A 176,137-nucleotide genomic window follows, 5' to 3' on the forward strand; every position below is an offset into this window, starting at 1 on the left:
TTCGAGCGGCTCCTGGATACGCGAGAAAGAGACGCGACGGGGACCAGCGGGTACGGCGGAGGCGTTGCGCGAGGCTGCCAACAGATGTCCTTCCGAGGGCTCGCGGCGGACTGACTACACGCACGCCAGACAACCTCGCAACGTGAGCAAGCGGAGCGGGTCGTCAAAGGGCAGCGCAAAGGGGCAGTGTAGCCGAACGGCACACGCCTGTCCACTTCGCTCTCGCTGCATGCTTCACGTTGGTCGCAGCATCGCTCGTCTGAACGAATCCGTCAAGCCCGCAAGCCCGACTTTTAGCCGCCTAGGGGCTCAGACGCTGGGTTTTCTCCCCTGTGTGACTGATCGCCTACCGCCAGGCCCAAGACGATACCCGCGAACGGGGGCGGTTAACGCTCCGTCACACCGGGGGTCGAACCCAGGCCGACAACCGGTGTAGCAGTGACGGAGATACCCGCGACAAAGGACTCACTAAACCTAGTTTTTGGTAACAATTGAAGGACACGGCGCGCCCGGGGGCCCTCTCAGGCGGTCCCGAGCAGAGTCGACAGGTCCGAGACGAGCCACCTGCCGCCCTGCCTGATCATGACGAACCTGGCCCGGGTCTGGCTGACCTGCTGGCGCGGCCCGGCCTTCCCCGCGGCCTCCGTGATCGTACCCGTGTTCACGAACAGAAGAACCTCCACCCTGTCCGGCTCCGCCCGCTCCACCGCCGCGGCCACGACGGAGGCGGTCTGGACCATCTTGCGTTCCTTGGCTCTGGTCGACAGGGACCCCGACAGCTCCGCGTACTGCCGGGTGAGCGCCCCGGTGGTGTGCTGCCCCGCGCGCGCCAGGTCCCGCTCGACCGTGCGGTAGTCGTACGAGAGCAGCTCCGGCGCGACCGCCTTGGCGGCCGCCATGGCCTCCGCGCCCGCGGCCTCGCCGCCGCGCAGGGCCCGCCAGTCGGACCAGAGCACGCCCGCCGCCGCGCCCAGGGCGAGCACCAGGACGCCGAGCACCACCAGGACGGCCCTCACGTGACCTGCTCCGCCTTCGACACCAGCCAGACCCCTTGAACCTTGGCCAGGTCCATCCGCCACCGGTAGAAGCGCTCCTGGGGCGCGTCGTCGGAACCGTCCCAGCGGATCACCACGTCGGCCACCACGAGCGCCCTGGCGGTGTCCCCGGAGATCGACTCCAGCCCTGCCGCGCGTACCACGCCCTCCTGGATGACCTTGTTCTTGCGCGTGGTCCGCATCATCTCGTCCGCCGCGGCCTCGTACGCGGCCCTGGCGGCGCCGGTGGAGCTGGTCAGGATGCGGTGCACGTCGGAGTCGACGGTCTCGTGGTGGAGCGAGAGCAGGTTCATCGCGTGCGTGCCCGCCGCGCGCAGCACCGCCTGCCGGTCGTCGGCCCTGGCCTGTGCGTCGCGCTCCTGCACGCCGAGCCAGACCGCCGCCGCCGCGAGCAGCGCCGCCAGGACGGCGAGCACCGGGACGACCATGCGGGACATCCGCGCTCACCCCCTCCCGGCCGGTCGCCGGGATCATAACCCGCCCGCCTTCTCCGGGACCTGCCAATCGCCCCACACGGTACGAACCGGACCCGAATGGCATGGATCGCGGTCGGGCATGCGAAAGGGGCGGCACACCCGGCACCTGGGTGTGACCGCCCCTTTCGAAGCGTTCGGTCTTACTTGACCGTGACGGTGGCGCCGGCGCCCTCCAGGGCAGCCTTGGCCTTCTCCGCCTGCTCCTTGTTGACCTTGCCGTCGAAGACGTTCTTCGGAGCGCCGTCCACCAGGTCCTTGGCCTCCTTCAGGCCGAGGGACGTGAGGGCGCGGATCTCCTTGATGACCTGGATCTTCTTGTCGCCGGCGGCCTCGAGGATGACGTCGAACTCGTCCTGCTCCTCGGCAGCGGCGGCGGCCTCGCCACCACCGGCGGCGGCCGGAGCGGCGGCGACCGCGACCGGGGCGGCGGCCTTGACGTCGAAGGTCTCCTCGAACTGCTTAACGAACTCGGAAAGCTCGAGGAGGGTCATCTCCTTGAACGCGTCGAGCAGCTCGTCGGTGCTGAGCTTCGCCATGATGTTTCCTCCGTAAGGGACTTGCGAAATTTAGGAACGGGACCGCGGTGTTGCGGCAATCCCCGAGCTACTCGCCCGCCTCTTCGCGCTTGGCGCGAAGAGCGTCGGCCAGCTGAGCCATGTTGGTGGGCAGCGCGGCGAACATAGCGGCGGCAGCGCTCTGCTTCGCCTTGATCGCGCCAGCAAGCTTCGCGAGGAGAACCTCGCGGGACTCGAGGTCGGCGAGCTTGGTGATCTCAGTGGCGTCCAGCGTCTTGCCGTCGAGGACACCACCCTTGATCACCAGAAGGGGATTGGCCTTGGCGAAGTCACGCAGACCCTTGGCGGCCTCGACAACGTCGCCGTTGACGAAGGCGATCGCGGTCGGCCCGGTGAGCAGGTCGTCGAGACCCGCGAGACCGGCCTCGTTGGCCGCGATCTTGGTCAGGGTGTTCTTCGCCACGGCGAACTTCGCATTCTCACCGAGAGAGACGCGCAGCTGCTTGAGCTGGGCAACGGTGAGACCGCGGTACTCGGTCAGAACGGCGGCGGCGCTGCCTTCGAACTCGCTCTTGAGCTCGGCAACCGCTGTCGCCTTATCCGCCCTCGCCATGGGCCTCCTTCCAGGTGTGCCACCGGTGAAGGGCCCTGACATGAGAACAGCCCCGGGCGCAGGGCGCACACGGGGCTCACACACATGGAATGCACCATATGGGAAACTCGCATCACACCTGCGCGGGCCGTCCACCTGAGGTGGATCCTTCGGTCGCCAGGCTTTGAGGCACCTGGCGACGACCGGCGGTCTTCGGCAACGACCAGACTACGTGCTGGCCGCCGAGTTTCCAAATCGTTCTCAGTTGGTGGTGCCCTTCGGCAGCTCACCGACCTGGTCGGCGGGCGGGGCCTGGATGTCGACGGGCTCGTTGTAGCCCTTGAACATCAGCGTCGCGTCGAGCGTGCCGCCCTCCTTGGCGCCGCTCAGGGTCAGCTTGCGGGGCAGGCCGTCGGCGGCGACCCAGATGTCGAACTTGACGTCCTTCAGCTCGGCCAGGTTCTTCCGCGCCTGGTCCTGCTCCTCGGCGGGCAGCTGCTGCACGGCCGCCTCCACCGGGAAGGTGCCGCTGTAGTGGGTGGTGTCGGTGCCGCCCACGCTCTCGTTGCCGGCCGCCTTGACGTCCTGCGACGTGGTGATCATCTTGGTCACGTTCGCCAGGTCGAACTGCTGCACCTGGCCCAGCATCTGGTCCACCTGGGCACGGTCGCCGGCCTCGGCGAGCGGCACCTTGATCCACGGCTTGGTGGCGCCGAGCACCTTGTTGAGCGTCTCGACCTTGACGTACGCCGTGTCGCCCTGGAGGATCACCCGGGCGCCGCCGGGCAGCTCCCTGCCGCCGACGCCGGCGGTGTCCACGGTCAGGTCAAGGGCGAGCTGGGGCTGGCTCTGGTAGACCATGCGGCCCTGAACCTTGCCCTCGCCCTCCTGCGGGTGCGAGACGTCGACGACCGCGTCAACCGTGTAAGAACTGACCTCTGTCGTCTTCTGGGCCGCCTGGGCGAGCACCTCGGAGGCGGCGAGATTCACCTGAATGGGCTGCGCGTTAGTTCCACAGCCGGCGACCGCTGTCGCGGCCAGAGCGGCCGCGGCCGCGGCGATGGCGAGAGAAAACCTGCGCTTGAACATGTATCGACCCTACGTGTCAGCTGGCTTCTCGTAGCGCTTTCCCGCAGCTTCTCATGGAAAACCCAGGGATGTCCCTGAGAGGCGTTCCGTACGAAGGAAGCCGTGAATATCCGGACCCGGGAAAAAGGCCCCGGACATGGGAAAGCCCCGGCGCGGAGCACGCCGGGGCCTTTCCAGAAAAACTCGTCAGACGGCGTCGAGCTCGCCGACGATGCCGCGGGTGACGTTGGGGTCGACCGGGACACCGGGGCCCATGGTCGTGGAGAACGTCACCTTCTTGATGTAGCGGCCCTTGGCCGCCGACGGCTTGAGCCGCAGCACCTCGTCGAGCGCGGCCGCGTAGTTCTCCAGGAGCTGGCGCTCGGGGAACGACGTCTTGCCGATGATGAAGTGGAGGTTGGCCTGCCGGTCGGTGCGGAACTCGATCTTGCCGCCCTTGATCTCGGTCACGGCCTTGGCCACGTCGGGCGTCACCGTGCCGGTCTTCGGGTTGGGCATGAGACCGCGCGGGCCGAGGACGCGGCCCAGGCGGCCGACCTTGCCCATCAGGTCGGGCGTGGCCACCACGGCGTCGAACTCGTTGAGCCGGTTGCCCTTGGAGATCTCGTCGATCAGCTCGTCGGCCCCGACGATGTCGGCGCCCGCCTCGCGGGCCGCCTCAGCACGGTCACCGGTCGCGAAGACCAGGACCCGGGCGGTCTTACCGGTGCCGTGCGGGAGGTTGACCGTGCCGCGCACGATCTGGTCGGCCTTGCGAGGGTCGACGCCCAGCCTCAGCGCCACCTCGACGGTGGAGTCGAACTTGGTGGTCGACGTCTCCTTGGCCAGCCTGGCCGCGTCGGCCGGGCTGTAGAGCTTGTCGCGGTCGACCTTGGCCGCCGCGTCCTTGTGCGCCTTGCTGCGCTGCATGTCTGTCTCCTTGTGGTGTGCGGGCCGGCGGGCGGCCCTCCCACGGGTGGGGAAGTGCTTAGTCGGCGACGGTGATGCCCATGGAACGGGCGGTGCCGGCGATGATCTTCTCGGCCTGCTCGACGCTGTTGGCGTTGAGGTCGGGCATCTTCGTCTCGGCGATGCTGCGCAGCTGCTCGCGGCTGAGCTTGCCCACCTTGTCCTTGTGCGGGGTCGCGCTGCCCTTGTCGAGACCCAGCGCCTTCTTGATCAGCTCGGGCGCCGGAGGCGTCTTCGTGACGAAGGTGAAGCTGCGGTCTTCGAAAATGGTGATCTCGACGGGGATGATGTTGCCCCGCTGGGCCTCGGTCGCAGCGTTGTACTGCTTCACGAAGTCCATGATGTTGACGCCGTGGGGACCGAGGGCGGTACCGACCGGCGGTGCGGGCGTGGCCTGGCCAGCGGGAAGCTGGACCTTGACCAGAGCCGCGATCTTCTTCTTCGGAGGCATGAGTCCTTCTCCGGGTCCTGATGGTGATGCCTTCCGGAACGCGGGTGCGCCCGGACATGTCGGAAGGCCGCCCTTCGCGACAGGCGGCCGACCGAACGTTTAATTGTAGGTGATCGTCTCAGATCTTCGACACCTGGTTGAACGACAGCTCCACCGGGGTCTCCCGGCCGAAGATCGAGACCAGCACCTTGAGCTTCTGCGACTCGGGGCTGATCTCGCTGACCGAGGCGGGCAGGGTGGCGAACGGGCCGTCCATGACGGTGACGGACTCGCCGATCTCGAACTCGACGGCGGGGCCGGAGGGCGTCTTGGCGGCGGTCTTCTTGCTCTCCTCGGTCGGCTCCGGGGCGAGCAGCTTGGCCACCTCGTCGAGGCTGAGCGGGCTGGGCTTGTTGGACAGGCCGACGAAGCCGGTCACGCCCGGGGTGTTGCGCACCGCGGCCCAGGACTCGTCGGTCAGCTCCATGCGCACCAGGACGTAGCCGGGCAGCACGCGCTCCTTGACCGGCACCTTCTTGCCGCTCTTGAACTCCTGGACGGTGTGCGTCGGCACCTCGACCTGGTAGATGTAGTCCTCCATGTTGAGCGACACGTTGCGGCTCTCGATGTTGGACTTCACGCGGTTCTCGTAACCGGCGTAGGAGTGGATCACGTACCACTCGCCGGGCAGGCCGCGGAGCGAACGCTTGAACTCCTCGACCGGGTCGACGTCGGGCTCGACGTCACCGTCCTCCTCGACGACGGCCGCCTCGGCGGTCTCGTCGACCTCGTCGCTGTCCACGACGTCTTCGACGGTCTCCTCAGCGGCCTGGGAGGCCTCTTCCGGCTCGGCGTCCCACTTCTCGCGGGGCTCGTCGGCCGGCACTGAAGATTCGGACACGGTGACTCTTCCTCTTTCGTCGGTATCGAACGGCGGCTCCGTCAGGCGCGCGCCGTCTGCGTCAGAATCAGCCGCCGAAAATCTGCAGGACGGCCCAGCCGAACGCGGCGTCGAGGCCGTAGATGATGCCGACCATGATCAGCACGAACACCATGACAACCGTGGTGTACGTGACCAGCTCCTTGCGCGTCGGCCAAATGACCTTGCGCAGCTCGGCCACGACCTGACGGTAGAACAGGGCCGGAGAAGTACGCTTCTTCTCACCACTGGGCTTGCCTGCGGTCTCGCCGCGCGTGTCGATCGCCACAGTCCTCACCTGAAATCGGTCGTATCCAACGCAGTTATGCGGCGCCTACACGCCATTATTGCGCGGACCGCACTCGCAGGGCACGAGGGACTCGAACCCCCAACCGCCGGTTTTGGAGACCGGTGCGCTACCAATTGCGCCAGTGCCCTATGTCGTCAACCACACTACCCTGATCGACTTACTGCCTGGACCGAACGCCACATCGACATGCGGCTGCAGGACCTGGCGAAAGTGTACGGAAGATTGCCCGCCACGTCGAACCCAAACCTGATCGCGCAGGTCACATGGCGTGGGGGCACGCGTGGGAGCATGGAGGCATGTCCACCCGACGCCGTGTCTCCACACGGATTTCCGCGATTTCCGAGTCCGCGACCCTCGCCGTGGACGCCAAGGCGAAGGCGATGAAGGCGGCCGGCCGTCCGGTCATCGGCTTCGGCGCGGGCGAGCCCGACTTCCCGACGCCCGACTACATCGTCGAGGCCGCCGTGGCCGCGGCGCGCGAGCCCCGCTTCCACAAGTACACCCCGGCGGGCGGCCTGCCCGAGCTGAAGCAGGCGATCGCCGCCAAGACGCGGCGCGACTCCGGCTACGAGGCCGACGCGTCGCGGGTGCTGGTGACCAACGGCGGCAAGCAGGCCGTCTACGAGGCGTTCGCCACGCTGCTCGACCCGGGCGACGAGGTCCTGGTCGTGGCCCCCTACTGGACGACCTACCCGGAGGCGATCAAGCTGGCCGGGGGCGTCCAGGTCGACGTCGTCACCGACGAGACGACGGGCTACCTGGCGGGCGTCGAGCAGCTGGAGGCGGCCCGCACCGACCGCACGAAGGTCCTGCTGTTCGTCTCGCCGTCCAACCCGACGGGCGCCGTCTACTCGCGCGAGCAGACGGTCGAGATCGGCCGCTGGGCGGCCGAGCACGGCCTGTGGGTGGTCACCGACGAGATCTACGAGCATCTGACGTACGGCGGCGCCGAGTTCACCAGCATCGCCACGGCCGTCCCCGAGCTGGGCGACCAGGTCGTGATCCTCAACGGCGTGGCCAAGACGTACGCGATGACGGGCTGGCGGGTCGGCTGGCTGATCGGGCCGCCCGACGTGGTCAAGGCGGCGACCAACCTGCAGTCGCACGCCACCTCCAACGTCTCCAACGTCTCGCAGATGGCCGCGCTGGCGGCGGTCTCCGGCGACCTGTCCGCGGTGGCGCGGATGCGTGAGGCGTTCGACCGGCGCCGCCAGACGATGGTGCGGATGCTCAACGAGATCCCGGGCGTGTTGTGCCCGGAGCCGAAGGGCGCGTTCTACGCCTACCCGGCGGTCAAGGAGCTCATCGGCAAGGAGCTGCGCGGGCGCCGCCCGGGGTCGTCGGCCGAGCTGGCCGAGCTGATCCTGGAGGAGGCGGAGGTGGCGGTGGTGCCCGGCGAGGCGTTCGGCACCCCCGGCTACTTCCGCCTGTCGTACGCGCTGGGCGACGACGACCTGGTGGAGGGCGTCAGCCGCCTCGCCAAGCTGCTGGCCGAGGCCCACTGACCGCGTCGCCCGGCAACGCGCGGGGCGATCACGGCGACGTCCGCAACGAGGGGGGTTACCCGGTCACCTCGTCGGCGATGCGGTCGATCTCCGTGGACAGGCCGGGGGTCGCGGCGACGTAGACGGCGGTGCCGGGGCGCTCCAGCCACATGAAGTTGTGCAGGTCGCCCCGGGTCTCCCAGCTCAGCGCGGGCTTGCCGTGGTGCATGCCGAGCGTGGCCCGGTCGACGAGGGTGGCGAACTCCTCGGCGGTCCTGACCCCGCAGACGACGCCGACGTGCAGTCGCTCGGCGCCCCGGCTCCAGGTCTCGCCCCTGACCTTCAGCTTCCGGGTGAGGGATCTGACGTGCCGGAACGTACCGGATCTCGTGGTGCCGACGGGCATGGCGGCGACGCCGACGGGTGCGGAGCCGCACGACAGCGTGGGGCCCGTCACGGCGGCGACCGGGCTGGGCCGGCCGATCTGCGGCGCGGGGGCGGACGGGCCGCACGCGGCAAGGCTCAGTGTCAGGAGCACCGTCGCCAGGCGCCGCATCACCACTCCAGGGCCGGAACGCGGGAAGAAGGACCCTAGTCTCCTACAACAGCCGTGCTGACACGGCAAGTCGCGGCCCGGTCCGGTGGCAAAATATGGCGATGGCAAGGTCCCTGCTCTCGCTGCCCAAGGCCCATCTGCATCTCCACTTCACCGGCTCCATGCGCCACTCGACCCTGATCGAGCTGGCCAGGGAGCAGGGCCTGCACCTGCCCGACGCGCTGGAGCAGGACTGGCCGCCCCGGCTGCGGGCGACCGACGAGCGCGGCTGGTTCCGGTTCCAGCGGCTGTACGACATCGCCAGGTCGGTGCTGCGGCGGCCGGAGCACGTCTACCGGCTGCTGCGCGAGACCGCCGAGGACGAGACGGCGGCCGGGTCGCGGTGGCTGGAGATCCAGGTCGACCCGTCGGGCTACCAGCAGATGTTCGGCGGCCTGACGGCCACGCTGGAGCTGGTGCTGGACGCGGCCGAGCAGGCTTCGCGGGCCACGGGCACCGGCCTCGCGGTGGTGGTGGCCGCCAACCGCACCAGGCATCCCCTCGACGCCAACACGCTCGCCCGGCTGGCCGCCCAGTACGTCGGCAAGGGCGTGGTCGGGTTCGGCCTGTCCAACGACGAGCGGCGTGGCCAGGCCCGCGACTTCGACCGGGCGTTCCGCATCGCCAAGCGGGCCGGGCTGCTGGCCGTGCCGCACGGCGGGGAGCTGCTGGGGCCGCGGAGCGTGGCGCAGTGCGTCGACGACCTCGACGCCGACCGGGTCGGCCACGGCGTGCGCGCGGCCGAGGACCGGTGGCTGATGGAGCGGCTGGCCGAGCGGCAGATCTGCTGCGAGGTGTGCCCGACCTCCAACGTGGGGCTGGGGGTGGCCGAGCGGGCGGCGGACGTGCCGCTGCGCAGGCTGTTCGAGGCGGGGGTGCCGGTCGCGCTCGGCTCCGACGACCCGCTGCTGTTCGGGGCCCGGCTGCTGCGCCAGTACGAGCTGGCCAGGGAGGTGTACGGGTTCACCGACGCGGAGATCGCCGAGCTGGCGCGCCAGTCGATCAGGTCGTCCGCCGCGCCCGAGCCGGTCCGCAAGGAGCTGATCAAGGGCGTCGACGACTGGCTGGCCTCACCGGAGTGAGCCGGCCAGCTCGGCCGCCCGCGCCATCGACGGGGCGCCCTCCAGCCGGTGGCCGACGTCGCCCGCCTGCCAGATGAGGGTGGGCCCGGCCTGGCGCAGCGGCACCTCCCCGCCCCCCTCGCGGGTGATGTAGCCGAGGGGGTGCGAGCCCGGCAGCCAGAAGCCGGTGACGCCGTCGACCTCGACCTCGTCGGGGAACGGCGGGCCGAGCCGCTTGAAGAAGAACGGGTCCATCCGGCCGTCGAACTGGTCCAGCCGGATGCCGTCCGGCCAGAACATCGACACCACCCGGCCGCCGTCGGCGACCGTCACGCGTTCCGGCTCGCCCAGCGCGGCCAGGGTCCTGACCGGGAACGCGACCTGCCCGGCGACCTCGTCAGGCGGCACCTCCCGCTCCCCCGGCAGCGGCGCCGGCGTGGGCACCGGAGCCGGCGTGTCGCCGCCGAGCCGCAGCTCGATCCCGGCGTAACGGAGGATCGCGGTCACCGCCTGCCTGCCCTGCGGGGTGGCCGCCGTGACGGCGACCAGGGCGACCACCGCCACCGCGACGATCCGCCACCGCCGCCTCCGCTTGACCGGCCGCGGGGCTTCCAGCCTGGTCCTTACGGCCGCCGCCACCTGCTCGGGCGGCGGGGCCGGCACGTCGAGGGAGCCGGCCAGGGCGCGCAACTCGGCCTCGATGTCGTCGAAGCGCTCATCCGAGCTCATGCCCTGCCTCCTCCCTGAGCCTCGCCAGGCCGCGGTGCGTCCTGGACTTGACGGTGCCGACCGGCCAGCCGAGCACCTGGGCGGTCTCGGCCTCGGACAGCTGTAAGAAGTACCGGCAGACGACGGCTCTGCGTTCCCGCTCGGGCAGCGCCCTGACCGCCTCCAGCAGCCGGGCCCGCCGGTCCGTCGCCACGGCCGTGCCCTCGGGGTCGTCGGGGGCCTTCGCCTCGGCCGTGGCGCTCAGCCGTACCGTCAGCTCCGACCTGCGGCCGCGCGCCCGCGTCAGGTTGTGCGTCTCGTTGGCCACGATACGCAGCAGCCACGGGCGGAAACCCGCGTCGCGGCGGAACGTCCTGAGATGCCGGAACGCCTTGACGAACGCCTCCTGCACCACGTCCTCGGCCTCGTCTCGGGCGCCGAACAGGACCGCGGTGCGGTGCGCGAGCGCGCTGTAACGGGCGACCAGCACCTCGTAGGCGGTCAGGTCGCCCTCCAGCGAGCGGGCGATGGCCTCGTCGTCATCCATGGGCGTGACTGATTCCACCGCATTCGTGGCGGGTACGGAAGAGTGTTCCGTGACCTTCGGCGCGGGGCGGGCACTAGACTCTGGCCCATTCCCGCGAACCCGTAAGGATCGGCGACTATGTCCTCTGGTTATGACCGTGTAGTCCAACCGGCAGCCGGTGACGAGGCCCTGGAGAACCACCTCGGCGGTGACGAGGCCAGAAACTACCGCAAGTACGAGTTCGACATGGTCGCCCCCCACGTCGGCCGGTCCCTGCTGGAGATCGGCTCCGGGCTCGGCCACTTCGCCGAGCAGTTCCTGCCGCGGCTCGACCGGCTGGTCGTCAGCGACTTCGACCCCTACTGCGTCGAGCAGCTCAAAAAGCGCTTCGCCGACCGCGACGACATCGACGTGCTGCAGTTCGCCCTGCCGACCGAGATCCCGCTCAAGGACAAGGTCGACACCGTGGTCATGATGAACGTCCTGGAGCACATCGAGGACGACGCCGAAGCGCTGCGCTCCCTGGCGCGCGTCACCCTCCCGGGCGGGCGGATCGTCATCTGGGTGCCGGGCTACATGCAGCTGTACGGCGACTTCGACCGCAAGGTCGGCCACGTGCAGCGCTACACGCCCAAGACGCTGGCCGCCACCGTGGGCAAGGCGGGGCTGGACATCGAGGTGCTCAAGCCGATCAACTTCCTGGGCGGCATCGCCTGGTGGGCGGCGGTGCGCCGGGGTGGGGTGGGTTACCCGGACCCGCGGCTGGTCAAGATCTACGACCGCACGGTGGTGCCGATGACGCGGCTCATCGAGCGCTTCATCCGGCCGCCGTTCGGGCAGACGGTCTTCTGCGTGGCCCGCGTCCCCGGCTGACTGTTCCTCATCGCGTGGTTCCTCGGTGCGGGTGCTGGTTCTACGGCGGATGCTCGCCGGGCTGATTGCTCCGCGCGAACCATGCCCGGCCGCGTGACATGGGCCTCGCAGTAGACGCGCTCCGCGCGAAATCCAGCTCGGGCTGCGCTGTGCGGGGGCAAGCCCCCGCGCCCCCCGGGCGAGGGAGCTACCGCCCCCTCGCGCTCCCCGCTCCCTGCCCATGCGGCGCCCGGGTGTCCCCATAGCTGATCAGGACGGTGGCATGGGTCCACCTCGTTGATCGGGACCCCAGGGGATCCCAAGGCCGACAGCCGTGGCCTGATCTCCGGAGCGGCTCGACGGCCCGATGGTCGCCGTCCAGCGCCCGCGCCGCAGCGCGATCCCGCCATCTGGGCGTATCAACACTTTCGCGCCATGGAACGGCAGCAAGCCGTGCCGAATCCAGTGATCGCGCACCTCGTCCAGATAGTCCCACAGGCGGCGCGGCCCGCTCTGGTGAACGATGACCTCCCCGGCGCGCTCTTCGGCCCGCGCCCACGATCCGTCCGGATGCACCATGATCGCGATCCGGATGCCGTTCTCCCGCGTGTGATGGTGCGTGATGCCTGGCGCGATGATCTCCAGCATGGTCCGTACGTCCCATGCCTCGACCACGTCCGGCACCACCGGATACCGGCCGCGCTCGACCCGCTCGCCCTCCTCGACGCGGGCCCGGTCCAGGAGCGCGTGCTCGGCCTGCGGATAGTCGGCGCCCGTCCGCGTACCCATGAACATGGCCTGGTCGCGCTCGATCCGGCCGGTCGCGGTGCCGTCCGGCTTCTTCTCGGCCGTGAGGATGACCCCCATGCCGGAGATCGTGGTGGCCAGCCGTCCGCCGGTGTGCAGAGCTGCCAGCCAGGACGGCGGGATCGGCCGTACCGACACCGTGGCGACGATCCGGTCCCACTGCCCGTCCAGCGGGCGCGTCGCGTCCCCGGCGATCAGCCGCGGCTCGTACCCGGCTTCCCCGAGCCGCCGCCGTGCCGCTCCGACGAGGTACGGGTCCACGTCGATCGCCGTCACCCGCTCGTCGCCGAGCCGAGCGCACAGTACGGCGGTGCCGTATCCGCTGCCGGCGCCCACGTCCAGGACGGTGCACGAGTCGTCGATCGAGGCATGCCTGAACATCTGGGCGACCAGCCCGGGAAGGGTGGACGACGAGGTGGGGCGGCCTGACGCGCGGGCGCCCGGATCGGCATGGTCAGCGTGCAGCGGCCCGATCCGTGTCACCAGTGTGGCGTTCGTGTAGGCCGCCGTCAGCCACTGTCCGGGGTCAGAGGCGCCATCCCGCCGCGCCCACCCGCCTTCCACCGGTTCCCACCAGTTAGGCACGAACGTGTGCCGGGGCGTGCGAGCGACCGGCGCCCGCCAGCGGGACCCGGGCGGCGTCGCGATGGCGGCCAGTGCTTCGGCCCGCTCTTTCCAGTCCATGAGAGCCCTTCAGCGGCCGGCTCGCAGGAAGCCCGTGGCCTTGTCCGGATCGTAGATCGTTTCCGCGGGGGCGCAGTCGTTGCCGTCGCTGTCAGGGTTGCACGCCGTGGCGGTGCGCCGACGCGGAACCTTCGCACACAGCTCTCGCCATTTCCTCCCGGCCAGGATGTCGGCCAGCGGAGTGGTGCGCACGTTTCCAGCCGACGGCAGGAACCGCGACAGAACGCACAGACGGACGTCACCGCCGCAGGAGACGGCCGCACGGCCATCGCCGCAGCGTCCGCACAGCTCGCGTACGGTCGGCTGGGCGGCCCGGTGCTCGGCGGCGCGGCCGACACCCCTCATCCGATCCACCCTGACACGGGTGACACCCAGCCGCTCCAACTCGGTGCGCGCCTGCTCGACGCGTTGCCCGTCGCCAAGGTCGATGATTCCCGCTCTGAGTGGGATACCGCGCCGCAGTGCCTCGCTGATCGCGGCACGGGTGCGTCGGTGGCTCCCCAGCCTGCCCGTGATCCTGTCGTGCTGGATCGGTGTGTCGCTGTAGTAGGAAGTGGCCAGCTCCACGCCTGGGCGGGTGAGCAGGTCCCAGAGCGGCTCCGTGATGTGCAGGAGATTCGAGAACACCTCCACCTTCAGGCCCCGGTCCAGCGCGTGCGTCAGCAGAAGGGCGAAGTCGGGCTGCAGGGTCGGCTCGCCGCCGATGAGTTGGACGTGTGAGACTCCGGCGGCGGGAGCGTCGTCGAGAAGCCGTTTCCAATCCGGGAGTGTCATCTCCCCGTGACCATCCGTGGGGGCGGAGAGGGCATAGCAGTGCGTGCAGCTGAGCTGGCAGCGGTTGGTGAGCTCCAGTTCGAGGAATCGGACGGGCGCCTGTGCCGGCGACCAAGCGGTTTCGATCGCGAGTTCAGCGGTCATCATCTGCTTTCTTCGTCCGGGGGCGACTGGCTGACGTCGGAGAGGGTGACGTCGGTGCTGTGGAGATCGAGGCAGCACCGGCACCCATGCGGCTCCTAACTTTCTGTAGCCTGTTGACTCCAGTTTGCAGTTTTATGGCGTGTGCGGAAAGCCCATCGAGGGTCACTGTTAAGGGACAGGCGGGTCACCCTGGGCACATCAACATCCGGGAGTACGCCGTGGTTGCCCGTGCGTACGGTCATGACGTCACCCGATGAGCGAGAAACTGCGGGACATCCGGCTCCGCATGACATGCATGGCCGCCAAGGTTGCTGCCGAGAACCCGGCACGCGAGGACGAGGTGGCGCTACGACTGGCCTTTCTCTGCGGAGAGTACGGACCGCGCCCGTGAAAGTGGATATCGGCGCCGTAGTCCGCGGTCACAGCATGCGGGGCAACCGCGCGACATGGGCCTCGCAGTAGACGCGCTCCGCGCGAAATCCAGCTCGGGCTGCGCTGTGCGGGGGCAAGCCCCCGCGCCCCAGGTCAAAGGCATGGCCTTCACCATGGGCGGCGCTCCGCGCCGATCAGCTCAGACGTGTTGTGCGGGGGCAAGCCCCCGCGCCCCCGGGCGAGGGAGCTACCGCCCCCTCGCGCTCCCCGGTCCCTGCCCATGCGGCGCGCGGGAATCCCCATAGCTGACCAGAAAGACGGTGGCATGGGTTCACCGGGTTGATCGGAACCTCAGGGGACCCCAAGTCCGTGGACAGGTGTGCAGGCATGGCCGACAGCCGTGACCTGATCCCCGGCGCAGCTCATCGGCTCAACGGCCCGATGGTCGCCGTCCAGGCCCCGCCGCAGCTCGATCCCACCATCTGGCCGTATCGGCCGCACATGGCGACGAGATGTGGTTGACCTCAACCGCAGTTGAGATTGCACGATGGCCGCTGAGGCCTGCCTCGTATGCGATTTGAGGAGTGCGTCCGTGAGCGCGGATTCTGCTTTCTGTTCGATCATCGACTACACCGTTGACGGCGTCGACACGCAGCGCGAGCTGGTGGAGGCCTTCGCCGAGATCCAGGAGCGGTGGGTGCGTTTCCATCCCGGCTACCGCTCGGCCCGCTTCCATGTGAGCACCGACGGCACACGCGTGTACAACATCGTGCACTGGGCGAGCGAGGCGGACTACCGCCACTTCGTGGAGACCTCCGATACCGAGGGCCGGATGGCCGCCATCGGCAAGGCGCTGGAGAGCCTGTCCGGCAGGGCCGAACCACGCATGACCGGAGTCCCTACCTACACCGTCGTCCGCGAGATCGGTCCCGGCCCTCAGCGCTTGGACCCGTGATCGCGCCCGGCAGCTCGCGGCCATGCCTGCCGACACTGCGAACCCCATCTCATCAGTAACGATCGATTGCGCAGGTCATTCATGAAGCTTGAGATTTACGCCGATGTGTTGTGCCCGTGGTGCTACATCGGCAAGAGACGCCTGACGGCCGCGCTGGCGCAGCACTCCGGCCGCGCTCGCGTCGAGGTCGCCTGGCGCAGCTATGAGCTGGCGCCGGAGGCGGAGCGCACCCCCGGCCCGACCGCCGCCGAGGCGATGGCCGAGTGGTGGGGCGAGCAGGCGCCCGCCCGCGTCGAGCACATCCGGTCGCTGGGCGCGGCCGAGGGCCTGGAGCTGAACCTGCATCTGGCTCGCCCGGTGAACACCTTCGACGCGCACCGGCTGGTCAAGCTGGCCACCGACCGCGACCGCGCCGACGAGATGATGGAACTGCTGCTGCGCGCCTACCACACCGAGGGCCTGAACGTCGCCGATGTGCAGGTCCTGCGTCGCCTTGGTGACCAGGCCGGGCTCGATGGCGATGAGGTGCGGGCCGTCCTGGCCGGCGACGGCTACGCCGACGAGGTCCGCGCCGACCGGCGCCGCGCGGCCGAACACGGCGTCACCGGCGTGCCCAGCCTGGTGGTCGACGGCCGTCCGCCGGTCCCCGGCGTCCAGCCTGTCGCTGATCTGTACCGGCTCCTGGAGCATGGTCTCGCGGCCCTTGACTGGTCCGGCTGATCGGCGATCCGAGCGCCCAATCTGCCCTTATCCCGCGCTCCGGCGGATCTGTGCAATGGAGAGCGCTGAGCTGGGCCGCACGGGGCAAGGCGCTGAACTGGGCAGGGACCGTGAGCCGCTGAACTGGGCAAGGACCGTGAGCCGTTGAACCGGGCCGCACGGGACAGAGCGCCGAACTGGGCAAGGACCGGGAGCCGCTGGGCCGCACAGGACAGGGCGCTGAACTGGGCAGGGACCGGGGAGCGCGAGGGGGCGGTAGCCCTCTCGCCCGGGGGCGCCGGGGGGGGGGGCCCCCCCCCCCCCCCCCCCGGGGGGGCGGGGGGGCGCCCCCCCGCACAACATGCCTGAGCTGATCAGCGCGAAGCGCCACCCACCGCGAAGACCACGCCCTTGACCTGAAGACGCGGGGGCTCGCCCCCGCACAACACAGCCCGAGCCGATCGGCGCGAAGCGCCACCCACCGCGAAGACCACGCCCTTGACCAGGGGACGCGAGGGCTCGCCCCCGCACAACACAGCCCGAGCTGGGATCGCGCGGAGCGCGTCTGCCGCGAGGGCCATGCAGTTGGGCTGAGACTCCGGCTGAGGACCTTCGGGAGGGTCCTCAGCCGGACGTCACTTGATGGACCCCGCCGTCAACCCGCCGACCACCTTCCGCTCGATCAACGCGAACAGGATGATCACCGGGATGGTGGCGATGACCGACCCGGCGAACAGGTTCTGCCAGTCGACCTGGTACTGGCCGATGAACGAGTTGAGCGCCACGGTCAGAGGCTGGTTCTCCGGGGTGGTGGTCAGGGTCAGGGCGACGACGAACTCGTTCCAGGCCGCGATGAACGTGAAGATCAGCGCGGTGATCACCCCGGGCATGGCCAGCGGGAGCGTGATGCGGAACAGCGCGCCGAACCGGCCGTTGCCGTCGATGAACGCGGCCTCCTCCAGCTCGCGCGGGATCGAGGAGAAGTACGCGTTCAGGATCCACACCGCGAACGCGAGGTTGAACCCGCCGTTGACCAGGATCAGCGACCAGATCGAGTCGACCAGCCCGAGCTGGGAGAACTCGCGGTAGATGCCCACGAGCATGGCCGTCGGCTGGAACATCTGGGTGATCAGCACGAGGATCAGGAAGAACGTCCGCCCCCTGAAGTTGTGCCGGGCGGAGTAGTAGGCGGCCGGCAGCGCCACCAGGAGCACCAGGACGGTGGAGCCGGCGGCCACCTGGAGGGTGACGACGAGGTTGCCCGCGAGGCCGCTGCTCCAGAAGTTGACCAGGTTGGCCCATTCCCACTGCGTGGGCAGGATGGTGGCGTCGCGCAGCGTCTCCTGGGGACGCAGCGAGGTCAGCAGCATCACCAGGTATGGGAACAGGAAGATGAACGCGACCACGTAGGCGACGGCCGCGGTCACCGTGGTCTTGAGTCTGGGCATGGCGCGGTGCCCGACGGGCGCGGGCCGGCGGCGGGCGGGGCGGGCCGACGCCTTCGGCGCGGTCTCGACTGCCATCACGCCACCGCCCTGTTCCAGCGCGAGATCTTGAGGAAGACCGCGGTGATCACCAGCACCATTCCGAAGTTGACGACCGACATGGCGGCGGACTCGCCGATGTCGGAGCTCTTGAGGATGAACATGAAGATGGTCGAGGTGGCCGTCGAGTATCCGGGCTGGCCGTGCGTCATCGCCCAGATGATCGGGAAGCTGTTGAAGACGTTCATCATGTTGATCAGCACGGCGACGGTCAGCGCGGGCCGGAGCAGCGGCAGGGTGATCGACCAGTAGGTGCGCGGCCGGGAGGCGCCGTCCATCTTGGCTGCCTCGTACACGTCACCGGGGATGGTGGCGAGGCCCGCGAGCAGCGCGTACGTGGTGAAGGGGACGGACACGAACACCGCGACGAACACCAGCCACGGCATGGCGGTGGAGGCGTCGCCGAGCTGGTCGGCTGAGGCTCCGCCGAGCGCGTCGATGAGCCCGAGTCTGAGCCTGATCTGGTTGATGACGCCGACCTCCGGGTCGAGCATCCACCGGAAGACGATGGCGGTCATCAGCACGGACGCGGCCCAGGGCGCGATCAGCGCCCAGCGGGCGACCTTGCGGCCGGGGAAGCGCTGGTTGAACAGCTGGGCGAGCGCGAGCGAGATCACCACGGTGAGGACGACGACGGCCACCACCCAGACCACGCTGCGGACCATGATGTCCGCGAAGTCCTTCTCGGCGAACAGCTTGTCGTAGTTGTCGAAGCCGTTCCAGCCTCGGACCACGCCGACCCGGCTGATCTCCAGGAACGAGGACCGGATCATCTCGACGACGGGCCAGAGCACGACGACGGCGATCAGCACCACCGCGGGCCCGATCCAGGCCAGCGGCTCCAGGGCGCGCAACCTTCTCATAAGTTCCTCCGTGGAGGTACGGCCGGCGCCTCAGGTGAGACGCCGGCCGTACGGGCCCCCGTCGTTCAGCCGGCCTCGGCGGTCTTCTGGAGTTCGCCGAGGACCGCGGCGGGGTCGTCCTTGACGGCGCCGCCGATGGTCTGCTTGATCGCCGGGTTCAGCTCGGCCCACTTCTCGTCCTGGAACGGGTAGAAGCTGGCGTTGGGCAGCGCGTCCAGGAACGGCTTGAGCTTCTCGTCGCCCGACAGCTTCTCGATGCCGCCGTTGGTGACGGGCAGCAGCTTGTACGTCTCGCTGATCTTCTCAGCGGCGGAGCCGGTGTAGAAGAAGTCGAAGAACTTCTTGATCTCCTCGGCGCGGCCGTTCTTGTTGAACGCCATGATCCAGTCCATGACGCCGAGCGTGGTGTCGAGCGGGCCGGTCTTGCCGGGGATGGGCGCGACGCCGTAGTTCTTCAGGCCGGCCGCGTCGAAGATCGGGATGGACATGGGTCCGCCGTTGACCATGCCGACCTTGCCGGCGCCGAAGTCCTCCCAGACCGTCTTGCGGTCCTTGGTGCCGGGGTTGGGGGTGGTGAGCCCGGCGTCGACGAGGCCCTTGACGTAGGTGAAGGTCTCGACGTTCTGCGGCGAGTTGATCGCCCACTTGCCGGCGTCGTCCTTGTAGCCGCCGCCGTTGCCGAGCATCCACAGGAACGACTCGGCCTGCGCCTCCTCCTGGCCGAGCGGGAGGCCGAACGGCTGGCTGACGCCGGAGGCCTTGAGCTTCTCGGCCGCGGCCTTGAGCTCGTCCCAGGTCTTGGGCGCCTCGGCGACGCCGGCCTTCTCGAACAGGTCCTTGTTGTAGAACAGGGCGCGGGCGGAGGACACGAACGGGATGCCGTAGGCCGTGCCGTCGACCTTGCCGAACTCGGCGAACTTCTGCAGCATGTCGCCGGACACCTCGGGCGACAGGACCTCGTCGACCTTGTGGAGCAGGCCGTCGGCGACGAATCCGGAGTAGTCGCCGGTCTGCAGGATGTCGGGCACCTGACCGTTCTGGATCATGGTGGCGACCTGCTTGTCGATGTCGTTCCAGTTGATGACCTGGACGTCGACCTTGATGTTCGGGTTGGCCGCCTGGAACTCGTCGACCACGCCCTTCCAGAAGTTCTCTCCGGAGTTGGGCTTGCCGGGGCCGTCGCCGTAGTCGGCGGCGACCATCTTCAGCGTGACCTGGCCGCCGTCGGCCGCCTGGTCGCCGCCGCCTTCCGACGCGCCGGAGCCACAGCTGGACAGGACCAGCACGGTAGCCAGGCCGAGAGCGGCGCCGCCCACAAGTCTCATTCTCACCGTAAGTACCGCCTTCTCATCGGACGGGTCGTGCTGGTCCGTACCAGCTGCCAGACCCTGCCCAGGGGTATGGGGCCGCGAGCGTCACGGCCCCACGCGTTTGCGCAAGCGTAAGCCGGGGTTCGCCTGGCGGTCTATACCGGTAAATTGCAGAACGGCAACAGTAAGGGGAAGAGTTCCGCACCTGCGGTCTAGACCACTTGTCAGCGAATCTTCCTGCGGACGTTCTCGCCACCCTCCGGCCGGCCGATCCACGGTCCTTCGATGGACGGGTCGAGGATGCCCTCCTCCAGGAAGGAGTAACGGCCGTCGAGCACGTATCGCGCCAGCCGCACGTCGTGGTCGTCACTGTTGTCCCAGAGCCTGTCGAACAGCGTGTCCACCCGCCGCCTGGCCTGCCGGCAGAACGTGTCGGCCAGTTCCAGCGGCCGGCGTCCGAGGTCGCCCTCGTCCTCGGCGGCCTTGACGCAGGCCGCGGTCATGGCGAACAGCTCGGCGCCGATGTCGACGATCCGGCCGAGGAACGCCTGCTTGTGCTCCAGCCTCCCCTGCCAGCGGGACATGCCGTAGAAGGTGGACCTGGCCAGCTTGCGGCTGGTCCGCTCCACGAAGCGCAGGTGCGTGGCCAGCGGCCCGAACTCCGAGAAGGCGGTGGGCAGCTGCCCCGCCCCGGTGACCAGGGACGGCAGCCAGCGGGCGTAGAAGCGGCCGGCCCGCTTGAGCGCCTGGGCGCGCTCCTGCCGTGAGGAGTCCGGGTTGATCAGCTCGCCGGCGGCGGTCAGGTGGGCGTCGACCGCCTCACGGGTGATGAGCAGCCGCATGATCTCGGACGAGCCCTCGAAGATGCGGTTGATCCGGGTGTCGCGCAGCATCTGCTCGGCCGGGACGCCGCGCTCGCCGCGCGCCGCGAGCGACTCGGCGGTCTCGTAGCCGCGCCCGCCCCTGATCTGGACCAGTTCGTCGAGCGCCTGGTAGGACATCTCGGTCGCGTACAGCTTGGCCAGCGCCGCCTCGATGCGGATGTCGCTGCCCTCGCCGTCGGCCAGCCTGGCGGTCAGGTCGGAGACGGCTTCCAGGGCGTACGCGGTCGCGGCGATGAAGGCGATCTTCGTGGCGACGGCCTCGTGCTCGCCTACCTTGCGGCCCCACTGGACGCGGGCGTTCGCCCACTCGCGGGCGATCTTCACGGCCCACTTGGCGTGCCCGGCGCAGCTGGCGGGCAGCGACAGCCGGCCGGTGTTGAGCGTGGTCAGGGCGATCTTCAGCCCTTCGCCCTCCCGCCCGATCAGGTTCTTCGCCGGGACCCTGACCTGCGAGAACTCCGTGACCCCGTTCTCGATGCCGCGCAACCCCATGAACGCGTTGCGCCGCCTGACCGTGATGCCCGGCGAGTCGCCCTCGACCACGAAGGCGCTGATCTTCTTCCCCGTACGGGCCATCACCACGAGCAGGTCGGCGACCACGCCGTTCGTGGTCCACAGCTTGACCCCGTCGAGCACGTACGCGTCGCCGTCGCGCACCGCGGTGGTCGACAGCCGGGCCGGATCGGAGCCCACGTCGGGCTCGGTGAGCAGGAACGCGGAGATCTCGCCGCGCGCGCACCGGGGCAGGAACTCGCGCTTCTGTTCCTCGCTGCCGAACAGCTTCAGCGGCTGCGGCACCCCGATCGACTGGTGCGCCGACAGCAGCGTGGCCAGCGCCGGGCAGTACGAGCCGACCAGCATGAGCGCGCGGCAGTAGTACAGGTACGGCAGGCCGAGCCCGCCGTACTCCTCACCGATCGTGATCCCGAACGCTCCCAGCCCGGCCAGGCCCTTGACGACCTCGTCCGGGATGACCCCGTCCCGCTCGATCCGGGCGGGATCGACGTGCGCGTCGAGATATCTTCGGACGGCCCGGACGAACTCCTCGCCGCGTTTGGCCGCCTCGTCGGGCACGGACGGCACCGGATGCACCAGATCCAGCCGGAGATCTCCGAGGAACAGTTGCTTGGCGAAGCTCGGGCGGGTCCACTCTTGCTCGCGGGCCTGCTCGCCGAGCTCCCTTGCCTTGGCGTACTCGCTCATGGCATCCTCCCGCCGACAGTACGCCGAATCGACTCAGCGAGAAAGCGGCCGGCGCGGCAGCTCGACGACCAGGACGGTCGCGAGCAGGCCCAGCGTCGCGGGCACCAGCAGGTAGAAGCCGCAACAGGCGAGCGACACAGCCGACAGGGCGGTGGCCGCGACCGCGGTGGCGCGCTGCCTTCCGGCGGGCAGCAGCCGTACGGCGGCGGCCACCCCGACGGTGGTGACCGCGGCGAGGCAGGCGGCGGTGGCCCGCATGAGCACGTCCAGGTCGCCCGCGAGGAACAGCACCGGCACGCTCAGCGCGGCCAGCAGCGCCAGGCTGCGCAGCGGCGTCCGGCCGGGCTCACCTCCGCTGGCGAACCAGCCGGGCAGCGCGCCGGTCCTCGCCATGGCGGCGCCGAGCCGGGAGGCGCCGGCGATGTAGGTGTTGATGGCGCCGAAGGTGAGCAGCACCGCGACGGCGCCGGTCACCGGCCGGGCCCCTGGGCCGAAGCCGATCTCCAGGAGCGCGGCGAGCGGCACCGCCGTCGTGCCGGCCCGGTCGCCGAGCACGCCGATCGTGGTCAGGCAGACGCCCAGATAGAGCACGATGATCACTACCAGCGCCACGGCCGTGGCCCGCACCAGGCCGCGCCGGTCGGCGAACTCGGCTGACAGGTGGCTGGCCGCCTCCCAGCCGACGAAGGCGAACAACAGCACCCCGGCCGCGCTCGCCACGCCCGCGGCCCCGTACGGGGCGAACGGGATGAAGGAGGTCGCCTCCGCGTGCGGCGCGGCGGTGACGACGGCGGCGGCGAGCAGCGCGACCAGCCCGCCGAGCAGGGCGAGCTGCAGCCGCCCAGAGGTGCGCAGCCCCGCCGCGTTGGCCAGGAACGCGGCGGCCAGCAGCGCGGCGGCGGCGGCCATCCGGTCGACCCCGAAGGCGTCGGCCACGTATCCCCCGCCGACCAGCGCCGCGGCCACGGTGCCCAGCGGGACCGCACCGTAGAACCACCATCCCGTCATCGCCGCCCATCTCGGGCCGAACGTCCGCGCGGCGAACGCGGCCACGCCGCCGCCGTCGGGGTGGCGCGCGCCGAGCGCGGCGAAGGTCAGCGCGACCGGCACGCTCAGCGCCAGCAGTCCCGCCCAGGCCAGCACCGACGCCGGCCCCGCCGCGGCGGCGGCGAGCTGGGGCAGCACGAGCATGCCCGGTCCCAGCACGCCGCCGAGGAGCATCGCGGTGCCCTGTCCGGCACCCATTCGCCCATTCATGCCGACAGACGCTACGCATCCGATCGGCAGTCTCGGCGTTCCACCGACCGAACGTTCGATTCCGCTGCCAGAATCCCGTCATGGACGAACTTGATACGGCGATCGTAGGACTCCTTCAAACGGATGCGCGGCTGTCCAACCGCGAACTCGCCCGCCGCCTCGGCGTCGCCCCCTCCACGTGCCTGGAGCGGGTACGCGCGCTCACCCGCCGCGGTGTGATCCGCGGCTACCACGCCGACATCGACCCCGCGGCGCTCAACCGGAGCGTGCAGGCCATGGTCATGGTGCAGGTCCGCCCGCTGAGCCGGGAGGTGATCGACACCTTCAAGCGGTCGACGGCCGCGCTGCCGGAGGTGCTGAGCGTGTTCGTGCTGGCCGGCGGCGACGACTTCCTGCTGCACGTGGCCGTCCAGGACCTCGACCACCTGCACAACTTCCTGCTCGACCGGCTGAGCAAGCGGCGCGAGATCTCCGGCTTCCGCACCTCGGTGATCTTTCAGCAGGTGCGCGACCCGGCCCCCGCCCGGCTGCCCGACCCGGCCTAGCCGCACACGGTGCCCGGCGCGGGGAGGCGCAGGCTGATCAGGTAGCGGTTCACGTGGGCGATGACGCAGGAGTCGCCGCTCTTGTAGAGGCCGTGACCGTACCCCTGACGCTGAACCGCGGCCGAGCCGGGCACCCGCCGTACGATGTCCGCCGACCCGTCGAAGTCCGTCAAGGAGCCGACGCCCAGGTAGGGCGGCAGTTCCCCGGCCGGCAGCGGCGCGGCCCGGTTGGTCGCCGGGGCCGGCCAGCCGACACAGGCGAGCGGGTGCCAGAGTTCGTTCCCCGCGAGGTTCGGCAGCAGGCGCTCGCCCTCGCGACGCGTCTCCTGATACTCCTCGTAGTCGCGGAAGCCGAGGCCGTCGAGGCAGTGGGTCATGTTCATCCCGGTGAACGCGGGGACCTTCGGGCTTTTCGTGCTCCGCCGGACGTAGTCGGCGAAGCCCGAGGCGTCACCGCCGGCGGCCCGCTTGATCGCGTCGGCGAGCTCCACCCATCGGGGGAACTCGGGATCCGGACCCGGTGAGACGATGCTGGGGGCGGCGGCCACCTGGAGGTCGAACCCGCTGTAGGCGGCCCGCGGCGGCTCACCCTTGACCGGCACAGGGACGCGGTCGGCCCGGGCCACCAGCGCCCGCCACACCTCGCCGACGTCCTGGCCGTGCAGCGCGCACGTGGTGCTCGCCGCGCACCAGGCGACGAAGCGGGTGAAGGACTCCTCATGCGGGAGCCTGCCGCGCACGCGGTCCAGGTACGGGCTGACCGAGCCGTCGAAGACCATCGCGCGCACCCGGCCGGGGAACAGCCGGGAGTAGGCGATCCCCGGTACGCCGCCGTAGGAGGTGGCGATGAAGCTCAGCTTCTCCTCGCCCAGCGCGACGCGGATCGCCTCCATGTCCCGCGCCACGGAGGCCGAGTCCAGGTGGTCGAAGAACTCGGGGTCGGCGGCGCGGCATCGCTCCACCGCCGCCCGGTTGCGCCTGCCCAGCTCGGCGTACTCCTCACGGGTGTCCGGCCGGGTGATCCAGGGGCCGGTGATGAGGCAGTCGTACGGCAGCACGCCCTTGTCGACGGTGTTGCGGGGCTCGACGCTGACCACGTCGAAACGGTCGCGCAGCTCGGCGAAGCTGCCCGCGCTCCTGCTCAGGTCCGCCACGCCCGAGCCGCCAGGCCCGCCGGGGATCGCGAACACCGTGCCCGTCCGGCGCTGGGCCCCGGTCGCCGGCAGCATGCCGACGGTCAGCTCGATCTGCCGCCCGGCGGGCTCCGCCCAGTCCACCGGCACCTTGATCGAGGTGCAGCGCATCTCCTTGACGAGGTTCTCGTCCGCGCAGTCCGCCCAGGCCACCGCCGACGGGCCGGCGCCCGGCGAAGCGGCCACGGCGGCGGGTGCCGCCGAGACCAGGACGGTCATGGCCGCGCCGATCGCCAGCGCTCTGACCCGGCCCCGTCCTGGCGAGATCACCATGGCCCCCGCTGTCAGCGCGGCGACCACGTACGCGACCAGCAGCCCCGCCGCGACGGCGGGCGGCAGGACCCCGCCGCCGACCCCCGCGATCTGGAGCGGCAGGCTCTCGATCATGAACGAGCCGGCCTGCGCGCGCAGCGGCATGGGCAGCGTCCTGGCCGCCGTCGGCAGCACCACGATGATCACGGTCATGACGACCAGCGCGCCCGGGGTGGAGCGGACGGCGGCCCCCACGCCGAGCCCGATCAGCGCGACGGCGGCCATCGACAGTCCGGCGACGATCACCGAGGCGAGCACGCCCGGCTCCGACAGCGGCGTGCCCAGCGTCACCCCGTCACGGAGCACCTGCCCGGCCCGGTCGCCGAGCACCGCCATGGCGGCCGCGTGCATGGCGAACGCCAGGACCTGACCCGCCACCAGGGCGACCGCGGCCAGGCCGGGCGCCTTGGCCAGCAGGAACATCGAGCGGCGCGGCACGGCTGCCAAGCTCGTCCGGATCATCCCGGTGCGGTACTCGGAGGTGATCGCCAGGGCGCCGAGCACGCCGAACACGAAGTAGGCGACCGCGATCCCGTTGCCGACGCCGTCCCCGTTGCCGGGGAAGGCCATCCTCTCTTCCATCGTCTGGTTGTCGAACCCGCGGCCGATCATGAACGCGATCCCGGCGCAGGCCAGGACGGCCGCCACCGAACAGGCCAGCAAGTAGAGGTTCGAGCGGAGCGAGCGGAGCTTCATCCACTCGGAAGCGATCACGTCGATCATCGGTCAGCGTCCTCCGGAGTGGTACTCGGTGCTGTCCTCGGTGAGCCGCATGAACGCCTCCTCCAGGGACGCGCCGCGCGGAGACAGCTCCGCCAGCGGGATCCCCTCGGCCAGCGCCAGCACGCCGATCTCGGCCGCGTCCAGGTCGTGGACGGACAGAGCGCCGTCGTCCTCGGTCACCACTTCCGCCCCCCGCGCGCGCATGACGGCGGTGAGACGCTCCGGGTCGGACGTGCGGACCAGCACGTCGCCACGGAAGAGCCCGGCCAGGGTGTTCATGGCGGTGTCCGCGATCAGCCGGCCCCGCCCGATGACGACGACGTGGTCGGCGGTGAGCGCCATCTCGTTCATCAGATGGCTGGACAGCAGCACGGTACGGCCCTCGCCCGCCAGCGACCGCAGCAGGTCGCGCAGCCAGCGAATGCCTTCCGGGTCCAGCCCGTTCAGCGGCTCGTCGAACATCAGCACCGGCGGATCGCCGAGCAGCGCCGCCGCGATCCCCAGCCGCTGCTTCATGCCGAGGGAGAACCCGCTGATCCGCCGGTCCGCGACCCCGGCCAGACCGGCCTGCTCCAGCACCCCGGTCACCCGGCCGGCGCCGATGCCGTTGCTGCGCGCCAGACAGCCGAGATGGGCGCGGGCGGTCCGGCCGCCGTGCACCGCCCCGGCGTCGAGCAGCGCCCCCATGGTGCGCAGAGGCCGGCGCAGCGACACGTACGCGCGCCCGTCCACCAGCGCCTCGCCCGCGTCGGGCGACTCCAGCCCCAGCACGGCCCGCATGGTCGTGGACTTGCCCGCCCCGTTCGGGCCCAGGAAGCCGGTCACCAGGCCGGGTCTCACCGTGAAGGTCAGGTCGTCGACAGCTCGCGTTCTGCCGTACCGGATGGTCAGGCCCCTCACTTCGATCACATCGCTCCCTCGTACGTGGATTCTGACGTGATCGAGCCTGGTGGCCGGAAAGCCCGTCCTCCATGGGCGCCCGCCCACCAGGGCGGGTGGAGAATCCCCACCTTCGCCGGTGGGGCCGGCCCTACCGTCACAGACCCACGCACAGGGCAGACTGCAACCGTGACCCGGACACGACCCGCACCCGGCGACGCCCTGCGCAAGCCCGCCGACAGGCCGTCGGCCCAGGCCCGGAACACGGCGGCCGGGCCCGCTGCCCAGGCCCTGACGGCGGCCGGACTAGCGGCTCAAGCCCTGAAGACGGCCGGACCGGCGGCCCGCGCCCTGAAGACGGCGGCCGGCCTGGCGGCCAAGGCTCTGAGGACGGCGGCCGGGCTGGTGGACCTCGCGCTCAACGCCGTCACCGGGCTGGCCGCGCTCGCGCTGCTCGCGCTGGTCACGGTGAGCGCCGCGCTGGAGCCGGTGGCCGGCCCCCTGGCCGCGCCGCTGGCCCGCTCGCTCGGGCTCGCCCACCGTCTGGCCGCTTTCCAGCGCCGCTGGGCGGGCCGGGTCCTACCCCGGGACGGGGACACGGAAAGCAGGAACCGCGACGCGAACCGCAGAGACCACGACACGGACATCAGGGACCGCGACGCAAACGCCAGGAACCGCGACGCGAACGCCAGGGACCGCGACACAGACAGCAGCAACCGCGACACACACGGCAGGAACCGCGACACGAACGCCAGGGGCGGTGTCGGGCGTCACCGCGGTGCCGGGGCCTCGCTTCAGGCCCCGCACGGCACACGGCGGACGATGCTGTGGCTGGCCGTGCACAGCGTCACGGGCCCGGCACCCCTTGCGGTGATGTGGGCGATGCTGGCCGCTCTGGACCACGTCTTCTTCAGGCTGCGCCCGATGGAGAACAGCAGCCTGAGCACGTTCGCCCTGTCGATGTCGGTCGCGTCCATCGCGGTGATCATCCTCATCTCCGTCCCCCTGTTCCGCACCGGTCAGGCACGGCTGGCACGGCTGCTCCTGGACACCCGCCCGGCACCGGACGCCAGGATCCGGGAGCTGGCCGCGTCCCGCGCCGCGGTGCTGGACGCGCGTGAGGCCGAGGTGCGCCGCATCGAGCGCGATCTGCACGACGGCGCCCAGGCCAAGCTGATCGCCATCCGCATGCACCTGGCGCTGGCCCGCGGCTGCCGCGACCCCGACGAGCTGCACCGGGCGATCGACGAGGCGCGGGAGGCCGCCGGGGAGGCCCTGACGGACCTGCGCGACCTGGTGCGCGGCATCCATCCCCCGGTGCTGGCCGACCGCGGCCTGGCCGGGGCCATCGAGGCGTCCGCGCTGCTCTGCCCCATGCCGGTCGAACTCCACCTGGACCTGCCCGGCCGGCTGCCGCCGCCCGTCGAGTCCGCCGTGTACTTCGCCGCCGCCGAAGCCCTGACCAACGCGACCAAGCACAGCGGCGCCTCCCACGCCTGGGTACGGCTCCGCCACGTGGCCGGCGTGCTGCGCGTGGGCGTGGGCGACGACGGTCACGGCGGAGCCCGCCTGGACCGGGGCACCGGCCTGCGCGGCATCGAGAACCGCCTGTCCGCCTTCGACGGCTCGCTCACCGTGAGCAGCCCTCCCGGCGGCCCCACCGAACTGACCATGGAGCTTCCGTGCGCGTTGTCATCGCCGAAGATCTCGCACTGCTGAGGGACGGCCTGGTCCGCCTGCTGTCGGCCCACGGCTGCACCGTGGTGGAGGCCGTCGGCAACGCTCCCATGCTGCTGCGGGCTCTGGTGCGGCACCGCCCGGACGTGGCCGTGGTCGACGTGCGCCTGCCGCCCGGCTTCACCGACGAAGGCCTGCGCACCGCGCTTGAGGCACGCCGCCAAGTGCCGGGGCTGCCCGTGCTGATCCTGTCCCAGTACGTCGAGCAGCTCTACGCCAGGGAGTTGCTGTCCGACCGCTCCGGCGGGGTGGGATACCTGTTGAAGGACCGGGTGGGCGACGTCGACCGTTTCGTGGACGCCGTCCGCCAGGTCGCGGGCGGCGGCACCGCGATGGACCCGGAGGTCGTCTCCCAGCTCCTGACTCACCGGGGCCGGGACGAGCCGCTGGCCACGCTGACGCGACGGGAGCGCGAGGTGCTCGCGCTGATGGCGGAGGGCATGTCCAACCTGGCGATCGCGGCCCGCTTCCAGGTGACCGACAAGGCGATCGGCAAGCACACCAACAACATCTTCGCCAAGCTCGGCCTGCCTCCGTCCGACGACCACAACCGGCGGGTCATGGCGGTCCTGGCCTACCTTCAGGCCACCCCGGGATCATTGCCGTCCGGGGGCTCCTGACGGCCACGCGATGTACTCCGGCGGCACCCGCTCGGCCAGCCACACCCCGTTGGCGCTGACCCGGAACTCGTGTCCGGCCTCGTGCATCGCCCCCGCGTCCACCGGCAGCACCACGGGCCGGCCGCGGCGGGCGCCCACCCGGGTGGCGGTCTCGCGGTCGGCCGACAGGTGCACGTGGTGGCGGTCCATCGGCAGCAGCCCCCGCTCCCTGATCGCGTCCAGGTTCCGCGCCACCGTGCCGTGATAGAGGTACGCGGGCGGCACGGTCACCGGAAGGCCGAGGTCGACGGTGACGGAGTGGCCCTGGTTGGCGCGGATCCGGTCGCCGTCCAGGGCGTAGCGCCGCTTGTCGTTGTCCCGTACCACCCGTTCCAGTTCCTCGCGGCCGATCGGGAAGCCGTGCGCCGCGGCGGCCCGCAGGAAGGTCTCGACGTCCACCCAGCCCTGCTCGTCGAGCGCGATGCCGATGCGCTCGGGCTGGTGACGCAGGTGCTTGGCCACGTACTTGGAGACGCGTACGAGTCGCCGCTCGTCCATGGGCACCCCCGTCGATAAATCGGTTGTGCCGCACCTTACGGGACATCTACCTTCGAGTCATGCGCCTTTACCAGTAATGCGCCGGGGCCGTCGAACGGCCCGGCCCACGAAGCCGATCCCTGCCATTACGTAAAGGAGCCTTCTTATGCGTGCCCACATTTCCAGCAAATCCGATAAGTCGGGCAAGCGCCCGCCGGCCCCCAAGCAGATGCCGCGCATGCCGCAGCGCCCCATCGCGCCGCCCCGCCGCATCCCGCCCAAGGGCCGCTGAAGCCACTACCAGGATGGTGGTGGTCCGCGGCGTCGCCGCGACCCACGCGTGCCCCGCCTCTCCCGACAGGGGCGGGGCACGCGCCTTTCCCGGGACGTTAGGATCCACGGCATGTCTTGGCCATCGGACCCCAGTGAAGACACCCACTACCTGGATCAGGTCGTCGAGCGGACCCAGGCCGCGGTGCGCGACCTGCGCCGGGCCGAGCGCCTGATCGCCGAGGTCGAAGGCGCCGGCGAGGCCGCCCAGGGCATGATCAGGGCCCGGGCCGGCGGACACGGCGCGATGCGCGGGCTGCACATCGACCCCCGGGCGCTCCGCCTCGACCCGCGCACCCTCGGCGCCGAGGTCACCAAGGCGATCCAGCAGGCGCAGGAGGCCGCCACCGAGCGCACCGAGGAGATCGTCGCCGAGGCGACCGCCCGCGTCGGCGTCCTCCCCGAGCCGCTCGACGAGACGTTCGTCCGCCACCGGGTGGAGTCCGCCGCCCGCGACCTCTACTCGGGAGGGCTGTGATGTTCGGTTTCGACCTCGACCCGGGCGACATCCGCGAGCAGGACGTCGACAGGGCCGCCGAGCAGGCCGGGCGCCTGGAGGCGCTGCTCGCCGAGCAGGAGGAGAGGCTGGCCGGGATCGTCGGCACCGGCACGGGCGACCGCGTCCAGGTGAAGGCGTCCGCGGCGGTCGACGGGCGCGTGCTGGAGGTCGTCCTGGGCCCCCAGGCCGCCCGCGAGGGCAGCCACGTCCTCGCCGAGGAGATCCTCCTGGCCGTGCGGCGCGCACAGGACGACACCCGGCGTCAGGCCGAGGCGCTCCTGAGCGCGGCCGTCCAGGAGGCCGTCCCCGGCCTCGACCTCGCCGCGCTGAACGAACAACTGAACAGGCCCGGCTGACAACCGCAACGACTCACAACAACCACATAAGTCACCTTTCCTCGCTATCGTCACATCTATGAGTACGGGGTTCGAGATGGCGCCCGAGTCCCTGCGGCTGCAGGCGACGCGGGTGCACCAGCACGGGGAAGATTACGAGGCGGCGGTGGCGCGGCTCCGCGAGGGCGGCGGCCAGTGGGGCGACGACGGGCTCTTCGCCGCCCTGCAACTGGCCTGGACCGAGTGCCGTGAGGTCATACTCACCGCCGTGCCCGGCCTGTCCGGCTCGATCAACGGCGTGGGCGACGGCATGGTGGCGGCGTCCGCCAACATCGGGGCCGTGGAGACCGCGCTCACCACACCGGAGCCGGACCGATGGGCATAGTCCTGCCGCCGGAGCTCCACTTCGCCCTCGATCTGGCCGGCGTCCCGTTCCCCAACGTCGACGAGGACCTGATCCGCGGCGACGCCGACGCGGTGCGCACCGTCGAGAGCGGGACGGCCACGGCCGGATCGGAAGCGGACGCGACCGTCCTGTCCTCCTCAGCCGTCTACCGGGGCGGCAGCGCCACCCAGTTACAGGGCTTCTGGCAGACGACCGGCGCCGACTCCGGCCACCTGGCCCAGGCCGCGACGGCGATGCGGGTGGCGCCCGTGGCGCTGGACGGCATGGCGAACGTGGTGACCGCCACCAAGGTCGCGGTCGGCACGGTCGCGGCCGTCGCCACTGTGCGCCTGGCGCTGTCCAGGCTCACTCCCCCGCCCCACGGCAGCGTCATGTCGCTCGCCACGCTGCTCGCCACCAGGCGGGCCGGCACGAAGATCTACCGCGAGGCCTTCGAGGGCGCGACCAGGGAGCTCGCGCCCGGCATGGCGCGCCGCGTCACCGACCCGATGCGGCGCATCCTGGAGAACCTGCGCCGCCCCGGCGGTCCCGGCGGCACCGCCCTGGCGGGCGCCGGAGGGCCCGGGCGGATCCCGGTCTCCGGGTTCCGCAACCGCATGGACGACATGCCCGGCATCATGCAGATGGCCCGGGGCGGGCGCGGAGGCGGGCGCGGCCGTCCCGAGTCGCAGGCCAACCTCAACAAAGAGGAACTGGAGGCCGTGGAGGCGAAGGAGAACGGTCAGCCCTACGACCGGAGCGTCTTCAACAGGGCCGCAGGCAAGATACGCAAGGCCGAGAAGTTCGAAGGCGACAGGAACAAGCAGAAGAGAGGGCGAGGGAAATAACGATGGCAGACCGGGTCGGATTCGAGTCGCAGCACTTCTCGCTGAACAACCCGCGGGGCGAGGAGCAGGGCGACGTCCCCATGCTGCTGCGCCGGCTGGCCAGCACGCTGGAGGAGATGGGCGGGATCGAGATCCGCGACCTGATCCTGCACAGCGACACCGACGACGACGGCGACCCCTGGCCCTACGTCACCGTCTACTACTCGCCCCTGCCCGACGACGGGGCCGAGCTCCCCTGACGCGAACGGCGCCCCGCCCCCCTTCGCGGGGAGCGGGGCGCCGTTCGCGTCAGGGCCGGGGGCGGGGTCGCCCGCCAAGGTCCCCGCCGCCTGCCCCGACGGGCCTCAGAGGCGCTCGATGATGGTGACGTTGGCCTGGCCGCCGCCCTCGCACATCGTCTGCAGGCCGTACCTGCCACCGGTGCGCTCCAGCTCGTTCAGCAGCTTCGTCATGAGGATCGAGCCCGTGGCGCCCAGCGGGTGGCCCAGGGCGATGGCGCCGCCGTTGGGGTTGACCTTGGCCGGGTCGGCGCCGAGCTCCTTGATCCAGGCGAGCGGCACCGGCGCGAACGCCTCGTTGATCTCCACCACGTCGATGTCGTCGATCGACAGCCCGGCCTTGCTCAGCGCCTTCTGCGTGGCGGGGATCGGCGCGGTCAGCATGTAGACCGGGTCGTCGCCCACGACCGTGAGCTGGGTGATGCGGGCGCGCGGGGTCAGGTTGTGGTCCCTGACGGCCTGCTCGGAGGCGATCAGCACGGCGCCGGAGCCGTCGGAGATCTGCGAGGAGGTGGCGGCGGTGATCTGGCCGCCCTCCTTCAGCGTCTTCAGCGACCCCATCTTCTCCAGCGTGGTGTCGGCGCGCGGGCCCTCGTCGTCCTCGACGCCGTTGACCGGCGCGATCTGCTCCTTGAAGTAGCCGTTGGCGATGGCCTTGGCCGCCCGCTGGTGCGACTCCAGGGCGAAGCGCTCCAGCTCCGCGCGCTCCAGACCCCACTTCTCGCACATCAGCTCCGCGCCGCGGAACTGGGAGATCTCCTGCTTGCCGTAGCGCTCGACCCAGGTCTCGCCGAACGGGAACGGCATGCCCTTCTCCAGCGCGGCGGAGACCGGCGAGCCCATCGGCACGATGCTCATCGACTCCACGCCGGCCGCCACGACCAGGTCCTGGGTGCCGGACATGACGCCCTGCGCGGCGAAGTGGATCGACTGCTGGGAGGAGCCGCACTGGCGGTCGATGGTGACGCCGGGAGTGGTCTCCGGCAGGCCGGCCGACAGCCAGGCATTACGGGCGATGTCCAGGGACTGGGGGCCGAACTGCATGACGCACCCCATGATCACGTCCTCCACCGCCGCGGGGTCTACACCGGTGCGGTCGATCAGTGCCTTGAGCGTGTGCGCGGCAAGATCGGTGGGGTGGACGGTGGACAGGCCGCCCTTCTTCTTTCCGACCGGGGTCCGGACGGCCCCGACGATGTACGCCTCTGCCACTGTTCCTCCTGTAAACCGAGCAATATTCGGTTCTCTCCCCGAGAGTACAGCAGAACGTTGCTCGGGTGCCTATGACGAAGGCGGCAGAAGGTCCTCCGCCCGGTCGACGCGGAACCGCCACCGGTCCACGACCAGCCCGTTCAGCGCGTCCGACAGCGACAGCGCCAGCGTGGCCAGCTTCGCCTGGTCGTCGCCGCGCAGTTCGAGGGCGGTCAGCTCGGCCGCGAACGGCAGCAGCTCCTGGGCCGCGGGCGGCTGCCCCTTCTCCGGCACGACCAGGACCCGGACGCCGCCGGCGGTGAAGACGAACTCCTCCTCCTGCTCGACCTCACCCTCCAGCAGCTCCATCAGCTCTTCGGCGGCGGGCCTGACCGGCAGGATGACCGCGGGCCCGCCCGGCAGGCTCTCGTCGGCGGGATCGGTGACCTCGCCCCGGCAGACCGCGAGCCCGCCCAGCCGGAACGCCAGCCCCTCCGCCAGGAAGCGGTCGAAGTAGTCGACGGGCAGCGGGCCCTCCGCGGTCACCCGGCACGCCCACACCTGCTCCAGCTCGCCGCCGACCAGGCCGGGATCGGCCTCGACCGGCGCGTGCACCCGGACGTCGACGGCGACGACGTCGTCCCCGTCCTCCCGCGCGCCCGGGTCGGCCAGCCGCACCAGCCGCAGCAGCTCCGACCGGTCCGGCCTGGCGGGCAGAGCCGCCGTGGGGCCAGTACGTAGTCTCCGCTTCGCCATCCAGCCCATTGCGCGCCCTCCGCGATCAGCTTCGATAGGAGCTCGTCATCGTCGCGTACACGATGACGTTGTCGGTGTAGTGGCCGGTGTTGCGGTTGTAGACGCCACCGCAGGTGATCAGGTGGAGCTGGGCGTTCTGCTGCGGGCCGTAGACCCGCTGCGTCGGGAACGTCTTCTTGTCCGCCTGCTCGACGCCGCCGACCGTGAACACGGCCGTGACGCCGTCCTGCCGCTTGACCTCGATCTGGTCGCCGTTGCGGATCTCGGGCAGGCGGGCGAACACGGCGCTGCGCGTCCGGGTGTCCTTGTGGCCCAGCACCACCGCCGGGCCGGCCTCGCCCGGGGTCGACATGTTCCGGTACCAGCCGACCAGGTTGGGGTTGTCCGACGGCGGCACCTGGATCGTGCCGTCCTTGGCCAGGCCCACCGACTTGATCGGCGCGTCGATGCCCAGCCGCTTGACCTTCAGCCGCACCGGGCTCGACGGCAGCATCGCCGGGGCCGGCTGGATCTGCGGCAGCGGCGGCGGCACATCCGGGGCGGCCTGGAACATCGCCTGCTCCGGCTGCCCCGCCTTCCCCTCGGGCTGCGCGGTCAGGGCCAGCGAGTCACGATCGCTCGCCAGCCCGTACTCCTCGGGCGCGCCCAGCACGATCAGCATCCCCGCGACCACGGTCACCACCCCCGCGATCGCCGCGACCAGCAGCGTCGTGCGCAGCACCTTCCCGCCGTCGTCCGGCTGCGGGGGCGGCGGTACGGGTGAGCCGTACGGATACTGGTTGACCACGGCCGATCACCCCCTGGCGGCGCGGCGGCGCATCAGCAGCCCGCCACCCCCGGCGGCCAGGATCAGCATGGATCCGGCGAGGACGAACATCCGCCCGTCGGGCCCGGCGTCACCACCGGCCCCGGTGGCGACCCCGTCCTTCGGCGTCTTGGACGAGCGCGCCGTCGGGCTGGTGGTCCGCGTGGTGGGGGTCTCGGTGACGATCACCGTGGTCGTCTTGGTGGGGGTCGCGGTCGGCGTCGTGGTCGGGTCGTCGGTGGGATCGTCGGTCGGCGTGCCCGCGGCGACCTGGAACGTGAAGGTGGGCAGACCGGTCGTGGGAGCCGTGCACTTGAGGGCCGCCGCGGTCGCGCTCGTACCGAAGGCCAGGTCGCCTGGGGTGATGGTGACGGTGCCGGTGGTCGTGGGCCTCACCTTGATCGTCACGTTGGGCAGGGTCGTCAGGCTCTGCCCAGCCGTCCCGGTGATGGCCGCCTCGCCCGTCGCCGTGGCGGGCGCTCCGGCGCCGCTGGCCTTGACCGTGGCGAAGTACTTGCTGCCGGTCGGGAACCCGGTCGTCGGCACCTTCAGCTCGTCACCGGTCGTCTGGACGGCTGCCGCCCAGGTGATGGAGGCGTCCTGGTTGGCCTTGGCGCCCGTCGGCATGGTCGGCGTGATCTTGATGTCGACGGTGGCGGGCGTCTCGGTGCCGGCCGTGCACGTGTAGCTGACGATCTCCTCGGTGTTGCCGCCGCCACCCGTGCCGATCGGGACTTCCAGGACATCGGTGGCGGTGGAGGGAGTGCAGGTCTCCACGGGCGTTGCCGGCGAAGTAAGACCGAGGGTCAGGGTCGTGGGCTTGATGGTTACCTTGCCGGTCGCGCCCGCGGTCACCGCGACGGGGTACGTCACGTTGCCTGCCGGAATCGCCGTGGTGTTCACGGGAACCTGAGCCCCTGGCTTAACGCCCGGCGTAACCGTGCCGCCGGTCACCGTCATCTGGGCGTTGACCGAAACGGTCGTCGCCGTCGTCACAGCCTGTCCGAGAGTTAGAGCAGGGATGCCCAAAGTCAGGTTGAAGGGCGAGCCCGCAGGCACCGAATCAGGGGCGCTGAACTTGACCGTGATCGAGGTGTTGGTGAAACGTTCGCCGGTGCAGGTGAAGATGATGTCTTTCTCGACCGCCAGGGCCGCCGCGCTCGCGGGGGCGGCGCTGACGACCAGCGAGCCGGCAAGAAGGACGAATGTGCCCACCAGCCCTAAGGCCGAGGAGGTCTTCTGGACGAGGCGGCGCCTCGCCTGGGACGTCAGCACTGTCCTTCTCCAATACAGCGTGGTCTCATCGGTCACAGTTGGGGAAGAGCATACGGACTCATCCTGTCAGGCTTCTGTAAACAACCAAAACCAGACCGTCAGCCCTTCTTCTTCGACAACGTCGCGTACACCACGATGTTGTCGGTGTAGCTGTGCGCCTTCTGGTTGAAGACTCCGCCACACGTGATGAGCCGGAGCTGGGCGTCGTTGGTGTTGCCGTACACCCGGTTCGTCGGGAACGTCTTCTTGCTGACCTGCTCGATCCCGCTCACGGTGTAGCGGGCCACCTTGCCGTCCGAGCGGTACACGTAGATGTGGTCGCCCTTGGCCAGCTCGTTGAGGCGCTTGAAGACGGCCGCGCCCTTCTTGGTGCTGACGTGGCCGTTGATGATCGAGGGCCCCAGCTCGCCCGGGAGCGGGCTCTTGTTGTACCAGCCCGTCACGTTGGGCTTGCTGAGCGGCGGGGTGCCGAGGGCGCCGGTCTTGGTCAGCTTGACCGGGTTGATCCGGGAGCTGACCTTGATCTTGGGGATGCGGATCCGGGTCGGCCGGGTCTTGGCCTTGGCCTTCTTCGACTTGACCGGCGGGATCGCCGCCACGGTCGGCACGGCGGCCAGGGGCGGCGGCGCCTCCAGGCGGGCCGGGGTGAGCGGCACGTTGTCGCCGCCGGGGCCGACGGTGGGCGCGAGCTGGAAGGCGCCCGCGTTCTGGAACTGCACCGGCGTGGGCTCGCCCTGCGCCAGCGGGACCGAGCCCGAGCCGTCGTCCACCGGCGGGATGAACGACAGCAGGCCGACCATGATGACGCCCACGCCGCCGAGCGAACCGGCGATCAGCAGCGCGGGCATCGCCCGGCTCGTCGGGGACTTCTGCGGCTGGGTCATCGGTCCATCCCTCCGGCATGCTCGGCCCGGCGGCGCCGCATCAGCAGGCCACCGGTGACGCTGCCCATCAACAGCAGGCTGCCGCTCAGCAGCAGTGCTTGCGAGCCGGCCTCCCGTTCCGGAGCCTCACCCGTGTCCACACCGCCGGTAGGAGTCGCGACGACCTGCGCCTTGTAGTTCGTGACGGTGGGGTTGGCGGACGGCGTCGGCGTGGTGGTGCTTCCGGGCACCACCACGCTCACGTGGCGCCCGCCGTCGTTCGGCAGGTCATGGTGGCCGGGCGGCGTGGTGCTGGGGGTCGTGGTGGGGGTTACGGTCGGCGTCCCGGTGTCCGTGGGATCGGGGTCGTTCGTGTCCGTCGGGTCAGGGTCATGCGTGTCCGTCGGATCGGGGCTGGCTCCGCCGACGTTGATCTCGACCGTGCCCGGGTTGTTGGTGATCGTGCAGGTCGACCGGTGCAGCGTCGGCGGATTGATCAGATCCGCGGTGAGCAGCTTGAACGCGTCGAGGTGCACGTCCTTGCCGTCGTCGAGGGCCCGCACCGCCAGCCTGTGGAACCCGTAGGGGAGGTCGTCGCGCCGCCACAGAGTGGAGTTGCCCTCGATGACATTGGTGGGCTCACCGCTCTCGGTCTTCGAGGTGTCCACGATCGCCGACTGGTCGTCGTCGATGATCACCCGGATCCTGCCGACGTCCGGCATCCGGCGGCCGATGACCTCGAACCCGGTGCCGTGGAACTTGATGACGGCCTCGTCGGTGCGGTTCGCGGTCGTGTGCAGGTCACGCCCGTAGTCGCCGTACTGCATCGGCAGGGAGCCCTGGTGGTACCAGCCGCCCTTGTACGTGATCCGGCTGACCTCGTCGTCGTTGACGATCTCCTCGCCCTCAGGCGGGACGAAGTCCACGGTGAGCCCCTGGGGCGTCAGCTGGATGACGCCTTCCTCGGTCATATGCGCCTCGGAGGACATGCCCTCGGGCACTTCCAGCCGCATGTTGGGCTGCAGGTCGCCCTGCTCCTCGACCCCGCGCGGCTGCAGGACGCCGTTCCAGGCGCCTTCGAGCTTGACGTTGCCGACGAGCGAGACCTTGGCCCCGGCCGGGAAGTAGTCGGGCGACATGAACCGGCGGGTGCCGGTGTACTCGACCGTCCAGCCGAGCGACAGCATGCTGCCCGTCTGCATGGTCGTCGGGATCTGCACACGAGCCCTGAGCGTCACCGGAGCACTGCCCGCGACCCCATTGGTGCAGCTGTAGTCGACGACCAGATTGAAGGTCTGCGCCTCCGCGGGCATCGTCAGCAGCCCGGCCGAAGCCGTTAAGCCGACTGATGCGGCTATCCATGCCCTACGCCACCGACTCACGGCGTTCTCCGATCACGCACACACGAAACCGAAGCTAGATCTTAGGGGCGGCAAGCCAGACAACAGGTGCATCTCATTGCACTTGTGATGAACCCGTGTCCAGGTCTCCAGAATCGTATTCTGGTGTCCGGAGAACCCACCTAGGAGGCGTCATGGAGCGAGACCTCTTCGACGAGGAACACCTGCTCTTCCGGGAGACCGTGCGCGAGTTCATGACCCGCGAGGTCGCCCCCCACCACGACCAGTGGGAGAAGGACGGCATCGTGCCACGGGACGTCTGGAAGAAGGCCGGAGAGGTCGGCATGTTCGGGTTCTCGGTGCCGGAGGAGTACGGCGGCGCCGGCATCAAGGACTTCCGCTACAACGCGGTCATCGTCGAGGAGCTCATCGGGAAGGGCGCCTCCGGCCTGGGCTTCTCGCTGCACAACGACGTCATGGCCCCGTACCTGGTGGATCTGACCGATGACGGGCAGAAGCAGCGCTGGCTGCCCGGGTTCGTCAGCGGGGAGCTGATCACCGCGATCGCGATGACCGAGCCGGGCGCGGGCAGCGACCTGCAGGGCATCAGGACGACCGCGGTCCGCGAGGGCGATCACTACGTGGTGGACGGGCAGAAGACGTTCATCACCAACGGCATCAACGCCGACCTCGTGGTGGTGGTCGCCAAGACCGACCCGTCGGCCGGGGCCAGGGGCGTGACGCTGCTGGTGGTGGAGCGGGGCATGGAGGGCTTCGGCCGGGGCCGCAACCTCGACAAGATCGGCATGAAGGCGCAGGACACCGCCGAGCTGTTCTTCGAGAACGTGCGGGTGCCGGTCGCCAACCGCCTGGGCCCCGAGGACGGCCAGGGCTTCTTCCAGCTGATGAACAACCTGCCGCAGGAGCGGATGTCGATCGCGGTGGCGGCCGTGGCGGCGGCGGAGACGGTGCTGGCCGCGACGATCGAGTACTGCAAGAACCGCCAGGCGTTCGGCCGCAACCTCGGCTCGTTCCAGAACACCCGGTTCGTCCTGGCCGAGCTGGCCACCGAGACGGAGATCGCCCGCCACTACGTGGACAAGTGTGTCCTGGCGCTCAACGCCGGCACGCTCACCGCGGTCGACGCGGCCAAGGCCAAGTGGTGGACGACCGAGCTGCAGACCAAGGTCATCGACCGGTGTCTCCAGCTGCACGGCGGCTACGGCTACATGATGGAGTATCCGGTGGCCAAGGCCTGGCTGGACAGCCGGGTGCAGACCATCTACGGCGGCACCACCGAGATCATGAAGGAGATCATCGGCCGGTCCTTCGGCTTCTGACCCGCGCGGAACCCGAGCCGGCGGCGCATACTGGACTGCATGGACAGCGGCCTGATCCTCCTGGTCTTCCTGGCCCTGTTGTTCGCCTGGGGCCTCAACCGGGTGCGCCGGGCGATCCGGCTCGGACCCGTCGGCTACGCCGGAGTGGTGATCGTCTTCATCATCGTCATGCTGCTGCTGTGGGGGCAGACGATGCGCTAACCGCTGCTGCCCTCCAGCAGCACCCGCGTCACCAGCGCCGGGTCGTCGGTCATCGGCAGGTGGCCGCAGCCCTTGAGCAGCTTGACCCGCTGACCCGACCACTTGGCGGCGCGCACGGCCTGGCGGCGCGGCAGCAGCCGGTCGTGCTCGCCCCAGGCGATGGTGATCGGCGCCTTGGGCGGCGCGGGCGGCATCACGTTCGTGAACGACTCCAGCGTCTGGTCGAACCCGCTCGCCGAGGCGAGCGCCTGGGTGGCGGCGAGCAGCGCGGTCGGCGTCATCCGCGACGGGTGCGCGACCATCAGGCCGACCGACAGCGCCCGGCCGACGGGGTTCTCCGCCAGCTCGGCGGCCTGCTCGGGCGGCAGCGAGCGCGCCGTCTTCCGGGTCGCCCTGAGCACCGCCTGGCAGTAGAGCAGCTCCGAGCGGGACCAGAACCCGGCGGGCGAGAGCGCCGTCGCCGTGCGTACGGTGCCGCGCGAGGCCAGCTCCAGCGCCAGGTAGCCGCCGAGCGAGTTGCCCGCGACGTGCGGCTCGCGGACGCCCAGCAGCGCGCAGAACGACTCGACCGCGTCGGCCAGCGACTCCGGGGTGTACGGGACGCCGTCAGGCAGTCCGGGCGAGCGCCCGAACCCGGGCAGGTCGACGGCGATCACGTCGCGCGAGGCGGCCAGCCGGTCCATCACCGGCAGCCATCCCTGCCAGTGGTGACCGATGCCGTGGACGAGGATCAGCGGCTCGCCCGTGCCGCGGCGTTCGAAGGCCAGCTCCATGCAGGCAGTGAACCACTCACCGGCCCCTGGTGGGAATCTCGAACCAGACCGCTTTGCCTTCCCTGGTAGGACGCGAGCCCCAGCGCTTGGCCAACTGGTCGACGAGGTAGAGGCCGCGGCCGCCCTCGTCGTTCTCGCCCGCGCTGCGGATGCGCGGCAGCCGCAGGTCCTGGTCGAAGACCTCGACCCAGACGGACTCGTCGCCGCGGCGCAGCCGGAGCGTGAACTCCTTGTCGCCGACCACATCGTCGTCGAAACTGTCGAAGCCGGGCACGTCCCACGACTCCTCGAAGGGCAGCGGCGGCCCGTCGACGACCAGCTCCCTGCGCGGCACGGTGGCGGTCGAGGCGTGCAGCACGACGTTGGTGACGACCTCGGAGACCAGCAGGCAGGCCAGCTCGGCCCGCTCCTCGGGGACGTTCCAGTCGGCGAAGGCGTCGGAGGCCATCCGCCGCGCCTCCCCCACCATGATCGGCTGGGCCGGGAACGTGCGCTCCTCGACGTCGAGGTCCTCGTCGCTGGAGCGGATGACCAGGATGGCCATGTCGTCGTCGATCTCACCGGGCACGGCGACCGTGGCGGCCTCGGCGATGCGCTCGACCTCGGCCTTGGTCATCGTGGCGAGCTTCTCGCAGAGCAGGCCGAGCGTCTCCTCCTCGTCCTGCGCCGGACCGGTGCGGGTGGGGCGGCGGTCGACCAGGCCGTCGGTGTAGAGCAGCAGCGCGGCGCCGGGCGGGAGCGTGCGGGTCTCTTCCTTGTAGACCAGGTCGGCGTGCAGGCCCTTGGCGCGCACCCCCAGCGGCTGGCCGACCTCCTCTATGTCGAGCTCGACGCACTCGCCGTCGCTCAGCAGCAGCGGCGGCGCGTGGCCGGCGTTGGCGAACGAAAGCTGGCGCGACCAGGCGTCGTAGACGAGGTACTGGCAGGTGACGATGGGCGGGATGCTGATGTCGGCCCCGGAGTCGTCCTTCTCCGGGGTGGCGATGATGCGGGTCCACTCGTCGAGCCTGGCCAGGATGTCGGCGGGCGACTTGTCGTCCTGGGCGAAGGCCCGCAGCGCGGCGCGCAGCTGGCCCATGATGGCCGCGGCCTTGGCGCCCCGGCCCTCGACGTCGCCGATCACGATGCCGACCCGGCCGGCCGAGAGCGGGATCACGTCGTACCAGTCGCCCCCGACCTGGGTCTGGATGCCCTGACCGTGGGAGGCGAGCGGCGCGGCGGGGTAGTAGCGGACCGCGATCTGGAGCCCGTCGAGCTGCGGCAGCGCCCGCGGCAGCAGGTGCTTCTGGAACGACTCGGCGGTGTGGCGCTCCTCCTCGAACAGCAGCGCGTTGTCGATCGCGACCGCCACGCGGGTCGCGATGGCGCCGACGAAGTCGCGGTCGAAGGCGTCGTAGTGAGGGCTGCGGCGGTCGGTGAGGTTGGACAGCCCGAGGTACATCAGGCCCAGCGTCTCGCCGCGCACGGTCAGCGGCGCGACGATCGCGGAGGTCATGCCGATCTCGCCGCACAGCCGCGCGCTGCCCTCGCTCGGGGACGGGAAGCTGTTGCCGGAGAAGTCGTCGACCAGGATGGTCTCCTGGCGGCGCAGCGCGGCGTCGGCGTAGTGGCCGGCGGGGTAGCGGATCTCCGCGCCGACGGGCTTCCAGGTGCCGGCCGGCGGCTCCCAGCCCTGCACGTGCTGGGAGATCCGGCGCACCAGCCGGTCGCCCTCCATCAGCTCGATGAAGCAGTGGTCGGCGAACTGCGGGACGAGCATCTCGGCCACCCGCTTGAGCGTCTCCTCGACGTACAGCGAGCCGGCCAGCCGCTCGCCGATGCGTTCCAGCAGACCGAAGCGGTCCTTCTCGCGCTCGTTGCTGCGGAGCGCCTCGCGGGCGGTGATGACGACGCCGGTCACCGAGCCCGACGGGTGGCGCAGCGGCACGGCCTGCGCGCGGACGTAGAGGATGGCGCCGTCGCCGCGGCGCACGTCGAACGTGCCCTCCCAGACGTTGCCCTTGAGCACGTGTTTGGCCAGCTCGATCGCCTGCGGGTGGTCCTTCTCCATGATGCCGAACGACAGCACGGAGGAGTCGCGCGCCGACTTGCCAGGCCGGCCGAACAGCTTCTCGGCGAAGGGGTTCCAGTAGAGGAGATTGCTGAACCGGTCCGTCACCACCACGGCCATGTCGGCATGGTCGAGAACGGACTCGGCGGCAAGGCGATCAGCCGCGTCGTGAGACAGATCCCCCCAGCGTGTCATCCGGAGACCACTCCTCGGGGAAGCGTGCGGGAAAAGACCACGGGCGCTCCTGCAACAGTGTTGGCCGGGGGGGAGTGGAGGATCTCCCGGATGGGATCAGCGTCTGGACACGAAGACGTGCACCGCCACATCACGCGGGATCTCCGCGAGAGAGTCGTTCGCGTCACCGTCACCTGTCACCCGCACACCGTCGTCGCTCGCCGCGAGCGTCACCTCGCGTCCGGGTTGTATCCCAACTTGCTTGAGTTTAAGCATGAGAGCGGGATCGCTTTGCACTTGTTCGCTAATTCGGCGCACGGTCACGGACACACCCTGAGAACCGGCGAGTTCGGTCATGGGGGTCAGCTGGGACTCGGTCGCGTCGGCGGCCTCCTCGGCGCCCAGCTCGGCCAGGCCGGGAATGGGGTTGCCGTGGGGGCAGAAGGTGGGGTTGCCCAGCAGCTTGACCAGGCGCTGCTCCACCGACTCGGACATCACGTGCTCCCAGCGGCAGGCCTCGATGTGCACCTCCTCCCAGGGCATGCCGATCACGTCGATCAGCAGGCACTCGGCGAGGCGGTGCTTGCGCATCACCCGCGTGGCGAGGGCGCGGCCCAGGTCGGTCATCGCCAGGTGGCGGTCGCCCTCGACGCGGACGAGGCCGTCGCGCTCCATGCGGCCGACGGTCTGGCTCACGGTCGGGCCGCTCTGCTGCAGGCGCTCGGCGATGCGGGCGCGGAGGGGGATGATGCCCTCCTCCTCGAGCTCGTAAATCGTCCGGAGATACATCTCCGTGGTGTCGATCAGGCCGTGTGCGGTCAAGGCTCCTCCCTCATGCCATGCTAGCCGGTCGTCTCGGGACTGAGCCCTTCCGCTTCGGGCACAGGATCAGGCTCGAAGCCTATGGGGAGAACGACCGGCGATGACAACCAACGTCAACAATTCCGCAGCCCGCTTCCTTCCCGAGAGTCACGATCTGGGATCGTTGCGTAGCGCGGCGGCCGGCTGTGAAGGATGCGATCTGTTCAGGAACGCCACCCAGACGGTGTTCGGCGAGGGGCCGGGACGCGCCCGCTACATGCTCGTCGGCGAGCAACCGGGCGACCAGGAGGACCGTCAGGGCCACCCGTTCGTCGGCCCCGCCGGGCGCATCCTGGACCGCGGCCTGGAGGAGGCGGGGATCGACCGCGACGAGGTGTACGTCACGAACGCGGTCAAACACTTCTCCTTCACCGAACGCGGCAAGCGGCGGATCCACCAGAAGCCGACGGCGGCCGAGATCGAGGCCTGCCGGCCGTGGCTGGACGCCGAGCTGGCCGCGGTGCGTCCCGGGGTGGTCGTCGTGATGGGCGCCACGGCCGCGCGGTCGCTGCTCGGGAGGACGTTCCGGGTGACCAGGCAGCGCGGCGAGCCGGTGCCGATGGGCGACGCGCTCGCGGTCGCCACCATCCATCCGTCGGCGGTGCTGCGCGCCCCCGACCGTGACGCGGCGTACGCGGGCTTCCTGGCGGACCTGCGCGTCGCCGCCGGAACGGCCGGGCACACCCGCTGACCCCGGACGTACGGTCAGCGTGACCGGTAGTTCCTGAAGCTCGCCACCGACAGCCCGACGACCAGCACCGCGGCGGCGCACGCGAGCCCGCCGCCGACCCAGGCCGTCGTCAGCCCGAACGCGGTCGCGGTGGCCCCGGCGCGCACGTCGCCCAGCCGCGGCCCGCCCGCGACCACCACCATGAAGACGCCCTGCAGCCGCCCACGCATCTCGTCGGGCGCGTAGAGCTGCAGGATCGACTGCCGCCACACCGACGACACCACGTCGGCCGCTCCCCCGACGGCCATGAACACCAGGACGAGCCAGAGCTGGTCGGCCAGCCCCGCCGCCGCCACCGCCAGCCCCCACAGCGCGATGACGAAGGTGAGCGCCAGCCCCTGGCGCTTGACGCGGGTGACCCAGCCGGAGAACAGCCCGCCGAGCACCGCGCCGATGGCCATCGAGGAGTTGAGCCAGGCCAGCGCGATCAGCGAGCCGCCGAAGCGCTGGTCGGCCAGCTCCGGGAAGAGAGCTCTGGGCAGCGCGAACACCATGGCGATGATGTCCACGGCGAACGACATCAGCAGGATCGGGCTGGTGACGATGAAGCTCAGCCCCTCCGCCACCGACCGCCAGCCCGGCCTGGACACCTCGCCGAGCGGGGCCAGCGACGGCAGCCGGAAGGCCGCGTACAGGCCGGCCGTGAATAGCACCGCGTCCACCGCGTACGCGGCCGCGAACCCGCCCTGCGTCAGCAGCACGCCACCGACCATGGGCCCGCCGACGGCCCCGAGGCTGTAGACGAGCGAGTTGAGCGCGTTGGCCGACGGCACCAGCTCCGGAGGCAGCAGCCTGGGGATGATCGCGCCCCTGGTGGACGAGCTGACCGCGAACCCGGCCGCGCTCAAGGCCACCGTGGCGAGCAGCGCGTACACGCTCGGCACGCCGACGATCGACTGCACCAGCAGGAGTACGGTGCCGGCCCAGGCGACCAGCGACCCGGCGACGAGCAGCTTGCGCCGGTCCACGGCGTCGGCCACGGCCCCGCCCCACAGCCCGAACACCACCAGCGGGAGCAGGTTCGCCAGGCCGAGCATGCCGACCCAGAACGAGGAGTCCGTCAGCTCGTAGACCTGCTGGCTGACCGCGACCACCGTGACCGCGAGCCCGACGTGGGAGACCGCCTGTCCCATCCAGAGCCGCCGGTAGGCGGGCACCTTCAGTGGCCGGGTGTCTACCAGATGACGTTTGACGAACTCCCCGAGTGACACAAGCGGTCAGATTAGGGCGCAAGCCTGTCAAGCACCCACCCGGCCGGGCTCCGGCGGTACCGGAGCCGGTCGTGCATCCGGTCCAGCCGCCCCTGCCAGAACTCCACCTCGCGCGGCGTCACCAGGAAACCGCCCCAGAAGTCGGGCACCGGCGGATCCTCCGGCCAGCGGCTCGCGAGCTCCTCGTAACGGGCGTCCAGGTCCTCCCGCGAGCGCACCACGGCGGACTGGCGCGAGGCCCACGCCCCGATGCGCGACCCGTACGGCCGGGAGGCGAAGTAGGCGGCCGACTCCTCCTGCGGCAACCGCGTCACCGTGCCCTCCACGCGCACCTGGCGGCGGATCGGATGCCACGGGAACAGCAGCGAGGCCCACGGGTTCTCGGCCAGGTCGCGGCCCTTGCGGGACTCGTAGTTGGTGTAGAAGACGAACCCGCGCTGGTCGTACTCCTTGAGCAGGACGGTCCTGGCGCTCGGCCGGGCGCCGGCGGAGGCGGTGGCGAGCACCATGGCGTTCGGCTCCGGCAGGCCGGCGTCGAGGGCCTCCTGGAACCAGGTGGTGAACTGGGCTATGGGATCGGCGGCGACAGCGGTTTCGAGCAGCGGTTCGCCCACGTACGAGCGGCGAAGCCCCGCCAGTGAGGGCGGTCGCGAGGTGGCATCCACGAGAAGGTATTCTTGCGCGCTTGGTGGAGAAGCCCATACTAGGCCCCCTACCTGCGGTTTCGGTCTATCGGCGGGTCCGGCGACCGGCCACGAGAGGGGAGAGGGTTAAATTGACCCGCCGGTATCTCGACATCAAGCAATTGCCGGAACATGGCAGGAAAGGGAGGCGGCCGACGTGTCCGACTTCAAACCCGGCCTCGAGGGCGTCGTAGCTTTCGAGACGGAGATCGCGGAACCGGACAAAGAAGGGGGCGCCCTTCGATACCGGGGCGTCGACATCGAAGAGCTGGTCGGCCGTGTCCCCTTCGGGCACGTTTGGGGCCTGCTGGTCGACAACAAGTTCCAACCGGGCCTCCCCCCGGCGGAGCCTTACCCCATTCCTGTTCACTCCGGCGACATCCGCGTAGACGTGCAGAGCGCGCTGGCCATGCTGGCCCCCGCCTACGGCTTCAAGCCGCTGCTCGACATCTCCGACGAGGAGGCGCGTGACCAGCTCGCCCGCGCCTCTGTGATGGCGCTGTCCTTCGTGGCCCAGTCGGCGCGCGGCCTCGGCCTGCCGATGGTGCCGGAGCAGCGCGTCGACGAGGCCAAGACCATCGTCGAGCGTTTCATGATCCGCTGGCGCGGTGAGCCCGACCCCAAGCACGTCAAGGCCATCGACGCCTATTGGACCTCCGCGGCCGAGCACGGCATGAACGCTTCCACGTTCACCGCCCGCGTCATCGCCTCCACCGGCGCCGACGTGGCGGCGGCGCTGTCCGGAGCGGTCGGCGCCATGTCCGGCCCGCTCCACGGCGGCGCTCCCGCCCGGGTGCTCCACATGATCGAAGGTGTGGAGCAGATGGGCGACGCCAAGAAGTACGTGCAGAGCGAGCTCGACAAGGGCCAGCGGCTGATGGGCTTCGGCCACCGCGTCTACCGCGCGGAGGACCCGCGCGCCAGGGTGCTGCGCCGCACGGCCAAGGAGCTGGACGCGCCGCGGTACGAGGTCGCGGCGGCCCTGGAGAAGGCGGCCCTGGAGGAGCTGCACGCCCGCAAGCCCGACCGGGTGCTCGCCACCAACGTCGAGTACTGGGCCGCTGTGGTGCTCGACTTCGCCGAGGTTCCCTCGCACATGTTCACCTCGATGTTCACCTGCGCCCGCACGGCCGGCTGGGCCGCGCACGTCCTGGAGCAGAAGCGCACCGGCAGGCTGGTCCGCCCGAGCGCCAACTACACCGGCCCGACGTCCCGCCCGCTGTCCGACGTCCCCGGCGCCTCCGAGGTCGCCGGCACGATCTGACCTGATCACGACAACGGCCCGCCGGCCCCCGGCGGGCCGTTCTCGTGCGGCCGTACGACCCGGGTGACCGGGCACTTTCACGCGCGCCGCGCCCGACGTCTCACAATCCGGACCCTGGACGAGCCAGTCCTCGCACGTCAGTAACCTGGTGAGGTGGCTGACATCGTGATTCCCGCTGACATCAAGCCCGCCGACGGCCGCTTCGGCTGCGGGCCCTCGAAGGTTCGTACCGAGCAGCTGGCCGCGCTCGCCTCGTCCGGCGCGAGCGTCATGGGCACCTCCCACCGCCAGAAGCCGGTCAAGAGCCTGGTCGGCCGCGTCCGCTCCGGCCTGGCCGACCTGTTCTCGCTGCCCGAGGGCTACCAGGTCGTGCTCGGCAACGGCGGCACCACCGCGTTCTGGGACATCGCCGCCTTCGGGCTCATCCGCGACCGGTCACAGCACCTGTCGTTCGGCGAGTTCTCCTCGAAGTTCGCGACGGTCGCCAAGAAGGCGCCGTGGCTCTCCGACCCCTCGGTGATCAAGTCCGAGGTCGGCACCCACCCCGAGGCGGTCGCCGAGGACGGCGTCGACGTCTACGCGCTCACCCACAACGAGACCTCGACCGGCGTCGCCATGCCGATCAGGCGGGTCGGCGGCGACGACGCGCTGGTGCTGGTCGACGCCACCTCCGGCGCGGGCGGCCTGCCCGTCGACGTGTCCGAGACCGACGTCTACTACTTCGCCCCGCAGAAGAGCTTCGCCTCCGACGGCGGCCTGTGGATCGCGCTGATGTCGCCGCGCGCCCTTGCCCGCGTCGAGGAGATCGCGGCGAGCGGCCGGTTCGTGCCGGAGTTCTTCAGCCTGCCGGTCGCGATCGACAACTCCGCCAAGGACCAGACCTACAACACCCCGGCGGTGGCCACGCTGTTCCTGCTGGCCGACCAGCTCGACTGGATGAACGGCAACGGCGGCCTGGCCTGGACCACGGCCCGCACCGCCGACTCGGCGCAGCGGCTCTACACCTGGGCCGAGAAGTCGTCCTTCGCCACCCCGTTCGCCGCCCCGGAGTTCCGCTCCCAGGTGGTCGGCACGATCGACTTCTCCGACGACGTCGACGCGGCGGCGGTGGCCAAGGTGCTGCGCGCCAACGGCATCGTCGACACCGAGCCCTACCGCAAGCTCGGCCGCAACCAGCTGCGCATCGCGATGTTCCCGGCCATCGACCCGGCCGACGTCGAGGCGCTGACGGCCTGCGTCGACCACGTGGTCGGACGCCTCTGACCCGCCCCGGGGCCGTCCGCTAGCGGATGGCCCCGGCCGGCCGGCGCAGGACCCACGCGGCCACCAGGCCGCCGATGAGCCCGAACAGGTGGCCCTGCCAGGAGATGTACGGGTCGCTCGGCAGCACGCCGGCCAGGATCGACCAGTACGCGATGACCACGCCGATGCCGATGACGATGTCGAGCGCCCGCCGGTCGAACAACCCGCGCGCGACGACGTACCCGAAGTAGCCGAACACCAGCCCGCTGGCCCCCACCGTGACGGTGCCGGGGCCGCTGGCGAACCAGGTGCCGATGCCGCCGATGACGATGATCAGCAGGCTCGCCGCCAGAAACCTGCCGATGCCGCGCAGCCCCGCCAGGAACCCGAGCACGAGCAGCGGCAGCGAGTTGGCCATCAGGTGGCCGAACCCGCCGTGCAGGAACGGCGCCGTGAAGATGCCGACCAGCCCTTGCGGGTCCCAGCCCCTGATGCCGTAGGCGAGGTCGGGAGTGCCCGGCGTCAGGTAGTCGAAGATCTCGACGGCCCACATGACGCCCACGATCGCGAGCATCGTCAGCAGCGAAGCCAGGGCGCCAGAGAGCAGCGAGGCCAGCCCGCTCTTGGCTGACTCGAAACGCGGCCGCGAGTAGTCGCTCATGCCTCTCCCAGATGACGTCGTCCTTTTACCGTACGCAGGAACTACCGCAAGCGCGCATAAAAGAACCCCCTCCCGGTGTCCGGGAGGGGGCGCGGAGTCGGGTTATTCGCCCTTCCACCGGGGCGCGCGCTTCTCGGCGAAGGCCGCGGCGCCCTCCATGGCGTCCTTGGAGCCGAACACCGGCTGGACGATCGCCCCCTGCTTGCGGAACATCTCCTCCAGCGACCAGTCCTGCGACTCGATGACCACCCGCTTGGTCGCGGCCAGCGCGAGCGGCGCGTTCGCGGCGATCCTGCGGGCCAGCTCGATCGCCCCCGCCAGCGCCTCGCCCGGCTCGGTGACCCGGTTGACCAGGCCCAGCTCGTACAGGCGCGCGGCCGGGTAGTGGTCGCCGGTGAGCGCGATCTCCATGGCCACGTGGTACGGGATGCGCCGCGGCAGCCGCATGATGCCGCCCGCGCCGGCCACCAGGCCCCGCTTGGGCTCCGGCAGGCCGAACTTGGACTCCGAGGAGGCCACGATGAGGTCGCAGGACAGGGCCAGCTCGAAGCCGCCCGCCAGCGCGTACCCCTCGACGGCGGCCACGATCGGCTTCTTGGGCGGCGCCTCGGTCATGCCCCCGAACCCGCGTCCTTCCACGACGGGGAAGTCGCCGGACAGGAACCCCTTGAGGTCCATGCCCGCGCAGAACGTGCCGCCGGCGCCGGTCAGCACGTAGGCGGAGACCTCCGGGCGGGCGTCGAGCGCGTCCAGCGCCTCGGCGACGCCCCTGGCCACCGCCCCGTTGACCGCGTTGCGGGCCTTCGGACGGTTGATGGTGATCACGGCGACGCCGTCGGACTCCTCGACGAGCACTTCGTCAGACACGGGACCTCATTTACTTGGGCTGGAATCGGATGCCGCCGTCGAAGCGGATGACCTCGGCGTTCATGTAGTCGTTCTGGATCAGCGAGTGCACCAGGTGGGCGAACTCGTCGGCACGGCCCATGCGCTTGGGGAACACCACCGGCGCCACCAGCTTGGCCTTGAACTCGTCGGCGTTGGCCGAGAAGCCGTAGATGGGGGTGTCGATGATGCCCGGGCAGATCGTGTTCACCCGGATGCCCACGGCGGCCAGGTCGCGGGCGGCCGGGACGGTCATGCCGACGATGCCGCCCTTGGAGGCGCTGTAGGCGAGCTGCCCGGTCTGGCCCTCCAGCGCCGCCACCGAGGCGGTGTTGACGCACACGCCGCGCTGCCCGTCGGCGTCGACCGGCTCGGTCTTGGCGACGGCCGCCGCGCCGATGCGCATGAGGTTGAACGTGCCGATCAGGTTGACCTCGATGACCTTGCGGTAGGTGGCCGGGTTGTGCGGCTCGCCGTTGCGGTTGACGGTGCGCTCGGCCCAGCCGATGCCGGCGCTGTTGACCAGCACCCGGAGCGGCTTGCCGGTGGCGACCGCGGCGTCCACGGCGGCCTGCACCTGGGCGTCGTCCGACACGTCCGTCCTGGCGAAGACACCGCCGAGCTCGTCGGCGACGGCCTTGCCGCGCTCCTCGTTGAGGTCGGCGATGACCACGGTGGCGCCGGCGCGGGCCAGCTCGCGGGCCGTGGCCTCACCGAGGCCGCTGGCGCCGCCGGAAATGATTGCTGAGGATCCGTTCACGTCCATAGCACGGACCCTAACCCCCAACCGAATGAAGTTCTACTCGGGGTGGGGTCAAATTCCCCCCACGGCGCTGTCGACGTCGGAGTAGACCTTGATGCGCCGGTCGAGACCGGTGGTCCGCAGGATGCGCGCCACCGGGGCCTGGGGCGCCGCCAGCGACACCCCGCCGCCCTCGCCGGTGGCCAGCCGCCAGGCCTCGATCAGCACCGACAGGCCGCTGGAGTCCATGAACGAGAGCTGCTGGAGATCGAGGACGAGCCGGGCGCCGTCTTGCTTGATGGCATCACGTACCTCGTCACGGAGGACCGGCGCGGTGAACAGATCCAGCTCTCCCGCAACGGCCACCACCACGGCGTCACCGAGGGAATGTCGCGCAAGCCGCAGCTTCATTGGCCCCTCCTCGATGAGCCACTGTACTTCGACTTGCCCGGGTAGAGGGCACCCACAAACTACGATCAGCAGTATGAATGAGGACGAGACGGCGCTGGGCGTTCGCCTGCCGTCCGTCCGCCTGAGCCCGCTGCGCGCGGTGTTGCGGAGGATGGCCATCGCGCTGGCGATGCTGCTGGCCATGTTCGCGCTGGTCGCCATGGATCTCGACGGCTACCGCGACAACGTCGACGGCGACGTGTCGCTGCTCGACGCGCTCTACTACGTGACCGTCTCCATCTCCACGACCGGGTACGGCGACATCACCCCCGTCACCACGCCGGCCAGGGTCGTCAACATCGTGGCCGTGACGCCGCTGCGCATCGCCTTCCTGGTCGTGCTCGTGGGCACCACGCTGGAGGTGCTCACCCGGCGCACCAGGGACGCCATCCTGACCGAACGCTGGAGGGCCAGGTTGCAGGACCACACCGTGATCGTCGGCTACGGCACCAAGGGCCGGGCCGCCGCCCGCACGCTGCTCGACAACGGCAGTCCCAAGGAGTCCATCGTGGTCGTGGACCCGGACCCGGCGGTCGTGGACGAGGCCGCGTCCGACGGCTTCGCCGGCGTCCTGGGCGACGGCACCCGCAGCCACGTCCTGGGCCGCGCCCGGATCAGGACCGCGGGCCAGGTCATCATCGCCACCCGGCGCGACGACACCACCGCCCTGGTCACGCTCACCGCGCGCAGCCTCAACCCGGGGGCGACGATCGTGGCCGCGGTCCGCGAGGCGGAGAACGACCCGCTGGTCCGCCAGAGCGGCGCCGACGTGGTCATCACCTCGGCCGAGGCGGCCGGGCGGATGCTGGGCGTGGCCACGCAGAGCCCCGCGGTCAGCGCCCTGATCCAGGATCTGCTCACCTACGGCAAGGGCGTCGACCTGCGCGAGCGTCTCGTACGTCCCGAGGAGGTGGGCGGCCCGCCGGTCAAGGGCGAGGAGCTGCCCGTCGCGGTCGTCAGGGACGGCCGCATGTTCACCTACGCCGACCCGCGCGCCGCCGAGCTGCGCCAGGGCGACAAACTGGTGGTCATCCACGTTCCGCCGCAGCCGGGATAGCGAACCCGTAGGGCAGCTCCAGCCGGTGGCGGGCGAGCAGCTCGGCGTCGCCGAGCAGCTCCCGCGTCGGCCCGTCGGCCGCGACGACCCCGTCCGACAGGATCATCGCCCGCTCGCACAGCTCCAGCGCGTACGGCAGGTCGTGGGTGACCATGAGCACCGTCACGTCCAGGGAGCGCAGGATCTCCGCCAGCTCCCTGCGGGCCGCCGGATCCAGGTTGGACGAGGGCTCGTCGAGCACCAGGATCTCCGGCTCCATCGCCAGCACGGTCGCCACCGCCACCCGGCGGCGCTGGCCGAACGACAGGTGGTGCGGCGGGCGGTCGGCGACGTCGAGCATGCCGACCCGTTCCAGCGCGTTCTTGACCACGGCCGCGAGCTCCTCGCCGCGCACGCCCGCGTTGGCCGGGCCGAACGCCACGTCGTCGCGGACGGTGGGCATGAAGAGCTGGTCGTCGGGATCCTGGAAGACCAGGCCGACGCGCTGCCTGATCTCCTTGAGCGTGTCGCGGCGCACCGGGGTGCCGGCCACCGTCACGGTGCCGTGGCCGGGGGTGAGTATGCCGTTGAGATGCATGACGAGCGTGGTCTTGCCGGCGCCGTTGGGGCCGAGCAGCGCCACCCGCTCGCCGCGCCGGATAGCCAGGTCGACGCCGAACAGCGCCTGCGTCCCGTCGGGGTAGGCGTAGGCGAGCCGGCTGACTTCGAGCGAGTTCGGGATCATACGGCGAGTCCCAACAGGAGCACGGCCAGAGCCGCGAGCGGGAGAGCGAGCGCTGTCCCCCATTGTCGCGCGGTGGCCGACAAATCATGAATTATCGGCATCTGGCCTGAATATCCGCGGCTGAGCATGGCCAGGTGAACCCGCTCACCGCGCTCGTACGAACGGATGAACAGCGCCCCCGCCGAGCGCGCGATCACCGGCGCGTGCCGGAGGTCGCGCGCCTGGAAACCCCGCGACTCCCTGGCGACGCGCATCCGCCGCATCTCGTCCAGGATCACGTCCAGGTAGCGGAGCATGAACATGGCGATCTGCACCAGCAGGTCGGGCACCCGCAGCCGCCGGGCCCCCACCAGCACGTCACGCGGCTCGGTGGTGGACGCCAGCAGGATCGAGGCCGTGACCCCGAGCGTCGCCTTGGCCAGGATGTTCCAGGCCGCCCAGAGCCCGGGGACGCTCAGCGACAGCCCGAGCACCTCCGTCCGCTCCCCCAGCCCGATGACCGGGATGAGGAACGCGAACAGCACGAACGGCAGCTCGACGACCATGCGCCGCAGGATGTGCCCCGGCGGGATCCGGGCCACGGCCGCCACCGCGGCGAGCATGCCCGCGTACAGACCGAAGGCCCAGAACCACTCGCGCGGCGTGGCCACCATCACGATCGCGAACGCCAGGACGGCGAGCAGCTTGCACTGCGGCGGCAGCCGGTGGACCGGCGAGCCGCCCGGGAGATAGAGCCGGCGCCCCACGCCCATCGGTGCCCGCTCAGACCCTCTCGCCGGACGAGGCCCGGCCGCGCGCCCGTGCCGCGTAGGCGGTCACGCCCGCCACGATCAGCGTCAGCGCGACGCCGACGATGCCCGCGACGCCCACCGGGATGCCGCCCACCTCGCCGTAGTCGGCCAGCGCGAACCCGCCGAACACGTGGTCGGTCGCCTGCCCCAGGAAGCCCTGCTCCTCGGCGACCGACTCCAGCCCGTCAGGGTGCGGCGAGGCGAAGAACGACACGATCCCGGCCAGCAGCAGCGACACCCCCAGCCCGCCGAGCAGGAACGGCAGCCTTCCGACCCCGGCCGCGGGCTCCGGCGCGCGTCCGGTGACCGTGCTGGTCCCGTCGGCGCCGCGCAGCACCAGCGGCGCGGCCAGCTCGCGCGCCCCGTACACCAGGTCGGGACGGACGGACAGCACCGCGGCCACGGTCAGCGCGGTGATCAGGCCCTCGCCGACGCCGATCAGCACGTGCACGCCGGTCATCGCGGCGGCCACGGTCGCGAGGTCGATCGGCGCGGTGCCGCCGATCCAGAACAGCAGCGTGAACACCAGCGCGGAGGCGGGCACCGACAGCAGCGCCGCCGCGAAGGACGCCGCGGTCACGCCGCCCCGCCCCGGCACGACCCGCGTGACCAGCCGGAACACGCCCCAGCCGACCAGCACCGTGACCAGGCCCATCAGGATGATGTTGACCCCCAGCGCGGTCAGCCCGCCGTCGGCGAAGAACAGCGCCTGCACCAGCAGGACCACGGCTATGGCGAGCACCCCGGTGAAGGGTCCGGCCAGGATGGCCGCCAGCGCCCCGCCCAGCAGGTGGCCGCTGGTGCCGCCGGCGACCGGGAAGTTCAGCATCTGGACGGCGAAGACGAAGGCGGCGACCAGCCCGGCCATCGGGGCCGTCCGGTCGTCGAGCTCCCGGCGGGCGCCGCGCAGGCAGACCGCCACTCCGGCCGCCGCGACCACGCCCGCGGAGACGGACACCGCGGCGGTGAAAAAGCCATCGGGTACGTGCACGACGAGCCTCCAAGCAGAGGGGCCGGACACCCCCCACTTTAGGTCATCGATGTGCAGTTGCATATATATTGCATTAGCGCATGATTCTTTTCAGGAGCGCCCGCGCGGACAGCCGCCGCACGACCGCGCTGAGCCGCCCCCTGTTCGAGGTCGCGTACGGGCGCGCGACGCACGGCTCGGTGCCCAGCAGCCAGCGACGGGGCCCGGCGACCGACTCCGCGCCGGCCTCGATCCTGAACCTGGCGGGCGGCCCGCCCAGGTCGAGCTCCAGATAGGCGTCCCAGACCCCGGGGCCGAACCGCCCCACCGCCGGCCTGGCCACGAAGCCGCCGCCCGCCAGCCCGACCACCCGGTCGGCCCGCTCGCTCCCGCTGCCGCGCTCGCGCCACACCAGCCGCCGCACGGCCTCGGGCGGCGGCGCGGCCCCGGCCACCGCGATCTCGCCGTCGAGCACCAGCCGCCGCCCGAGCGACCAGCGGGTGCCGACCAGGCGCGCGCTGCCTGGCACGCCGACCGCGTGCCCGCCGACGTCCAGGCTGAGGTTGTCGTGATCGCGGGTGAAGTACGGCAGCACGGCGACCTCGCCGACCAGCCGGGCAGGCGGGCGGGCCAGGGCGGTGTCGCGGTCGGCGCCCAGCCTGGCCGAGCGGGTCACCCCGGCCAGCTCGACCGACACGCGCAGGTCCCAGATGCCCGAATCCAGCAGCGCCGGGTCGACCCTGGCGACCCACCGGCCGCCGGACCGGACGGCCGGCACGACCAGCTCCCGCCGGGGTTCGTGCCGGGTGCGCAGCACCAGCGCGACGCCGTCGGGCTCGGCGCATCCCGTCAGCGCGGCCTCGCAGGCCACCACCAGCGTCCGGCCGTCCCAGCACAGCCCGGTCAGCCGGCGCTCGACGGGCGCCGCCTCGATGACGGCCAGCAGGGCCAGCCGCTCCACGTCGCCGAGCGCGGCCAGCCGCTGCCGGTCGGCGCTCCCCAGCCGCTCGCGCACGCCGTCCGTGAGCCACCGGTCGCACAGGGCGGCCACCGCCACGGCGACGTCCTTGCGCTTGACCTCGTCGGCCTCCAGGAAGGGCCGGCCGAGCTGGGCGAGGATGTCGAGCTTGAAGTGGCGGGCCAGCAGGTGGTCGCGGAGCGGGCCGGGCGGGACGTGGTCGGTCATGAGCCGGATCGGCTCGTGGATCATGGCTAGCCAGGCGAGCGGGTCGCGGCTGGCGGGACGCTGCATGACGCTGCTGCCGTCGGGCCTGGCGACCAGGTGGTAGCAGTCGTGGTCGGCGACCACCGAGATCGTCCCGGCGTGGCAGTAGGCGTGCACGGTGAAGTAGATGTCCTCGCCGACGAACACGCCCTCGCGGAACCGGATGCGGTGGCGCTCCAGCATGTCCCGGCGGAACAGCTTGAAACAGCTCAGGCTGTTGTAGACGGCGCTCTCGCCCAGCTCGGCCCGATCGGCGTTGCGCTGGAACATCGACTCCGGGACCCGCCGCCCGTGTCCGACGATCTTGCCGAGCACGATGTCGGCGCCGTTCCTGTCGGCCGCGGACAGCATGTGCTCCAGCGCCCCGGGCCCGAGGTAGTCGTCGGCGTCGCAGAAGAAGACGTAGCGGCCGGTCGCGTGGCCGAGGCCGACGTTGCGCGGCCGTCCGGCGCCGCCGGAGCTCTCCACCTGGACCACCTTGACCGTGCCCCGGTGGTGGGCGGCGTAGAGGCCGAGCAGCTCGGCGGTGCCGTCGGTGGAGCCGTCGTCGACGACCACGATCTCCTTGGCGACCCGCTGGACGAGCACGGACGTGAGGCACCGGTCGAGATAGGGCCGGCAGTCGCGGGCCGGGATCACGATGCTGACGTCGACCGGAACTTCGCCGCCGACCTCCATGGAAACCTCCCGCGGGTCGTCACCGTGTGCTCCTGACCGGTATCAGTATGTGACCATCGCGCGGCGCGGGTGGGTGGATTCGGCGGTCTTCATGCCTTCCTTTTGCAGAGTGCGCCTATTCCGACACATTCTGAGAATTGTGCAGGTAAGGTCACCGATTACGGCATATAACCCGCACCGAATCAGCTTCAGGGACGCAGTTATCCCCCGCGGGAGAAGAGAACTTCCCCGGAGGAGCAGTGCCGTACCTCCAGGTCCTCCCGGATGATCGGCGGGGCCCGAGCGCGCGTCTACAGTGAGGCAATCTTGACGTGGAGGTGGCGGGGATGGGATCGGATCTGCGCAGGCGGACGGCAGGCAAGGGGTCGATCGTGCACACAGCGGAATTCATCGTCTCCTCGGCAAGGCTGACGGAGCTCCACGAATGCTCGGCGCTGCTCCGCCACACCCGGCAACGGGCGGAGGAGATCGTGGACGAGGCGCGCACGCTGCTGTCGGAGGCCGAGCAGGCGGGCGACGGCGAGCGGGTGCTGGAGCTGACCGTGCAGCTCGACCAGGCGCGCCGCTCCTACTGCCAGGTGCTGAACGCGTACATGGTCATCAGCCGCCGGATCACCACCGAGCGCCAGGCGATCCTCCAGGCGCAGATGGAAGCCGACCGGCACGCCGGCCTCACCGGTGTGGCCTGATTTTCTTGTGAACTTTTCTGGGATGAGAGACGTCAAAAGGACATAACGGCTAGCCGCCGCTTGAACGGGCTCCAGCTCCCCGGTGTTCTCTCCCGGGGAGCTGGAGTAGGGGGCGCTTTCATGCCTCGACGCGGGGCAGGTCGGGGCGGGCGGCCTCTTGCAGACGCTCGACGAGCTGACCCTGCTGCTCCGGGGTGAGGCGCACGGGCCAGACCGCGGGCAGCATCAGCACGTCGCCGTTGGAGAGGCCGACGAACTCGACGGGGAATGACGGGGAGGAGATCACAGTGCTGACATTCTGGCACGTCATCGGGCTCCGCGAGCTGGGTTCGCATCCTGGTACTCCCGGAGATCTTGCAGGTCAGGGCGACATTTACCGACTTATGGGGTCTTGCTCCGCGCTCTGAAGGCCGCCGTCTTCACCCGGTTCTGGCACGCCGTGGAACAGAACCGCCGGGTCCCGTTGCGCGAGACGTCCACGTACACCCGATCGCAGTGCGGCGCGGTGCAGACCCCGAGCCGGTCGTGGAACTCGCTGCCGAGCACGTGCGCGAGCCCGGTGGCGCAGCTCGCGGCCCAGTCGCCCGCGAGGGTGCCGCCGGGGCCGTGGTAGTGCAGGTGCCACGGCTCGCCGTCGTGCCGCATCAGCATCGGCCGCGCGCCGGTCTCCGCCAGCAGGGCGTTGATCCGCTCCGCGGCGGCGTCGACGTCGCCGGCCGCCACGGCCTCGAACACCGCGCGCAGCCGCTGCGCGACCTCGGCCAGCTCCGACCCCTCGGCCTCGGTGACCGGCTTGTGGCCCGGATAGCCCGTACGCAGGCCCTCGGTCGCGGCCTCGGCCAGACCGGCGGGCGGCGGGGCCGGCCGCCCGCGCCGCTCGCCCGGCGTGAGGCTGTTGACCAGCCCCACCGCCACGCGGATCACCGCATCGCCGTGACTGTTGAAGTCCACTTGACCAGTTACGCCCTTACGTTCTAGTTTGTAACTGCCCAAAGCTTACAAGACAGTCACAAGGGGGATCGTCGTGTTGGACCACGATGCCGCACTCGCCTGGATGGCGCGCTGGGATCGCCAGCAGGAGGGCTACCTGCCCGACCGCGAGGAGCGCTTCACCGCGATGATCGACGCCGTCGAGGCGCTGGGCCGCCCCGACCCGCTGGTCGTCGACCTCGGCTGCGGCCCCGGCTCGCTGGCGGCCCGCCTGGTCGAGCGTCTGCCCGGCGCGCGGGTGGTCGGCGTGGACGCCGACCCGCTGCTGCTCGGCCTCGGCCGGGCCGCCTACCCGCACCTCACCCTCGTCTCCGCCGACCTGCGCAAGCCCGGCTGGACGGCCGCGCTCGGCCTGGACGGCCCCGCCGATGCCGCGGTCAGCACGACCGCCCTGCACTGGATCGACCCGGAAGAGCTGAAGGCGATGTACGCGGACGTCGCGTCCATCCTGCGCCCGGGCGGCCTGCTGCTCAACGGCGACCACCTCGACACCGACGACGCCACCCCCGCGCTGGCCGCCCTGGAGCGCGCCGTGCACGACAAGCAGACCGCCCGCGTCTTCGGCGACGACCTGCCGGAGGACTGGCGCACCTGGTGGGACGCCGTGGCCGCCGACCCCGCCCTGGCGGAGCTGAACACCGCCCGCACCACCGCCGGGGCCGACCACCGCGGCTCGGAGTCCCACCTGCTGTCCCACCACGCCGACGCCCTGCGCGCGGCCGGCTTCGCCGAGGTCGGCACCCTCTGGCAGCGCGGCCACAACCGCCTGCTCTGCGCGGTGCGTTAACCTCTCGGAAGTCCGCACGGCCGGGGCCGGGTCCGATCCCGGCCTCGTGGAGCTCACTCTGTGACACCCACGGAAGGACGCACATGCTGCCCTGGTCACCCGATTTCGCCGGCCGGATGGACCACGCCGTCATCGACAGCCCGGCGCTGCGCGGCAACCCGCTCGGCGACCCGCACGAACGACCGATCTGGGTCTACCTGCCTCCGGGGTACGACGACGACACCGACAGGCGCTACCCGTCCGTCTACGTGATCCAGGGCTACACCGGCCAGCTCACGATGTGGGCCGGCCGGACCCCGTTCCGCCGGCCGTACCCGGAGATGGCGGACGCCATGTTCGCGCGCGGCGAGGCGCCGCCCGCGATCGTCGTGTACGTGGACGCGTGGACGTCCGTCGGCGGCAGCCAGTATCTGGACTCGCCCGGCACCGGCCGCTACCACACCTACCTGTGCGAGGACGTGGTCGGCTGGGTCGACGCCCGCTACCGCACGATCCCCGCACGCGACGCGCGGGCCATCACCGGCAAGTCCAGCGGCGGCTACGGCGCCATGGTCAACGCCATGCTGCGGCCCGACGTGTTCGGCGCGCTCGCCACCCACGCGGGCGACGCCCTGTTCGAGGCCGCCCACCAGCCAACGTTCCCGGCCCGCGCCCGCGATCTGCGCGACCTGTACGAGGGCTCGTACGACCGGTTCCTCGCCGACTTCCGCGGCCGGATCCCCGGCACCAGGAGCAGCGACATGCAGCTCATGGAGATCTACGCGTACGCGAGCGCCTACTCGGCGGACGACGACGGCACGGTGCGCATCCCGTTCGACGCCAACGGCGCGCTCGTCCCCGAGGTGTGGGAGCGCTGGCTGGCCCTGGACCCGGTACGGATGGCGCGGCGCCCCGAGTACGCCGAGGCGCTGCGCTCGATGCGGGCCGTCTGGATCGACGCGGGCACCCGCGACGAGTGGTACCTGGACCTGGGCGCGACCGCCTTCCGCGAGGCGGTGGCGGCGGCGGGGGTGCCCGACGACCGGGTGCGCTTCGAGCTGTTCGACGCCGGCCACATGGCCATCGAGTACCGCTACCCGCTCGCCCTCGCCTGGCTGTGTCACCGTCTGACCGGATTCTCCGGATAGCGCTTCTCGGTGACGAGCAGCCGGATCACCTGCTCGTCACCGTGATGGACCACGTCCGCCGCCCAGACCACGTAGTCGTCCTCGTACGCCGACTGCTCGTACGCGTACACGACGAAGCCCTCCGGGGCGTCGGGGTCGGGCCGGATGACGTTGACCATCACGGGCAGCCCGTGCTTCCTCAGCTCACGATCGAGTTCGGCCACTGTCTTCCCCTCGACCCGCACGCCCTCCAGCGGCCCGCCCTTCCCGGTCGCCGGCTTCCCGGGATCGAGCTCGACCCGCCTGTCGTCGGGGACGAGCTCGCACGGAGCGACCGGATCGCGCATGAGGATGGTGCTGGTGCTGCTGGCACCGCGCGGGTTTACGGTCATCGTCCACACGAAGGTCTGGCCGGGCTCGAACCGCTTGGTGTCGATCCGCATCTGCCAGCCCTCGCGCTCGCCCGGGATGGTGGTCGGCGCGTGATACAGCCCTGGGGGGACCTGCTCGACGACCTCCGCCCGCGGCTCCCGGCACATCATCCCGTACGGGACATAGTCCACGATGGCCGGCACCCCGAGCTCGTGCAGCTGCTCGGTCAGGCCGCCGGTGTCCCGGAAGTCCCGGACCACCACGTCCACGACGCCGTCGGAGCCCATGGTGACGGCGTACGCGGGGTCGCCGCCGCCCGCCGTCATCACCGCGACACCGCCGGCCGTCATCATGGTCACCGCGGCGGCCGCCGCCAGCAGGAGACGTGGGCGTGGCCGCCGCCTCGCCCGCGCCGCCACGTACTCCTTGAGCTCGGCGAGCCGCCGCTCCTCGAAACCGGCGAGTGGTGCGCTCATCATGATCCTTCCATGCTCGTGGCGAGATCGGGGAGGGTGGCGTCCCTGAGCAGGCGGCGCGCGCGATGCAGCCGGACCCGCGCCGTGCCGAGCCGGATGCCCAGCGCGGCGGCGGCGTCGGCCACCGGGATCCCGTCGGCGTCCACCAGCTCGGCGATGGCCCGCAGGCTCTTCGGCAGGGCCGCGATGGCCGCCACCAGCGGGCGCGCGGCCCGCTCCGCGTCGATCCGCTCCTCCAGCCTGGCGATGTCGTCGGCGTCCAGGTCCCTCCGGCCCGCCGCCCGCCCTGTCTTGTGCAGCTCGCGCGCGGCCCTGCGCTGCTCGATCGCCACCGCGTTCCTGGCGATCCCGAACAGCCAGGCCACCTCGCTGCCCCGCTCCGGCCGGTAGCTGCCCGCCGTGTCGATCGCCGCCAGGAAGACCTCGGTCGTCACGTCGTCCACCGTGTGTGGATCCGTGACTCGCCTGGCCACGAACCGGCTGACGGACTCGGCGTGTCTTCGGTAGAAGACCTCGAACGCGGCCGGATCACGCGCGATCCGCCGGAGGTCATCGGTAGTGCCTGCCATCCAGGTGCGCCTTCTTGTCGGGGTTTTCCCCTTCTTGTGCATGAGGGCCGCCCGGCATTACATCGGGATTTCCGAAACCGCGTAATCCACAGCGGTGCACCCACTCCTCTCTAGTGAACGAGAGGAGCTCTTATGAGCAGGAACAGACTGACGCTCGCGTTGTCACTCATAGCCACGGTGGCCGCGAGCGTCCTGGTCGGGACGGCGCCGGTCGCGTCCGCGACCACGCAGGCGGCGCCCAAGGCCGCCACGCCCGGGTTCGCCTGTGATGCCACGGACGCCGCGGGGAAGGGATGGGTGCTTCCGGTCTACGCCCACCAGCCGGGCCAGAGCCAGTACGCCACCGAGCTCGCATCGGTCGAGCGGACGCTGTGGGAGACCGACCAGACCTTCGACGCGAGCGCCCGCCGGTTCGGGGGGTCGCTGCGGATCAGGTACGTCCAGGACGGCGACTGCCGTCCGATCGTGGCCCAGATCCCCTTCGTGAAGGGCCGCAACCGGGCCGAGCTGGGCACGGCGTTCTCGGAGAACCTCGCCGGCCAGCCCGCGCGGGTGCGTGAGCTCGTGGCGACCAAGCGGGTGAAGCTCATGTTCTTCGTCCGCGACAACGAGATCACCAACTCCTGCACCGGCGGCGGCGCGGACGCCGGGCTCAGCACCGGCGGCGTCATCCTGCCGCGCTGGTGCTGGAGCGAGGCCGGGTTCACCCACGAGATGATCCACGGCTTCGGGCTCGGCCACTGCAACGTGGACGGCACGTCAGAAGGCAACGGCGACGACCCGGTCTGCCGCAACATGGGCAGCAGGCCCGAGTGCACCGCCGACACCGCGTCCAACTACCACCTCGACTCGTGCCGTACGGACAAGTTCCGCTACTTCGAGCCCACCAGGGCCTCGCAGCCGGCCGGGGAGCCGCTGGCCGAGAACAGGAACGTCGCGTTCAGCCCGTACCTGATCAAGGACCAGCCGACCCCGGCGGCGGACTTCCGGATGCGCGTGGTGGAGAGCGGGCTGTGCCTCGACGGCGGCGCCCAGCAGGTGACGCAGGCGGAGTGCTCGAACAGTGACAAGCAGGTCTGGCGCCGCAGCATCGACACCCAGGGCTACCTGACGATCCGCAACGCCGGAACCGGCCGCTGCCTGCAGCTCACCGCCAAGGACAAGGACGCCGTCCCGGTGATCACCGCGCCGTGCGTGGCGAAGCAGAAGTCGCAGCAGTGGATCCCGGACGCCGACCAGGACAAGACCAACTTCTTCAACCGCTCCGGCGGGAAGTCGGGCGCGAAGCTCACCGTCCAGGGTGTGAAGGACGGCGCCGGAGCGAAGGTGGTCCGCGGCGGCGGCACCCCGATGGTGGCCGAGTACCTGCGCACCGGCTCCTCGCCCGCCCCGGCCCCGACCAAGACGGCCGCCCCGGCCCCGGCCCCGGCCCCGACCGCGACCCCGACCAAGAGCGCGACCGCGAACCCCACCCCTCGCCCGACGCGGACGTCGCTGCCGGTGTCGCGCAACATCCGCATCGAGAGCGCGTCGGGTCGCTGCCTGACCTCCTTCCGTACGAACGTGCGCCTGGGCTCGTGCCGGGCGGCGAACTGGCGGCTGGTGCCGACCACCGGCGAGGCCGTGCAGATCCGTAGCCAGGGCCGTTGCCTGACCCTCGGCTCGGCCCGCAGGGGCCTGCGCTCGGTCGTCCTGACCAGGTGCGGCAAGACGAGCACGAGGCAGCAGTGGGTGGTTGAAACCCAGCAGAACGGGACCATTACCCTGAAGATCGCCGCCACCAGGGCCACCCGGCTCGTCGGCGCCGGGCACACCCGCGTGCACGCCAAGACCGCGCACCCGAGCAGGTCACTCACGTTCACGATCAGGTAAGTGGAAGATTCGCAGCGCGAGGACGCGGCCCTGACCAGGCTGGTCAGGGCCGGAGACAGCCGTGCCGTGGCCGAGCTGTACGAGCGGCACCACGCCGCCGTCCTCGCCTTCGCCCGCCGCCTGTGCCAGGACCCGCACATCGCCGAGGACCTGGCCAGCGAGGCGTTCACCCGCACCCTGCGAACCGTCCGCGGCGGCGAGGCCGGCCCGTCCGGCGCGTGGCGCCCCTACCTGTACGCGGTCGCCCGCAACACCGCGGCCGAATGGGCGCGCACCGATCAGCGGCGGGTCCTCACCCCCGAGTTCCGGGACGACGAGCTGACCGTGGCCGAGCCCGAGCCGCCCGACGATCTCGTCACCCGCGCGTACCGGTCGCTGCCGCCGCGCTGGCAGACCGTGCTGTGGCACACCGTGATCGAGGACGAGCGGCCCGAGCAGGTCGCGGAGATCCTCGGCACCACCCCCGGCAACGTGGGCGTGCTCGCCTTCCGCGCCCGCGAGGGCCTGCGCAAGGCGTACCTGGCCGCCCACGTCGCGGGTGCCTCGGGCGACTGCCGCAAGTACGCCGACCCGCTGGCGGCGGCCGTACGCAAGAAGAGCGGCCGCCTCCCCCGGGCCCTGCGCGCGCACCTCGACTCCTGCCCGAACTGCGCGCGTGCGCACAGCCGGTTGCTCGACCTCAACGCCACGCTGCGGGCCGCGCTGCCCATCGCACTGCTGCCGTTCGCCGTGGAAGGGCTGGGCAAGGCCGCCGCCTCGAAGAGCGCCTCCATGGGGATGCTGGGGTGGGCGATCCCGGCGACGGCGGCGACCGTGATCACCGCCGCGATCGTCTTCACCCTGCCACCGGAGCCCTCACCCCCGCCCGCGGCCGCCCCGCCCACCTCCTCCACTCCCACTCCCACGCGCTCGCCCTCCGGCTCCCCCTCTGCCTCGCCCTCCGGCTCCCCTTCGCCTTCGCCCTCGCCTTCGTCCTCGCTTTCGCCTTCACCTTCGCCTTCACCTTCGAAGACCCGTAAGCCCACCCCGGCAGCGGTCGCCGACACCCGGATCAGCTACGCGGGCCGGTGCGTCGGCACGAAAGGGACCCAGGTCGCGGCACTGAGCTGCACCGACCCGGGGACAGCCTGGCGGGTCAAGGGCGACGCGTCCCGGTTCCAGCTCGTCAACGCCGTGACCGGGCGATGCCTGACAGCCGGCGCCAAGTACGACACGGTCTCCTTCAACGGCGGCGGCATCCGTACCGTCCAGCTCACCCCCTGCTCGGCCGCCCCGGCCCAGCGCTGGAACAGACCCACCTTCAGCGACGGCGTGCCCCGCCTGGTCAACGTCTCCACCGGCATGGCCCTGTCGATCGGCAAGGAGTTCGGCGGCAAGCGCCCCCCCCACCGCGTTCATCCTCTACGGCGCCTACACCGACTCCGCCGACCAGCGGATCACCTTCCGCACCGGCTCATGATCCTGGACCGGCTCCCCACCGGTGACGCGGACGCTCCGCAGCCACGTGCGTGCCTCCTCGGTGTCGCCGGCGGCGACCCGCTCACCATGGCGTCGGGGTCGACCGACGTACGGACCCGTCAGACGAAATCGGCCGCCGTCATCCCGGGCGGATGGCCCGGCGGCCACTGCACGAGCTCGATCCTGTAACCGTCGGGGTCGGTCAGCCAGGACGTCCGGAACCCCGGCCCGAGCTCCGCGGGCGGCTCGGCCGTGACGCCCTTGGCCGCGAGATCGGCGACCGTCGCGTCCAGATCGTCCACCTGCACCACGAGGTGGTTGACGGCCCCGGTGTCCTCGACCGGCCGCGCGGGGTCGTACACGAGCTCAAGGCTGACGAACGGATCGTCGGGCAACTGCAGCATGGTCAGGCTGCCGAAGTCCGTCTCGGGGACGAACCCGAGCTTGGCGTACCCGAGCGCGGTGTAGAAGGCGAGCGAGCGCTCCAGGTCGGTCACCCGCAACCCGAGGTGCAACATCCGCATGCCCGGCAGAGTAGTGGCCGGCCGCGGGTCCGGGGGGACGGCCGGGACGATCGAGGACGGCGCCTGGAGCCAGGAGCGGCCGACTCTCGCTACGACGCTTTCCCCGCCGGATAGACGAGAATGAGATCCACTCCTGGGCGTGTGTACAGGCGCAACCGGTAACGGCCGGGACCACTGCGCGCGAGGTTGGGGAAGCGCACCTTGCTCGCCGACAGTGTCTGCATCACCAGGCGACCAGATTCGCTAAGGATGTCCGCCTCGACCACCTTGTCCCAGCCACTGCGTCGCAGGGGCGGCGGGGCCGAGCGCAACGCCTTCGCCGTGACGCAGGTCGCCCAGTCCTGAGCAGGCGTGAAGATCAGTGCCAGCCGGCCATGAGTCACCAGAGGGCTGGACGACCCCGCACTCCACATCGCCTCGGTATCTTCTCCGGTGTCCGCTTCCGCGTCGTAGATCCCGTACGGCTGACTGTCCCAGTCGTAATAGGACGCGGTCGCCTGGAAGCGGGTGCGTAGCGCGGGCCACGGGTCGCGGCACAGGGCGTCCTCCTCGCGCGCCTCGCGCGCCGACTGTTCGCGCCGGAGCTTCTCCTCCTCGGCCTGCTGCTGTTCGATCTGAGCGGACGACAGCAACAGGTCCGGATATTTCCGTCCAATCACGTCCGGGCAGATCAGCGCCAGCAGCGCAGGACGAGCCTTGACCGGCTCCCCTGCCGCGAACCTGACGCACGCGCCTCTGCCCCTGCTGAGCAGTTCCTGGTCCGAAACCTCCCGATCAGGCTTCCGCACGGCGCACAGGTAGGCTCGATCACGCTGGCGGGCCGGGACATCGGCGACACGTGGCGGCTGCCTGACCCAACAGTCCATGAGGTCACCGTTCCGCCAGGCGTAGGTGAGACGCGGAGCGCCCTCGGGTCCGACGACCATCAGCAGGAGGACCGCGGCCACGGGCGCGACCGCCGCGGGCACGCGCAGGGGCGCCCTCCGCCTCGGCTCATGGTTCAGTTCATGTGCCGTACGCGCCATCCAGACGATGTGGAGCACATCCATCGCCTCGGCGATCGACTCGATCACGCTGCCGCTCGTCAGGCTGTCCACGAGCTCCACCAGGAACGGGCTCACGAACGTGCCCCACCCGATGAGGAGCGTCACCCGGCTCCAGCGTCCATCGCGCCACTGGGCGAGCAGGAGCAGCGCCATCACGACGAGCGCCGCCGCACCCACGGCCATGACGGTCGCTTTCGCGGCCGGCCCCAGGAAGAGCTGGGGCCTCGCATCGCTCACCAGGCCGCTCGCGAGCAACGCGACGGGTTCCACCAGCCCGAAGAGGAGCAGAGCCAGCCGGAAGGGCAGACCTGAGCGGGTGAACACCACCGTGAACAGCACGAGCAAGGACAACCGGAGCACCACTCCGATGACCGTCTCGACCAGATCCGGAAGGAACGAGGGGATCAGCGACCACACCACATTGGCGTACAGCAGCAGCCTCAGCCACGTGGCCGCCGAGCGCATCGGCAGAGCCATCGGCGCGGGCACCCGCAGCACCTGCCACAGCATCCACGCGTTCACCAGCCCGAGCAGCAGCAACCAGGCCAGCACCGGCACCAGAGGAGACCTCCCGACGATCTCGTCGGGTGGATACCACATGGTGACCAGCCATGCGGGCGTCGCGGTGCCGATCACCAGGCCGAGAATGATCGAACCAATGGTGAGGACTAAAGAGGCACAAGCCGCCAAACGGTATAAGGGCACGATGAGGCTTGATCGTAGTACGTGCTCACTGCCCGGAAGGTCGTGAACGCGGACCCGGTGCAGCCCTGTAGTTGATCGCCGACCGCGGAGGTCCTTCCGCACCTACTGCGATCACGCAAGTCCGCATCGATCGCGCCCGCGCCCAGTGACTCTACGACCGTCATCGTGCCCGATCCTGCGTTCCTCGGCCCGCGTCCTGCTACACCAGCGTCGGCGACTGGGTCCGTCACCTGGTGGACGTTGACCGACCTGCGCGCCACGGATGAATGCGTGCTCCCTGCTGCTGGAATGCCTACTGACTGGAGAGGTCCCATCCGAACCGGTGGTCATGTCCTGGAATTGAACGGACAGGATGGCAACCTCCTCTGCGGCGCCTACACCGACTCCGCCGACCAGCGCATCACCCTGGTGTGATCAGGGATTGCCCCTCTGCCAGGTGCCGAAGGGAGGGACGGGCCTGTCCATGAACTCCTTCAGCTGCTTCACCTTGTCGACGCAGTCGGGGCAGACGTACGCCTCGACCGCTCTCGCGGTCGCCTCCGGCGTCGGCTCACGGAAGGCGCCCGACACCGTCATGCCCAGCGGCAGGCGGGTCTCGGGATCCATCATGACCGTCATGACCTGCGCGGGAACGAAGCCGAAGGTGCGCTTGCACATGTGGCATCCGCCGATCGTCCTGATCTGCTCGTCCGCCATGGGCTCCCCACCTCCAACCGCACCGTACAACGTCGCTCTTACTGGCGCACCCGCCCGGCGATCTGCCGCGCGCACTCCAGCGATTCGGTATGCGTGGTGTCCACCACCAGGTCGTAGACCACACCCTCGTGAACCACCTCAGCCTGCAACGCGGCCATCCCCTCGGTCCGGTCGCCCCGGGCGATCTCGCGCCCCGCGGCGACCTCGCTGTCGCACCGCACACCGACCCACAGCACGTCCAGCCCGGCGAGAGCCTTCTCCCACCGCTGCTGGGACCCCGCCCCGCCGAGAAACACGTCATCCACGACGATCCGGGCACCCGCGCGGGCCATCGCCGCGATCCCCGCGGTCCACGCCTCGTCCAGCGCCCGGAACTCCGGCCCCACGATCACCTGGCCGTCGGGAGCGAACTCGATCCCCTCCTCCGACGCCCGCATGGCCGCGGGCATCGCGTCGACCAGGTCGTCCACCGAGAAAGCGAGCCAAGGATCCGGCAGCACCGCCTGCAAGCACCGGGCGATCCCGGACTTTCCCGAACTGGAGCCACCGTTCAGCACGATCACCTGAGTTGTCATCGCGCCACCCTAGAGGCCCGCCCCGCACGCCCCAACCGGTTTTCCCGTTCCCCCACTGGCGAGGGAGCCGCCTCCCTCGCACGGGGGAGGGCGCCGGACCTCGTCCCCGGAAAGCGCGTACCCATGAGCACCACACCTGCGACCTACCAGCCCGCGTTGTCCGCACCCCCCAGCCGGCTCACCATCTGGGCCGGCCGAAGCATGATCATGATCGCCGTGGCGCACACCGCCGTCTTCGCCCTCCTCGCCCCCTGGTCCAGCTGGCTCGCCGGAGACCTCCGCGACGGGGTCGCCGACGCCGACTCCCTGGCGATCTTCTGGGCACTGCCGGGCGGATTCGTCGTGGTCCTCGCCCTGCTGGGACTCCTGGTGGCACGGCTGGGACGGCAGGGACAACACGTACCCGGATATGTCGGCTGGGCGACCCTCGCCTGGGGAGCCCTGGCCGTCACCCTGATCGGACCGAGCGGTTTCCTGCTCACGGCCGTCCCCGCCGGCCTGCTCATCACGGCGAACCTCACCGCCAGGCGGTAGGGCCGGCCCTACCGCAAGACGGGGGTGCGCGGCAATGTGGCCGCGGCCGGCGACCGGGACTCTGGCCATGAATCCGTCGCCCCCCAGGAGGTTCCGTGTCCACGGTCCTTGGTACGCCGCTTCGCCGGGTGATGCAGTGGCATCGACCGCTGATGCTGATGGTCGCCTCGATGCTGCTTCTGCTGGTCGTCTCGACGATCGGGCTCGTGCTCGACGACCGGGTGCTTCTCGGCGCCCCCGTCTGGCTCAAGCCGTTCAAGTTCGCCGTGTCGATGGCCGTCTACGGAACCACCCTGGCCTGGATGCTGTCCCTGCCTCACCGGGGCAGGAAGTGGACCTCCGGCCTGGCCACCGTCTTCGCCGTCACCGGGTTCGTCGACACCGTCATCGTCGCCGTCCAGGCCGCCCGCGGCACCTTCAGCCACTTCCACAAGTCCACCGCACCGGCCGAGAAGATCATGCTGGTCGTCTTCGGCAATGCCGTGCTCCTCATCATGCTGGCCAACCTCGCGCTCGCGATCATCCTGGCCTTCCAGCGCGTCCACGCCGACCGCGCCATGAGCCGGGCGATCCACACAGGCCTGGCCCTGGCCGTCGCCGGCATGGCCCTGGGCTTCCTCATCCCCATCCAGGGCAAGGCGGAGACCGCCCTGACCACCAGCGGCCAGCGAGTATCCCTGAGCAGCGGTCACAGCGTGGGCGTCCCCGACGGCGGCCCCGGCCTTCCCCTGACGCAGTGGAGCACCACCGGCGGCGACCTGCGGGTCCCCCATTTCGTCGGCATGCACGGCCTGCAGGTCATGCTGATCGCCGCCCTGCTCCTGGCGGCACTGGCGGCTCGCTACCCCCGCTTACGCGACGACCGGACCCGCGCCCGCCTGATCGCCGTGCTCGCCACGAGCTACACCGGCCTGATCGCCCTGGTCACCTGGCAGGCCCTACGCGCCCAGCCCCTGATCCACCCCGACGCCCTGACCCTGACCGCCGCCGCCCTCCTGGCAGCGCTCACCGCCCTGGCCACCGCCACGGTCCTGGCAACGCGGCCAGGCCCTGATCGGAGGATTTAATACCGGAGCCAACGTGAAGTCCGTCTTCGCAGGACATCAGCTCATAGCAGTCGTCTTTGCACGACATCGGCGATGACGGCGTTCACGACCTTGCCGACTTCCTCAGGCTCCGGCGGGACCCCCTCCCGGCCGGCGAACAACATGTGCCCGGCCCCGATCAGGGAAAGCGCCAGCGCCTCCACATCGGCGTCCGCCGCGATGCGGCCCAGTTCGCACTCCTCGTTCAGGTAGGCGGCGATCATGGCTGCAGCATCCGTCAAGACCGGAACACCGGGAGCCGAACGGGCCTGACGCAGCCGGGCACGCAACTCGTCCCGGAAGATGACGAGAGCGACGATCGCCACGGCGACCGAGTCGAACAGGTCGACAAGCGCCCCGGTCAGGTTGCCGGCGACGTCGCCGGTCCCGGCGGAGCCGCGAAGGGCGTCGGCCTGGCTCTCGAGCCGGGCGATGCGGTCCCGCACGAGTTCGGCGAGGAAGGCGTCGAAGTCCTCGAAGTGCCGGTGCAGGACGCCCTTGGCGACGCCCGCCTCCGCCGTGACCGCCCGGCTGGTCAGGTCGTTCGCCCCGTCCCGGAGCAGGACGCGTTCGGCGGCGTCGAACAACTGCTGCCGCACATCCCGGAGGGCCACTCCAGTCGGCATCGCCCGTTCCTCCTTCTTACCCGCCTCCGCCCGCCCTTCGCTCACCGCGAACCGTGCGCGGGTTGATGAGTGGGCATGCGCCCACTATTGTGGGCACATGCCCACTCTAGCGCAGGAGCAACCAGAGCCTCCGCGGAACGAGCCCCATAAGGCCAGGCAGATGGCGGAGTCGTTCGGGGTCGACACCGAACGCTACGACCGGGCCCGGCCCGACTATCCCGACGCCCTGGTGCAGCGAATCATCACCGCCAGCCCTGGCCCCGACATCGTCGACGTCGGCTGCGGCACCGGCATAGAAGCCCGCCAGTTCCTGGCGGCCGGGTGCAAGGTGCTGGGTGTCGAGCCGGACGTCCGGATGGCCGAGTTCGCCCGCCGCACCGGGGTCGAGGTCGAGACGGCGACGTTCGAGGACTGGGACGCCGCCGGTCGCACCTTCGACGCGGTGGTCGCCGGGCAGTCCTGGCACTGGGTGGACCCCGTCGCGGGCCCGGCCAAGGCGGCGCAGGTGCTGCGTCCCGGCGGCCTGCTGGCGGTGTTCGCGCACGCGTACGACCCGCCGCCCTTCGTCGCGGAGGCGTTCGCCACCGTCTTCCAGAAGGTGGCGCCCGACTCGCCGCTCAGCGCCGCATCGCCGAGGCCGGCCCAGGACATCTACCAGGCGATGTTCGCCACGTTCGCCGACGGCATCCGCAAGACGGCCGGGTTCGGCGAGCCGGAGCAGTGGCGATTCGACTGGGAGCAGTACTACAGCCGCGACGATTGGCTCGACCTGCTGCCCACCACCGGCGCGCTCACCCGACTCCCGCCAGACAAGCTGGCCGAGGTGCTGGAGGGCGTCGGGGCCGCCATCGACGCGATCGGTGGCAGCTTCACCATGGCCTATACCACGATGGCGATCACCGCGTCACTGAACACCTGAGTCGCCCACCACTCGGAGGACGCGTGGGCCGGGAGCGGCACACGCGCTCCCGGGTACGCCGGTGAAGTAGACGATCACAAGCTCCCGTCCCGCGCCGCAGGGGTCCACCGCCGTCACGGGCGCCTGCGCGGCGGCTCCCATAGCTTCCAGGGGCGTCCACACCTGTGCATGGACATGTCAGCAGCCGCGCTAGCAACATCAGGTAGGACCTAGCCTTGTATGCGATCATCAAGGAATGACAACGAGAAAGGCTCATGGTCGCTGACCACCGGCTCGCGCTGCACGCGACGCTCCCCGACCGCTACGCCCGGCATGAGGTCCTGGCCTCGACCATCGACCACCGCGGCCGGCTCGCCGCCCTGGTCGCCGACCCCGCCCAGCGCTTCGTCCCCATCCCGCGCTCCTCTCAACTCCGGCAGCCCTCACGCTACGACGCAACCGCCGTCATCTGCGACGGGCCGGAGATCCACGAGATTCCGCTGACAGACCTCAACGAACAGGTCGCCCTCATCGACACCCACGGCGATGGCATCGTGCTGGCCGCTGCCCGCTGTGAGCCTGTAGGCATCGGAATCGAGCGCTACCAGGAGCCGGTTCCAGAGGACGAACTAGACCTCACCCATAACGTCCAGGTGATCGATGGAGGCGGCCAGATCCAGTCAGCCTTCTACGCCGGTGACGGCATCAAGCACCTCATGACGGACGCCCGGGGCGCCATCTGGATCAGTTACTTCGACGAGTCGAACTACTGGTTCCCCAACCCGAACGGCACCCGGTCCTACGGCTTCGCAATCGGCCTGGCGCGCTGGGACTGTGACGGTGGCCAACCCTGGATGGCGTCGGACCACACTCCAGACGTCTTCTGGTGCGACTGCTACTCGTTGAACGTCGGACGCGAAGTGGTCCACGCCTGCCCCTACCCCGATTTCCCACTGATCGAGATCGATGGTCACGGCGTCCGCAGCATCACCCCGAACTCCATCACACGCTGTCACGGCCTAGCCATCTCAGGTGCTGAGATGGCCCTTCTCGATCAGCACCGAGCAGGCGGCGGGTTCCGCTGGGAGATCCGCAGGGGCCGCCGGCAGAGCGGAGCCGTCATCGAGTCAGACCGAGATCACCCAATACGTGGGCGTCGAGCCGACTCGGTCTGAGGCGAAGGAGTCACGACATGGCAGGAAGAGTGGGCGCCTACTGCCGCCACGACACGAATGGATGCTCGACTCCGGCCTTGCGGAGACCACCTCACTCGATGAGCAGGTGGAAGCTGTGATGAATCAGTTGGCCGGCGCCTGGGATCGCATCAGAGAGTTGACCGCTGGTGGCGCAACGGCCACGTTGGTCATGCTTCGGTCGTTCGAACCGGGAGAGCACTCCAGCCCGCGAGGCCTCGTTCTTGACGCAGAAGCCATTAGTTCTCTTCAGAGAGCTGGAGCCGATCTATGGATCGACGAGTACGACTTATCGTAGGGCTGGCGATGGAGACACTCGCACGGGCCTCGGAGTGCACGAACTGAGCGCTGGACTGATCGCTGTCCATCCTCACCTGCTGGGAGGCGACCGACGTGCCGCGACCGAAGCCATCTCCAGCGCTCTCCTGGGGAAACAGACCCCGGTGGCTCCCAAGACTGAGCTGGATCGCCAGTCCTCAGCCGGTGTAATCCTCGTACTCCCACTCTCCGATCCGGGCGATCTTCTCTGCCAGCTCACCCCATGTAGGGGCCTCCAGTGCGGCAATGCGATCGCTCAGCCACTCGGTCACCTTGTCGGGATGAAGTTCGGCAACGAAGAGCCAGTGCCGACCGATGAGAAAGGGGCGATGACGGAGTTGCTCTGTGAGGGCCGACGGGGTGCAGACGGTGAGTTGAAATCGCTCCTCGCCCAGCTCACCCTGAGGACCGACATACATTTCCAGAAGTTCGCAGGCACGGGCCGGATCGTCCATCCTCCGCCCCGCCTCAAGATCTACCCAACGAAACTCTCCTAGTCGTACTCTCACAGTCCCATGATCGCCTAACAAGTGGGCCGTCACCTTGGGAGTAGCAGGGATCTTGGCTCAAAGAGGCGTTGACCTACGGCTGAGGAACGAAGCACGGATCGTCGACGTCAGGAGGCCTTCCAGGTAACGGGCTCGGCTCCGTCGGCGGTGGAGGAGAAGGTGACGGCGACGGGCTTGTCGCCCTTGCTGACGAGGTAGACGCCGCACTGCCGGACACTCTTGCCGGGCTGAACCATGCCGTAGGGCACGGATGATTCGCAGCCCTTGGGGCCGTTGCTGCCGATCGCGATGAGGGTGAGCGGGCGCAGGGTCTGGCCGCTCGCGGTGCGCAGGAAGACCGCCCTGTCCATGCCCGGGTACAGCTTGGAGGTGCCGTTGTTGCGGTACTGGAGCGTGACGAAGTGCGCCGTGGCGGCCTTCTGCCTGGCGTTCAGCTTGTAATCGGCGAGCGCGTCGGGACCGGCCTTGCGCACGCTCTTCGGCGTGACGGTCAGCGGCACCTCCTTGTCTCGCGCGTCCTTCCACGTCACCTCGGCCGGCTTGTCCGAGGGCAGCACGCTGCTGCCGGTGTCGCCGCCCTCGACCTTCCACATCTGGATGCCGGAGTCGTCGCTGTAGGAGACGGTGGCGGGCTGGGTGCCCTTGGGAAGCATCACGACCCGGCACTCGGTCGCCGCCTGGCCTGCTGTCAAGGCACTCGGAGCCTTCGTGCCGTTGCACGTCTCCAGCGGGCCGCTGCCGGGCGAGGCCAGGGGGTTGCTGCTGAAGAACGAGACGCGCTCGCCGGCGGTGCCGTCCGCGAGCGCCAGACGGAAGTTGTTGACCACCTGAGCGCTCTGGACCTCACCAGATCCGGTGTTGGTGATCGACACGGTGAGGTAGTGCGGCACCATCCCACGTACGTCGTCGTCGAGCCGCACGTCCTTGAGGTCTTCGGCCGAGCCGAGCTCGAGCAGGGTCGGGTGGAGCGTCAGCTCGTGCGCCTTCTTGCCGCGGTCGGTGTAGTGCGCTCGCCGCGGTGCGGTGTCGAGTGTCAGCGGCGTAGCCGTGGACGCGGCCTGGTCCGCCTCCGGCTTGTCACCGCTGACGTTCTTGCTGGTATCGGAACCTCCGCAGCCTGTCAGGAGCAAAGCGAGAACGCCCGCCCCGGCGATGGTACTGACCCGTCGGCTGACGCGCTGCACTGCGACTCCCGTCGTTTCCGTGGTCCTCTGCAACCCCCGTTTAGTCGGGGACCACCCTAATACTCCGTGACAGTTCGCGATCATAGGGCCGGATCTGCGCTGGTAGTGGCACTGTCGAGCAGCCCTCCCAGCTCGGTACGGCCCTTTTCCTATTCTCCTGGCCACGCGGCCAGGATCTCGATACCGATCACCCGGCCGCTCTCGTCCAGGTCGAAGTTCACCATAGGCCCGTCCACCGTGACCGTCCGCGCCACGCCACCGGGCGTGATGGGACCCCGCAGGTAGATGTACGCGGCCTCTGCCTGGGGATCGTAGGTCCACGTACCGGAATGCTCTTCCAGAGTCACGGAGTCTCCTGTTAGCAAGATCGCGAGAATTGTCCTGACAAACACAAAGCCCCTGAACCGGAGACACCAGTTCAGAGGCTTCGTCGTGAAGAGCCGACGTGGGGAATCGAACCCCAAACCTTCTGTTTACAAGACAGATGCTCTGCCGATTGAGCTACGTCGGCACGGCCTATCAGTGTAGACGGTCACCGCCGTCGATGACGAGCCACTTCGTACAAGGTCACCCCTGCCGCCACCCCCGCGTTGAGCGACTCCGCCGCCGCGCGCATCGGGATGCGGGCGACCACGTCGCACTGCTCGCGGACCAGCCGCGACAGCCCTTTCCCCTCGGAGCCGACCACCACGACCAGGGGCTCCGCCAGGAGGTCGACGTCGCCGATCTCCGCGTCGCCCGCGCCGTCGAGACCGATGACGAAGAGCCCTTCGTCGCGGTATTCGCGGAGGGCGGCGGTGAGGTTGGCGGCGCGGGCGACGCGCAGGGTGGCCAGGGTGCCGGCGGAGGTCTTCCAGGCGCCGCCCGTCACGCCGGCTGAGCGGCGGGACGGGACGAGCAGGCCGTGGGCGCCGAAGGCGGTGGCGGAGCGGGCGATGGCGCCCAGGTTGCGGGGGTCGGTGACGCCGTCGAGGGCGACGATGAGCGGGGTCTCGGCCGCGTCGCGGGCCAGCTCGACCAGCTCCGCCGGGTGGGCGTAGTCGTAGGCCGGAATCTGGAGGGCCACGCCCTGGTGGACGGCGCCCTCGGTCAGCCTGTCGAGCTTGTCGCGGGTGACCTCCATGAGGGCGATCCCGCGGTCGGCGGCGATTTTGACGCTGTCTCGTACGCGGTCGTCGTTGTCGACGCGGTGGGCGACGTAGAGGGCGCTGGCCGGGACGCCGGCCTGGAGTGCCTCCAGGACGGGGTTGCGGCCGCCGATGTATTCGGGGGCGTCGTCGGAGCGTCTGGTGCGCGCGGGGGCTCGGCGGGTGCCGCCTCCCTGCTCCTCGCGGGCGACGCGCTCTGCCCTGGCCTTGTCCTTGTACCAGTGGCGCATCTCGGCGGGCGGGGTCGCGCCCTTGCCTTCGAGGCCGCGGCGACGCTGGCCGCCGGTGCCCTTGGTCGGGCTCTTCTTCTTCGCGGGCCTGCCCGGCTTACCCCCTGCTGCCATGGAATCAAGGGTACTTGCGCCGCCAAGTCCCTTGGCCCGTCTAGGTTGGCGGACGTGGATCTGAATTACTACGACACGCTCATCGCGGTCGCCGAGGACACCCAGGTCATCCGGGCCGAGGTTCCGCTGCCGAGGGGTGGCGAGCCGACGGTCGCGAGCGTCCAGTACGAGTTGCTCGCGGCCGATCCGGGCGCCCTCACCCAGGAGGACGTGCTGTTCGAGAGCTGGTTGCGGCGCCAGGACGACCCGGAGCCGCCGCAGGACGTGCGGGCCGAGCTGCGCGACCGGTTCTTCAGCAGGTCGCAGGCCTGCCTGCGGGCCTCGCCCCTGCCGAAGAAGCACGGCTGGGGCCTGCTCTTCGACGGGACGGGCCGCATCACGCTGTGTCCGATGGAGTCGGACGAGTATCAGCGCATCGTCGCCGGCGAGGTGGCGGGTGTCCGCGTGCTGAAGGCGATGCGCACCCGCCGCCGTTAGCCGCGCAGCTCCCAGCGGGCGCCGTGCGGGGTGTCCTCGACGGTGACGCCCGCCTCGGCGAGCTGGTCTCTGATCGCGTCGGCGGCGGCGTAGTCCTTACGGGCCCTGGCCGCCTTGCGCTGCTCCAGAGCGACCACGACCAGCGCGTCGACCACCGGCTTGAGGTCGGAGCCGGCCGTGCGCCACTGCGGCGAGCGCGGGTCGAGGCCCAGCACGTCGAGCATGTTCTGGGTCTCGGCGAGCAGCCGGGCCACCGCCTCCTTGTCGCCCTTGGACAGCGCGACGTTGCCCTCGCGGACCACCTCGTGCACGACCGCGAGCGCCTGAGGCGTGCCGAGGTCGTCGTCGAGCGCGTCGGCGAACGCCTGCGGGAGCGGCGCGTCGGCGTCGACGTCGTGGATGACCTCGGCGGCGCGGGTCACGAACCCCTCGATCCGCTGGTAGGCGGTCGCGGCCTCCCGCAGCGCCTCCTCGGAGTAGTCGATGGAGGAGCGGTAGTGGGGCGCGGCGAGGTAGTAGCGCAGCTCGACCGGGCGGACCTTCTGCACCATGTCCGGGACCAGCAGCGAGTTGCCCCGCGACTTGGCCATCTTCTCGGCGCCGATCTTGACCAGGCCGTTGTGCATCCAGTAGCGGGCGAAGCCGTCGCCCGCCGCCTGGGACTGGGCGATCTCGTTCTCGTGGTGCGGGAAGATCAGGTCGAGGCCGCCGCCGTGGATGTCGAACGTCGGACCCAGGTATTTGGTGGCCATCGCCGAGCACTCGAGGTGCCAGCCGGGACGGCCGGGGCCCCACGGGGTCGGCCAGGTGGGCTCGCCGGGCTTCTCGCCCTTCCACAGGGCGAAGTCGCGCGGGTCGCGCTTGCACGACTCGTCGTCGGTGTCGCCGGCCGCCCGCATGTTGTCCAGCTTCTGGTTGGAGAGCTTGCCGTACTCGTCCTCCCAGGAGCGCACGTCGAAGTAGACGTCGCCGCCGGAGGCGTAGGCGTGGCCGCGGTCGATGAGCCGCCGCATGAGCTCGATCATCTCCGGCACATGGCCGGTGGCGCGCGGCTCGACGGTCGGCGGCAGGCAGCCGAGCGTGTCGTAGGCCCAGGTGAAGGCGCGCTGGTTGCGCTCGGCGACGACGAACCACGGCACCCGCTCCTCGGCGGACACTCTGATGATCTTGTCGTCGATGTCGGTGACGTTGCGGCAGAACAGCACGTCGTAGCCGGAGCGCATGAGCCAGCGCCGCAGCACGTCGAAGTTGACGCCCGAGCGGATGTGGCCGATGTGCGGAGGGGCCTGCACGGTGGCGCCACACAGGTAGATCGACGCCCGGCCGGCTTCGAGCGGGACGAATGCGCGAATGTCGCGAGTGGCGGTGTCGTAAAGGCGCAGGCTCACAAAAGCAAGGCTAACGCCTCAGCCACCGTCGTGGATGCGATTACCGCGCCACCATGTGCGATGACGGTCGCGTTGATCGGCCCGGGAGTGCATTGTTCTGTAGGCTCGAACCGCCATGGACGTGACTCCCCCCTCTACGCTCCGCCGCCTGGGCATCGCCCTGGCCGGACTCGCCGTCGCCGCGCTGACGGGCGCCGCGTGCGTGCTCTCGTTCGACGATCTGCGGGCGCTGGCCGTGCACGGCGGCGCCCGTCCCGACCTCGCCTACCTCTACCCGGCGGGGTTCGACGCGCTGCTCGCGGTCACGCTGATCTGCGTGCTGCTGCTGCGCTCCGCCCGCGCGCTGGTGCGCGCCCAGGCCGCGGTGGTGCTGGTCCTGCTCATCCTGGCGGCCGCCGCGGTGAACGTGGCCACGGCGCTCGGCCACGCGTTCCCGGCCTCACCGACGGCCGTCGGCGTGGCCGTCGCGCCGTGGGTGATGCTCGCCCTGGGGCTGTGGCTCTGGATGCTGCTGATCAAGCACGTGCAGGACGGCCGGGGATCCGCGCGCGACCACGACGGTACGGGGGAGCACGACATCGTGCCGTTCCACCGGGGCGTCGAGGCGGACAGGACGGTCGAGCTGCCGCGCCCGGCCGCCGGGCCGCGGCCGTCCGAGGAGCCGCCGCCCCTGGCCGCCGCCGCCCCGGCCGCGCTGGAGACGACGCCGGTCGTCGGCCCCACTCCCGCCTCGGAGACCCCGCCGGTCTCGGAGCAGGTCACCCGCTGGCCGGCCCACCGTCCCGAAGAGGAGACGGCCCCCTCGCCCGCATCGGATTCGGCCCCCGAACCGTCCGCGGCCTCGCCCGTACCGGATTCGGCTCCTGAACGATCCGCGTCCTTATCGGAACCGGCCCCTGAGGAAGCCCCGGAGCCGGAACCGGAGCCCGAGCCTGAGCGGCCCGTGCGGTGGGGTGATCGGGTCAAGCCGAGAGACGTCCTGGTGCATCCCCGCGCGGCCACGGGCGCCGAGAAGGGCGCCGACACGCAGCCCGTGCCCGTGGTGCGGGACGACGAGCCGGACCCGGGGCACGGCCGGGAGGCCGCCGACGCCGGTGAGCGCGGGCAGGACGGCCGGGCCGCGGAGGCCCTGGAGGACACCGCCCCTCACCCCGTCGTCGAGGAGAACGACGGCGACGGCCACCGGCCGTCCCCCGGGGAGGCGCCGTCGGGGCGGCTGCGCAGCACGCCCCTGCCGCCGGAGGACTGAGAACGCCGCCTGACATGCGCGAAGCCCGCCCGGCATCAGTGCCGGGCGGGCTTTGCGCGTGTTGCTCCGTGCTCTCGGGATCAGGCACGGTTCCCGGGGTCACAGGCCCCGGCTAGATGCTTGTACCGCGAGGTCCACGGCGTAGGCCGGCGACGATGCCGACGCCCACGACCGCCAGGACGACCTGCAGCACCAGTTCTATCCAATCGATGCCGGGGGTCGTCTCCACGCCGATGACCTGAGCGATCATCGTTCCGACGAGGGCGGCGACGATGCCGACGACGATGGTGAGGATCCACCCGATGGCCTGCCGGCCCGGAAGCAGCAGACGCCCGATCGCGCCGATGACGGCGCCGATCACGATGGCGCCCAGGATGGACTGGATTGTCATGACACAAACCTCCCCGTGAGGATGAGCGGTTCATCCTGCACGGGGAGTGGGATACCCGATCTCCAGCCTTTATGCCGGAGATTTACAAATTTGCAGCTCAGGTGGTGGTTCGCCCTCTTCCGCCACCCTTCCCCCTGGCCGATCCGGCCACGATCGACACTCCGATCACCGCCAGCACGAGTTGGAGGATGTGTTCGAGCCAGTCGATGCCCCTGGTGTCGGCCCAGCCGAACAGCTGAGCGATCAGCGTGCCGAGCAGAGCCGCCACGATGCCGACGATCAGTGTCAGGCCGATGGACATGTTCTGCTTTCCCGGCAGGATCAGCCGGGCCAGCGCGCCGACGATGGCGCCGATGATTACCGCGGAAACGATCGCGCCGATCATGTATAGCTCCCCCCGAAAGCGTCTTCAGAGGGACATACCCGGCATTTCGGCAAGTTACCCCTGGTAGACGGCGATCCGCACCGCGCCAGAGCGGACCGCCGTCGGCCATGGAACAGGCGGGCGGCAGGTTGCCCACCGGTTAAAGGACGGCTGATCCCGGCGTGAGGTTGACGACGAGCGCGGTCGCGACCGCGGCGATCCCTTCGCCGCGTCCGGTCAGCCCGAGCCCGTCGGTGGTGGTGGCGCTGAGGCTCACAGGAGCCCCCAGAGCGACGCTGAGCGCCTTCTCCGCCTCCAGGCGCCGGGGAGCCAGTTTCGGGCGGTTACCGATCACCTGGACGGCCACGTTGCCGATCTCGAAGCCGGCCGCCCGCACCTGGCGCGCGGTCTCCTCCAGCAATGCGGCGCCGGACGCGCCCGCCCAGCGCGGGTCGGCAGTGCCGAACAGGCCGCCCAGATCGCCCAGCCCCGCGGCGGACAGCAAGGCGTCACAGGCCGCGTGCGCGGCGGCGTCGCCGTCCGAGTGGCCGGTCAGGCCGGTCTCGCCCGGCCAGTGCAGGCCGGCGAGATGCAGCTCCCGGCCCGATGCGAACGGGTGGACGTCGACTCCGACGCCCACCCGTGGAACGATCGCGCTCAGGAGTTCAGGACCTCGTCGAGCAGGGCCTCCGCCTTGTCCTCGTTGGTCTTCTCGGCGAGCGCGAGCTCGCTGACGAGGATCTGGCGAGCCTTGGCGAGCATGCGCTTCTCGCCCGCGGACAGGCCGCGCTCGCGGTCTCGGCGCCACAGGTCGCGGACGACCTCGGCGACCTTGTTCACATCACCGGACGCGAGCTTCTCCAAGTTGGCCTTGTAGCGCCGCGACCAGTTCGTCGGCTCCTCGGTGTGCGGCATGCGCAGCACGTCGAAAACGCGCTCCAGGCCCTCCTGGCCGACAACATCGCGCACCCCGACGAGTTCTGCGTTTTCAGCTGGCACCTGGACGGTAAGGTCGCCCTTGTCGACCTTGAGCACCAGGTAGGTCTTTTCCTCACCCTTGATGGATCGCTTCGTGATTGCTTCGATCCGAGCAGCCCCATGGTGGGGGTAGACGACAGTGTCGCCGACCTGGAAAGTCATGTGACAAGTACCCCTTCCGCTGTACTCCAGAGTACCACGCATCCACAGGGTCCCGGAACAGTGAAATCATCATAACTGCAGGTCAAAGCCGCATATTGGGGATTGACAAGAGGTCAACTCTGTGAATCGCATATCCGGACATACCGAATGACCTGCGGGGGTGTGGAAATGACCTTGGAAACAGGTGGATATGGTAGGCGCTGCCCATCCCCATGTGCGAACCAAGGAGAACCCGCTCGTGACCAGCCGTCGCTGGATTGTCGCCGCCGCCGCGTTCCTGGCAGCCCCCGTACTCGCCGGCTGTTCTGTTGGTTTCGACGCCAACACCACCAAGCCGTACGCTCCGGTGGAGGCGGCGGCCCTGATCGACCAGGGCGCCTACGGCAAGCAGAGCGTCCACGTGCCCCAGGCGTTCATCCTCGGCCCCGAGCCCGGCGGCAGCATCCCGTGGCGCGGCTCCGTCCCCGTCTACCTGACGATGCTCAACAACGGCGACTCCCCCGACACGCTGCAGTCCGTCAGCGCCGGTGACGCCGCGAGCGCCAAGCTGGCCGCGCCCGTGCAGCTCCCGGTGGGCCAGCTCGTCAAGGCGGAGGCCGCCACGCCGCAGATCACCCTGGAAGGCCTCAGCAAGGCCCTCAGAGGCGGTGAGGCGCTCCGGCTGGACCTCCAGTTCGCCAACGCCGGCACGATCACCCTGGACGTCCCCGTGATGCCGCACAGCCGCGAGTACGCGTCCTACCCGGCGGTCGAGGGCGCCGTCCCCGCGCCGACCCCCTCGCCCAAGCCGACCGAGGCGGCCGAGGAAGAGGCCCACTGACCCCAGGACACGCCAGAACCCCTTCGTCCCGTACGCGCACTCGTACGGGACGAAGGGGTTCTGTCAGTCTTCGGCGGTGTCGAACTTGTAGCCGAGGCCGCGCACGGTCAGGATGCAGCGCGGGCTCGACGGGTCGGCCTCGATCTTCGCGCGCAGCCGCTTGACGTGCACGTCCAGGGTCTTGGTGTCACCGACGTAGTCGGCGCCCCACACGCGGTCGATGAGCTGGCCGCGGGTGAGCACCCGGCCGGCGTTGCGCAGCAGCACCTCCAGCAGCTCGAACTCCTTCAGCGGGAGCTGCACCGGCTCGCCGCGCACCGCCACCACGTGCCGGTCGACGTCCATGCGCACCGGGCCGACGGCGAGCACCGCGGTCTCCAGTTCCTCAGGGGCGTCGCCCTGCCGGCGCAGCACCGCGCGGATGCGCGCCACCAGCTCGCGCGAGGAGAACGGCTTGGTCACGTAGTCGTCGGCGCCCAGCTCCAGGCCCACGACCTTGTCGACCTCGCTGTCCTTCGCGGTCAGCATGATCACCGGGACCTTGGAGCGCTGCCGCAGCGAGCGGCAGACCTCGGTGCCCGGCAGGCCCGGCAGCATCAGGTCGAGCAGCACCAGGTCGGCGCCGTTGCGGTCGAAGGTGTCGAGGGCCTCGGGCCCGGTCGCCGCGACCGAGACCTCGAAACCCTCCTTGCGCAGCATGTAGGAAAGGGCGTCGGAGAAGGACTCCTCGTCTTCCACGACGAGTACACGGGTCACGGGGCGGCCTCCAGAGGGATTGCAGGTTGTGCCGGAATGGCCGTCCCGCCGAAGGCGGGCAGGCGCAAAGTGAAGGTCGAACCGGAGCCTTCCTTGCTCCAGACGGAGACCTCGCCCGCGTGCGAGGCGGCCACGTGCTTGACGATGGCCAGGCCGAGACCGGTGCCGCCGGTCGCGCGCGAGCGGGCGGTGTCGACGCGGAAGAAGCGCTCGAAGATGCGCTCCTGCGCCTCCTCCGGGATGCCGATGCCCTGGTCGCTGATGCTGATCTCGACGCTCTCCCCGGCGGGGCGGGTGCTGACCACCACGCGGGTGTGCTCCGGGCTGTAGGCGATCGCGTTGTCGATGAGGTTGCGCAGCGCGGTCACCAGCAGCTCCTCGTCGCCCCAGATGCGCAGCCCGTCGGTGCCGCCGGTGACGAGCGTGATGTCCTTGGCGCCGGCGCGGGTGTTGCAGTGGTCGATGGCGACGCCGATGGCCTCGTCGATGGAGACCTGGGCGGGCGCCGGGATGGGTTCGGCGCCCTGTATGCGGCTCAGCGTGATGATGTCCTGCACCAGGTAGGTGAGCCGGGCCGCCTCGTGCTGCATGCGGGCCGCGAACCGGGTGACGGCCTCGGGGTCGTCGGCGGCGTCCTGGATCGTCTCCGCCAGCAGGCTCAGCGCGCCGACCGGGGTCTTGAGCTCGTGGCTGACGTTCGCCACGAAGTCGCGGCGCACCGCCTCGACCCTGCGCCGCTCGGTCTGGTCCTCCGCCAGCACCAGCACCTGGCCGAACGAGCCGAGAGGCGCCACGCGGACCGCGAAGCTCGTGGTCTCCTGGCCGAACTTGTTGCCCGCCACGTCGATCTCCGTCTCACGGATCTCGCCGTCACGCCGTACCTGCCGCGCCAGCGCGAGCAGCTCGGCGACCATCAGCCGGTCACCCTTGACGAGCCCGAACGCGCGAGCGGCCGAACTGGCCCTCAGCACGCGGTCGTGCGCGTCGAGCACCACCGCCGACGAGGGCAGCACCGCGAGCACCGAGGCCACGCCCTGCGGCAGCGCCGTGACCCCCGGATCGGAGACCTCGCTCTTCCTGCTGGGCGCCTCGATCTGGTTACGGTAGAACAACACAGCCAGAGCCCCCACGACGAAGCCGGCCAGGGCCGCGAAGCTCAAGGCCATCTCACTCATGTTCCCGATGGTAGGCGGCGCCCCCGCGCGCACAGACCCCTCACCAGGGAGATGAACCGCCCTTTCCCGGAAAGTTCACCTCCGAGTCGGAGTTCGTTCACAGACGTCGCCGTACGGTGACGTCATGCGTGACGCGTACCACGAAGAACTAGACGCCCTCACTGACAGGCTGGTCGAGATGACCAGGCTTGTCCGCTCCGCCATCTCGCGCGCCACCACCGCGCTGCTCGACGCGGACCTCCAGCTCGCCGAGCAGGTCATCTCCCGCGACGAGGAGGTGAACGCGCTCTACTCGGGCATCGAGGGGTCCATCTTCGACCTCATGGCCAGGCAGCAGCCGGTGGCCGTCGACCTGCGCCTCGTCATCACCGCGCTGCGCATGGGCGCCGACCTGGAACGCATGGGCGACCTCGCCGTCCACGTCGCCAAGGTGGCCCGCCTGCGCCACCCCGACTCCGCCATCCCCGCCGAGATCCGCTCCACCATCATCGAGATGGGACAGATCGCCGAGAACCTGGTCACCAAGGCCGGCGGCTGCATCGCCTCCCGCGACGTCGAGGTCGCCCTGGAGCTGGAGCAGGACGACGACGCGATGGACCGGCTGCACCGGCGGCTGTTCCGCACCATCCTCAGCAAGGACTGGAGCCACGGGGTGGAGCCGGCGATCGACATCACGCTGATCGGGCGGTACTACGAGCGGTACGCGGACCACGCGGTGAGTGTGGCGAGGGATGTCGTCTATCTGGTGACGGGTACGCGGCCGGAGTGATGCTCTCGGGGTGCGCCGCCTGGTTCGGCGCACCCGATGTGATTCGGTGCGCCCGGTTCTTGTTCGGTGTGCTGTCTGGTTCGGTGTGCCGTTTTATTAGGTGCAAAGCCGGTCATTAGGGTCAAAAACCAGAAAATCTTTTTGGGAAACCCCTCGGGCTGGGCGCCGTTACGCGTGCCTGACGGCCCGCTCAGCCCGCCGTAGGCCGTGAAGGCGTGGCCCTGCGCGGCGCCAGGCGCTTCGCGCCTCGACAGCTCAGACGTGTTGTGGGGGGGCTTCGCCCCCGCGCCCCCGGGGACAGGCGCGGCCCTGCGCAGTACCAGGCGCTACGCGCCTTCCGGCTCAGGCTGTGTCGTGTGGGGGCAAGCCCCCACACCCCCGGCGAGGGAGCTACCGCCCCTCGCGCTCCCCGGACCCCAGCCGGTTGATTTCTCTCGTGAAAGACAGACCCGCCTTCGGACGAGCCGTGGCTCCACTCGTTGAACTTCGAAGGCGCCGGTTCGAGTGAGAGTCGGCCCCACCCATCGCTTTTGAACACCCTGATCATGCATGGGTTTCTGGCTCTACCCGGAGCCAGAACAGCCCTAGTGGTTCGCCCCGTTTGCGAACCCGCCCTGAGCGTGATCACTACGCCATTCGGTTTCCAGAATGCTGAACAGCTCGGAATCGCGCCAACCGTCCCGGATGAGTGCGGTATGACGATGACGTCCTTCCCAGGTCATGCCGAGCTTGGTGAGCACCCGGCCTGAGCCGAGATTGCGCGGGTCGCATGTGGCGAAGATCCTATGGAGGTCGAACTTCTCGAAGCCTCGTGCGAGGAGTTCTCGCCCGATCGCCGTCCCTACTCCATGACCCCAGAGCCGCGGGTGCACGATATACGTGATCTCGCCTTGGCGGTGCTCTCGGCTCCGGAGGTGCAGTTCGCCCATTCCGACGATGTCGCCTTCGACGCGAGCGGCATAGGCGAACCGCTGCTGGGGTGTGTGCGACCACGCCTCAGCAGCCTCTGCCACGAACGCTCGGGTTTGCTCTTCCGTGTTCGGCCCCCAGGCTTGGAAGCGGCAAACCCGGTCGAGAGAAGCCCAGGAGTGAACGGCTCGCCAGTCTTGCAGCTCGATCTTGCGCAAAGTTACTGAGTGTCGAACCACAATCTGATCATGCCAGGCGGGGATAGCGGCCACTCTGCGAATTGGCGTTGATGAGACGGTCGACGGAGGCGACGCCGATCTCGGCCAGGGTGGTGAACTTTCGTTGTCGCAGGCTCTATTGATATCTGGGTCGCCGAACTCGGCAACCGTTCGTCGGCCATGTCAGCTTGTTCCGGCAGCGGAGGAGGAGAGCAGGTGAACGCCTTCGGCCAACGCCGAAATCCGGGCGAGGTCCGGGGTGCGCGAGGGGGCGGCAGCCCTCTCGCCGGGGGTGTGGGGGCTTGCCCCCACACGACACAGCCTGAGCCGGAAGGCGCGTAGCGCCTGGTACTGCGCAGGGCCGCGCCTGTTCTCGGGGGCGCGGGGGCGGAGCCCCCCCACAACACGTCTTGCTGTCGAGGCGCGAAGCGCCTGGCACCGCGCAAGGCCACGCCTTCACGGCCTACGGCGGGCTGAGCGGGCCGTCAGGCACGCGTAACGGCGCCCTGCCCGAGGGGTTCCCAAAAAGATTTGAGGGTTTTCACCAAGGACTGGACGGCTCACGCCGAACCAGACGGCTCACGCCGAACAAAACCTCACAGCCGTGAACGGATACCCCCTCAGCGGCCCTGGTTGGCCACTGCCTGGATGGCGGCCTTGGCGGCCTCCGGGTCCAGGTACTCGCCGCCGCGCTTCAGCGGCCGGAAGTGCTCGTCCAGGTCGTACCGCAGAGGGATCCCCGTGGGAATGTTGAGCCCGGCGATGTCCTCGTCGCTGATCCCGTCCAGGTGCTTGACCAGGGCGCGCAGGGAGTTGCCGTGGGCGGCCACGAGCACGGTGCGGCCCGCGGACAGGTCGGGGACGATGTCGTCGTACCAGTACGGCAGCATCCGGTCCACCACGTCCTTGAGGCATTCGGTACGCGGCATCAGCTCGGGCGGGAGGAGGGCGTAGCGGCGGTCGCCCACCTGGGAGAACTCGTCGTCGTCGGCGATGGGCGGCGGGGGCGTGTCGTAGGAGCGCCGCCAGAGCATGAACTGCTCCTCGCCGAACTCCTCGCGGGTCTGGGCCTTGTTCTTGCCCTGGAGGGCGCCGTAGTGGCGCTCGTTGAGCCGCCAGGAGCGCTTGACCGGGAGCCAGAGGAGGTCGGCCTCGCCGAGGGCGAACTGGGCCGTCTGGATGGCCCGGTTGAGCAGGCTCGTGTGGACGACGTCGGGGTAGAGGCCGGCGTCGGTGAGGAGCTTGCCGCCCCGGCGGGCCTCGTCCTCGCCCTTCGCCGACAGGCTCACGTCCACCCAGCCGGTGAACAGGCCCTTCGCGTTCCAGTCGCTCTCGCCATGCCGTAGCAGCACCAAAGTCGCCATGCGCCCCATCCTAGGGCGGCCTGGTTCAGGAGCGCTCCGGGTCCGCGAAGCGGGCGAAAGCCTGCAGGTTGGCGAGCGATTCGCCGCGTTTCTTGCGCCATTCCCACTCGCGCCTGATGGAGGAGGCGAAGCCGATCTCCAGGGCGCGGTCGAACGACTCGTCGGAGTAGGTGAGCACGCAGCCGAGGATGCGGTCGATCTCCTCCTCGGTGACGGCGGTGAGGGGCATGCGGCCGACCAGGTAGACGTCGCCGACGGGGTCGACGGAGAAGTGGACGCCGTACATGGAGCCGTTCCTGGCGAGCAGCCATTTGTAGAACTCGGCGTGGTTCTCGTCGGGCTGGCGGCAGAAGAACGCCTCGATGTGCAGGACCCGCTCGCCGACGATCAGCCAGGTCATGGTGGCGAGTTTGTGCCGGCCGGGCAGCTTGGCGAGGAACGCTCCCGGCCGCGGCTCGTCGTGTTCGACGTCCGCGGCCTTGAGCGCGGCTTCGATGAGGTCGCGCATGCGCTACAGCCTACGAGTTCACCGCCACCGGCTGCCGGTGCAGGTGGGCGACGGCTTGCGCGTACACGTCCATGAGGCGTGCGGAGGTGGCCTGCCAGCCGAAGGCGGCGGCGTGCTCGCGCGCCCCCGCGGAGAGGGCGGCGAGGCGGGCCGGGTCGGTGAGGAGGCCGCCGATGGCCTGCGCCCAGTCGTGCGGGTCGTGCCCGTCGACGAGGAGCCCGGAGACGCCGTCGCGGACGGCGGTGCGCAGCCCGCCGACGGCGGCGGCGACCACGGGGGTGCCGCAGGCCTGGGACTCCAGGGCGACGAGGCCGAAGGACTCGCTGTGGGAGGGGACGACGGTGAGGTCGGAGGCGCGGTACCAGTCGGCGAGCTCGTGCTGCGGCGCCGGCGGCACGAGGCGGACGGTGTCGGCGAGGCCGAGTTCGGTGGCGAGTTCGGTGAGGATGGACGGCCTGGCCAGTCCGTTGCCGGAGGGTCCGCCGACGCAGGCGACGACGAGGCGGCCGCGCAGTGACGGGTCGTCGATGAGCATGCGGGAGGCGGCGCGCAGCAGCACGTCGGGGGCCTTGAGCGGCTGGATGCGGCCGACGAACAGCAGGACGCGCGCGCCCTGTGGCAGGCCGAGCCGCTGCCGGGCGGCGCCCTGTGAGGCGGGCTGGAAGACGGTCAGGTTGACGCCGGGGTTGACGACGGCGACGCGCTGTTCGGCGGCTCCGTACAGGTCGATGAGCTCGTGCGCCTCGTCGGCGGTGTTGGCCACGAGGCGGTCGGCGATCTGCACGACCTGTTCCTCGCCGACGACGCGGGCCTGCGGCTCGGGCCGGTCGCCCTCGGCGAGGAGCCGGTTCTTGACCTTGGCCATGGTGTGCATGGTGTGCACGAGCGGGACGCCCCAGCGTTCCTTGGCGAGCCAGCCGACCTGGCCGGACAGCCAGTAGTGGGAGTGTATCACGTCGTAGTGGCCGGGCTCGTACATGGCCTCGATGCGCAGCACCTCGGACAGGAACGCGCACATCTGGCCGGGCAGGTCGGCCCGGTCCATCTCCTCGTACGGTCCGGCGGTCAGGTGACGGACCAGGACGCCGGGCGCCAGTTCGGCGACCGGTGGCAGGTCGCGGGCCGTGGCGCGGGTGAAGATGTCCACCTCCACGCCCGATTGAGCCAGCCGTTTGGCGGATTCGACGATGTACACGTTCATGCCGCCGGCGTCGCCCGTACCGGGCTGGTCGAGCGGTGACGTGTGCATGCTGATCGTCGCGACCCGGTTGACCCGTCGTCGCCTCACCCGACATCACCTCCAAGTGACTTACAACTGTCCAGATTTTTTCGACATTCCCGACAAGGCATCACAGTGGGGGTCCCCGAAGGGCGGCCTGGCAGGATGTGGCGCATGAAGAGAACGGCTGTGGTGACCGGCGCGAGCAGCGGCATCGGCGAGGCGACAGCGCGGCGGCTGGCCGCCGAGGGCTACCACGTGGTGGCCGGAGCCAGGCGGCGCGACCGGCTGGAGAAGCTGGCGGCCGAGGTGCCCGGCGTCACTCCGGTGACGCTCGACGTTACCTCCCAGGAGTCGGTGGACGAGCTGGCGGCCTCGCTGGATCGCTGCGACGTGCTGGTCAACAACGCCGGCGGCGCGCTCGGGCTGGAGCCGGTGTCCGACGGCCGGGTGGACGACTGGCAGCGGATGTACGACACCAACGTGCTCGGCTCGCTGCGCGTCACCCAGGCGCTCCTGCCGAAGCTGATCGGCTCGGGCGACGGCGTGCTGGTGATGCTGACCTCGACGGCCGGGCTGGTCTCGTACGAGGGAGGCGGCGGTTACTGCGCGGCCAAGCACGCGCAGACGTCCATGACCGAGACGCTCAGGCTGGAGCTGGTCGGGCAGCCGGTGCGGATCGTGGAGATCGCGCCCGGCATGGTGCGCTCTGAGGGGTTCGCGCTGACCCGGTTCCGCGGCGACGCCGAGCGGGCGGACAAGGTGTACGAGGGCGTGCCCGACCCGCTCAGCTCCGACGACGTCGCCGACGCGATCGCCTGGTGCGTGACGAGGCCCGCGCACGTCAACGTCGACCGCCTGGTCATCCGCCCCCGGGCCCAGGCCGCCCAGCACAAGGTGCACCGCGTCAGTGGCTAGACCGGTCGGCTCGATCACCCGGGGCACGACCGGCCACAACCGGCTGCGGCGCGCCGACCGGTGGATCGCCGCCGTCCACGGCGGGCTGCTGCGCGCCACCGCCAGGCCGCTCGTGGTGGACCTGGGGTACGGGGCCTCGCACGTGACGACGCTGGAGCTGTTCACCCGGCTGCGGCGGGTGGCGCCGGACGTCGAGGTGGTGGGGATCGAGATCGACCCGGCCCGGGTGGCGGCGGCCAAGCCGTACGAGCGGGAAGGGCTGAGCTTCGCGCTCGGCGGCTTCGAGCTGCCCGTCGCCCGGCCGCCGGTGCTGGTGCGGGCCTTCAACGTGCTGCGCCAGTACGGGGAGGCGGAGGCCTGGCGCTACTGGCGGGCGCTGCTGGAGAGGCTGGCCCCCGGCGGCGTGCTGGTCGAGGGCACCTGCTCGGAGGTGGGGCACCGGGCGGTGTGGGTGGGACTGGACGCGTCGGGCCCGCGGACACTGACGTTCTCGGCCCGGTTCGACGCGTTCGAGCGGCCGTCGGACCTGGCCGACCGGCTGCCGAAGACGCTCATCCACCGCAACGTGCCCGGGGAGCGGATCCACGCGTTCCTGCGCGACTGGGACCACGCGTGGGCGGTCAGCGCCCCGTACAGCTCGCATGGCGCGCGCCAGCGCTGGATCGCCGCCGCGCGGACCCTCGCGGCCACCTGGCCGGTCCCCTGCCACCCGCCGCTCGGCGGCCGCGCCCGCTGGCGTCTCGGCGAGCTCACCGTGCCCTGGCCGGCGGTGGCGCCGGACGTCCGGGACGCGTGACGGTCACAGCGCCGCTGCGAAGGTGGCGTACGCGGTCGCCTCGAACAGCACGAACCGCACCTCAGCCACCGACGCCACCGACGCCACCGAGGCGCGCACGGCGTCGACCGCGACGCGGGCGCCGTCGGCGAGCGGCCAGCCGAAGATGCCGGTGCCGATCGCCGGGAACGCCACCGACTCGGCGCCCAGCGACCCGGCCACCCGCAGCGACTCCCGGTAGCACGAGGCCAGCAGCTCGGAGCGGTCCTCGAACGGCGAGTGCACGGGCCCGACCGTGTGGATCACCCAGCGCGCGGGCAGCCGCCCGGCGGTGGTGGCGACCGCTTCGCCGGTCGGCAGGCCGTGCCCGTACTGGGAGGCGCGCAGCCTCCGGCACTCCTCGATGATCTCGGGCCCGCCCTTCCGGTGGATCGCCCCGTCCACCCCGCCGCCGCCCATGAGAGAGGAGTTGGCCGCGTTCACGATCGCGTCCACTTCCTGTTTGGTGATATCTCCCTGCACCAGCGTGATATCCATCTCACCAGGATCCCGGATGGCTGCTCGACGCCGTGTAGTACTACGCTGGAGCGTGTGAAGGGTCTTGGCGAGCTTGAACGCAGCATCATGGATATTTTGTGGGTGGAGAGCATCCCGCTGACCGCCCGCGAGGTCGGCCGTCTCATCGCCGACCGTGACCTGGCGCCGACCACGGTCATGACCGTTCTCGACCGCCTCACCCGCAAAGGCTTCCTCCGGCGCACCCGTGACGGGCGTGCCTGGCGCTACGAACCCGCGGAAAGCCGCGACAGCTACATCGCCGAGCTTATGCTTGGAGCTCTCGACATGACGGGCGACCGTTCCGCCGCCCTGACCCGTTTCGCCCAGGCCGTCTCCGGTGACGAGGCGGAGATCCTGCGCAGAGCCCTTACGGAGCTGGAGGAAGAGTGATCACGGCAGCGGCGCTGGCCGCGCTCGCCACGGCGTGCGCGATCGGCTCCTGGCGTCTCACCACCGCTCGCTGGACCTACCGCGCGCCCCGCCTGGCCATCATCCTGTGGCAGTCGCTGGGCGTGGCGTGGGGGCTGGCCACCACCGGGGCCATGCTCGCCTTCGGGGTGCAGCCCTACGGCATAGGCGTGCTGCCCGGCCTGGTCGCGTTCGTCCAGGGCGAGGCGCCCGGCACGGCGTGGGACCCGCTGCACGTGCTCGCCATGATCGCCGGCCTCACCTCGCTGACCGTGCTGGTCGTGGTGCTGATCTCGGCGGGGGTGCACGCGCTGCGCGCCCGCAGGCGCCACCGCACGCTGCTCGCGCTGATCTCCCGCGACGACCCCGGCGTGCCGGGCGTGCGGGTGCTCGACCACCCCGGCGCGGCGGCCTACTGCGTGCCGGGGTTGCGCTCCCAGGTGGTGGTGAGCGAGGGCGCGCTGCGGCTGTGGTCGCGCGACGAGCTCGCCGCCGTGCTGGCGCACGAGGCGGCCCACGTACGCGAGCGCCACGATCTGGTGCTGTTGCCGTTCGCCGCGCTGCGCCGGGCGTTGCCCTGGTCGAAGGTGGTGTGCGAGGCGCAGGAGCAGGTGGAGCTGCTCATCGAGATGGCGGCCGACGACCGGGCCCGCCGTTACTGCTCGCCGCGCCGGCTGGCCACGGCCCTGCTGCGGTTCGGCACCGCGGGCGCCATGCCGGCCCCCAGCGGGATGCTGGGCCTGCACGCCAGCAACGTCATGGCCAGGGTCGACCGCCTGATCAAGCCCGCTCCCGAGCTGCCCCGCAGGGCCCGGGCGGGCATCGTCGCGCTGTCCGTGACGTTGGTCACATCGACCCCGTTCCTGTGGATTATCCAGCTCTAGCGCTTGCAGGTGTTAACCAGTTCGTTTGCAACTGCAAGCAACGGGCGGCATAATCGAGGCATGGCACTTCCCAAAGTCGGCTCGATCGGCGAATACATCCGCGAGCAGCGGCAGCAGGCGAAGATCTCGCTGCGCCAGCTGGCTGCCGCGGCGGGGGTGTCCAATCCCTACCTGAGCCAGATCGAGCGCGGCCTCCGCAAGCCGAGTGCGGAGATCCTCAACCAGATCGCCAAGGGCCTGCGCATCTCGTCGCAGGTGCTCTATGTGCAGGCCGGTCTCATCGAGGATCACGAACCTCCCAGCGACGTCATCACGGCGATCCGCGAAGACCCGCACATCACCGAGCGGCAGCGCCAGGTGCTGATCGACATCTACGAGTCGTTCCGGAAGGAAGGACCGGCCGGGGACGAGCAGACCTCCCAGAACGCCCACCCCCGGCCCGCCTCCGCACCGGACGACGAACAGCCGCTGCCGCCCGAACTCCTCGCCGCACTTGAGCCCTACGCGGCGGGCAACGGCAACGGCCCCGTCAACCAGGAAACGAAGGAAGGTTAACCCATCATGACGCTCGCCACCGAAGTGAAGAAACTCGCCGACACCAAGCCGTTCTACGCGGTCGCGGGGGCCGGCGACTACGCCGTGGAGAAGCTGCGCGAGCTGCCCGAGCGGCTGCAGAAGCTGCAGTCGCGCCGCGCCGAGCTGACCAGGGAGCTCCCCGAGAGGGCGCGCGCCTACGCCGGCAAGGCCGAGGACATCGCGAAGGATCTCCCGGAGAGGGCCCGCGAGTACGCCGGCAAGGCCGAGGACATCGCCAAGGAGCTCCCGGAGAAGGCCCGCGAGTACGCCGACGAGTTCACCAACCGCGCCGTCAAGGTCTACGAGGAGTTCGCGGTCCGCGGCCGCAAGGTCGTCAGCAAGACCAGCGGCGAGGCCGCCCTTGAGCTGGAGGAGATGTCGGAGGCCGCCGAGCCGCCGGTCGCCCAGCCGGTCAAGAGGACCCGCACCACCAAGGCCAAGGCCTGACCCACCCGGCGAAGCCCGTCTCCTCGCGGAGGCGGGCTTTCGCGCGTTTCCGGCGCTTGAGCGGTGCCCGTGGAACGCGGGCGGCCATTAGGCTGAAGCCCGACTCATCGCGGCATTGGGCGGGAGCCAACACATGCAATTCATCAACCTGGTCTTCAACCTCCTCTTCTCGGTGCTGTCCCTGATCGTTCTGGGCATGTCGGGATACGCGCTGGTGCATGCGCTCCGGGTGCCGGCCGACGCGTTCGTCTCGGCGGGCAAGCTGCAGAAGAACATCTGGCTGATCATCCTGATTCTGGCCACGCTCTTCTCGGCCGCCGGCGCCTACTCGTACGTGATCAACTTCCTGGTCATCGGAGGCCGTGCCTTCCTGGGCATCGGGCTGGGGCTGTTCTCCATCGCCGCGGTGATCGCCGCCGCCATCTACATCGTGGACGTCAAGCCCGCGGTGAAGGGCATGGGCGGGCGCGGCGGCAACAGCGGCCCCTACGGCCCCTGGTGACGCGCGGCATGACCACCGAGCTGCACGGGCGCACCGAGCGCCTCGAACTCTCCGACCAGAGCCTGCGCGACTTCGAGGCCGTGGTCCTCGACGCGACCCCCGAGGGCATCGTGGTCAACAGGTCGGCCTTCTACCCCGGCGGGGGCGGCCAGCCCGCCGACCACGGCGTGCTCATCTGGCAGGGCGTCGAGACCCGCGTCGTCGGCGTGCGCAAGGGCGACGACCTCCAGCTGATCCCCGCCGAGGGCGACCCGATCCCGCCGGTGGGCACGGTCGTGCGCGCCGCCGTGGCGGACGAGCGGCGCTCCGCCCTGATGCGCACCCACTCCGGCCTCCACGTGCTGTGCGGGGTGGTCTTCCGCGACTTCCACTGCCCGGTCACCGGCGGCAACATGGAGCCGCTGACCGCCCGGATGGACTTCAACCTGCCCGAGGTGCCGCCCGGCTTCAAGGAGGCCGTCGAGGACGCCTGCAACGCCGAGATCCTCGCCGACCGCCGCATCGACGTGCGGGTGCTGCCGCGTGACGAGGCGTTCGCGATCCCCGACATCATCCGCACCGCCACCAACCTGGTGCCGCCGGAGGTGCGCGACGTGCGGATCGTCGACATCGTCGGCCTCGACACCCAGGCCGACGGCGGCACCCACGTCGCCTCCACCAAGCAGATCGGCCGCATCAAGGTGACCAAGGTCGAGAGCAAGGGCCGCGGCTTCCGCCGGCTGCGCATCGCGATCTCCGACTGATCCAGACACCTACGGATGTGTCAGGCGGACCCGATACGATGACCGGCCATGACGGGTTTCAGGCTGACGCTGGCCGCACTGGTGACGACCGCTCTCGCGCTGATCGCCGCTCCCGCCATGGCGGCGAACGCCGGCATCACCGCCGACGTCACCATGACCCTGGGCAAGGGCGGCACCGTCCACGTCGTCGAGAAGCTCGAGGGCGGCTCTGGCGAGCTGAAGCGGACGTTCCTCACCCGCACGCGCCACGACGACGCCAACGACCGTCTCTACGAGATCTCCAACGTCAAAGGCGGCACCTACGCCGACGGCGTGCTGACGGTCACCTCGCCCGCGACCGTCGAGTACGACGTGAAGGGCGCGGTCGCCCCCGCCGGTGACGCCGAGGAGCTGCGCTGGTTCGCGGTGAGCGGCTGGGACACCGCCGTCGACAAGGCCACGGTCAAGGTCACCGGCCCCGGCCTGGTGCAGAACCTCTCGTGCTTCGCCGGCGAGCTCACCTCCGCCATCGGCTGCACCTCCGCGGCGATGGACCACACCGGCACCCAGGCCGACTTCGAGCAGGAGGGCCTCGCGCCCGGCCAGGCCCTCACCGTCGTGGTGGGCTTCCCCGAGGGCGCGAGCGGCGGGCAGCCGATCCTCGACAAGCGCTTCTCCCTGGCCGGCGCGTTCGCGCTCAACCCGGTGACCGGCGGCGCGCTGGCGGCCCTGCTGGTGCTGCTGCTCGGCGGCGTGGCGCTGCTCTACTGGACGCGGGGCCGCGACGCCCGCGTCGTCAGCCACGAGACGGGCGCGGTCAACCCCGTGCGGAACGGCCACTTCTCCCCGCCCGACGGCGTCCGTCCGGGCCAGATCGGCACGCTGGTGGACGAGCAGGCCGACGTGGTCGACGTGACCGCGACCATCGTGGACCTCGCCGTACGCGGCTATCTGCGGATCGACGAGCAGCCCCGGCAGACCTACGACGCCCCCGACTGGCTGCTGGTGCGGCTGCCGCACGCGCCGTCCCACACGCTGCTGCCGTACGAGCAGGCGCTCTACGACGCCATCTTCGAGGGGCGTGAGGCGGTGCTGCTGTCGCAGCTGTCCGGCTCGTTCGCGGCCCACCTGGGCAAGGTCCGCGACGCCCTCTACGCCGACGTGGTGCGGCAGGGCTGGTTCGCCCGCCGTCCCGACGCCGAGCGCACCCTCTGGACCACGGTCGGCGTCGTGCTCCTGGTCGCCGGCGTGGTGTCCACGGCCCTGCTCGCCTGGTTCACCTCCTACGGCCTGCTGGGGCTGGCCGTCATCATCGCGGGTGGCGCGCTGGCCGTCGGCGGCCAGTACATGCCGGCCAAGACCGCCAAGGGGGCGGCGGCGCTCGCGCACACGCTCGGCTTCCGCGACTTCCTCTTCTCCGGCGACGTGGGCAACGTCGCGGAGAAGGACCGGGTCGAGCTGTTCTCCCGCTATCTCCCGTACGCCGTGATCTTCGACGGGGTGGAGCACTGGTCGCGGCTGGTGGCGTCGGTGACCGGCAACGGACACCAGGCCGACAACCTCTACTGGTACCACGGCCCGGCGGAGTGGGACCTGTCGAAGTTCGCCGGCTCGATGCGCACGTTCACCACGACCACGTCGGGCGCGATCTCGGCGAGCCGTCAGTTCCGCACGCTCTGAGGTCAGCGGTGGGTGGTGCGCACGCGCAGCTCGCCCACCGGCTCGCCGCCGCCCATCACGCGGTGGACGGCGAGCCCGTCGAGCGCCGGCGAGGTCAGGCCGAGCGAGCGCAGCGCCGCCACGGTGAGCGGGGTGCGGGCCCGGCCGGAGCCGTCCTCGATCTTGATGACGCCGGTCCTGCCGTCCTCGAACACGAACGCCTGGAAGCCCTCCGCGCCCGCCTTCACCAGCAGGCCGGGCAGCGCCCGCATGAGCGCGGCCTCCGGCCGATGAGTGCCTGACGTCCACTCGGGATGGGCGCGCATCGCGTCGAACACGGCCCGCTCCCTGCTGTCGTCGGCCGCCAGCGCGAGCGACCGGAACGCCTTGGCCACGCCCAGCATCGAGACGAAGAACAGCGGCGCCCCGCACCCGTCGACGCCCGAGGCGGTGATCCGCTCGCCGGTCAGCTCCTCCACGGTGTTCCGGATCGCCCGCTGCAGCGGGTGGGTGACCGCCAGATAGGAGGCGGTGGGCCAGCCGTTGGCGACGCACGCGGCGAGCATGGCGGCGTGCTTGCCCGAGCAGTTCATGTAGAGGCGGCCGCGCTCGGTCACCGCCCGGTCCTCCGGGTAGTCCTCGGGGCAGAGCAGCGCCGACTCGTCGAGCCCCGCCCCGGCCAGGATCTTCGTGACGCCTTCGACGTGGAAGGGCTCGCCCGCGTGGGAGGCGCAGGCCAGCGCCAGCAGCTCGCCGCTCAGGTTGAGGCCGTTGTGGAGCATCGCCAGCGCCTGCAGCGGCTTCATGGTCGAGCGGGGCGAGGCCGGCACGTGCACCGCCCCGTGCGCCTCGGCGGGGCTGCCCACGGTGTCGAGGGCCAGCATGCGCACCTCGTGCCTGGACTCCACGAACCCGGACCGGACGACCTCCACGACCAGCGACATCACGCACCCCTTTCGTCACGAGTCTACGGAGGTCTCACGGCTGGGCCAGAATGGGATCCCATGCGAGCAGTCGTTCAGCGGGTGAGCTCCGCCTCGGTGGTCGTCGACGGGCAGACGGTCGGCGCGATCGACGAGCCCGGCCTCCTCGTCCTGGTGGGCGTGACCCACACCGACACGCGGGCCCAGGCGGCCAGGCTGGCCGCCAAGCTGTGGGGCCTGCGCGTCCTGCACGGCGAGAAGTCGTGCTCCGACGTGGCCGCGCCGCTCCTGGTGATCAGCCAGTTCACCCTCTACGGCGACGCCCGCAAGGGCAGGCGCCCCACCTGGCAGGCCGCCGCGCCGGGACCCGTCGCCGAGCCGCTGGTCGACGCGGTGGTCGAGGAGCTGCGCGGGCTGGGCGCGCACGTGGAGACGGGCAGCTTCGGCGCCGACATGAAGGTGTCGCTCGTCAACGACGGCCCGATCACGCTGATCGTGGACGTCTAGCGGACCCCGCTATCTGATGCGCCGCCGCAGCCCCGGGTCGATGCTCACGTTGCGGCCCGCGTCGGGCGGCACCACGACCTCCTGGGCGGCCGCCACGCCGCCGGCCAGGAGCTGGGCGTCGACCGGGACCGTCCGCTTGATCACCGCCAGCGCGATGGGCCCGAGCTCGTGGTGGCGGGCCGCCGAGCCGACGGTGCCGACCTCCTGGCTCTCGAAGATCACCGGCGCGCCGTGCGCGGGCAGCGTGTCGACGCTGCCGTCGAGGTGCAGGAAGACGAGCCGCCGCGGCGGGTGGCCCAGGTTGTGGACGCGGGCGACCGTCTCCTGGCCGCGGTAGCAGCCCTTGGTGAGGTGGACCGCCGGACCGATCCAGCCCACTTCGTGGGGGATCGTCTTGTGGTCGGTGTCGAACCCCAGCCGCGGCCGGTGCGCCTCGATCCGCAGCGCCTCGTACGCCCACAGGCCCGCGAGCGGCTTGCCCAGGTGGTCGCCCAGCTCGGCGCGCGGCACGTAGGAGTCGCCGGCGGCGGTGGACAGCACCGCGAGGTCGTCGGCCCGCGTCACCTCGACCCTGAGCATGAACCGCATCCGGTCGAGGTAGCCGATCAGGGCGTCGGCGGTGCCGGGCTCGACGTGGGCCAGCACGGCCGCACCGTCGTCGACCAGGGTCAGGTGGTGTTCGACGCGGCCCTGGGGGTCGAGCACGAGCGTCTGCGTCCACTCGCCCGGCTGGAGGGTGTCGAGTTTCTGCGAGGTGAGGTCGTTGAGCCAGGTCAGCCGGTCGGCCCCGGAGACGCGCACCACCTCGCGGTTGCTCCGGTCGACGACCGCCTCGCCTTTGACCAGCGCGCGCTGCTCGGCGAACAGGTCGCCGTAGTGTGCCGCGACGTCGGCGTCGGGGGCGTCGGCTGCGACGGCTCCCGGCAGATCCAGCAGTGGGCTACGCATACCTCCCAGGCTATCGGCACTCGCGGCAGCGCCCGAAGACGGTCAGGTGGTGGACGTCGGCCGCGAACCCCAGCTCGTCGTCGAGCCCGCGCACCAGCCCTTCGGCCAGCTCGGGCCGGACCTCGATGACCTGGCCGCAGCCCCGGCACACCAGGTGGACGTGGTCGGCCTCGGCCGCCAGGTGGTAGGTCGGGGCGCCGTGACCCAGGTGGGTGTGGGTCACCATGCCGAGCTCTTCGAGCAGCTCCAGAGTGCGGTAGACGGTGGAGATGTTGACCCCGCGGGCGGTCTCGCGGACCTTGCCGCAGATCTCCTCGGGCGTGGCGTGCTCCAGCTCCTTGACCGCCTCCAGGACGAGCTGGCGCTGCGGAGTGACCCGGTAACCCTTGGCGCGAAGCTCCTCATGCCACTGCGTCTCCGTCATGCCCCCGAGTCTACGGCCGGACGTTAATCGCTTGCCCTGTCAGCCGGAGACCGCATAGCTTCGTGAATACGCGGAAAGGAGGTGGTCCACATAATGGTTAGCCATAAGAGGACCAGCGAGGTGGTTGTCCGCTGACGACGCGGGCTGTTGTCTCGCAGTCGTTCGCGAGTACGAGGCAACCACCGGGGCCCCTGGCAGCCGGAGGGCGTGACACCTGTCATCGCCTTTGGTCCATCCGGCCCGCTCTCCCCGAGAGCGGAACGTCGCCCGGGGCCCTTCTTCGTTTCTCAGCCGACCTTCTTCAGCTCCGCCGACATGTGCGACGTGAGCGGATGCCCCACCGCGGCCATGTCGTAGGCCCACATCAGGTTGCCGTTGACCAGCCCGTAGAGGCGGCGGCCCGCGGTGTACTCCTTGGCCGTGACCGTGCGCGCCACCACATCCGTCCGCAGGTCGATCTTGTGGAAGACGACCTCGCCGACGTAGATCTCCACGATGCCGGTCGGGTGTGACAGCACCACCTCCAGCTGCCGTTCCGGCAGCGCCCGCCAGTAGCCCGACTCCGTGGCCAGCGGCCTGACCCGGTTGCCGTCCTGGTCGAGCAGCCAGGTGCGGCTCACGTACGTCAGGAAGGGCTTGCCGTTGTGGCCGAACTCGATCTCCTGACCGAAGTTGAAGCTCTCGATCGTCGGGTAGCCCCCGACGCCGGCGCCTTCCCACCGTCCGAGCAGGAAAGCGATCGGTTCCAGGTCAGGATGCACCTGTGGTTCCTCCATATGCAGAACCCTAGTGGCGCGGGGCGGGCGGGTGACGTTCTAGGGTGGCGGGCATGGCACGATCACTGGTGATCAAGGTGACGGCGGGCGCCGACGACCCCGAGCGCTGCAACCAGGCGTTCACGGTCGCGGCCGCGGCGCTCGCGAGCGGAGTTCCCGTCTCCGTCTGGCTGACCGGCGAGTCCGCGTGGTTCGCGCTCCCCGGCCGGGCCGAGAAGTTCGAGCTGCCCCACGCGGTCCCGCTCGCCGAGTTGCTCGGCGCGGTGCTGGCCGGCGGGCGGGTGACGCTGTGCACGCAGTGTGCGGCGCGGCGCGAGATCACGGTCGAGGACGTGATCGAGGGCGTGCGCATCGCCGGAGCGCCCACGTTCGTCGAGGAGGTGACGGACGAGGGCGTCCAGGCGCTCGTCTACTGACCTACTGGGCCAGCACGGCGCTGAGCCGTTCCTGGCGGAGCTGTTCGTAGCGGGTGTCGTCGAGCGGGGCCAGCTCGCCCACCCGCCACGACAGCAGCAGGTCGGCCAGCGCCGGGTTGCGGGCCAGGGCGGGGCCGTGCAGGTAGGTGCCGACCACGTGGCCGGCGTAGCAGCCCTCGAAGCCGTCGCCGTTGCCGACGCCCTTCACGGTCCTCGACAGCGGCTTGACGCCGGGGCCGAGACGGGTGACGCCCATGTGGTTCTCGAACCCGGTCAGCGTCGGCAGCCCGAGCGCGGCGTCGACCTCGGCCACCAGCTCGCCCACTGCCCTCGCGGGACCCCGGGCGCTGGCGAGGTCGAGCAGGCCGATGCCGTCGACCGGCTGGCCCTCCTCGCCGCCGAACGTGCTGCCCATGATCTGGTAGCCGGCGCAGACGGCGAGCAGGGAGGCGCCGCGGGTGACCGCGCGCTGCAGGCCGCCGTCGCGGCGCAGCCGCTCGGCCGCGAGGATCTGCGGCCGGTCCTCGCCGCCGCCGATGAGGTAGACGTCGCCGGTCTCCGGCACCGGGTCGGAGGAGCGGACGTGGACCGTCTCCGTCTCGATCCCGCGACGCTGGGCGCGATGCTCCAGGACGAGCACGTTGCCCTGGTCGCCGTAGGTGCTCAGCAGGTCGGGGTAGATCCAGACGATGCGCAGGGCGCTGTCAGACGGCACGGCCGAACTCCGATCGGATCTGCTGGAAGGCGGTGTAGTTGGCGATCACGTCGACCCGGCCGGGCGGCTGCATGGCCAGCGCCTCCGAGAACGACGCGCAGAGCGCGAACGGCACGTCGGCCACTTCGAGCCGGAGCGCCAGGTCGAGGCGGCGCTCACCGGTCACGAACACGGGCCGCCCGCGCAGGATGCGGTAGTCGACGTCCCACAGCCAGGAGGTGTCGCGGCCGTCGGGGCCCTGCGCGTTGACCGACAGGATGATCGGCAGGTTGGGGTCGGAGACGTCGAACGCCTCCAGCCAGCCCGCGGGGTTCTTGGACAGCAGCAGCCGCGCCTGGCGGCCGTCGCGCTCGACCGTCGTGTAGCGGCCGGCGACCGAGGTCACCTCGCGCAGCCGGGGCATCGCCCGCTCCACCGACAGCCCGAACGCGTCGGCGACGGCCAGCGCCATCGCCGCGTTGGACCGGTTGGCCAGGCCGGGAAGCTGGATGTCGATCAGCCAGCGCTGGCCGCGCGGGTCGATCACCGCGTCGTCGTCGAGCACCCACTGCGGCTCGGGCCGGTGGAAGGTGCACTCGCGGCAGGCCCAGTCGGCGTCCTTGCGCTCCAGCGGGCCGCCGCACTCGGGGCAGCTCCAGGAGTCTTCCTTCCAGCGCTGCCCGCCGGCCACCCAGGTGACCTTGGCGGCCGTGGAGGCGCCCCAGGTGACCAGCGGATCGTCGCAGTTGGCGATGACGTGGGTGGGCTTGCCCGACAGGGCGTTGCGCCACTTCTGCGCCAGCAGCCAGATCTCGGCGGCGCGGTCCATCTGGTCGCGGCTGAGGTTCATCAGGCAGACGACGCCCGCGCCGGTGGTGTCGAGCACCTCGGGCAGGTATTTCTCGTCGACCTCCAGCACGCCGTAGGGCGCGTTCTTGTGCGTGGAGAGGGCGGAGACGTGGCCCGCGGGCATGTTGGCGCCGAACGCGTTGGTGGCCACCTCCCCCAGCTCCAGCAGTGCGGACGTGATCAGCCGCGTCGTGGTCGTCTTGCCGTTGGTCGCGCTGACCAGGGCCAGCTTGCGGTCGCGGGCAAGCTTGCGGAGCAGGTCGGGCTCGAGCATCAGGCCGACCCGCCCGCCGATCACCGAGCCGTCGCCGCGCCCGGTCATCCTGGACAGCGTGGCGGCACTGCGGCCCAGGGCGCTCGCGAGCTGAGCCCGCAGTGAAAGCTGGGTCATGCTGACAAATCCTAGTCCGGATCGGACATGCCCAACCGCTTACTCGCGATCACCGGACCTGTTCCGCCAGGTGAGGCTCCGCGAACGAGATCTCGGGCGCGCTGTCGTGCCCGAACGGCAGCACGAACCTGTGCGGCCACGCCAGCACCCCTTCCAGCCACCCGGCCCCCATGATCTGGCCGACGTGCCGGAGCCTGGCCTGCGGCTCGACGCCGATGGCCACCGCGTCGACGTCACGCCTGACACCCTCGTGCTCGTCGTCGCCCAGGATGACCCGCCAGGCCAGCTCCCTGTTGTGGTCCATCTCCATCGACAGCGGGTGGTGGCGCAGCGCCTTGGCCCGGTGGCCGAGCAGCTCCCCATGGGGCTCCGGGTGCGGGCCGTCGCCGTTCTGCCGGAAGATCGCGTACTCCATCGGCGGGGCGGGGGTGCGCAGGTCCGGCGCGGGCCTCCCGTACGGGAAGAGCCTGTCGACCTCGTGCAGCCAGCGCACCTGCGGGAGCACCCACGAGGCGCCGGGGCGCTCGCCGCCTCCCTGGCCGCCCAGCAGGCGGGTGGCGGCGGCGGCCGCCTTCTCGGTGAGCAGCGCCGGGTCGAACCAGCTCCGCAGCGCCCAGGCGCGGCGCCGCACCGAGCGCTCGACCAGCGTGGCGAGCAGGCACTCGGCGCGACGGGCCGGCAGGTCGGCCCAGGCGGCCGCGAGCGCCCGCGGCACGCCGGGCAGCGGCCGGTTGCTGACGAAGGCGAGCACGACCGTGTCGCACCAGATGCGCAGCCAGGCCCACTCGGGCGCGTCGGCGAGCACGTCGGCCTCGCGCAGCTCCACCAGCGTGCAGGCCTGGCCGGTGCGGCACGGCGCGCCGCAGGCGGCCGAGCGGCGGCCCCTGATCGGCGGCGGCGGGCCGGCCAGCGCCTTCTCGCGCGACTCGCCGAGCGGCACGCGCACCCGCAGCGGCCGGTCCATCCCGTCGGCGAACACGGCCGCGTCGCCGGGCGGCAGCGAGACGACCTGGCGGGACTGCTCCTCGCTGAGGTTCATGGCCGCGCCGACGAGCTGCCGGTCGTCCTCGGCGGGCAGCCGGTGCACGACCTTGAGCGCGGTGTTCTTGACCACGTCGGAGACCAGCTTGGTGGGGATCTGCTCGGCCACCACGATGCCCTCGCCGTACGCCCTGATCTCGGCGAGCATGCCGGCCAGCAGCTCCACCGCGTGCGTGGCGGCCCGGCCGGTGCCGCGGTCGCGCAGCAGCCGGTGCGCCTCCTCGATGACGATGACGTGCCGCAGGCCGGCGCTCTTCTCCTGGCGGGCGCGCATCCGCAGGTGTTCGACGACCCGGATGATCAGCGTGCCCATGAGGAACGCCTTGTCCTCGTCGTTGGCCACGTCTTCGATCGCCAGCACCACGTTGCGGCGCAGCAGCCCGCCGATGTCGGCAGGGTGGCCGCCCTCGAAGAACCGGCCGGCCGAGCCGACGCGCAGCGAGCGCAGCCGCAGCGAGATGAACCCCTCCACGTCGGCCTGCACCTCGCGGCCGTAGCCGATCTCCTGGATGACGTCCATCGCGTGCCGCTGGAGCTGCTCCAGCGTCGGCACGCTCGGCGGCACCTTCGACCCGGGCACGGCGCCGCCGGTGACGACGTCCCAGCCGGTGGCCTCGTACACGCGCTGCAACGCCAGCGACATGATCTGCGGGAACGGCTCCTCGGCGTCGAAAGCCGCCATGAACAGCGCCCTGATCATGTCGATGTGCGCCTGCACCGGGTAGCCGGGCTCCGGCTCCAGCGGGTTCACGCTGAACGGCACGCCGTCCGGCGCCGACGGGTTGATCACGGTGACCTGCGCCGGTTCGACCCGCCCGGCGATGGCCGCGTACTCGGACTTGGCCGCCTCGATGGCCAGCCACGGGATGCCCGCGTTGCTGAGCTGCTCCAGCAGGTGCCTGACGGTCTGCGACTTGCCCGAGCCGGTGGCGCCGGTGACGAACGCGTGCCGGTTGAGCGTGGCCAGCGGCACCCGGAACGAGCCGACCGGCCGGTCCTGGCCGTCGAGGATCTCGCCCAGCTCCAGCTCGCCCTCCCCGGCCTCGGACGTCACGTCGAAGAACCCGGAGTCGAGCACCCGCACGCCCGGCACCTCGCGCCTGGGCAGCCCGGCCAGCGCCGCCAGCGCCCCCGCCGTGGCCGCGAACGGGGCCGCCGCGCCGTCGGCGGGGTCCTGCATGGTCAGCGCCAGCGCCTCCGGCAGCGCGTGCACCGCGCCGTGCGCGCTGCGCAGCCGGTACGGGTGATGGCTCATCTCCACCGACCCGACCAGGACGGGCGCGATCTGCCGCAGTTCGTCAGGGTTGGCGGCGCCGGCCAGCACCCGGACGTTCCAGAGCCCGGCCTCGCGGAAGGCGTCGAGCTCCTGCATGCGCCGCTCGGCCCGCTCGGCGTCGAACCTGGACCGCTCGGAGGCGTCGCCGTACTGCCTGAGCACGTTGAGCTGGGTGCGCAGGTGAGCCACCTCGGCGTCGAGCAGGTCGGTGGGCTCGGCCACGACCAGCCACGCGAAGGGCCGCGACATCAGGGTGACCAGCGTCGCCTCGAACAGCGTCGGCCTCTTCAACTCGTCGGCGTCCGGTTCCCTGCGGCCCCCGAGCGGCGGCGCCTGACGGCCGGGGCACGGGGTCCAGACCAGGTCCGCCAGGTCGGCCAGGTAGCCGTCGTCGAGCTCGACGCCGCGCGCGCCGCCGGGGAAGAGCAGCGGCTGCGGCCCGGCCGGGCGGTCGGGCGAGTCCGGCGACCGGCGCGGCTGCCGGGGCGGCGACAGCGGGCCCGCGTTCGTGATCAGCTCCAGCGGCGCGCCCGACCCGCGCGAGAGCCAGCCGATGACGAACGGCCTGTCGCGCGCCGCCGCCGACAGCGCGGCGGGCAGCACGGTGACGAAATCCCACTCGGCCGACGAGCTGCGCGAGGGAGCGGCGATCGACTGGATCCGGTACCAGGGTCCGCTCAGCGACACACTCGGCTGCATTTCATCCCCCCACAGACGGTTGTCAGTAAACTCCCGCCGAACGCCAGCGCATCACGTGGACTTTGACCATTTCCTTGCCTGTCATTGCCTGTCCTTGCGCCAGTCGAGGCGTGCCGGTGGCGGGCCGAGGTTCGGCGGCGGCTCGCGGTGGCCGTTCTCGGAGGGCTCCTGGATCGTGGTCTCGCGCACCTCCTCCAGCTCGGCGAGCGTCGTCTTGGGGAAGGTCAGGATCGCCGGGTTGGCGTCGGCCAGGCGGACCCGCCGGCCGTGCGCGGTCGCGTCGGTGACGATCACCGACGTGGTGGGGAGCTGCTGGAGCTGGTGCGGCTCGACGAGGAACTCGCGCGAGCGCTGCAGCACCCGCTCCTTCTCCGAGATCTTGTCGGCGGTGCGGCCCCACTCGGTCGACTCGGTGATGTCCTCGGCCAGGTCCGCGGCGCTCTCGTCGGGCCGCCCGCCGGCGTCGTCGAGCTGCTCGATGGTGGAGGTGTAGCCGCCGTCCAGGCCCGGCAGCGACTCGCTGATCGTCTCGGTGAGCTGGGCCAGCTCCAGCCGGTGCTCGGTGCCGACGTGCTCGCTCGCCACCCTGGCGTCCTCGGCGTTGCCCAGCCGCATGAACGCGACCGCCGCGTGGCCGCGGCCGAGCCGCTCGCGCACGGTCGGCGTGAGCGAGCGGTAGGTCAGCACCAGTCCGGTACGGGACGTCTCGCAGGCGTCCATGAGCCGGTCGAGCACGTCGCCGCGGAGCTTGTCGGCGCCCGCCACGATGATCGTGTGGTACCACGGCCGGTCGGAGGCGGGCGACTGGCGCAGGATGTGGGTGAGCGCGGTCGCCACGTACGTGCCGAGCACGCGGTTGCCGAACACCCCGGCCTGCCGGTCCATGCTGACCACGCGCAGCCGGGCGGGCGGCAGCCGGACCGCCTGCGTGCCGAGCGTCTCCAGCTTGCGCAGCTGCGACTCCAGCGCCCAGGCCCGCTCGATCACCACCCGGTCGCTCACCCCGCGCCCGAACAGCGTGCCGATGCGCTCCAGCTGGGTGGCGGTGATGAGGCCGAACCGCAGGTCCTCGCGCGGATCGCCGACCTGCGCCAGCGCCCGCAGGGCGGCCGTCACCTGGCTGATCGTGGCGTTCTCGCCGAGCACCTCGAGCACCCGTTCCAGGATCGCGTTGTCGAAGCTGAGGTCGCGGGTGGTGCGGTGCTCCTCGCTCACGCTGACCACGTGCGCGAGCACGTCGGCGAACGCCTCGGGCTTGAGCGTCGCCCCCAGGTCGAGCCGGGGCAGGTCCACCGGCAGCACCCACACGAGCGGGTCGTCGCCGCCCTTGCGGGCCAGCTCGATCAGGTCCTTGGCGATCGCGCCCTCCGACAGGTCGAGCACCGTCAGGTGGCCGCCGCTGTAGAGGCGGGTCGCGCCGAGCAGCGTGATCAGCGCCGACCAGCCCGGCAGCGTGCCGCCGGCCACGTCGACCCGGTCGATCTCGTCGGGCACCGCGACCGCGTACCAGGTGAGCTGGCGGTCGAAGCGTTCCTTCTCCTCCTGCCACTCGCGGTAGAGCTGGGCGTGCTCCTCCTGCGCCCTGAACAGCTCCCTGTCACGTTCCTGGCGCTGGCGGTCGTTCCTCGCCTGCTGCTCCGACACGCGGTAGCGGACCGCCCGGTCGCCCTGGACGAGCGCGTAGGCGCAGATGGCCGCCACCCCGCCGGCCGCGAGCACGCCGATCAGCGCGAACTGCCAGGCGAGGTAGCCGACCAGGGCCAGCACGACGATCAGCGCGGCCAGCACGAGCATGAACGCGCGCACCAGCCGCACCGGCCGGTTCAGCATGTCTTCCTGGAGCCGCTCGCGGCGCAGCAGCGCGGCCCGCTCCTCGTCGTCCCGCTCGGTGACGGGCGGCTCCTCCGCCGGAGACGGCCGTTTCGGCGGCGGGCCCGGGTCGGGATGCGGCAGGATGTACTGCCAGCCCAGGTAGATGCGGTCGGCCTGGAGCTGCGCGTGATCGGGATGCACGTCCGCCACGTGACCCCCTCCGGCTGCGCTATGTCGTTCTGTTTTCCCTCCGCTCCGTGACAGCGTATGAGCTACAACCCCTGCTGCGGCAGGGTTCTCGGCAATTCCGCCAGCTTGATGGGCGCAATGGGGTGAGTGGGACAAGGTTGACCTATTACCATCACTAGCCATGACGGAAGCGCCCGCCGGCAGCAGCGAACACAGACGCCCGGTCGTGGTGCCCGTCATCGCCCTGCTGACCGTGACCGTCGTCGGCATCGTCGCGCTGCTCGGCGGGCTGGAGGAGGTCGAGGTGCCGCCCAAGACGCTCAGCCAGGGCGCGGTCCTCGACCAGGGGCTCTACTCCACCAGGTTCGTCGAGGCGCGGGTGACGGTGGAGAAGGGCGAGCTGACCTTCGAAGAAGACAAGCGGTTCGTGGAGATGGTCTTCGACGTCACCAACCTGGGCGACGAGACCATGAGCGTCGGCATGCCGCCCGCCAAGCCCGATCAGGCCGGGTTCGGCTCCTCCTTCGCCAACTCCCTGGTCAGGATCACGCCGGCGATCAAGGAGGGCAAGGGGCCGTTCACCTTCGCGCTGGCCGAGGAAGACCAGACGAACCAGCTCCATCCGGGCACGACGACCAAGGTCGTCGTACGCTACCGGCTCGACGCGGGCGAGCGGCCGCCCGAGCGGATGACGCTCGACGTGGCGACTTTCGCGTACGAGCCCGGCTTCCAGGACGAGACCGTCCGGTGGCAGATGGTCACCGAGCAGGCAGGCGAGAAGTGGGTGCCGACCGTCCAGGCCAAGGTGACGCTCCCCGTCAAGACCGGAGGCTCGGCGTGACCGCCACCGCCCGGCGCCCCGAGGCTCCCGAGGCCCCCGGCCGGCGCTCCGGGCGGCGGGGCGGCTCGCGGCTGCTCAACGCCGCCGTCGGGCTCGTGCTCCTGGGCGCGGCGATCGGCCTGCAGTCGCTGGACCTCAGCCACAACGAGTACTCCGCGCCGCTGACCTACCTCGGCGGCAAGGGCGAGAACGTCGACGCCACCCGGTTCGTCGTCCGGCTCAACTCGGTCACCGCGGCCAAGAGCATCCGGCACCTCTCCGACACGCTCAAGACGGACCGCCTGTTCCTCGTCGTCGACGTCTCCGCCAAGTCCAAGCTCAAGCCGTACAAGCTCGGGCCGGCCGTGCTGCTGACCGCCGACGGCAAGAAGTTCTCCGCCACCGACCGGATCGACAGTTCGGCCACGGCCAGCGCCAAGTGGGTGCAGCCCGACATCTGGGCCGGGGGGTCGTACTTCTTCGAGGTGCCCGCCTCCGTGCTCGCCGGCGCCCGGCTGGTCGTCGGGCTGCCGCCGACGGCGCTGGTCGAGCCGTACCAGCCGGAGGCCGAGATCGACCTCGCGCTGGACGAGGCGGCGGCGCGCAAGCTCGTCGGCTCCGCCCAGGACGTCTACTCCACCGCCGAGAAGTGATCTGCCGATGAGCAACGAACGCGACTGGTTCGCTCCCAGGAAGGACCACCGGCGCCCGCAGGAACCCGACACCCCGCCCTCCCCCGGCCCGTACGACCAGGTCCCGCCGGAACAGGACGACCCGCCGTACGATCCGGAACGGCCCTCCCGCCCCCGGCACGCGGCACCTCCTGGTCAACCCCCGCATCACGGAGATCCGGGACAGCCCGGCGCGGGCAGGCCCACGTACCCGGACGGCTCGGGCCGGCCCACATATCCGGACGGTGCCGGCCGGCCGTACCCGGATCAGCAAGCCGCCGAGCAGCACCCCGCCACCGGCCATCCGGCCCATCCTGACCGGCAGCCCCCCGCCGGCCATCCGGCCCGCCCTGACCAGCAGCCCTCGGCCGGACAACGCTCCCCCACAGGCCGACCTGCGCGGCCGCGACGCCAGGCGCGGCCGGGACAACCTCAGGCTGGGCAGGCGCCCCCTCAGAGTCCCGCGCCCCCTCCGGGCTGGCCTCAAGGCCCGCGCGGGCAAGGCGCCCAGGGAGGGCCGCCCACGACCCCCGGCACGCTCCCTGGCCGGAGCCGCCCCATGCCCCCCGACCAGCAGGTCTGGCCCCCCGTCCCGCGCCGCAACCCCATGGGCGCCACCCAGCCCATCCCGGCGGTACGAGCCGACAAACCCCTGCCCCGGCCCTTCCCGCCCCCCGGGAAACCCGCCCCCGGACCGGCCGCACCCGAAGCGAGCCCCCCGGCCCCCCGACCCGCCGCACCCGAAGCGAGCCCACCGGAGCGCCGGCCCGCCGCGGAAACCGGCGGACTCCACCCCGCGCCCGGCCCCGACGCGGCCCTGGGGATGGGGGGACTCGGCGCGGAGACCGCCGCCTCAGGGATCGGCGGACCCTCCGACACGGCCGCCCTGGGGATGGGCGCGATCGCCGCGAAAACCGGCGGGGCCGGTGAGAGCGTCTCCGGGGCCGGAGGGGCTGCCTCCGGAAAGGGGGGCGCGCGGTCGCGGAGGAAGCGGATGGTGTTCGTCGCCGTGGGCGCTGTCGTGGCGTCCCTGCTCGCCACCGCCGCCACCGCGTTCGACGGCTACCAGTTCTACGAGTCCGTCACCACCAGAGGGCTGTACCCGAAGCAGGTGACGGTCCCGGCCGGTGGCTCGTACGAGGTCTACAAGACGGAGTTCAAGGCCGCCGTCGCCCCCACCGACCCGCCGAAGGACAACAAGCACGGCCCGGAGGTCACCTGGCTCGCGATCGACATCAGGAAGAAGGTCCTCGACGAGGACAGCGCGACCATGGTGGCCGAGCCCACGGATCTCGAGCTGACCGACCGGGCGGGCCGCACCTGGGTGGTGGAGCTGATCCCGGGCGACCGGCCGACCGACCGGCTGGTGGTGGGCCAGGAGTATCGGATCCAGGGCGTCGCCGTGGTGCCCACCGAGGTGAAGGACGAGGTGGAGCTCTCCTTCAGGCCGAGCTCGTACCGCTCGGACACTCCCATCGACGACCTGTTCAAGAAGGACTCGGAGGCGGTCAGGATCGACAACCTGGTCGAGCTGACGTTCAGGAGGCGTTGAGCGGCTCGCCGCGGAGCCGGGCGCGGGTGGCGGCGATGTCGAAGGTGGCCGCCAGGAGCGCCATGGTCAGCGTGGTCACCAGCAGGTCGCGGACGAAGCCGACCGGCGCGCCCAGGTACATCCAGGCCCAGTCGGCCTCGGAGCCGATGAGGGTGCGGACCGCGCGGTCGCCGTAGCGGGACCCCACGGTCAAGGCCACGTAGCACAGGCACATCATGCCGAACAGCGGGGCGCCACCCCTGACGATCATCCGCAGGGAGTTGGCCAGCGGCAGCCAGCGGTCGGTGAAGCCGCTGGTGACGTGCTGGAACGACTTCTGGGTGATCTCGTGGCTGCTTTCCAGCCGGTCCACGCCCTTCTCCAGGCGGGTGCCCCTGACCAGGGTGCGCGCCTCGTCGGAGAAGGCGCCGAAGACGAGCATGGCCACGGTGAGCCAGGCCAGCGGGACCGCCACCGCGTCCAGGAACAGCGGCCAGAAGGCGCCGAACGCCTCGGTGAAGGCCTCCCAGGCCGGGACCGTCTCCTTGGCGTCGGCCAGCGCCTGCCTGGTGCCGGCGACGGCCGCGCGGCTGTCCGTCCACTCGGCGCGGGCGTCGGCGAAGGCCACCGTCGCGTTCAGCCCGTAGAAGACGAAGCCGAACTCGGAGAAGGCGGCGGCGAACCCGTAGAACCGGCCCTTGCCCTTCTCCACCAGCTTGGCGAAGAGCGTCTTCAGCAGGAACGTGACCGCCATCGCGCCGAGTGACACCCGCCAGTCGAGGTCGGCGAGGCTCATGCCGACGTGGGTCTCCTCGCCGAACCACTGGGCCTCGGTCATGTCGTAGAAGTGGTGCAGCAGGTCCATCTGCTGGAAGTCGCGCGCGTCCTCGGTGTGGAAGCCCCAGGCGAGGTAGAGGACCGCGAACGCGGGGGCCATCCGGTCGAGCGTACGGAAGAACCGCTCGTCCTCGACCCCGTCGGCGGCCCGCGCCCGTACCTCCCAGAGCGCGCCGCGCATGCTGTGGAGCATGCCGGTGGTGACGGTCATCGCGGCCAGCACGACCAGCGTGAGGATCGTCATCACGGCGACCAGGCGGAGCTGGCGGAAGTCCCCGTAGGCGACCTCCGTGCCCGCGTACAGCAGCACGTAGCGGACCAGTTCGCCGGCGGAGAACCAGAGGATGAGGGGCAGCGCGCACTTCCCCGCGAGCCGCAGGGTGTGCATGGGCAGTGAGAACGGCGACGGCATCCGCCGGCCCGGTGCGGGGCCGGGCCGTGGCGGCGCCATCACACCAGACGTTCCGGACATCGGTGGAATGGTAGCGGGATGCCACAACCTGCCGCAGCCGCATCCGGGCAACCGGTCACCGTGAAGCCAGGCGCGGTCGCGGGCCCGGAGATGCATCATGGCTCCATGGACTCGCGGCCCGCGCCGGACACCGATCCGCGCGTGATCGGGCAGCGGGTGCGGCAGCTGCGCCAGGCGCGCGGGGTCTCGCTGTCGGAGCTCGCCAGGCGGGCGAGCATCGGCAAGGCCACGCTCTCCGGCGTCGAGACCGGCACCCGCAACCCCACTCTGGAGACGCTCTGGGCCATCACCGCCCAGCTCGGCGTGCCCATCGGGGCGATACTCGACTCCCCGCCCGAGCCCCGGAACGTCCGCGGCACCGCCGTGGAGGCGGCGCTGATGGAGCTCTTCGAGGACGATCACGTCACGTACGAGCTCTACCGGCTGCGCGTCCCTCCGGGGATCACCCAGAACTCACCTGCCCACCTGGAGGGGACGACGGAACATGTCACGGTCTTCAGCGGCACCCTGGCGGCCGGGCCCCTGGACGCCCCGCTGACCGCGGGGCCGGGCGAGCACATCTCGTGGCGCTCGGACGTCCCGCACGTCTACCACGCGACGGACGCCGACGTCGTCCACGCCACCCTGCTCATGCGCTATCCGGCCAAGCTCTGAGAGCCGCGGCGGTGAAGTCGTCCAGCGGGTAGAACAGCTCGATCGCCAGCTCCGACAGCGTCACGTCGGCGGGGGCGCCGAACGTGGCCATGGTGCTGAACATCGCCAGCTCGCCGAACGGCGTGCGGAAGCGCAGCGGCACCTGGATCGGGCTCGGCCGGTGGTGTGAGCCGCCGGGCTCGTCGCCGCCGGGCCCGGGATAGCGGGACACCTCCTCGTACAGGGCCCGCAGGTCGGCGTCGCCGGTGGCGTTGACCTGGCGCAGCAGCCGGTCCAGGAACAGCTCGCGCACCTCGCCCAGGTTGGACAGCCGCGAAGCGAGCCCTTCGGGGTGCAACGCCAGCCGGAAGACGTTCGGGCACGGCTCCAGCAGGTGTGCCGGGACGCCCTCCATGAGGACGGCCATGGCGCGGTTGCCCTGCACCACGTTCCACAGCCGGTCCACCACGACCGCCGGGTACGGCTCGTGCGCGGTCAGCATGGTCTCCAGCGCCGACCGGACCGACGCCATGTAGCCGTCGTCGAGGCTGCTCTCCCGGTACGCGGGGGCGTAGCCGGCGGCGAGCAGCAGGGTGTTGCGTTCCCTGAGCGGTATGTCCAGCGCGGCCGACAGGCGCAGCAGCATCGCCCGGCTCGGCTTCGCGCGGCCGGTCTCCAGGTACGACAGGTGCCGGGCGGAGGTGTCGGCCAGGAGCGAGAGGTCGAGCTGGCTGAGCCTGCGACGGCTACGCCACTCGCGCAGGAGCGTCCCCGCCGGTGACGGCTGTCGTGTGTCCATGCGGAGGAGCCTAGGCCGTCACCAGGTGGGCGCCGCCATGACCTCGGAGGTTATTGAGACCGTGATCCGGGCGGTGACATGGTCGTTCCGGACAGGCCCTTCCGGGGGCGGACCCGAGGGGGAGGAGTGACCGGTATGAGCACGGCGACAGGGGCGGAGGTCGCCCGGCGTACCACGGTCGGCGGCGCGGCGGCGGAACGGCTCCGCGTGATCCTGCGGATCGACGGCTGGAGCACCGCCGTCTTCGGCGTGGTCCTGCTCGCCGCGTGGCGGCCGTTCTCCGGCTGGTTCGGGCTGCCGCCCGCCTGGTCGGTGCCGTTCGGCGTGGCCATGCTCGGCGGCGCCGCCGCGCTCGGCCTGATCGCCGGCTACCCCCGGATCCCCGTGCGGTACGTGGCGCTGGTCGTCGCGGGCAACGCGCTGTCGTGCGTGGCTCTCGTGGCCCTGGTGCTGACCGGGGCGATTCCGCTCAGCGGCCTGGGCGTGGCTTTCATGCTGACCGGGGCCGCGGTGGTGGCGGTGTACGCGGGGCTGGAGTTCCTCGGGCTCCGGCGCGCCCGGACGGAGTGAACGGGCGGCCGCGCGGGAGTCCGGCCCGGCCGCACGCGAAGGGCCCGCGTCCGGGAAGGACGCGGGCCCCTTGGCGATCAACGATCAGACGGCGACGGCCAGCTCGGACACCTCACCGAGCTTGGCGCTCACCTGGACGTCGCGGGTGACGCCGCCGCCCGCGATGATGCGTACGGTCCAGTCGCCGGGGCCGGCGAAGAAGCGGAACACTCCCTCGTCGGACACCACGACCTCACCGGTGAACTCGCCGGTGTGGTCGAGCAGCCGCGCGTAGGCGGTACCGACGCCGGTGACCCTGCCCTGGATCACCGCCTGGTTGGACAGATCGATCCCGGCCGGCAGCGCGATGGTCTGCTCCGGCGCTCCGCAACCCTGCGCGCTCATCGGGCCTCCCCCAGCTCGATCGGCACGCCCACGAGCGAGCCGTATTCAGTCCACGAACCGTCGTAGTTCTTCACGTTCTCCTGGTCGAGCAGCTCGTGCAGGACGAACCAGGTGTGGGCGGAACGCTCGCCGATGCGGCAGTAGGCGATGGTGTCCTTGCCGAAGTCGACGCCCGCCTCGGTGTAGAGGGTGCGCAGCTCGTCGTCGGACTTGAAGGTGCCGTCGTCGTTGGCCGCCTTGGACCACGGGATGCTGCGGGCGGTCGGCACGTGGCCGCCGCGCTGCGCCGACTCCTGCGGCAGGTGGGCGGGGGCGATCAGCTTGCCGGTGAACTCGTCGGGCGAGCGGACGTCGACCAGGTTGAGCTTGCCGATCGCGGCGACCACGTCGTCGCGGAAGGCGCGGATGGACGTGTCCTCCTGGGCGACGACGTACTGGGTCTTGGCACGCTCCGGCACGTCGGTGACCAGCTCGCGGGACTCCAGCTCCCACTTCTTGCGGCCACCGTCGAGAAGCTTGACGTTCTCGTGGCCGTACAGCTTGAAGTACCAGTAGGCGTAGGCCGCGAACCAGTTGTTGTTGCCGCCGTAGAGGATCACGGTGTCGTCGTTGGCGATGCCGCGGTCGGAGAGCAGCGCCTCGAAACCGGTCCTGTCGACGAAGTCGCGGCGGACCGGGTCCTGCAGGTCCTGCCGCCAGTCGATCTTCACTGCGCCACGGATGTGGCCCTTGTCGTAGGCGCTGGTGTCTTCGTCGACCTCGACGTAGACGACACCAGGGGTGTCGAGGTTGGCCTCGACCCAGTCGGCATCCACCAGGACGGCGGAGCGGCTCATTGTGGTACCTCCATGTTGGCGGCGGGCAATATACGGCGGATCAGCAGATACATTTCGCAGCCAAGGCAGAATCCGAAGGCTGCGTTGAGGAATGCGGCGAGGAGGGCCGCGGCCGTGGCCACGAGGGCCAGCGACATGATCCCGGTGGCGAATCCGGCCAGCCCCGCGACCGCGAAGACCAGCCCCACCCCCTGCGCGAAACGCGGCGGGCGGGAGTCTTCGGTCTCCTTAGGGGCGCTCCTGACGAACGCCCCCAAAAGCATCCCGTACGGTGATCTGCCCGCGATGCCGAACGCGAACACCACGGCCTGGGCGGCAAGCAGCCAGGCGCTGCCCGTCACCAGGACGAGGAGGAGGATCAGAGTGGTCATGGCCGCGCCGAAGCGCAGCGCTCTGGGATCGGCACGCATCGTGGGATGCTCCTGCAAGGGGGTCGGGAAGAGGCGGATCGGAAGTCCGCGCGAGACCGTCCTCAGGCAGCGCGACAGAGCGCGGTCGCGACGCGGCAGAAATCAACCGCGCGCCGCTTCGTCAGCAGCTCTGTCGATGGGTTCATGCCGAGAAGACTACTCGGCGTCTCGACATCTGTCACATGTCGTCCGGCTTGTGAGACGGGTCGTGAGACACGACCGCGGCGAGCGCGTTCAGCACGTCGGCCTTCCTGGGCTGCCCTGACGCCTTGCGCACGATGGCTCCCCGGCCGTCGAGCACGAAGACGGTCGGGGTGCGCAGCACGTCGAGCCGCCGTACGAGGTCGAGCCTGGACTCGGCGTCGATCTCCACGTGCGCCACGCCGGGGACCAGCGCGCTCACGTCGGCGAGGATCCGGCGCGTCGCGCGGCACGGCTGGCAGAAGGCGGTGGAGAACTGCACGAGCGTGGCCCGCTCCCCCAGCTCCGCGCCCAGCTCGCCGGCTCCCAGCCGGTCGCCGGGATCACGGTCGCGCAGGCGTCCGTCGGCGCGCAGCCTGATCACCCCGATCGCCGCTCCGAGCGCCAGCGTGGCCAGCGCGATCCACACTCCGGTCATCTTCCGCTGCAACCACCGGCCCCGCGGATTACTTCCCCGTCACCGGGATCCGCACCAGCACCTCGCCGCCGGCATCGGTGATCTCGAACGCGGCGATGTCGGCCATCGCGGTGCGCGTCTCGTGCCGGAAGACCGCGTTGTCCTCGTACATCTCGCGGGTGACCTGCCACGGCTCGGTCCGTTCGCGGGAGCCGTCGGCGGCGACGACCACGAGCCTGCACTCCGTGCCGGGCGGGATCCCTTCGACCTGCACCATCAGATCCGTGCGGCGGCCGTCGGGCGCGGCGGTCACGGTCGCCCGGTAGCCGGCGTCGGCGCCGGTGAACGCGCGTCCCAGCGGGGAGCGCAGCGGGGCGGGCGCGCGCGAGTCCGAAGGCGCCGGTGAGGACTCCTGCCGGGTGGTGAGCTTCTCGCTGTCCTGCGCCTCTGCGCTGTTGTCCTCGGCGCTGTTGTCCTCGGCGAGCTCCGACTGGGCGGCGTCGCCCTCGCCGGCGCTGAACTGGCTGGCCCGCTCGGCGGCCGGCGCCGAGGCGGCCGTCGGAGCCTCGCCGGGCATGGCGGACCACACGACGCCGCCCACGCCCACCACCGCCGCCGCGGCCGCGACGGCCATGAGCGCGCGGCCCCGCCTGCGCCGCCTGGCGCGGTCGGTGAGCAGCCGTTCGAGCACCCGCCGCGGCGGGCTGGCGACCAGCTCGACGTCGCGCTCGGACACCTTGCCCAGGAACCCGGCGACGCCCGCCAGCTCCTCCAGCTCGCCGCCGCACTCCTCGCAGGTGGCCAGGTGGAGGTCGATCTCCTCGGCCTCCTGCGGGTCGAGCGCGCCGAGCGCGTGCGCGCCGAGCGCCAGCCGGACCTCCTCACACGTCGTCATGGCGCCAGCCCCCGCTCTTCCAGCGCGAGCTTGAGCGCCCGCAGCGCGTAGTAGGTGCGCGACTTGACCGTGCCCGCCGGGATGCCCAGTTTCGCCGACGCCTCCTTCACCGATCGCCCCCGGTAGTAGACCTCCATGAGCACCTCGCGGTGCTCGGGCCGCAGCGCGGCTAACGCCTCGGCCACGGCCCACGACTCGACCGCGCGCTCCAGCTCGTCGTCGGCCGGCAGCACCGCCAGCGCCTCGTCGCCCGTCTCGGGGGGCCGCGCCCGGCGGGCGCGGTGCTGGTCGACGACGAGGTTGCGGGCCACGGTGAACAGCCAGGCGCGGATCGGGCGGCCCTCCAGTGCGCCGGGATGCCGCCACGCCCGCAGCAGCGTCTCCTGCACCACGTCCTCCGCCCGTCCCGAGTCGCCCGTCAGTCGCAGCACGTATCCGTACAGTGGCCCGGCGTGCTCGTCGAACAGGGTCCTCACGAGTTCCTCGTCGGCGGTGCCAGCTGAGCTCACCCCCTCATCACGTACGAGAGGGCGGGACGGTTCACGCTCATCCACGGAGCGGCACGTCAGACGCTTCGGCGGAGATCCGCAGACCTCCGGACACGCTCTTGACCTCGGTCACCTTCACGTCGAAGGGCAGCTTCCCCTGGAACGGGATCGTGTAGGTCACGAACCGGGCGAGCTGGGCGGGCACCCCCTCGATCTTCTCCGCCTGCAGCCGGATGCCCTCGTCGGTCATCTCGACCTTCATCTCCGCGGTGAACTTCACCTTCTGCGCGCCCACCGCCAGCTCGCCCGAGGCGACGAACCGGTCGCCCTTGCCGCTGACCTTCACGCCCTGCGGGGCGAACCTGTCGATGGTCGCGTCCGTCAGCGTGCCGGTGACGGCGACCCGCCCGGCCCGGATGTCGGCGCGGTTCTGGAGGAGGTCGGCGAGCGGCGCGGTCACGTCGTACGCGGCTCCCTTGAGACCCTCGATCGGCACCCCGCCGTAACGCAGGGTGCCGAGGTCGAAGCGGACCTCCTGGTAGTGGCCGGAGATCGCCTGGGTCAGGAAGGGGATGCCGGTGATCTCCACCTCCGGGGTGCCCCGCACGTCGGCGGCGGCGGCGATCCTGTTGGCGAGGTCGCGCTGCACGCCCGCGACCGCCACCCGGTCGAGCACGGCGAGGAGGATGATCAGCAGGATCAGGAAAACGAGCAGCTTGCGCATCGCACTCCCTGTCTCGGGCGGGGGTCAAGAAGCTTATCGGCTCCATTCCCCGCGAGACGGGCGGATCACCCGCCGGCGAACGGCGGCAGCACCTCCACGGTCACGCCGTCGGAGAGTTCGACCTCGCCATGGGGTCTTTTACCGACGGGAGAACCGTCGATCAGAAATGACGATCTGCTGACCACACGGGCGAGTTCGGCGCGATCTGCTGTGATTTTCGTCATGAGTTCGCCCAGTGTGACCGCCTCGAACTCCTCTTCGGCCACACCTGCCGCCGCCTTCGCCGCCGCCCAATAACGCACTTTTCCCGAGGCCATGGCTGTCTCACCGATCCTTCTCCACCATTGTGCGTTCCTGTTTACCTGGTTGTTTCATGCGATGCGTCGTTCACCTGCCGGACGCTCAATGGACGCGACTTGCTCCTGGGATATCCTCGCCTACAGGACTCGGGCGACGTAGCCCCCGGGTCCTTACTTGTTCGAGGAGGCCGCCATGAGCAACCTGCTTCTGCTCACCAACGCGCTCGAGCCGTCCGCGGAGGTGCTCCCGGCTCTGGGGCTGCTGCTCCACTCGGTCCGCGTGGCCCCCGCGGAGGCGTCCGCCCTCCTCGACGCGCCTCCGTCGGACGCCGTGATCGTCGACGCGCGCAAAGAGCTCGTGCAGGCCAAGAGCCTGTGCCGGCTGATCCGCACCACCGGCGTCGACTGCCCCCTGATGGTGATCGTCACCGAGGGCGGGCTGGCCGCGATGACGGCGGAGTGGGGAGTCGACGACGTCCTGCTCGACAAGGCGGGCCCGGCGGAGGTGGAGGCGCGGCTGCGCATGGCCATCGGCCGCATCTCCCAGGCTTCCGGCGAGGACGTGCCCGACGAGATCCGCAGCGGTGACCTGTCCATCGACGAGGCCACCTACACCGCGCGGCTGCGGGGCAGGGTGCTCGACCTGACGTTCAAGGAGTTCGAGCTGCTGAAGTACCTCGCGCAGCACCCCGGCCGGGTGTTCACCCGCGCCCAGCTGCTGCAGGAGGTCTGGGGCTACGACTACTTCGGCGGCACCAGGACCGTCGACGTGCACGTGCGGCGGCTGCGGGCCAAGCTCGGCACCGAGTACGAGTCGCTCATCGGCACGGTCCGCAACGTCGGCTACCGCTTCGTCCCCGACCGGGCCGACACCGCGACCGTCTGATCGCCCCCTCCGGTTGACAGGGCCCTTTCCCCGGGTTGGACTGTCCTGACAGGTCTGCCCCCGACCTGGGTCGTGCTGTCATGCCGCGGACACCGCCGTCCCGAGATGGGTGGTGCCGGTGAACGTGTTCCGATCCCTCGTCGAGGAGAACGCCCGCGCCCGGGTCTACCGGCGTGGTGAATGGCTCTGCTCCCCGCTGCGGCCCACCGGCCGCGTCTATCTGATCGAGCACGGCTACGCCAGGGAGTACCTCCCCGGCGGCGACCGCGAGATCGTGCACGACCTGCGGTCCGGCGGCGACCTGGTGGGCGAGCCGGCGTTCTGGCACCCCGGGGAGCGGGTGAAGGTCGACGCGCTGACCGAGGTGCGCGCCTGGCCGATCGACATGCGGCGGCTGCGTGAGCACGCCGCGTCCAGCACGGCCGTGGCGACCGCGCTGGTGCAGGAGCTGTTCGCCAGGAACGTGGCGGCGCGCAGGCACGAGGCGCTGGCCAGGGCCCCGGTGGCGACCCGGCTGGCCGTGTGGCTGCTCAACCTGGACGCCCGCTACGGGCTGGCCTCCGAGTCGGCCCCGCCGCTGTCCATGGAGACGCTGGCCGACCTGGTCGGCAGCGTTCCCGACGTGGTGCAGCGGACACTCGCCCAGTGGGTGCGGCGCGGCTGGCTGGTGCGTCCCGGCTACCGACGGTTACGCGTCGCCGACCCGGCCGCGATGCGCACGCTGGCCGGCGACTGGGAGCATCTGGCCGTGCCGTGGGAGGGCCGGATCACCCCGTTCCTCACCGGGCCGGGCGCGCCGGCCGAGCCGCTGCCGGCCGCCGAGGTGCCCCGTCCCGCGCAGCTCCACGCGGACGTGCCCGACTTCACCGGGCGGCAGCAGAGCCTGGACCTGCTCACCGAATGGCTGGAGCGGACCCGCAGGACGAACACGATGGTGATCCAGGGCCTGCCGGGCGTCGGCAAGACGGCGCTGGTCACCCACTGGGCGCACCTGCACGCCGGCCGGTTCCCCGACGGGCAGATCGTCATCGACCTGCGCGGCCAGTCGCCCGCCCAGCCCCCGATGACCACGGCGGAGGCGCTCGGCCAGATCCTGCGCTCGCTCGGCGTCGGCGAGCACATGCCGGCCGCCGACGAGGCCGAGCTGATGCTGCTCTACCGCAGCCGGATCGCCGGGCGCAGGCTGCTGCTCATCCTGGACAACGCCGCCGACCCGGCCCAGGTGCGCACGCTGCTGCCCGGCGGCAGGGACTGCGTGGTGCTGGTGACCAGCCGGACCAGGATGGCGCCGCTGCGCGCCACCGGCCAGGCGGACCTGATGGACCTGCACGTGCTCGACCCGGGCAACGCGGTGGCGCTGCTGGTCGGGCTGCTGGGTGAGGACTCGCCGCGGGCGGCCGACCGCGACGGGCTGGCCGAGCTGGCGCGGGTGTGCTCGTACCATCCGTTCGCGCTGCGCATCTCGGCCGCCAAGCTCGCCGAGAACCCGGAGCTGAGCGTCGCCTCCCGGGTGCAGGAGCTGCGCCGCCCGGAGCGGCGGCAGCGGTTCCCCGGCGACCCGGAGCAGGCCTTCGGGTCGGCGCTGGATCTGGCGTACGAGTCGCTCGGGCCGGCGCAGCGGCGTGCCTTCCGGCACATCGGGCTGCTGCCCGGCGGCCCTTTCACGCCCGAGGTGCTGGCCGCGGCGCTCGGCGTGCCGGTGCCGGAGGCGCTGGCGTCACTGGCCGGGCTGCACCGGGCGTATCTGGTCGAGCCGCTGCCCGGCTCCCGCTACCGGGTGCACGACCTGGTCAAGCGGCTGGCCAGGGAGCTGGGCAGGCACGCCGAGGCGGGCGTGCGGGAGGCCAGGGTACGGCTGCTCGACCACTACCTGATGACCGCCACGGAGCCGGGCACTCCGGGCGAGTGGTTCGAGGCCGAACGGCGTGCCCTGGTGTCGGTGGTGCGCACCGCCGAGGAGAGCGGCGCGTACGGGATCGCCTGGCAGCTCGCGCACGCCGTGTTCGAGCCGTTCAGGCGGCTGCGGTACTACGAGAACAACCTGGAGATCCAGCAGGCGGGGCTGGAGTGCGCGCAGCGGATCGGCAACCGGCGGGCCGTCGCGCTGATGCGCAGCCATCTGGGCTCGATCCACCGCGACATCGGCCCGTCCACCCGGGCGGCCCGCTACATCGGCGAGGCGCTGGCCGACTTCGCCACGCTCGGCGACCGGGAGGGCCGCGCCCGCGCGCTCATCGACCTGGCCGAGGTGCACGGCATCGCGGGCAACCTGGAGGACGCGCTGAAGGCGGCGGACGAGGCGCTCTGCGGCTACCAGGAGATCGGCGACCTGGCCGGGGTGGCCGACAGCCTGCACGCGCTGTCCCGCCTCCACCTGTCCCAGGGACGGCACGAGCCGGCGCTCCACCACGCCGGCCAGGCGCTGGAGGTACGGGAGGAGCTGGGCGACCGGCGCGGCACCGCCCAGAGCCTGATCATGCTGGCCCGGGTGCAGCAGAGCCTCGGCGAGCCGAACGCCGCGCTGTCGGAAGGGCTGGAGGCGCTGTCGATCTGCCACGAGCTGGGCGACGAGCACGCCGAGGCCGAGACGCTGCTCTGCCTGGCCGAGGTGTACGACACGCTGCGGCTGCCGCACGACGCCCGGCGCGACGCCGAGCGGGCGCTGGCCGGCTACACCGCCACCGGCGACCAGCACGGCTCGGGCCGGGCGCTGTGCGCGCTGGGCCGCATCGCGCGCAACGGCTCCCGGTACGACGAGGCGCTGGCCCACTTCGAGCAGGCGCTGGCCGTACAGGTCGAGCTCCACCACGAGCAGGGCAAGGCCGAGACGCTCGGCGACATCGGGCTGGTGCACTGGCGGCTGGCCGACTACCTGCGCGCCGACGAGTACCTCACGCAGGCGCTGGCCATCAGCCGGGTGATCCGCGACCTGCCCATGGAGGCGCGCATGCTGAACCGGCTGGCCCGGGTGCGGCGCAGGCAGGGCCAGTCGCAGGTGGCGTTCGTGTACGCGCTGGAGGCGCTGGACATCGTGCAGGCCGTCGGCGGTCGTAGAGCCGAGGCCGACGTCCAGGAGACGCTCGCGAACACGTACCTGTCGCTCGGCCGGCACCAGGACGCGCTGCGCGCGGCCAGGCGGTCGCTGGAGATCAGGGAGGAGATGCGCGACGACAAGGCCAGCGCGCTGCTGTCGATCGCGCTGGCGCTGCACACCGCGGGCCGCCCGTCCCCCGCGCTGGCGTACGCGCGCCAGACCGTCGAGCTGCTGCACGAGACCGGTACGCGCGACCGCTGGGGTGCTGCGCTCACCACGCTCGCCATGATCCTGCTCGACCTGAACCGGCCCGAGGAGGCGTACGTGCACGCCGCGCGGGCCAGGGAGGTCCACCACGCCTGCGGCACCCGCCGCGACCTGGGCTGCGCGCTGCGGGCGCTCGGCCTGATCGCGTGGCGGCGAGGCGACGCCGCGGCCGCCGTGGCCCATCTGGGAGAGGCGGTGCGCACCCTCGACGAGGTGGGCGACGTGGTGGAGGCGAGAAAGGCCGCCCAGGAACTCCGACGAATGTCGTGAATTCCGCCCGGGGGAGGTCGCAGATCTGATCAGGTCACCGGCGTTCAACTGGTCTCACCGGCCACGGACAGCGGAGGTGATCCGGATGCTCAAGAACCATCTGCGTCGAGACCTGCGGTGGTTGAGGCGACAGGCGCGCGGGGACAGGCGGATCACCGTCCTGGTCCTCACCCTGGTGCCGGCCGCGTGGACCCGCCAGCTCGCCCCGGGCGACGCGATGCCCGAGCCGGAGCTGCTGTTCCTGCTTTCGGCAGGGCTGCTGGCGGTGTCGGGCGCGGCCTGGTTCACGTCGGCGTACTTCCTGGCCAGGTCCGCGCGGGCGCGGCGGGAGCCGGTCGAGGTGCTGCGCCGCGTCACCCGCGTCTCCAGGGCCAAGGAGTGGGCGTTCATCGCGGCGGGCGCCTACGTGGCCTGGCACGTACTGCAGTTCGTCACCGTGCTGGTCATGACCTGACCGGGACCGTCAGCCGGGGATGAGCCAGGCGGGGAACGCCGCCTGGTGCGGCCCGTTCTCCGGGTCGAGCTCGTGCCTGATGGTCGCGCACTGGTCCAGCATCGCCCCGTGCAACGACCACAGCTGGACGTTCTCGGTGTCGGGGACGCGCTCGGCGACCAGCACCTGGTGCTCGCCGCTCTCGCGCAGCGCGGTCCGCAGCCGGCCGAGGTCGCGCACGCTGCCCCGGCCGAGCTGGAGCCGGCCGAACGCGGCGAAGGCCTTGGAGATGGCCAGCAGTTCGTCGCCGAGCGCCGCGGGCACCCGGTGGACGTCCTCGGCGGGCAGCCCGCGCACCCCGGCCGCCAGGTCGGTGAGCGACCTGGCGATGCCGCGCAGTTGCAGGCCCGCGTGGTCGAGGCAGGTCATGGCCTCGGCCACCTGGTCGAGCTGCTCGTCCTGCCGTCGCCGCCGGAGCGGCACCAGCCGGACCGACTCGGCGGCCTGCTCGGCCACCTCCTGGCTCTCCCGCAGGCGCGCGTCCACCTCGCGGGACCGCTCCAGCCAGCTTCTCGCCTCGTCCTCACCCCACGCGCCGCGCACGCCCTTGCCCATGGCGGCGGACAGCGACGACAGGTCACCGGCCAGCTCGGCCATCTCCCTGCGCGCCTCCTCCACGTACCGGGGCGGGAGCACGACGAGATTGGCCAGGATGCCGATGACGGCGCCCAGCAGCAGGTCGACCAGGCGCTCCAGGCTGTACGTGGCGCCCAGCGCGAACACCAGCAGGGCGGTGATCGGGATCTGCACGTTCTGCTTGGGCAGGTTGAGCAGCCGGGTCACCACCAGCCCGCCCGCGACCAGGATGGCGAGCGTGATCCCGTTGATGCCGAGCAGGAGGATCAGCCCACCGGCGCCGAAGAGCCCGACCGTGACGGCCCCGACCTGCTGCACCCCGCGCACGACCGTGCCGTAGGCGGTGGCCGAGAACGTGAGCAGCACCCCGATCGCCCCCAGCACCGGCATCCTGTCCTGCAGCACCCGGGCCACCAGCCACCAGGCGAGCACGCACGCGGCCGTCAGCTTGATCCCCTGGAGCAGCGGCTCACGCTCGGCGCGCAGCCATCCGGGCAGTCCCAGGCTGCGAGCGCGCTCCAGGATCAGCCTGCTCTGCCTGGAGATCCGCTCGAACGGCGGCAGCCCCTGCCTCGATCGCTCCCCCATCCCGGCATCGTCGCAGGAACACACCCGCGTGAGCTGGGTAGACACCCTGCTTGAGTGGAGGTGGTGAGGATGGACGCCGAACTTTCAGGTCAGCTGGTGGTCCCGGACGGGGCGCGCGGCGTGGTGCTGTTCGCGCACGGCAGCGGCAGCAGCGGCCGCAGCCCGCGCAACAGGTACGTGGCCGCCGCGCTGAACGAGGCCGGGCTGGGCACCCTGCTGTTCGACCTGCTGACGCCGGAGGAGGAGTACGACCGGGCCAACGTGTTCGACATCGAACTGCTGGCAGGCAGACTGCTGACGGCGACGGAGCGGGTGCGGGAGCAGCCGGCCGCGGCGAACCTGCCGCTCGGCTACTTCGGCGCGAGCACCGGCGCCGCCGCCGCCCTCAGCGCCGCGGCCGAGCCGGACGCCGACGTGGCCGCGATCGTCTCCCGGGGCGGCCGCCCGGATCTCGCGGGCCCGCGTCTCGCTTCCGTACGGGCGCCGACGCTGCTCATCGTGGGCGGCCACGACGAGCAGGTGCTCGAACTGAACCGGGAGGCCCAGCGGGAGCTGGGCGGCGAGAGCCGCCTGGAGATCGTGCCCGGCGCCACCCACCTGTTCGAGGAACCCGGAGCCCTGGACCAGGTCGCCGACCTGACCGGCTCCTGGTTCGTCACCCACTTCACGTGACCCGCGTCAGTTCTGCCGGGCGCCGCGGCGCTCCGACAGCCGCTTCCAGACGAACACCCCGACGGCCAGCACGACCAGGCCGATCACCACGTACGTGAAGATCCCGACGTACGTCTCGACGATCAACCACTGCCGGCCCAGGAAGTAGCCGGCGGTCACGAGCGCGGTGTTCCAGATGAAGCTGCCCACCGCGGTGAGCAGCACGAACGTGGGCAACGGCATCCGCTCGAAGCCGGCCGGGATCGAGATCAGGCTCCTGAACAGCGGCACCATCCGCCCGAAGAACACCGTCTTGCGGCCGTGCCTGGCGAACCACTGCTCGCTCTTGTCCACGTCCTCCGGCTTGAGCAGCGGCACCTTCGCGTACAGCGCGTGCACCCGCCGCCTGCCCAGCAGCGCCCCGATCGCGTAGAGCGCGAGCGCGCCCACCACCGAGCCGATCGTGGTCCACAGCAGGACGTGCCAGAACACCAGCCCGCCCCTGCTCACCGTGAACCCGGCCAGCGGCAGGATGACCTCGCTCGGGATCGGCGGGAACAGGTTCTCCAGCGCGACCGCGATGCCCGCGCCGGGCGCGCCGAGCGTCTCCATGAGACCGGTGACCCACTCGACGATTCCGCCCAGACCGCTGGAAGTCATCCTCGTCCCTTCGTCGCACGTAGTCTCTTCCCGTACGCAGGCGCGTATTCCTCCCGGTCCGTCTCTCGGCCATCCATCTGAGACATTCCTCGGCGGGGAACGTTGTGGCAACCCTCCATGCGTGAATCCCGCCCCGTGGTGTGGGATCGAATCCGCACACACAATCGAGGAGGAGCGATGAAGTGGTTCTCCCCTGCAGACGTCGCCCGGGTGGCCGTCTTCGCCGCGCTGATCGCGGTGCTGGGGCTGGTTCCTGGGGTGAGCCTCTTCGGCGGCCTGGTGCCCGTCACGGCTCAGACCTTGGGGGTCATGCTCGCCGGGCTGATACTCGGCTCGCGGCGGGGGGCGCTGGCGGTGCTGGTGCTGCTCGCGCTGGTGGCGGTGGGGCTGCCGCTCCTGGCCGGGGGCCGGGGCGGGCTCGGCGTCTTCACCCAGCCGTCCGCGGGGTTCTTGATCGGGTGGCTGCCGGGCGCGTTCGTCACCGGGTGGATCGCGGAGCGCGGGGGGCGCAGCCCGAGCATGGTCCGGCTGCTGGTAGCGTGCCTGGTCGGCGGCATGGGGGTCATCTACCTGTGCGGCATCCCGGTGTACGCGATCTTCGGTGATCTCACGCTGGGCGGCGCGGCCCTGTTCACCCTGACCTTCGTGCCGGGCGACCTGGCCAAGGCGGTGCTGGCCTCGTGGATCGCGCGAGGGGTGCAGCGCGCCTACCCGGGCGCGATCCCCACCGTCCACAAGCGTCCGAGATCCGGCGAGGAGGGCTGACCGGGGCATGCCAGTCGCAGCACAGGTCATCCGGCACGCCTCCACCTGCCCCGACCGGGTCGCGGTCTCCGGCCCGTACGGCGACATCACGTACGGCGCCCTGGCCCGTCGCGCGCTGGAAGAGGCGGCGTCCCTCACGGCCGCCCTCCCCCGGCCGATCGCTGCTCGGGCCACCCCACCGGCGGACGGGCGCGCCATCACGGCTGCTGCCCGGACGAGGGCGCCGGTCGTGGGCATCTGCCTGCGTGACCCCGTCGACCAGCTGATCGCCATCCTGGCCGCCGACCTGACGGGGGCCACACCACTGCTGTACGAGCCAGCCCTGCGCGACGGCATCCCAGCGGACCTCCTCATCGAGACCCTGCTCACCACCGGTCCGACCGACCCGGGCGCACAGACCCAGCTCGCCGGGGTCGGCTCGGCGGGGCCGGTCACCCGGTCCTTGCCCGGCGGGGGATGGTTCGCGCCGTCGCCTGGTGATCTGGCGTGGGCGTGTTTCAGTTCGGGGAGCACCGGGCGGCCGCGTGCCGTCGTCCGTACGCGGGAGTCGTGGACGGGGTCGTTCGCTCCATTGAGCGAGATCACCGGGATCGGCGCGGATGATGTGGTGCTGGTCCCGGGGCCGCTGACGTCTTCCCTGTACGGGTTCGCGGCCGTGCACGCGCTGGCCGTGGGCGCGACGGTGCTGGCGCCCGGCCGGTGGGCGCCGGGGTCGCTGCCGGAGCTGGCGCGGCGGGCGACGGCGGTGCACGTGGTGCCGCACCTGCTGCCACGGCTGCTGGACGCCCTGCCCGAGGACGCGCCGCTGCGGGTCGTCGTGGTGGGCGGGGCCGCGCTCCCGCCCGAGGTGCGGGAACGCGCCGGGGACGTGCGGGTGGTCGCCTACTACGGCGCCACCGAGCTGTCCTTCGTGGCCGTGGACGCCGACGGCGGCGGACTGCGGCCGTTCCCCGGGGTGGAGATCGAGGTCAGGCCGCCGCTGGGCGAGGTGTGGGCGCGCTCCCCCTGGCTGGCCGAGGGCTACCTGGGCGGCGTGGCGGGCCCTCTCAAGGCCGAGGACAAGTGGATGAGCGTCGGCGACCTCGCCGATCCGTACACGCCGGGAGAGCCGCTGCGGCTGCGCGGCCGTGGCGACGGCGCGATCCAGACCGGCGGCGCGACGGTGGTCCCCGAGGACGTCGAGGAGGTGCTCCGGCGCGCGCCCGGCGTGGGTGACGTCGTGGTCGTCGGTTCCCCGCACCCCGAGCTGGGAGCGGTCGTGACCGCCGTGGTCGAGGCAGGCGCCGGCCCGCTCCCGTCCAGGACCACCCTGGAAAAGGTGGCACGCGACGGCCTGGCCGCCGCCCAGCGCCCCCGCCGCTGGTACGCGATCACCGACCTCCCCCGCACCCCGACCGGCAAGCCCGCCCGCGCCCAGGTAGCGGCCCGCCTGACCACCACCGACCCCGACCTGCGGAGACTCCCATGACGGGGCCACCCGACCACCGGCAGTCCCAACCTGCGGGAACTCTCATGGCGCGCCGCCCGACCACCGGCAACCCTGACCTGCGGAGACTCCCGTGACGGGCCACCCGACCACCGGCGACGCCGACCTGCGGGGACTCCCATGACGGGCCCGCACGATCCGGTGATCGTGGCCGCCCGCCGGACCCCGATCGGCACCGCCGGCCACGCGTTCAAAACGGTCACGGTCGACGCCCTGGCCGCCGCGGTGATCGGCGCAGTGGCCCGCGACGCCCGTCGCGGGCCCTTGCCGGAGCATGACCGGGACCACCTCCCCGACCAGGACCGCGCGAACGCGCACGACCTCACCTGCGGGGGGCACGGACGCGACCCAGACCTAGCGGAGCACGCAGAACCTCGTCCCAGCGCCCGGGACCTCACCCCGAGTGGGGTTCTCGCGGAGCGTGACCCGGGTGCGGTCGGCCCCGCTCGACACGGGGCGTTCGCCTGGGTCGAGGACGTCGTGCTGGGGAACTGCATGGGGCCCGGAGGGAATGTGGCGCGGGTGGCGGCGCTGAGGGCCGGGCTGGGGGAAGGCGTGCCGGGGGTGACGGTGGACCGGCAGTGCGGGAGCGGGCTGGCCGCCATCCTGATCGCCGCGCAGGCCGTACGGAGCGGGGACATGGAGTTCGTGATCGCCGGGGGCGCCGAGAGCGCGTCGACCGCGCCGGTGCGGGCGTTTCGGGACGGGTCCCCGTACGAGCGTGCTCCTTTCGCCCCGGAAGGGCACCCGGATCCGGACATGGGGGAAGCGGCGGAGGCCCTCGGCGCGGCGCGCGGCGTGAGCCGTGAGCGCCAGGACTCCTATGCGGCCGCCAGCCACGCCAAGGCGGTGGACGCCCGGGCGGCGGGCAGGTTCGCGGCGGAGATCGTCCCGGTCGGTGAGCACTCCAGCGACCAGCGGCCTCGGACGCTGCGCCCGGCGACGCTGGCGCGGCTGCCCGGGGCGTTCGTGCCGGGGGGCGCGGTGACCGCGGGCAACTGCTCGCCCAACAGCGACGGCGCCGCCGCGGTCGCCGTGGTGCCGGAACGGCTGCGTGACGGCAGGCCGGGGCTGCGGCTGGTGGCGGGCGCGGTGGTGGGGTGCGATCCGGCGCTGCCCGGCTGGGGGCCGGTGCCCGCCGTGCGCCGGCTGCTCGCCCGTACCGGCACGAGCCTGGAACGGGTGGCGGCGGTGGAGATCGTGGAGGCGTTCGCCGCGCAGACGCTGGCCGTCACCGACGCGCTCGGGCTCGACCCGCTGGGCGCGGACGCCGGGCGGGTGTGCGCGGACGGTGGCGCGATCGCGCTCGGGCACCCATGGGGGGCCAGCGGTGCGGTCGTGGTGACGCGGCTGTTCACCCGGCTGGTGCGGGCCGGGGCGCCCCGGGGGACACTCGGGCTCGCGACGGCGGCGGTCGGCGGCGGGCTCGGCGTCGCCGCCCTGTTCGAGGTGGTTTGAGTGAAAGGGCTCGTCCTCGCCGAGGTGGTCGGAGTGCTCGCGTTCGCTGACGTCTATGTCCGGTCGAGGTGGTGTGAGTGATCGAGCTCGCTGACGTGCGTGTCCGGCTCGGGGAGCGCGAGGTGCTGCGCGGGGTGAGCGCGACGCTGGCCGAGCGGCGGATCGGCGTGATCGGGGCCAACGGGTCGGGCAAGAGCACGCTCGCCCGGCTGTTCAACGGGCTGGCGCTGCCCACCTCGGGGACGGTGACCGTGCTGGGTCACGACACGCGGCGGCAGGCGGCCAGGATCCGGCGGCGGGTGGGGTTCCTGTTCACCGACCCGGACGCGCAGATCGTGATGCCGACCGTGGCCGAGGACGTGGCGTTCTCGCTGCGCCGCCACAAGCTCCCCGCCGAGGAGGTGCGGGACAGGGTGGCGGCCGTGCTGGAGCGGCACGGGCTGGCCGGGCACGCCGACCATCCGGCGCACCAGCTGTCCGGCGGGCAGAAACAACTGCTGGCGCTCTGCTCGGTGCTGGTGCTGGAGCCGGAGATCCTGATCATGGACGAGCCGACGACGCTGCTCGACCTGCGCCACTCCAGGCTGGTGGCCGAGCACCTGCGCGTCCTGCCCCAGCAGGTGGTGGTGGTCACCCATGACCTGTCGCTGCTGGCGGACTTCGACCGGGTGCTGGTGCTGGAAGACGGCCGGGTGGTCGCCGACGCGCCGCCGGACGAGGCGATCGGCCACTACCGCGGGCTGATGGCGTGAACGCCCTCACCGGCGCTTACGTGCCGGGCGACTCGTTCCTGCACCGGATGCCGACCGGGGCCAAGCTGGCGGTTCTGGCGGTCTGCTGCACCGGGCTGATCCTGCTGCCCAGCGTGTGGGCGATGGCGGGCGCGGCCGTGGTGGTCGTGCTGCTGTACGCGGTCGCGCGGGTGGGCGCGGCAGCGGCGTGGGCGCAGGTGCGGCCGGTCCTCTGGTTCGTGGCGGCGCTGTTCGTGATCCAGCTCGTCCTCGCCGGTCCGTCGGCCGCGGTCCTGGTGACGTCCAGGATCGTGCTGGCGGTCGCACTGGCCGGGCTGGTCACGCTGACGACCAGGACCTCGGCCATGATGGCCACGCTGGAGCGTGCCCTGCGGCCCGCCCGGCGGGTGGGGCTGGACCCGTTCCGGCTGTCGCTGCTGCTCTCGCTCACCATCCGCAGCATCCCGGTCATCGCCGCGCTCGCCAGCCGCGTACGTGAGGCGCAGCGGGCCAGGGGCGTCGAGTGGAGCATGCGCGCGTTCGCGGTGCCGCTGGTGGTGGGCGCGCTGCGGCACGCCGACGCCCTGGGCGAAGCACTCAGCGCCCGCGGCCTGGACGACTGACCGGCGCGCGGGGGTCACTCAGCGCCCGCCGATCCGCGGCCTGATGTCTTCTTCACCCGCGGTCTGGACGGCTGACCGGCGTGCGGGGTTTCTCGCCCGCCATCACGTACGCGCCGCGTTCCAGTCGCTCGACGAGGCCGCGGGTCCACTCGGCGGCGCTCTCGGCGGTGTGCACCCACATGCCGAGGACCTCCCCCACCATGCCCCACGCCTCCGGGTCCTCGTCCGGCGACCAGTCGCGCCGGACCCGGGAACGCCACTCCTCCAGCGCCCGCACCCGCGTCTTCAGCAGCTCGACCGCCTCGGCCCTGGGCAGGTCGTCCATCAGGCCCGCTCCGGCGCTCAGCATGTCGAGCCGCTGGTCGGCCTTGGAGAGCGCGTGGCGGAGCAGCGCGAAGTAGTCGGCCTCGCCCGCCTCGGTGATCTCGTAGTCGATCCGTGGCGGGCCGCCGGCGGTGCTGGGCGCCTCCTCGTCCGCGCGGAGCAGTCCCTCGACGGCCATCTGGCGCAGCGCGTGGTAGATCGAGCCCGGCTTGAGCCCCGCCCACTCGTGCGCGCCCCACGACTCCAGGTCGGAGCGGACCTGGTAGCCGTGCGCGCTGCCGCGCCGCCGCACGGCCCCGAGCACCAGCAGCCGCACCACCGACATCGCCACTCCCTCGATCTTTGAGCATCCACCATAGTCAGAGGGACGACTCACACTCGTGACGTCACGTGGCAGCGGGGCAGGTGGTGCGGCCGGCGCGAAGGCGGCGTGCCGTGTGGCCGGGGGCTACCCCGGCCACCGATCGGGGAATCAGTCGACAGGGGGACCGGCGATGGTGGTGTAGCCGCCGAACTGGCCGGCCGGCTGGCCGTTGACGTAGGGCCGGAAGTTGGTCGCCAGCGCGCCGGAGGTCAGCCGGGCCAGCAGCGTCTGGTCGTGGGGGCCGCCGTTGGGGGCGGTGGCGAAGGCCGCGGGATTGCCGGTCGCCTCGCCGTCGACCCGCTCGTAGCCCACGACGCGGTCACGCCGGTAGGCGTAGACGGCGTTGTCGGGCCCGCGGACGTACAGGAAGTTGGTGGCGAGCGCGATGTCGCTGGTCGCGGTGAGGCCGTCCAGCGGCTGCCAGGTGGCGCCTATGGTGACGAGGTTCATGGTCCACACCCGGTTGTCCTCGCCCCGGGCCGCGATCTCGTACGCGTTGATGCCGAAGTCGTCACGGACGGCGATGTTGCTGGTGACGCGCAGGTCGCCGATCGGCTCGAAGGCGGTGGCGGTATTCGCGCTCACATTGCTGAAGTAGACGCGGTTGTCGCTGCCCCGGACGAAGACGCGGACGTTGAAGGGAAGAGTGAAGAACCCGCGGCTGGCGGTGATGTCACTGGTGGCGAAACCGCCGAGGCTGCGCCAGCCCACCCAGGCGCCGTTGCGGCGGACGTTCGTCCACACCGCGCCATCGGTGCCCCGGGCGAAGAGTTTGACGCTGGCGGGCGGCTCGTCGAAGGCGACGATCGCCTCGACCTCGCCGGTCACCCTCAGACCGGGCACGATGGAGTAGCCGGTGACCACGCCGGACGGGGTGATGGTGTTGGTGTAGACCTGGTCATCGGTGCCGCGTACGTAGAACTCGGTGCCGTAGGAGGTCACCACGACGTTCGGGTCACCGACGATCACCCCTCCCAGCGACTGGAAGGGGCCGAAGACGCCGCCCGAGAACGTGCTGTACAGCAAGGAGCCGTCCGCGCCGCGCGCCGCCACCCCCTTGGCCGACCGGGTGAGGGTGTAGTCGTGGGCCACGCGCGGCGTGCTCAGGTCGGGCAGGCCGGCAGCGTAGGCGGGCGGAGGAGGACCGGCCGCCGCAGCGGGAGAACCGAAGGCCAGCAGACCCAGAGTGAGTGCCAGGGCGGTGCCTGCCGCGAGTGGCCGGCGTAACCAGTGGCGTGGATGCTTCATCGCAGAGTCCTTTCGTCGACTTGGCGAAGCAGACTCTGATTCGTCGGCGTCCCACGGATGGATCACAAGAGTTTGACTCACCCGAGTCAGGCAAGGTCCCGGGACGCGGCGCAGGCGCCGATCCTCGACCGCGCGCGACGTCACTCGACCGGATGCTGCCCGAGTCCGCGGTCGCGGGCGCGCGCGACGAGCGCCGCACGGTCGCGTGCCTGGAGCTTGGCGAGGATGGCGGCGACGTGGTTGCGCACGGTCTTCTCGGAGAGGACGAGCCTGGCCGCGATCCCGTGGTTGCCGAGCCCCGCCGCCACGAGGCCGAGCACCTCGTGCTCGCGATCGGTGAGCTCTGGGAAGACCTTGCCCGCGGCGGTGAGCGGCCGTGTCGCGTACGCGGCGATCCGGCGGCCGACCTCTCCGCCGAACACGGTGCCCCCGGCGGCAACCACGAGGACGGCGCGGGTGATCTCCTCGCGCTCCGCGCCCTTGAGCAGGTAGCCGCGAGCGCCGGCGCGTACCGCGGCGAGCAGCCGCTCGTCGTCGGCGTGCATCGTCAGCACGAGCACCCCGAGGTCGGGGAAGCGGTCGGTCAGCGTGGCCAGGGCACTGAGCCCGTCGACCCCGGGCATCTCCAGGTCGGTGAGCGCGACCTCGGGCGACAGTTCCTCCACGAGCCGGACCAGCTCCGCGCCGTCAGCGGCCTCGCCCACGACGTCGACGTCGGGTGAGGAGGCCAGGGCCGCGCGCAGGCCGAAGCGGAACATCGGGTGGTCGTCGGCGACGACCAGGCGTACCGGGGCACTCATGCGATCCGCACCGCCGTCGGCACCCTCAGCGTCACCGTGGTGCCCGCCTCCGACGAGCTGATCGCGACCTCGCCGCCGAGCTCGCGGGCGCGTGACCGCATCGAGGCCAGGCCGATCCCGCCGCCCGGCGGCCGGGACGGGTCGAATCCCGCGCCGTCGTCGCGCACGTCGACAACGAGGTTGTCGCCCTCGTCGCCGCGCACGCACACGTCGAGTCGCGTGGCGCCGGCGTGGCGGACGGCGTTGGTCACCGCCTCGGTCACGACCCGGTAGGCCGTCTGCTCCACCCTCGGCGGCAGCACGGGCAGCGGACCGACCTCCACGCTGACCGGCAGGGCCGCGGCCACCGAGACGACCCCGCGCCGGATCGCCTCGGCGAAGCCGCGCTCCTCGATCGCCGCCGGCCGCAGGTCGTCGAGGATGCGACGCACCTCCGACACGGTCACGGCCGCCTCGGCGCGGAGCACCCCGGTGATCTGCAGCGCGGTCGTCGCACTGGACGCCCGGATCGCGTCCTCCAGTCCGGCGAGCCCCAGTCCCATCCCTGTCAGGGCGGGCCCGAGCCCGTCGTGCAGCTCGTGGCGGAGCCGTTCGCGCTCCCGCGTGCGGGCGTCCATCGCGGCATCACGCTGCGCCTCCAGCTGTTCGGCCAGGCCCCGCGCGTGGAGCACGGCGGCCACCTGCGCGGCCAGCGCGGCGAGCATCCTTTCCTCGCGCCGTGCGAACCCTTCCTCCGGCCACCTCGGCACGACCTCCAGCACGCCGAGCGGCATTCCGCCGACCGCCAGGGTGGCGCTGAACGCCGTGGCGGGGAGCTCGGCGTCGGGCCGCAGGTCACCGCTGCACGCGATCACCGATCGGAAGGCGTCGCGGATCCGGGCGCCGGGGGCGCCGACCGACCGCCGCACGGCGGCGAGTACCGCGGTGAGCAGTTCGCCGTCGGTGTCGGCCGGCGCGCCGACGTGCGTGCCGATCTCGGCCACGACCCGCACCGGATCCGCCCGTGGTGACGCGTCGATGCCCAGCAGGCGATAGCGCAGCACCGCGACCGCGATCGCCGCCGGCAGCAGATACAGGCTCGTGACCTGGGCGACCTGGGCGGCCAGGCTGTCGCCGAGCAGGTTCACCACGATGATGAGGATGACGATGCCGAGCGGCCACGCGAGCTGCTGGCGTCGCGGCGCGGCCGACCTGGCCCACCTGACGATCGCGAGCACCCAGATCGTCGCCGCACCGGCCAGGTACACGACGAAGGACACCGCGCCGAGCGGGCCGTCCGACGGCTGCCCCGCGAGCCAGTGCAGCTGGATGAGCACCGCCCCGAGGGCGACCACGCCCACCGGCCACCACCAGGCGCGTCCGGGCGGGCGCCCGGTGGGGAAGAACGCGGGCAGCGTGCCCAGCATCGCCATGATGCTCCATCCGCCCACCAGGGTGAGGACCAGCCCGGGAACGCGTGCCGTCCAGTCGCCTGCGGCCGCCGCGGGGCCGAGCCAGCCGGCCGCGGCGAACGCCTCCTCGGTCAGCGAGAGCTGGGTCATGGTCCCGACGACGAGGAGGAGCCAGCCGATCGCGTTGGCGGGGCGGAGCCAGGCCAGGAGCGCGCCGGCGAAGGACCATCCGACACCGACGAGCGTGCCCGCCAGCGCGAGCGCGAGAGGGAGCCGTACGTCATGGGCCGCCGCGGCGAACCCCTCGGCCGCCGCGCCCGCCAGGCCGGCCACGCCGACGAGCACGGCGACCGCACCGACGGCGGCTCTCGGGACCCACATGGGATCAGTCTGGGGCGCGCGCGCCCGGGACGCCACGGGCCGGTGTCCCGTCCGGCCGGGCACATCGCCCGGGTCGACGGGTTCCCTCGCCCTGTCCCGGGACGCCCCCGCGCCGTGACGCTGGTCGGGCACGACCCAGTCCACCAGCTCGTGATCCGGAGGAGATCCCATGTCCCTGTCCGCCGAAGCGTTTCCGCCCGCGCCCGCGCGAGTCCGTCGCCACATCGTGTTCCGCGTCGTCGTCGCCGCGATCGCGCTGCTGCTCATCGTCGGATTCGGCGTGTGGCAGTCGATCCTCACGCCGTGGGTGAGCTTCGCCGACACCACGGACCACGGCTGGACCCGCACGCCCGAACTGCACCGGACGGCCGACACCGTGAGCGCCGCCGTCATGGGGGCGGTCGGCGCCGCGGGCATCGTCCTCGCCGTACTGCCGCGCCGGCGGTCGGCGCTCACCGCCTGGTTCGTCGCGATGGTCGCGGCGATGGGCATCACCAGCGTGGTCTCGTCGGTCATCCAGGGGCACGACCTGATCGACGCCGCGATCTTCGCGGTCGGATGGCTCGCGCTGCTCGTCGTGCCGACCGTGCTCCTCGCTCCCGACCGCCGCAGCCTGCCCGCGGGCGGCGTCGCGTCGGAGGACCGACCGCGCGGGCCGCTCCTCGCGACACTCTGGGCGCTCGTCGTCGCGGGAGCCCTCATCGCGGTCGGCGCGATCGTCTGGCGGCTCGCCGGCGGCGTCATCGAGAGCCCGCGCGAGGACGACGTCGTCGGCTTCGTGCTGTTCGGCCTCGCGTTCGCGCTCGGCGGGGCGCAGTGCCTGCGCGCCCGTGAGAGCTGGCGCACGCTCGCGATCCTTTTGGCCGCGGTGACGGCGTACACCGTCGTGGCGGGGGTGTCGCTCGCGCTCGGCTGACGTGCAGCTCAGCGGGCGCGTATCGAAACCGGCGGCTTGGGCGCACGCGCGGCTCCTCGACCCGCACAGGCCGAGTCCGGGCAGCTCAGGAACCCTGCGCCACGCCTGCTGAGCTGGTCGAACTCGTATGGACGCGACCGCGTACGCAACTTCCCCCGCGTCGGCGGCATCCCATGGAACATGCGATTTCGTACGTCACTCGCGGCACTTACCCTCACCTGCTTGACGGCGACCGCCCAGCCCGCGGCCGCCGAAGCACCGGCCACAATCGCTTACGCGCAGCGGACGCAGACCTGGGAAGTGGTGCTGACCAGTGGGAAGGTGGTGAAGGTGCCGGAGGCGCTCGCCGTAGCGCCCAAGGACGCGGTCAACAGTGGGGAGCGCGCGCCGTTCCTGATCAGCGGGGACGGGCGGCACATCTTCTACTACCGGAAGAAGGACGGCCTGTTCGTGGCGCGGACCGTGCACGGCAAGGAGCGGGTGGTCGCCAAGATCACGGCGTATGCCATCGGTGAGGAGTGGCCGATCGTGTCCTATGACGGCAGCTATGTCGTCACCGGGACCTCGGGACCGGGCCTGGGCGTCCTCGTGGACCTGCGCGAGCGCAAGGCGATGGGGCCGCCGGAGAAGACAGACACGTGGAACCTGCCCAGGTTCAGCCCGGACAGCAAGCGGCTGCTGCTGGGCGGGGAGCAGAGCGTCGTGTTCGACCGGGCGCTGCGGTCCCGCCTGCGGCTGAAGACGCGGCTGACGCCGAGCGCGCTAGCGGGGGACTACACCACCTCGGCCGTCCTGGTCGGCAAGGCCGGCAAGTATCGCAAGGTGCGCCTGCTGAACCTGCGCACTGGCCGCGCGGGCGCCGTGGTGAGGGTGAAACTGCCGCGCGGGCAGTACATCGACGACATCGACTTCGACAGGTCCGGGCGGTTGGTCGTGCGATCGAAGACCGCGACCGGAGTGGCGGTCTACCAGGTCTCGCGCAAGACGGGCGCGGTGAAGCCGCTGAAGGAGATCAAGCGGCCCGATGCGGCTGTTTGGGTGCTCCCGGACGACTCCGCCTACGAGTCGTGGACGGAGAGGAAGTGAGCGACCCGGGTCCTTGAGCTCGTGCGGGCGTGCCCGCCACCGTGCCGGGATTGTTCGCTCAGGCCCGTCCGTAACCCGGCGACGAGCCCGTGACCAGCCCCCCTCAGGCGGCGTAAGCGATCAACTCTCGCCCCTTCTGAGTGAGAATGTCTGAGCTGACGTGGCGCGGAGCGCCTGAGGGCGAAGCCCCATGGCGCCGGAGGCGCCTTGTGGAACGCCTGAGCTGGAACGCGCGGAGCGCCCGCTGGGCGAAGCCCTTTGGGCGCCGCGGGCGCCGGGGTTGCGCCGGAGGCGCCTCAGAAGAACGGCTCAGCTGCGACTCTGGTCCAGGGGTCAGGCCTTGGATGCCGCTTCACGGATGCGGGTGGCGTAGTCACGCCAGTAAGGGTCGCCCGGCTCAGGGAAGGACGTGTCGCCCGGGTGGCGCCCACCTGAGCCGTCGATGAGCTCCCTGATGATGTCGGCGTGGCCGGCGTGCCGGGACGTCTCCTGGATCATGCGGACCACCAGCTGCCGCAGCGACGCCTCTCTGCGCCCCTCCGGCCACCACGGGACGGTGCCGACGGCGGCGAGGTCGAGGGCCTCGATGGTCTCGTCGGCGTGGGTGCAGGCACGGCGGTAGAGGCCGGTGAGGTAGTCGGTGGTCTCGCCTTCGGCCGCCCACATGTCGGCGCCGTCCCAGATGGTGCCGTCGTCGTGCCATGACATCCGCTCCGGCGCGGGCCGCCCGAACACCTCGCCCAGATAGCCGTACTCCAGGCCGGCCAGGTGTTTGACCAGGCCGAGCAGGTTGGTGCCCGAGGGCACCATGGGCATCCGCATGTCGGCGTCGCTCAGCCCGTCGAGCTTGAACAGCATCGCGTCGCGTACCTCCTGGAGGCTCGCGCGCAGGATCTCTTTCTCGGTCACCCTCCACACCGTACGAGACGCCACCGACAGATGAGAGTGCCCTCATCTGTCGCTCACTGACCGCTCACCACGGGACGAAAGGCTTTTAACCAGTACGAACGAGAAAGAGGACTGACATGAAGAAGATCTCCCTGGTTCTGGCCGGCGCCCTGCTCGGCTCCGTGTTCGCCGCCGCTCCCGCGTACGCGGACGACCGGACGTGCCGGGGCGTCATCCGCGCGGTGTCCGTCGACGGCGACATCAAGGTGCCCAAGGGCGAGAAGTGCACGCTCGTCGGTACGAAGGTGGACGGCAACGTCAAGGTGGGCGAGGGCGCCACCCTTGAAGCGCGCGGCATCCGGGTGGACGGCGACATCCAGGCCGAGGAGGCGCGGCGCGTGTCGGTGACCAAGGGCTCGAAGGTGGACGGCAACATCCAGGTCAAGGAGAGCGGGACCGTCACCGTCAGCTCGACCCGGGTGGACGGCGACATCCAGATCGAGGAGAACCGCGGCCGGGTCAAGATCTACAAGAACAAGGTCGGCGGCAACCTCCAGTGCGAGGAGAACCGTCCCGCGCCCACCGGCAAGGGCAACCGTGTGGAGGGCGACAAGGAAGGCCAGTGCCGCCGTTTCTAACAGCTCCATTGCGGAGGGATTACCCCGGTCAAGACAGCGTTTTGGTAGTCAATAACCCGGGTAAGGGCGTCTTTAGCTTCTGAGCACCAATTATTTCAGGAGCCCCAGATGTCTCGCATCATGCTCACGGCCGCCGCACAGGATTTCCTTCGCGCCGACGAAGTGGTCTTCTTCGATTGGCACGTCACGGGCCTCTGCTGCGCCGACGCCGGGGAGTTCTCAGTCAGGCCGTTGCGGCGGTCCCGGTTGCCGCGAAGGGCCCGGAGGCTGGGGACCGATCTGGTGTACGCCCACCCCTCCGCCTGGGTGCATCTAGTCGAGCTGCCCGTGACGATCGACTGCCGTCCGCTGTGGCGCTGGCGGCGCTTCACCACCGATCTGCCACCGGACGCCGGACTCCGCTGCTGCCTGGGCCGTCCCATATATGGGAGGTAATCGGTGAAGGTGCGCTCCATCATCATCTGGACAGCGGTCGCCTTGATAGGCGCCGCCGGCTGGGGCGTGCTCGCCCTGTCCAGGGGTGAGAACGTCAACGCGGTCTGGTTGCTCGCCGCCGCACTCGGCTCGTACGCCATCGCCTACCGTTTCTACGCCCGGTTCATCCAGCGCAAGGTCCTCCGCACCGACGACCGGCGGGCGACGCCCGCTGAGCGGCTCGACAACGGCATCGACTACCAGCCCACCGACCGGCGGATCCTGTTCGGTCATCACTTCGCCGCCATCGCCGGGGCGGGCCCGCTGGTCGGGCCGGTGCTGGCGGCCCAGATGGGCTACCTGCCCGGCACCATCTGGATCGTGGCCGGCGTGATCTTCGCCGGGGCGGTGCAGGACATGGTGATCCTGTTCTTCTCCATGCGCCGCAACGGGCGCAGCCTCGGTCAGATGGCCCGCGACGAGATCGGCCCGGTCGGCGGGGTGGCGGCGCTGATCGCGGTCTTCGCCATCATGATCATCCTGCTGGCGGTGCTGGCGCTGGTCGTGGTGAACGCGCTGGCGCAGTCGCCGTGGGGCGTGTTCTCGATCGCGATGACGATCCCGATCGCCCTGTTCATGGGCTTCTACCTGCGAGTGCTCCGGCCGGGCAAGGTCGTGGAGGTCTCGGTCATCGGCGTCGCGCTGCTGATCCTCGCCATCGTCGCCGGCGGGTGGGTGCAGGACTCGAGCTGGGCCGGGGTCTTCACGCTGAGCCCGTCGGCGCTGGCGCTGTGGCTGATCGCGTACGGGTTCATCGCGGCGGTGCTGCCGGTGTGGATGCTGCTCGCGCCGCGCGACTACCTGTCGACGTTCATGAAGATCGGCACGATCGCGCTGATGGCGGTCGGCATCCTGGTCACGATGCCGGCGATGCAGAACACCGCGTTCACCGAGTTCGCGTTCAACGGCAAGGGGCCGGTGTTCGCCGGGTCGCTGTTCCCGTTCGTGTTCATCATCATCGCCTGCGGCGCGCTGTCCGGGTTCCACGCGCTGATCTCCTCCGGGACGACCCCGAAGATGATCCAGAAGGAGTCCCAGGTACGGATGATCGGCTACGGCTCCATGCTGATGGAGTCGTTCGTGGCGGTCATGGCCATCGCCGCGGCCTCCATCCTGAGCCCCGGCCTCTACTTCGCGATGAACTCGCCCGCGGGAGTGCTCGGCGCCACGGTCCAGACGGCGTCCGAGGCGGTCACCAACATGGGCTTCGTCATCACGCCGCAGGAACTCCAGGCGGCCGCGGCGGCGGTCCAGGAGGAGACCCTGATCGCCCGTACCGGAGGAGCGCCCACGCTGGCCGTCGGCATCTCGGAGATCTTCTCCGGGTTCCTCGGCGGCGCCGCGCTGAAGGCCTTCTGGTACCACTTCGCGATCATGTTCGAGGCGCTGTTCATCCTCACCACGGTCGACGCCGGCACCCGCGTGGGCCGGTTCATGCTCCAGGACACGCTGGGCAACGTGTGGAAGCCGATGCGCAAGGTCAGCTGGTGGCCGGGGCTCCTCGCGACCAGCGCGATCGTGGTGGGGGCCTGGGGCTACTTCCTCTACCAGGGCGTCAACGATCCGCTGGGCGGCATCAATCAGCTCTTCCCGCTGTTCGGCATCGCCAACCAGTTGCTCGCGGCGGTGGCGCTCACCGTCGCCACCACGCTGCTGATCAAGAGCGGGCGGCTGAAATGGGCCTGGGTGACCGGTGTCCCGCTGGCGTGGGACGTCGCGGTCACGCTGACGGCGAGCTACCAGAAGGTGTTCTCGCCCGACCCCGGCCTCGGGTTCTTCGCCCAGCGCGACCGCTACCAGACCGCACTCGACCAGGGAGAGGTCCTGGCCCCGGCCAAGTCGATCGGCGACATGGAACGGGTCGTGTTCAACTCCACCGTCGACGGCGTCCTGGCCGCGCTGTTCGCGATCCTCATCATCATCGTGATCGTGGACGCCGCACGGGTCTGGATCGTCGCGATCCGCTCCCGGGCGCCGCTGCCCGACACGGAGGCCCCGTACGAGGAGTCGAAGATCGTGGCACCGGCCGGGCTCATCGCGACGCGTGAGGAGCGCGAGCTTATGGCAGGCGCGGCCGGTCCTCCGAAGGGAGACTGACGCGGGGCGGGCAGGGCGGGCGCCTTTCCCGGCGGCGACCCGCCCTGCCGGTCCGGTCAGGCCAGCAGCCCGGCTATCTCGGCGATGGTGGCCCGCTGATTCTTGATCATCTCTTTCGCCAGGCGCAGGGTCGGCTGGTGTCTGCCCTGGTCGAGCACCTTCTCGGCCATCTCGGTGCCGGAGGCCAGGTGTCTCGACAGCACCGTCAGCCAGGACTTGTCGAACTCCGCGCCCGACATCCCTTCCAGCACCTTGATCTGCTCGGCCGACAGCATGCCGGGCATGGAGTGCGCGACCTTCGCGTCGTCCGGCGGCACCTTCCGTTTCCACTCGCGCAGCCAGGACGCCATCTTGACGATGTCGGCCTGCTCCAGGGCGATCAGCCTCCCGCCCAGATCCTGCACGTACAGGTTGTCGGCCCGGCCCTCCGCCAGTCCGGCGAGCTGGATGGTCTGCCGGTGGTGCGGGATCATCTCCTGGGAGAACCGGATGTCGGCCTCCCCGTACGCGGCCTGCGCGGCGGGCAGCGGTTCTCCGGTGGCGGGCGCGCACGCGGCGGACGCGGGCACGCACAGGGCCAAGGCGGCGATCAGCAGGCGGGTCCGCACCCGCATCAGCTCCCCTCGATGGTTCGATCACTCCGAGGTACGCGCCGGTTGCGGAGAAAGTTCACGATTGGTTCTGAGCCCTCGGTGGATCCAGTCGTACGCGACGGCCATGGGTGAGGGCTCGGGGTCGAGGCCCCGTACGGCCGCGACCAGCTCCCAGTAGCGCGCGGCGCGCGGATCGTGCCGGTCGAAGGCGCGCAGGACCTCGTCGCGGTCGCCGCCCATGACGGCGAGGGCGCGTTCGAGCACCGGGACCGCCTCGGGCGCGGCGGGCGAGACCCCCGCCTCGACCGCCCGCAGCGCCTCCTCCGCCATGGCCGCGCTCTCCCGCTGCCACGTCCCATGGTCGTACGGGCGATCCCAGAAGTCCGCGGACGTCTCCCGCAGGTTGCGCCGGAACCCGTCGTCGGCCAGCAGGTCCATCAGCTCCAGCCACGCGTCGAGCTGGGCGGCCGTGGGGTCCTCGGGCAGCTCGGGGGCCATGCACGCGCGCATGTCCGCCAGCCACTCCCGCTGGGCGGGGCTGCCGCCCACGTCGTCGATGAACGTGTCCAGCAGCGTCTCCATCTCGGCCGCGCCCAGCCGCCCGAGGGTGTGGAGCCGGCGCAGGTCCTCGTCGGCGGGGTCGTCCTTGGCGAGGGTGGCGCGCAGCACGGCCCGGGTCCGCTGCAGCGCGGTGAGCTGGGTCTCCACGGCCCGCAGGTGGAGGGCGAGCACGTCCTTGAGCTCGCGCCGCCCCAGCGAGCGGATCGTGGCCAGGTCGACGCCGATCTCCCGCAGTGTGCGTACGAGCTCCAGGTGGACGCGGTGCTCGTCGGTGTAGCGGCGGTAGCCCGAGGGGGTGCGGCCGGGCGCGGGCAGCACGCCCTCGTCGGAGTAGAACCGGATGGTCTTGACGGAGAGACCGGTCAGCTGCGCCAGCTTGCCGATCGAATAATCCATTTGAGTCTCCTGTTACGGGAGACTTTAGCTTAGCCCGCATGGCGAAGAACAAGGTGACCAGGGTCGTCACCATGCACCTGAACGCGGGCGAGGCCGGCCCGGCGACCGTCGGCAAGGACCTCGGCCCTCTCGGCATCAACCTCATGCAGTTCTGCAAGCAGTACAACGAGCTGACCGCCGGCCGGCGCGGCTACGTGATACCGGCCGTGGTCACGGTCTACGAGGACCGGGCCTTCGACATCACCGTCAAGCAGCCCACCACGGCCTCGCTGATCCGCCAGGTGACCGGGCTGAACGGCGGCAGCCCCCGCCCCGGCCACCAGAGCGGCGGCGTCGTCACCACGGCCCAGCTCAGGCAGGTGGCCGAGGCCAAGCTGCCCGACCTCAACACCGACGACCTCGACCAGGCGGTCAAGATCGTGGCAGGCACGGCCAGGTCCATGGGGCTGGACGTCAAGGACTGATTGTCGTCCCCGGCGGTTATCGTGGGCGGGGTGACCGGCGATGAGACGCGCGACGAGGTGCGGCTGACCAATCTCGACCAGCCGCTGTTCGACGGGGCTGACGCGACCAAGCGTGATCTGGTCGACTACCTCGACGCGGTACACGACCGCATCCTGCCCGCACTGCGCGGGCGGGCGCTGTCGGTGATGCGGGTGCGGCCGGGGCAGGCGCCCTTCATGCAGAAGAACCTCCCCAAGTACGCCCCCTCGTGGATCCGCACGGTGACCATCTGGGCGGAGGCGTCGCACCGCCAGGTCTCCTACGCGCTCTGCGACGACCGGCGGACGCTGCTCTGGTTCGCCAACCAGCGGGCCGTCGAATACCACCCCGCCCTGCTCGTCGGCGACCACTTCACGCACCTGGTGCTCGACCTCGACCCGCCGGAGGGCGGCGACTTCTCGCTGGTGGTGCGGGCCGCCGGCCTGATCAGGGAGGCGCTCGGCCAGGCCGGGCTGTCCGGGGCGGTCAAGACCTCCGGGGCCAAGGGCCTGCACGTGTTCGTGCCGGTCGTGGCCGGGATCTCCATGGAGGACCTGGCCGCGGCCACCCGGGCCGTCGCCGCGCGGGCCGAGCGGCTCGACCCCGCCCTGGCCACCACCGCGTTCATCAGGGAAGACCGCCAGGGCAAGGTGTTCCTCGACTCGACCAGGGCCGGCGGGGCCACCGCGGTGGCCGCCTACAGCCCGCGGATCAGGCCGGGGACGCCGGTCTCGTTCCCGGTCGGGTGGGACGAGCTCGACCGGGTGACGCCGCGCGACTTCACCATCAGGACCGCCCCCGCCCTGCTCGGCGACGGCGACCCGTGGGCCGCTGGGCTGCCCTCGCCGCAGTCGCTGCCCGCCGACCTGATCGAGGAGGGCCACACCATCCCGGTCGCCCGCGTCCAGGCCATGCACGAGGGCAAACGCCGGGCCGCCCGCGCCCGGCGCGGCGAGTGATCAGCCGTCCAGGACGCGCGCCAGCTCGCCGCTCGACGTGACGCGGACGAACCTCAGATGCCCGTACGCCGGATCCACGGCGGCCTTCGCGTACCGCTCGCGGTATTCGTCATGCTTCACCCACGCCCAGCGCAGGATCGACTCGTCCTTCGTGAACAGGAACCGGAACCTCTCCCGGTTCCCGTTCCACAACTCGGCCCCGGTGGCCATCCGGCGCAGCGTCCTGGCCGCGAGCCTGCGCATCACCGTGGCCCTCGGCGGATCCACCCAGACCACGGTGTCACTACGCGACCACACCAGCTCCTGCACGGCCGAGTAGTTCCCGTCGACCACCCACCCGTCGCCCGCGGTGAACGCGTCGACCTCGGCCCGGAACTCGTCCACGGGGCGCGGGGTCCAGCCCGGCATGTGGAAGATCGAGTCCAGCTCCAGCCACGGCACACCCAGCCTCCCGGCCAGCTCCGCCGCCACCGTCGACTTGCCCGACCCGGAGTTGCCCACGACAGAGATGCGACGCACCGGAAGAATGTACTCCCATCCCCGGCTCCCCCGTTTCACCAGCCCACGGCCCAAATGGTCTTCACTCGTCAGGCGCTCCGCGCCCCACAGCTCAGACGTCTCCTTGAGGCGCCTCCGGCGCAAACCCCGCGCCTTCGGCGCCCTCGCGCGTGCCGCGGGCCGCCGGAAACAGAGCGAGCCGGGTAAGCCCGTCTTCCGACGGCTCCCCATCAAGGGTCCGCGCGTTCGTCGAATCCCACGACCGACAGGGCACGCGAAGGCGCCGCAGGCGCTGGGGTTGCGCCGCAGGCGCTGGGGTTGCGCCGCAGGCGCTGGGGTTGCGCCGCAGGCGCTGGGGTTGCGCCGCAGGCGCCTCATCGGAGCGCCTGAGCTGAGACGGCGCGGAGCGCCTGGGGGCGAAGCCCTTGTGTACGCCTCGATTCGGTTCGGATGTATGTGACCGGCCGGGTCCACGTGTCACATGGTCAGAGCACGATGCACGGGAAGCCTGGATCACCCGTTCCCGGCTCTGCACGCGTTGGGCACGTGCCGACACAGGACCGGGACTCTGCTCTTCGCGTCGAGGAGCACCCGGGCACCGAGCGGCTCGTCAAGCTCGATCACGCCCTGGCCGGACATACCCACACCGGCACAGAAGCCGAGTTGACGAGGCCCGTGGACGTCGAACCCCAGGACCACCACGTCCGGCTCCTCACGAACTCTCAACCTGACGTCCCTCGGCTTTCCTGTGCATGAGCCGTACTCGTAGCTCACCAGCAGCGTGCGCTCGTCCAGCGCCTCGACGGCCCTGACATCGCCGATCAGGCTGCCGACCGCGCCCTCGATGGTCCCGACCGCTTCCTGGTCGACCGCCACCTGATCGATCGGGCCAGGCAGATCCGAGAAGTACAGCCGCCAGGCGGGCACAGTCGCCATGCCGCGCAGGGTCTTCAGCCGCATGGTGGTGAAGGTGGCGCCGGTCAAGTGGTATGTCTCGTCCTCGGGGAAGTTCGTCTCCGTTCCCCAAGGAGAGACGGTCAGGAGCGCCTCTCGCGCACCTATCACCGGAGCCCGCATGGTGGCCCCGTCATCCCAGCGGATCTGCGTCTCAGGCGGCGTGGCGGGAAGCGGGCCGGCTACGACCCAGCCGTACTCCTCATCCTGCCGGATCCGCTCGACCACCCTCGGCGGTATAGCGGCAAGGTCCTCAAGCGGGACGAAACCCTCGCGCCAGATATCGGCCGCGCCGCTGGTACGCCAGGTCCACACGGCGCGTGCGGCGTGATCTTCGAACGCGAGCGGTCCGGTCAGGAGATGACCGCCGCTGAGCACCAGCACCGCCGCCAGGAGTGTGGTGGCCAATCGCAGCATTCAGCGATCTTGACAGAGTGTCGCTTCCCACGTCGGCAACATGATTCATTACTTTAAGTGATTCTCATGTCACAATAAGTGGCATGCCGTCTCCCCCACACGACGCCCTCATCCAAATGATCAGTGAACGCCCCCAACTGGCCGTGGAGATCCTGCGCGACCTCATGGGCGTCGACGTGCCCGTCACCCCGCTGATCCGTGTGGAGGACAGCACGTTCAACACTCGGCCCTCCGGCGACTTCGAGGCCGACCTGGTCCTCGTCATGGGCCCGCCCCAGAGCCCCGCCCACGCCATCATCGTGGAGATCCAGCAAGACAAGTCCAAGGCGCCCCACCAACTCGCCCGCTACGCCGCCGCGCTGTGGCTGCTGCTCGGCTGCGACGTCACCGTCCTGGTGATCTGCCCCGACCGTGCGGCCGCCGCCTACTACGCCCAGCCGATCGACTCCGGCCTGACCGGATACCGCCTCCAGGCCCACGTGCTGGGACCGGACGACATCCCCGCCATCACCGACCCCCACCAGGCCGCCGCCCAGCCCGGACTGGCGGCCATGGCGGTCATGGTCCACGGCCGCGCCCGAGATCCGGCGCCTCCTGGAGGAGATCATGAAATCCACCACCTGGCCCGTCTACAGCCCTTTCGCGCGCGAACACTTCGGCCGCGGCCTCGAAGAAGGCCAAGCCCGAGGCAAAGTCGAGGGCAAAGCCGAAGGTAAGGCAGAAGGCAAGGCTGAAGAGGCCGCACGCCTGGTGCTGCTGCTCCTGGAAACCCGCGGCCTCGACATCCCGGACGACACCCGGGCCCGCATCACCGCCTGCGCCGACCTCGACCAGCTCGAAACCTGGGCCACCCGGGCCATCACCGTCCAGACCCTCGACGACCTGTTCGACTGACCCGGCAGGCGTCACCGGTAGACCGCGAACACCTTGTTCGAGTTGAACACCTCGGTCTCCACGAACGCCGACCACTGCGGCGCCGGCCGGCCGAGCGCCTCCATGGCCGCCACCAGGGGGAACCAGTTGAGCAGCTCGTGCTGCCCCGCCGCCTCGACGTCGGCCAGCGTGGTGGCGCGCCACACGTCCAGGTCGCCCTTGACGAGGGCCTCGTACAGGCGGGCGTCGGCGGGCGTGTCGGGCCACATCCGCCAGGTGCGGTCGCACAGGAAGGCGTGCGACCAGCTGGAGGAGGCGAGCAGCGCGATCCGCCACGGCGACTCGGCGCAGAGCCGCGCCACCTCCGCCCCGACCTGCATCAGCCGGGCGGGCGACGGCGACGGCGGGTCCAGCTCGCGCCTGTCCTCGATCTCGCTCATGAAGCCGCGGTAGCTGACGACCCGCCGGCCGTAGCAGTTGATCGGGAACGGGATGACCGGGTAGTCGAAGCCGGTGCGGTGGTAGTCCAGGTAGAGGACGGCGTTGAGGAACGCGTGCGGCAGCCCCGGATGGTGCGCCTGCTTGTAGGCGTAGGCCACGTCGACGCCGCGTTCCAGCAGCCCGGAGGCGAGATGCCGGGCGATGTCGGGCCGGCCGCGCACCCGGAAGGTGGTGTCGTACGGTTCGTCCCACACGTTCGGCTTGCCCTGCATGTCCGCCGAGTAGCCGGCCTGCGCCCAAGGCCGGAGCTCCAGGTCGGGGTAGGCGAGCACCGCGTAGGGCGGGATGAGGTCCTCGTGGAAGTTCTCGTACTGGTCGTCGCCCCAGATCAGGACGGCGTCGGGATTGAAGTCGTCGATGGCGGCCCGTACCTGCTCGAAGCCCTTGATCAGAGCCTCGCGGTGCTCCGCGGCACCGGTGGCGCCGCCGTCGTCGCCCCACTCGCGGCGGGCGTTCGCGGTCCAGTTGGCGGGGTCCTTCACCTCGGCGGGGATGCCGGGGTCGGCCATGGTGCGCCGTAAGAGGCCGGCCATGTCCGCGTCCGTGCCGCTGAACGGAGGGTAGTGCGTGACGCCGACGCCCAGGACTTCGCCCATTCCGGGCCCTCCAGGATTTCGAAGTGGATCTGTATTATCATCCACCATAAATATCTACGTTTCGAATAACCAGGGGGCCGCGTGGCCGAAGAGCCCGGTTTCCAGGACGTCGAGTGGCAGGTCGCCCGCGCGGCGGACGAGCACGGCCCGGAGTTCGACCCCGACCTGCTGAAGCTCACCCTCACCCTCTACCGCGCGATGTCGTCGTTCGACCGGGCCGGCACCGCCGAGCTGGCGCCCCACGGGCTGACAGTAAGCCAGCTCAACATCCTCACCGTCCTGCACCGCGCCGACCGGCCGCTCAACATGGGCGAGCTGGCCCAGGCCATCTCGGTGCGCCCGGCCAACCTGACGAGCGTGGTCGACGGGCTGGTGGCGCGGTCGTACGTGGAGCGGCGGGTCAACCCCGGCGACCGCCGCTCGTTCCTGGTGGCCAACACGGAGGCGGGCGAGCGGTTCCTGGCGGGGTTCCTGCCGTCCCACTGGCGCTACCTGGACGCGATCGCCTGGCAGCTCAGCGGCGACGAGCGCCGCACGCTCACCGCGCTGCTGGCCAAGCTGCGCGGGTCCATCGAGACCGCCCAGGTGGTGGCGCCGTGACCGTCGACGTCCACACGCACGCGATCCCGCGCGACCTGCCGCGCCTGTCCGAGAGGTACGCGGGAGCCTGGCCCGGCCTGCGGGCCACCGGGCCGTGCACGGCCGACCTCCAGCTGGGCGGCCGGTTCTTCCGCGCCCTCGACGACCGCTGCTGGGACACCGGGCGGCGGCTCGCCGACATGGCGGCCGAAGGCGTGACCTCCCAGGTGGTGTCCCCGATCCCGGTCACGTTCGGCTACGGACTCCCGGTCGACGGCGCGATCGAGCTCTCCCGCGCGCAGAACGAGTGGATCGCCGGTCTCGTCGCCGCCGAGCCCCGCCGCTTCACCGGGCTCGGCACGGTGCCGCTGCAGGAGCCGGACGTCGCCGCCGCCATGGTCGGCGAGTGCGTCGACGGGCTCGGGCTGGCCGGCGTCGAGATCGGCACCAACGTCGACGGCCGGCCGCTCGACGACCGGGCGCTGGACGTCTTCTACGCGGCCGTCGCCGAGCGCGACGCGGTGCTGCTCGTGCACCCCTGGCAGGTGCTGGGCGCCGACCGGCTCGGCGCGCACGGGCTGCTGTACGCGGTCGGCATGCCGGCCGAGACCGCCGCCGCGGCCGCCACGCTCATCCTCGGCGGCGTCCTGGACAGGCACCCCGGCCTGCGGGTCGTGCTCGCGCACGGTGGCGGCGCGCTGCTCGCCATGCTGCCGCGCATCGAACGGTGCGTGGCCATGCTCCCCGGCGTCCGGGCGCCCGAACGACCGGTGCGGGAGTATCTGCGCCGGTTCTGGTACGACTCGCTCGTCTACGACCCCGGCACACTCCGCACGCTCGTCGAGACCGTCGGCGCCGACCGCGTCATGGTCGGCACCGACTACCCCTTCCCCATCGCCGAACGCCCCGCCGGAGCCGCCCTGGCCCCGGCCGGCCTCGCCCCCGACCAGGAACGTGCGGTCCGCACCGGGACCGCCGCCGACCTCTTCCCAGGTGGTGTCCATGCCTCTCGTTGAAGTCACACTCATCCAGGGCCGTCCGGCCGAGAGCATCCGCGCGCTGATCTCCAACGTCACCGAGGCCGTCGTCGCCTCCGTCGGCTCACCCAAGGAGAGCGTCCGCGTGATCGTACGGGAGATCCCGCCGACCCACTGGGCCGCCGGCGACGTCACGATCGCCGAGAGGGGGCCGCGCTCATGACCGGCTTCTACGGTCACGTCATCGACGGCGAGGAGACCGGATCCCTCGACGGGCGGCGGATGCCCAGCGTCGACCCGTGGACGCGGGAACCGTGGGCCGAGGTCGCGCTCGGCGGGGCCGACGACGCCGCGCGGGCGGTGGCGGCGGCCCGGCGGGCGTTCGACGAGGGGCCGTGGCCCCGGATGGGGTTCGCCGAGCGCGGCAGGCTCCTGCACCGGCTCGCCGACCTCGTCGAGGAGCACCGCGCCGAGCTGAGCCTGGCCGACACCCGCGACATGGGCAAACCGGTCGCCCAGAGCGGCCACGACGTGCTGCGCGCCGCCGCCAACCTCCGCTTCTTCGCCGACCACGCCCGCCTGTCGACCGGGCAGGCGCTGCCGATGGACTCCGGCCACCACGCCTACACCCGCTACGAGCCCGCCGGCGTCGCCGCCGCCATCGCGCCGTGGAACTTCCCGCTCATGCTGGAGTCGTGGAAGATCGCCCCCGCGCTGGCCTGGGGCAACACGGTCGTGCTCAAGCCCGCCGAGGACACCCCGGTCTCCGCCACGCTCCTGGCCAGGCTCGCGCTCGAAGCCGGGCTGCCGCCGGGCGTGCTCAACGTCGTGCACGGCTACGGCCCCGACTCCGCCGGCCAGGCGCTCACCGAGGACCCGCGGGTCGACCGCGTCACGTTCACCGGCGAGTCCGCGACCGGCCGCGCCATCACCCGCGCCGCCGCCGCCAACCTCACCCCGGTCAGCCTGGAGCTCGGCGGCAAGGGCGCCAACCTGGTGTTCGCCGACGCCGACCTCGACAACGCCGTCCACTGGTCCGCCGAGGCGATCTTCCGCAACGCCGGCCAGGTGTGCCTGGCCGGCAGCAGGCTCTACGTCGAGCGGGCCGTCTACGGCGAGTTCCTGGACCGGTTCGTCAAGAAGGCCGAGTCGCTCCGCACCGGCGACCCCAAGGACCCGGCCACCGAACTCGGCCCGCTCGCCAGCGAGTCCCACTTCGCCAAGGTCCGCTCGTACGTCGAAAACGCGCCCGGCACGATGCTGACCGGCGGGCTCGGCGACGGCTGGTCGGTCCGGCCGACCGTGCTCGCGGACGTCGACCCGTCCGCCCGCCACTGGCGCGAGGAGATCTTCGGCCCGGTGGTCGTCGTCCAGCCCTTCGACACCGAGGCCGAGGCCGTCACCGCGGCCAACGCGACCCGCTACGGGCTGAACGCCATGCTGTTCACCGAGAACGTCAACCGCGCCCACCGCGTCTCGGCGGCGCTCCGCGCGGGCACGGTCTGGCTCAACTGCTTCTTCATCAGAGACCTACGGGCCCCGTTCGGCGGCGTCGGCGACTCGGGCATCGGCCGGGAGGGCGGCGACTTCAGCCGCGAGTTCTTCACCGAGCCGAAGGCGGTGGTCATGCAGATCGCGGACGCGTGATCGCGAGCGCCTATCTCGGCGAGATGCTCGTACGCAACCACGGGTGGCGCTGGCGGTACGACACCGACCGGCAGGCCGCCACCGTGGAGAGTCCCGACGGGCGGTGGGCCGGCTACCCGCACGACAAGGTCGCCAAGCGCGTCCGCAAGGGCGACCGTCACGACCTCGCGGTCTTCTACGCCTTCGCCGGCACCGGCGAGGCGCCCCCCGGCACCGAGGCGCGCGAGGTCAGGCCGCCGTGGTGGCGGCGCGGTTGATCGGGAAGCGGCCTCGCGGAGTTGTCGGAGGGCGGCGGTAGCCTCGCGGGCATGGGTGAGCCAGAAGCATCGGATCTGCTGGAGCAGCACCGGGTCGCCCTGACGGGTTACTGCTACCGGATGCTCGGGTCGCCGTTCGAGGCGGAGGACGCGGTGCAGGAGACCCTGGTGCGCGCCTGGCGGAGTCTCGACCGGTTCGACGAGAGCCGTGCGCCGATGCGGTCGTGGCTCTACGCCATCGCCACCAACGTCTGTCTCGACCTGCTGCGGGGCGCGCGGCGCCGGGCCCGGGCGATCGACCTCGGCCCGTCCGCGCAGGCCGGTCCCGACCTCGGTGAGCCGCTCCCCCACAGCGCGTTCGTCGAGCCGGTCCCCGACGCCCGCGTGCTGCCGGCCGGCGGCGATCCGGCGGAGCTGGCCGCGCGGCGTGACACGATCCGGCTGGCGTTCGTCGCCGCGCTGCAGCAACTGCCGCCCCGGCAGCGGGCGGTGCTGATCCTGCGCGACGTGCTGTGCTGCAGAGCTGACGAGGTCGCCCGGCTGCTCGACACCTCCGTCGCGTCCGTCACCAGCGCGCTGCAACGCGCCCGGTCGAAGCTGCGGGCCGCCTCCGTGAGCCCCGACGAGCCCCACCCTCCGCTCGACCAGGCGCAGCGGCGGCTCCTCGCCCGTTACTGCGACGCCTTCGAGCGGTACGACGTCGAGGCCATGGTGGCGTTGCTGCACGAGGACGTCGTCATGTCGATGCCGCCGTTCCGGTGGTGGCTGCGCGGGCGGGCGGAGATCCGCCGGACGCTGCTCGCCGCCGGGCACCCCTGCGCGGGCGCACGCCTCGTGCCGACCGCGGCCAACGGCTCGCCCGCGTTCGCCCAGTATCTGCCGGGACCTGACGGCAGGCTTGAGCGGTTCGCGCTCGTGACCCTCACACTGTCCGGCGGGCTGATCACGGAGGTGACGACCCACCTCGACGCCGACCGGCTGTTCCCGCTCTTCGGCCTGCCCGGTGTGCTGGAGCGATGAGTTTCCGCCCTCCGCGCCGTATGACCTGTGTACCCCGGTGACGGTCACCGGGGCGGCGACGAAGGGACGACCCGATGGCGGGCTATGTGGCTGTGAACGGCGTGCGCACCTGGTACGACGAGCGCGGCGAAGGGGAGCCGCTGGTGCTGCTGCACGGCGGTTTCTCCGACAGCAGGGACTTCCACGGCAACCTCGGCGCGCTGGCCGGCCGTTTCCGGGTGCTGCTGCCCGAACGCCGCGGCCACGGTCACACGGCCGACGTGCCGGGGCCGATCACGGTCGAGTTGATGGCGCAGGACACCATCGCGTTCCTGGACGAGGTCGTCGGCGGGCCGGTGCGGCTCGTCGGCTACAGCGCCGGTGCGACCGTGGCGCTGTGGGTGGCCGTGCGCCGCCCCGACCTCGTCGACCGGCTTGTCCTGATCAGTGGCGCCTTCGACATGGAGGGCATGATCGTGCGGCCCTCCGGTGAGGGGCCGCTGCCTCCGCCCCTGGTGGCGGCGTACGCGGAGGTGTCCCCTGACGGCGCCGACCATCTCCCGGTGGTGGTGGCCAAGATCGTGCGGGCGGTGGCCGAGGAACGCGGGCTGAAGCCGGCTGATCTCGGTGCCGTGACCTGTCCGGCGCTGGTCATGGCCGCCGACGACGACATCGTGACGCTGGAGCACACCGTGGAGCTGTACCGGAGCCTGCCCGACGGCTATCTGACCGTCGTCCCCGGCACGTCCCACACCCTCCTCCAGGAGAAGCCCGACTGGTGCACCAGAGTGGTCGAGGACTTCCTGACCACCGGCCCCCTGCCCACCTGGATGCCTCTCCGAAGGTCACCGGCAAGCCCCAGCTGATCTCCCCTACCGACGCCACCCTGGGCAGCCGCTAAACCGCTTTTTCCGCGTCGGGGGCCGTTGGTAGGGTGCCCGGGTTGCACCGCTTGGGGAGGATGGCTCGCGACGATGCAGACAGCAGATGCCACGCGTGCGGTGGCCGCGGCCACGTCGGTCGCCTCGTCACTCGGCCTGACGGCGGACGACGCGATCGTTCTGCACGACTCGAACGCGCTCACCCTGCGTCTGCTGCCCTGTGACGTCGTGGCCCGGGTGGCGCCCGTGGCGCAGCCGGTCGCGCGGTTCGAGGTCGAGCTCGCGCAACGGCTCGTCGAGGCAGGGTGCCCGGTGGCCGCGCTCGACCCCCGGGTGGAGCCACGCGTCCATGAGCGTGACGGTTTGATGGTCACGCTGTGGACCTACCACGAACCCGTGTCACGCCGGGAGATCCCACCGGCCGACTACGCCGACGCGCTCGGGCGGCTGCATGCCGGCATGCGCAAGCTCGACGTCCCGGCGCCGCACTTCACGGACCGGGTCGAGCAGGCTCAGCGGCTCGTGGCGAGCCGCGACCGTACTCCGGCGCTCGCCGACGCCGACCGGGAGCTGCTCGCCGGCACGCTGAGCAGCCTGAAACGGGCGATCGGCGAACGCGGCGGCGCCGAGCAGCTGCTGCACGGCGAGCCGCACCCGGGCAACGTGCTCACCACGAGGAAGGGCCTGCTGTTCGTCGACCTCGAGACGTGCTGCCGCGGACCTGTCGAGTTCGACCTCGCCCACGCGCCCGAAGAGGTCGGCGAGCACTACCCGGGTGTCGACCAGGACTTGCTGCGCGAGTGCCGGATCCTCATGCTGGCGATGATCACCACCTGGCGCTGGGATCGGGGCGACCAGCTCCCCGACGGACGCCGGCTGGGCACGGAGTGGCTCGGACAGATCCGCGCGGCGCTCGCGTGAGTCAGAAGGCCCCGCTGTAGGCGTTGAGTGCGGGCTGGCCGCCGAGGTGGGCGAACAGGACGTTGCCGTCCTTGGGGATGTCGCCGTTCCGTACGAGGTCGATGAGCCCGGCCATGGACTTGCCCTCGTAGACGGGGTCGAGGATCACCCCTTCCAGGCTCCCGGTGAGCCGGATGGCGTCGGTCGTGGACCGTACGGGAACGCCGTAGAGGTCGCCCGCCCATCCCTGCAGCAGCGTGATCTCGTCGTCGCGCAGGTCGCGGCCCAGGCCGATCAGCTCGGCGGTGGCGCGGGCGATCTTCTCCACCTGGGCCCGCGTCTCGGCGGGCTTGGCGGAGGCGTCGATGCCCAGGACGCGGCGCGGGCGGTCCTGACCGGCGAAACCGGCGATCATCCCGGCCTGGGTGCTGCCGGTCACGCTGCACACCACGATGGTGTCGAAGAAGACGCCCAGCTCGCGCTCCTGCTGACGCACCTCGTACGCCCAGTTGGCGAAGCCGAGCCCGCCGAGCGGGTGGTCGGAGGCGCCCGCCGGGATGGCGTACGGTGTGCCGCCCGAGGATCGGACGCCTTCGATGGCGTCGGTCCAGCTGTCCTTGTAGCCGATGCCGAAGTCGGCCTCGACGAGCCGGACCTGCGCGCCCATGATCCTCGACAGCAGGATGTTGCCCACCTTGTCGTTGACCGCGTCGGGCCAGTCGACCCAGCTCTCCTGTACGAGGACGGCCTTCAGCCCGAGCTTGGCCGCCACCGCCGCGACCTGCCTGGTGTGGTTGGACTGCACGCCGCCGATGGTCACCAGCGTGTCGGCGCCCTGCCGGAGCGCGTCGGGGATCAGGTACTCCAGCTTGCGGGTCTTGTTGCCGCCGAAGGCCAGGCCGCTGTTGCAGTCTTCGCGCTTGGCCCAGATCCGCGCCCCGCCCAGGTGGTCGCTGAGCCGCTCCAGGGCGTGGACGGGGCTGGGGCCGAAGGTCAGGGGGTAGCGCTCGAAGTCGTCGATGGACACGCCGCAGCTCCTCGGGTTGGCGATGTGCAATATATTGCATGCATCATTCGGCCAACTGTCAAGAGCGGTCTCACTCCCGCAGGATGGCCCAGAGCAGGTAGACCACGCACAGGAGCCCGGGAACGGCCAGGAAGACGACGATGACGGCGGGCAGCTCCGCCCAGCCCACCAGGCAACTCAAGCTCACCGAACTCACCAGGCCGATCATGGCGACGGATCGGTACCGGTCCTGTCCTGGTTCAGTCACTGTCTCGTCCTTTCGGGGGGCGGATCGGGTCAGTGCAGGCGCCTGATCTCGCCGTACGCGCGGTAGAAACCGCCGCGGCCGGCCGAGCGCACGCCGTCGACCAGGTAGCGGACGCCCGCTTCGCGGATGTCCTTCGGGAACTGTACGTTCCACGACTCGTAGCCGGGGCTGACCACGCGGACCCGGAGCCGCTCGCCGTCCCTGACGCACTCCACCACCACGCCGTCGCCCCCGCCGGAGGTCTCCAGGACCACCTCGTGCACGGTGCGGCGGGCCGTGCCGGCGTAGACCGAGTGCGCTTCCTGCCAGCCGAACAGCACGTCGTCGGCCACCTTGTTCTCCCATACGAGCGTCCCGTCGGCGGCGTCGTAGCGGGCGACGCCGTTCGAGTGGCCGTGGTAGACGGCGTCCTCGTCGCACCGGACCATCCAGGCCGAGTCGCCCGCGCCGGTCCGCGCCCACTGGAACTCGTCCTCGTAGTCGATCGTGGTGATCCGCCCCGCCCGGTCGGAGACGCCGAGCACGCCGTCGTGGATGTCCAGCCAGTAGATGTCCACATCGGCGGCGATCTCGTACGCGGACCTGGGCACCTTGCCGCTCAGGTCGTACACGCGGCCGTCGTCGACCCGGCGTAGATCCATAAGTCGTCGGCCACGATGCACTTGACGCCGTCGGGCAGCCGGAAGCGCCCGGTCACGGTGCCGGAGTGGGTGACGGTGCAGACGTCGCCGCGCTGGTTGCCGACCCAGCAGCGCTCGCCGTCCACGAAGATGCCGAACGCGGGCGCGCCGCTGTCGAAGCGCCACAGGACCGGCGCCTGCCGGGCGGTCGAGCGGGTGCTGGTGATGACGCGGCGGGTCACGGCCCGGCGCTGCCGCACCCCGCGCACGGCGGGCGCGTAGCCCTTGCGGGTCTTCTCGCCGATCTTCTTCGCCGCCGCGGTGGGGAAGGCGGTGACCTTCGTCTGGCCGGCCTTCACGTCCGTGCTTCTCCAGACTCGCCGGGCTTGATCAATGGCTGGAGACTAGAGCACCTGGGCGACAGAAACGGCGACGACGTCAGTCGGTGTCCGGGACGTAGGTCAGGTTGAGAACCCCGGTCTGGAACGTCTGGGACTCGACCAGCTTGAGCGGGTGGGTCGGGGTGTCCTCGAACAGCCGCTGGCCGCGTCCGACGACGATCGGGTGGACGAGCAGCTTCAGCTCGTCGAGCAGCCCGTTCGCGAGAAGCCACCGCACGGTCGTCGCGGAGCCGGACATCTGGATGTCGCCGTCGAGCCGCTCCTTGAGGTCGCGAAGCCCGGCCGCGACGTCACCGCCGATGACCGTGGTGTTGTTCCAGTCGGCCTTCTCCAGGGTGCTCGACACGACGTACTTGGGGGCGGCGTTGAAAAGCGCGGCGATCTCCTGGTCCTGGTCGGTCGTGGTCCAGTAGGCCGACGACTCCTCGTACAGCTTGCGGCCCATCAGCATCGCCGCCTGGCTCTGCAGGCCCGCCTGGACCACGGCGCCCATCTCGTCGTTCCAGTACGGGAAGTGCCACTGGTCCGGCGACTCCACCACGCCGTCCAGCGAGATGAAGAAGTTGGAAATGATCTTCGCCATGACTCTGCTCCTCTGTCGTTCGGATCGACAGTGGAGACTAGGCGCGAAGGGACGCTCAGGTCTTGTACAGAAGCGACAGCGGCTCCGACGGGTCGCTCAGCCGCGTGGCGGTCCGCCCTATGTAGCGCGAGAGCGACCGCGCCAGGTGCGGCTGGTCGAAGTATCCGAGCCGGTCGATCACGTCGGGGATCGGCACCTCCTCCTGGATGAGGACGGCCGCCCGCCTGGCCCGGTCGATCTGCCGGATGGCGCCGCGGGTGAGCCCGGTGGCCGCCACGAACCGCCGCTGGATCGTGCGCTCGGACAGGTCCGGCGACGCGCCGCGGAGCACCTCGGCGACGATCGGGTCGCGCTCCAGCACGCCCTCACGGACCATCCGCCGTACGAACGACTCCGCGTTGTCGTAACCGGGAAGATGCCAGGCGGACCCCTTCAGCCAGAACGACCTGCGCGTCACCTCGGGGATCTCCACGTCGAGGTCGACGAGCCGGTGGAAGGGCAGGTGCGGCATCAACGTGCCGGCGGAGAAGACGATCCCGAAGAACGTGGCGTCCTCGGGCACCGGAGCCCGGCTCGCCCGCGTCTCCGGCCCCCGGACCGAGACGCTGACCCGGCCGCGTTCCTCCCAGAGGACCAGCTCCCCATGGGCCGTGGCCACCGACGTCATCCGTTCGAGCCCGTCGCCGCTGCTGCTGCGCCACACCCGCTCGATGTACGGCGAATCGGACGGCCGGCTCTCGACCTCCAGACCCATCCGCGTCGACCTCCTCCCTGGGCAGCCGCTTCCACAGTACGACGTCACGGATCCCGCACAGCCCCACACCGTGGTCGCCGCCTGGTCGAGGAGTACGGTGTGCGGGGCTTCACGTTCCACCCCAGCGCGCCGGCTGCTCCGGCTTCACCAGGACTGACCCGTTCACTCGTCCTCGCCGCCGACCCGGCGGAACGCGCCCGGCAGGCCGCGCGGGGCCCGGCGCGGCAGCGGCCCCGCGCCGGGGTCCTCGCGCAGCTCCTTCACCAGCGCCAGGCAGAGCAGGAGCATGACGATCATGAACGGCAGCGCGACCACGATCGTCGCCTGCTGCAGCGCCGTCAGGCCGCCGGCCAGCAGCAGCGCCAGCGCGACCACCCCGACCAGCACGCCCCACATCACCACCAGGAGCCGGGAGGGATCGAGCGAGCCCCGGGCGGAGAGCGACCCGAGCACCAGAGCGGCCGAGTCCGCGCTGGTCACGAAGTAGAGCCCGACCAGCACCACCACGAGCACGGTGGAGAGCAGGGCGAGCGGCAGCTGGTCGAGGAGGGCGAACAACGCCGCCTCGGCGCCTTGCGCGATCTCCGCCGTGAAGTCCGCCGTACCCGACAGTTGCATCCAGACGGCGCTGCCGCCGCTGATCGAGAACCACAGCAGGCTGGCGCCGGACGGGACGAGCAGCACGCCGATGACGAACTCGCGGATGGTGCGGCCCCGGGAGATCCGGGCGATGAAGGCGCCCACGAACGGCGCCCAGGACATCCACCACGCCCAGTAGAAGAGAGTCCAGGTGCCGAGCCAGGCCTTGTCGACGAACACGCCCGTACGGGACGACAGCGCGAGCAGGTCGTTCAGGTAGCCGCCGAGCGAGGCGGGGATCAGGTTGAGTATCGCCACGGTCGGGCCGAACAGGAAGATGAACACCGCCAGCACGGCCACCAGGTAGACGTTGACCGTGCTGAGCACGCGCACGCCGCGGTGCACCCCGGTGAACGCCGAGAGGACGAACGCGCCCGTCAGCACGACGATGACGGCCACCTCCAGCCGCCGCCCGCTGATCCCGAGCAGCTCGTTCAGGCCGTACTCCACCTGGAGCGCCCCCAGGCCCAGGCTGGTCGCGGTGCCGAAGGCCGTGGCCAGGATCGCCAGCAGATCCAGCGCCCGCCCCACCATCGGCCTGGACCGTCCGCCGAACAGCGGGGTGAACGCCTCGCTGAACCGGTTGCCCCGTCCCATGCGGAAGGTGGAGTAGGCCAGCGCCATGCCGGTGACGGCGTAGATGGCCCACGGGTGCAGGGCCCAGTGGAACAGGGAGTACTCCATCGCCGTCCGCGCGGCCAGGGGCGAGCCCGCCTCGATGCCCAGGCCGGGCGGCGGGCTGAGCATGTGCGTGATCGGCTCGCCGACGCCGTAGAACATCAGCCCGATGCCCATCCCGGAGCTGAACATCATCGCCGTCCAGGCCAGGTTGCTGAACTCCGGGACGTCGTCATCCTTGCCGAGCCGGATCCGCCCGTACCGGCTGAGCGCGAGCACCACTGCCAGGATCAGGAAGAAGTCGGCGGCCACCACGAACAACCAGCCGAAGTTGCCCACCACCCAGCCGAGCGCGGCGTCCCCGGCCACGGTGAGGGACTCGGTGAAGACCGCCCCCCACAGGACCACCGCCAGCAGCAACCCGACGGCGACGGCCAGCAGCGGGAGATCGGGCCTCTGCCGGCGCATCATACCTCCAGGATCACTACTCTCGGTGAGACCAGTAATCCCCTCCGTCAATACCCCTAACCCCGCTCCACCCCCGCCCGGAGACCCCGCCTATCCTGCACGCGTGCTGATCACAGACGAGGAAGTGGCCGTCAAGGCGGCGCAGGCGGGAGCGGCCGTCGTGGCGGCCCGATACGGCGCGCCGCTGGCGCGCTTCCCGAAATCCGGGGGCGACTTCGCCACCTCCGCCGACCTCGAAGCGGAGCAGGCCATCCTGGACGTCATCCGTACGGCTCGGCCGGACGATTCCGTCACCGGTGAGGAAAGCGGCCGCACGGGTTCAGGAGCCGCGGAGCGCATGTGGCTGGTCGACCCCCTGTGCGGCACGCTGAACTACGCCGCGCGGAACATGCTGGTGGCGGTGAACGTCGCCCTGCGGGTGGGCCCGGACATCACGGTGGCGGCCTCGTCCGATCCGTTCGCCGGCGAAGTCTTCTGGACGGACGGCGCTCACGCGTACCTCCGCCACGACGGCGCGGACGAGCGGCTCACACCGTCGCCCGACACGCGCCTGGTCGACGTCAACCTCGACCCGCCGTTCCCCAATGACCCGGCCTTCCGGGCTGTGCGGCTGCTCGCCGAGCCCGCGTTCGCCGAGCGGTTCCGCCCCCGCGTCGTCTCCACGACCCTCGCCGTGGCCTGGGTCGCCGCCGGCCGGCGAGCCGCGTACGTCACCGACGGCCATCTCCAGGACAGCGTCCACTTCGCCGCCGGGATCGCGCTGTGCCGGGCCGCCGGATGCGTGGTGACCGACCTGCACGGCCGGCCGCCCCACACCGGCGCCGGCGGCCTGGTCGCGGCCGCCGACGAAGAGACACACGCCGCCTTGCTGGAACTGATCGCCACCCAGTTCACTGCCCATACGCGGGCCTTCTCACTGGGCGATCATCCTGAAGTCTGAGCGTGGCTGCAAAGAGGAGAGTCCTTTGGCGACCAGATGGAGTCTGACGATTGACTGCGCGCAGCCGGCGAAGCTGGCGAGGTTCTGGGCCCTTGCCTTGGGATATGTCGAGAAGCCGCCCCCGGCGGGCTTCGACAGCTGGGAGGAGTGGTTCGCGCATCACGACGTCCCGGAGGAGGAGTGGGATGAGGGCGCCTATCTGTCCGATCCCGACGGGGTAGGTCCTGACTTGTCCTTCCTGCAGGTGCCGGAGTCGAAGGTGGTCAAGAACCGGCTTCACCTCGACGTACAGGTCGGCGGAGGCCGCGGCACGCCCTGGGAGGTGCGGTGGCCGCGTGTGGTCGAGGCGGTCGAGCGGTTGACCGCCGCGGGCGCGACGGTGATCCGCCAGGACGACCTGCGGGAAAGACCGGATCACGTGGTGATGGCCGACCCTGAGGGAAACGAGTTCTGCCTGGTGTGACGCGCTCTCGTCGTGCCTCCGCCCGTGAGAGGCGAAGAGGACTTCCCGCCTGTCAGGAATCTCGTACGGGAGTAGCGTGGCCCGCCATGACCGACTTCGTCTCCCTTCCCTTCTATGACCTGTTCCACGAGAACGAGCACGGGGTCGAGATCCGCCGGAAACTGCCTTCGCTTCTCTCAGGCGTACGGCGGAGCATCCTGGAGATCGGTGCGGGAACCGGCCTGATCACCACGTCGCTGGCCGACTCGACACCGGCCGAGATCTTCGCCCTGGAGCCCTCGGCAGGCATGCGCGGGATGCTGCTGTCACGGCTGAACGCGCGCGCGGAACTGCTGGAACGCGTGACCGTGCTCTCCTGTGACGCGCTGAGCCTGGACCTGGACGAGCCGGTCGAGGCCATGGTGATGATCAGAGTGATGTACGCCCTGGAACCGGACTATCGCCGGCGCCTCTGGCCGGTGCTGGCGGCACATCTGGAGCCGGGTGGCCTGCTGATCTTCACCTGGCGCGACGGCGGCCCTCCGGCCCCGTCTCCCCTCCGGGAGCTGGAGTCACGCCAGGTGGGCCGGCACACCTACACGGTCCTGTCGGAGATCATCGAGTCCAGCGGGGAAGCCTGCAAGGCCCGTTACCTCTACCGGGTCACCGAGGGCGACAAGGTGCTCAGCGAGGAGGAGATCGTCGGCAACGCCTACCGTCCTGGGCGGGAGGTGATCCAGGAAGAGCTGGTCACGGCGGGTTTCGCGCAAGCGGACGCGCCTGAGGGGCTCCTCGCCTGGCGGCTCGCCTGAGTCGGGCGGGACACGACATGGCTGCCGGGCTCAGGTCCGGCAGCTTCTCCTCCGTCGGGCGGGCCTCAGAGCTTGTACAGCTTGTTGAACGGTGTAGTGATCCGCTCCTGGCGCGATCCGAAATCGACGAACACGGCGATCTCGTCTTCCACGGCGATGACGACGCCGAGACCGTACCGATCGTGGGTCACTCGGTCGTCCACGCTGAACCGCTCGACAGGCGGGGCGGGAGGCCGGGGCTTGAAGGGACTTGTGGGCAGGTGGCGATGGGACGCACCGCTGGCTGGCTTCATCCCCTCCAGTATGTGCCGCCCGTGAGAATGCTCGCCACCCGGGACTGAAATCGTCCAAAATGATCAAGATCTTCCCGGTGCTCGATACGCTGGCCGTCATGAGCACAGGTGGGGCGTCTCTGCGGCTGGAGGACGTGACGGCGGCGCTGGAGACGGCTCTGACCGCCCTGGGAGCCGGCCCGACATACCGCGTGGGCGGCACGAGTGCCGCTCTGCTGCAAGGTGTCCGGCTTCCCGCCGGGGATGTCGATCTCCTGGTGGCTCGGCGGGAGGACGTGGACACGTTCGCCGCCGCTCTGTCGTCCTTTCCCTGCCTGTACGCGGCATCCTGGCTCCCGGGAGCCTCGCAGTACTTCACCAGGTACGAGGTCGACGGGGTCCAGGTGGAGATCAGCACGGTCGAGCATGAGACCGACTCCGACGTGATGGAGTGCATCGGCAGCGGCCCGTGGCAGCACTACGTATTGGTCGACTGTGGCTCGCATCGCGTTCCCGTGGTGCGCCTGGAACTGCGGCTGGCCACCGAGCTCCTGCGCGACCGGGCCGACCGGTACGAACCCCTCATCGACCACATGGCGCGGCGGGGCTTCGACCCCGACCTCCTGGAGCGGGCCATGACGGCTCGCGGTCTGTCTCCGGAACGACGGCGCCTGGTCAACGACCGCCTCACCCGTTGACGCGGGGAGCCGGGGTAGTGCCGGGGCTACCCGGAAGGCTCGCCCTTCCGCCAATGTGCGACGAGGGCGCCACCGCTTGGATCGACGGCATGACAACCGCATTCCCCGGTCGCTGGGTCGAGGCGGCAGGGCTTCTCCTCGGGCCGCTTCTGATGCTCGTCGGCGTCCTCCTCCGCGTGGACGCGGACGGCTTCTTCCCCGCGCAGCTCGCCGCCTTCGCCACGAGCCCGGGCCGGATCAACCTGTCGTACAGCGCCTTCGTCGCCGGGAACGTCCTGCTGTGGCCCGCGGTCATCGCCCTGGTCCGGCGGGTGTGGGTGACGCAGCCGCGATGGGCGTTGTGGGGCGGCGTGCTGGTCCTGCTCGGCCTGTTCGCCTGGACCTTCCACGCCGGGGTCGACCATCTCGCCTTCCAGCTCGTCGACTTCCAGGGCCTGCGGACGGCTCAGCAGGCCGTCGCCGCCTCCTACGGCGCCTTCCACGTGTTCCACGCCCCGTCCTTCGCGATCTTCTTCGGCTGGATCGTGCTGGCCGTGGGGACGTGGCGGGCGCGCGTGCTGGGGATCACCGGACCATGGGCACCGCGGCGGTGCTCGTGGGCATGGCCGGTTGAGCGGGGCGGCTACCGCCCGGCCACCGACACGCTCTCCACGCGGCTCGGGCGAAGGCCCCGCGCCAGCCCGACCAGCCCGGCGGCCATCAGCGCGCTCACCACGAGTTTGGGCGCCAGGCCGCTGGAGACGGCCTCGAGCACCATGCCGGCGGTGAGGACGAGCGGCACCCACAGGGACACGAGGCGTGCTCGCCACGCGCCGAAGGCCAGGATCAGGAGCCCGATCAGCCAGCCCAGGATCCAGACCAGGAACGACGCCACCACCAGCGGGTCGTTGTCAAGGGCGTCGACCACCGGCCGGGCCGCGTCCGCCGTCACTCCCCCTCCGGCGAGGGCCCCGAAGAAGGCGTTGTAGTACCACAGGTGGACCGCCGAGAAGTAGAGAGCGGGAACGACGAAGGCCCCGCCGACGGTGGCGACCAGGCGCTTACGGCGGCCGACCGCCACGATCAGACCCGCCATCGCGGGCAGGAGCAGCAGGTGCGCCAGCGCGAAGAGGAGCGTCTCCACCCGCCAGGCGCCGAGGGCGGAAGCGGCCACGTCCGCGTTCGCCGCGGTCTCGGACACCTCGTCCGGGAACATCGCCCAGTAGAAGGCGCCGGCCGCGCTGTAGAGAACACCGCCGCCCGCCATCGCGACCGCCGCGAAACGCGAGCCGTACGGTCTGGTGGTCTGGTCATCCATCGACATCTCCTGTCATGATCCGGCCGACGACGCAGAGGCTAGGAGCGCCGTACCGCCCAGGTCGTCGGCCGGGACGTTGAACCACGGGTTGATTCCGCGGGACGCCGATCAACCCGTGGGTTGATGCCAGGCGGCGGGCGGTTCACATACGCTCCCGGCCATGGGATGGCTCCGGGGCTTGGGGCGGCGTGACCTCGTGACTGTCGCCGCGGGTCTGGCGCTGTTCGGGTTCGGCCTGGCCGAGCTCTACGTGCCGCTCGCCCCGTACGTCGAGGGCGACGGTCCCAGCCCCACCGAGTTGTCCGGCGGCTGGATGGCCGTGCTGACCGTGCTGCTCGCCGGCTACTGCCTCGCGGTCGCCGCCTGCGGCACCTACCCACGGGCCGCGGTGGTCCTGGCCGGGGCCTGCTTCGTCGCGCAGAGCCTCACGCCGCTCCTTCCCCGAATCGCCGGTCACGCCGCTCGCGGCGTTGGTCGTCGTCTGCTTCGCGTGCGTCGCGGTGGGCGGCCGCCACGGGCCGGTGATCGCCGCCGTCTCCTACTTCCTCGCGGCCGGGATCGAGACCACGATCGCGGACGACCCCGACTGGGCCTTCATCGTCTTCGTCGCGCTCGCCGTCATGGGACCGGCCTACGCCGTACGCATGCGGCGTGCCGAGGCCGAACGCCTGGTCGCGCTCGCCGCCGAACGGGAGGCCGCCGCCCGCACCGACGAGCGGCTCCGGGTGGCCCGCGAGCTGCACGACATCGTCTCGCACGGCGTCGCCGTGATGGTGCTGCAGGCCGGAGCCGCCCAGGCCGTGCTCGACTCCGACGTCCGGCAGGCCCATGAGTCACTGGACGCGGTGCAGGACGTCGGTCGTGACGTCGTCACCGAGTTGCGCCGCCTGCTCGTCGTCCTCCGGGCTGAGGGGAGTCTGGAGCGGCTGCCCTCGTTACGGCACCTCGATCCGCTCCTGAGCGGAGTCCGGGCCGCCGGCGTGCGGGTCGACGTCACCGCCGACGGCGACCTCGGCAGGGTTCCCGCGGCCGTCGACGTCAGCGGCTACCGGGTGCTGCAGGAGGCCCTCACCAACGTGGTCAAACACGCCCCGGGGGCCGCGGTCTCCGTCGCGATCGAGGTCGGACACACCGATCTCAGGATCCACGTCGTCGACGACGGCCCCCGGATCGTCCGCCGGAGCGACGGCAGTGGTCTCGGGGTGACGGGGATCAGCGAGCGTGTCGAGCTCTTCGGAGGCACGGCCACCACCGGTCCGGGGAAGGGCGGCGGGTTCGAGGTGCGGGTGGAGCTGCCCTTGAGCGGAAGCTCCACGCCGTCGCGTACGGGAGCGTCGGTGTGACGCGCGTCCTCATCGCGGACGACGAGGTGCTCGTACGCACCGGCCTGCGGATGATCCTCGGCACCCAGCCCGGCATCGAGGTGGTCGCGGAGGCCGCGGACGGCGAGGAGGCGCTGAGACTGACTGCCCGGCACGAGCCGGACGTCGTGCTGATGGACATCCACATGCCGAGGCTCGACGGCGTGGCCGCGACGGAGCGGATCCTCGCGGACCGCCCCGACCGCCGCGTCGTCATGCTGACCACGTTCGACCTCGACGAGTACGTCTACCGGTCGTTACGCGCAGGCGCCTGCGGTTTCCTGCTCAAGACCACTCCGCCGAAGGAGCTGGCGGGCGCGCTGCACGCCGTCGTCCGTGGAGACACGCTGCTCTCACCCGAGATCACCCGCCGTCTGATCGACCACTACACCTCCTTGGCGCCACCGGTCAGCGCTCCTGGCCTGACCGACCTGACCGCCCGGGAGGCCGAGGTGCTGCGGTTGCTGGCTCGGGGACTCTCCAACCGGGAGATCTCCGGTGAGCTGCATCTCGGCGAGGCGACCGTGAAGACGCACATCAACCGCATCTTCGCCAAACTCGGCGTGCGGGACCGCGTGCAGGCGGTGGTGCTCGCGTACGAGGTCGGCGTGGTGCTGCCCCGGCGCGCGGCGCGCGAGTGGTGAGGCGACGTCAGGCGCGCTTGCGTGCTGTGAGGAGGAGATACTCCCATTCCATCACCGCTTTCTCCTCACCTCGCAGATGGTCGCGGGCCAGCTCGGTGAGAGCGTGGTCCAGGGCGGCGACCCGTTCGGGGTCCCCGGCCATCCCCCGGTAGGCGGCGATGGTCGGGCCGTAGTTGGCCTTGAAGTAGTCGAGGAACGCGCCGGGGTGAGCGAACCGGTCGACCGTGACCAGCTGCCGGCGCGCGACGACCTCGGTGACCGCGTCCCCGAGCAGCGCACGGACGTGGTCCTCGTCGCCCCACAGCGGAGGGGGTTGCGCGCCGGGCGGAGGCGGGGCCACGAACGGTTTCATCGTCGCGAACATCTGGCCGATGAACCCCTCCGGCGTCCAGTTGAGCAGGCCGATCGTGCCTCCCGGGCGGCAGACCCGGACCAGCTCGTCGGCACTGGCCTGGTGGTGGGGAGCGAACATGACCCCGACACAGGACACGACCGTGTCGAACTCGCCGTCCGCGAACGGCAGGGCCTCCGCGTCGGCCTGCCGCCACTCGACCTCCGCGCCGCGCCGCGCCGCCAGGGCCCGTCCGGCCTCCAGCAGTTCGGGGGTCAGGTCGCCGGCCACCACGCTCGCCCCGGCCAGCGCGGCGGGAATGGCGGCGTTGCCGGACCCGGCGGCCACGTCCAGCACCCGGTCCCCGGGCCCCACCCCGCAGGCCTCGGTCAGGATCGCGCCCAGGTCGGGGATGACCTCGGCGGCGACCGCGGCGTAGTCGCCCTGCGCCCACATGGCGCGGTGCTTGGCCTTCAGGGCACGGTCGGCCTCTGTCGGGTCGCTCGGGACGGTCATCGCACTGCTCCCTCGTCGTGATCGGTGGACTGGAATCGACGGTAAGGAGGGGCGGATGCGCTATCTAGTACACGATCTGTACCGGCATCCGGCTGCCACTGGCATTCGTGGCGGCCGAATCTAGACTCCGGGACATGGGCTCCTCCTACCACCAGTTCTGTCCCGTGGCCAAGGCCGTCGAACTGCTCGACGAACGCTGGACCCTGCTCGTCATCCGGGAGCTGGTGTGCGGGACCGAGCGTTTCAACGAGCTGCGCCGCGGACTGCCGCGCATGTCCCCCACGCTGCTGTCCCGGCGGCTGCACCAGCTCACCCAGGCAGGCATCGTGGAGAGGCACGTCAAGGACAACGACGTGCGATACGTCCTGACCCAGGCCGGCCACGAGCTGCGCCCCGTGGTCGAGGCACTCGCCGCCTGGGGCATCCGCTGGATCGGAGAGCTGGGCGACGAGGACCTGGACCCGAAGCTGCTGCTGTGGGACATGCACCGCAACGTCGACCGGACCGCCGTTCCGGACGGGCGGACGGTCATCGAGTTCCGGTTCCCGGACGTGCCGTCCAACAGTCGCCGCTGGTGGCTCGTGATCACCAGTGACGAGGTCGACGTCTGCGACACGGACCCCGGCCACGCCGTGACCGTGACGGTGACCGCCGATGTGCGCAGCATGGTCGAGGTCTGGCGCGGCAACCTGAGCTGGCCGGACGCCCTGCGCCTCCAGGCGGTCGAGGTGCAGGGTCCCGAGGCGCTACGCCGCGCCGTGCCCCGGTGGTTCACCCTCCCCGAGTGGGCCTCCGTGCCCCGTCCTGCCTAGCGCCGGTGTCGCGTGGAACTCATCTTCGCCCCTGCAGCAGTTCCAGACGACGCTTGTACTCGTCGACGTCGACCTCTCCTCGGGCGAGCCGCTCGGCGAGCACGTCCTCGGGCCGCAGCGATCCCTGCCGGTTCCACGGCATCCCCGTGTTCCGGGAGCCGCCGATGTAGCGGACCAGCGCCACAATCGCAGTGATGATCAGCGCCCAGATCAAGATCATGGTGATGCCCCCGACCAACCAGGAGCCGGCCCCGTAATCCCACATCATGTCCCCCGACCCTCCCCCCAGGAGGTTCCTCCCTTTCAACATGCCACGACGGCGAGGCTGATCGGTAGGGCCGTCGGCAGCACCCCTGCAGAAAAATCCAGTGGACTCCAAATATAGAGTCAGCTTAAAATTTCCCCACTCGCCGAGGAGACCGGCGCGTCCCTCACCGCCCCGCGTGGTGGCCTGGCAGATCGGCGCCCTGCACTCACTCGTGTACACGGAGATCGGCCGGCGCACGGCCATCGGGAAGGAGCCCGACACCATCGCCGCGGCCGTCCTCGGCATCCTCGACGCGGCCGAGGAACTGCTCGGCGGCCACATCCTCACCTACGCCGTCAGGAAGGACCCACAGTGTTCAGAGTGATCGTCTCCGGCAAGTTCGGCGATCTCGACGAGACCGGCCGCGCCGCCGTACTCGCCGCGTCCGAGGTGGGCTTCACCGAGCGGGGCGCCTTCACCCACGACGGCACCCTGTCCGCGTTCACCTTCCGCTGCCAGGTGCCGGCCGGGCCGGACGACGGCGAGCACGACGCCACCCGGCGCGCCCTCGCGGCGCTCGACGCCTACAGTCAGGCGTACGACGTCCTGCGTGTCGCGGTGACCGACATGCGCGACATCAAGATGCGCCGACGTCCCGCACGATGACCACTGTCCTACCAGCTGAGTATCTTCGAACGCCCGGTTGGGGCAGGCAGCCGGTCCCGTAGCACCTGCGCGCCCAGCGGGACCAGGGCCACACAGAGCAGGCCGGTCACCAGGACGTCGGGGATGGATGCGCCCTTCAGCACGCCCATCCAGGTGCCTCCTGCCAGCAGCAGCATCGTGGCCCGGGCGGTGCCGAAGAGGCCTGAGCGCCAGGCGGCGACGGCCAAGAGGAGCGAGCCCGCGTACTGGCCGACCGAGGCCCAGACCGGGATCCGCCACGGCCCGTAGGAGATGTCGACGTACTCCTTCATGATCGCATTCGTCGCCTGGTCCAGCCCGATGACCTCGGTGAGCTGGAAGGCGGTCTGGTCGGCGCCGGCGAAGTACAGGCGGGAGAAAAGCCCGGCGACCAGCAGGGCGGCGCCCCAGAAGGCGAGGCCGCCACCGACCCGCTGAGCCAGCGCGACGAAGGCGGGGAAGAGCAGCACCGCTCCCAGCGCGAAGACCGCGTAAGCGAGGGTGAGAAGGGCGGGTTCGGAGGTGTATGCGAGGAGTTGACCGTAGGCGGCGAACGGCTGCGCCTCGGCCCACCCCTGCTGCTGAGGGGTGAGGGCGGTGACTGTGCTCAGGTAACGCAGCAGATATCCGGCGCACATGACCACCGGCCCCAAGACGAGTGTCACACCGCCGATCCACCGTCCGGGAAAGAGCGTTTTCACGGGGGCGAGCCTGTCAGAGACGGGCCGGGCGATCACTCTGTCGATCGTCGATCAACAACCCTGACGAAAGTCATGTCGTACATGCACGCTGGTGGCGGAGTGCGTGGACCCGCTGTGCGAACTCCTATGGAAGATCGCACCAGCTGCGAATCTCCTCTGCCAAGCCTGCAAGCGACTCGAGCGGCGATTCGGTCTCCGTCCAAGGGGGAGCGAGGTCGGTGAGCGTGTAGCGGGGAACCACGTGGATGTGGAAATGGAAGACGCTCTGCCAGGCGGTTTCGCCGCTGGCGTGCCAGAGGTTGATGCCAGGTGCGCCAAGAGCCTGAGTTAGCCGGCGAGAGACATGAACGGCGGTTCGCATGACCTGCGCTGCCTCATCGGGTGATATCTCTGAAAGGTCCGTGTGATGTTTTCTCGGTACGACCAGGCTATGGCCTTTGGTGACCTGGGCGATGTCGAGAAACGCAATGGCGTGATCGTCTTCATGGATTGTCTGTGAGGGTTCGTCTCCTGCGACGATTCTGCAGAAGACACAGGCGTTCGCGGTCATATCAGATGTCCTCTTAGTCGCGGCCATATACCGATCATGAAGTATCGCTGTGAGGCAAGTCGGTATCCGGCCGGCACTCCGGCGACGCGTAACCCGTGACCCTGGCTTGCTCGGCTTGTCCCGGTCGATGGCGGGCGGGATGATCTCAGCCCTCGGCCGTAGCTCATGTCCGGCGCGGTGATCATCTGGAGCGCCCCTACCTGAGACAAGAGTGACCGACCGCACTTCGCAAGCGAAAGCACTTCATGGTCCACTCGGGGGATGTCGGCGATCGTCACATCTATCATCGCGGTCACTGGGACCCTCTTGGGTTCTTTGATGACTTACCTGCTCCAGCGGCGTTCCATCGAAAGATCGGAGCGGTTCGCTCGAACCGAGCGGCTTCGGGGTGAGCAGATCAAGATCTACAGCGACTTCGCGCGTATGGTTCTGGACTTCCGGAGAGCTCAACGGAGGGCCTGGGCTGAGCGAGCCAAGGACAAGAACAGCGAAGCCTTTCGTACGGCGGAGGACGAGGTCTTGCGCGCACGCGCGGCGGGGTGGACGGCTCTGTATCAGGTAGAGCTGATCACAGAGGATGCCGAGATCAGACGACTCGCGAACCGTGCCATGGAGTTGGCCGGGAGCATGAACAAGGCCGAATCTACGGATGCGGTGAAGGCCTTGACTCCGGAAGTCCGTGCGGCGGTGGAAAGCTTCGTCCGTACAGCGGGCGTCATCGTGCGGAAGGTATGAGTACGTGGCTCGCGCGGGCGCTTGGTCGCTCTCCTGACGGGCACGTAGCGGCCGCGGGAGGCCGCTCCCGCGTCACGACGGTGCCCGGTGGGCTGTGGCACGAGGCCCAGGCCGTCGATCGCCCTCGACCCTGTGCGGTGATCAGGCGATGGTGAGGGTGGTGCGGTCCGGTGCTGTAGCTGTATAGGTGGCTTGATGTTGTCGTGGGGTGGAGGCATGTTCCGTGATCAAGACGCTGTGTCCTCGGGACTACAACGAGGCAATCCAGGTGGGCCACTTCTTCCGCACCGGCACTCCTGTCGTGATGGACCTCACCAAGCTGCCCGACAGCGAGGCCAAGCAGTTCGTGGACTTCGCCGCCGGCCTGGTGTTCGGCAGGCGCGGGGACATGGAACGTCTTTCCCCCAAGGTCTTTCTGCTGGCGCCTTACGGAATGATCGCGCGGTCCTCTGATGAAGAGGGAGAGTAGGCAGGCGGCGTGGTCCCAGAACGGCGAGGGACTCGGTGCGGCGGCGCCGAAACCGAGATCGGGCGCACAGTGGACGTGGAAGCCTGAGGATCCGGCCCTCGGAAGCGTATTGGTCATCGACGGCCGGTCGGTGACCAACAGGACCTTCCCCATCTTGAACGAGCCGATCAGGTTCGCAGCCGTGCCGGCTGGCGGAGGACGGCGCGTCTACTGAAAGAACGAAGGGCCTGACAGGACGCCCCAAGGCGCTGAACTGGGCGGAAAGCCGGTCCTGAGTGGCCGCGGGTACCCCTTAATGGCTCGCTCATGGCCCAGCGATCAGGAGTCCGGATCGCCATCCCAGGGGGTCGGGGGCATAAGTGCCAGAGCCTGGCAGGCCAGAACTCTCAGGCGCTGCCATGTGGGATGGCTTTGCAGCCCCTCGGCGCTCCATGGCGCCGGGCCTTCCTCTGTCAGCTCGGCGGTGAGCCGATCGATCTCGGCGAGAAGTCGTGACAGTTCGTCTCTGATCCACCCGGCTTCCCTGGGCATCCACGACACCCGGTACGCGTGATCGTAATCCAGGGCCAGTTCATCAGGGTGCATCACGGATCCGAGCCAGGCGATCTGATCGGGGGCAGACCAGGCCAGATGTCCCAGAGCGTCCCGCAGGAGTCTCCAGGCTCCCCTGAGCATCGCCTCGTCCTCGTTGGGGGGCGGCATGGGCCCATCCTGCCGCGCGACGCGCGCTCACCGCCCGCCTGATCACCCCGTCTGCCGTCGACCTGCCCGAAGGAGAAGCGGGGCAGGGCCATGCAGCGATCATCCCGGACCCGGGGTCCCTCACCGAAGGCGCGTTCTGGAGGGATGATGAGTGCTGTGCCTGACCTGCCGTGGGATTCGGTGGGTGGCGAGCCGATGGAGCTCACTTCGGCTGCTGACGTGGCCGTGGCTGCCTATGCCGACGGAGTGCCTGAGCTGAGAGTCTGTCTGGCCCTCGACATGCTGGTCATCTTCCGCATGTACCGAACCGAGTCGATCGACTTCGACGTCGATCTCAGAGAGTTGCAGGGGCAGGAGCGGCTGGACGTCCTCGTGGATTTCTTCTGCCTGCTCGGACGGCGTCTCGGGAAGTCCGTGTTGATGAGTGCGGAGGGATCTCCCGACCATCCGGATCTCGGGTTCGATGTCGACGCTGACCGGGTGGTGCTGATGTAGATCCGATTGATCCGAGCGGGCGGTAGCAACTGTTGAGGGGCTTGATCGAAAGCCAGGTCGGGAACCCATCTGGCTTTTCGCGTTGAGAGCGGGCGACGGGAATCGAACCCGCGCTGTGTCGACTGGGAGCGCAACGCTGCCGAAGAAGAGCTCCTTCATGTGCACGCGAGAAGCCGTACCTGTCACGGTGTGAAACAGAGCCGAGGGCGTGAGTCTGATCCGCCCGGCCTGGTTTCCGCCGGTTGATCGCCAGGCGAAGAAGGGTGGCGCACCATGAAGACGTCCACCTCGTCCTCGGTCTCGGCCGTGAACCCGTGTCGCTCGTACAACTGGCGGGCCGAACTGCCCTGCAGCACGTTCAACCGAACCACGGCGCCTTCGCGGTCGCACCACTCCAACAGCCTGCTCAGAACGGCAGTGCCGATGCCCCTGCCCTGCGAATCCGGGTCCAGGTAGAAGTGCTCCAGCCAGTAAGTGTCCTTGGCCGGCCGCAGCGCCACACAGCCGGCCGACGCGCCATCCACCTCGATCATCCAGGTGTGCGCTGGGGTGAACCCATCCCGCAACCGCTGTCGTACACGTTGTTCGTCGTACCGCCCGAGCCGCTCGAGATCCGGCCTCAGCACCACGGCCCGCAACTCGGCCACCATCTCGACGTCCGCCACCGAAGCCGACCGAATCTCCCAGCCCACCATGATCGTGATGTTATCGCCCCGGTTCCTGCCGACCCGGGCCCCTCCTCCTGAGCGAACCGCACAGTTGATCGTTTTGTCGATGGGCCCAATGGCACGCAGTGGCACACAAAGATCAACAGCCCTGGAAGAATCGAAGCCCAGCTCCCGAATTCCTCGGTCGACCTGGGCTGCCACGATGAGAGCGGGTGACGGGAATCGAACCCGCGCTGTCAGCTTGGGAACCGCATCGATCATGGCCCGATGAGGCACCGAGCTGGGCGACGAGTCGGTCCTGAGCGACCGGGGTTGCCCCCTCCTCACCCCTCTTGATGGCCCGCTAATGGCCCGGCGATCAACCCGCGACCTGATGTTGCTCACGTGACGCGCGCATCCCGCCCATCTGAGATCATCCCGCCTGCCCTCGATCCCACCCGAAGTGGAAGCATGCCAAGGCCCCGGGTAAGGGATGATCTCGCTGTGGGCTTCGGGACATACGCCAGGCGCGTTCGCGACCGCGACCTTCCATTCGGGAGGCGCTTCCGCGCGCTGAGGGCCGCAGCCGGCTGCTACCACCCAATCGGCTTCAACGCGACCTGGTCCTACCTGACCACGGCAGGCAACCTTCGACGCGATGAGTTGGCCCTGATCCGGGCGCTGGACATGCTGGAACTCAGCCGGAACGCCTGGCTCGCGGAGATCGACGCCTTCGCCGACCGCCGCCGCCTCGAAAAGCGAAAGCATCGCCGTAGTCCCTTGGCACCGGAGGTGCGATACCTGCATGGATGGAGATGGCCCGGACCAGAAGGGCATCGGGTGATGTTCCGAGAGGTCGGCGTCCTATGGGCCCAGCATGGACTCGTCCCATTCCCTGACGTAGCGATCTCAGAGAGGGACAACCTCGTCGAGTTGAACGCTACCCTTGCCAACTGCGTATCGACCTACCTCCGCAACAAGGGCATGGCCGACTCAGCACACAGGGCTACTCTCCTCAGGTGCCGGCGTAAAATCTGCTGGCATCTGCGTCACCTGGGCCATCCCTCTCCATTCCACGATGCCTTTGACTACCATCGCCGCCTGCTCAAGGTAACGGAACTGCTGATCAACGATGCGTTCCCGTTCACCGCTGAGACGCAGGACAAGGGCTAGTTTCAGCACCGCGCTCAGGCTGCGAAACTGCCCAAATGGCAGGGTAATGCACGACGATCAGCCCGTGACCTGGTGTTCTGGCGTAATGCGCGTGTCTTCCATCGATCGGCAACTCGGCACCCGAGACGAAGACGGCGACGAGGGCGAGGCGGGCCGCTACTCCCGAGAGGGGTGATCAAGAGCTAATGGCTGTTCATAGCCCACAAAGATCGACCAGACCGAGGCAAGATCAAAGCCCGGGTCCCGAATCCCTCGGTCGACCTGGGCTTTCACGATGAGAGCGGGTGACGGGAATCGAACCCGCCCTGTCAGCTTGGGAACTGCACGGACCACCGCACGTGAGGGCCCTGAGCTGGGCGGAAACCGGGTCGCGAGTGACCGTGGTTGACTCCTCGTTGCCCTGTCTAATTGCACGCTAATTGCACGGCGATCAGTCCCTGGACTGGGGTTTTCGCCGCCGCACGCGCACTCTGCCTTCTGATCATCCCGGTGCCGGAGTGCCCCTGCCGAGGGCATCTATGGCACCCTGCTCAGCATGGTGATGAGGGAGCAGGCCCCGGAGAACCAGATCAGGTTGGAGGTGCGGCCGGCGCTTGGGGACGTGGAGCTGAACGAGTTGTTCGACGCGTCGTGGCCTGATCATCGTCCTGCTTCGTTCTCGGGGATGCTGGCCCACAGTCTCTGCTGGGTGGCCGCATACCGTGAGGGGGCGCTGGTGGGCTTCGTCAACGTGGCCACCGATGGTGGTATCCATGCCTTCATCCTCGACACCACGGTGCACCCCCGAGTTCGTCGACAGGGGGTGGGCGTGCTATTAGTGCAGCGTGCCGCTCAGGAGGCACGCTCACGTGGCGCCAGCTGGTTGCACGTCGACTATGAGCCACACCTCGAAGAGTTCTATGCGCGATGCGGGTTCCGGCCAACTGCTGCCGGGCTCATGCAACTTTGATCATTAGCGTCGTGGGCCAGCGGCGCGCTGTGAGAGTGCGTTCTGCGAGTTGATGTCCCTTTCATCGGTGGGGTTGGGTTAGGTCGGCTGGTCGGAGACCCGCCGGTCGGACTACGGGCGTGGCTGG

Annotated in this window: 204 protein-coding genes and 2 tRNA genes; 91 read left to right on the forward strand and 115 right to left on the reverse strand. The window is 70.7% G+C overall.

The window, feature by feature from the left end; all coding sequences use genetic code 11:
- Positions 1-521 precede the first annotated feature (521 nt).
- From ACIBF7_RS41510 to ACIBF7_RS41555, 10 genes are all read right to left on the reverse strand, one after another.
- Positions 522-1,016: a hypothetical protein gene (locus ACIBF7_RS41510; protein ID WP_271279687.1), complete on the reverse strand. Its 495-nt coding sequence runs from the start codon at positions 1,014-1,016 to the stop codon at positions 522-524.
- Positions 1,013-1,492 carry a hypothetical protein gene (locus tag ACIBF7_RS41515; protein WP_148036773.1) on the reverse strand — a complete coding sequence of 160 codons (480 nt, stop codon included), beginning with the start codon at positions 1,490-1,492 and terminating at the stop codon, positions 1,013-1,015. Before ACIBF7_RS41515 ends, ACIBF7_RS41510 begins: the two co-directional genes overlap by 4 nt.
- 179 nt (positions 1,493-1,671) lie before the next feature.
- On the reverse strand, positions 1,672-2,067 hold the full coding sequence (gene rplL / locus ACIBF7_RS41520) for a 50S ribosomal protein L7/L12 (RefSeq protein WP_148036772.1): 396 nt from the start codon (positions 2,065-2,067) through the stop codon (positions 1,672-1,674).
- 67 nt (positions 2,068-2,134) lie between these two features.
- A complete protein-coding gene (gene rplJ, locus ACIBF7_RS41525; protein WP_148036771.1) occupies positions 2,135-2,659 on the reverse strand; it encodes a 50S ribosomal protein L10 in 525 nt (174 codons plus the stop codon).
- A 240-nt stretch (positions 2,660-2,899) separates the two neighbouring features.
- Entirely contained in the window at positions 2,900-3,727 is an 828-nt protein-coding gene (locus tag ACIBF7_RS41530; RefSeq protein WP_271279686.1) for an LppX_LprAFG lipoprotein, read from the reverse strand.
- 186 nt (positions 3,728-3,913) lie between these two features.
- Complete coding sequence (gene rplA, locus ACIBF7_RS41535; RefSeq protein WP_148036769.1) at positions 3,914-4,636, reverse strand: 50S ribosomal protein L1; 723 nt, start codon at positions 4,634-4,636, stop codon at positions 3,914-3,916.
- A 58-nt stretch (positions 4,637-4,694) separates the two neighbouring features.
- Positions 4,695-5,126: a 50S ribosomal protein L11 gene (gene rplK, locus ACIBF7_RS41540; protein ID WP_148036768.1), complete on the reverse strand. Its 432-nt coding sequence runs from the start codon at positions 5,124-5,126 to the stop codon at positions 4,695-4,697.
- A 118-nt stretch (positions 5,127-5,244) separates the two neighbouring features.
- Positions 5,245-6,006, reverse strand: a complete 762-nt coding sequence (gene nusG, locus ACIBF7_RS41545; RefSeq protein WP_148036767.1) for a transcription termination/antitermination protein NusG — start codon at positions 6,004-6,006, stop codon at positions 5,245-5,247.
- Between the two features lie 67 nt (positions 6,007-6,073).
- On the reverse strand, positions 6,074-6,313 hold the full coding sequence (gene secE, locus ACIBF7_RS41550; RefSeq protein ID WP_148036766.1) for a preprotein translocase subunit SecE: 240 nt from the start codon (positions 6,311-6,313) through the stop codon (positions 6,074-6,076).
- Between the two features lie 76 nt (positions 6,314-6,389).
- A tRNA-Trp gene (locus ACIBF7_RS41555) sits at positions 6,390-6,462 on the reverse strand.
- A gap of 168 nt (positions 6,463-6,630) precedes the next feature.
- Between ACIBF7_RS41555 and ACIBF7_RS41560 the strand changes: the two genes are divergently transcribed.
- The gene (locus ACIBF7_RS41560; protein ID WP_364233175.1) at positions 6,631-7,839 is read left to right on the forward strand and encodes a pyridoxal phosphate-dependent aminotransferase; all 1,209 of its coding nucleotides are present in this window, start codon (positions 6,631-6,633) and stop codon (positions 7,837-7,839) included.
- A gap of 55 nt (positions 7,840-7,894) precedes the next feature.
- On the opposite strand, the gene ACIBF7_RS41565 is transcribed toward ACIBF7_RS41560, so the two are convergent.
- Positions 7,895-8,374, reverse strand: a complete 480-nt coding sequence (locus ACIBF7_RS41565; protein ID WP_271279684.1) for a hypothetical protein — start codon at positions 8,372-8,374, stop codon at positions 7,895-7,897.
- A gap of 95 nt (positions 8,375-8,469) precedes the next feature.
- On the opposite strand from ACIBF7_RS41565, the gene ACIBF7_RS41570 reads away from it, so the two are divergent.
- Positions 8,470-9,495: an adenosine deaminase gene (locus ACIBF7_RS41570; RefSeq protein WP_378525274.1), complete on the forward strand. Its 1,026-nt coding sequence runs from the start codon at positions 8,470-8,472 to the stop codon at positions 9,493-9,495.
- Here ACIBF7_RS41570 and ACIBF7_RS41575 read toward each other — a convergent pair.
- Positions 9,484-10,203, reverse strand: coding sequence for a hypothetical protein (locus ACIBF7_RS41575; protein ID WP_271279683.1), 720 nt, complete (start codon positions 10,201-10,203; stop codon positions 9,484-9,486). The genes ACIBF7_RS41570 and ACIBF7_RS41575 overlap by 12 nt on opposite strands.
- Entirely contained in the window at positions 10,190-10,729 is a 540-nt protein-coding gene (locus ACIBF7_RS41580) for an RNA polymerase sigma factor (protein ID WP_148036761.1), read from the reverse strand. The genes ACIBF7_RS41575 and ACIBF7_RS41580 overlap by 14 nt, the downstream gene beginning before the upstream one ends.
- A 117-nt stretch (positions 10,730-10,846) precedes the next feature.
- Here ACIBF7_RS41580 and ACIBF7_RS41585 point away from each other — a divergent pair, with 117 nt between their 5' ends.
- Positions 10,847-11,581, forward strand: a complete 735-nt coding sequence (locus ACIBF7_RS41585; protein WP_148036760.1) for a methyltransferase domain-containing protein — start codon at positions 10,847-10,849, stop codon at positions 11,579-11,581.
- A 249-nt stretch (positions 11,582-11,830) separates the two neighbouring features.
- On the opposite strand, the gene ACIBF7_RS41590 is transcribed toward ACIBF7_RS41585, so the two are convergent.
- Together ACIBF7_RS41590 and ACIBF7_RS41595 are read right to left on the reverse strand one after the other, a co-directional pair.
- A complete protein-coding gene (locus tag ACIBF7_RS41590) occupies positions 11,831-13,051 on the reverse strand; it encodes a methyltransferase domain-containing protein (protein ID WP_397199587.1) in 1,221 nt (406 codons plus the stop codon).
- A gap of 9 nt (positions 13,052-13,060) precedes the next feature.
- A complete protein-coding gene (locus tag ACIBF7_RS41595) occupies positions 13,061-13,972 on the reverse strand; it encodes a radical SAM protein (RefSeq protein ID WP_397199588.1) in 912 nt (303 codons plus the stop codon).
- Between the two features lie 250 nt (positions 13,973-14,222).
- Here ACIBF7_RS41595 and ACIBF7_RS41600 point away from each other — a divergent pair, with 250 nt between their 5' ends.
- The 4 genes from ACIBF7_RS41600 (at position 14,223) to ACIBF7_RS41615 (ending at position 16,016) form a co-directional block, all read left to right on the forward strand.
- Positions 14,223-14,360: a hypothetical protein gene (locus tag ACIBF7_RS41600; protein WP_187281613.1), complete on the forward strand. Its 138-nt coding sequence runs from the start codon at positions 14,223-14,225 to the stop codon at positions 14,358-14,360.
- Positions 14,361-14,728: 368 nt separating this feature from the next.
- Positions 14,729-14,863, forward strand: a complete 135-nt coding sequence (locus ACIBF7_RS41605) for a hypothetical protein (protein ID WP_397199589.1) — start codon at positions 14,729-14,731, stop codon at positions 14,861-14,863.
- Positions 14,864-14,933: 70 nt separating this feature from the next.
- Positions 14,934-15,296, forward strand: a complete 363-nt coding sequence (locus ACIBF7_RS41610; protein ID WP_397199590.1) for an antibiotic biosynthesis monooxygenase family protein — start codon at positions 14,934-14,936, stop codon at positions 15,294-15,296.
- Positions 15,297-15,377: 81 nt separating this feature from the next.
- Entirely contained in the window at positions 15,378-16,016 is a 639-nt protein-coding gene (locus ACIBF7_RS41615) for a DsbA family oxidoreductase (RefSeq protein ID WP_397199591.1), read from the forward strand.
- A gap of 614 nt (positions 16,017-16,630) precedes the next feature.
- Here ACIBF7_RS41615 and ACIBF7_RS41620 read toward each other — a convergent pair.
- The 5 genes from ACIBF7_RS41620 to ACIBF7_RS41640 all read right to left on the reverse strand — a co-directional run bounded on the left by ACIBF7_RS41620 (position 16,631) and on the right by ACIBF7_RS41640 (position 23,044).
- Positions 16,631-17,518: a carbohydrate ABC transporter permease gene (locus ACIBF7_RS41620; protein ID WP_397199592.1), complete on the reverse strand. Its 888-nt coding sequence runs from the start codon at positions 17,516-17,518 to the stop codon at positions 16,631-16,633.
- Positions 17,518-18,402, reverse strand: a complete 885-nt coding sequence (locus tag ACIBF7_RS41625; RefSeq protein WP_148036755.1) for a carbohydrate ABC transporter permease — start codon at positions 18,400-18,402, stop codon at positions 17,518-17,520. Before ACIBF7_RS41625 ends, ACIBF7_RS41620 begins: the two co-directional genes overlap by 1 nt.
- Positions 18,403-18,467: 65 nt before the next feature.
- Positions 18,468-19,727, reverse strand: coding sequence for an extracellular solute-binding protein (locus ACIBF7_RS41630; protein WP_148036754.1), 1,260 nt, complete (start codon positions 19,725-19,727; stop codon positions 18,468-18,470).
- Positions 19,728-19,936: 209 nt separating this feature from the next.
- Positions 19,937-21,799, reverse strand: a complete 1,863-nt coding sequence (locus ACIBF7_RS41635) for an acyl-CoA dehydrogenase family protein (protein WP_397199593.1) — start codon at positions 21,797-21,799, stop codon at positions 19,937-19,939.
- 33 nt (positions 21,800-21,832) lie between these two features.
- Positions 21,833-23,044: an APC family permease gene (locus tag ACIBF7_RS41640; RefSeq protein WP_397199594.1), complete on the reverse strand. Its 1,212-nt coding sequence runs from the start codon at positions 23,042-23,044 to the stop codon at positions 21,833-21,835.
- Between the two features lie 92 nt (positions 23,045-23,136).
- On the opposite strand from ACIBF7_RS41640, the gene ACIBF7_RS41645 reads away from it, so the two are divergent.
- The gene (locus ACIBF7_RS41645) at positions 23,137-23,601 is read left to right on the forward strand and encodes an Lrp/AsnC family transcriptional regulator (protein WP_364233152.1); all 465 of its coding nucleotides are present in this window, start codon (positions 23,137-23,139) and stop codon (positions 23,599-23,601) included.
- On the opposite strand, the gene ACIBF7_RS41650 is transcribed toward ACIBF7_RS41645, so the two are convergent.
- Positions 23,598-25,829, reverse strand: coding sequence for an alpha/beta fold hydrolase (locus ACIBF7_RS41650; protein WP_397199595.1), 2,232 nt, complete (start codon positions 25,827-25,829; stop codon positions 23,598-23,600). The genes ACIBF7_RS41645 and ACIBF7_RS41650 overlap by 4 nt on opposite strands.
- A gap of 3 nt (positions 25,830-25,832) precedes the next feature.
- Complete coding sequence (locus ACIBF7_RS41655; protein ID WP_271279658.1) at positions 25,833-26,738, reverse strand: ATP-binding cassette domain-containing protein; 906 nt, start codon at positions 26,736-26,738, stop codon at positions 25,833-25,835.
- Between the two features lie 159 nt (positions 26,739-26,897).
- Here ACIBF7_RS41655 and ACIBF7_RS41660 point away from each other — a divergent pair, with 159 nt between their 5' ends.
- Both ACIBF7_RS41660 and ACIBF7_RS41665 read left to right on the forward strand, forming a co-directional pair.
- Complete coding sequence (locus tag ACIBF7_RS41660; protein WP_397199596.1) at positions 26,898-28,427, forward strand: histidine kinase; 1,530 nt, start codon at positions 26,898-26,900, stop codon at positions 28,425-28,427.
- Positions 28,391-29,065, forward strand: a complete 675-nt coding sequence (locus ACIBF7_RS41665; protein ID WP_397199597.1) for a response regulator — start codon at positions 28,391-28,393, stop codon at positions 29,063-29,065. Before ACIBF7_RS41660 ends, ACIBF7_RS41665 begins: the two co-directional genes overlap by 37 nt.
- Here the strand turns inward: ACIBF7_RS41665 and ACIBF7_RS41670 are convergent.
- Positions 29,042-29,602 (reverse strand): RNA 2'-phosphotransferase, encoded by a 561-nt coding sequence (locus ACIBF7_RS41670; RefSeq protein ID WP_148036748.1) that lies wholly within the window; start codon positions 29,600-29,602, stop codon positions 29,042-29,044. The two genes, ACIBF7_RS41665 and ACIBF7_RS41670, sit on opposite strands and share 24 nt — an antisense overlap.
- 145 nt (positions 29,603-29,747) lie before the next feature.
- Between ACIBF7_RS41670 and ACIBF7_RS41675 the strand changes: the two genes are divergently transcribed.
- The 6 genes from ACIBF7_RS41675 (at position 29,748) to ACIBF7_RS41700 (ending at position 32,217) form a co-directional block, all read left to right on the forward strand.
- Positions 29,748-29,873 carry a hypothetical protein gene (locus ACIBF7_RS41675; RefSeq protein ID WP_271279655.1) on the forward strand — a complete coding sequence of 42 codons (126 nt, stop codon included), beginning with the start codon at positions 29,748-29,750 and terminating at the stop codon, positions 29,871-29,873.
- Between the two features lie 111 nt (positions 29,874-29,984).
- A complete protein-coding gene (locus ACIBF7_RS41680; RefSeq protein ID WP_397199598.1) occupies positions 29,985-30,389 on the forward strand; it encodes a YbaB/EbfC family nucleoid-associated protein in 405 nt (134 codons plus the stop codon).
- Positions 30,389-30,766: a YbaB/EbfC family nucleoid-associated protein gene (locus ACIBF7_RS41685; RefSeq protein WP_219552272.1), complete on the forward strand. Its 378-nt coding sequence runs from the start codon at positions 30,389-30,391 to the stop codon at positions 30,764-30,766. The genes ACIBF7_RS41680 and ACIBF7_RS41685 overlap by 1 nt, the downstream gene beginning before the upstream one ends.
- A gap of 58 nt (positions 30,767-30,824) precedes the next feature.
- Complete coding sequence (locus ACIBF7_RS41690; protein WP_271279653.1) at positions 30,825-31,130, forward strand: hypothetical protein; 306 nt, start codon at positions 30,825-30,827, stop codon at positions 31,128-31,130.
- A complete protein-coding gene (locus tag ACIBF7_RS41695) occupies positions 31,121-31,978 on the forward strand; it encodes a hypothetical protein (RefSeq protein ID WP_397199599.1) in 858 nt (285 codons plus the stop codon). Before ACIBF7_RS41690 ends, ACIBF7_RS41695 begins: the two co-directional genes overlap by 10 nt.
- 2 nt (positions 31,979-31,980) lie before the next feature.
- Complete coding sequence (locus ACIBF7_RS41700; RefSeq protein WP_219552276.1) at positions 31,981-32,217, forward strand: hypothetical protein; 237 nt, start codon at positions 31,981-31,983, stop codon at positions 32,215-32,217.
- A gap of 105 nt (positions 32,218-32,322) precedes the next feature.
- Here the strand turns inward: ACIBF7_RS41700 and ACIBF7_RS41705 are convergent, their stop codons facing one another.
- From ACIBF7_RS41705 to ACIBF7_RS41730, 6 genes are all read right to left on the reverse strand, one after another.
- A complete protein-coding gene (locus ACIBF7_RS41705) occupies positions 32,323-33,468 on the reverse strand; it encodes an acetyl-CoA C-acetyltransferase (protein WP_397199600.1) in 1,146 nt (381 codons plus the stop codon).
- Between the two features lie 69 nt (positions 33,469-33,537).
- Positions 33,538-34,203: a hypothetical protein gene (locus ACIBF7_RS41710; protein WP_148036741.1), complete on the reverse strand. Its 666-nt coding sequence runs from the start codon at positions 34,201-34,203 to the stop codon at positions 33,538-33,540.
- A gap of 25 nt (positions 34,204-34,228) precedes the next feature.
- Positions 34,229-34,990, reverse strand: a complete 762-nt coding sequence (locus ACIBF7_RS41715; RefSeq protein WP_148036740.1) for a class F sortase — start codon at positions 34,988-34,990, stop codon at positions 34,229-34,231.
- Positions 34,991-34,996: 6 nt separating this feature from the next.
- Entirely contained in the window at positions 34,997-36,283 is a 1,287-nt protein-coding gene (locus ACIBF7_RS41720; protein WP_397199601.1) for a hypothetical protein, read from the reverse strand.
- A gap of 98 nt (positions 36,284-36,381) precedes the next feature.
- Positions 36,382-37,167 (reverse strand): class F sortase, encoded by a 786-nt coding sequence (locus tag ACIBF7_RS41725; RefSeq protein WP_148036738.1) that lies wholly within the window; start codon positions 37,165-37,167, stop codon positions 36,382-36,384.
- On the reverse strand, positions 37,164-38,459 hold the full coding sequence (locus ACIBF7_RS41730; RefSeq protein ID WP_397199602.1) for a hypothetical protein: 1,296 nt from the start codon (positions 38,457-38,459) through the stop codon (positions 37,164-37,166). Before ACIBF7_RS41730 ends, ACIBF7_RS41725 begins: the two co-directional genes overlap by 4 nt.
- Before the next feature lie 221 nt (positions 38,460-38,680).
- On the opposite strand from ACIBF7_RS41730, the gene ACIBF7_RS41735 reads away from it, so the two are divergent.
- Both ACIBF7_RS41735 and ACIBF7_RS41740 read left to right on the forward strand, forming a co-directional pair.
- Complete coding sequence (locus ACIBF7_RS41735) at positions 38,681-39,826, forward strand: acyl-CoA dehydrogenase family protein (RefSeq protein WP_397199603.1); 1,146 nt, start codon at positions 38,681-38,683, stop codon at positions 39,824-39,826.
- A gap of 39 nt (positions 39,827-39,865) precedes the next feature.
- On the forward strand, positions 39,866-40,027 hold the full coding sequence (locus tag ACIBF7_RS41740; RefSeq protein ID WP_187281611.1) for a hypothetical protein: 162 nt from the start codon (positions 39,866-39,868) through the stop codon (positions 40,025-40,027).
- Here the strand turns inward: ACIBF7_RS41740 and ACIBF7_RS41745 are convergent.
- The 3 genes from ACIBF7_RS41745 to ACIBF7_RS41755 all read right to left on the reverse strand — a co-directional run bounded on the left by ACIBF7_RS41745 (position 40,024) and on the right by ACIBF7_RS41755 (position 43,846).
- Complete coding sequence (locus tag ACIBF7_RS41745) at positions 40,024-40,800, reverse strand: alpha/beta fold hydrolase (RefSeq protein WP_364233122.1); 777 nt, start codon at positions 40,798-40,800, stop codon at positions 40,024-40,026. The two genes, ACIBF7_RS41740 and ACIBF7_RS41745, sit on opposite strands and share 4 nt — an antisense overlap.
- Positions 40,801-40,816: 16 nt before the next feature.
- A complete protein-coding gene (locus ACIBF7_RS41750; protein ID WP_148036734.1) occupies positions 40,817-43,045 on the reverse strand; it encodes a SpoIIE family protein phosphatase in 2,229 nt (742 codons plus the stop codon).
- A 96-nt stretch (positions 43,046-43,141) separates the two neighbouring features.
- Entirely contained in the window at positions 43,142-43,846 is a 705-nt protein-coding gene (locus tag ACIBF7_RS41755) for a metal-dependent transcriptional regulator (RefSeq protein WP_148036733.1), read from the reverse strand.
- 100 nt (positions 43,847-43,946) lie between these two features.
- Between ACIBF7_RS41755 and ACIBF7_RS41760 the strand changes: the two genes are divergently transcribed.
- Positions 43,947-44,576 carry a UdgX family uracil-DNA binding protein gene (locus ACIBF7_RS41760; protein WP_364233119.1) on the forward strand — a complete coding sequence of 210 codons (630 nt, stop codon included), beginning with the start codon at positions 43,947-43,949 and terminating at the stop codon, positions 44,574-44,576.
- A gap of 14 nt (positions 44,577-44,590) precedes the next feature.
- Here the strand turns inward: ACIBF7_RS41760 and ACIBF7_RS41765 are convergent, their stop codons facing one another.
- The gene (locus ACIBF7_RS41765) at positions 44,591-45,826 is read right to left on the reverse strand and encodes an MFS transporter (protein WP_219546192.1); all 1,236 of its coding nucleotides are present in this window, start codon (positions 45,824-45,826) and stop codon (positions 44,591-44,593) included.
- Positions 45,827-45,837: 11 nt separating this feature from the next.
- The gene (gene pdxH / locus ACIBF7_RS41770) at positions 45,838-46,491 is read right to left on the reverse strand and encodes a pyridoxamine 5'-phosphate oxidase (RefSeq protein WP_148036730.1); all 654 of its coding nucleotides are present in this window, start codon (positions 46,489-46,491) and stop codon (positions 45,838-45,840) included.
- A 175-nt stretch (positions 46,492-46,666) separates the two neighbouring features.
- Here pdxH and ACIBF7_RS41775 point away from each other — a divergent pair, with 175 nt between their 5' ends.
- Together ACIBF7_RS41775 and serC are read left to right on the forward strand one after the other, a co-directional pair.
- A complete protein-coding gene (locus ACIBF7_RS41775) occupies positions 46,667-47,773 on the forward strand; it encodes a citrate synthase 2 (RefSeq protein ID WP_148036729.1) in 1,107 nt (368 codons plus the stop codon).
- A 153-nt stretch (positions 47,774-47,926) separates the two neighbouring features.
- A complete protein-coding gene (gene serC, locus ACIBF7_RS41780; RefSeq protein WP_148036728.1) occupies positions 47,927-49,036 on the forward strand; it encodes a phosphoserine transaminase in 1,110 nt (369 codons plus the stop codon).
- A gap of 19 nt (positions 49,037-49,055) precedes the next feature.
- On the opposite strand, the gene ACIBF7_RS41785 is transcribed toward serC, so the two are convergent.
- From ACIBF7_RS41785 to ACIBF7_RS41800, 4 genes are all read right to left on the reverse strand, one after another.
- A complete protein-coding gene (locus ACIBF7_RS41785; protein ID WP_364233114.1) occupies positions 49,056-49,676 on the reverse strand; it encodes a rhomboid family intramembrane serine protease in 621 nt (206 codons plus the stop codon).
- A 102-nt stretch (positions 49,677-49,778) separates the two neighbouring features.
- Entirely contained in the window at positions 49,779-50,543 is a 765-nt protein-coding gene (locus tag ACIBF7_RS41790; RefSeq protein ID WP_364233112.1) for a crotonase/enoyl-CoA hydratase family protein, read from the reverse strand.
- A 10-nt stretch (positions 50,544-50,553) separates the two neighbouring features.
- Positions 50,554-51,327 carry an SDR family NAD(P)-dependent oxidoreductase gene (locus tag ACIBF7_RS41795; RefSeq protein ID WP_148036725.1) on the reverse strand — a complete coding sequence of 258 codons (774 nt, stop codon included), beginning with the start codon at positions 51,325-51,327 and terminating at the stop codon, positions 50,554-50,556.
- A gap of 48 nt (positions 51,328-51,375) precedes the next feature.
- Positions 51,376-51,714 (reverse strand): STAS domain-containing protein, encoded by a 339-nt coding sequence (locus tag ACIBF7_RS41800; protein WP_148036724.1) that lies wholly within the window; start codon positions 51,712-51,714, stop codon positions 51,376-51,378.
- Between the two features lie 73 nt (positions 51,715-51,787).
- On the opposite strand from ACIBF7_RS41800, the gene ACIBF7_RS41805 reads away from it, so the two are divergent.
- On the forward strand, positions 51,788-52,810 hold the full coding sequence (locus ACIBF7_RS41805) for a potassium channel family protein (protein WP_364233109.1): 1,023 nt from the start codon (positions 51,788-51,790) through the stop codon (positions 52,808-52,810).
- On the opposite strand, the gene ACIBF7_RS41810 is transcribed toward ACIBF7_RS41805, so the two are convergent.
- The 4 genes from ACIBF7_RS41810 to ACIBF7_RS41825 form a co-directional block, all read right to left on the reverse strand.
- Complete coding sequence (locus ACIBF7_RS41810) at positions 52,782-53,534, reverse strand: ABC transporter ATP-binding protein (RefSeq protein WP_364233107.1); 753 nt, start codon at positions 53,532-53,534, stop codon at positions 52,782-52,784. The two genes, ACIBF7_RS41805 and ACIBF7_RS41810, sit on opposite strands and share 29 nt — an antisense overlap.
- Positions 53,531-54,286 carry a cobalt ECF transporter T component CbiQ gene (gene cbiQ, locus ACIBF7_RS41815; protein ID WP_364233104.1) on the reverse strand — a complete coding sequence of 252 codons (756 nt, stop codon included), beginning with the start codon at positions 54,284-54,286 and terminating at the stop codon, positions 53,531-53,533. Before cbiQ ends, ACIBF7_RS41810 begins: the two co-directional genes overlap by 4 nt.
- 10 nt (positions 54,287-54,296) lie before the next feature.
- Positions 54,297-55,316, reverse strand: coding sequence for an energy-coupling factor ABC transporter permease (locus tag ACIBF7_RS41820; RefSeq protein ID WP_271278943.1), 1,020 nt, complete (start codon positions 55,314-55,316; stop codon positions 54,297-54,299).
- A 73-nt stretch (positions 55,317-55,389) separates the two neighbouring features.
- On the reverse strand, positions 55,390-57,198 hold the full coding sequence (locus tag ACIBF7_RS41825) for a glycosyltransferase family 2 protein (RefSeq protein ID WP_345483095.1): 1,809 nt from the start codon (positions 57,196-57,198) through the stop codon (positions 55,390-55,392).
- A gap of 371 nt (positions 57,199-57,569) precedes the next feature.
- On the opposite strand from ACIBF7_RS41825, the gene ACIBF7_RS41830 reads away from it, so the two are divergent.
- Positions 57,570-57,887: a hypothetical protein gene (locus ACIBF7_RS41830; RefSeq protein ID WP_148036718.1), complete on the forward strand. Its 318-nt coding sequence runs from the start codon at positions 57,570-57,572 to the stop codon at positions 57,885-57,887.
- A 118-nt stretch (positions 57,888-58,005) separates the two neighbouring features.
- On the opposite strand, the gene ACIBF7_RS41835 is transcribed toward ACIBF7_RS41830, so the two are convergent.
- Both ACIBF7_RS41835 and ACIBF7_RS41840 read right to left on the reverse strand, forming a co-directional pair.
- Positions 58,006-58,173 (reverse strand): hypothetical protein, encoded by a 168-nt coding sequence (locus ACIBF7_RS41835; RefSeq protein ID WP_219546184.1) that lies wholly within the window; start codon positions 58,171-58,173, stop codon positions 58,006-58,008.
- A 95-nt stretch (positions 58,174-58,268) separates the two neighbouring features.
- Entirely contained in the window at positions 58,269-58,838 is a 570-nt protein-coding gene (locus ACIBF7_RS41840) for a CGNR zinc finger domain-containing protein (RefSeq protein WP_148036716.1), read from the reverse strand.
- 73 nt (positions 58,839-58,911) lie between these two features.
- On the opposite strand from ACIBF7_RS41840, the gene ACIBF7_RS41845 reads away from it, so the two are divergent.
- Positions 58,912-59,664 carry a trans-aconitate 2-methyltransferase gene (locus tag ACIBF7_RS41845; RefSeq protein WP_271280041.1) on the forward strand — a complete coding sequence of 251 codons (753 nt, stop codon included), beginning with the start codon at positions 58,912-58,914 and terminating at the stop codon, positions 59,662-59,664.
- An 83-nt stretch (positions 59,665-59,747) separates the two neighbouring features.
- Positions 59,748-60,791 (forward strand): alpha/beta hydrolase family protein, encoded by a 1,044-nt coding sequence (locus tag ACIBF7_RS41850; RefSeq protein ID WP_271280040.1) that lies wholly within the window; start codon positions 59,748-59,750, stop codon positions 60,789-60,791.
- Here ACIBF7_RS41850 and ACIBF7_RS41855 read toward each other — a convergent pair.
- Both ACIBF7_RS41855 and ACIBF7_RS41860 read right to left on the reverse strand, forming a co-directional pair.
- Positions 60,764-61,621 carry a hypothetical protein gene (locus ACIBF7_RS41855; RefSeq protein ID WP_364233098.1) on the reverse strand — a complete coding sequence of 286 codons (858 nt, stop codon included), beginning with the start codon at positions 61,619-61,621 and terminating at the stop codon, positions 60,764-60,766. The genes ACIBF7_RS41850 and ACIBF7_RS41855 overlap by 28 nt on opposite strands.
- Entirely contained in the window at positions 61,618-62,187 is a 570-nt protein-coding gene (locus ACIBF7_RS41860; RefSeq protein ID WP_397199604.1) for an RNA polymerase sigma factor, read from the reverse strand. Before ACIBF7_RS41860 ends, ACIBF7_RS41855 begins: the two co-directional genes overlap by 4 nt.
- 132 nt (positions 62,188-62,319) lie before the next feature.
- On the opposite strand from ACIBF7_RS41860, the gene ACIBF7_RS41865 reads away from it, so the two are divergent.
- A complete protein-coding gene (locus ACIBF7_RS41865) occupies positions 62,320-64,059 on the forward strand; it encodes an RICIN domain-containing protein (protein ID WP_397199605.1) in 1,740 nt (579 codons plus the stop codon).
- On the forward strand, positions 64,060-65,706 hold the full coding sequence (locus ACIBF7_RS41870) for a sigma-70 family RNA polymerase sigma factor (protein WP_397199606.1): 1,647 nt from the start codon (positions 64,060-64,062) through the stop codon (positions 65,704-65,706).
- Here the strand turns inward: ACIBF7_RS41870 and ACIBF7_RS41875 are convergent.
- The 4 genes from ACIBF7_RS41875 to cpt form a co-directional block, all read right to left on the reverse strand.
- Positions 65,637-66,041 carry a VOC family protein gene (locus tag ACIBF7_RS41875; protein WP_148036709.1) on the reverse strand — a complete coding sequence of 135 codons (405 nt, stop codon included), beginning with the start codon at positions 66,039-66,041 and terminating at the stop codon, positions 65,637-65,639. The genes ACIBF7_RS41870 and ACIBF7_RS41875 overlap by 70 nt on opposite strands.
- An 89-nt stretch (positions 66,042-66,130) precedes the next feature.
- Positions 66,131-67,723, reverse strand: a complete 1,593-nt coding sequence (locus ACIBF7_RS41880) for a hypothetical protein (RefSeq protein WP_397199607.1) — start codon at positions 67,721-67,723, stop codon at positions 66,131-66,133.
- A 483-nt stretch (positions 67,724-68,206) separates the two neighbouring features.
- Positions 68,207-68,488, reverse strand: a complete 282-nt coding sequence (locus ACIBF7_RS41885; RefSeq protein ID WP_397199608.1) for a hypothetical protein — start codon at positions 68,486-68,488, stop codon at positions 68,207-68,209.
- A 38-nt stretch (positions 68,489-68,526) separates the two neighbouring features.
- Positions 68,527-69,063 carry a chloramphenicol phosphotransferase CPT gene (gene cpt / locus ACIBF7_RS41890; protein ID WP_246640231.1) on the reverse strand — a complete coding sequence of 179 codons (537 nt, stop codon included), beginning with the start codon at positions 69,061-69,063 and terminating at the stop codon, positions 68,527-68,529.
- A gap of 123 nt (positions 69,064-69,186) precedes the next feature.
- Between cpt and ACIBF7_RS41895 the strand changes: the two genes are divergently transcribed.
- Together ACIBF7_RS41895 and ACIBF7_RS41900 are read left to right on the forward strand one after the other, a co-directional pair.
- The gene (locus tag ACIBF7_RS41895) at positions 69,187-69,597 is read left to right on the forward strand and encodes a DUF6463 family protein (RefSeq protein WP_397199609.1); all 411 of its coding nucleotides are present in this window, start codon (positions 69,187-69,189) and stop codon (positions 69,595-69,597) included.
- A gap of 95 nt (positions 69,598-69,692) precedes the next feature.
- Positions 69,693-70,664, forward strand: a complete 972-nt coding sequence (locus tag ACIBF7_RS41900) for a hypothetical protein (protein WP_397199610.1) — start codon at positions 69,693-69,695, stop codon at positions 70,662-70,664.
- A gap of 41 nt (positions 70,665-70,705) precedes the next feature.
- On the opposite strand, the gene ACIBF7_RS41905 is transcribed toward ACIBF7_RS41900, so the two are convergent.
- The gene (locus tag ACIBF7_RS41905; RefSeq protein WP_364233086.1) at positions 70,706-71,308 is read right to left on the reverse strand and encodes a TetR/AcrR family transcriptional regulator; all 603 of its coding nucleotides are present in this window, start codon (positions 71,306-71,308) and stop codon (positions 70,706-70,708) included.
- A gap of 160 nt (positions 71,309-71,468) precedes the next feature.
- Between ACIBF7_RS41905 and ACIBF7_RS41910 the strand changes: the two genes are divergently transcribed.
- The 3 genes from ACIBF7_RS41910 (at position 71,469) to ACIBF7_RS41920 (ending at position 73,697) form a co-directional block, all read left to right on the forward strand.
- Positions 71,469-72,227 (forward strand): class I SAM-dependent methyltransferase, encoded by a 759-nt coding sequence (locus tag ACIBF7_RS41910; RefSeq protein WP_397199611.1) that lies wholly within the window; start codon positions 71,469-71,471, stop codon positions 72,225-72,227.
- 254 nt (positions 72,228-72,481) lie between these two features.
- On the forward strand, positions 72,482-73,381 hold the full coding sequence (locus ACIBF7_RS41915) for a hypothetical protein (protein ID WP_397199612.1): 900 nt from the start codon (positions 72,482-72,484) through the stop codon (positions 73,379-73,381).
- Positions 73,356-73,697 carry a DUF4279 domain-containing protein gene (locus tag ACIBF7_RS41920; RefSeq protein WP_397199613.1) on the forward strand — a complete coding sequence of 114 codons (342 nt, stop codon included), beginning with the start codon at positions 73,356-73,358 and terminating at the stop codon, positions 73,695-73,697. Before ACIBF7_RS41915 ends, ACIBF7_RS41920 begins: the two co-directional genes overlap by 26 nt.
- 178 nt (positions 73,698-73,875) lie before the next feature.
- Here the strand turns inward: ACIBF7_RS41920 and ACIBF7_RS41925 are convergent, their stop codons facing one another.
- The 5 genes from ACIBF7_RS41925 to rlmB all read right to left on the reverse strand — a co-directional run bounded on the left by ACIBF7_RS41925 (position 73,876) and on the right by rlmB (position 76,902).
- Positions 73,876-74,172, reverse strand: a complete 297-nt coding sequence (locus tag ACIBF7_RS41925) for an Imm8 family immunity protein (protein WP_397199614.1) — start codon at positions 74,170-74,172, stop codon at positions 73,876-73,878.
- A gap of 161 nt (positions 74,173-74,333) precedes the next feature.
- Positions 74,334-75,356, reverse strand: a complete 1,023-nt coding sequence (locus ACIBF7_RS41930) for a hypothetical protein (RefSeq protein ID WP_397199615.1) — start codon at positions 75,354-75,356, stop codon at positions 74,334-74,336.
- Between the two features lie 203 nt (positions 75,357-75,559).
- A complete protein-coding gene (locus ACIBF7_RS41935) occupies positions 75,560-75,757 on the reverse strand; it encodes a DUF2283 domain-containing protein (protein ID WP_397199616.1) in 198 nt (65 codons plus the stop codon).
- A gap of 91 nt (positions 75,758-75,848) precedes the next feature.
- A tRNA-Thr gene (locus ACIBF7_RS41940) sits at positions 75,849-75,921 on the reverse strand.
- Positions 75,922-75,942: 21 nt separating this feature from the next.
- The gene (gene rlmB, locus ACIBF7_RS41945) at positions 75,943-76,902 is read right to left on the reverse strand and encodes a 23S rRNA (guanosine(2251)-2'-O)-methyltransferase RlmB (protein ID WP_364233060.1); all 960 of its coding nucleotides are present in this window, start codon (positions 76,900-76,902) and stop codon (positions 75,943-75,945) included.
- Between the two features lie 54 nt (positions 76,903-76,956).
- On the opposite strand from rlmB, the gene ACIBF7_RS41950 reads away from it, so the two are divergent.
- Positions 76,957-77,379, forward strand: a complete 423-nt coding sequence (locus ACIBF7_RS41950; protein WP_397199617.1) for a DUF6157 family protein — start codon at positions 76,957-76,959, stop codon at positions 77,377-77,379.
- Here ACIBF7_RS41950 and cysS read toward each other — a convergent pair.
- A complete protein-coding gene (cysS, locus tag ACIBF7_RS41955; RefSeq protein ID WP_148036692.1) occupies positions 77,376-78,767 on the reverse strand; it encodes a cysteine--tRNA ligase in 1,392 nt (463 codons plus the stop codon). The two genes, ACIBF7_RS41950 and cysS, sit on opposite strands and share 4 nt — an antisense overlap.
- Before the next feature lie 115 nt (positions 78,768-78,882).
- Here cysS and ACIBF7_RS41960 point away from each other — a divergent pair, with 115 nt between their 5' ends.
- Positions 78,883-80,016, forward strand: coding sequence for a DUF2637 domain-containing protein (locus ACIBF7_RS41960; protein ID WP_397199618.1), 1,134 nt, complete (start codon positions 78,883-78,885; stop codon positions 80,014-80,016).
- Between the two features lie 112 nt (positions 80,017-80,128).
- Here ACIBF7_RS41960 and ACIBF7_RS41965 read toward each other — a convergent pair whose 3' ends face one another.
- The 4 genes from ACIBF7_RS41965 to ACIBF7_RS41980 all read right to left on the reverse strand — a co-directional run bounded on the left by ACIBF7_RS41965 (position 80,129) and on the right by ACIBF7_RS41980 (position 81,911).
- Positions 80,129-80,407 carry a GlsB/YeaQ/YmgE family stress response membrane protein gene (locus tag ACIBF7_RS41965; protein WP_271279251.1) on the reverse strand — a complete coding sequence of 93 codons (279 nt, stop codon included), beginning with the start codon at positions 80,405-80,407 and terminating at the stop codon, positions 80,129-80,131.
- 97 nt (positions 80,408-80,504) lie between these two features.
- Positions 80,505-80,792, reverse strand: a complete 288-nt coding sequence (locus ACIBF7_RS41970) for a GlsB/YeaQ/YmgE family stress response membrane protein (RefSeq protein WP_271279252.1) — start codon at positions 80,790-80,792, stop codon at positions 80,505-80,507.
- Between the two features lie 139 nt (positions 80,793-80,931).
- Positions 80,932-81,411 carry a 2-C-methyl-D-erythritol 2,4-cyclodiphosphate synthase gene (ispF, locus tag ACIBF7_RS41975; RefSeq protein ID WP_364233048.1) on the reverse strand — a complete coding sequence of 160 codons (480 nt, stop codon included), beginning with the start codon at positions 81,409-81,411 and terminating at the stop codon, positions 80,932-80,934.
- 17 nt (positions 81,412-81,428) lie between these two features.
- Positions 81,429-81,911, reverse strand: coding sequence for a CarD family transcriptional regulator (locus ACIBF7_RS41980; RefSeq protein WP_043624891.1), 483 nt, complete (start codon positions 81,909-81,911; stop codon positions 81,429-81,431).
- A gap of 238 nt (positions 81,912-82,149) precedes the next feature.
- Here ACIBF7_RS41980 and ACIBF7_RS41985 point away from each other — a divergent pair, with 238 nt between their 5' ends.
- Positions 82,150-82,731, forward strand: a complete 582-nt coding sequence (locus ACIBF7_RS41985) for a copper chaperone PCu(A)C (protein WP_397199619.1) — start codon at positions 82,150-82,152, stop codon at positions 82,729-82,731.
- 63 nt (positions 82,732-82,794) lie between these two features.
- Here the strand turns inward: ACIBF7_RS41985 and ACIBF7_RS41990 are convergent, their stop codons facing one another.
- Together ACIBF7_RS41990 and ACIBF7_RS41995 are read right to left on the reverse strand one after the other, a co-directional pair.
- The gene (locus ACIBF7_RS41990; RefSeq protein ID WP_148036687.1) at positions 82,795-83,487 is read right to left on the reverse strand and encodes a response regulator transcription factor; all 693 of its coding nucleotides are present in this window, start codon (positions 83,485-83,487) and stop codon (positions 82,795-82,797) included.
- The gene (locus tag ACIBF7_RS41995; protein WP_246640229.1) at positions 83,484-84,662 is read right to left on the reverse strand and encodes a cell wall metabolism sensor histidine kinase WalK; all 1,179 of its coding nucleotides are present in this window, start codon (positions 84,660-84,662) and stop codon (positions 83,484-83,486) included. The genes ACIBF7_RS41990 and ACIBF7_RS41995 overlap by 4 nt, the downstream gene beginning before the upstream one ends.
- A 124-nt stretch (positions 84,663-84,786) precedes the next feature.
- Between ACIBF7_RS41995 and phoU the strand changes: the two genes are divergently transcribed.
- Positions 84,787-85,431: a phosphate signaling complex protein PhoU gene (gene phoU, locus ACIBF7_RS42000; protein WP_148036686.1), complete on the forward strand. Its 645-nt coding sequence runs from the start codon at positions 84,787-84,789 to the stop codon at positions 85,429-85,431.
- A gap of 584 nt (positions 85,432-86,015) precedes the next feature.
- On the opposite strand, the gene ACIBF7_RS42005 is transcribed toward phoU, so the two are convergent.
- From ACIBF7_RS42005 to mshA, 4 genes are all read right to left on the reverse strand, one after another.
- The gene (locus tag ACIBF7_RS42005) at positions 86,016-86,558 is read right to left on the reverse strand and encodes a GNAT family N-acetyltransferase (RefSeq protein WP_271277487.1); all 543 of its coding nucleotides are present in this window, start codon (positions 86,556-86,558) and stop codon (positions 86,016-86,018) included.
- 620 nt (positions 86,559-87,178) lie between these two features.
- Positions 87,179-87,922, reverse strand: coding sequence for a phosphoglyceromutase (locus tag ACIBF7_RS42010; protein WP_148036685.1), 744 nt, complete (start codon positions 87,920-87,922; stop codon positions 87,179-87,181).
- 25 nt (positions 87,923-87,947) lie between these two features.
- Positions 87,948-88,430, reverse strand: coding sequence for a YbjN domain-containing protein (locus ACIBF7_RS42015; RefSeq protein WP_148036684.1), 483 nt, complete (start codon positions 88,428-88,430; stop codon positions 87,948-87,950).
- A 10-nt stretch (positions 88,431-88,440) separates the two neighbouring features.
- A complete protein-coding gene (gene mshA, locus ACIBF7_RS42020; RefSeq protein ID WP_219546203.1) occupies positions 88,441-89,679 on the reverse strand; it encodes a D-inositol-3-phosphate glycosyltransferase in 1,239 nt (412 codons plus the stop codon).
- Positions 89,680-89,823: 144 nt separating this feature from the next.
- On the opposite strand from mshA, the gene ACIBF7_RS42025 reads away from it, so the two are divergent.
- Positions 89,824-90,567: an SDR family NAD(P)-dependent oxidoreductase gene (locus ACIBF7_RS42025; RefSeq protein ID WP_364233038.1), complete on the forward strand. Its 744-nt coding sequence runs from the start codon at positions 89,824-89,826 to the stop codon at positions 90,565-90,567.
- The gene (locus ACIBF7_RS42030) at positions 90,560-91,363 is read left to right on the forward strand and encodes a class I SAM-dependent methyltransferase (RefSeq protein ID WP_364233036.1); all 804 of its coding nucleotides are present in this window, start codon (positions 90,560-90,562) and stop codon (positions 91,361-91,363) included. Before ACIBF7_RS42025 ends, ACIBF7_RS42030 begins: the two co-directional genes overlap by 8 nt.
- 3 nt (positions 91,364-91,366) lie before the next feature.
- Here ACIBF7_RS42030 and ACIBF7_RS42035 read toward each other — a convergent pair whose 3' ends face one another.
- Positions 91,367-91,879: an O-acetyl-ADP-ribose deacetylase gene (locus tag ACIBF7_RS42035; protein ID WP_364233033.1), complete on the reverse strand. Its 513-nt coding sequence runs from the start codon at positions 91,877-91,879 to the stop codon at positions 91,367-91,369.
- 54 nt (positions 91,880-91,933) lie between these two features.
- Between ACIBF7_RS42035 and ACIBF7_RS42040 the strand changes: the two genes are divergently transcribed.
- The 7 genes from ACIBF7_RS42040 (at position 91,934) to ACIBF7_RS42070 (ending at position 97,119) form a co-directional block, all read left to right on the forward strand.
- Positions 91,934-92,290: a BlaI/MecI/CopY family transcriptional regulator gene (locus ACIBF7_RS42040; RefSeq protein WP_148036680.1), complete on the forward strand. Its 357-nt coding sequence runs from the start codon at positions 91,934-91,936 to the stop codon at positions 92,288-92,290.
- Positions 92,287-93,192, forward strand: coding sequence for a M56 family metallopeptidase (locus tag ACIBF7_RS42045; protein WP_148036679.1), 906 nt, complete (start codon positions 92,287-92,289; stop codon positions 93,190-93,192). Before ACIBF7_RS42040 ends, ACIBF7_RS42045 begins: the two co-directional genes overlap by 4 nt.
- 60 nt (positions 93,193-93,252) lie before the next feature.
- Entirely contained in the window at positions 93,253-93,747 is a 495-nt protein-coding gene (locus ACIBF7_RS42050; protein WP_148036678.1) for a helix-turn-helix domain-containing protein, read from the forward strand.
- 6 nt (positions 93,748-93,753) lie between these two features.
- A complete protein-coding gene (locus ACIBF7_RS42055) occupies positions 93,754-94,215 on the forward strand; it encodes a hypothetical protein (protein WP_271278950.1) in 462 nt (153 codons plus the stop codon).
- A 133-nt stretch (positions 94,216-94,348) separates the two neighbouring features.
- On the forward strand, positions 94,349-94,717 hold the full coding sequence (locus ACIBF7_RS42060; protein ID WP_148036676.1) for a DUF2516 family protein: 369 nt from the start codon (positions 94,349-94,351) through the stop codon (positions 94,715-94,717).
- A gap of 8 nt (positions 94,718-94,725) precedes the next feature.
- Positions 94,726-95,460: an alanyl-tRNA editing protein gene (locus ACIBF7_RS42065; RefSeq protein ID WP_148036675.1), complete on the forward strand. Its 735-nt coding sequence runs from the start codon at positions 94,726-94,728 to the stop codon at positions 95,458-95,460.
- A gap of 48 nt (positions 95,461-95,508) precedes the next feature.
- Entirely contained in the window at positions 95,509-97,119 is a 1,611-nt protein-coding gene (locus ACIBF7_RS42070; RefSeq protein ID WP_364233028.1) for a DUF2207 domain-containing protein, read from the forward strand.
- A gap of 2 nt (positions 97,120-97,121) precedes the next feature.
- Here ACIBF7_RS42070 and ACIBF7_RS42075 read toward each other — a convergent pair whose 3' ends face one another.
- Positions 97,122-98,042, reverse strand: coding sequence for an asparaginase (locus tag ACIBF7_RS42075; protein WP_364233025.1), 921 nt, complete (start codon positions 98,040-98,042; stop codon positions 97,122-97,124).
- A gap of 60 nt (positions 98,043-98,102) precedes the next feature.
- Here ACIBF7_RS42075 and dtd point away from each other — a divergent pair, with 60 nt between their 5' ends.
- The gene (dtd, locus tag ACIBF7_RS42080; protein ID WP_364233023.1) at positions 98,103-98,528 is read left to right on the forward strand and encodes a D-aminoacyl-tRNA deacylase; all 426 of its coding nucleotides are present in this window, start codon (positions 98,103-98,105) and stop codon (positions 98,526-98,528) included.
- A gap of 9 nt (positions 98,529-98,537) precedes the next feature.
- Here the strand turns inward: dtd and ACIBF7_RS42085 are convergent, their stop codons facing one another.
- The 3 genes from ACIBF7_RS42085 to ACIBF7_RS42095 all read right to left on the reverse strand — a co-directional run bounded on the left by ACIBF7_RS42085 (position 98,538) and on the right by ACIBF7_RS42095 (position 100,676).
- The gene (locus ACIBF7_RS42085; protein WP_364233020.1) at positions 98,538-99,476 is read right to left on the reverse strand and encodes a glycine cleavage T C-terminal barrel domain-containing protein; all 939 of its coding nucleotides are present in this window, start codon (positions 99,474-99,476) and stop codon (positions 98,538-98,540) included.
- 10 nt (positions 99,477-99,486) lie between these two features.
- Positions 99,487-99,900 carry a Fur family transcriptional regulator gene (locus tag ACIBF7_RS42090; protein WP_148036670.1) on the reverse strand — a complete coding sequence of 138 codons (414 nt, stop codon included), beginning with the start codon at positions 99,898-99,900 and terminating at the stop codon, positions 99,487-99,489.
- Between the two features lie 287 nt (positions 99,901-100,187).
- Positions 100,188-100,676, reverse strand: a complete 489-nt coding sequence (locus ACIBF7_RS42095; RefSeq protein WP_148036669.1) for an FABP family protein — start codon at positions 100,674-100,676, stop codon at positions 100,188-100,190.
- Between the two features lie 53 nt (positions 100,677-100,729).
- Here ACIBF7_RS42095 and ACIBF7_RS42100 point away from each other — a divergent pair, with 53 nt between their 5' ends.
- Positions 100,730-101,092 (forward strand): DsrE family protein, encoded by a 363-nt coding sequence (locus ACIBF7_RS42100; protein WP_219546152.1) that lies wholly within the window; start codon positions 100,730-100,732, stop codon positions 101,090-101,092.
- A gap of 1 nt (position 101,093) precedes the next feature.
- Here ACIBF7_RS42100 and ACIBF7_RS42105 read toward each other — a convergent pair whose 3' ends face one another.
- The 4 genes from ACIBF7_RS42105 to ACIBF7_RS42120 all read right to left on the reverse strand — a co-directional run bounded on the left by ACIBF7_RS42105 (position 101,094) and on the right by ACIBF7_RS42120 (position 108,064).
- Positions 101,094-101,807, reverse strand: coding sequence for a type 1 glutamine amidotransferase (locus tag ACIBF7_RS42105; protein ID WP_148036667.1), 714 nt, complete (start codon positions 101,805-101,807; stop codon positions 101,094-101,096).
- Positions 101,797-103,026, reverse strand: coding sequence for a MurT ligase domain-containing protein (locus ACIBF7_RS42110; protein ID WP_148036666.1), 1,230 nt, complete (start codon positions 103,024-103,026; stop codon positions 101,797-101,799). Before ACIBF7_RS42110 ends, ACIBF7_RS42105 begins: the two co-directional genes overlap by 11 nt.
- 49 nt (positions 103,027-103,075) lie before the next feature.
- Positions 103,076-106,030: an ATP-binding protein gene (locus ACIBF7_RS42115; protein ID WP_397199620.1), complete on the reverse strand. Its 2,955-nt coding sequence runs from the start codon at positions 106,028-106,030 to the stop codon at positions 103,076-103,078.
- Positions 106,031-106,123: 93 nt separating this feature from the next.
- Entirely contained in the window at positions 106,124-108,064 is a 1,941-nt protein-coding gene (locus ACIBF7_RS42120; protein ID WP_148036664.1) for a hypothetical protein, read from the reverse strand.
- A 160-nt stretch (positions 108,065-108,224) separates the two neighbouring features.
- Between ACIBF7_RS42120 and ACIBF7_RS42125 the strand changes: the two genes are divergently transcribed.
- From ACIBF7_RS42125 to ACIBF7_RS42135, 3 genes are all read left to right on the forward strand, one after another.
- A complete protein-coding gene (locus tag ACIBF7_RS42125; protein WP_397199621.1) occupies positions 108,225-108,884 on the forward strand; it encodes a hypothetical protein in 660 nt (219 codons plus the stop codon).
- Positions 108,881-109,516 (forward strand): hypothetical protein, encoded by a 636-nt coding sequence (locus ACIBF7_RS42130; RefSeq protein ID WP_219546149.1) that lies wholly within the window; start codon positions 108,881-108,883, stop codon positions 109,514-109,516. The genes ACIBF7_RS42125 and ACIBF7_RS42130 overlap by 4 nt, the downstream gene beginning before the upstream one ends.
- A 1,012-nt stretch (positions 109,517-110,528) precedes the next feature.
- A complete protein-coding gene (locus ACIBF7_RS42135; RefSeq protein WP_148036661.1) occupies positions 110,529-111,086 on the forward strand; it encodes a hypothetical protein in 558 nt (185 codons plus the stop codon).
- Here ACIBF7_RS42135 and ACIBF7_RS42140 read toward each other — a convergent pair.
- Positions 111,073-112,374, reverse strand: coding sequence for a hypothetical protein (locus ACIBF7_RS42140; RefSeq protein ID WP_219546147.1), 1,302 nt, complete (start codon positions 112,372-112,374; stop codon positions 111,073-111,075). The two genes, ACIBF7_RS42135 and ACIBF7_RS42140, sit on opposite strands and share 14 nt — an antisense overlap.
- Positions 112,375-112,479: 105 nt before the next feature.
- Here ACIBF7_RS42140 and ACIBF7_RS42145 point away from each other — a divergent pair, with 105 nt between their 5' ends.
- Positions 112,480-113,028 (forward strand): XRE family transcriptional regulator, encoded by a 549-nt coding sequence (locus tag ACIBF7_RS42145; protein WP_364233003.1) that lies wholly within the window; start codon positions 112,480-112,482, stop codon positions 113,026-113,028.
- On the opposite strand, the gene ACIBF7_RS42150 is transcribed toward ACIBF7_RS42145, so the two are convergent.
- Positions 113,003-113,806, reverse strand: a complete 804-nt coding sequence (locus ACIBF7_RS42150) for a helix-turn-helix transcriptional regulator (RefSeq protein WP_364233000.1) — start codon at positions 113,804-113,806, stop codon at positions 113,003-113,005. The two genes, ACIBF7_RS42145 and ACIBF7_RS42150, sit on opposite strands and share 26 nt — an antisense overlap.
- Before the next feature lie 135 nt (positions 113,807-113,941).
- Between ACIBF7_RS42150 and ACIBF7_RS42155 the strand changes: the two genes are divergently transcribed.
- Positions 113,942-114,376 (forward strand): hypothetical protein, encoded by a 435-nt coding sequence (locus tag ACIBF7_RS42155; RefSeq protein ID WP_271275214.1) that lies wholly within the window; start codon positions 113,942-113,944, stop codon positions 114,374-114,376.
- An 84-nt stretch (positions 114,377-114,460) separates the two neighbouring features.
- Here ACIBF7_RS42155 and ACIBF7_RS42160 read toward each other — a convergent pair whose 3' ends face one another.
- The 9 genes from ACIBF7_RS42160 to ACIBF7_RS42200 all read right to left on the reverse strand — a co-directional run bounded on the left by ACIBF7_RS42160 (position 114,461) and on the right by ACIBF7_RS42200 (position 119,028).
- Entirely contained in the window at positions 114,461-114,760 is a 300-nt protein-coding gene (locus ACIBF7_RS42160; protein ID WP_148036656.1) for a DUF1416 domain-containing protein, read from the reverse strand.
- Complete coding sequence (locus ACIBF7_RS42165; RefSeq protein ID WP_148036655.1) at positions 114,757-115,596, reverse strand: sulfurtransferase; 840 nt, start codon at positions 115,594-115,596, stop codon at positions 114,757-114,759. Before ACIBF7_RS42165 ends, ACIBF7_RS42160 begins: the two co-directional genes overlap by 4 nt.
- On the reverse strand, positions 115,593-116,006 hold the full coding sequence (locus ACIBF7_RS42170; RefSeq protein ID WP_397199622.1) for a DUF4395 domain-containing protein: 414 nt from the start codon (positions 116,004-116,006) through the stop codon (positions 115,593-115,595). Before ACIBF7_RS42170 ends, ACIBF7_RS42165 begins: the two co-directional genes overlap by 4 nt.
- Before the next feature lie 62 nt (positions 116,007-116,068).
- Positions 116,069-116,152, reverse strand: coding sequence for a putative leader peptide (locus tag ACIBF7_RS42175; protein ID WP_350668905.1), 84 nt, complete (start codon positions 116,150-116,152; stop codon positions 116,069-116,071).
- Positions 116,153-116,184: 32 nt separating this feature from the next.
- Positions 116,185-116,625 (reverse strand): thioredoxin family protein, encoded by a 441-nt coding sequence (locus tag ACIBF7_RS42180; RefSeq protein WP_219546141.1) that lies wholly within the window; start codon positions 116,623-116,625, stop codon positions 116,185-116,187.
- Positions 116,626-116,653: 28 nt separating this feature from the next.
- Positions 116,654-117,499: a zf-HC2 domain-containing protein gene (locus ACIBF7_RS42185; RefSeq protein ID WP_364232995.1), complete on the reverse strand. Its 846-nt coding sequence runs from the start codon at positions 117,497-117,499 to the stop codon at positions 116,654-116,656.
- Entirely contained in the window at positions 117,496-118,008 is a 513-nt protein-coding gene (locus ACIBF7_RS42190) for a sigma-70 family RNA polymerase sigma factor (protein ID WP_148036651.1), read from the reverse strand. The genes ACIBF7_RS42185 and ACIBF7_RS42190 overlap by 4 nt, the downstream gene beginning before the upstream one ends.
- 37 nt (positions 118,009-118,045) lie before the next feature.
- Positions 118,046-118,711: a DUF2993 domain-containing protein gene (locus ACIBF7_RS42195; protein WP_271275212.1), complete on the reverse strand. Its 666-nt coding sequence runs from the start codon at positions 118,709-118,711 to the stop codon at positions 118,046-118,048.
- A gap of 65 nt (positions 118,712-118,776) precedes the next feature.
- Positions 118,777-119,028 carry a MoaD/ThiS family protein gene (locus tag ACIBF7_RS42200; protein WP_271275211.1) on the reverse strand — a complete coding sequence of 84 codons (252 nt, stop codon included), beginning with the start codon at positions 119,026-119,028 and terminating at the stop codon, positions 118,777-118,779.
- A 175-nt stretch (positions 119,029-119,203) separates the two neighbouring features.
- Between ACIBF7_RS42200 and ACIBF7_RS42205 the strand changes: the two genes are divergently transcribed.
- The 3 genes from ACIBF7_RS42205 to ACIBF7_RS42215 all read left to right on the forward strand — a co-directional run bounded on the left by ACIBF7_RS42205 (position 119,204) and on the right by ACIBF7_RS42215 (position 123,921).
- The gene (locus ACIBF7_RS42205; protein ID WP_148036648.1) at positions 119,204-119,896 is read left to right on the forward strand and encodes a response regulator transcription factor; all 693 of its coding nucleotides are present in this window, start codon (positions 119,204-119,206) and stop codon (positions 119,894-119,896) included.
- Between the two features lie 118 nt (positions 119,897-120,014).
- On the forward strand, positions 120,015-123,467 hold the full coding sequence (locus ACIBF7_RS42210; protein ID WP_397199623.1) for a tetratricopeptide repeat protein: 3,453 nt from the start codon (positions 120,015-120,017) through the stop codon (positions 123,465-123,467).
- An 85-nt stretch (positions 123,468-123,552) separates the two neighbouring features.
- Positions 123,553-123,921: a hypothetical protein gene (locus ACIBF7_RS42215; protein ID WP_148036646.1), complete on the forward strand. Its 369-nt coding sequence runs from the start codon at positions 123,553-123,555 to the stop codon at positions 123,919-123,921.
- A gap of 9 nt (positions 123,922-123,930) precedes the next feature.
- Here ACIBF7_RS42215 and ACIBF7_RS42220 read toward each other — a convergent pair whose 3' ends face one another.
- Complete coding sequence (locus ACIBF7_RS42220; protein WP_148036645.1) at positions 123,931-125,124, reverse strand: aromatic acid exporter family protein; 1,194 nt, start codon at positions 125,122-125,124, stop codon at positions 123,931-123,933.
- A 69-nt stretch (positions 125,125-125,193) separates the two neighbouring features.
- Between ACIBF7_RS42220 and ACIBF7_RS42225 the strand changes: the two genes are divergently transcribed.
- Complete coding sequence (locus tag ACIBF7_RS42225; protein ID WP_148036644.1) at positions 125,194-125,796, forward strand: dienelactone hydrolase family protein; 603 nt, start codon at positions 125,194-125,196, stop codon at positions 125,794-125,796.
- A gap of 6 nt (positions 125,797-125,802) precedes the next feature.
- Here the strand turns inward: ACIBF7_RS42225 and ACIBF7_RS42230 are convergent, their stop codons facing one another.
- Positions 125,803-126,435, reverse strand: coding sequence for a DedA family protein (locus ACIBF7_RS42230; RefSeq protein ID WP_148036643.1), 633 nt, complete (start codon positions 126,433-126,435; stop codon positions 125,803-125,805).
- Positions 126,436-126,612: 177 nt separating this feature from the next.
- Between ACIBF7_RS42230 and ACIBF7_RS42235 the strand changes: the two genes are divergently transcribed.
- The 5 genes from ACIBF7_RS42235 (at position 126,613) to ACIBF7_RS42255 (ending at position 131,498) form a co-directional block, all read left to right on the forward strand.
- Positions 126,613-127,200, forward strand: coding sequence for a biotin transporter BioY (locus ACIBF7_RS42235; protein ID WP_148036642.1), 588 nt, complete (start codon positions 126,613-126,615; stop codon positions 127,198-127,200).
- Positions 127,201-127,207: 7 nt separating this feature from the next.
- Positions 127,208-128,668: a class I adenylate-forming enzyme family protein gene (locus ACIBF7_RS42240; protein WP_397199624.1), complete on the forward strand. Its 1,461-nt coding sequence runs from the start codon at positions 127,208-127,210 to the stop codon at positions 128,666-128,668.
- Between the two features lie 138 nt (positions 128,669-128,806).
- The gene (locus ACIBF7_RS42245; RefSeq protein ID WP_397199625.1) at positions 128,807-130,144 is read left to right on the forward strand and encodes a thiolase family protein; all 1,338 of its coding nucleotides are present in this window, start codon (positions 128,807-128,809) and stop codon (positions 130,142-130,144) included.
- Positions 130,145-130,221: 77 nt separating this feature from the next.
- Complete coding sequence (locus ACIBF7_RS42250) at positions 130,222-130,896, forward strand: energy-coupling factor ABC transporter ATP-binding protein (protein WP_397199626.1); 675 nt, start codon at positions 130,222-130,224, stop codon at positions 130,894-130,896.
- Positions 130,893-131,498 (forward strand): energy-coupling factor transporter transmembrane component T family protein, encoded by a 606-nt coding sequence (locus tag ACIBF7_RS42255; protein ID WP_397199627.1) that lies wholly within the window; start codon positions 130,893-130,895, stop codon positions 131,496-131,498. The genes ACIBF7_RS42250 and ACIBF7_RS42255 overlap by 4 nt, the downstream gene beginning before the upstream one ends.
- A gap of 52 nt (positions 131,499-131,550) precedes the next feature.
- On the opposite strand, the gene ACIBF7_RS42260 is transcribed toward ACIBF7_RS42255, so the two are convergent.
- From ACIBF7_RS42260 to ACIBF7_RS42275, 4 genes are all read right to left on the reverse strand, one after another.
- Positions 131,551-132,147 (reverse strand): PadR family transcriptional regulator, encoded by a 597-nt coding sequence (locus tag ACIBF7_RS42260; RefSeq protein WP_397199628.1) that lies wholly within the window; start codon positions 132,145-132,147, stop codon positions 131,551-131,553.
- A 147-nt stretch (positions 132,148-132,294) separates the two neighbouring features.
- Positions 132,295-133,434 (reverse strand): hypothetical protein, encoded by a 1,140-nt coding sequence (locus ACIBF7_RS42265; RefSeq protein WP_397199629.1) that lies wholly within the window; start codon positions 133,432-133,434, stop codon positions 132,295-132,297.
- Between the two features lie 140 nt (positions 133,435-133,574).
- Positions 133,575-134,234, reverse strand: coding sequence for a response regulator transcription factor (locus ACIBF7_RS42270; protein ID WP_148036636.1), 660 nt, complete (start codon positions 134,232-134,234; stop codon positions 133,575-133,577).
- The gene (locus ACIBF7_RS42275) at positions 134,231-136,006 is read right to left on the reverse strand and encodes a sensor histidine kinase (protein ID WP_397199630.1); all 1,776 of its coding nucleotides are present in this window, start codon (positions 136,004-136,006) and stop codon (positions 134,231-134,233) included. Before ACIBF7_RS42275 ends, ACIBF7_RS42270 begins: the two co-directional genes overlap by 4 nt.
- Before the next feature lie 169 nt (positions 136,007-136,175).
- Between ACIBF7_RS42275 and ACIBF7_RS42280 the strand changes: the two genes are divergently transcribed.
- Positions 136,176-136,922, forward strand: a complete 747-nt coding sequence (locus tag ACIBF7_RS42280; RefSeq protein ID WP_397199631.1) for a hypothetical protein — start codon at positions 136,176-136,178, stop codon at positions 136,920-136,922.
- 222 nt (positions 136,923-137,144) lie between these two features.
- Positions 137,145-138,008 (forward strand): hypothetical protein, encoded by an 864-nt coding sequence (locus tag ACIBF7_RS42285; protein ID WP_397199632.1) that lies wholly within the window; start codon positions 137,145-137,147, stop codon positions 138,006-138,008.
- Positions 138,009-138,341: 333 nt separating this feature from the next.
- Here ACIBF7_RS42285 and ACIBF7_RS42290 read toward each other — a convergent pair whose 3' ends face one another.
- The gene (locus ACIBF7_RS42290) at positions 138,342-138,917 is read right to left on the reverse strand and encodes a DinB family protein (protein WP_222709286.1); all 576 of its coding nucleotides are present in this window, start codon (positions 138,915-138,917) and stop codon (positions 138,342-138,344) included.
- Positions 138,918-139,033: 116 nt separating this feature from the next.
- Here ACIBF7_RS42290 and ACIBF7_RS42295 point away from each other — a divergent pair, with 116 nt between their 5' ends.
- Positions 139,034-139,534, forward strand: coding sequence for a hypothetical protein (locus ACIBF7_RS42295; protein WP_397199633.1), 501 nt, complete (start codon positions 139,034-139,036; stop codon positions 139,532-139,534).
- A 438-nt stretch (positions 139,535-139,972) separates the two neighbouring features.
- The gene (locus ACIBF7_RS42300; protein WP_148036631.1) at positions 139,973-142,105 is read left to right on the forward strand and encodes a carbon starvation CstA family protein; all 2,133 of its coding nucleotides are present in this window, start codon (positions 139,973-139,975) and stop codon (positions 142,103-142,105) included.
- A 56-nt stretch (positions 142,106-142,161) separates the two neighbouring features.
- Here ACIBF7_RS42300 and ACIBF7_RS42305 read toward each other — a convergent pair whose 3' ends face one another.
- Both ACIBF7_RS42305 and ACIBF7_RS42310 read right to left on the reverse strand, forming a co-directional pair.
- Positions 142,162-142,719, reverse strand: a complete 558-nt coding sequence (locus ACIBF7_RS42305; RefSeq protein WP_271275201.1) for a DUF305 domain-containing protein — start codon at positions 142,717-142,719, stop codon at positions 142,162-142,164.
- A gap of 21 nt (positions 142,720-142,740) precedes the next feature.
- Positions 142,741-143,655, reverse strand: a complete 915-nt coding sequence (locus ACIBF7_RS42310) for a MerR family transcriptional regulator (protein WP_397199634.1) — start codon at positions 143,653-143,655, stop codon at positions 142,741-142,743.
- A gap of 38 nt (positions 143,656-143,693) precedes the next feature.
- Between ACIBF7_RS42310 and rplK (ACIBF7_RS42315) the strand changes: the two genes are divergently transcribed.
- Both rplK (ACIBF7_RS42315) and ACIBF7_RS42320 read left to right on the forward strand, forming a co-directional pair.
- Positions 143,694-144,119 (forward strand): 50S ribosomal protein L11, encoded by a 426-nt coding sequence (rplK, locus tag ACIBF7_RS42315; RefSeq protein WP_219546123.1) that lies wholly within the window; start codon positions 143,694-143,696, stop codon positions 144,117-144,119.
- Between the two features lie 30 nt (positions 144,120-144,149).
- The gene (locus ACIBF7_RS42320; protein WP_397199635.1) at positions 144,150-145,097 is read left to right on the forward strand and encodes a DNA polymerase domain-containing protein; all 948 of its coding nucleotides are present in this window, start codon (positions 144,150-144,152) and stop codon (positions 145,095-145,097) included.
- Here the strand turns inward: ACIBF7_RS42320 and ACIBF7_RS42325 are convergent, their stop codons facing one another.
- Both ACIBF7_RS42325 and ACIBF7_RS42330 read right to left on the reverse strand, forming a co-directional pair.
- Positions 145,098-145,616: a hypothetical protein gene (locus ACIBF7_RS42325; RefSeq protein WP_397199636.1), complete on the reverse strand. Its 519-nt coding sequence runs from the start codon at positions 145,614-145,616 to the stop codon at positions 145,098-145,100.
- Between the two features lie 492 nt (positions 145,617-146,108).
- Positions 146,109-146,966, reverse strand: coding sequence for a hypothetical protein (locus ACIBF7_RS42330; protein WP_397199637.1), 858 nt, complete (start codon positions 146,964-146,966; stop codon positions 146,109-146,111).
- Positions 146,967-147,082: 116 nt separating this feature from the next.
- Between ACIBF7_RS42330 and ACIBF7_RS42335 the strand changes: the two genes are divergently transcribed.
- The gene (locus ACIBF7_RS42335) at positions 147,083-147,682 is read left to right on the forward strand and encodes a hypothetical protein (RefSeq protein ID WP_397199638.1); all 600 of its coding nucleotides are present in this window, start codon (positions 147,083-147,085) and stop codon (positions 147,680-147,682) included.
- Between the two features lie 34 nt (positions 147,683-147,716).
- Entirely contained in the window at positions 147,717-147,860 is a 144-nt protein-coding gene (locus ACIBF7_RS42340) for a hypothetical protein (protein WP_397199639.1), read from the forward strand.
- Between the two features lie 11 nt (positions 147,861-147,871).
- On the opposite strand, the gene ACIBF7_RS42345 is transcribed toward ACIBF7_RS42340, so the two are convergent.
- Positions 147,872-148,936: a hypothetical protein gene (locus ACIBF7_RS42345; protein ID WP_364232962.1), complete on the reverse strand. Its 1,065-nt coding sequence runs from the start codon at positions 148,934-148,936 to the stop codon at positions 147,872-147,874.
- 81 nt (positions 148,937-149,017) lie between these two features.
- Between ACIBF7_RS42345 and ACIBF7_RS42350 the strand changes: the two genes are divergently transcribed.
- The 8 genes from ACIBF7_RS42350 (at position 149,018) to ACIBF7_RS42385 (ending at position 155,197) form a co-directional block, all read left to right on the forward strand.
- Positions 149,018-149,536 (forward strand): MarR family winged helix-turn-helix transcriptional regulator, encoded by a 519-nt coding sequence (locus ACIBF7_RS42350; protein WP_219546115.1) that lies wholly within the window; start codon positions 149,018-149,020, stop codon positions 149,534-149,536.
- On the forward strand, positions 149,533-150,531 hold the full coding sequence (locus tag ACIBF7_RS42355; RefSeq protein WP_364232959.1) for an amidohydrolase family protein: 999 nt from the start codon (positions 149,533-149,535) through the stop codon (positions 150,529-150,531). Before ACIBF7_RS42350 ends, ACIBF7_RS42355 begins: the two co-directional genes overlap by 4 nt.
- Positions 150,518-150,715 carry a 2-hydroxymuconate tautomerase gene (locus ACIBF7_RS42360; protein ID WP_271275197.1) on the forward strand — a complete coding sequence of 66 codons (198 nt, stop codon included), beginning with the start codon at positions 150,518-150,520 and terminating at the stop codon, positions 150,713-150,715. Before ACIBF7_RS42355 ends, ACIBF7_RS42360 begins: the two co-directional genes overlap by 14 nt.
- Positions 150,712-152,139, forward strand: coding sequence for an aldehyde dehydrogenase (locus ACIBF7_RS42365; protein WP_397199640.1), 1,428 nt, complete (start codon positions 150,712-150,714; stop codon positions 152,137-152,139). The genes ACIBF7_RS42360 and ACIBF7_RS42365 overlap by 4 nt, the downstream gene beginning before the upstream one ends.
- On the forward strand, positions 152,136-152,396 hold the full coding sequence (locus ACIBF7_RS42370) for a hypothetical protein (protein ID WP_397199641.1): 261 nt from the start codon (positions 152,136-152,138) through the stop codon (positions 152,394-152,396). The genes ACIBF7_RS42365 and ACIBF7_RS42370 overlap by 4 nt, the downstream gene beginning before the upstream one ends.
- Before the next feature lie 51 nt (positions 152,397-152,447).
- Positions 152,448-153,416, forward strand: coding sequence for a sigma-70 family RNA polymerase sigma factor (locus ACIBF7_RS42375; protein ID WP_364232953.1), 969 nt, complete (start codon positions 152,448-152,450; stop codon positions 153,414-153,416).
- A gap of 74 nt (positions 153,417-153,490) precedes the next feature.
- Entirely contained in the window at positions 153,491-154,261 is a 771-nt protein-coding gene (locus ACIBF7_RS42380; protein ID WP_364232951.1) for an alpha/beta hydrolase, read from the forward strand.
- 108 nt (positions 154,262-154,369) lie between these two features.
- Complete coding sequence (locus tag ACIBF7_RS42385) at positions 154,370-155,197, forward strand: aminoglycoside phosphotransferase family protein (RefSeq protein WP_364232948.1); 828 nt, start codon at positions 154,370-154,372, stop codon at positions 155,195-155,197.
- A gap of 1 nt (position 155,198) precedes the next feature.
- Here ACIBF7_RS42385 and ACIBF7_RS42390 read toward each other — a convergent pair whose 3' ends face one another.
- The 7 genes from ACIBF7_RS42390 to ACIBF7_RS42420 form a co-directional block, all read right to left on the reverse strand.
- Positions 155,199-156,203 carry a 1-aminocyclopropane-1-carboxylate deaminase gene (locus ACIBF7_RS42390; protein ID WP_397199642.1) on the reverse strand — a complete coding sequence of 335 codons (1,005 nt, stop codon included), beginning with the start codon at positions 156,201-156,203 and terminating at the stop codon, positions 155,199-155,201.
- Positions 156,204-156,273: 70 nt separating this feature from the next.
- Complete coding sequence (locus ACIBF7_RS42395) at positions 156,274-156,450, reverse strand: hypothetical protein (protein ID WP_271275191.1); 177 nt, start codon at positions 156,448-156,450, stop codon at positions 156,274-156,276.
- Between the two features lie 29 nt (positions 156,451-156,479).
- Positions 156,480-157,091 (reverse strand): hypothetical protein, encoded by a 612-nt coding sequence (locus tag ACIBF7_RS42400; protein ID WP_397199643.1) that lies wholly within the window; start codon positions 157,089-157,091, stop codon positions 156,480-156,482.
- Positions 157,049-157,429, reverse strand: coding sequence for a hypothetical protein (locus tag ACIBF7_RS42405; protein WP_397199644.1), 381 nt, complete (start codon positions 157,427-157,429; stop codon positions 157,049-157,051). Before ACIBF7_RS42405 ends, ACIBF7_RS42400 begins: the two co-directional genes overlap by 43 nt.
- Positions 157,430-157,508: 79 nt before the next feature.
- Positions 157,509-158,054, reverse strand: a complete 546-nt coding sequence (locus tag ACIBF7_RS42410; RefSeq protein ID WP_397199645.1) for a dihydrofolate reductase family protein — start codon at positions 158,052-158,054, stop codon at positions 157,509-157,511.
- A 55-nt stretch (positions 158,055-158,109) separates the two neighbouring features.
- Positions 158,110-158,808, reverse strand: coding sequence for a helix-turn-helix domain-containing protein (locus tag ACIBF7_RS42415; RefSeq protein WP_148036616.1), 699 nt, complete (start codon positions 158,806-158,808; stop codon positions 158,110-158,112).
- A gap of 162 nt (positions 158,809-158,970) precedes the next feature.
- Entirely contained in the window at positions 158,971-160,536 is a 1,566-nt protein-coding gene (locus ACIBF7_RS42420; protein ID WP_397199646.1) for a BCCT family transporter, read from the reverse strand.
- Positions 160,537-160,636: 100 nt separating this feature from the next.
- On the opposite strand from ACIBF7_RS42420, the gene ACIBF7_RS42425 reads away from it, so the two are divergent.
- The 3 genes from ACIBF7_RS42425 to ACIBF7_RS42435 all read left to right on the forward strand — a co-directional run bounded on the left by ACIBF7_RS42425 (position 160,637) and on the right by ACIBF7_RS42435 (position 162,727).
- Positions 160,637-161,473: an inositol monophosphatase family protein gene (locus ACIBF7_RS42425; protein WP_271275188.1), complete on the forward strand. Its 837-nt coding sequence runs from the start codon at positions 160,637-160,639 to the stop codon at positions 161,471-161,473.
- Between the two features lie 25 nt (positions 161,474-161,498).
- The gene (locus ACIBF7_RS42430; RefSeq protein ID WP_271275187.1) at positions 161,499-161,936 is read left to right on the forward strand and encodes a VOC family protein; all 438 of its coding nucleotides are present in this window, start codon (positions 161,499-161,501) and stop codon (positions 161,934-161,936) included.
- A gap of 86 nt (positions 161,937-162,022) precedes the next feature.
- Entirely contained in the window at positions 162,023-162,727 is a 705-nt protein-coding gene (locus ACIBF7_RS42435; RefSeq protein ID WP_271275186.1) for a trans-aconitate 2-methyltransferase, read from the forward strand.
- Positions 162,728-162,792: 65 nt separating this feature from the next.
- Here ACIBF7_RS42435 and ACIBF7_RS42440 read toward each other — a convergent pair whose 3' ends face one another.
- Positions 162,793-163,020, reverse strand: coding sequence for a hypothetical protein (locus tag ACIBF7_RS42440; protein ID WP_148036611.1), 228 nt, complete (start codon positions 163,018-163,020; stop codon positions 162,793-162,795).
- Positions 163,021-163,079: 59 nt separating this feature from the next.
- On the opposite strand from ACIBF7_RS42440, the gene ACIBF7_RS42445 reads away from it, so the two are divergent.
- Entirely contained in the window at positions 163,080-163,697 is a 618-nt protein-coding gene (locus ACIBF7_RS42445; protein WP_364232941.1) for a hypothetical protein, read from the forward strand.
- A 26-nt stretch (positions 163,698-163,723) separates the two neighbouring features.
- On the opposite strand, the gene ACIBF7_RS42450 is transcribed toward ACIBF7_RS42445, so the two are convergent.
- Together ACIBF7_RS42450 and ACIBF7_RS42455 are read right to left on the reverse strand one after the other, a co-directional pair.
- On the reverse strand, positions 163,724-164,188 hold the full coding sequence (locus ACIBF7_RS42450; protein WP_364232938.1) for a hypothetical protein: 465 nt from the start codon (positions 164,186-164,188) through the stop codon (positions 163,724-163,726).
- Between the two features lie 131 nt (positions 164,189-164,319).
- On the reverse strand, positions 164,320-164,994 hold the full coding sequence (locus tag ACIBF7_RS42455; protein WP_364232935.1) for a hypothetical protein: 675 nt from the start codon (positions 164,992-164,994) through the stop codon (positions 164,320-164,322).
- Between the two features lie 470 nt (positions 164,995-165,464).
- On the opposite strand from ACIBF7_RS42455, the gene ACIBF7_RS42460 reads away from it, so the two are divergent.
- On the forward strand, positions 165,465-166,337 hold the full coding sequence (locus ACIBF7_RS42460; protein WP_271275182.1) for a sensor histidine kinase: 873 nt from the start codon (positions 165,465-165,467) through the stop codon (positions 166,335-166,337).
- Positions 166,334-166,999 (forward strand): response regulator transcription factor, encoded by a 666-nt coding sequence (locus ACIBF7_RS42465; protein WP_271275181.1) that lies wholly within the window; start codon positions 166,334-166,336, stop codon positions 166,997-166,999. Before ACIBF7_RS42460 ends, ACIBF7_RS42465 begins: the two co-directional genes overlap by 4 nt.
- Positions 167,000-167,006: 7 nt before the next feature.
- On the opposite strand, the gene ACIBF7_RS42470 is transcribed toward ACIBF7_RS42465, so the two are convergent.
- Positions 167,007-167,846, reverse strand: coding sequence for a class I SAM-dependent methyltransferase (locus ACIBF7_RS42470; protein ID WP_271275180.1), 840 nt, complete (start codon positions 167,844-167,846; stop codon positions 167,007-167,009).
- Between the two features lie 134 nt (positions 167,847-167,980).
- Here ACIBF7_RS42470 and ACIBF7_RS42475 point away from each other — a divergent pair, with 134 nt between their 5' ends.
- Positions 167,981-168,658 (forward strand): helix-turn-helix domain-containing protein, encoded by a 678-nt coding sequence (locus tag ACIBF7_RS42475; protein WP_271275179.1) that lies wholly within the window; start codon positions 167,981-167,983, stop codon positions 168,656-168,658.
- Positions 168,659-168,677: 19 nt separating this feature from the next.
- Here ACIBF7_RS42475 and ACIBF7_RS42480 read toward each other — a convergent pair whose 3' ends face one another.
- Positions 168,678-168,878 (reverse strand): SHOCT domain-containing protein, encoded by a 201-nt coding sequence (locus tag ACIBF7_RS42480; RefSeq protein ID WP_397199647.1) that lies wholly within the window; start codon positions 168,876-168,878, stop codon positions 168,678-168,680.
- Positions 168,879-169,104: 226 nt separating this feature from the next.
- On the opposite strand from ACIBF7_RS42480, the gene ACIBF7_RS42485 reads away from it, so the two are divergent.
- Positions 169,105-169,290, forward strand: coding sequence for a hypothetical protein (locus tag ACIBF7_RS42485; RefSeq protein ID WP_271275178.1), 186 nt, complete (start codon positions 169,105-169,107; stop codon positions 169,288-169,290).
- Entirely contained in the window at positions 169,278-169,571 is a 294-nt protein-coding gene (locus ACIBF7_RS42490) for a DUF6204 family protein (RefSeq protein WP_271275177.1), read from the forward strand. Before ACIBF7_RS42485 ends, ACIBF7_RS42490 begins: the two co-directional genes overlap by 13 nt.
- Before the next feature lie 8 nt (positions 169,572-169,579).
- On the opposite strand, the gene ACIBF7_RS42495 is transcribed toward ACIBF7_RS42490, so the two are convergent.
- Together ACIBF7_RS42495 and ACIBF7_RS42500 are read right to left on the reverse strand one after the other, a co-directional pair.
- Entirely contained in the window at positions 169,580-170,254 is a 675-nt protein-coding gene (locus tag ACIBF7_RS42495) for a hypothetical protein (protein ID WP_364232927.1), read from the reverse strand.
- Between the two features lie 160 nt (positions 170,255-170,414).
- Entirely contained in the window at positions 170,415-170,840 is a 426-nt protein-coding gene (locus tag ACIBF7_RS42500; protein ID WP_364232925.1) for an HIT family protein, read from the reverse strand.
- 261 nt (positions 170,841-171,101) lie between these two features.
- Here ACIBF7_RS42500 and ACIBF7_RS42505 point away from each other — a divergent pair, with 261 nt between their 5' ends.
- Together ACIBF7_RS42505 and ACIBF7_RS42510 are read left to right on the forward strand one after the other, a co-directional pair.
- A complete protein-coding gene (locus ACIBF7_RS42505; RefSeq protein ID WP_271275174.1) occupies positions 171,102-171,575 on the forward strand; it encodes a hypothetical protein in 474 nt (157 codons plus the stop codon).
- Between the two features lie 223 nt (positions 171,576-171,798).
- Complete coding sequence (locus tag ACIBF7_RS42510; RefSeq protein WP_271275173.1) at positions 171,799-172,044, forward strand: cell division protein SepF; 246 nt, start codon at positions 171,799-171,801, stop codon at positions 172,042-172,044.
- Positions 172,045-172,362: 318 nt separating this feature from the next.
- Here ACIBF7_RS42510 and ACIBF7_RS42515 read toward each other — a convergent pair whose 3' ends face one another.
- Positions 172,363-172,746 (reverse strand): hypothetical protein, encoded by a 384-nt coding sequence (locus ACIBF7_RS42515; RefSeq protein WP_271275172.1) that lies wholly within the window; start codon positions 172,744-172,746, stop codon positions 172,363-172,365.
- 156 nt (positions 172,747-172,902) lie between these two features.
- Here ACIBF7_RS42515 and ACIBF7_RS42520 point away from each other — a divergent pair, with 156 nt between their 5' ends.
- The gene (locus ACIBF7_RS42520) at positions 172,903-173,241 is read left to right on the forward strand and encodes a hypothetical protein (RefSeq protein WP_364232922.1); all 339 of its coding nucleotides are present in this window, start codon (positions 172,903-172,905) and stop codon (positions 173,239-173,241) included.
- A 182-nt stretch (positions 173,242-173,423) separates the two neighbouring features.
- Here ACIBF7_RS42520 and ACIBF7_RS42525 read toward each other — a convergent pair whose 3' ends face one another.
- On the reverse strand, positions 173,424-174,170 hold the full coding sequence (locus ACIBF7_RS42525; protein ID WP_397199648.1) for a GNAT family N-acetyltransferase: 747 nt from the start codon (positions 174,168-174,170) through the stop codon (positions 173,424-173,426).
- A 222-nt stretch (positions 174,171-174,392) separates the two neighbouring features.
- Here ACIBF7_RS42525 and ACIBF7_RS42530 point away from each other — a divergent pair, with 222 nt between their 5' ends.
- Both ACIBF7_RS42530 and ACIBF7_RS42535 read left to right on the forward strand, forming a co-directional pair.
- Positions 174,393-175,061: a hypothetical protein gene (locus tag ACIBF7_RS42530; RefSeq protein WP_271275169.1), complete on the forward strand. Its 669-nt coding sequence runs from the start codon at positions 174,393-174,395 to the stop codon at positions 175,059-175,061.
- A gap of 535 nt (positions 175,062-175,596) precedes the next feature.
- A complete protein-coding gene (locus tag ACIBF7_RS42535) occupies positions 175,597-176,010 on the forward strand; it encodes a GNAT family N-acetyltransferase (RefSeq protein ID WP_271275168.1) in 414 nt (137 codons plus the stop codon).
- The last annotated feature ends 127 nt before the right edge of the window (positions 176,011-176,137 follow it).

This window comes from Nonomuraea sp. NPDC050478, from assembly GCF_044458265.1.
Taxonomy (GTDB): domain Bacteria; phylum Actinomycetota; class Actinomycetes; order Streptosporangiales; family Streptosporangiaceae; genus Nonomuraea; species Nonomuraea ferruginea.

Excerpts from the sequence above, each read along its gene's own strand:
- ACIBF7_RS42195 (WP_271275212.1), bottom strand. The coding sequence starts at position 118,711 with ATGCGCAAGCTGCTCGTTTTCCTGATCCTGCTGATCATCCTCCTCGCC.
- ACIBF7_RS41805 (WP_364233109.1), top strand. The coding sequence starts at position 51,788 with ATGAATGAGGACGAGACGGCGCTGGGCGTTCGCCTGCCGTCCGTCCGC.
- ACIBF7_RS41810 (WP_364233107.1), bottom strand. The coding sequence starts at position 53,534 with ATGATCCCGAACTCGCTCGAAGTCAGCCGGCTCGCCTACGCCTACCCC.
- ACIBF7_RS41855 (WP_364233098.1), bottom strand. The coding sequence starts at position 61,621 with ATGATGAGCGCACCACTCGCCGGTTTCGAGGAGCGGCGGCTCGCCGAG.
- ACIBF7_RS41750 (WP_148036734.1), bottom strand. The coding sequence starts at position 43,045 with ATGACACGCTGGGGGGATCTGTCTCACGACGCGGCTGATCGCCTTGCC.
- ACIBF7_RS42270 (WP_148036636.1), bottom strand. The coding sequence starts at position 134,234 with ATGAGTGCCCCGGTACGCCTGGTCGTCGCCGACGACCACCCGATGTTC.
- ACIBF7_RS41680 (WP_397199598.1), top strand. The coding sequence starts at position 29,985 with ATGTCTTGGCCATCGGACCCCAGTGAAGACACCCACTACCTGGATCAG.
- ACIBF7_RS42145 (WP_364233003.1), top strand. The coding sequence starts at position 112,480 with ATGGACTCGCGGCCCGCGCCGGACACCGATCCGCGCGTGATCGGGCAG.
- ACIBF7_RS41905 (WP_364233086.1), bottom strand. The coding sequence starts at position 71,308 with ATGCCGACTGGAGTGGCCCTCCGGGATGTGCGGCAGCAGTTGTTCGAC.
- ACIBF7_RS41600 (WP_187281613.1), top strand. The coding sequence starts at position 14,223 with ATGAGCGAGAAACTGCGGGACATCCGGCTCCGCATGACATGCATGGCC.
- ACIBF7_RS42070 (WP_364233028.1), top strand. The coding sequence starts at position 95,509 with ATGACGGGTTTCAGGCTGACGCTGGCCGCACTGGTGACGACCGCTCTC.
- ACIBF7_RS42275 (WP_397199630.1), bottom strand. The coding sequence starts at position 136,006 with ATGTGGGTCCCGAGAGCCGCCGTCGGTGCGGTCGCCGTGCTCGTCGGC.
- ACIBF7_RS42100 (WP_219546152.1), top strand. The coding sequence starts at position 100,730 with ATGGCACGATCACTGGTGATCAAGGTGACGGCGGGCGCCGACGACCCC.
- ACIBF7_RS42055 (WP_271278950.1), top strand. The coding sequence starts at position 93,754 with ATGACGCTCGCCACCGAAGTGAAGAAACTCGCCGACACCAAGCCGTTC.
- ACIBF7_RS41590 (WP_397199587.1), bottom strand. The coding sequence starts at position 13,051 with ATGGACTGGAAAGAGCGGGCCGAAGCACTGGCCGCCATCGCGACGCCG.
- ACIBF7_RS41630 (WP_148036754.1), bottom strand. The coding sequence starts at position 19,727 with ATGAGACTTGTGGGCGGCGCCGCTCTCGGCCTGGCTACCGTGCTGGTC.
- rplK (WP_219546123.1), top strand. The coding sequence starts at position 143,694 with ATGGCGAAGAACAAGGTGACCAGGGTCGTCACCATGCACCTGAACGCG.
- ACIBF7_RS42165 (WP_148036655.1), bottom strand. The coding sequence starts at position 115,596 with ATGAGCCGCTCCGCCGTCCTGGTGGATGCCGACTGGGTCGAGGCCAAC.
- rplL (WP_148036772.1), bottom strand. The coding sequence starts at position 2,067 with ATGGCGAAGCTCAGCACCGACGAGCTGCTCGACGCGTTCAAGGAGATG.
- ACIBF7_RS41730 (WP_397199602.1), bottom strand. The coding sequence starts at position 38,459 with ATGCCCGCGGAGGCGCAGACCTTCAATCTGGTCGTCGACTACAGCTGC.
- ACIBF7_RS41670 (WP_148036748.1), bottom strand. The coding sequence starts at position 29,602 with ATGGACGAGCGGCGACTCGTACGCGTCTCCAAGTACGTGGCCAAGCAC.
- ACIBF7_RS42515 (WP_271275172.1), bottom strand. The coding sequence starts at position 172,746 with ATGCCGCCCCCCAACGAGGACGAGGCGATGCTCAGGGGAGCCTGGAGA.
- ACIBF7_RS42400 (WP_397199643.1), bottom strand. The coding sequence starts at position 157,091 with ATGGATCTACGCCGGGTCGACGACGGCCGCGTGTACGACCTGAGCGGC.
- ACIBF7_RS42085 (WP_364233020.1), bottom strand. The coding sequence starts at position 99,476 with ATGCGTAGCCCACTGCTGGATCTGCCGGGAGCCGTCGCAGCCGACGCC.
- ACIBF7_RS42060 (WP_148036676.1), top strand. The coding sequence starts at position 94,349 with ATGCAATTCATCAACCTGGTCTTCAACCTCCTCTTCTCGGTGCTGTCC.
- ACIBF7_RS42380 (WP_364232951.1), top strand. The coding sequence starts at position 153,491 with ATGGCGGGCTATGTGGCTGTGAACGGCGTGCGCACCTGGTACGACGAG.
- ACIBF7_RS41580 (WP_148036761.1), bottom strand. The coding sequence starts at position 10,729 with ATGGATGACGACGAGGCCATCGCCCGCTCGCTGGAGGGCGACCTGACC.
- ACIBF7_RS42525 (WP_397199648.1), bottom strand. The coding sequence starts at position 174,170 with ATGATCGATGCGGTTCCCAAGCTGACAGCGCGGGTTCGATTCCCGTCA.
- ACIBF7_RS41970 (WP_271279252.1), bottom strand. The coding sequence starts at position 80,792 with ATGATCGGCGCGATCGTTTCCGCGGTAATCATCGGCGCCATCGTCGGC.
- dtd (WP_364233023.1), top strand. The coding sequence starts at position 98,103 with ATGCGAGCAGTCGTTCAGCGGGTGAGCTCCGCCTCGGTGGTCGTCGAC.
- ACIBF7_RS41585 (WP_148036760.1), top strand. The coding sequence starts at position 10,847 with ATGTCCTCTGGTTATGACCGTGTAGTCCAACCGGCAGCCGGTGACGAG.
- ACIBF7_RS42295 (WP_397199633.1), top strand. The coding sequence starts at position 139,034 with ATGAAGAAGATCTCCCTGGTTCTGGCCGGCGCCCTGCTCGGCTCCGTG.
- ACIBF7_RS41915 (WP_397199612.1), top strand. The coding sequence starts at position 72,482 with ATGGTCGCTGACCACCGGCTCGCGCTGCACGCGACGCTCCCCGACCGC.
- ACIBF7_RS41645 (WP_364233152.1), top strand. The coding sequence starts at position 23,137 with ATGGACGAACTTGATACGGCGATCGTAGGACTCCTTCAAACGGATGCG.
- ACIBF7_RS41980 (WP_043624891.1), bottom strand. The coding sequence starts at position 81,911 with ATGACTTTCCAGGTCGGCGACACTGTCGTCTACCCCCACCATGGGGCT.
- ACIBF7_RS42365 (WP_397199640.1), top strand. The coding sequence starts at position 150,712 with ATGACCGGCTTCTACGGTCACGTCATCGACGGCGAGGAGACCGGATCC.
- ACIBF7_RS41925 (WP_397199614.1), bottom strand. The coding sequence starts at position 74,172 with ATGGACGATCCGGCCCGTGCCTGCGAACTTCTGGAAATGTATGTCGGT.
- ACIBF7_RS41675 (WP_271279655.1), top strand. The coding sequence starts at position 29,748 with ATGCGTGCCCACATTTCCAGCAAATCCGATAAGTCGGGCAAGCGCCCG.
- ACIBF7_RS41795 (WP_148036725.1), bottom strand. The coding sequence starts at position 51,327 with ATGGACGTGAACGGATCCTCAGCAATCATTTCCGGCGGCGCCAGCGGC.
- ACIBF7_RS42265 (WP_397199629.1), bottom strand. The coding sequence starts at position 133,434 with ATGAAGCATCCACGCCACTGGTTACGCCGGCCACTCGCGGCAGGCACC.
- ACIBF7_RS41895 (WP_397199609.1), top strand. The coding sequence starts at position 69,187 with ATGAGCACCACACCTGCGACCTACCAGCCCGCGTTGTCCGCACCCCCC.
- ACIBF7_RS42410 (WP_397199645.1), bottom strand. The coding sequence starts at position 158,054 with ATGGCGAAGATCATTTCCAACTTCTTCATCTCGCTGGACGGCGTGGTG.
- ACIBF7_RS42050 (WP_148036678.1), top strand. The coding sequence starts at position 93,253 with ATGGCACTTCCCAAAGTCGGCTCGATCGGCGAATACATCCGCGAGCAG.
- rplA (WP_148036769.1), bottom strand. The coding sequence starts at position 4,636 with ATGCAGCGCAGCAAGGCGCACAAGGACGCGGCGGCCAAGGTCGACCGC.
- ACIBF7_RS42075 (WP_364233025.1), bottom strand. The coding sequence starts at position 98,042 with ATGTCGCTGGTCGTGGAGGTCGTCCGGTCCGGGTTCGTGGAGTCCAGG.
- ACIBF7_RS42280 (WP_397199631.1), top strand. The coding sequence starts at position 136,176 with ATGTCCCTGTCCGCCGAAGCGTTTCCGCCCGCGCCCGCGCGAGTCCGT.
- ACIBF7_RS42200 (WP_271275211.1), bottom strand. The coding sequence starts at position 119,028 with ATGGCCTCGGGAAAAGTGCGTTATTGGGCGGCGGCGAAGGCGGCGGCA.
- ACIBF7_RS41745 (WP_364233122.1), bottom strand. The coding sequence starts at position 40,800 with ATGGAGCTGGCCTTCGAACGCCGCGGCACGGGCGAGCCGCTGATCCTC.
- ACIBF7_RS42305 (WP_271275201.1), bottom strand. The coding sequence starts at position 142,719 with ATGCGGGTGCGGACCCGCCTGCTGATCGCCGCCTTGGCCCTGTGCGTG.
- ACIBF7_RS41910 (WP_397199611.1), top strand. The coding sequence starts at position 71,469 with ATGGCGGAGTCGTTCGGGGTCGACACCGAACGCTACGACCGGGCCCGG.
- rplJ (WP_148036771.1), bottom strand. The coding sequence starts at position 2,659 with ATGGCGAGGGCGGATAAGGCGACAGCGGTTGCCGAGCTCAAGAGCGAG.
- ACIBF7_RS42360 (WP_271275197.1), top strand. The coding sequence starts at position 150,518 with ATGCCTCTCGTTGAAGTCACACTCATCCAGGGCCGTCCGGCCGAGAGC.
- ACIBF7_RS41995 (WP_246640229.1), bottom strand. The coding sequence starts at position 84,662 with ATGAGTGAGATGGCCTTGAGCTTCGCGGCCCTGGCCGGCTTCGTCGTG.
- ACIBF7_RS42215 (WP_148036646.1), top strand. The coding sequence starts at position 123,553 with ATGCTCAAGAACCATCTGCGTCGAGACCTGCGGTGGTTGAGGCGACAG.
- ACIBF7_RS42475 (WP_271275179.1), top strand. The coding sequence starts at position 167,981 with ATGGGCTCCTCCTACCACCAGTTCTGTCCCGTGGCCAAGGCCGTCGAA.
- ACIBF7_RS41865 (WP_397199605.1), top strand. The coding sequence starts at position 62,320 with ATGAGCAGGAACAGACTGACGCTCGCGTTGTCACTCATAGCCACGGTG.
- ACIBF7_RS41595 (WP_397199588.1), bottom strand. The coding sequence starts at position 13,972 with ATGATGACCGCTGAACTCGCGATCGAAACCGCTTGGTCGCCGGCACAG.
- ACIBF7_RS42470 (WP_271275180.1), bottom strand. The coding sequence starts at position 167,846 with ATGACCGTCCCGAGCGACCCGACAGAGGCCGACCGTGCCCTGAAGGCC.
- ACIBF7_RS41735 (WP_397199603.1), top strand. The coding sequence starts at position 38,681 with ATGGAGCGAGACCTCTTCGACGAGGAACACCTGCTCTTCCGGGAGACC.
- ACIBF7_RS42010 (WP_148036685.1), bottom strand. The coding sequence starts at position 87,922 with ATGGCGACTTTGGTGCTGCTACGGCATGGCGAGAGCGACTGGAACGCG.
- ACIBF7_RS42155 (WP_271275214.1), top strand. The coding sequence starts at position 113,942 with ATGAGCACGGCGACAGGGGCGGAGGTCGCCCGGCGTACCACGGTCGGC.
- ACIBF7_RS42110 (WP_148036666.1), bottom strand. The coding sequence starts at position 103,026 with ATGACCCAGCTTTCACTGCGGGCTCAGCTCGCGAGCGCCCTGGGCCGC.
- ACIBF7_RS42160 (WP_148036656.1), bottom strand. The coding sequence starts at position 114,760 with ATGAGCGCGCAGGGTTGCGGAGCGCCGGAGCAGACCATCGCGCTGCCG.
- phoU (WP_148036686.1), top strand. The coding sequence starts at position 84,787 with ATGCGTGACGCGTACCACGAAGAACTAGACGCCCTCACTGACAGGCTG.
- ACIBF7_RS42185 (WP_364232995.1), bottom strand. The coding sequence starts at position 117,499 with ATGACGACGTGTGAGGAGGTCCGGCTGGCGCTCGGCGCGCACGCGCTC.
- ACIBF7_RS42025 (WP_364233038.1), top strand. The coding sequence starts at position 89,824 with ATGAAGAGAACGGCTGTGGTGACCGGCGCGAGCAGCGGCATCGGCGAG.
- ACIBF7_RS41800 (WP_148036724.1), bottom strand. The coding sequence starts at position 51,714 with ATGAAGCTGCGGCTTGCGCGACATTCCCTCGGTGACGCCGTGGTGGTG.
- ACIBF7_RS42090 (WP_148036670.1), bottom strand. The coding sequence starts at position 99,900 with ATGACGGAGACGCAGTGGCATGAGGAGCTTCGCGCCAAGGGTTACCGG.
- ACIBF7_RS42345 (WP_364232962.1), bottom strand. The coding sequence starts at position 148,936 with ATGGGCGAAGTCCTGGGCGTCGGCGTCACGCACTACCCTCCGTTCAGC.
- ACIBF7_RS41640 (WP_397199594.1), bottom strand. The coding sequence starts at position 23,044 with ATGGGTGCCGGACAGGGCACCGCGATGCTCCTCGGCGGCGTGCTGGGA.
- ACIBF7_RS41885 (WP_397199608.1), bottom strand. The coding sequence starts at position 68,488 with ATGGCGGACGAGCAGATCAGGACGATCGGCGGATGCCACATGTGCAAG.
- ACIBF7_RS41690 (WP_271279653.1), top strand. The coding sequence starts at position 30,825 with ATGAGTACGGGGTTCGAGATGGCGCCCGAGTCCCTGCGGCTGCAGGCG.
- ACIBF7_RS42505 (WP_271275174.1), top strand. The coding sequence starts at position 171,102 with ATGTCGGCGATCGTCACATCTATCATCGCGGTCACTGGGACCCTCTTG.
- ACIBF7_RS42235 (WP_148036642.1), top strand. The coding sequence starts at position 126,613 with ATGAAGTGGTTCTCCCCTGCAGACGTCGCCCGGGTGGCCGTCTTCGCC.
- ACIBF7_RS42435 (WP_271275186.1), top strand. The coding sequence starts at position 162,023 with ATGACCGACTTCGTCTCCCTTCCCTTCTATGACCTGTTCCACGAGAAC.
- ACIBF7_RS41625 (WP_148036755.1), bottom strand. The coding sequence starts at position 18,402 with ATGAGAAGGTTGCGCGCCCTGGAGCCGCTGGCCTGGATCGGGCCCGCG.
- ACIBF7_RS42330 (WP_397199637.1), bottom strand. The coding sequence starts at position 146,966 with ATGCTGCGATTGGCCACCACACTCCTGGCGGCGGTGCTGGTGCTCAGC.
- ACIBF7_RS42180 (WP_219546141.1), bottom strand. The coding sequence starts at position 116,625 with ATGACCGGAGTGTGGATCGCGCTGGCCACGCTGGCGCTCGGAGCGGCG.
- ACIBF7_RS41635 (WP_397199593.1), bottom strand. The coding sequence starts at position 21,799 with ATGAGCGAGTACGCCAAGGCAAGGGAGCTCGGCGAGCAGGCCCGCGAG.
- ACIBF7_RS41860 (WP_397199604.1), bottom strand. The coding sequence starts at position 62,187 with ATGGCAGGCACTACCGATGACCTCCGGCGGATCGCGCGTGATCCGGCC.
- ACIBF7_RS42445 (WP_364232941.1), top strand. The coding sequence starts at position 163,080 with ATGATCAAGATCTTCCCGGTGCTCGATACGCTGGCCGTCATGAGCACA.
- ACIBF7_RS42095 (WP_148036669.1), bottom strand. The coding sequence starts at position 100,676 with ATGGAGGAACCACAGGTGCATCCTGACCTGGAACCGATCGCTTTCCTG.
- ACIBF7_RS41605 (WP_397199589.1), top strand. The coding sequence starts at position 14,729 with ATGGCCGACAGCCGTGACCTGATCCCCGGCGCAGCTCATCGGCTCAAC.
- ACIBF7_RS41650 (WP_397199595.1), bottom strand. The coding sequence starts at position 25,829 with ATGATCGACGTGATCGCTTCCGAGTGGATGAAGCTCCGCTCGCTCCGC.
- ACIBF7_RS42170 (WP_397199622.1), bottom strand. The coding sequence starts at position 116,006 with ATGCGTGCCGATCCCAGAGCGCTGCGCTTCGGCGCGGCCATGACCACT.
- ACIBF7_RS42175 (WP_350668905.1), bottom strand. The coding sequence starts at position 116,152 with ATGAACCCATCGACAGAGCTGCTGACGAAGCGGCGCGCGGTTGATTTC.
- ACIBF7_RS41530 (WP_271279686.1), bottom strand. The coding sequence starts at position 3,727 with ATGTTCAAGCGCAGGTTTTCTCTCGCCATCGCCGCGGCCGCGGCCGCT.
- ACIBF7_RS41615 (WP_397199591.1), top strand. The coding sequence starts at position 15,378 with ATGAAGCTTGAGATTTACGCCGATGTGTTGTGCCCGTGGTGCTACATC.
- ACIBF7_RS41685 (WP_219552272.1), top strand. The coding sequence starts at position 30,389 with ATGTTCGGTTTCGACCTCGACCCGGGCGACATCCGCGAGCAGGACGTC.
- ACIBF7_RS42375 (WP_364232953.1), top strand. The coding sequence starts at position 152,448 with ATGGGTGAGCCAGAAGCATCGGATCTGCTGGAGCAGCACCGGGTCGCC.
- ACIBF7_RS42065 (WP_148036675.1), top strand. The coding sequence starts at position 94,726 with ATGACCACCGAGCTGCACGGGCGCACCGAGCGCCTCGAACTCTCCGAC.
- ACIBF7_RS42230 (WP_148036643.1), bottom strand. The coding sequence starts at position 126,435 with ATGACTTCCAGCGGTCTGGGCGGAATCGTCGAGTGGGTCACCGGTCTC.
- ACIBF7_RS41695 (WP_397199599.1), top strand. The coding sequence starts at position 31,121 with ATGGGCATAGTCCTGCCGCCGGAGCTCCACTTCGCCCTCGATCTGGCC.
- ACIBF7_RS41725 (WP_148036738.1), bottom strand. The coding sequence starts at position 37,167 with ATGACCCAGCCGCAGAAGTCCCCGACGAGCCGGGCGATGCCCGCGCTG.
- ACIBF7_RS41575 (WP_271279683.1), bottom strand. The coding sequence starts at position 10,203 with ATGAGCTCGGATGAGCGCTTCGACGACATCGAGGCCGAGTTGCGCGCC.
- ACIBF7_RS42205 (WP_148036648.1), top strand. The coding sequence starts at position 119,204 with ATGAGCAACCTGCTTCTGCTCACCAACGCGCTCGAGCCGTCCGCGGAG.
- ACIBF7_RS42385 (WP_364232948.1), top strand. The coding sequence starts at position 154,370 with ATGCAGACAGCAGATGCCACGCGTGCGGTGGCCGCGGCCACGTCGGTC.
- ACIBF7_RS41710 (WP_148036741.1), bottom strand. The coding sequence starts at position 34,203 with ATGGCGAAGCGGAGACTACGTACTGGCCCCACGGCGGCTCTGCCCGCC.
- ACIBF7_RS42240 (WP_397199624.1), top strand. The coding sequence starts at position 127,208 with ATGCCAGTCGCAGCACAGGTCATCCGGCACGCCTCCACCTGCCCCGAC.
- ACIBF7_RS42220 (WP_148036645.1), bottom strand. The coding sequence starts at position 125,124 with ATGGGGGAGCGATCGAGGCAGGGGCTGCCGCCGTTCGAGCGGATCTCC.
- ACIBF7_RS42225 (WP_148036644.1), top strand. The coding sequence starts at position 125,194 with ATGGACGCCGAACTTTCAGGTCAGCTGGTGGTCCCGGACGGGGCGCGC.
- ACIBF7_RS42150 (WP_364233000.1), bottom strand. The coding sequence starts at position 113,806 with ATGGACACACGACAGCCGTCACCGGCGGGGACGCTCCTGCGCGAGTGG.
- ACIBF7_RS41570 (WP_378525274.1), top strand. The coding sequence starts at position 8,470 with ATGGCGATGGCAAGGTCCCTGCTCTCGCTGCCCAAGGCCCATCTGCAT.
- ACIBF7_RS42015 (WP_148036684.1), bottom strand. The coding sequence starts at position 88,430 with ATGCGCGACCTCATCGAAGCCGCGCTCAAGGCCGCGGACGTCGAACAC.
- ACIBF7_RS41825 (WP_345483095.1), bottom strand. The coding sequence starts at position 57,198 with ATGGAGGTCGGCGGCGAAGTTCCGGTCGACGTCAGCATCGTGATCCCG.
- ACIBF7_RS42135 (WP_148036661.1), top strand. The coding sequence starts at position 110,529 with ATGGTGTTCGTCGCCGTGGGCGCTGTCGTGGCGTCCCTGCTCGCCACC.
- ACIBF7_RS42260 (WP_397199628.1), bottom strand. The coding sequence starts at position 132,147 with ATGTCGGTGGTGCGGCTGCTGGTGCTCGGGGCCGTGCGGCGGCGCGGC.
- ACIBF7_RS41785 (WP_364233114.1), bottom strand. The coding sequence starts at position 49,676 with ATGAGCGACTACTCGCGGCCGCGTTTCGAGTCAGCCAAGAGCGGGCTG.
- ACIBF7_RS42440 (WP_148036611.1), bottom strand. The coding sequence starts at position 163,020 with ATGAAGCCAGCCAGCGGTGCGTCCCATCGCCACCTGCCCACAAGTCCC.
- ACIBF7_RS42535 (WP_271275168.1), top strand. The coding sequence starts at position 175,597 with ATGGTGATGAGGGAGCAGGCCCCGGAGAACCAGATCAGGTTGGAGGTG.
- rlmB (WP_364233060.1), bottom strand. The coding sequence starts at position 76,902 with ATGGCAGCAGGGGGTAAGCCGGGCAGGCCCGCGAAGAAGAAGAGCCCG.
- ACIBF7_RS41560 (WP_364233175.1), top strand. The coding sequence starts at position 6,631 with ATGTCCACCCGACGCCGTGTCTCCACACGGATTTCCGCGATTTCCGAG.
- rplK (WP_148036768.1), bottom strand. The coding sequence starts at position 5,126 with ATGCCTCCGAAGAAGAAGATCGCGGCTCTGGTCAAGGTCCAGCTTCCC.
- ACIBF7_RS42035 (WP_364233033.1), bottom strand. The coding sequence starts at position 91,879 with ATGGATATCACGCTGGTGCAGGGAGATATCACCAAACAGGAAGTGGAC.
- cpt (WP_246640231.1), bottom strand. The coding sequence starts at position 69,063 with ATGACAACTCAGGTGATCGTGCTGAACGGTGGCTCCAGTTCGGGAAAG.
- ACIBF7_RS42140 (WP_219546147.1), bottom strand. The coding sequence starts at position 112,374 with ATGTCCGGAACGTCTGGTGTGATGGCGCCGCCACGGCCCGGCCCCGCA.
- ACIBF7_RS41965 (WP_271279251.1), bottom strand. The coding sequence starts at position 80,407 with ATGACAATCCAGTCCATCCTGGGCGCCATCGTGATCGGCGCCGTCATC.
- ACIBF7_RS42480 (WP_397199647.1), bottom strand. The coding sequence starts at position 168,878 with ATGATCTTGATCTGGGCGCTGATCATCACTGCGATTGTGGCGCTGGTC.
- ACIBF7_RS42125 (WP_397199621.1), top strand. The coding sequence starts at position 108,225 with ATGACGGAAGCGCCCGCCGGCAGCAGCGAACACAGACGCCCGGTCGTG.
- ACIBF7_RS41875 (WP_148036709.1), bottom strand. The coding sequence starts at position 66,041 with ATGCGGATGTTGCACCTCGGGTTGCGGGTGACCGACCTGGAGCGCTCG.
- ACIBF7_RS42420 (WP_397199646.1), bottom strand. The coding sequence starts at position 160,536 with ATGATGCGCCGGCAGAGGCCCGATCTCCCGCTGCTGGCCGTCGCCGTC.
- cbiQ (WP_364233104.1), bottom strand. The coding sequence starts at position 54,286 with ATGGGCGTGGGGCGCCGGCTCTATCTCCCGGGCGGCTCGCCGGTCCAC.
- ACIBF7_RS41620 (WP_397199592.1), bottom strand. The coding sequence starts at position 17,518 with ATGGCAGTCGAGACCGCGCCGAAGGCGTCGGCCCGCCCCGCCCGCCGC.
- mshA (WP_219546203.1), bottom strand. The coding sequence starts at position 89,679 with ATGCACACGTCACCGCTCGACCAGCCCGGTACGGGCGACGCCGGCGGC.
- ACIBF7_RS42335 (WP_397199638.1), top strand. The coding sequence starts at position 147,083 with ATGATCAGTGAACGCCCCCAACTGGCCGTGGAGATCCTGCGCGACCTC.
- ACIBF7_RS41760 (WP_364233119.1), top strand. The coding sequence starts at position 43,947 with ATGACAACCAACGTCAACAATTCCGCAGCCCGCTTCCTTCCCGAGAGT.
- ACIBF7_RS42310 (WP_397199634.1), bottom strand. The coding sequence starts at position 143,655 with ATGGATTATTCGATCGGCAAGCTGGCGCAGCTGACCGGTCTCTCCGTC.
- ACIBF7_RS42415 (WP_148036616.1), bottom strand. The coding sequence starts at position 158,808 with ATGGGTCTGGAGGTCGAGAGCCGGCCGTCCGATTCGCCGTACATCGAG.
- ACIBF7_RS42245 (WP_397199625.1), top strand. The coding sequence starts at position 128,807 with ATGACGGGCCCGCACGATCCGGTGATCGTGGCCGCCCGCCGGACCCCG.
- ACIBF7_RS41960 (WP_397199618.1), top strand. The coding sequence starts at position 78,883 with ATGGACGTGACTCCCCCCTCTACGCTCCGCCGCCTGGGCATCGCCCTG.
- ACIBF7_RS41515 (WP_148036773.1), bottom strand. The coding sequence starts at position 1,492 with ATGTCCCGCATGGTCGTCCCGGTGCTCGCCGTCCTGGCGGCGCTGCTC.
- ACIBF7_RS41565 (WP_271279684.1), bottom strand. The coding sequence starts at position 8,374 with ATGCGGCGCCTGGCGACGGTGCTCCTGACACTGAGCCTTGCCGCGTGC.
- ACIBF7_RS42455 (WP_364232935.1), bottom strand. The coding sequence starts at position 164,994 with ATGGATGACCAGACCACCAGACCGTACGGCTCGCGTTTCGCGGCGGTC.
- ACIBF7_RS41740 (WP_187281611.1), top strand. The coding sequence starts at position 39,866 with ATGGACAGCGGCCTGATCCTCCTGGTCTTCCTGGCCCTGTTGTTCGCC.
- ACIBF7_RS42500 (WP_364232925.1), bottom strand. The coding sequence starts at position 170,840 with ATGACCGCGAACGCCTGTGTCTTCTGCAGAATCGTCGCAGGAGACGAA.
- ACIBF7_RS41850 (WP_271280040.1), top strand. The coding sequence starts at position 59,748 with ATGCTGCCCTGGTCACCCGATTTCGCCGGCCGGATGGACCACGCCGTC.
- ACIBF7_RS41700 (WP_219552276.1), top strand. The coding sequence starts at position 31,981 with ATGGCAGACCGGGTCGGATTCGAGTCGCAGCACTTCTCGCTGAACAAC.